Annotated in this window: 215 protein-coding genes, 1 tRNA gene and 1 pseudogene (2 of these 217 cut by a window edge); 141 read left to right on the top strand and 76 right to left on the bottom strand. The window is 63.5% G+C overall.

The annotated features are described in order from the left end of the window. Both BMX92_RS05965 and BMX92_RS05960 read left to right on the top strand, forming a co-directional pair. A protein-coding gene (locus BMX92_RS05965) for a TonB-dependent receptor (protein ID WP_093013383.1) crosses the window boundary here: on the top strand, positions 1-92 show its end. Its footprint begins 1,042 nt before the window's first position; only the last 92 of its 1,134 coding nucleotides appear in the window; its start codon lies beyond the left edge, outside the window; it ends in the stop codon at positions 90-92. A 66-nt stretch (positions 93-158) separates the two neighbouring features. Next, positions 159-974, top strand: a complete 816-nt coding sequence (locus BMX92_RS05960; protein WP_371262285.1) for a hypothetical protein — start codon at positions 159-161, stop codon at positions 972-974. Here the strand turns inward: BMX92_RS05960 and BMX92_RS05955 are convergent. Further along, entirely contained in the window at positions 971-1,567 is a 597-nt protein-coding gene (locus BMX92_RS05955; protein ID WP_093013380.1) for a TetR/AcrR family transcriptional regulator, read from the bottom strand. The genes BMX92_RS05960 and BMX92_RS05955 overlap by 4 nt on opposite strands. Before the next feature lie 73 nt (positions 1,568-1,640). Between BMX92_RS05955 and bdcA the strand changes: the two genes are divergently transcribed. Both bdcA and BMX92_RS05945 read left to right on the top strand, forming a co-directional pair. Further along, a complete protein-coding gene (gene bdcA / locus BMX92_RS05950) occupies positions 1,641-2,354 on the top strand; it encodes an SDR family oxidoreductase (RefSeq protein ID WP_093013964.1) in 714 nt (237 codons plus the stop codon). A gap of 342 nt (positions 2,355-2,696) precedes the next feature. Next, entirely contained in the window at positions 2,697-3,695 is a 999-nt protein-coding gene (locus BMX92_RS05945; RefSeq protein WP_093013377.1) for a phosphatase PAP2 family protein, read from the top strand. Between the two features lie 40 nt (positions 3,696-3,735). Here the strand turns inward: BMX92_RS05945 and BMX92_RS05940 are convergent, their stop codons facing one another. From BMX92_RS05940 to BMX92_RS05905, 8 genes are all read right to left on the bottom strand, one after another. Then, positions 3,736-5,100: an amidohydrolase gene (locus BMX92_RS05940; RefSeq protein WP_093013961.1), complete on the bottom strand. Its 1,365-nt coding sequence runs from the start codon at positions 5,098-5,100 to the stop codon at positions 3,736-3,738. 82 nt (positions 5,101-5,182) lie between these two features. Then, entirely contained in the window at positions 5,183-5,479 is a 297-nt protein-coding gene (locus BMX92_RS05935; RefSeq protein ID WP_093013374.1) for a type II toxin-antitoxin system RelE/ParE family toxin, read from the bottom strand. Next, a complete protein-coding gene (locus BMX92_RS05930; protein WP_093013372.1) occupies positions 5,476-5,733 on the bottom strand; it encodes a type II toxin-antitoxin system ParD family antitoxin in 258 nt (85 codons plus the stop codon). Before BMX92_RS05930 ends, BMX92_RS05935 begins: the two co-directional genes overlap by 4 nt. A 45-nt stretch (positions 5,734-5,778) precedes the next feature. After that, entirely contained in the window at positions 5,779-7,287 is a 1,509-nt protein-coding gene (locus tag BMX92_RS05925) for a S10 family peptidase (RefSeq protein WP_093013369.1), read from the bottom strand. A gap of 97 nt (positions 7,288-7,384) precedes the next feature. Beyond that, on the bottom strand, positions 7,385-7,699 hold the full coding sequence (locus BMX92_RS05920) for a type II toxin-antitoxin system RelE/ParE family toxin (RefSeq protein ID WP_093013366.1): 315 nt from the start codon (positions 7,697-7,699) through the stop codon (positions 7,385-7,387). Positions 7,700-7,703: 4 nt separating this feature from the next. Further along, positions 7,704-7,961 (bottom strand): ribbon-helix-helix domain-containing protein, encoded by a 258-nt coding sequence (locus BMX92_RS05915; RefSeq protein WP_093013363.1) that lies wholly within the window; start codon positions 7,959-7,961, stop codon positions 7,704-7,706. 117 nt (positions 7,962-8,078) lie between these two features. Next, a complete protein-coding gene (locus BMX92_RS05910; RefSeq protein WP_093013359.1) occupies positions 8,079-8,870 on the bottom strand; it encodes a 3-hydroxybutyrate dehydrogenase in 792 nt (263 codons plus the stop codon). Next, positions 8,867-10,060, bottom strand: coding sequence for a DUF3734 domain-containing protein (locus tag BMX92_RS05905; protein WP_093013356.1), 1,194 nt, complete (start codon positions 10,058-10,060; stop codon positions 8,867-8,869). The genes BMX92_RS05910 and BMX92_RS05905 overlap by 4 nt, the downstream gene beginning before the upstream one ends. 146 nt (positions 10,061-10,206) lie before the next feature. Between BMX92_RS05905 and BMX92_RS05900 the strand changes: the two genes are divergently transcribed. After that, complete coding sequence (locus BMX92_RS05900; RefSeq protein WP_093013353.1) at positions 10,207-11,085, top strand: KPN_02809 family neutral zinc metallopeptidase; 879 nt, start codon at positions 10,207-10,209, stop codon at positions 11,083-11,085. Positions 11,086-11,088: 3 nt separating this feature from the next. Here BMX92_RS05900 and BMX92_RS05895 read toward each other — a convergent pair whose 3' ends face one another. Both BMX92_RS05895 and BMX92_RS05890 read right to left on the bottom strand, forming a co-directional pair. Beyond that, positions 11,089-11,412 (bottom strand): hypothetical protein, encoded by a 324-nt coding sequence (locus BMX92_RS05895; RefSeq protein WP_093013349.1) that lies wholly within the window; start codon positions 11,410-11,412, stop codon positions 11,089-11,091. A gap of 73 nt (positions 11,413-11,485) precedes the next feature. Then, positions 11,486-11,677, bottom strand: a complete 192-nt coding sequence (locus BMX92_RS05890; RefSeq protein ID WP_093013346.1) for a hypothetical protein — start codon at positions 11,675-11,677, stop codon at positions 11,486-11,488. 97 nt (positions 11,678-11,774) lie between these two features. Here BMX92_RS05890 and BMX92_RS05885 point away from each other — a divergent pair, with 97 nt between their 5' ends. The 7 genes from BMX92_RS05885 to BMX92_RS05855 all read left to right on the top strand — a co-directional run bounded on the left by BMX92_RS05885 (position 11,775) and on the right by BMX92_RS05855 (position 18,585). After that, positions 11,775-14,459 carry a bifunctional [glutamine synthetase] adenylyltransferase/[glutamine synthetase]-adenylyl-L-tyrosine phosphorylase gene (locus BMX92_RS05885; RefSeq protein WP_093013343.1) on the top strand — a complete coding sequence of 895 codons (2,685 nt, stop codon included), beginning with the start codon at positions 11,775-11,777 and terminating at the stop codon, positions 14,457-14,459. A 2-nt stretch (positions 14,460-14,461) separates the two neighbouring features. Then, positions 14,462-14,923: a peroxiredoxin gene (locus tag BMX92_RS05880; protein ID WP_093013958.1), complete on the top strand. Its 462-nt coding sequence runs from the start codon at positions 14,462-14,464 to the stop codon at positions 14,921-14,923. Continuing rightward, entirely contained in the window at positions 14,920-15,729 is an 810-nt protein-coding gene (locus BMX92_RS05875; protein ID WP_093013340.1) for a ferritin-like domain-containing protein, read from the top strand. Before BMX92_RS05880 ends, BMX92_RS05875 begins: the two co-directional genes overlap by 4 nt. Positions 15,730-15,835: 106 nt before the next feature. Next, complete coding sequence (locus tag BMX92_RS05870) at positions 15,836-16,564, top strand: M23 family metallopeptidase (protein WP_177184944.1); 729 nt, start codon at positions 15,836-15,838, stop codon at positions 16,562-16,564. Positions 16,565-16,642: 78 nt separating this feature from the next. Next, entirely contained in the window at positions 16,643-16,969 is a 327-nt protein-coding gene (erpA, locus tag BMX92_RS05865) for an iron-sulfur cluster insertion protein ErpA (protein WP_093013334.1), read from the top strand. A 158-nt stretch (positions 16,970-17,127) separates the two neighbouring features. Further along, on the top strand, positions 17,128-17,904 hold the full coding sequence (xth, locus tag BMX92_RS05860; protein ID WP_093013330.1) for an exodeoxyribonuclease III: 777 nt from the start codon (positions 17,128-17,130) through the stop codon (positions 17,902-17,904). 159 nt (positions 17,905-18,063) lie between these two features. Next, positions 18,064-18,585, top strand: coding sequence for a DUF2239 family protein (locus tag BMX92_RS05855; RefSeq protein WP_093013326.1), 522 nt, complete (start codon positions 18,064-18,066; stop codon positions 18,583-18,585). Positions 18,586-19,405: 820 nt separating this feature from the next. Here the strand turns inward: BMX92_RS05855 and BMX92_RS05850 are convergent. After that, positions 19,406-20,374, bottom strand: coding sequence for a diacylglycerol/lipid kinase family protein (locus BMX92_RS05850; protein ID WP_093013322.1), 969 nt, complete (start codon positions 20,372-20,374; stop codon positions 19,406-19,408). A 9-nt stretch (positions 20,375-20,383) separates the two neighbouring features. Beyond that, entirely contained in the window at positions 20,384-20,878 is a 495-nt protein-coding gene (locus BMX92_RS05845) for a DUF2141 domain-containing protein (RefSeq protein WP_093013319.1), read from the bottom strand. A 126-nt stretch (positions 20,879-21,004) separates the two neighbouring features. Here BMX92_RS05845 and lptF point away from each other — a divergent pair, with 126 nt between their 5' ends. Then, positions 21,005-22,213 (top strand): LPS export ABC transporter permease LptF, encoded by a 1,209-nt coding sequence (gene lptF, locus BMX92_RS05840; protein ID WP_093013316.1) that lies wholly within the window; start codon positions 21,005-21,007, stop codon positions 22,211-22,213. Between the two features lie 4 nt (positions 22,214-22,217). Beyond that, entirely contained in the window at positions 22,218-23,318 is a 1,101-nt protein-coding gene (lptG, locus tag BMX92_RS05835) for an LPS export ABC transporter permease LptG (RefSeq protein WP_093013313.1), read from the top strand. A 423-nt stretch (positions 23,319-23,741) separates the two neighbouring features. Here the strand turns inward: lptG and BMX92_RS05830 are convergent, their stop codons facing one another. Beyond that, positions 23,742-24,809, bottom strand: coding sequence for a fatty acid desaturase family protein (locus BMX92_RS05830; protein ID WP_093013310.1), 1,068 nt, complete (start codon positions 24,807-24,809; stop codon positions 23,742-23,744). Positions 24,810-24,959: 150 nt separating this feature from the next. Here BMX92_RS05830 and BMX92_RS05825 point away from each other — a divergent pair, with 150 nt between their 5' ends. Beyond that, complete coding sequence (locus BMX92_RS05825; RefSeq protein WP_093013955.1) at positions 24,960-26,117, top strand: N-acetyltransferase; 1,158 nt, start codon at positions 24,960-24,962, stop codon at positions 26,115-26,117. Between the two features lie 84 nt (positions 26,118-26,201). Continuing rightward, entirely contained in the window at positions 26,202-26,384 is a 183-nt protein-coding gene (locus BMX92_RS05820; RefSeq protein ID WP_093013307.1) for a CsbD family protein, read from the top strand. 276 nt (positions 26,385-26,660) lie between these two features. On the opposite strand, the gene BMX92_RS05815 is transcribed toward BMX92_RS05820, so the two are convergent. Then, on the bottom strand, positions 26,661-28,031 hold the full coding sequence (locus tag BMX92_RS05815) for an alanine/glycine:cation symporter family protein (RefSeq protein WP_093013304.1): 1,371 nt from the start codon (positions 28,029-28,031) through the stop codon (positions 26,661-26,663). Between the two features lie 161 nt (positions 28,032-28,192). Here BMX92_RS05815 and glmM point away from each other — a divergent pair, with 161 nt between their 5' ends. The 4 genes from glmM (at position 28,193) to BMX92_RS05795 (ending at position 31,390) form a co-directional block, all read left to right on the top strand. Beyond that, entirely contained in the window at positions 28,193-29,533 is a 1,341-nt protein-coding gene (gene glmM / locus BMX92_RS05810) for a phosphoglucosamine mutase (RefSeq protein ID WP_093013952.1), read from the top strand. A 171-nt stretch (positions 29,534-29,704) separates the two neighbouring features. Then, positions 29,705-29,929, top strand: a complete 225-nt coding sequence (locus BMX92_RS05805; RefSeq protein ID WP_093013301.1) for a DUF1272 domain-containing protein — start codon at positions 29,705-29,707, stop codon at positions 29,927-29,929. After that, positions 29,926-30,798 (top strand): bifunctional hydroxymethylpyrimidine kinase/phosphomethylpyrimidine kinase, encoded by an 873-nt coding sequence (locus BMX92_RS05800; protein WP_093013298.1) that lies wholly within the window; start codon positions 29,926-29,928, stop codon positions 30,796-30,798. Before BMX92_RS05805 ends, BMX92_RS05800 begins: the two co-directional genes overlap by 4 nt. Continuing rightward, positions 30,791-31,390 (top strand): ribonuclease HII, encoded by a 600-nt coding sequence (locus BMX92_RS05795; RefSeq protein WP_093013295.1) that lies wholly within the window; start codon positions 30,791-30,793, stop codon positions 31,388-31,390. The genes BMX92_RS05800 and BMX92_RS05795 overlap by 8 nt, the downstream gene beginning before the upstream one ends. A gap of 36 nt (positions 31,391-31,426) precedes the next feature. On the opposite strand, the gene BMX92_RS05790 is transcribed toward BMX92_RS05795, so the two are convergent. Together BMX92_RS05790 and BMX92_RS05785 are read right to left on the bottom strand one after the other, a co-directional pair. Beyond that, a complete protein-coding gene (locus tag BMX92_RS05790; RefSeq protein ID WP_093013293.1) occupies positions 31,427-33,610 on the bottom strand; it encodes a xanthine dehydrogenase family protein molybdopterin-binding subunit in 2,184 nt (727 codons plus the stop codon). Then, positions 33,607-34,077, bottom strand: coding sequence for a (2Fe-2S)-binding protein (locus BMX92_RS05785; RefSeq protein WP_093013290.1), 471 nt, complete (start codon positions 34,075-34,077; stop codon positions 33,607-33,609). Before BMX92_RS05785 ends, BMX92_RS05790 begins: the two co-directional genes overlap by 4 nt. Positions 34,078-34,334: 257 nt before the next feature. Here BMX92_RS05785 and peaA point away from each other — a divergent pair, with 257 nt between their 5' ends. The 7 genes from peaA to BMX92_RS05750 all read left to right on the top strand — a co-directional run bounded on the left by peaA (position 34,335) and on the right by BMX92_RS05750 (position 42,551). Continuing rightward, positions 34,335-36,062 (top strand): quinohemoprotein amine dehydrogenase subunit alpha, encoded by a 1,728-nt coding sequence (peaA, locus tag BMX92_RS05780; RefSeq protein ID WP_093013949.1) that lies wholly within the window; start codon positions 34,335-34,337, stop codon positions 36,060-36,062. Beyond that, positions 36,059-37,507: a quinohemoprotein amine dehydrogenase maturation protein gene (gene peaB / locus BMX92_RS05775; protein ID WP_093013287.1), complete on the top strand. Its 1,449-nt coding sequence runs from the start codon at positions 36,059-36,061 to the stop codon at positions 37,505-37,507. Before peaA ends, peaB begins: the two co-directional genes overlap by 4 nt. Next, positions 37,504-37,866 carry a quinohemoprotein amine dehydrogenase subunit gamma gene (gene qhpC, locus BMX92_RS05770; RefSeq protein ID WP_093013284.1) on the top strand — a complete coding sequence of 121 codons (363 nt, stop codon included), beginning with the start codon at positions 37,504-37,506 and terminating at the stop codon, positions 37,864-37,866. Before peaB ends, qhpC begins: the two co-directional genes overlap by 4 nt. Positions 37,867-37,874: 8 nt before the next feature. After that, the gene (locus BMX92_RS05765) at positions 37,875-38,966 is read left to right on the top strand and encodes a YncE family protein (RefSeq protein WP_093013281.1); all 1,092 of its coding nucleotides are present in this window, start codon (positions 37,875-37,877) and stop codon (positions 38,964-38,966) included. A 100-nt stretch (positions 38,967-39,066) separates the two neighbouring features. Then, on the top strand, positions 39,067-40,056 hold the full coding sequence (locus tag BMX92_RS05760) for a hypothetical protein (protein ID WP_093013278.1): 990 nt from the start codon (positions 39,067-39,069) through the stop codon (positions 40,054-40,056). A gap of 118 nt (positions 40,057-40,174) precedes the next feature. After that, positions 40,175-41,878 carry an ABC transporter ATP-binding protein gene (locus BMX92_RS05755; protein WP_256213290.1) on the top strand — a complete coding sequence of 568 codons (1,704 nt, stop codon included), beginning with the start codon at positions 40,175-40,177 and terminating at the stop codon, positions 41,876-41,878. Beyond that, positions 41,871-42,551: a subtilisin-like serine protease QhpE gene (locus BMX92_RS05750; RefSeq protein WP_093013275.1), complete on the top strand. Its 681-nt coding sequence runs from the start codon at positions 41,871-41,873 to the stop codon at positions 42,549-42,551. Before BMX92_RS05755 ends, BMX92_RS05750 begins: the two co-directional genes overlap by 8 nt. A gap of 16 nt (positions 42,552-42,567) precedes the next feature. Here the strand turns inward: BMX92_RS05750 and BMX92_RS05745 are convergent, their stop codons facing one another. Genes BMX92_RS05745 through BMX92_RS05735 form a run of 3 tightly spaced genes read right to left on the bottom strand, consistent with a single transcriptional unit; the run spans position 42,568 to position 44,849 of the window. After that, positions 42,568-42,744, bottom strand: a complete 177-nt coding sequence (locus BMX92_RS05745; RefSeq protein ID WP_093013272.1) for a YegP family protein — start codon at positions 42,742-42,744, stop codon at positions 42,568-42,570. A 24-nt stretch (positions 42,745-42,768) separates the two neighbouring features. Further along, positions 42,769-43,872: an NAD(P)/FAD-dependent oxidoreductase gene (locus tag BMX92_RS05740; RefSeq protein WP_093013269.1), complete on the bottom strand. Its 1,104-nt coding sequence runs from the start codon at positions 43,870-43,872 to the stop codon at positions 42,769-42,771. Beyond that, positions 43,869-44,849: an alpha/beta fold hydrolase gene (locus tag BMX92_RS05735; protein ID WP_093013266.1), complete on the bottom strand. Its 981-nt coding sequence runs from the start codon at positions 44,847-44,849 to the stop codon at positions 43,869-43,871. The genes BMX92_RS05740 and BMX92_RS05735 overlap by 4 nt, the downstream gene beginning before the upstream one ends. 50 nt (positions 44,850-44,899) lie before the next feature. Here BMX92_RS05735 and BMX92_RS05730 point away from each other — a divergent pair, with 50 nt between their 5' ends. The 8 genes from BMX92_RS05730 (at position 44,900) to BMX92_RS05695 (ending at position 52,508) form a co-directional block, all read left to right on the top strand. Then, positions 44,900-45,373 (top strand): A24 family peptidase, encoded by a 474-nt coding sequence (locus tag BMX92_RS05730; RefSeq protein ID WP_093013263.1) that lies wholly within the window; start codon positions 44,900-44,902, stop codon positions 45,371-45,373. A 51-nt stretch (positions 45,374-45,424) separates the two neighbouring features. Next, entirely contained in the window at positions 45,425-46,438 is a 1,014-nt protein-coding gene (gene cpaB / locus BMX92_RS05725; protein ID WP_093013261.1) for a Flp pilus assembly protein CpaB, read from the top strand. Between the two features lies 1 nt (position 46,439). After that, positions 46,440-47,924 (top strand): type II and III secretion system protein family protein, encoded by a 1,485-nt coding sequence (locus BMX92_RS05720; protein WP_093013258.1) that lies wholly within the window; start codon positions 46,440-46,442, stop codon positions 47,922-47,924. A gap of 15 nt (positions 47,925-47,939) precedes the next feature. Then, positions 47,940-48,608, top strand: a complete 669-nt coding sequence (locus BMX92_RS05715; protein ID WP_093013254.1) for a CpaD family pilus assembly protein — start codon at positions 47,940-47,942, stop codon at positions 48,606-48,608. A gap of 1 nt (position 48,609) precedes the next feature. Then, positions 48,610-49,899 (top strand): pilus assembly protein CpaE, encoded by a 1,290-nt coding sequence (locus tag BMX92_RS05710; RefSeq protein ID WP_093013251.1) that lies wholly within the window; start codon positions 48,610-48,612, stop codon positions 49,897-49,899. A 53-nt stretch (positions 49,900-49,952) separates the two neighbouring features. Further along, positions 49,953-50,951, top strand: a complete 999-nt coding sequence (locus tag BMX92_RS05705) for a type II secretion system F family protein (RefSeq protein ID WP_093013248.1) — start codon at positions 49,953-49,955, stop codon at positions 50,949-50,951. 19 nt (positions 50,952-50,970) lie between these two features. After that, entirely contained in the window at positions 50,971-51,960 is a 990-nt protein-coding gene (locus tag BMX92_RS05700) for a type II secretion system F family protein (protein ID WP_093013246.1), read from the top strand. 128 nt (positions 51,961-52,088) lie between these two features. Then, on the top strand, positions 52,089-52,508 hold the full coding sequence (locus tag BMX92_RS05695) for a DUF2147 domain-containing protein (protein ID WP_093013243.1): 420 nt from the start codon (positions 52,089-52,091) through the stop codon (positions 52,506-52,508). A 188-nt stretch (positions 52,509-52,696) separates the two neighbouring features. Here the strand turns inward: BMX92_RS05695 and BMX92_RS05690 are convergent, their stop codons facing one another. Continuing rightward, positions 52,697-54,001: a lipopolysaccharide biosynthesis protein gene (locus BMX92_RS05690; RefSeq protein WP_093013240.1), complete on the bottom strand. Its 1,305-nt coding sequence runs from the start codon at positions 53,999-54,001 to the stop codon at positions 52,697-52,699. 111 nt (positions 54,002-54,112) lie between these two features. On the opposite strand from BMX92_RS05690, the gene BMX92_RS05685 reads away from it, so the two are divergent. Beyond that, complete coding sequence (locus tag BMX92_RS05685) at positions 54,113-54,883, top strand: phosphocholine cytidylyltransferase family protein (RefSeq protein WP_093013237.1); 771 nt, start codon at positions 54,113-54,115, stop codon at positions 54,881-54,883. Between the two features lie 229 nt (positions 54,884-55,112). Here BMX92_RS05685 and BMX92_RS05680 read toward each other — a convergent pair whose 3' ends face one another. The 3 genes from BMX92_RS05680 to BMX92_RS05670 are packed head-to-tail and all read right to left on the bottom strand — an operon-like array spanning position 55,113 to position 57,738. Next, positions 55,113-55,550: an HIT family protein gene (locus tag BMX92_RS05680; RefSeq protein WP_093013234.1), complete on the bottom strand. Its 438-nt coding sequence runs from the start codon at positions 55,548-55,550 to the stop codon at positions 55,113-55,115. Further along, the gene (locus tag BMX92_RS05675; protein WP_093013231.1) at positions 55,547-56,650 is read right to left on the bottom strand and encodes a CDP-alcohol phosphatidyltransferase family protein; all 1,104 of its coding nucleotides are present in this window, start codon (positions 56,648-56,650) and stop codon (positions 55,547-55,549) included. The genes BMX92_RS05680 and BMX92_RS05675 overlap by 4 nt, the downstream gene beginning before the upstream one ends. Continuing rightward, entirely contained in the window at positions 56,647-57,738 is a 1,092-nt protein-coding gene (locus tag BMX92_RS05670) for a glycosyl transferase (RefSeq protein ID WP_093013228.1), read from the bottom strand. The genes BMX92_RS05675 and BMX92_RS05670 overlap by 4 nt, the downstream gene beginning before the upstream one ends. Before the next feature lie 204 nt (positions 57,739-57,942). Between BMX92_RS05670 and BMX92_RS05665 the strand changes: the two genes are divergently transcribed. The 11 genes from BMX92_RS05665 to BMX92_RS05615 all read left to right on the top strand — a co-directional run bounded on the left by BMX92_RS05665 (position 57,943) and on the right by BMX92_RS05615 (position 69,589). Then, entirely contained in the window at positions 57,943-58,731 is a 789-nt protein-coding gene (locus BMX92_RS05665; RefSeq protein ID WP_093013225.1) for a succinate dehydrogenase iron-sulfur subunit, read from the top strand. A 1-nt stretch (position 58,732) separates the two neighbouring features. Next, positions 58,733-59,194 carry a PaaI family thioesterase gene (locus BMX92_RS05660; RefSeq protein ID WP_093013221.1) on the top strand — a complete coding sequence of 154 codons (462 nt, stop codon included), beginning with the start codon at positions 58,733-58,735 and terminating at the stop codon, positions 59,192-59,194. Continuing rightward, entirely contained in the window at positions 59,191-60,303 is a 1,113-nt protein-coding gene (gene zapE, locus BMX92_RS05655) for a cell division protein ZapE (RefSeq protein ID WP_093013218.1), read from the top strand. The genes BMX92_RS05660 and zapE overlap by 4 nt, the downstream gene beginning before the upstream one ends. 321 nt (positions 60,304-60,624) lie before the next feature. Beyond that, positions 60,625-61,587 carry a malate dehydrogenase gene (mdh, locus tag BMX92_RS05650; protein ID WP_093013215.1) on the top strand — a complete coding sequence of 321 codons (963 nt, stop codon included), beginning with the start codon at positions 60,625-60,627 and terminating at the stop codon, positions 61,585-61,587. A gap of 57 nt (positions 61,588-61,644) precedes the next feature. Beyond that, complete coding sequence (locus BMX92_RS05645) at positions 61,645-61,941, top strand: GIY-YIG nuclease family protein (RefSeq protein WP_093013943.1); 297 nt, start codon at positions 61,645-61,647, stop codon at positions 61,939-61,941. Positions 61,942-61,998: 57 nt separating this feature from the next. Further along, positions 61,999-62,883, top strand: coding sequence for a succinate--CoA ligase subunit alpha (gene sucD, locus BMX92_RS05640; RefSeq protein ID WP_093013212.1), 885 nt, complete (start codon positions 61,999-62,001; stop codon positions 62,881-62,883). Positions 62,884-62,970: 87 nt separating this feature from the next. Beyond that, positions 62,971-65,766 carry a 2-oxoglutarate dehydrogenase E1 component gene (locus BMX92_RS05635; protein ID WP_093013208.1) on the top strand — a complete coding sequence of 932 codons (2,796 nt, stop codon included), beginning with the start codon at positions 62,971-62,973 and terminating at the stop codon, positions 65,764-65,766. A gap of 8 nt (positions 65,767-65,774) precedes the next feature. After that, positions 65,775-67,037 carry a 2-oxoglutarate dehydrogenase complex dihydrolipoyllysine-residue succinyltransferase gene (gene odhB / locus BMX92_RS05630; RefSeq protein ID WP_093013205.1) on the top strand — a complete coding sequence of 421 codons (1,263 nt, stop codon included), beginning with the start codon at positions 65,775-65,777 and terminating at the stop codon, positions 67,035-67,037. 87 nt (positions 67,038-67,124) lie between these two features. Continuing rightward, positions 67,125-67,391, top strand: coding sequence for a GIY-YIG nuclease family protein (locus BMX92_RS05625; RefSeq protein WP_256213301.1), 267 nt, complete (start codon positions 67,125-67,127; stop codon positions 67,389-67,391). 49 nt (positions 67,392-67,440) lie between these two features. Then, the gene (gene lpdA, locus BMX92_RS05620; RefSeq protein ID WP_093013199.1) at positions 67,441-68,841 is read left to right on the top strand and encodes a dihydrolipoyl dehydrogenase; all 1,401 of its coding nucleotides are present in this window, start codon (positions 67,441-67,443) and stop codon (positions 68,839-68,841) included. 136 nt (positions 68,842-68,977) lie between these two features. Continuing rightward, positions 68,978-69,589 (top strand): SMI1/KNR4 family protein, encoded by a 612-nt coding sequence (locus BMX92_RS05615; RefSeq protein WP_093013196.1) that lies wholly within the window; start codon positions 68,978-68,980, stop codon positions 69,587-69,589. Positions 69,590-69,612: 23 nt separating this feature from the next. On the opposite strand, the gene BMX92_RS05610 is transcribed toward BMX92_RS05615, so the two are convergent. The 3 genes from BMX92_RS05610 to BMX92_RS05600 all read right to left on the bottom strand — a co-directional run bounded on the left by BMX92_RS05610 (position 69,613) and on the right by BMX92_RS05600 (position 72,530). Then, a complete protein-coding gene (locus BMX92_RS05610; protein ID WP_093013193.1) occupies positions 69,613-70,776 on the bottom strand; it encodes a GGDEF domain-containing protein in 1,164 nt (387 codons plus the stop codon). 292 nt (positions 70,777-71,068) lie between these two features. Then, positions 71,069-71,830: an enoyl-CoA hydratase/isomerase family protein gene (locus tag BMX92_RS05605; RefSeq protein WP_093013190.1), complete on the bottom strand. Its 762-nt coding sequence runs from the start codon at positions 71,828-71,830 to the stop codon at positions 71,069-71,071. Between the two features lies 1 nt (position 71,831). Continuing rightward, positions 71,832-72,530 carry an HAD-IA family hydrolase gene (locus BMX92_RS05600; protein ID WP_177184942.1) on the bottom strand — a complete coding sequence of 233 codons (699 nt, stop codon included), beginning with the start codon at positions 72,528-72,530 and terminating at the stop codon, positions 71,832-71,834. Positions 72,531-72,679: 149 nt separating this feature from the next. Between BMX92_RS05600 and glmU the strand changes: the two genes are divergently transcribed. The 3 genes from glmU to glmS all read left to right on the top strand — a co-directional run bounded on the left by glmU (position 72,680) and on the right by glmS (position 76,850). Beyond that, positions 72,680-73,972, top strand: a complete 1,293-nt coding sequence (glmU, locus tag BMX92_RS05595; protein WP_256213300.1) for a bifunctional UDP-N-acetylglucosamine diphosphorylase/glucosamine-1-phosphate N-acetyltransferase GlmU — start codon at positions 72,680-72,682, stop codon at positions 73,970-73,972. A gap of 91 nt (positions 73,973-74,063) precedes the next feature. After that, the gene (locus BMX92_RS05590) at positions 74,064-74,915 is read left to right on the top strand and encodes a metallophosphoesterase (RefSeq protein ID WP_371262289.1); all 852 of its coding nucleotides are present in this window, start codon (positions 74,064-74,066) and stop codon (positions 74,913-74,915) included. 111 nt (positions 74,916-75,026) lie between these two features. Continuing rightward, positions 75,027-76,850, top strand: a complete 1,824-nt coding sequence (gene glmS / locus BMX92_RS05585; protein ID WP_093013187.1) for a glutamine--fructose-6-phosphate transaminase (isomerizing) — start codon at positions 75,027-75,029, stop codon at positions 76,848-76,850. A 196-nt stretch (positions 76,851-77,046) separates the two neighbouring features. Here the strand turns inward: glmS and BMX92_RS05580 are convergent, their stop codons facing one another. The 4 genes from BMX92_RS05580 to BMX92_RS05565 all read right to left on the bottom strand — a co-directional run bounded on the left by BMX92_RS05580 (position 77,047) and on the right by BMX92_RS05565 (position 83,834). Next, positions 77,047-78,096, bottom strand: a complete 1,050-nt coding sequence (locus BMX92_RS05580) for a tyrosine-protein phosphatase (RefSeq protein WP_093013184.1) — start codon at positions 78,094-78,096, stop codon at positions 77,047-77,049. Positions 78,097-78,167: 71 nt separating this feature from the next. After that, a complete protein-coding gene (locus tag BMX92_RS05575; protein ID WP_093013181.1) occupies positions 78,168-80,570 on the bottom strand; it encodes a TonB-dependent receptor in 2,403 nt (800 codons plus the stop codon). Positions 80,571-80,791: 221 nt separating this feature from the next. Then, positions 80,792-82,405 carry a bifunctional GNAT family N-acetyltransferase/carbon-nitrogen hydrolase family protein gene (locus BMX92_RS05570; protein ID WP_093013178.1) on the bottom strand — a complete coding sequence of 538 codons (1,614 nt, stop codon included), beginning with the start codon at positions 82,403-82,405 and terminating at the stop codon, positions 80,792-80,794. A 208-nt stretch (positions 82,406-82,613) separates the two neighbouring features. Further along, a complete protein-coding gene (locus BMX92_RS05565) occupies positions 82,614-83,834 on the bottom strand; it encodes an NADP-dependent isocitrate dehydrogenase (protein ID WP_093013175.1) in 1,221 nt (406 codons plus the stop codon). Between the two features lie 160 nt (positions 83,835-83,994). Between BMX92_RS05565 and BMX92_RS05560 the strand changes: the two genes are divergently transcribed. Together BMX92_RS05560 and BMX92_RS05555 are read left to right on the top strand one after the other, a co-directional pair. Then, positions 83,995-84,729, top strand: coding sequence for a phosphatidylserine decarboxylase (locus BMX92_RS05560; RefSeq protein WP_093013172.1), 735 nt, complete (start codon positions 83,995-83,997; stop codon positions 84,727-84,729). Between the two features lie 187 nt (positions 84,730-84,916). Beyond that, complete coding sequence (locus BMX92_RS05555) at positions 84,917-85,648, top strand: CDP-alcohol phosphatidyltransferase family protein (protein WP_093013931.1); 732 nt, start codon at positions 84,917-84,919, stop codon at positions 85,646-85,648. Positions 85,649-85,650: 2 nt separating this feature from the next. Here BMX92_RS05555 and BMX92_RS05550 read toward each other — a convergent pair whose 3' ends face one another. Beyond that, positions 85,651-85,878, bottom strand: coding sequence for a hypothetical protein (locus tag BMX92_RS05550; RefSeq protein ID WP_093013934.1), 228 nt, complete (start codon positions 85,876-85,878; stop codon positions 85,651-85,653). 255 nt (positions 85,879-86,133) lie between these two features. Here BMX92_RS05550 and rpsB point away from each other — a divergent pair, with 255 nt between their 5' ends. From rpsB to BMX92_RS05535, 3 genes are all read left to right on the top strand, one after another. After that, positions 86,134-86,892, top strand: coding sequence for a 30S ribosomal protein S2 (gene rpsB / locus BMX92_RS05545; RefSeq protein ID WP_093013169.1), 759 nt, complete (start codon positions 86,134-86,136; stop codon positions 86,890-86,892). 100 nt (positions 86,893-86,992) lie between these two features. Further along, entirely contained in the window at positions 86,993-87,919 is a 927-nt protein-coding gene (gene tsf / locus BMX92_RS05540) for a translation elongation factor Ts (RefSeq protein ID WP_093013166.1), read from the top strand. 111 nt (positions 87,920-88,030) lie between these two features. After that, positions 88,031-88,261, top strand: coding sequence for a type II toxin-antitoxin system Phd/YefM family antitoxin (locus BMX92_RS05535; RefSeq protein ID WP_143066730.1), 231 nt, complete (start codon positions 88,031-88,033; stop codon positions 88,259-88,261). 141 nt (positions 88,262-88,402) lie between these two features. On the opposite strand, the gene BMX92_RS28360 is transcribed toward BMX92_RS05535, so the two are convergent. Then, a complete protein-coding gene (locus BMX92_RS28360) occupies positions 88,403-88,717 on the bottom strand; it encodes a lysozyme inhibitor LprI family protein (RefSeq protein WP_371262288.1) in 315 nt (104 codons plus the stop codon). Between the two features lie 165 nt (positions 88,718-88,882). On the opposite strand from BMX92_RS28360, the gene pyrH reads away from it, so the two are divergent. From pyrH to rpmE, 10 genes are all read left to right on the top strand, one after another. Next, positions 88,883-89,608: a UMP kinase gene (pyrH, locus tag BMX92_RS05525; RefSeq protein ID WP_093013157.1), complete on the top strand. Its 726-nt coding sequence runs from the start codon at positions 88,883-88,885 to the stop codon at positions 89,606-89,608. A gap of 7 nt (positions 89,609-89,615) precedes the next feature. Beyond that, the gene (gene frr, locus BMX92_RS05520) at positions 89,616-90,173 is read left to right on the top strand and encodes a ribosome recycling factor (RefSeq protein ID WP_093013154.1); all 558 of its coding nucleotides are present in this window, start codon (positions 89,616-89,618) and stop codon (positions 90,171-90,173) included. Between the two features lie 43 nt (positions 90,174-90,216). Continuing rightward, positions 90,217-90,957 carry an isoprenyl transferase gene (locus BMX92_RS05515; RefSeq protein ID WP_093013151.1) on the top strand — a complete coding sequence of 247 codons (741 nt, stop codon included), beginning with the start codon at positions 90,217-90,219 and terminating at the stop codon, positions 90,955-90,957. Positions 90,958-90,961: 4 nt separating this feature from the next. Next, entirely contained in the window at positions 90,962-91,741 is a 780-nt protein-coding gene (locus BMX92_RS05510; protein WP_093013148.1) for a phosphatidate cytidylyltransferase, read from the top strand. After that, the gene (locus tag BMX92_RS05505) at positions 91,738-92,895 is read left to right on the top strand and encodes a 1-deoxy-D-xylulose-5-phosphate reductoisomerase (protein WP_093013145.1); all 1,158 of its coding nucleotides are present in this window, start codon (positions 91,738-91,740) and stop codon (positions 92,893-92,895) included. The genes BMX92_RS05510 and BMX92_RS05505 overlap by 4 nt, the downstream gene beginning before the upstream one ends. Next, positions 92,892-94,025, top strand: a complete 1,134-nt coding sequence (gene rseP / locus BMX92_RS05500) for an RIP metalloprotease RseP (RefSeq protein WP_093013142.1) — start codon at positions 92,892-92,894, stop codon at positions 94,023-94,025. The genes BMX92_RS05505 and rseP overlap by 4 nt, the downstream gene beginning before the upstream one ends. A gap of 89 nt (positions 94,026-94,114) precedes the next feature. Beyond that, entirely contained in the window at positions 94,115-96,754 is a 2,640-nt protein-coding gene (gene bamA, locus BMX92_RS05495) for an outer membrane protein assembly factor BamA (protein ID WP_093013139.1), read from the top strand. Beyond that, on the top strand, positions 96,754-97,407 hold the full coding sequence (locus tag BMX92_RS05490; protein WP_093013136.1) for an OmpH family outer membrane protein: 654 nt from the start codon (positions 96,754-96,756) through the stop codon (positions 97,405-97,407). Before bamA ends, BMX92_RS05490 begins: the two co-directional genes overlap by 1 nt. A gap of 4 nt (positions 97,408-97,411) precedes the next feature. Then, positions 97,412-97,888 (top strand): 3-hydroxyacyl-ACP dehydratase FabZ, encoded by a 477-nt coding sequence (fabZ, locus tag BMX92_RS05485; RefSeq protein ID WP_093013133.1) that lies wholly within the window; start codon positions 97,412-97,414, stop codon positions 97,886-97,888. A gap of 113 nt (positions 97,889-98,001) precedes the next feature. Beyond that, positions 98,002-98,226 (top strand): 50S ribosomal protein L31, encoded by a 225-nt coding sequence (rpmE, locus tag BMX92_RS05480; RefSeq protein WP_066861944.1) that lies wholly within the window; start codon positions 98,002-98,004, stop codon positions 98,224-98,226. A gap of 240 nt (positions 98,227-98,466) precedes the next feature. On the opposite strand, the gene aroB is transcribed toward rpmE, so the two are convergent. Both aroB and BMX92_RS05470 read right to left on the bottom strand, forming a co-directional pair. Beyond that, complete coding sequence (aroB, locus tag BMX92_RS05475; protein ID WP_093013130.1) at positions 98,467-99,582, bottom strand: 3-dehydroquinate synthase; 1,116 nt, start codon at positions 99,580-99,582, stop codon at positions 98,467-98,469. Further along, positions 99,573-100,121, bottom strand: a complete 549-nt coding sequence (locus tag BMX92_RS05470; RefSeq protein WP_093013127.1) for a shikimate kinase — start codon at positions 100,119-100,121, stop codon at positions 99,573-99,575. Before BMX92_RS05470 ends, aroB begins: the two co-directional genes overlap by 10 nt. Positions 100,122-100,218: 97 nt before the next feature. Between BMX92_RS05470 and BMX92_RS05465 the strand changes: the two genes are divergently transcribed. The 5 genes from BMX92_RS05465 (at position 100,219) to BMX92_RS05445 (ending at position 105,732) form a co-directional block, all read left to right on the top strand. After that, a complete protein-coding gene (locus BMX92_RS05465; protein WP_093013124.1) occupies positions 100,219-100,407 on the top strand; it encodes a hypothetical protein in 189 nt (62 codons plus the stop codon). Positions 100,408-100,412: 5 nt separating this feature from the next. After that, a complete protein-coding gene (locus BMX92_RS05460) occupies positions 100,413-102,236 on the top strand; it encodes a hypothetical protein (RefSeq protein ID WP_093013121.1) in 1,824 nt (607 codons plus the stop codon). A 2-nt stretch (positions 102,237-102,238) separates the two neighbouring features. Beyond that, on the top strand, positions 102,239-103,171 hold the full coding sequence (locus BMX92_RS05455) for a tyrosine-type recombinase/integrase (RefSeq protein WP_093013118.1): 933 nt from the start codon (positions 102,239-102,241) through the stop codon (positions 103,169-103,171). An 11-nt stretch (positions 103,172-103,182) separates the two neighbouring features. Beyond that, entirely contained in the window at positions 103,183-104,127 is a 945-nt protein-coding gene (locus BMX92_RS05450; protein WP_093013115.1) for an acetyl-CoA carboxylase carboxyltransferase subunit alpha, read from the top strand. A gap of 129 nt (positions 104,128-104,256) precedes the next feature. Beyond that, positions 104,257-105,732, top strand: a complete 1,476-nt coding sequence (locus BMX92_RS05445; protein ID WP_093013112.1) for a M48 family metalloprotease — start codon at positions 104,257-104,259, stop codon at positions 105,730-105,732. A 68-nt stretch (positions 105,733-105,800) separates the two neighbouring features. Here the strand turns inward: BMX92_RS05445 and BMX92_RS05440 are convergent, their stop codons facing one another. Both BMX92_RS05440 and BMX92_RS05435 read right to left on the bottom strand, forming a co-directional pair. Next, positions 105,801-105,962: a Flp family type IVb pilin gene (locus BMX92_RS05440; RefSeq protein WP_093013110.1), complete on the bottom strand. Its 162-nt coding sequence runs from the start codon at positions 105,960-105,962 to the stop codon at positions 105,801-105,803. A gap of 139 nt (positions 105,963-106,101) precedes the next feature. Beyond that, the gene (locus BMX92_RS05435) at positions 106,102-106,287 is read right to left on the bottom strand and encodes a Flp family type IVb pilin (RefSeq protein WP_093013927.1); all 186 of its coding nucleotides are present in this window, start codon (positions 106,285-106,287) and stop codon (positions 106,102-106,104) included. Between the two features lie 83 nt (positions 106,288-106,370). On the opposite strand from BMX92_RS05435, the gene BMX92_RS05430 reads away from it, so the two are divergent. After that, on the top strand, positions 106,371-106,778 hold the full coding sequence (locus BMX92_RS05430) for a (deoxy)nucleoside triphosphate pyrophosphohydrolase (RefSeq protein WP_093013107.1): 408 nt from the start codon (positions 106,371-106,373) through the stop codon (positions 106,776-106,778). Positions 106,779-106,939: 161 nt separating this feature from the next. Here the strand turns inward: BMX92_RS05430 and bfr are convergent, their stop codons facing one another. From bfr to BMX92_RS05415, 3 genes are all read right to left on the bottom strand, one after another. Next, positions 106,940-107,419, bottom strand: a complete 480-nt coding sequence (bfr, locus tag BMX92_RS05425; protein ID WP_093013104.1) for a bacterioferritin — start codon at positions 107,417-107,419, stop codon at positions 106,940-106,942. A 164-nt stretch (positions 107,420-107,583) separates the two neighbouring features. Beyond that, a complete protein-coding gene (locus BMX92_RS05420; RefSeq protein ID WP_093013101.1) occupies positions 107,584-107,754 on the bottom strand; it encodes a (2Fe-2S)-binding protein in 171 nt (56 codons plus the stop codon). Positions 107,755-107,814: 60 nt separating this feature from the next. Then, positions 107,815-109,056, bottom strand: coding sequence for a DUF418 domain-containing protein (locus BMX92_RS05415; RefSeq protein WP_256213288.1), 1,242 nt, complete (start codon positions 109,054-109,056; stop codon positions 107,815-107,817). A 528-nt stretch (positions 109,057-109,584) separates the two neighbouring features. Here BMX92_RS05415 and BMX92_RS05410 point away from each other — a divergent pair. After that, complete coding sequence (locus tag BMX92_RS05410; protein WP_093013924.1) at positions 109,585-110,358, top strand: methyltransferase domain-containing protein; 774 nt, start codon at positions 109,585-109,587, stop codon at positions 110,356-110,358. Here the strand turns inward: BMX92_RS05410 and BMX92_RS05405 are convergent. Continuing rightward, positions 110,316-111,986: a glycoside hydrolase family 43 protein gene (locus BMX92_RS05405; protein WP_093013096.1), complete on the bottom strand. Its 1,671-nt coding sequence runs from the start codon at positions 111,984-111,986 to the stop codon at positions 110,316-110,318. The genes BMX92_RS05410 and BMX92_RS05405 overlap by 43 nt on opposite strands. 186 nt (positions 111,987-112,172) lie before the next feature. Between BMX92_RS05405 and BMX92_RS05400 the strand changes: the two genes are divergently transcribed. Beyond that, a complete protein-coding gene (locus BMX92_RS05400) occupies positions 112,173-113,585 on the top strand; it encodes a GGDEF domain-containing protein (protein ID WP_177184941.1) in 1,413 nt (470 codons plus the stop codon). Here the strand turns inward: BMX92_RS05400 and BMX92_RS05395 are convergent. The 3 genes from BMX92_RS05395 to purL all read right to left on the bottom strand — a co-directional run bounded on the left by BMX92_RS05395 (position 113,574) and on the right by purL (position 116,676). Next, the gene (locus BMX92_RS05395; RefSeq protein ID WP_093013090.1) at positions 113,574-113,990 is read right to left on the bottom strand and encodes a hypothetical protein; all 417 of its coding nucleotides are present in this window, start codon (positions 113,988-113,990) and stop codon (positions 113,574-113,576) included. The genes BMX92_RS05400 and BMX92_RS05395 overlap by 12 nt on opposite strands. Before the next feature lie 142 nt (positions 113,991-114,132). Further along, positions 114,133-114,444: a GIY-YIG nuclease family protein gene (locus tag BMX92_RS05390; RefSeq protein ID WP_093013087.1), complete on the bottom strand. Its 312-nt coding sequence runs from the start codon at positions 114,442-114,444 to the stop codon at positions 114,133-114,135. A 54-nt stretch (positions 114,445-114,498) separates the two neighbouring features. Beyond that, a complete protein-coding gene (gene purL / locus BMX92_RS05385) occupies positions 114,499-116,676 on the bottom strand; it encodes a phosphoribosylformylglycinamidine synthase subunit PurL (RefSeq protein WP_093013084.1) in 2,178 nt (725 codons plus the stop codon). A 378-nt stretch (positions 116,677-117,054) separates the two neighbouring features. On the opposite strand from purL, the gene BMX92_RS05380 reads away from it, so the two are divergent. Both BMX92_RS05380 and BMX92_RS05375 read left to right on the top strand, forming a co-directional pair. Beyond that, a complete protein-coding gene (locus BMX92_RS05380) occupies positions 117,055-118,035 on the top strand; it encodes a DUF535 family protein (protein WP_093013081.1) in 981 nt (326 codons plus the stop codon). A gap of 36 nt (positions 118,036-118,071) precedes the next feature. After that, entirely contained in the window at positions 118,072-118,728 is a 657-nt protein-coding gene (locus tag BMX92_RS05375; RefSeq protein ID WP_093013078.1) for a hypothetical protein, read from the top strand. A 336-nt stretch (positions 118,729-119,064) separates the two neighbouring features. Here the strand turns inward: BMX92_RS05375 and BMX92_RS05370 are convergent, their stop codons facing one another. Then, positions 119,065-119,448 (bottom strand): hypothetical protein, encoded by a 384-nt coding sequence (locus BMX92_RS05370; protein WP_093013076.1) that lies wholly within the window; start codon positions 119,446-119,448, stop codon positions 119,065-119,067. Between the two features lie 160 nt (positions 119,449-119,608). Between BMX92_RS05370 and BMX92_RS05365 the strand changes: the two genes are divergently transcribed. From BMX92_RS05365 to BMX92_RS05335, 7 genes are all read left to right on the top strand, one after another. After that, a complete protein-coding gene (locus BMX92_RS05365; RefSeq protein WP_093013073.1) occupies positions 119,609-119,863 on the top strand; it encodes an exodeoxyribonuclease VII small subunit in 255 nt (84 codons plus the stop codon). Positions 119,864-119,868: 5 nt separating this feature from the next. Beyond that, a complete protein-coding gene (locus BMX92_RS05360) occupies positions 119,869-120,783 on the top strand; it encodes a polyprenyl synthetase family protein (protein WP_093013069.1) in 915 nt (304 codons plus the stop codon). 4 nt (positions 120,784-120,787) lie between these two features. Then, positions 120,788-121,297: a pantetheine-phosphate adenylyltransferase gene (gene coaD / locus BMX92_RS05355; RefSeq protein WP_093013066.1), complete on the top strand. Its 510-nt coding sequence runs from the start codon at positions 120,788-120,790 to the stop codon at positions 121,295-121,297. 249 nt (positions 121,298-121,546) lie between these two features. After that, on the top strand, positions 121,547-122,320 hold the full coding sequence (locus BMX92_RS05350; RefSeq protein WP_093013064.1) for a peptidylprolyl isomerase: 774 nt from the start codon (positions 121,547-121,549) through the stop codon (positions 122,318-122,320). A 90-nt stretch (positions 122,321-122,410) separates the two neighbouring features. Continuing rightward, positions 122,411-123,445, top strand: coding sequence for a tRNA preQ1(34) S-adenosylmethionine ribosyltransferase-isomerase QueA (gene queA / locus BMX92_RS05345; RefSeq protein ID WP_093013061.1), 1,035 nt, complete (start codon positions 122,411-122,413; stop codon positions 123,443-123,445). 72 nt (positions 123,446-123,517) lie between these two features. After that, positions 123,518-124,606: a glycosyltransferase gene (locus BMX92_RS05340; RefSeq protein ID WP_093013058.1), complete on the top strand. Its 1,089-nt coding sequence runs from the start codon at positions 123,518-123,520 to the stop codon at positions 124,604-124,606. Further along, entirely contained in the window at positions 124,603-125,412 is an 810-nt protein-coding gene (locus tag BMX92_RS05335; RefSeq protein ID WP_093013055.1) for a polysaccharide pyruvyl transferase family protein, read from the top strand. Before BMX92_RS05340 ends, BMX92_RS05335 begins: the two co-directional genes overlap by 4 nt. On the opposite strand, the gene BMX92_RS05330 is transcribed toward BMX92_RS05335, so the two are convergent. Both BMX92_RS05330 and BMX92_RS05325 read right to left on the bottom strand, forming a co-directional pair. After that, a complete protein-coding gene (locus tag BMX92_RS05330) occupies positions 125,399-125,734 on the bottom strand; it encodes a DMT family protein (protein WP_093013052.1) in 336 nt (111 codons plus the stop codon). The two genes, BMX92_RS05335 and BMX92_RS05330, sit on opposite strands and share 14 nt — an antisense overlap. Before the next feature lie 116 nt (positions 125,735-125,850). Continuing rightward, positions 125,851-126,783: a DUF2171 domain-containing protein gene (locus tag BMX92_RS05325; RefSeq protein WP_093013049.1), complete on the bottom strand. Its 933-nt coding sequence runs from the start codon at positions 126,781-126,783 to the stop codon at positions 125,851-125,853. Positions 126,784-127,020: 237 nt separating this feature from the next. Between BMX92_RS05325 and BMX92_RS05320 the strand changes: the two genes are divergently transcribed. The 3 genes from BMX92_RS05320 (at position 127,021) to BMX92_RS05310 (ending at position 128,662) form a co-directional block, all read left to right on the top strand. Next, positions 127,021-127,096 (top strand) — tRNA-Ala (locus BMX92_RS05320). Positions 127,097-127,162: 66 nt separating this feature from the next. Then, positions 127,163-127,933 carry an NUDIX hydrolase gene (locus BMX92_RS05315; RefSeq protein WP_093013046.1) on the top strand — a complete coding sequence of 257 codons (771 nt, stop codon included), beginning with the start codon at positions 127,163-127,165 and terminating at the stop codon, positions 127,931-127,933. Between the two features lie 3 nt (positions 127,934-127,936). Then, positions 127,937-128,662: an extensin-like domain-containing protein gene (locus tag BMX92_RS05310; RefSeq protein ID WP_093013043.1), complete on the top strand. Its 726-nt coding sequence runs from the start codon at positions 127,937-127,939 to the stop codon at positions 128,660-128,662. A 16-nt stretch (positions 128,663-128,678) separates the two neighbouring features. Here BMX92_RS05310 and trpE read toward each other — a convergent pair whose 3' ends face one another. Both trpE and BMX92_RS05300 read right to left on the bottom strand, forming a co-directional pair. Next, on the bottom strand, positions 128,679-130,199 hold the full coding sequence (trpE, locus tag BMX92_RS05305) for an anthranilate synthase component I (protein ID WP_093013040.1): 1,521 nt from the start codon (positions 130,197-130,199) through the stop codon (positions 128,679-128,681). 1 nt (position 130,200) lies between these two features. Beyond that, positions 130,201-132,156, bottom strand: a complete 1,956-nt coding sequence (locus BMX92_RS05300) for a peptidylprolyl isomerase (protein ID WP_093013921.1) — start codon at positions 132,154-132,156, stop codon at positions 130,201-130,203. Between the two features lie 202 nt (positions 132,157-132,358). On the opposite strand from BMX92_RS05300, the gene tpiA reads away from it, so the two are divergent. Beyond that, entirely contained in the window at positions 132,359-133,120 is a 762-nt protein-coding gene (tpiA, locus tag BMX92_RS05295) for a triose-phosphate isomerase (RefSeq protein WP_093013037.1), read from the top strand. 49 nt (positions 133,121-133,169) lie between these two features. On the opposite strand, the gene ggt is transcribed toward tpiA, so the two are convergent. Then, on the bottom strand, positions 133,170-134,921 hold the full coding sequence (gene ggt, locus BMX92_RS05290; protein WP_256213287.1) for a gamma-glutamyltransferase: 1,752 nt from the start codon (positions 134,919-134,921) through the stop codon (positions 133,170-133,172). 218 nt (positions 134,922-135,139) lie between these two features. On the opposite strand from ggt, the gene secG reads away from it, so the two are divergent. Beyond that, positions 135,140-135,514: a preprotein translocase subunit SecG gene (secG, locus tag BMX92_RS05285; RefSeq protein WP_093013032.1), complete on the top strand. Its 375-nt coding sequence runs from the start codon at positions 135,140-135,142 to the stop codon at positions 135,512-135,514. A gap of 90 nt (positions 135,515-135,604) precedes the next feature. Further along, complete coding sequence (locus tag BMX92_RS05280; RefSeq protein ID WP_093013029.1) at positions 135,605-137,236, top strand: CTP synthase; 1,632 nt, start codon at positions 135,605-135,607, stop codon at positions 137,234-137,236. 167 nt (positions 137,237-137,403) lie between these two features. Here BMX92_RS05280 and BMX92_RS05275 read toward each other — a convergent pair whose 3' ends face one another. From BMX92_RS05275 to BMX92_RS05265, 3 genes are all read right to left on the bottom strand, one after another. Next, a complete protein-coding gene (locus tag BMX92_RS05275; protein ID WP_093013026.1) occupies positions 137,404-138,507 on the bottom strand; it encodes an NADH:flavin oxidoreductase/NADH oxidase in 1,104 nt (367 codons plus the stop codon). Between the two features lie 66 nt (positions 138,508-138,573). Further along, a complete protein-coding gene (locus BMX92_RS05270; protein WP_093013023.1) occupies positions 138,574-138,927 on the bottom strand; it encodes a diacylglycerol kinase in 354 nt (117 codons plus the stop codon). A 90-nt stretch (positions 138,928-139,017) separates the two neighbouring features. Then, positions 139,018-140,148, bottom strand: a complete 1,131-nt coding sequence (locus tag BMX92_RS05265; RefSeq protein WP_093013020.1) for a PQQ-dependent sugar dehydrogenase — start codon at positions 140,146-140,148, stop codon at positions 139,018-139,020. Positions 140,149-140,346: 198 nt separating this feature from the next. On the opposite strand from BMX92_RS05265, the gene rimP reads away from it, so the two are divergent. The 20 genes from rimP (at position 140,347) to BMX92_RS05165 (ending at position 165,097) form a co-directional block, all read left to right on the top strand. Next, a complete protein-coding gene (gene rimP / locus BMX92_RS05260; RefSeq protein WP_093013017.1) occupies positions 140,347-140,871 on the top strand; it encodes a ribosome maturation protein RimP in 525 nt (174 codons plus the stop codon). Between the two features lie 14 nt (positions 140,872-140,885). Next, positions 140,886-142,457 (top strand): transcription termination factor NusA, encoded by a 1,572-nt coding sequence (gene nusA / locus BMX92_RS05255; protein ID WP_093013014.1) that lies wholly within the window; start codon positions 140,886-140,888, stop codon positions 142,455-142,457. 195 nt (positions 142,458-142,652) lie between these two features. After that, positions 142,653-143,315 carry a DUF448 domain-containing protein gene (locus BMX92_RS05250; RefSeq protein WP_093013012.1) on the top strand — a complete coding sequence of 221 codons (663 nt, stop codon included), beginning with the start codon at positions 142,653-142,655 and terminating at the stop codon, positions 143,313-143,315. Between the two features lie 83 nt (positions 143,316-143,398). Further along, entirely contained in the window at positions 143,399-146,032 is a 2,634-nt protein-coding gene (gene infB, locus BMX92_RS05245; protein WP_093013009.1) for a translation initiation factor IF-2, read from the top strand. 122 nt (positions 146,033-146,154) lie between these two features. Next, positions 146,155-146,553, top strand: a complete 399-nt coding sequence (gene rbfA, locus BMX92_RS05240; RefSeq protein ID WP_093013006.1) for a 30S ribosome-binding factor RbfA — start codon at positions 146,155-146,157, stop codon at positions 146,551-146,553. Positions 146,554-146,584: 31 nt separating this feature from the next. Further along, positions 146,585-146,869, top strand: coding sequence for an AbrB/MazE/SpoVT family DNA-binding domain-containing protein (locus BMX92_RS05235; RefSeq protein ID WP_093013003.1), 285 nt, complete (start codon positions 146,585-146,587; stop codon positions 146,867-146,869). Further along, the gene (locus BMX92_RS05230; protein WP_093013000.1) at positions 146,853-147,242 is read left to right on the top strand and encodes a type II toxin-antitoxin system VapC family toxin; all 390 of its coding nucleotides are present in this window, start codon (positions 146,853-146,855) and stop codon (positions 147,240-147,242) included. The genes BMX92_RS05235 and BMX92_RS05230 overlap by 17 nt, the downstream gene beginning before the upstream one ends. A gap of 14 nt (positions 147,243-147,256) precedes the next feature. Further along, entirely contained in the window at positions 147,257-148,153 is an 897-nt protein-coding gene (locus tag BMX92_RS05225; RefSeq protein WP_093012997.1) for an alpha/beta hydrolase family protein, read from the top strand. A gap of 67 nt (positions 148,154-148,220) precedes the next feature. Beyond that, on the top strand, positions 148,221-148,799 hold the full coding sequence (locus BMX92_RS05220) for a thymidine kinase (protein ID WP_093012992.1): 579 nt from the start codon (positions 148,221-148,223) through the stop codon (positions 148,797-148,799). Beyond that, the gene (locus BMX92_RS05215) at positions 148,796-149,356 is read left to right on the top strand and encodes a GNAT family N-acetyltransferase (RefSeq protein ID WP_177184939.1); all 561 of its coding nucleotides are present in this window, start codon (positions 148,796-148,798) and stop codon (positions 149,354-149,356) included. Before BMX92_RS05220 ends, BMX92_RS05215 begins: the two co-directional genes overlap by 4 nt. A gap of 11 nt (positions 149,357-149,367) precedes the next feature. Further along, positions 149,368-150,393, top strand: coding sequence for a tRNA pseudouridine(55) synthase TruB (gene truB / locus BMX92_RS05210; RefSeq protein ID WP_093012989.1), 1,026 nt, complete (start codon positions 149,368-149,370; stop codon positions 150,391-150,393). Beyond that, complete coding sequence (rpsO, locus tag BMX92_RS05205) at positions 150,390-150,659, top strand: 30S ribosomal protein S15 (protein WP_093012986.1); 270 nt, start codon at positions 150,390-150,392, stop codon at positions 150,657-150,659. Before truB ends, rpsO begins: the two co-directional genes overlap by 4 nt. A gap of 296 nt (positions 150,660-150,955) precedes the next feature. Beyond that, a complete protein-coding gene (gene pnp, locus BMX92_RS05200; RefSeq protein ID WP_093012983.1) occupies positions 150,956-153,283 on the top strand; it encodes a polyribonucleotide nucleotidyltransferase in 2,328 nt (775 codons plus the stop codon). 159 nt (positions 153,284-153,442) lie between these two features. Beyond that, the gene (locus tag BMX92_RS05195) at positions 153,443-154,462 is read left to right on the top strand and encodes a sensor histidine kinase (protein WP_093012980.1); all 1,020 of its coding nucleotides are present in this window, start codon (positions 153,443-153,445) and stop codon (positions 154,460-154,462) included. Positions 154,463-154,517: 55 nt separating this feature from the next. After that, on the top strand, positions 154,518-155,303 hold the full coding sequence (locus BMX92_RS05190) for an outer membrane protein assembly factor BamD (RefSeq protein ID WP_093013915.1): 786 nt from the start codon (positions 154,518-154,520) through the stop codon (positions 155,301-155,303). Positions 155,304-155,353: 50 nt separating this feature from the next. Then, a complete protein-coding gene (gene recN / locus BMX92_RS05185; protein WP_093012977.1) occupies positions 155,354-157,018 on the top strand; it encodes a DNA repair protein RecN in 1,665 nt (554 codons plus the stop codon). 88 nt (positions 157,019-157,106) lie between these two features. Continuing rightward, positions 157,107-157,481 (top strand): putative quinol monooxygenase, encoded by a 375-nt coding sequence (locus BMX92_RS05180; protein WP_093012974.1) that lies wholly within the window; start codon positions 157,107-157,109, stop codon positions 157,479-157,481. Positions 157,482-157,683: 202 nt separating this feature from the next. Further along, entirely contained in the window at positions 157,684-159,744 is a 2,061-nt protein-coding gene (ligA, locus tag BMX92_RS05175) for an NAD-dependent DNA ligase LigA (protein WP_371262281.1), read from the top strand. Between the two features lie 277 nt (positions 159,745-160,021). Beyond that, on the top strand, positions 160,022-163,102 hold the full coding sequence (locus BMX92_RS05170) for a TonB-dependent receptor domain-containing protein (protein WP_371262280.1): 3,081 nt from the start codon (positions 160,022-160,024) through the stop codon (positions 163,100-163,102). 114 nt (positions 163,103-163,216) lie between these two features. Further along, the gene (locus BMX92_RS05165; protein ID WP_093012968.1) at positions 163,217-165,097 is read left to right on the top strand and encodes a gamma-glutamyltransferase family protein; all 1,881 of its coding nucleotides are present in this window, start codon (positions 163,217-163,219) and stop codon (positions 165,095-165,097) included. Positions 165,098-165,164: 67 nt separating this feature from the next. Here BMX92_RS05165 and BMX92_RS05160 read toward each other — a convergent pair whose 3' ends face one another. Further along, positions 165,165-166,583, bottom strand: coding sequence for a M20/M25/M40 family metallo-hydrolase (locus BMX92_RS05160; RefSeq protein WP_093012965.1), 1,419 nt, complete (start codon positions 166,581-166,583; stop codon positions 165,165-165,167). A gap of 187 nt (positions 166,584-166,770) precedes the next feature. Here BMX92_RS05160 and BMX92_RS05155 point away from each other — a divergent pair, with 187 nt between their 5' ends. Further along, entirely contained in the window at positions 166,771-168,558 is a 1,788-nt protein-coding gene (locus tag BMX92_RS05155; RefSeq protein WP_256213286.1) for a CIA30 family protein, read from the top strand. 59 nt (positions 168,559-168,617) lie between these two features. Further along, the gene (locus tag BMX92_RS05150; protein WP_093013906.1) at positions 168,618-171,371 is read left to right on the top strand and encodes a M14 family metallopeptidase; all 2,754 of its coding nucleotides are present in this window, start codon (positions 168,618-168,620) and stop codon (positions 171,369-171,371) included. A 12-nt stretch (positions 171,372-171,383) separates the two neighbouring features. On the opposite strand, the gene BMX92_RS05145 is transcribed toward BMX92_RS05150, so the two are convergent. The 3 genes from BMX92_RS05145 to BMX92_RS05135 all read right to left on the bottom strand — a co-directional run bounded on the left by BMX92_RS05145 (position 171,384) and on the right by BMX92_RS05135 (position 175,579). Beyond that, positions 171,384-172,430 (bottom strand): FecR family protein, encoded by a 1,047-nt coding sequence (locus tag BMX92_RS05145; protein WP_093012962.1) that lies wholly within the window; start codon positions 172,428-172,430, stop codon positions 171,384-171,386. 17 nt (positions 172,431-172,447) lie between these two features. Beyond that, positions 172,448-172,981 carry an RNA polymerase sigma factor gene (locus tag BMX92_RS05140; RefSeq protein ID WP_093012959.1) on the bottom strand — a complete coding sequence of 178 codons (534 nt, stop codon included), beginning with the start codon at positions 172,979-172,981 and terminating at the stop codon, positions 172,448-172,450. An 81-nt stretch (positions 172,982-173,062) separates the two neighbouring features. After that, positions 173,063-175,579 carry a TonB-dependent receptor domain-containing protein gene (locus BMX92_RS05135; RefSeq protein WP_256213284.1) on the bottom strand — a complete coding sequence of 839 codons (2,517 nt, stop codon included), beginning with the start codon at positions 175,577-175,579 and terminating at the stop codon, positions 173,063-173,065. A gap of 177 nt (positions 175,580-175,756) precedes the next feature. Between BMX92_RS05135 and BMX92_RS05130 the strand changes: the two genes are divergently transcribed. From BMX92_RS05130 to BMX92_RS05120, 3 genes are all read left to right on the top strand, one after another. Beyond that, positions 175,757-177,202 (top strand): amidohydrolase family protein, encoded by a 1,446-nt coding sequence (locus tag BMX92_RS05130; RefSeq protein ID WP_256213283.1) that lies wholly within the window; start codon positions 175,757-175,759, stop codon positions 177,200-177,202. A gap of 152 nt (positions 177,203-177,354) precedes the next feature. Beyond that, complete coding sequence (locus tag BMX92_RS05125; protein ID WP_093012956.1) at positions 177,355-178,755, top strand: M20/M25/M40 family metallo-hydrolase; 1,401 nt, start codon at positions 177,355-177,357, stop codon at positions 178,753-178,755. A gap of 604 nt (positions 178,756-179,359) precedes the next feature. Then, positions 179,360-182,125 carry a bifunctional aconitate hydratase 2/2-methylisocitrate dehydratase gene (locus BMX92_RS05120; RefSeq protein WP_093012952.1) on the top strand — a complete coding sequence of 922 codons (2,766 nt, stop codon included), beginning with the start codon at positions 179,360-179,362 and terminating at the stop codon, positions 182,123-182,125. A 79-nt stretch (positions 182,126-182,204) separates the two neighbouring features. Here BMX92_RS05120 and BMX92_RS26865 read toward each other — a convergent pair whose 3' ends face one another. Beyond that, positions 182,205-182,420 carry a hypothetical protein gene (locus tag BMX92_RS26865; RefSeq protein ID WP_143066728.1) on the bottom strand — a complete coding sequence of 72 codons (216 nt, stop codon included), beginning with the start codon at positions 182,418-182,420 and terminating at the stop codon, positions 182,205-182,207. On the opposite strand from BMX92_RS26865, the pseudogene BMX92_RS05115 reads away from it, so the two are divergent. The 4 genes and pseudogenes from BMX92_RS05115 to BMX92_RS05100 all read left to right on the top strand — a co-directional run bounded on the left by BMX92_RS05115 (position 182,410) and on the right by BMX92_RS05100 (position 187,593). Further along, a pseudogene (locus tag BMX92_RS05115) lies at positions 182,410-183,622 on the top strand (IS3 family transposase). The gene BMX92_RS26865 and the pseudogene BMX92_RS05115 sit on opposite strands and share 11 nt — an antisense overlap. Positions 183,623-183,652: 30 nt before the next feature. After that, positions 183,653-184,405: a 2-hydroxyacid dehydrogenase gene (locus tag BMX92_RS05110; protein WP_093012948.1), complete on the top strand. Its 753-nt coding sequence runs from the start codon at positions 183,653-183,655 to the stop codon at positions 184,403-184,405. Next, the gene (locus BMX92_RS05105) at positions 184,405-185,154 is read left to right on the top strand and encodes an SDR family oxidoreductase (protein ID WP_093012946.1); all 750 of its coding nucleotides are present in this window, start codon (positions 184,405-184,407) and stop codon (positions 185,152-185,154) included. The genes BMX92_RS05110 and BMX92_RS05105 overlap by 1 nt, the downstream gene beginning before the upstream one ends. 282 nt (positions 185,155-185,436) lie before the next feature. Next, the gene (locus BMX92_RS05100; RefSeq protein WP_093012943.1) at positions 185,437-187,593 is read left to right on the top strand and encodes a TonB-dependent receptor; all 2,157 of its coding nucleotides are present in this window, start codon (positions 185,437-185,439) and stop codon (positions 187,591-187,593) included. Between the two features lie 24 nt (positions 187,594-187,617). Here the strand turns inward: BMX92_RS05100 and BMX92_RS05095 are convergent, their stop codons facing one another. The 3 genes from BMX92_RS05095 to BMX92_RS05085 all read right to left on the bottom strand — a co-directional run bounded on the left by BMX92_RS05095 (position 187,618) and on the right by BMX92_RS05085 (position 190,069). After that, positions 187,618-188,754: an alpha-hydroxy acid oxidase gene (locus tag BMX92_RS05095; protein ID WP_093012940.1), complete on the bottom strand. Its 1,137-nt coding sequence runs from the start codon at positions 188,752-188,754 to the stop codon at positions 187,618-187,620. Between the two features lie 31 nt (positions 188,755-188,785). Further along, a complete protein-coding gene (locus tag BMX92_RS05090; protein WP_093012937.1) occupies positions 188,786-189,139 on the bottom strand; it encodes a YbaN family protein in 354 nt (117 codons plus the stop codon). A gap of 198 nt (positions 189,140-189,337) precedes the next feature. After that, the gene (locus tag BMX92_RS05085; protein ID WP_093012934.1) at positions 189,338-190,069 is read right to left on the bottom strand and encodes an SIMPL domain-containing protein; all 732 of its coding nucleotides are present in this window, start codon (positions 190,067-190,069) and stop codon (positions 189,338-189,340) included. Positions 190,070-190,209: 140 nt separating this feature from the next. On the opposite strand from BMX92_RS05085, the gene BMX92_RS05080 reads away from it, so the two are divergent. From BMX92_RS05080 to def, 8 genes are all read left to right on the top strand, one after another. Next, positions 190,210-192,003 (top strand): ABC-F family ATP-binding cassette domain-containing protein, encoded by a 1,794-nt coding sequence (locus BMX92_RS05080; protein WP_093012931.1) that lies wholly within the window; start codon positions 190,210-190,212, stop codon positions 192,001-192,003. 4 nt (positions 192,004-192,007) lie between these two features. Continuing rightward, positions 192,008-192,766 (top strand): class I SAM-dependent methyltransferase, encoded by a 759-nt coding sequence (locus BMX92_RS05075; RefSeq protein WP_177184938.1) that lies wholly within the window; start codon positions 192,008-192,010, stop codon positions 192,764-192,766. Then, the gene (locus tag BMX92_RS05070; protein ID WP_093012924.1) at positions 192,763-193,470 is read left to right on the top strand and encodes a VIT1/CCC1 transporter family protein; all 708 of its coding nucleotides are present in this window, start codon (positions 192,763-192,765) and stop codon (positions 193,468-193,470) included. Before BMX92_RS05075 ends, BMX92_RS05070 begins: the two co-directional genes overlap by 4 nt. 40 nt (positions 193,471-193,510) lie before the next feature. Beyond that, the gene (locus BMX92_RS05065; RefSeq protein WP_093012921.1) at positions 193,511-194,056 is read left to right on the top strand and encodes a glutathione peroxidase; all 546 of its coding nucleotides are present in this window, start codon (positions 193,511-193,513) and stop codon (positions 194,054-194,056) included. Further along, positions 194,056-195,363 (top strand): M20/M25/M40 family metallo-hydrolase, encoded by a 1,308-nt coding sequence (locus BMX92_RS05060; protein ID WP_093012918.1) that lies wholly within the window; start codon positions 194,056-194,058, stop codon positions 195,361-195,363. The genes BMX92_RS05065 and BMX92_RS05060 overlap by 1 nt, the downstream gene beginning before the upstream one ends. Before the next feature lie 215 nt (positions 195,364-195,578). Continuing rightward, on the top strand, positions 195,579-196,223 hold the full coding sequence (locus BMX92_RS05055; protein ID WP_093012915.1) for a trimeric intracellular cation channel family protein: 645 nt from the start codon (positions 195,579-195,581) through the stop codon (positions 196,221-196,223). 53 nt (positions 196,224-196,276) lie between these two features. Further along, positions 196,277-196,648 carry a hypothetical protein gene (locus BMX92_RS26860; RefSeq protein ID WP_143066727.1) on the top strand — a complete coding sequence of 124 codons (372 nt, stop codon included), beginning with the start codon at positions 196,277-196,279 and terminating at the stop codon, positions 196,646-196,648. A gap of 146 nt (positions 196,649-196,794) precedes the next feature. After that, entirely contained in the window at positions 196,795-197,325 is a 531-nt protein-coding gene (def, locus tag BMX92_RS05045) for a peptide deformylase (RefSeq protein ID WP_093012909.1), read from the top strand. Positions 197,326-197,574: 249 nt separating this feature from the next. Here def and BMX92_RS05040 read toward each other — a convergent pair whose 3' ends face one another. After that, the gene (locus tag BMX92_RS05040; RefSeq protein ID WP_093012906.1) at positions 197,575-198,369 is read right to left on the bottom strand and encodes a hypothetical protein; all 795 of its coding nucleotides are present in this window, start codon (positions 198,367-198,369) and stop codon (positions 197,575-197,577) included. 122 nt (positions 198,370-198,491) lie between these two features. Between BMX92_RS05040 and BMX92_RS05035 the strand changes: the two genes are divergently transcribed. From BMX92_RS05035 to BMX92_RS05010, 6 genes are read left to right on the top strand one after another with little or no spacing between them, the layout of a single operon-like run. After that, a complete protein-coding gene (locus BMX92_RS05035; RefSeq protein ID WP_177184937.1) occupies positions 198,492-199,187 on the top strand; it encodes a DUF4129 domain-containing protein in 696 nt (231 codons plus the stop codon). Continuing rightward, a complete protein-coding gene (locus tag BMX92_RS05030; RefSeq protein WP_093012900.1) occupies positions 199,184-200,425 on the top strand; it encodes a hypothetical protein in 1,242 nt (413 codons plus the stop codon). Before BMX92_RS05035 ends, BMX92_RS05030 begins: the two co-directional genes overlap by 4 nt. After that, complete coding sequence (locus tag BMX92_RS05025; RefSeq protein ID WP_093012897.1) at positions 200,422-201,378, top strand: AAA family ATPase; 957 nt, start codon at positions 200,422-200,424, stop codon at positions 201,376-201,378. Before BMX92_RS05030 ends, BMX92_RS05025 begins: the two co-directional genes overlap by 4 nt. A gap of 4 nt (positions 201,379-201,382) precedes the next feature. Continuing rightward, a complete protein-coding gene (locus BMX92_RS05020; RefSeq protein ID WP_093012894.1) occupies positions 201,383-202,693 on the top strand; it encodes a DUF58 domain-containing protein in 1,311 nt (436 codons plus the stop codon). Continuing rightward, positions 202,690-203,724, top strand: coding sequence for a stage II sporulation protein M (locus tag BMX92_RS05015; RefSeq protein WP_093012891.1), 1,035 nt, complete (start codon positions 202,690-202,692; stop codon positions 203,722-203,724). Before BMX92_RS05020 ends, BMX92_RS05015 begins: the two co-directional genes overlap by 4 nt. Continuing rightward, complete coding sequence (locus BMX92_RS05010; RefSeq protein WP_093012888.1) at positions 203,708-204,586, top strand: RDD family protein; 879 nt, start codon at positions 203,708-203,710, stop codon at positions 204,584-204,586. The genes BMX92_RS05015 and BMX92_RS05010 overlap by 17 nt, the downstream gene beginning before the upstream one ends. Positions 204,587-204,855: 269 nt before the next feature. On the opposite strand, the gene rplI is transcribed toward BMX92_RS05010, so the two are convergent. The 3 genes from rplI to rpsF are packed head-to-tail and all read right to left on the bottom strand — an operon-like array spanning position 204,856 to position 206,137. Further along, entirely contained in the window at positions 204,856-205,452 is a 597-nt protein-coding gene (gene rplI, locus BMX92_RS05005) for a 50S ribosomal protein L9 (protein WP_093012885.1), read from the bottom strand. A gap of 12 nt (positions 205,453-205,464) precedes the next feature. Then, positions 205,465-205,689, bottom strand: coding sequence for a 30S ribosomal protein S18 (rpsR, locus tag BMX92_RS05000; RefSeq protein WP_009821298.1), 225 nt, complete (start codon positions 205,687-205,689; stop codon positions 205,465-205,467). 13 nt (positions 205,690-205,702) lie between these two features. Continuing rightward, positions 205,703-206,137, bottom strand: coding sequence for a 30S ribosomal protein S6 (gene rpsF / locus BMX92_RS04995; protein ID WP_093012882.1), 435 nt, complete (start codon positions 206,135-206,137; stop codon positions 205,703-205,705). A 258-nt stretch (positions 206,138-206,395) separates the two neighbouring features. Between rpsF and BMX92_RS04990 the strand changes: the two genes are divergently transcribed. Then, complete coding sequence (locus tag BMX92_RS04990) at positions 206,396-207,796, top strand: GntP family permease (protein ID WP_093012879.1); 1,401 nt, start codon at positions 206,396-206,398, stop codon at positions 207,794-207,796. Here the strand turns inward: BMX92_RS04990 and BMX92_RS04985 are convergent. From BMX92_RS04985 to sppA, 5 genes are all read right to left on the bottom strand, one after another. Beyond that, on the bottom strand, positions 207,775-208,890 hold the full coding sequence (locus BMX92_RS04985; protein WP_093012876.1) for a ThuA domain-containing protein: 1,116 nt from the start codon (positions 208,888-208,890) through the stop codon (positions 207,775-207,777). The genes BMX92_RS04990 and BMX92_RS04985 overlap by 22 nt on opposite strands. Before the next feature lie 128 nt (positions 208,891-209,018). Continuing rightward, the gene (locus BMX92_RS04980) at positions 209,019-209,402 is read right to left on the bottom strand and encodes an RcnB family protein (protein ID WP_093012873.1); all 384 of its coding nucleotides are present in this window, start codon (positions 209,400-209,402) and stop codon (positions 209,019-209,021) included. A gap of 479 nt (positions 209,403-209,881) precedes the next feature. After that, the gene (locus BMX92_RS27275; RefSeq protein WP_177184936.1) at positions 209,882-210,049 is read right to left on the bottom strand and encodes a hypothetical protein; all 168 of its coding nucleotides are present in this window, start codon (positions 210,047-210,049) and stop codon (positions 209,882-209,884) included. A 142-nt stretch (positions 210,050-210,191) separates the two neighbouring features. Next, positions 210,192-210,695, bottom strand: a complete 504-nt coding sequence (locus tag BMX92_RS04975) for a hypothetical protein (protein ID WP_093012870.1) — start codon at positions 210,693-210,695, stop codon at positions 210,192-210,194. An 80-nt stretch (positions 210,696-210,775) separates the two neighbouring features. Then, on the bottom strand, positions 210,776-212,659 hold the full coding sequence (gene sppA, locus BMX92_RS04970; RefSeq protein WP_093013897.1) for a signal peptide peptidase SppA: 1,884 nt from the start codon (positions 212,657-212,659) through the stop codon (positions 210,776-210,778). 263 nt (positions 212,660-212,922) lie between these two features. Between sppA and gpmA the strand changes: the two genes are divergently transcribed. From gpmA to BMX92_RS04930, 8 genes are all read left to right on the top strand, one after another. After that, complete coding sequence (gene gpmA, locus BMX92_RS04965) at positions 212,923-213,609, top strand: 2,3-diphosphoglycerate-dependent phosphoglycerate mutase (protein ID WP_093012867.1); 687 nt, start codon at positions 212,923-212,925, stop codon at positions 213,607-213,609. Between the two features lie 225 nt (positions 213,610-213,834). Beyond that, positions 213,835-214,320, top strand: a complete 486-nt coding sequence (gene purE / locus BMX92_RS04960; protein ID WP_093012864.1) for a 5-(carboxyamino)imidazole ribonucleotide mutase — start codon at positions 213,835-213,837, stop codon at positions 214,318-214,320. 14 nt (positions 214,321-214,334) lie between these two features. Beyond that, positions 214,335-215,405: a 5-(carboxyamino)imidazole ribonucleotide synthase gene (locus tag BMX92_RS04955; protein ID WP_093012861.1), complete on the top strand. Its 1,071-nt coding sequence runs from the start codon at positions 214,335-214,337 to the stop codon at positions 215,403-215,405. Between the two features lie 92 nt (positions 215,406-215,497). Next, a complete protein-coding gene (locus BMX92_RS04950) occupies positions 215,498-215,986 on the top strand; it encodes a dihydrofolate reductase (protein ID WP_093012858.1) in 489 nt (162 codons plus the stop codon). Between the two features lie 128 nt (positions 215,987-216,114). Next, positions 216,115-217,041, top strand: a complete 927-nt coding sequence (gene ribF / locus BMX92_RS04945; protein WP_093012855.1) for a riboflavin biosynthesis protein RibF — start codon at positions 216,115-216,117, stop codon at positions 217,039-217,041. Between the two features lie 152 nt (positions 217,042-217,193). Continuing rightward, positions 217,194-220,049, top strand: coding sequence for an isoleucine--tRNA ligase (gene ileS / locus BMX92_RS04940; RefSeq protein ID WP_093012852.1), 2,856 nt, complete (start codon positions 217,194-217,196; stop codon positions 220,047-220,049). A gap of 244 nt (positions 220,050-220,293) precedes the next feature. Beyond that, a complete protein-coding gene (gene lspA / locus BMX92_RS04935) occupies positions 220,294-220,806 on the top strand; it encodes a signal peptidase II (protein ID WP_093012849.1) in 513 nt (170 codons plus the stop codon). Further along, positions 220,803-221,216, top strand: a complete 414-nt coding sequence (locus tag BMX92_RS04930; RefSeq protein WP_093012847.1) for a DUF3035 domain-containing protein — start codon at positions 220,803-220,805, stop codon at positions 221,214-221,216. The genes lspA and BMX92_RS04930 overlap by 4 nt, the downstream gene beginning before the upstream one ends. A 6-nt stretch (positions 221,217-221,222) precedes the next feature. On the opposite strand, the gene BMX92_RS04925 is transcribed toward BMX92_RS04930, so the two are convergent. Together BMX92_RS04925 and BMX92_RS04920 are read right to left on the bottom strand one after the other, a co-directional pair. Beyond that, entirely contained in the window at positions 221,223-221,564 is a 342-nt protein-coding gene (locus BMX92_RS04925) for an ArsR/SmtB family transcription factor (RefSeq protein ID WP_093012845.1), read from the bottom strand. Beyond that, on the bottom strand, positions 221,551-222,000 hold the full coding sequence (locus tag BMX92_RS04920) for an SRPBCC family protein (protein WP_093012843.1): 450 nt from the start codon (positions 221,998-222,000) through the stop codon (positions 221,551-221,553). The genes BMX92_RS04925 and BMX92_RS04920 overlap by 14 nt, the downstream gene beginning before the upstream one ends. A gap of 223 nt (positions 222,001-222,223) precedes the next feature. On the opposite strand from BMX92_RS04920, the gene BMX92_RS04915 reads away from it, so the two are divergent. Then, complete coding sequence (locus tag BMX92_RS04915; RefSeq protein ID WP_093012840.1) at positions 222,224-223,762, top strand: ShlB/FhaC/HecB family hemolysin secretion/activation protein; 1,539 nt, start codon at positions 222,224-222,226, stop codon at positions 223,760-223,762. Here BMX92_RS04915 and BMX92_RS26855 read toward each other — a convergent pair. The 4 genes from BMX92_RS26855 to pnuC form a co-directional block, all read right to left on the bottom strand. Next, the gene (locus BMX92_RS26855) at positions 223,743-224,054 is read right to left on the bottom strand and encodes a hypothetical protein (protein ID WP_143066725.1); all 312 of its coding nucleotides are present in this window, start codon (positions 224,052-224,054) and stop codon (positions 223,743-223,745) included. The two genes, BMX92_RS04915 and BMX92_RS26855, sit on opposite strands and share 20 nt — an antisense overlap. A 128-nt stretch (positions 224,055-224,182) precedes the next feature. Beyond that, positions 224,183-226,099 (bottom strand): 1-deoxy-D-xylulose-5-phosphate synthase, encoded by a 1,917-nt coding sequence (gene dxs, locus BMX92_RS04905; protein ID WP_093012834.1) that lies wholly within the window; start codon positions 226,097-226,099, stop codon positions 224,183-224,185. 10 nt (positions 226,100-226,109) lie between these two features. Continuing rightward, positions 226,110-226,664, bottom strand: coding sequence for an ATP-binding protein (locus tag BMX92_RS04900; RefSeq protein WP_256213282.1), 555 nt, complete (start codon positions 226,662-226,664; stop codon positions 226,110-226,112). Continuing rightward, on the bottom strand, positions 226,661-227,200 hold the 3' portion of the coding sequence (gene pnuC / locus BMX92_RS04895; protein WP_093012828.1) for a nicotinamide riboside transporter PnuC. 30 nt of this gene lie beyond the right edge of the window; 540 of the gene's 570 nt are visible here — the last part of the coding sequence; the start codon falls outside the window, past its right edge; its stop codon occupies positions 226,661-226,663. Before pnuC ends, BMX92_RS04900 begins: the two co-directional genes overlap by 4 nt.

Here is a 227,200-nt window from a genome sequence, read left to right as displayed (position 1 = left end):
GCGGCCGTCTGGCCGACCAGCCTCTCTCAGGCCCGATACGTGCTGCCGATCAGGCGCGCGCCCTGATGCTCAACGCTGCCTTGCGCTGGTAGGCGGACCGTCCTTTTTCTGTAGCAATCCCGCCCTACCGGCGGGATATGTCTGGACGGGAGCAAGTGATGCGGCGTGAAGCGATTGGCATGGCATTGTCGGCCCTCGCATGCGTCGGCATGGCGCAGGCGCAGGAAAATAACGCGCCCTCGCCATCGCCCGCACCGGTTGCGCTGCGCCTGCCGGCCCCCGAAGCGCGGCAGGGTGTCGCGTCCGACGGTATCCATGTCTATGCGATCGACAATGACCGGATCGGCAAATATGTCATCGCCACCGGCCAGCGTATCGCCCAGTGGCAGGGGGAACGCCGCCTGTTCCCGCATATGAACAGTTGCACCGTGGCGGGGCGCGAACTGGTCTGCGCCGCGTCCAACTATCCCGCCGTGCCGCAGACCAGCGCGATCGAGATTTTCGATACGAAGACGCTGCATCACCTGCGCACCGTCAGCCTGGGTTTTGGGCCCGGATCGCTGACCGTGCTGGATCGCCATGCCGGCAAATGGTGGGCGGTCTACGCCAATTATGCGGGCAAGGGCGGGGAGCCGAACAGGGACTATCGCTACACCTTGCTGGTGCGCATGGACGACGTCTTCCGGCAGGAGGCCGCCTGGACCTTCCCGCAACAGGTGCTGGCCCGGTTCGCACCGTTCAGTTGTTCAGGCGCAAGCTGGAGCGCGGACGGCCGCCTCTATGTCACGGGGCACGACCGGCCGGAAATGTACGAACTGGCCTTGCCGGAAGCGGGGTCGGTGCTGGAATGGAAACGGACGATCGGCATCGCCTCGCCTGGACAGGCGATCGACTGGGACCCCAAGGTCAGGAATCGGCTCTGGTCCGTCGACCGGAAGGAAACGACCCTGGTTGCCAGCGACATCGCCGATTAACCGGCCTTCGTCAGCATTTCCTGAAGCGCCAGCGCCGCCATATCGGCGACCGCAGTCAGCCGCGCGACATCATGGCCCGCCCGCGCATCGGCCGACAGGCCTGACATGATCGACACCATATAATCCGCCACGGTCGCGGCCTTGCCTGCATGGGTGTGGGCGACGAAGGCGGCGATGCGCGCCGCGCTGGCCTCTCGCCACACCCGCGCGCGCAGGGCGGCGTCCGGGTCGGCCCCGCGCGCACCCTCCAGCACCAGACAGCCGGGCGCCTGCGGATCGGCGGTGTAGATGGCGGCGGCTACCCGCAACAACGCCGTCAGCGCGGCAACCGGTTCCGCACCCTCCGCCAGCAGCGTGTCGACAGGCAGCGCGCTGCGGGCATAACGCTCCAGCACCTCCTCGAACAACTGCGCCTTGCTGCCGAAAGCGGCATAGAGGCTGGGCGGATTGACACCCATCGCCTGCGCCAGCGCGGCAACGCCGATGCCCTCATAGCCCTGCGCATGGAACAGCGCCTGCGCCTGATCCAGCGCCCTGTCCCGATCGAAAGCGCGGGGGCGACCACGGCCTTTGGATTTTTCTTTATCGACCACTACAAAAATACCTTGACCTGTTCGTTTGCTCATTTATATAGCGATCATTACAAATTTAGCAAGGATGCTTCCCATGACCGACTTCTCTGCCAAAAAGACCCTCATTCTCGGCGGCAGCCGTGGCATCGGCGCGGCGATCGTTCGCCGTTTCGCGAGCGATGGCGCTGACGTCACCTTCACCTATGCCGGATCGCATGACGCCGCGCAGGCGCTGGCGACCGACACGGGCGCAACGCCGGTCCAGTCCGACGCCGCCGATCGGCAGGCCGTGATTGACGTCGTCTCGGCGCAGGGGCCGCTCGACATATTGATCGTCAATGCCGGTGCGCTGGTATTGGGTGATCCGCTGGCGCTGGACGCCGATGCCGTCGACCGCATGATCGATATCAACGTCCGCGCGCCCTATCATGCCGCCGTGGAAGCCGCCCGCCAGATGCGCGACGGCGGCCGGATCATCGTCATCGGATCGGTCAATGGCGATCGGATGCCGTTCGAAGGCGGCGCGGCCTATGCGATGACCAAGTCGGCCCTGCAGGGCATGGCCCGTGGCCTCGCCCGCGATTTCGGGGCGCGCGGCATCACCGTCAACATCATCCAGCCCGGCCCGACCGACACCGACATGAACCCGTCCGATGGCCCGATGGCCAGCCTGATGCACGGTTTCATGGCGATCAAGCGTCACGCCACGGGGCAGGAAATTGCCGGCCTCGCCGCCTATCTCGCCGGGCCGGAAGCGGGCATCATCACCGGCGCGCTGCACACGATCGACGGCGGCTTCGGCGCCTGATCTTCGGTTGGCGCGATCGATTCGAACCATCGAATCGGTCGCGCCGGGATAGCATTCGACCTGCGTTCCACGTGATAGCCATGGTTGGGGGACGTGAATTCGCACTACCTCCGCTCGGTTCGAGCCTGTCGAGAACCTCACGCGCCGACTTTTCGGCAGGATCGAATGAGAGGCGCGACATTATCGCACAGGGTGTGTTTCCGGTTGCACGGACAGGATGACATCAGCAAAGGCGGGGGCGTTCATCCTGTCCGTCATTCGGTTCATCCCGTCTTAAGCGAGGATAGCCGATGGGCAGGTGTTTGCTTCCGCCTTTCCCATCCCACGCCCGGACATAATGCGATGCCTTCGATGCAGCATTCCTGGTCCATGCCCGATGCGGCAGGTCTGGCCACAGCAGCGGCGATGCCGATCGGCAGGCCGTCCGTGGGAAGCGCGCAGTCCACCATAGGGCGGCATTTCCTGATCGCGCTGGGCTTCAGCATGTTGCTGCTTGCGGCGCTGATGCATGCCGCGCAGTTGCGGATCGATCCGTTCCTGCCAAGCAACCGCCCCTTTTATGCGGTGTTCATGGCGGCGGCGGCGCTGCGTTTCGGATTGCCCCGCACGCGCTGGCGCCATGCGCTGCCCGTCGCGCATTTCAGCCTCTATGTCGGCTTGTTCATGCTCATCTCGCTGATGGGCGCGGCGGCCAGCTATCCGGTGGCGGCCCTGACCCATGGCTATGCCGACCCGCTACTGCAACGGATCGACGAGGCGCTGGGGTTCGACTGGCTGGCCTGGTATCGGTTGGCGGCGGATTCCCCCACGCTCCAGTTCGCCGGAACGGTCGCCTATCGGAGCATCTATGTCACGCCCGCACTGCTGCTCTGGAATTTCGCGCGCGCCGGCCATTATGACCGCGCCTGGCGCTTCATGGCCAGTTTCTGGCTGGCGGCGGTGATCACGCTGATCCTGTTCAGCCTGATGCCGGCGGTCGGCCCCTTTTCCTATCTGTGGCACGAACCGATCCGCTACATGCCCGAAAGCGAATTGTGGCAATCCGGCCTGATCCCGGCGCTGCGCGCGCATAGCGTTCATATCGTGGATCTGGGCCAGTTGCGCGGCATCGTGTCGGCGCCCAGCTTTCACACCGCCGCTGCTATGCTCTACATCGTCGCGGGCTGGCATATGGCGGCGCTGCGCTGGCCGATCGTCGCCCTGAACGCCGCGATGCTGCTGTCCACCCCGGTCGAGGGCACCCATTATCTGATCGACATGATCCTGGGCGTGGGCGTGGCGCTGACGGCGCTGGCGCTGATCCGCGCCTATGTCGCCATGCTGGACCGCCGAACCGCCTGAGCGAAAGCCGTGCGGCCCCCGCTCAGGCGCGTCGCGAACCTCAGTCCTTTTTCAATATGTCCAGCGCCAGCACGGTCATCGCCTCGCTGGCGGTGGCGATCACCTTATCGGCCTGCGGCGCCCAGAAGGGGCTGTGCAGCGATGGCAGCGTCACCTGACCGCTGGCCGATGCCGCCATCTTGTCCGCCGGCACGCCGCCCACCCAGAAGATGAAGCTCTTGATCGACTTGTCCGCGCGATAGAAGCGACCGAAATCCTCGCCGCCCATCACCGCCGGAGTCTTGATCACCCGACCGTCGGGGAAATGCCCCTTCAGCAATCCGGCCATCTGCTCGGCAAATTCGGGCGGGTTATAGGTGGAGGGGGTGAATTCATCCTGCACCGTCACTACCGGCATCTTGTCGTCCGGCACCCCGGCCGCGATCGCCTCGCCCCGCGACACGCGCTTGATCCCCTCGATCAGCTTGGCGCGCGTCTCGTCGGAATAGCTGCGCACCGTCAGCAACAGCTTCGCCTGATCGGGGATGATATTATGCTTGGCCCCGGCCTGGAAACTGCCGACCGTAACGACGGCGGGGTCCTGCGGTTCTTGTTCCCGGCTGATCAGCGTCTGTAGCGTGGTGACGATCCGGGCGCCCAGCACGATCGGGTCTTTGGTCGTCTGCGGATAGGCGCCATGGCCGCCCAGTCCCTTCACCAAAATATCGACGCTGTCGACGTTCGCCAGCGCATAGCCGGGCGTATAACCGACCACGCCCGCCTCCAGATTGGCGGCATCGTGGAAGGCGATGGCGTGGGTCGGCCGCGGGAAGCGGGTGTATAGCCCGTCCTCCAGCATGTTGCGGGCGCCCTTGCCCACTTCCTCGGCAGGCTGGAGGATCATCACCAGCGTTCCCTTCCAGTCCTTCTTGCGCGCTGCCATCAGCTTGGCCGTCTCGATGAAGGCGGTCATGTGCGTGTCATGGCCGCAGGCGTGCATTACGCCTGTCTCCACGCCCTCGGGCGTCTTGGTGCGGACCTTCGACGCGAAGTCGAGGCCGGTCTGCTCGACCACCGGCAACCCGTCCATATCCGCGCGGATCAGCAGCGTCGGACCGGACCCGTTGGTCATGACCGCGACGACGCCGGTGCCGCCGACCTTCTCGGTCACGTCGAACTTCAGCGCCTTCAGCCGCTTGGCGAGCTTCGCGGCAGTGTTCACTTCCTGCAACGACAGTTCGGGATTGGCGTGCAGATCGCGATAGAGCGTCATCAGCCCGTCCATATCCTTGGCCACCGCCGCCCCGATTTCGCTCTGCGCCGGGGCAGCGGGCGGAGTTGGAGCCGTGGTCTCAGGCGCAGTTTGGGCGCTGGCGATGGACGATAGGCTGACGGCGGCCAGAACGGCCGTGAGCGCGTGGCGCATATTCATGAATCTCCCTTGCTGATCCGAAGCATAAGGGGATTTTATGGCCGGGGAAGGGGGATTGTTACGCGATTGGCATTGCTCAATCGTGGTCGAGCCAGTCGAGATAATCGCTGGCCCCATGGAGGATATGCAGCACGACTACCCGTTGTGCTTCAACCCGGTAAAAGATCAGATATCGCCCATGTACCCGCCGCCGAATATCCAGATGGGCATAAAGATCGACGACCGGGAAGGCTCTGGGATAGTCGGCCAGGCCAAGGCATTTGTCCTTGAGTTCCAGAATGAATCCGATCGCGCGGGCCGGGTTGTCGACCGCGATATGGTCCGCAATCGCTTCCAGATCGCGCTCGGCTTCGGCGGTCAGTTCGACCTTCATTCCGCGCTGTCGGACAGGGCGCGATATTTGCTTTCCAGCCGGTCGAAGACAGAGGCGGCATCTTTGGTACGACCCGCATCGACATCGGCCATCCCGCGCATGATCGATGCGTCCAGCGCTGCCAGTCGCGTCTCTCGCTCCTGAATCAGGCGCACGCCTTCGCGCAGCACTTCGCTCTTGCTGTTATAGCGGCCGGTTTCCACCAACCCGGCCACAAAGGCTTCCAGTTGCTTGCCCAGATCGGCGCTGATCATATCTCTAATCTCCAGCGCCGACCCTAGGGCTTTTATCAACTATTATCAACGCGCCGAAATGAACGCCCGGATGTCCGCACTCAACTTGTGCAGATCGTCGGGGCGGACATACATCATGTGGCCGGCGTCATAATAATGATATTGGATACGCGACGCATCGAAGCCGGTGCGGCTCATCGCATATTCCGCGCCGAAGAAGGGCGTCGCGAAATCATACCAGCCCTGGCCGACAAAGACCTTGAGGCCGCTATTCTCGCGCAGCGCCTTGCCCAGATAGGGGGCCACGCTGCCATAGACTTCGCTCGCCCGGCCACTCTTGCCATCCAGCTTCCAGTCCCATCCGCTGACCCCGCCGATCGTCACATAGGAGCGGTCGGTCTTGTACTTGAGTTCATCGCGCACATAGCTGTTCATCGCGGCGGTATAGGCGCCGTCGATCGCGTAGAAGCTGGGATCATTGTCCGGCTCCTCGCCCGCGGCGTCATAATCCTTGCCGGTATAGCGCGTGTCGAGCCGGCCGATGCTCATGCCCTTGTCGCGCAGCAATTCCTTGTAGAAGCGGCCGGGCGAAATGCGCAGTTCGGCATGGTCGACAAACTGCTCCGATAGCCCCGTCAGACGGGCCAGTTCGGCGCGCACGCTCGCCCGTTCCTCGGCGGACAGGGCATTGCCCTTCAGCAGCGCGGCAGCATAGGGGCCGATGGCGAAGGCGCGGGCCTGCTGTGCGGCCTCCGCCACGGTCGCGGGCGGATTGCCCATCTTCCTATGATACCAGGCGGTCGTCGCCATCGACGGCAGGTTGATGATATAGGGCATTTCATTGCCCTGCACCTCGGCCGTGGCGCCGAAGTCGAGGATGGTCGAGATCAGGATGATCCCGTTGACCGCGACGTCGTTATAGGTGCCTTCCAGTTCGTTGATCAGCGCCACCGACCGGGTGGTGCCATAGCTTTCGCCGCCAATATATTTGGGCGAGGACCAGCGGCCATTCTCGTTCAGCCACAGGCGGATATAGTCCGATATCGATTTTGCGTCGGCGGATACGCCCCAATAATCCTTGGGGTCCTTTTTGCCGATGGCATGGGAAAAGCCGGTGCCGACCGGATCGATGAAGACCAGATCGGTAACGTCCAGCAGCGATTCCGCATTGTCCACGACCGGATAGGGCGGCGCGCCATCATCCTTCGCATCGGGCAGCACCACGCGCTTGGGGCCGAAGGCGCCCATATGCAGCCACAGCGATCCGGAACCGGGGCCGCCATTATAGAGGAAGGTGATCGGCCGCGTCTTGTCCCCGCCATCCTTGACGTAGGAAGTGGCGTATATGGCCGCGAGCGGCTTGCCATCCTTGTCCTTGAGGTAGGTTTCGCCGGTGGTCGCGGTATAGCTGATCGCCTTGCCGCCGAACACGCCCTTATGATGGGTGACCGAGACGTTGGGAGCGGCGACGGGGCTTTCCGCCCCATCGTCCTTCTTCTTGCCATCCTCCTGCGCCTGAACGGCGGTGGCGGACAGGGCCAGCGCCAGAGTGGCGAGGCTGGTGATCAAGCGCATGATATTCCCCTTATTTTACGATCGTCTGGCTAGCGGAGAGGCGCGCCGACGGGAAGGGGGATTACGCAGCGGGCCATGATCGAGTTTTCCGCATGGATCAGTTGGACGCATCCTGCCGGAAATGATCCATCTGATGCATCCGCTCATGCAGGATCGTCACGATGCCCACGGCGCCATCTGACAACAGCCGCCAGTAAATATAATGGCGCTGATAGCGACAATAGAAGCCCTGAACGTCGAGTTCCGCCGGCACGGCTCGCCAGGCGACACGTCGCGCGGCAATATCCTCAAATCGCTGAAAGAGGCCACGAATATAAAGTTCTGCCTGATCCTGACCCCATGTTTCGCGCGTATAGAGGTAGATGTCGTCGATCCGACGGCCAGCCATCTGCTGTACGCGATAGCTGGTCACAAGTTCAGGTTAGCGCGTTGCGGGCGATGACGGCGTCCGCATCCAGCGACTGATAATCGCTCTCGGGCGCTGCGAAGGCTACAGTCAGTTCCGCCTTGAGTCGCCCCAGATGCTCGCTTTCGACCCGTTCCTTGTCGCGCCGGATCAAATCCCGGACATATTCGCTGACATTTTCATAGCTGCCGGATTCTCCGACATTGGCGGCGACGAAGTCGCTGAGCGTTCCGCTGACGCGAACATTCAATGTCATCGATTTGGACATGGAGATACCTTCCTGTCCACAAGATATGGAATATTGAGGACAAGCTCAAGAGCTTGTCCTCTGCCCTTGGCCGAAGATCAGCGTCTCCGGCCCAGGCTGATAGAAGGAAACTGCGCTTTACTGCGCGGTCCAGCCCCCGTCGATGCTCAGATTCGCGCCCGTCACCTGCGCCGCTGCATCGCTGCACAGGTATAGCGCCGTCGCCGCCACCTGCTCCGCCGTCACGAACTGCTTGGTCGGCTGGCCGGCCAGCAGCACGTCGTTCATCACCTGCTCGCGGGTCAGGCCGCGCGCCTTCATCGTGTCGGGAATCTGGTTTTCGACCAGCGGGGTCCAGACATAGCCGGGCGAAATGCAGTTGGCGGTGATGCCAAAGGTCGCGACTTCCAGCGCCACCGTCTTGGTAAAGCCGTTAAGGCCATGCTTGGCCGTCACATAGGCGGCCTTGAAGGGGGAGGCGACCAGCGAGTGGGCCGATGCGGTCTGGATGATCCGCCCCCATTTCTTTTCCTTCATATAGGGGATGGCAAGGCGGGTGGTGTGGAAGGCCGCGTTCAGGTTCAGCGCGATGATCAGATCCCATTTGTCGAGCGGAAATTCCTCGACCGGGGCGACATGCTGCATGCCGGCATTGTTGATCAATATGTCGACGCCGCCAAATGTATCGGCCGCTTCCCTCATCATCGCCTCGATCTGGTCGACCTTGGTCAGATCATGGCCCGAATAGAGCGCCTTGGCGCCGCTCAGGGCCTCCAGACCCAGCCGCTCCTTTTCGATCGCATCCTTGTCGCCAAAGCCGTTGATCACGACATTGGCGCCTTCACCCGCCAGCGCCTTGGCATAGGCAAGCCCGATGCCCGATGTCGATCCGGTGATCAGGGCGGTCTTGCCTTGTAGCGACTTGCTCATGCCTTCTTCTCCTTGAGATGATCCGGTGCGTCGAGGTCGAAGGCCGCGCTCTTGCCGTCGAGGATGTTGCGGGCAATCAGGTCGCCCTTGTGCATCACTTCCTCCACCGCGTCGCGGCCCTGGCTCCAATGGTCGAGCATGGTCGACCGGGAGAATTCGAAATCCTTTGCGCCGCTTTCCCAGTTGCGCGAACGATAGATCAGGTGGACGATATTCACCGATCCGCCATCGAGCATCTCGCGCAGTTTCTGAGCCTCTGCGCTGTCCTGCAACTCGGGCGGCAGCTTGTCGAGCAGGCACTGGATCGCGCCATGTTCGCGGCGCAGGCGCAGATACTGGTCGGTCACCTGCCGGGTGCGGCTGCTATATTGAATGTCCTTCATCCGCGAATAGACGTCGGTCATCTGGCGCGGCATCGGCCCTTCGGCGGGGAACAGGTCGACCTGGAACACCAGCATATCCTCGGTCTGATGTTCCAGTACATGCGATAAGGGCGTGTTGGACACGATGCCGCCGTCCCAATACCAGCGGCCATCGATCTCGATCGGTGGCAGGCCGGGCGGCAGGGCGCCCGACGCCATGATATGGCGCGCGTCGATGCGGGTGTTGCCGCCGGGGCCGCGCGTGTCCCAATAGGCGAAATTGCCGGTTTCGACATCGACCGCACCCACCGACAGGCGGACCGGTCCGTCATTCAGCAAATCCCAATCGACACAGGCGTCCAGCGTATCCTTGAGCGGGGCGGTGTCGTAGAAGCTGATCGCCCCGGCGCTGCCTTCGGGCATCAGGGTCGCTGGCCACAGGCGCGGGCGGAACATGCCCGGCACGCCAAAGGCGGCCACGGTGGCGGCCGCACCCAGATGCGCGGCTTCGCGGATATGGTCGATTTCCGGCAGGATCATGTTGGGCATGCCGCCCGACAGCGTGTACCAGAATTTCTTCAGGCGGCTCAGGCGCCGATGGGGTGGATTGCCCGCGATGATCGCGGCATTGGCCGCGCCGATCGAAATGCCTGCGACCCAGGTGACGTCGACCCCCAGTTCGTCCAGCCGCTCGTAAACGCCGGACTGGAAGGAGCCGAGCGCACCGCCGCCCTGAAGCAGCAATGCGATTTCACGGGGAAGGGAGAGCGGCGTCCGCGCACGGCGCGGGCGGCGGGCCTCTGCTTGCTGGGGTTCGATATCTGCCATGTCGCAGTGCAATATAGGCATTGGCACCGGCATTCCAACTTAATGTCTCGTAACAAATCATCAATCCTGGGCAACTCGCCTGCGCGTGGGTGGTTTCCCGTGTCGCCGCAATGGCGTAGGCAAGGGGCAAGGAAAGGGAGGGCGCGATGCGGCTCGACGACGAACAGGAAAGCAGCCATTTCGAAGTGCAGGACGGCCGGGGTGGCGGCTTTGGCGGTGGCCTGGGCGGTGGCCTTGGCATGTTGCTGCCCCTGATCGGCAGCCGGTTCGGCTGCGGCGGCATCGCGGTGGTGCTGATCATCATGGTGGTGATGGGCATGAACCCGCTCAGCCTGATTGGCGGCGGCGGGCAGCCGTCGAGCGTGCGGACCGAGCGTCCCGCAACGAAGGAACTGACCGATGTACAGCGCACGTCGCTCAAGGTGCTGGGGTCGACCGAGCGGCGCTGGACCGACATCTTCAAGGCGGAAGGGCAGCAATATCCGCCGCCGACCCTCGTCTTCTACAGCCAGAATGGCCAGTCGGGCTGCGGCGCGGCGCAATCGGCGATGGGGCCTTTTTATTGCCCGGCCGACCAGCGCATCTATCTCGACACCGACTTTTTCAACGAGATGGAAACCCGTTTCAACGCACCCGGCGATTTCCCGATCGGCTATATCATCGCGCATGAGGTCGGCCACCATATCCAGACCATCACCGGCGAGGCGGACAAGATTCGCAAGGCGCAGCAGCGCGCGAGCGAAGCGGACGGCAATGCGCTTCAGGTGAAGATGGAGCTACAGGCCGATTGCTATGCCGGCGTCTGGGCGGCGCGCGACACCAATTTGATGGAAGAAGGCGATCTGGAAGAAGGCATGCGCGCAGCCGAAGCGATCGGTGACGATACGTTGCAGAAAGCCGCCGGACGTCGTCCTGTGCCGGAGAGCTTCACCCACGGCACCAGCGCGCAGCGGATGGAATGGCTGCGCAAGGGGCTGTCTACCGGCGATCCGGCGCAATGCGATACGTTCAAGGGGGCGATCTGACCCTTAGGGTTCCGCGTTCGGGGAGCCGGGCGGGGCCATGCCGGGCGAAGTCGGCGGGGTCGGATTGACAATGGGCGCGACGGACGTGTCAGGCAGTCCCGATCCTGGCGTCAGGCTGGGTTGTCCGGCGTCGCTCACGGGCGGGGCGAAGCTGGCGACAGGCTCGCTGGGCGGTGGCGCGACAACGACCGGAGGGGGCGGTGGCGGCGGCGGAACCGCGTTTGCTGCCTGTTCGTCATGATGCACTTTGGGCGTGAAGGATTGCACCCCCATTACGATGATCGGCGCGGCGAGCAATATGGCGATGGCAAAATTGCGGTACATCATGGCGGGCGACTGCTTTATCGTAATGGGATGGCGCAGCAGCCTATAGCCAAGGGGTAAAGAAAGCCCTTAACCCCTAGCGCCGGTCCAGTTTCGCCAGCAGGGCGGCCATATCGTCGGGCAGAGCATCCCGTCCCGGCGCATAGGTGGATCGCAGCGCATTGCCGACCCCTTCATAGGGCGTGGGCAGCGCGACGGTGACCATGCGACCTTTGCCGCCGTCCCCTCCGCTGGCCCCTTGGCCGAATATTTTGCGCTGCATTTCCATGACCCAAGAACGGTCGTCGACACGAAAAGTTTCTGGCATTCGTCGCAGCCGCGCGCGATATCGCCGCGGCGCCGGGACAGGGCCAAGGAGAGAAAATGTGACGGACTGGTCGGAAACCCAAGCGCGAATCCGGGCGCATTCGCCCTTTCTGGCGCGGGCGCTGGACCGTTTTCCGGCTGTGGCGGAACGGCTGGCCGCAGCCGATTTCGATGGCGCGCTGGCGTTGGCGCAGGCGGCTGGCACGCCGGAGGATGGTATTGCCCGCTCGCTGCGGCGTCGGCGCGGGGCGATCGCCCTTGCCGTCGCGGCCGCCGATCTGGCTGGGGCCTGGGATATGGACCGGGTGACGCGGACATTGTCCGACTTTGCCGATCAGGCGCTGGGGGAAGCGCTCGCCGCCGCGATGCAGGAGCGCTACCCCGATGCCGAGCATAAGGGCTTCGTCGTCCTCGCGCTGGGCAAGCATGGCAGTCGTGAACTGAACTATTCGTCCGATATCGACCCGATCCTGCTCTATGATCCCACGATCCTGCCGCATCATGAGCGGGAGGATGTGGCCGATGCCGCCGTCCGCATCGGCCGCCGCATGAGCGAACTGCTGACCCAGCGGGACGGCGACGGCTATGTCTTCCGCGTCGACCTGCGCCTGCGCCCGTCACCCGAAGCCACGCCGATCGCCCTGCCGGTGGAGGCGGCGATCGGCTATTATGAATCGACCGCCATGGGCTGGGAACAGGCGGCCTTCATCCGCGCTCGCCCGGCGGCGGGCGATATCGCGCTGGGCGACTATTTTATGCGCCAGATTCGCCCCTTCGTCTGGCGGCGGAGCCTCGATTTCGGCGCGATCGACGCGATCGTCGACATATCCCGCCGCATCCGCGACCATTATGCGCAGGGGCAGGCATTTGGGCCGGGCTATGACCTCAAGCGCGGGCGCGGCGGCATCCGCGAGGTCGAATTTTTCGCGCAGGTCCACCAACTCATCCATGGCGGCCGCGATCCCTCCCTGCGGTCGGGCAACACGCGCGAGGCGTTGCGGGCGCTGGCCGCGGCGAACGTCATCGAAGCGGACGTCGCTGCCCGGCTGGACACCGCCTATATCCTCTTCCGCACCATCGAGCATCGGCTCCAGATGGTCGAGGATCGCCAGACCCACGAACTGCCCAAATCGCCCGACAGTCTGGACAATGTCGCGCGCCTCCACGGCCTGCCCGACAGCGCGGCTTTGCTCGATCTGCTGCGGCCCCATGTCGACTGGGTCGGCCGCAATTATGACCGCCTCAGCCCGGAGAAGGCGGATGCCTCGCTCTCCCATGATGAGGATCGGCTGAAGCAGCAACTGGTCGACCTGGGCTTTGCCGATCCCGACACGCCGATCGCCCGCATCGCCCGCTGGCGCGGCGGAACGATCCGCGCGCTGCGCAGCGCGCCATCCCGCGAAGCGCTGGAGGCTTTGCTACCCGGCCTGATGCGCACGCTGGCCAGGGCGCCCGATCCCTCGCGCGCGCTCAATCGCCTCGACGACATGATCGGCCGCCTGCCCAGCGCGATCAACTTCTTCAAGCTGCTCGCTGCCCGCCCGGCGCTGGTCGAACTGCTCGCCGAACTGCTCAGCCATGCGCCCACGCTCGCCGATGCGCTCAGCCGCCGGGCGGAACTGATCGACGGGCTGATCGACGCCACCGCCTTCGATCCGCCGCCCTCGGTCGAGACACTGGCGAAGCAATTCGGCGCGCTGGAGCCGGGCGAGGATTATCAGACCCTGCTCGACCGGGTGCGCCAGCGCGTGGGCGACCGCCGTTTCGCGATCGGCGCGCAGATTATTCGCGGCGGCGATCCGCTGGAGGCGGGCAGGGGCTATGGCCGCGTCGCGCAGGCCGCGATCGAGGCGCTGGCCAGCGGCACCGTCGCCGAATTCGAAGCGGCCCATGGCAGGGTGCCCGGCGGCGAGATGATCATATTGGCGCTCGGCCGCATGGGTGGTGGCGTCCTGACCCACGCCTCCGACCTCGATCTCGTCTATCTCTTCACCGGCAGCTTCTCTACCGAATCCGACGGGGCGAAGCCGCTGGGCGCCACCCAATATTTCAACCGCCTTGGCCAGCGGATCACCAATGCCCTGTCGGTCCACACCGCATCCGGCCCGCTCTATGAAGTCGACACCCGCCTGCGTCCGTCCGGCGCGCAGGGGCTGCTGGCGGTCAGCCTCGACAGTTTCGCCAAATATCAGCGCGAGGAAGCCTGGACCTGGGAGCATCTGGCGCTCACCCGCGCCCGCCCGGTCTTCGGTTCGGCACAGGCGCGTGCGGCGATCGACGCCATCCTGACCGAAACGCTCCAGCGCCCCCGCGACTTCGATGCATTGGCGCGACAGGCGGTCAAGATGCGCGGCGACATCGCCAAACATAAGCCACCCGCCAGCGACCTCGACGTCAAGCTCGTGCCCGGCGGGCTCGTCGATCTGGAATTTCTGATCCACATCACCCAGTTTCGCCACGGCATGGCCTTCGACCCCGATCTGGGCAAGGCGCTATGTGAACTGGTCGCCGCCGGCCATTTGCCCGCCGACCTGATCGCCGCGCATGACCTCATCACCCGCTATCTCGTCGTCTCGCGTCTCGTCTCGCCCAAATCCACCGAGCCGCCCGAAGCCACGCGCCCGCTGGTAGCCCGCGCCTGCGGAGCCGAAGATTGGGACGGACTGCTTGCCAGCTATGCGCAGGCGCGGATATGCGTCGGCCAGGCCTGGGCCGCGCTCGCCGCACCCTATCAGGAGGAATGATGATGCTGGAACAAGGGGGCGTGCTGCCCGCCGTCACGCTCAAGGATGCCGATGGCGTCGACTTCACGCTCGAAAGCTATCGCGGCAAACCGCTGGTCGTCTATTTCTATCCCAAGGCGGATACGCCCGGCTGCACCAATGAAGCGAAGGATTTTACCGCGCTGGCCGACGAATATGCCGCCGCCGGGGCGCCGGTGATCGGCATTTCGAAGGACAAGCCGGCCAGGCTCAAGAAATTCGCCGAAAAATATGGCCTGACCGTCATCCTCGCGTCGGACGAGCCGGGCGATGCCTGCGAAGCCTTTGGCACCTGGGTCGAAAAGTCGCTCTATGGCCGCAAATATATGGGGATAGAGCGGGCGACCTTCCTGGCCGGCGCGGATGGCACGATCCTGCGCGTCTGGCCCAAGGTGAAGGTGAAGGGCCATGCCGCCGAAGTGCTGGAGGCGGTGCAGGCGCTTTGACCCTTCCGGTTTCGATCGACAGCGTGGGCGCGGCCTGCGCTTACGTGATGTTGACGCCCGATCCTTATGCCAAGCTGATGGCGGCGCGAGCCGTCGCGCGTGCCTGGCGTCTTGGGCGTCTCGCCCATCGGTTCGACACGGCCATGCCGGATCGGCCCGCACGCCCCGCCACGCCAAAACTGCTGCCGCCGGGCCAGATGCCCCGGCGCGGCAAGATCGGCTCCGAACGCGCGCGCATCGCCATGCTCCATGCGCTCGCCCATATCGAATTTGTCGCGATCGATCTGGCCTTCGATCTGATTGGCCGTTTCGGCGGCGAATTTCCGCGCGCCTTCACCGACCAGTGGATGCAGGTCGGCGCGGAAGAGGCGATGCATTTCGCCCTGCTCGACCGGCGGCTGCGGCAGATGGGCAGCCATTATGGCGCGCTGCCCGCGCATGACGGCCTGTGGCAGGCGGCGGAAGAAACGGCCGGTGATGCGCTCGCCCGCCTCGCCATCGTCCCAATGGTGCTGGAGGCGCGCGCGCTCGACATCACCCCCGCCACGGTCGAACGGTTCGAAAGCGTGGGCGACAGCACCACGGCTAAGATGTTGCAACGCATAATGCATGACGAGATTCGTCACGTGTCAGCGGGGACGACATGGTTTAGCTGGGCGACGAACCGACTGGGCGTCGAATCCGCTAACCACTATCAAATGCTGGTGAAACGCCATTTTCGCGGCAGCGTTAAGCCGCCGTTCAACGACTCAGCGCGTCGACAGGCCGGTTTGACGGAAGATTTCTACGCCGCGCTTGCAACATGACCGGCAATTTGCAGTCTGCACTCAGCGGGGGCGATCTAGGTCGCCATATACATAACACGGGAAGCACCGAGCGACATAAGTCTCCGGTGACATAGTCGGGGTCTGCATGTCGGTACTTCATACGGTTAATGCTCGTCGGTCGCATTTGTTCCAAACGGGCATCAAGGTTAAAATGGCGTTAGCCAGCATGGCCATGGTCGGCGCGCTCTGTGCAGCGGCACCCGCCAGCGCCACCGAAAGCGACGATCCCTATGGCGATGCGTCGGAAATCAACACCAGCCCGCTTGGCCCCTCCGACGTCGGCTTCTCCAATCTTTTCTCCAGCCTCCAGCGACTGGACGGCAATGCCAAGACCGCAGCCTATATCCCGTCGGGCCGCCCGGTCGAAAAGCTCTCGCTGACCTCGAACTTCGGCGTTCGGTCCGACCCGTTCAACCGCTCCGCCCGCATGCACAAGGGCATCGACATTCCCGGCCCGATCGGCACCCCGATCCACGCCACGGCAGACGGCATCATCAGCCGCGCCGGCTGGGCCAGCGGTTACGGCAATCTCGTCCAGATTTCGCATGGCAGCGGCATGGAAACGCGCTACGGCCATATGTCGAAGCTGCTGGTCGCCGAAAATTCCTATGTGAAGCGCGGCCAGATCATCGGCCTGATGGGTTCGACCGGCCGTTCCACCGGCAGCCACCTTCATTATGAAGTCCGCGTCGATGGCGCAGCCATCAACCCGCTGCCCTTCGTCGCCGGCCCCGATTATCTGGTCGCGATGAACGGCAAGCCGCCGCTCGCCATGGGCGGCCCGACCAAGGCGGAGGAAAAGGCGGTCGACTGATCGCTTTTTGACCGAATTTGCAAAAGGCCCGGCGCCCCATGGGTTGCCGGGCCTTTTGCTTGATCCTATCTAGGCATCATGTCCGACATCGACCTGACCCCCTCCGCAGCCGCTCGCGTGGCCGCCATCGCCGCCAAGCAGGGCAAGCCGGCGATTCTCCGCCTGTCGGTGGAGGGCGGCGGCTGTTCCGGCTTCCAGTACCGGTTCGGCCTGGCTGAAGCGATCGAGGCGGAAGACCTCACGGTCGAACGCGACGGCGTGACTCTGGTGGTGGATGATGTCAGCATCGACCTGGTCCGCGGCTCCGCCGTCGATTTCGTCTCTGACCTCGGTGGGCAGGCGTTCAAGGTCACGAACCCCAACGCCACCGCCGGCTGCGGTTGCGGCACCAGCTTCTCGGTGTAACGGAACGCCGTGCTCCTGCGAACGCAGGAGCCCAGAATGCGGGGCACATCGTTCGACTCTAGGCTCCTGCTTTCGCCGGAGCACGTTTCATATTATGCGGGCGATCCTATTGGGTGGATGGACAGCATCCACGAACGTAAAAGAGATTGGGCCGCCCCATGCGCATCGCCACCTTCAACATCAACGGCATCAAGGCGCGCCTGCCGCGCCTGCTGGAATGGCTGGATGAAACGCGCCCGGACATTGCCTGTCTTCAGGAAATCAAGACCAGCGACGAAACCTTCCCGGTCAAGGATATCGAGGCCGCCGGCTATGGCGTGATCTGGCACGGGCAAAAGGGGTTCAACGGCGTCGCCATCCTCGCGCGCGGCGAAACCCCGGTCGAAGTGCGCCGCGGTCTGGAAGGCGAACCGGAGGACGAGCATAGCCGCTATCTGGAAGCAGACGTAAAGGGCGTGCGCGTCGCCAGCATCTACCTGCCCAACGGCAATCCGCAGCCCGGCCCCAAATTCGATTATAAACTCCGCTGGATGAAGCGCCTTCGGACACGCGCCGCCGAAATCTGGGCGGAGGAAGTCCCCGCGATCCTGGCCGGCGACTATAATGTCATCCCGCGCGACGTGGACACTTTCTCGGTCAAGGCGATGCAGGACGATGCGCTAATGCAGCCCGAAAGCCGGGCCGCCTATCGCCGCCTGCTGGCCGACGGCTGGACCGACTCGATCCTCAGCCGCCATCCCAATGGCGGCGTCTGGACCTTCTGGGACTATCAGGCGAACAGCTGGCCGCGCGACGCGGGCTTCCGCATCGATCATCTCCTCCTCAGCCCCGCCGCCGCCGATCGCCTGATCGACGCCCAGGTCGATAAAGAATTTCGCGGCCGTGAAAAGGCCAGCGACCACGCCCCGACCTGGGTGGAATTGCGCGACCTCTGATCAAAGGCCAGTCCCCTAACGTCCGTTCGTGCTGAGCCTGTCGAAGCACACGCGCAACAGACGTATCACGAACGGCTATAGCCAGAAATCATTATTACCCGGATTATATTGACTCAATAAAATCCGGGTAATAATAACCCATGCCGAAGGAGACTCGGCATGGAACGAACATTTACGGCTTTCGCAGGTGAGCTGTGGATCGCCACGGGCGACGAAGGCGAAGTGCGCGAAGCCCTGCGCGCGATGGGGGACGAAGCCCAGAATATCCTGCTGTTCGACGATGCAACGGGCCGTCAGGTGGATATCGACCTGCGCGGTCCCGCCATCGAAGAAGCACGGGGCAGGGGCCGCCCCAAACTCGGCGTCCAGCCGCGTGAAGTGACGCTGCTACCGCGCCATTGGGACTGGCTCGCCACCCAGCCCGGCGGCGCATCGGCCACGCTCCGCCGCCTTGTCGAGGACGCCCGAAAGACCAGCGCCACCACGCCCAGCCCGCGCGCGGCGATGGATGCCGCCTATCATTTCCTGACCGCCATGGCCGGCGACCGCCCCAATTATGAAGCGGCGATCCGCGCCCTGTTCGCAAAGGACGAACAACTGTTCACATCCCTGTCACAGGACTGGCCCTCCGGCATCCGCGACCATGCCCGCGCACTGGCGGCACCGGCATTTGGAGGGTAGTCCCGCTAACGCCCGTCATGCACCGTCATCCCGGCCTTGAGCCGGGATCCCCCTTCCTTCCTGACGGCCCTCTGAGAGGCGGGATGCCGAATCAAGTCAGGCATGACGATGGAGGAATATAGGCTTAGAATCATTAGCGGCCCGCGTGCGCAGACCAAATCTTGTCCGAAAGCGGAAGTCCACTTAGCCTCATTCAACCGATTTATGGAAGGCAGGCTGTGATGCGGCGGTTTGGACCTACAGTAAAAAGCGTAGCGGCTTTCATAGCGGGCCTCGCTGTCGGATTGGGGATCGCGATTTGGTGGTCAACTGCGCCAGCATCTTCAAGCCTTACCGCTAAATTGCCATCAAATTGGCGGGCGGCTTCGACGATATTTGACACACGCCTCCGCGCCCGCTTTCCGATCGGCACGTCGTCATGGACTTTCATAAACGATCTTCGAAAGGAGGGTTTTGAGCCCACGTGGTTTGAAGCGGACGGACAATATGGGGCCAAGCGCCTCGAAAGCAGCTTTCCATGCAGGATTGTTGCGCGTGTATATTGGCGGGTCGGCAGAGATGGCGCTGTTACAGCAGTTCGTGGCCTGTATCGCGAAGAAGGCTGTCTCTGAGGTGAGCAGAGCTAGCGCATCGTGGGCAAAATCGGGATCACTTTTGTATCCGTTCGCCCTGAGCCTGTCGAAGGGCCATACTTCTTGAAGAAAACAACAGGGCTTCGACAGGCTCTTCTGAGCGAAGTCGAAGGGCCGAACGGGTCTTATTAAAGGCTCGATGCTCTAGCGTGAAAGTCGTCAGTCTAACTCAGCCGCCAAACCCAGCCCTAAGCCGCCAGCCTTAGAAACGGCACCGGCTCGGTCGATCGCAGCACGATCGGCTTGCCTTCCGACGCTTCGAACAATTCGCCGTCCAGGATCACGCTGCTGCGGTCGCCCTCGATGCGGATGACATCGCCCTGTTCCAGATGGATGCCCTGCATCTTGTGCTTGCCCACCCGCTTGAACAGGCTGGCCCAGATCAGGCGGAACAAGGCGGGCAGGCTCTGGTCCACCGCCATCAGCTTCATATTACCGCGCCGGCTGTCGCCGGGGTCCACGCCCAGCAGCAACCGTTCCAGCGTGGTCACGATCAGCACGGCAAAACGTCCCACCAACTGCCCCTCGCGGATCAGCGATATGCTGACCGGGCGGCTCGACGGTGGCAGGAATTTGGCGCGGATGCCGAACAGCAGCGAGACTATCACCGCGATCGCGGTGATCACATGGCTCAGCCCATTGGACAGGCCCAGCGGATAGATCTGGTTGCGGCAATAGAGCATGTAATCGGCCAGCCCCGCGCCGCCCAGAAACATGCCCAGCACCGGCCGGCTGCCGACCGCGCCGTCCGACAGGGCGATCAGTTCGCGCGCCACGACATGGTCGGCAACCCCGGCCTTGGCGATCTCGACAATCCGTTCCAGCGCCTTGATCGGGTCGCCATGAATGCCAAGGTCGAGGGCGATCAGGTTGGTCTTGCCATTGGGCAGCACCGCGATCGGCGGCACCCTGCCCTTGAAATGCTCGCCCTGATACAGCTCGGTCAGCGACGCCTGCACCGTGCCGTCACCGCCATTGATGACGATGACGGCCGGGTTGACGCGGGCGATGGTCTGGAATGCGCGGCCGATCTGGTCGACCTGCTCCACCTCATAGTGGAAGATGTCCGGATTGCTGGCGCAATAGCTGCGCACGCGCGGAAGGGTCTGCCGGTTGCCCGTGGACTTGGGGTTGGACAGGAGCGCGACGCAGACCATCTTTTCCGATCACATATATTTGAGGTTGATCGTGATTTTCGTCACGCCGGTGCCAGCATGGAACGCCGCCTTCTCCACGCCGGGCTTGCCCAGGTTGAAGATGCTGATCGACGGATTGTTGGAAAATCCGCCGCCGTCGCGGGAAATGTCGGTCTTGCCATTGCCGTCGCGATCATGCCGCACGGCGATGCCATATTCGCCGGCCTGCGGCACGGGCAGGCAAAAGCGCATCCCGCCATTGGCCGGACGGACCGTCGTTTCGATTCGATTGAGCCATTCGCCCTTGGTCAGCCAGGCGGATTTCGTGGCGGGATAGGACTGGATACGGACCTTGCCGGTCGCCGCCACGAAGCCGCGCACATCGACCAGCACCGCCGGTCCCCGTGCACTCGCGCCGCAGCGTTCGAGATCATTGGCAATTTCCTGCCCATGGGCCATCGCCGGGACAGAAGCGACCAGCGCTACTACCGACATCAGACCCAGTGCAACTTTCAACATGACCATCAGACTCCTGGAAGCTATAGCCACCGGCATGACCCGGTTGGCGAGCCCCTGTTCGCCCCGCTTACCTGACTCGCATATGGGATGGGTTTGCGGCCAAATCATGGTGATGGGACGACGACTTAGAGAATGCTGACCGCCACCGACCGTTATCTCGCCCGCCTGATCGCCGTGCCCATGATTGGTACGCTGGTGATCGCCGCGATGCTGTTCATGCTCGACAAGATGTTGAGCCTGTTCGATTTTGTCGCGGCACAGGGCGGCCCGGTCAGCGTGGTGTGGCGCATGCTCGCCAATATGCTGCCCGAATATATGTCACTGGCGATCCCGATCGGCCTGATGCTGGGCATCCTGCTTGCCTTCCGCAAGCTGGCGACGACGTCGGAACTGGACGTGATGCGCGCGGTGGGCCTGTCCTATGGCCGGTTGCTGCGCGTCCCCTATATGTATGCGATCGCGCTGGCGCTGATCAATTTCGGCATTGTCGGTTTCGTTCAGCCGCTGTCGCGCCATGCCTATGAGGCGCTGCGCTTCGAACTGCGCTCGGGCGCGCTGGGGGCATCGATCAAGGTCGGCGAGTTCACCACCATGGGCAAGCGCATGACCATGCGCATCGAACGCAGCCGGGATGAAGGCCGCAATCTTCAGGGCATTTTCGTCCGCGCCAACAGCAGCAACGGCCAGTCGGTCGCGGTGACGGCGGCGCAGGGCACTTTTCTGGCGACCGATGATCCCGACACCATCATCTTCCGCCTGCGTGACGGCGTGCTGGTGAATGATGGCCCCAAGTACAAGACGCCGCGCATCCTGTCCTTCTCCAGCCATGACCTGCCGATCGACCTGCCCCAGATCGAGAATTTCCGGGGGCGCGACGTCGACCGGGAAAAAACGATCCCCGAACTGGTGGTGATCGGCCGCAACGCCGAAACGCCACAGAAGCTGAAAGATGAAGTGCGCGCCAATTTCCATTATCGCATGGTGGAGGTCGTCTTCATGCTGCTGCTGCCGCTGGCGGCGCTGGCCTTCGCCATCCCGCCCAAGCGATCCACATCGGCGCTGGGCGTCTTCCTCTCGATCATCTTCATCGTGACCTATCACAAGATCAACCAATATGGCGAAAGCGTCGGCGCGCTGGGCAAGATCGATCCGATCTTCGCGCTATGGGGACCGTTCCTGGTCGCCTCCGCGCTGGTGCTGTGGATGTATCATGTGATCGCGCACCGGCCCGGCGGCCAGCCGATCGGCGCGCTGGAATATGCCTTTGGCAAGCTCGGCAAGCAGGTCGTCCGCCTGCTTAGCCTGCGCCGGCGACGCGCGCCCGCGGAAGGAGCGGCCTGACCCCATGAATCTCCACTTCTTCCCGTCGCGCCAGATCAGCTTCTACATGATGAAGCTGTTCTTCACCCGCACCTTCGCCGTGCTGGCGATGCTGGTGGCGATCCTGCTGACGCTCGACCTGCTGGGCGAATCGGGCGACATATTGGCCTATGCCGGCAATGGCGATGCGCAGCTCTGGCATTATGCCGGCCTGCGCGCGCCGCAGATTGCTGCCACATTCCTGCCATTCTCGGTCCTGCTCGGTACGCTGATCATGCTGGCGACGCTGAACCAGAACAGCGAAATCATCTCGATGAAGGCGGCGGGCCTGTCCGCGCACCAGATTCTGGCGCCGCTCGTCGTCGCCGCATTGGGCGTCTCCGCGCTCAGCTTCGTCTTCAGCGAACGGATCGTCGTGCGTTCTACGGCGGCGCTCAGCGCCTGGCAGGCGGTGGATTATGGCCCGGTCCCGGCCGAGAGCGGCGTGAAGGCCAATCCCTGGGTGCGGGACGGCAATAATCTGGTCAATGTCGCGATCGTCGCGGGGCGCGGAACCGCCGTGCAACTGCGCAAGGTCGAGATTTACAACCGCATCAACAACAGCCTGATCACCATCGTTCAGGCGCCCAAGGGCCATTATGATGCCGCGACAAAAAGCTGGTTGCTGGAAAATGCCCGCCAGTTCGACGTCGCACGCGGCACGATGCGCGATGTCGGCACGGTGCGCTTCGGCCGCGATATCCGCCCCGACCAGTTCACCCTGGCAAAGGTCGATGCCGACGCACTGACCTTCAGCGAATTGCAGTCCGCGATCAACGACCTGCGCGATGCCGGTCGCCCGACGGCGGAGTTGGAAGGCAGCTTGTGGCACAAGATTTCCGGGCCACTCTCCGCGCTGCTGATGCCGATTCTGGGATCGGTCGCCGCCTTCGGCCTGGCGCGTTCGGGCCAGCTTTTCATCCGCGCGGTGATGGGCATGGCGCTGGGCTTCGCCTATTTCGTCGCGGATAACTTCTCGCTGGCGATGGGCAGCCTCGGCGCCTATCCGCCGATCCTGGCTGCCTGGGCGCCCTTCTTCCTGTTCCTGCTGGTCGGGGAAACCGTGTTGTTCCGAACGGAGGAGTAGAGGCCAAATTAAAGGCCCCGGCGACCAAGGGACGTCGCGCGGGGCCTTCGTAGGGGCGTTCCGATCCTCGTCAGGGGGAGGGGAAAGGGACCGGAACAGCCACCATATGGGCGACCGAAATCCCGTTTCAACCCGCAACTGGAAAAATTATGCGATTGCGTGCAGTCGGCTGATTCAGTTCGCACTCGTGTTCCCCCTCCCGCAAGCGGGAGGGGTTGATGGGAGGCACGTGACTCCCATCAAGGGGTGGGCTGCGCGAGGTTGCATTGACCCACGCCGCTGCCATTAGACCATCGCGCCTTAAATAAGACCCGTTCGGCCCTTCGACTTCGCTCAGGAGAGCCTGTCGAAGCCCTGCTCTTTTCAAGAAGTACAGCCCTTCAACAGGTTCAGGGCGAACGAATAGATATTGCACGCGATGCTTTAACGTGCGCCCATCGTGCTCCGCGCGATCTTGCCGACCAGCGGCATCATCCCGCGATAATTGCCCTTATGATAGGGCGAGTCCGCCGTCAGCGTCGCCATCAGTCGCGCATGGGCCTTGCCCAGCGCATGATAGGGGACGCTGGGCAGCAGGTGGTGCAGCGCATGATAGCGCAGCCCCACCGGCGCCCACAAAGCAGGCAGATATCCCGGCGGCGGCACATTGACCGAGTCCAGATATTGCGCCGTCACGGTCATCGCATCGCCCTCATTCTCCCACAGATGCGCGACCAGCGTGCGCAACTGGTTGATGACGGTCATGGCCGAATGGATCGCCATATAGACGAGCAACGGCTTCCAGCCGAAGGCGAAGACGCTGCCCATCAGCGCCATAGCGAACAGGCATGAACCCGCTTCCTGCCAATGCCACATGCGCGCGAACTCGCCCTCGGGCGTGCGGCGGCGATAGGCGGGATTGATCGACAGCGCCGACAATTCCGCGACCACCTTGCGCCGCAGCGGCGGGATCAGCAGCGACAGCGGCGTCAGCACGCCAAAGCGCAGGATCAGCCCCACCGGCGCCAACGACGCGACGAGGATGAACAGCGGCAAAGACCAGGGCTTCATCAGCGCCAGCGGCAGATATTCCGGGTCTTCCGCCGTGCCATAACGGGTGCGGGCATGATGCTGGGTATGCACGCCTTCATAGAGGAAGGACGGGATCATCAGCGGAATGCCTACGATCAGGTTCCAGCCAAAGCGGAAGCCGGGCAGCGCGCCCTTGCGGATATGGGTCAGCTCATGGATGAAGCTCGCCGCGCGATACAGCGCCAGCATCGCGACAAAGGCGCAGGCGACCGCCACGGCCACATCGTTCACCAGCATCGCACCGGCCATCGCGCCCCAGCCGATCAGGGCGGATGCCAGCATGTCGGGCCAGTAGATGCGCGGATTGGCCACCGCATAGTCGCGCGACATTTCGGCCGCGGCACGCAGCATGGCGTTGTCGTCAGGGATCGCCGCCCGCGCCTTTTGCGCGGCGGCAATTATGGGATCATGCACTGTCATGCGGCCGGTTCTAGCTTCCAAATGCGCTGATATCATGGCAGCACCATGACATATTCACCATGTTACCCGCCTGTTTCCGCCGCGTGATTGACATTCCGCAAACAAGCGCCGAACTGCACCGCATTGTATTTTTCTTCGAAGGCGGCACCCGTGGCGCATAACGATCTGGTCATTACCCCCGTTTCCGGCAAGGCCGACCTCAAGGCTTTCATCGATCTGCCCTGGCGGCTTTACGCCAATGATCCCAACTGGGTGCCGCCGCTCAAGGCCGAGGTGAAGGAATTGCTGACGCCGGGGAAGAACCCCTTTTTCGGCCATGCTGAGGCGCAATATTTCCTCGCCCGGCGCGGTTCCACCGTGGTCGGCCGCATTTCCGCCCATATCGATCATCTGGCGCTGCAACAGCCGGTGGAACAGGGCATGGGGCCGGGCACCGGCAATTTCGGCCTGTTCGAGGCGGAGGATGCGGCGGTCGGCGCGGCGCTGATCGCGACGGCGGAAGACTGGCTGCGTGGCAAGGGCATGAGCCGTGTGCTGGGGCCGATCTCGCTCTCCATCTGGGAAGAGCCGGGCCTGCTGATCGCGGGCCATGATCATCCGCCCACGGTGATGATGGGCCATAACAGCCCCGCCTATCAGGCGATGATCGAAGGCGCCGGCTATGCCCCGGCCAAGCAGCTCAAAACCTATGAACTGGACATCACGAACAGCTTCCCGCCGCTGATCCAGCGCATCGTCCAGTCGGGCCATAAAAACGCGCGCATCACCATTCGCAAGGTCGACAAGTCGAAATTCGACAAGGAGGCAGCGATCATCCTGTCGATCCTGAACGACGCCTGGGGCAATAATTGGGGCTTCGTGCCGATCACGGACGAGGAAGTCGCCCATACCGGCAAGAAATTGAAGCCGATCGTGTTCGAGGATCTGATCATGATCGCCGAACTGGACGGCGAACCGGTCGCCTTCATGATGACGCTGCCCGACCTCAACGAAGCGACCAAGTCATTGAACGGCTCGCTCTTCCCCTTCGGCTTCATCAAGCTGCTGAAATGGCTGCGCAAGCCCAAGGCGCGGACGATGCGCGTGCCGCTGATGGGCGTGGTGCAGCGGCTGCAAAGCTCGCGCATGGCCAGCCAGCTTGCCTTCATGATGATCGAGACGATCCGTCTGGAAGCGGTCGCCCATTATGGCTCGACCCGTGGCGAGATCGGCTGGGTGCTGGACGACAATCAGGGCATGAACGCCATTGCCGACGCCATCAACAGCACGGTGAACAAGGTGTATCAGATTTACGAGAAGCCGCTCTGATATTTCGTTTCGCCTTCGTATCGGCGGAAACCCTTTCTGCCGACTATCGTTGATACTCCAACACCCTAGCCAAGGAGTATCGACATGGGCGAAGCAACCGACAAGCTGAAGGCCGCAGGCAACAAGGCCGCTGGCGCTATTAAGGAAGGCATCGGCAAGGCGACCGACAATGAACGTCTGGAAGCCGAAGGCAAGGCGCAGAAGGCCAAGGGTACGGCGCAGGATGTGGCCGGATCGGTCAAGGGCGCTTTGGGCGACAAGATCTGACGCTTAGCCGTCTGCACGAAAAAGGCCTCGCTCCCATGGAGCGGGGCCTTTTGCGTTTCTGTCCTATAGGACGGAAAATCGATATATAATGTTCCCCGGCGAAGGCCGGGGTCCAGTTCCACGCTCGCAACTGGACCCCGGCCTTCGCCGGGGAACGGCAGCCGATAGGGTCTTATTATCACGGCTCGTTATTACCTACTGGCGGCCTGTTGGAGACTTTCCGATAAGATCACTCCCGCGTAACATAATGTCGAAACTTACGGGAAATATGCGAAGTTAAGCCTCACCCTTGGCCAGATAGTTCCGCACGTCCCGCCGCAATTCCCCGGCGCACAGATACAGTGCGATGACATTGGGAATGGCCATCAGGAAGAAGCTGCTGTCGACGATCCCGACCACCCGGCCGAGGTCGATCGCGGCGGCCGGGGGCAAAGCGACGACATAGAGGATCTTGTAGACCCACTGCGCCTTGGGGCCATTGCCGAACAGATAACCCCAGGCCTGCAAGCCATAAAAGCCCCAGGCCACCAAAGTCGAATAGGCGAAGAGGAACACCACCACCGCCAGCAACCAGGGGAACCAGGGCGAAACCTTGGCAAAGGCGGCCGACGTGATCGCGATCCCCTCCAGCCCCGTATTCCATGTCCCCGCGACCACCAGTGCCAGTCCGCCCAGCGCACAGACGATCATCGTGCCCAGCAACGGCTCCAGCAACGCGACCAGCCCTTCCGACACCGGATGCTCCGCCCGCGCCAGACTATGCGCCATCACGGCAGACCCTACACCCGCCTCGCTGGCGAAGACCGCGCGCCGCATCCCCGCGACAAAGGCGCCGACCGCGCCGCCGGTCATCGCCCCGCCGCTCCACGCCCCGTTCCAGATCAGCGCCAGTGCGCTCGGAATTTCGGTGACATGCAGGATCAGGATCGCCGCCACGCCCGCCAGATAGACCGCGACCTTCAGCGGGGTCAGCCGCTTCGACACCTCGCCCAGCCAGGCCGCGCCGCCCAGCGTCACCAGCGCCACGGCGCCCGCCAGAAACACGCCATAGGCCCAGCCATTGGTGATGCCGGTCACGACCTTGACCTGCGCGAAACTCTGGTTGACCTGCACCATCGGGATCGCCCCGAACAAGGCGAAAAAGGCATAGGCTCCGCCCAGCACGATCCCCAGCTTCGGCCAGCCCCGCGCCGCGCCCACGGCCTTGAGCACATACATCGGCCCGCCATGCACATGACCCCGGCTGTCGAACACGCGATATTTCAGGCCCAGCGTCACCTCGGCCATCTTCACCGTCATGGCGAACCAGCCGATGATGAACATCCACAGGATCGCGCCCGGTCCGCCCATGGTCAGCGCCACCGCGACCCCGGCGATATTGCCCAGGCCGATCGTGCCGGAAAGCGCGGTGGAAAGCGCCGCCCATTGGCTGACATCGCCCTTCGCCTCGCCATGCTGCGGCTGGCTGCGCAGGATGCGGATCGCCCGCCCGACCTGCGTCACATTGGGGAAACCCAGCCACAGGGTGAAGAACAGCATCGGCAAAGCCAGATAGAGTACGATCAGTTCGATCTGCGCGCCAAACAGCGGCACCTTGAAAAAGACGGCGGCGGACAGGCCGTCAACAAAGGCATTGAAATTTTCCATGTCCGCCCGGATGCCTTCGAGCGCGTCGAAAGTCGATCGACAATTTCTAAACTCCGTTCGTCCTGAGCCTGTCGAAGGACGTTGCGCGCGTCCTTCGACAGGCTCAGGACGAACGGATAATGGGTTGCGGGTTCATGGCTGATCGGTGCATGGAGAAAGGCATGAGCAGGCGATATTTCGGCACAGACGGCATCCGTGGCCGCACCAACCAATGGCCCATGACCCCCGACCTGGCGATGAAGGTCGGCATGGCGGCCGGCACCCATTTCCTGCGCGGCAGCCACCGCCACCGCGTCGTCATCGGCAAGGATACCCGCCTGTCGGGCTATATGGTCGAAAATGCGCTGGTTGCCGGCTTCACCGCCGTCGGCATGGATGTGGTGCAGTTCGGCCCGATCCCGACGCCCGCCGTCGCGCTGCTCGCCCATTCGATGCGCGCTGATCTGGGCGTCATGATCTCCGCCAGCCACAATCCCTATTTCGACAATGGAATCAAATTGTTCGGCCCGGACGGTTACAAGCTGTCGGACGAGGATGAACTGAAGATCGAGGCGCTGCTGGATCAGGATATCCCGCTCGCCGCTTCCAAGGATATCGGTCGCGCCCGCCGGGTCGAGGATGCGCGCGGCCGCTATATCCATGCGGTCAAATCCAGCTTCCCGGCCGACCTGCGGCTCGACGGCCTCAAGATCGTGGTCGATTGCGCCAATGGGGCCGCCTATCAGGTCGCGCCCTCTGCGCTCTGGGAACTGGGCGCCACCGTCGTCGCGGTCGGGGTCACGCCCAACGGCACCAACATCAATGACGGCTGCGGCTCCACCGCGCCGCTGCTGTTGCAGGAAACCGTTGTCTCCTCCGGCGCGGACATCGGCGTCGCGCTGGATGGCGACGCCGACCGGCTGATCGTGGTGGACGAACAGGGCAAGATCGTCGACGGCGACCAGATCATGGCCCTGATCGCCGCCAATTTCGCGCGGGAAGGCACACTGCGCGGCGGCGGCCTCGTCGCGACGATCATGTCGAACCTCGGCCTTGAACGCTTCCTGACGGGGCAGGGCATCGCGCTGGAGCGGACCAAGGTCGGCGACCGCTATGTGCTGGAACGGATGCGCGAGGGCGGCTTCAACGTCGGCGGGGAACAGTCCGGCCACATGATCCTGTCCGACTACGCCACCACCGGCGACGGCACCGTCGCCGCGTTGCAGGTGCTGGCCGCGCTGGTCCGCGCCGGCAAGCCCGCCAGCGAAGTGTTGCACCAGTTCGACCCCGTGCCGCAACTGCTCAAAAATGTCCGTTTCTCGGGCGGCAAGCCACTGGAGCATGACGACGTAAAGCGCGTCATCGCGCAGGCCGAGGTCGAACTGAACGGCGCCGGCCGCCTCGTCATCCGTCCCTCCGGCACAGAACCCGTCATCCGCGTCATGGCGGAAGGCGACCGCGAGGATCAGGTGAAGGACGTTGTCGAACGCATCTGCGCCGCGGTGGAGAAGGCGGCGGCGTGACGCGAGAAAAACCTCCGTTCGTCCTGAGCGAAGTCGAAGGGCATCGCCGACCGCAGGGAGGTGTCTTCGCCTCCGCTCAGACACGGGCTTCGACTTGCCGCAGGCAAGTTCATCCTGAGCGCCTGCCTTGGCAGGCAGTCGAAGGGCTCAGCCCGAACGGATATATCTATCATGCTTGAAATGCGCCCCGATTGCGAACGCTGCGGCGTCGATCTCCCCGCCGACGAGCCCGGCGCGTTCATCTGCTCGTTCGAATGCACCTGGTGCGCGCCCTGTGCAGAAGCGCTGGACGATCGCTGCCCCAATTGCGGCGGCGAACTGATGGACCGCCCGACCCGTATGGGCAAGGCGTTGGCCAATAACCCGGCCTCGACGGAGCGGCATTTCAAGGGATGAAGCCTGCCCGCATCCTCATCATCGCCGGCTCCGACAGCGGAGGCGGCGCGGGCATTCAGGCGGACCTGAAGACCGTGACGCTGCTCGGCGGTTTCGGCATGACCGCCATCACCGCGATCACCGCCCAGAACACGCTGGGTGTGCAGGGCGTCCACCCGATCCCCACAGACATGGTGCTGGCCCAGATGGAAAGCTGCATCAGCGACATCGGCGTCGACGCGGTGAAGATCGGCATGATCGGCAGCGCGCAAACCGCCCATGCCGTGGCCGACTTCCTCTCTTCGTCATTCCCGCGAAGGCGGGAACCCATCTCCCAACCGGCCGCTGCAATGCAAGGTCGAGAGATGGACCCCCGCCTCGGCTTTCGTCGCCCTCCGGATCGTGAAAATGCAGGCGAAAAGGAAATACCGATCGTCTTCGATCCGGTCATGGTCGCGACCAGCGGTTCGCTGCTGGCCGATGACGCGACCATCGCGGCCTTTGAAAAGCTGATGGCCATCGCCACGCTCGTTACCCCCAATATCCCCGAACTGGAGGCGTTGGGCGGACAGGATATCGCCGTGCGCTTCGACACGCATGTTCTCGCCAAGGGCGGTCATGGCGAAGGCCCGATGCTGACAGACCGGCTGATCGCGCCGCGCGGCGTGCTCAAGGCATGGAGCAATGCCCGCATCGATACGCCGCACACCCACGGCACCGGCTGCACTTTGGCCAGCGCGATCGCGACGGGCCTTGGGCAGGGGCTGGACTTGGTGGAGGCGATCGAACGGGCACGCAAATATGTCCGTGAGGCGCTGACCCTTGCCCCCGGCCTTGGCGCCGGTCACGGCCCGATGGGCTCGCCTTTCGGCTTCCACGCCTATGCCTGATTTCGCGCACGAAGCGCTGCACCATCCCGGCCTCGTCGCCGGGGTGGACGAAGCGGGCAGGGGACCGCTGGCCGGCCCCGTGGTCGCCGCCGCTGTCATATTGCGTGCCGAAGATTGCCCCGATGGCCTCAACGATTCGAAGCAACTCAGCGCAAAGAAGCGCGCCATGCTGGAAGGCGAGATCAAGGCGCGGGCCCTCTGCTGGGGCATCGGCATCGCGAGTGTCGAAGAGATTGACGAGATCAATATCCTCTGGGCGACGATGCTGGCCATGACCCGCGCGGTCGAGGCGCTGAGCCATGACTGCGCGCATGTGCTGGTCGATGGCAATCGCTGCCCCCAATGGCGCTGGGCCTCCACCGCGATCGTGGAGGGCGACGCCAAATGCCTGTCAATCGCCGCCGCCTCCATCCTTGCTAAGGAAGAGCGCGACCGGATGATGATCGCGGCGGCGGCCGACTATCCCCATTATGGCTGGGAAACGAACAAGGGCTATGGCAGCGCCAAGCATATGGCGGCGTTGCGCACCCACGGCCCGACCCCGCTCCATCGCCGCAGCTTCGCCCCGGTGGCGCAACTGACCCTGCTTTGAAGCGACTATGACCGGACCGATACTGCCGTAGCAGAGTCAGGCCAGCATCTCCGCCGTCACCGGCAGGCTGCGAATGCGTTTCCCGGTCGCGGCGTGAATCGCGTTGACCAGCGCCGGGATGACCGGCGGGAGGGCCGGTTCGCCGAGGCCGGTGGGCGGATAATCCGTCTTCACGAACTCCACGATGATCTCCGGCGCATCGTTGATCCGCAGGAAGGGGTGGGTGTCATAATTGGCCTGTTCGACCGCGCCATCGACCTGGGTGATGATCTGCCCGGCCAGCGCCTGCCCCAGCCCCTCGATCACCGATCCCTGCGCCTGATGCAGGGCGTTGATCGGATTGATGATCTGGCTGCCGACATCGCCCGCGACCCATACGGTCTTCACCTTGGGCATGCCTTCGATGATCGCCACTTCCAGCACCTCGGCGAAATAGCCCATATGGCTGTAGTAGAAGGCGAAGCCCTTGCCGGTCCCCTTGGACAAAGTCTTGCGGTCTGCCCAGCCGCCCATGGCAACGGCCTTTTCGATCACGCCCCTCGCGCGGCTGGTGACGAAGGGCGGCGCGTTCGGGCCGCGCGGCAATTCGCGCGGTTCGCCCAATATCTCCAGCATCAGCGTCGGCAGATCCTTGCCCGCTGCATCCGCCACTTCATCCAAAAACGCCTGATAGACGAAGGCCAGCGCGTTGGAGCCGGGCGCGCGCAACCAGCCGGTCGGCATGTTGGTGGTCAGAAAACTCTGTTCCAGCAGCACATTGTCGATCAGCCCGGCAGGCAGTTCGCTGGCCGGCATTTCCGCTGATCGGACCGGCTTGCCATCCTTGCCGAAGGTCACGAAATGATCGTGGAAGCCGGTCAGAGCGCCATCCTTGTCCAGCGCCGCGCGGAAGCCGTGCCAGCCGGCCGGGCGGTAAAAGTCCCGCTGGATATCCTGCTGCCGGTTCCATAGCAGCTTGACCGGCGTGCCCGGCACCTGCGCCGCGATCGATGCCGCCTGCACCATATAATCGTTCATCAGCCGCCGACCGAATCCGCCGCCGATGCGGGTGAAGTTGATGCGAATCTTTTCGGGCGGCAGGTTCAGCGCCTTGGCCACCAGCGCGCGGCCGCTTTCCGGATTCTGCGTCGGCGCCCAGATTTCGACGGCGCCATCCTTGAACAGGGCGGTGCAGTTTTGCGGTTCCAGCGTGCCATGCGCCAGGAAGGGATAGCTGTAATCGGCGCTGACCGTCTTCGCTGCACCGGCAAAGGCGGCGTCCACATCGCCCGTGCGCACGATGTCGCCATCGGCCTTGCCCTTGCGCCGTTCGGCCGCCTGCGCGGCATAGGCTTCGGTCGAAAAGCCGCTGACGCTACTGACATCCCAGTCGACCTTCAGCGTCTCGCGCGCCTGATTGGCGGTCCACCAGCTTTTGGAGAGGATAGCGACGCCGTCGAACCCGGATTCGGGCGTGCCATCGCCCTTGATCGTCAGGACATGGGTGATGCCGGGCAGCGCCTTCACTTCATCCAGATTGGCCGATTTATAAATGCCGCCATGCGCCGGGCAGGTTTCCAGCACGGCATAGAGCATGTCCGGCAGCGTGAAATCGATCCCGAACAGCGGCTTGCCCGTAACGATGGCGGGCGTATCGACGCCGCCGATCGACTGGCCGATGATGCGGAAATCCGCCGGGTCTTTCAGTTTCAATGTTGCGGGATCGGGGGCAGGCAGTTTCGCCGCCGCCACCGCCAGCGACGCATAGGTCGCCGATTTCCCCGATTTCGGATCGGTCACGGTTCCGCCCGCGACCTTCAGCGTTTCGGGCGCCACGCCCCAGCCTTGCGCTGCCGCCGCGACCAGCATCGCGCGCGCCGCAGCACCCGCCTGCCGCGTGGGCAGCCATTCGCGCGGTGTGGTGCGGCTGCCGCCCGCGCTCTGCCCGCCGAAAATCTTGGCGTCGGCATGGGTCTGCTCGATCGTCACCTGCTTCCAGTCGACGTCCAGCTCCTCGGCGATCAGCATCGGCAGCATCGTCTTGGCGCCCTGGCCGATCTCCGCATTCTTCGCGCCGATGATGACGCGATTGTCGGGCAGGATGCGGATGAAGGCGGTCAGGATCACCGGTGTTCCGTCCGCCGCGCGGGCGACGGGCATGTTGAGATCGAACAGCAAGCCGCCGCCTGCCAGCAAGGAGGCGGAGATGAAGCCCCGGCGGGAAAGGGTGGCCGCGCTCATGCCTTGGCCTCCACGATGCCGGCCGCATCCTTGATCGCAGCGCGGATACGGACATAGGTGGAGCAGCGGCACAGATTGCCCATCATTGCCGCGTCAATCTCCTCGTCGCTGGGCTTGGGCGTGGTGGCGAGCAAGGCGGTCGCGCTCATGATTTGCCCGGCCTGGCAATAGCCGCATTGCGGCACGTCCAGCTTGATCCAGGCGGCAGCGATACGCTTGCCCGGATCGCTGGCCTGCACGCCTTCGATCGTGGTGATCGCCATGCCGTTCACATCGCCCAGCGGCGTCTGGCAGGATCGCACGGCATCGCCGCCCAGATGCACGGTGCAGGCCCCGCACAGACCGGCGCCGCACCCGAATTTGGTGCCGACCATGTCCAGGTCTTCCCGCAACACCCACAGCAGCGGCTTGGCCGGATCGCCATCGACCTGCCGTTTTTCGCCATTCACCGTAAAGCTGACCGCCATATGCCTACCCCATGTCTGTTCCCTGTCGCCATTCAACGCCGATCCGCCCCTCCTGTCCAGTCGGATCAGGGCAGCGGCATTCGGACATGGCCTGGACCAGCAGTGTAGCGGAATAAAAATCATGACAATCGTCAAATTTTCTATGGCGGATTATCATGAGGCTGTACGTTATCGAAAATGTGACGCCGCAAGAGCGTCTGCCGAGGCTTTCTATATGCACCCAAGGCAAAATGTCGGGTGCGAAGGGGGACATAAGGGTGAAGCGGCTTCCCGTCACGAAGTTGGGCCTGCTGACGCTGTTTTCTGCGTCGGTCGTATTCGCGCAGGGCGATAACGGCCCGGACAGCGCCACCATGAAAGAGACGGAAGCGGGCATCCCCGTTGCGGACCCGCTGGTGAAGGAAAAATGCGGCAGCTGTCACAGCGCCGATGACAAGGGCAACTTGTCCCGCATCAGTTGGGTCCGCACTACCCCGGAAGGCTGGGCGCAGGCGATCAAACGGATGGTGCGCCTCAATGGTCTGGACATCACGCCGGAGGAAAGCCGGTCGATCGTCAAGTCTCTGGCCTCGTCCCATGGCCTGGCGCCTGAAGAAGCCCGGCCGGTCATGTATCTGCCCGAAAAGCGGATCATCGACGAGGCCCTGCCCAATGAGACGATGCGCGGCGCCTGCGCCTCCTGCCATGCCTATGCGCAGCCGCTGTCCTGGCGGCGATCGAAGCTGGAATGGAAGACGTTGCAGGATCTGCACGTCGCCCTCTATTCGCAAGCCGATGCCCAATATCGTCGCCCGGCCGAAGATGCGGAACAGCCCGCCGGTCGCGACCCCAAGGACAAGCTGACGCGCGGAGACTATGCACTGACCTATCTGCCCAAGGTGGCGGGCCTCCACACCCCGGAATGGGCGGCATGGAGCGCACGTCAGCGCAATCCGCGCCTTGCCGGGGAATGGTTGGTGGTCGCGTCGGTGCCGGGCAAGGGCAAGTTCGTCGGCGAACTGAATGTCGCGCCCGGCAAGGCCGCCGATGAATTCACCACCAGCGCGACGCTGCGGTCGCTGGCTGACGGCGGTACGATCAACCGCACCGGTACCGGCATTCTCTATGCCGGCTATAGCTGGCGCGGATCGTCAAAGGGTGGGGCGGCCCCAGCAAAGCCCGACGATCTGGTCAGCGCAGCGCGCGAGACGATGTGGTTTGCGCCCGACCAGCAAAGTGCGCAGGGCCGCTGGTTCTGGGGCGAATATCAGGAATTCGGCTATGACGTGAAGCTGGTCCGCGCGACCGCCGCGCCCACGATCCTGGCGGTGACGCCGGGACCCGTGAAGGCCGGGACGAAGGGCGTGCAGCTTCGCATCCTCGGCAACAATCTGCCCGCCGCGCCGACCGCCGCCGATATCGATCTGGGCGCGGGCGTCACCGTGACGAAGATCGTCTCTGCCAGCCCGAAGGAACTGGTCGTGACTGCCGATATTGCGCCTGCCGCGCCATCGGGCCAGCGCGACGTCGCGCTGGCCGGCGCAGTGCTGGAACAGGCGTTCCCCGTCTACCGCAATATCGACTATATCAAGGCGACTCCGGAAACCGCGCTGGCTCGCTTGGGCGGCATCAAATTCGCCAAGGGCTATCAGCAGTTCGAGGCGATCGGCTATGACAATGGCCTCGATGGCAAGCCCAACACCGGGGACGATGTGGCGCTGGGGCCGATCGAGGCCGACTGGGCGATGCAGGAATTCATGACCGTCTCCTATGACGACGACATGAAATATGTGGGCGCACTCAGCCCCACCGCCTTCTTCACCCCCGGCGAGGAAGGGCCGAACCCGGCCCGCCGTTTCGCCCGCAACAATTATGGCGAGGTCTGGGCGGTCGCCACGGCGAAGAGCGCGAAGGACAAGTTCGGCAAGCCCTTGAGCGCCCGCGCCTATCTGGTCGTGACCGTCCCCATGTATCAGCGCTTCGATCAGCCGGAGGTATCGCGATGACGGTGATGCAGGCGCCCGCTTATTCGCGCGCGGAATATCATGGGTTCGACGCGGGCGGCAGCCAGTTCGTCTATCTGGTGAGTGCCGGCGCAATCTTCGAGATCGATGCGGATGTACAGGCAGTTCTCTCCCGGCTGGACGGGCAGGAACTGACGCATGCCGCTTTGATCCGCGAACTGGTGGCCGATGGGCGCGAATCCGCCGACGCCGAATCGCTGGTGCGCGAATTGCGCGCCGCGCGGCTTATCCAGTTGGGTGTGGCCGCCCCGGTCATGCCATCGGCCCCGCCCGCCGACTTTCCGCTTCAGGCTCTGGTGCTGAACGTCACCAACCAGTGCAATCTCGCCTGCACCTATTGCTATGAATTTGGCGCGGACAAGATCGCGACCCCGGCGGGCAAGCCCAAATATATGACGCTGGAGACGGCGAAGGCGTCGGTCGACCTGCTGATCGCCGAAGCGGTCGGGCGCAAGGCGGTGCATATCACCTTCTTCGGCGGCGAAACGCTGATGAATTTCAAGCTGCTGCGCGATGTGGTGGGCTATGCCAATGCAGCGACGGCGGCGGCAGGGAAGGGGATCACTTACAGCCTGACCACCAACGCCACGCTGCTGACGCCGGACATCGTCACTTTCCTGTCGGACAACCGGATCGGCGTCACCGTCTCGATGGACGGCCCGCCCGAGGTGCAGGACAAGCATCGCGTCTACAAGAATGGCAAGGGCAGCTATGCGGTGATCGAACCGCGCCTGCGCACGCTGATCGCGCATCACAAGACCCGCGCCATCACCGCCCGCGTGACGCTGACCGAAGGCGGCACGGACGTCGTGCGCATCTTCCGGCATCTCAAGGATGAACTGGGCTTCCACGAAGTCGGCTTCGCGCCGGTGACGACGGGCGAGGAACGCGCCTATTCGCTGGACGATAATGGCATGGACAGCGTGCTGGCGCAGTTCAGCCTGCTGGCGGAAGAATGGCTGGACTATGCGTTGCGCGGGGAATCCCACGGCTTCACCAATGTCAGCGAAACGATCAGCGAGCTGATATCGGGCGTCAACAAATCGCATCCCTGCGGGGCGGGCCTTGGCCTCATGGGCGTCAGCCCGTCAGGGGATTTGTCCCCCTGCCACCGCTTCACCGATGCGGACACGCACAGGATGGGCCATGTCTCCAGCGGCATCGACCGCGCCAAGCAGGGCGAGTTCCTCAAAAAGGGCCATGTCGAGGCGAAATATGACTGCCAAAGTTGCTGGGCGCGGCCGTTGTGCGCGGGCGGATGCCATCATGAAGCCTTCGTCCGCTATGGCGACACCGGCCACGCCAACCTCCATTATTGCGACTGGATACGGCAATGGACCGACACCTGCCTGCGCATCTACGGCGTGCTGGCGGTGAAAAATCCCGGCTTCCTTGAACGCTTCGCTGAACGAAAGGGCCTGTCATGAAGCATCTTCGCGCCATCAATAAAAAGGCGCAAGCGATTGGCGAAGCGGTGACGCAGATAGAGGCTGCGGCAGCCGCCACCCCCGCCGATATGGAGGAGGATGTCGTCGCCCTCCAGCAGCAACCGCGGCCGCATGTGCCGATGGGCTGTACCCTGTCCTTCTCGCCCGGCTGGGAAGTGGATGCGGGCGGCGGCACGGCGGGCCTGTGCCAGCCGGTGGAGCGCGACATTTATGACTGCTACGTCACCTGCTTCTGGCCCGTCCAGGTGCCCGACCATGTGAATTACTCGCCCGACTGGGCCAGCAACTGCGCCACGGCCACCAAGGACTGGCGCAACCTCGACCTCGTTTTTCCGTGAGGCGCGCCATGCAGACATATCGCACCCTGATCGCCGCCGGGCTTGCCGCGCTGGCTACGCTGCCGGCCTCCGCCGCCACCCTGTTCATGGGCAGCTATCCCGACCAGCTGCTGATCTTCGACGAAGGCAAGGCGGCGGTGACGGGCAAGCTGAAGCTGGACACCGGCCTGCCGACATCAATGGTCTTGTCGGACGATGGCAAGCGCATCTATGTGACCACCATCACCACCAGCGGGATCGAGGTGGTCGACACCGCGACCCGCAAGATCGTCACCAAGTTCAGCCTGAACGATGGCGCCACCCGCTATCGCTTCTGGGGCGGGGCGGCGGACCCGACCGGACGCTATTTCTACACGGTCATCACCCGCTTCGACAAGGAAGTGGACCGCTACAAGGTCAGCAAGCCGATGTATGCGGTGATCGACCTGAAGCTGCAAAAGGTCGTGCGCACGGCCGAACTGGACAAGGAGGATGAAAAGTCGGCGGGCGGCTATCGTTCTTCGCTCAAAGTGTCGCCCGATGGCAAATATCTCTATCTGTTCGGTGAGAAGATCCTGATCCTGAACCTGGCCGACCTGAAGGTGATCGACCGGATCGACCTGGCCAAGCCGGAAGGCACGGGTCTGGAGAATGTCGGTTTCGGCGGCGCGCTCGATACCATGCGTACCCCCGGCCAGTTCGTATCGCTGTTCAACGCGGCCGACCCCTATATCCATAACAAGATGTTCGGCGTCGCTCGCTTCGACCTTAACACCCGGCAATTCGCCTTCACGCCGATCGGACCCGCGCCGGCGGCGATGGCGGGGCTCGAACTGACGCCTGATGGCAAGCAGGCCTATACCGTCGTCACCAATGGCATGCTGGGCGCCAAGCGCTGCGAATTCTGGCATATGAACCTGACCAGCAACGAAGTGGTCGACAAGGCGGAATTCCCCTGCCGATCCCGCTTCCGCTTCGGCATGTCGATGGATGGCAAGAAGCTCTATATCTACGGCGCCAGCTACGACATCGAAGTCTATGACGCGAAGACCCTGAAGCTGGAAGGCAGCTGGGATTTGGGCAATGACACCACCGGCGCAGGCATGGTCGCGGTGGAATGATGGCCAACACAACCTCCGTTCGTTCCCAGCGTGTCGAGAAACGTGAAGCGCTGTCTTTGCCGCTTCTAGCCTGCGCTCGAAGCGAACGGAGGATGGCCCGATGAAGAGCATCGCCATCCGGGGCGGCGGCATCGCCGCTAAGGGATGCGCACATATACTGACAGGCGCGGGCCTTCGGGTCGCGATCGAGGATGTCCGCCGCCCGTCCGTGCCGACGATCATGCTGAGCGATCCGGCCTTGGGCATGATGCGCAGCGTGTTCGATCGGCCGGACTTGTTTGCCGACCGGCCGCGCGTGAAGCGTCGGCTGGTCGCCTGGGGCGGGCCGACGGTGATGATCCCGCACGGCGCGGCGTTGGCGTCGGAGGATCAGGTGCAGGCGGCCTTGCCTGACTGCAAGACCATCGACGCGATCGCCGATTTCACCATTCACGCGGCGCCACCGGTGCCGCTCGGCGAAATGCGCCTGTTCGGCGATCGCCATGCGGTCGCGGCCAAAGTGAAGCTGCGCGACCCCTCCTGTGCCCAGGAGGCGCGGATCGAAGCGGTCGCAAGCGGCTGGCTCTATCTGGTCCCGGCCGAAACGGGGGAGGGCTGGCTGCTGGGCGTCGGCGGTTCAGTCGACGCGTTGCTGGGCCAGAGCGCGCTGATTGCTCCCGTCGTAGACGCGATGGGCGCGACCTCTACGCCTTTCCTTGCCGCGCCGCGCCTGCATCTGCCGCTCCACGGCGCAGGCTGGCTGGCCTGTGGCGCGGCGGCGCTTGGCTTCGATCCGATTTGCGGCGATGGTACGGCGCAGTCGGTGCGGGAAGCGATATTGGCGGCGGCGGTCGTGACGGCGATCGCAGAGGGTGGCGATCGCGCCGTGTTGCTAAGCCATTATCAGTCGATGCTGATCGCCGCGATGCGGCGTCATCTGCTGCTCTGCGCGCAATTCTACGCCAATGGCGGGCAAGGTGACTGGTGGCGTGCCCAGCATGAGGCGCTGGTTGAGGGGCATCATTGGTGCACGGCGCTGCTCGCCAAAATGCCCGAACCGCGCTTCCTGCTCGACGGTTTTCGTCTGGTGCCAAGGCAGGTGGCGGCGTGAGGCATCCGCCCCTCACTCGTCATTCCCGCAAAAGCGGGAATCCATCTCTCACCTGGCAATTGCCCTGCAGGTGGCACGCTGGGTCCCCGCCTTCGCGGGGACGACGGAGGGATATTAGGTGATTCCGTCCCCTCCGCCCTCTGTCGCTGAGTGGCGCAGCTATCGCCGCCTGACGCCCTTCCTGAAACCCTATCGCGGCGCGCTGCTGCTCGTACTGGCGATCAGCCTCGTCTCGACCATGCTGGGACTGGCGCAACCCTATTTATCCAAGCTGATGATCGATCAGGCGTTGCTGAAGCGCGACATGGGTGCCTTGTTCGAAATTGCGGGCGTCATGATCGCCGTCACCATCGCGGGTTTCGCCGTCAATATCCTCGCCAGCTATCGCTATGTCGCGCTGTCGGCGGCGATGCTCTACGATATCCGCGCCGCCCTGCTGCGCCATCTCCAGACCTTGTCGCCGCGTTTCTATGGCAGCTTTCGCCTTGGCGACCTAGTTTCGCGCATGAACAGCGACGTCAGCGATGTGCAGCGCATCGCTTCCGACACGCTCCTTTCCGTGGTCAGCAACATGCTGTTCTTCGTCGGTTGCGTCGCGATGATGCTCTGGCTCGACTGGCGCTTGTTCCTCGTCAGCGTCATCCTCGTCCCCGCCAGTCTCGCTACCTTCTCTTATTATCAGCGCCGCCTGACCGCGCTGACCCGCGATATGCGGGAGCGGGGGGCGGATCTTGGCAGCCTGCTGGTCGACACGGTGATGGGCATGCGCGTCATCGCGTCGCTGCGGGCGGGCGAGCATGAAGTCGCGCGCTTCAAGACGAAGAATGACGCCTTCATCGGCGCGATGCTGAAAATGCAGGTCGCCTCCTTCATGACCGGCGCGCTGCCTGGCACGCTGATGACGGCGGCTACGTCGGCGGTGATCCTCTATGGCGGCTGGCGTATCATCGAAGGCGGTATGAGCATCGGCACGCTGGTTGCCTTCATGACCTATCATATGCGGCTGCTCTCGCCGATCCAGACGCTGATGGGGCTGACCTCCGGCCTCGCATCGGCGCGGGTGTCGCTGGGGCGCATCTTCGAACTGTTCGATACGCAGCCGGACGTGATCGAACGGCCGAATGCCGTGCCGTTGGAACGGGCGGGGGAATTGCGGTTCGACCGGGTGGCGATGCGCTATGATCGCGACGCGGTGTTGCGCGACATCGACCTGACGATCCCGGCGGGGAGCTTGTGCGCCATCCTTGGCCCCAGCGGCGCCGGCAAATCGACCATGGCCGACCTGATGGTCCGCTATCTCGATCCCGACAGCGGACGCATATCGGTCGACGGTCGCGACCTGCGCGACTGTGCGCTGGACGATCTGCGGCGGGAAATCATCCTGGTCGATCAGGCGCCCTATCTGTTCAACGACACGATCGCCGCCAATATCGGCTTCGCCCTGCCGGATGTGTCGCGCACAGCGATAGAGGCCGCCGCCCATGCCGCCGGGCTGGACGGTTTCATCGCCAGATTACCCGATGGCTATGAAACTCGCGCCGGTGAACGGGGGGCGGCGCTTTCCGCCGGGGAGCGGCAGAGGATCGTGCTGGCGCGGGCCCTGCTGCGCAAACCCGGCATCCTGATCCTGGACGAGCCGACCTCCGCGCTGGACGGCGACACCGAAGCGTTGATCGCCGGCCGCCTGCGCGGCGCGTTGCCCGACGCCACGATCATCGTCATCACCCACAAGCCCGCGCTGGCCGACATGGCCGATCATGTCATCCGGCTGGAGGACGGGCGGGCGGCTATGACCGCGCGTGTCGAGCCGGTTCATGCCTGATCTGGTCCGCATCGCCATCATCGACAGCGGCGTTCATCCCGATCATCCGCATATCGATGCGGGGCGATTGCTGCCGGGATTTTCGATCGCGAAGGATGGCGCGATCAGCGAGTTGGACAGTTTGGACGCGCTTGGTCATGGCACCGCCGTCACCGCCGCGATCCAGGATCAGGCGACCGATGCGCTGTGCCTGCCGATCCGGGTTTTTCACGACACGCTGCGCACGACGGCGCGGGCGCTGGTCACGGCGATCGACCGGGCGGTGGCGGCGCGGGTCGACCTGATCAACCTCAGCCTCGGCACGACCAATCCGGCACATCATAATCTGTTTGCCGCGGCGGCCGATCGCGCGCGGGAGGCTGGCATATTGATCGTCGCCGCGCGGGAGGCGGAGGGGACGCCCTGTTATCCGGGAAGCCTTAATCAGGTTCTGGGCGTCTCGCTCGACTGGGATTGTCCGCGCGATCAGTACAGGCTTCGTGACGGCGAAGTGGACGCCTCTGGACATCCCCGCCCGATCCCCGGCGTGGAGCAGCGGCGCAATCTTTATGGTGTCTCCTTCGCTGTCGCCAATATGAGCGGGATATTGGCGCGGGGCGGCGGGGAAGAAGTTGCGCATTTCCGCGATCGGGTGATGGCAAACGCCACCACTCGATCGATCCTTCAAAAATAGTATGGGATGGAAGCGACTATTCCGCCTCTTCCACCGGCGCGCCGGGGCCGTTTTTCAGCACCGACTCAATGGCGTTGCGGGCGCCTGCCTTGCTGGCATAGCCTTCGGTCCAGAAGATGACTTCGCTATTATATTTGAACTTGGCGACGAACTCGCCAGCCTTGTTCTTTTCGATCACGAATTTGTGCGCCATGGCTTTCTCTCCGGACTCGTTTCGTCAGCGAAACCGCGTCGGAGAATAAGCCTGCGAATCCAGACTGGCAACGGCGGGCGGCAAGGCCGTGCCGGTGATCAGCGCCGCCGCCAGAGCCGCCGCCGCAGGCGCGGTCTGGATGCCGAAACCGCCTTGCCCGGCGAACCAGAAAAAGCCCGGTGCCGAGGGATCGAAGCCATAGACCGGCGTCCGGTCCGGGGCGAAGCTGCGAAGCCCGGCCCATTTATGTTCGACCTTGCCGACCCGCCAGTCGACCGCTTCCTCGAACCGGGCGATCGCCTGCGCCACCGCCAATTCTTCAGGCGCGGCGTCGCAGGGCGGGGAGGGTTCCTCATCATGCGGGGTCAGCCAGATGCGGTCGCGGCCCTCTGGCTTGAAATAGAAGCGCGAAGCCAGATCCATGATCAGCGGCATATCGGGGGAGGGCAGGTCCGGCACGCTGATCTGCACCACTGTCCGTCGCAGTGGCGTGATCCCGATCGGCGCCACGCAACAGGCGATGGCGACATCATCGGCCCAGGCGCCGGCCGCATTGATCAGCAGGCCGCATTGGACAGACCCCTCGCGTGTTTCAATTAGCCATCCCGTCCCGTCGCTGCGCGCTGCCTCCAGCCGGGTCGCCAGCCGGATTTCGCCGCCGTGTCGCCGGAACTGGCGCAGATAGGCCTGATGGAGCGCGGCGACGTTGATGTCCTGGCAACTCGCCTCCATCACGCCCAGCGTCCAGCCGGGTCGCAAACCCGGCACAATGTCAGCCGGATCGACGGTCTGAAGCTCCACCCGCCCGGCAAAGCTGTTCAGCAGTGTGTCGCGCAGCGGTTCGTCGCCCGCCCGGCCGATATGTAGCGTGCCGCGTGGCGACAGGAAACTGCCGTCATGAAAATCCGGGTCCGGTGTGGCCAGCATCGGTCCCGACAGGGTGGTCAGCGGCTGGACGATCGGCCCGCCATAGCTTTCCTCCCAGAAGGCGACGGACCGGCCGGTCGCATGATAGCCGGCCCGATCCTCCATCTCCAGGATCATGACCTTCGCATGGGCGGCCAGTTTCGCGCCAAGGCTGGCGCCGGCCATGCCGCCGCCGATGATCACGATATCGGGATGGGTCAACGGCCGCTTTCGTCCAATGCAGTCTCGTCCAGAAAGGCATCGATCCGGGCTAGCGCATCGAGCCGGACCGGATCGAGTTCGCGCAGGATTTCATGCGCGGCTTCAGGCCCATAGACATGCAGGCGCGCCCCGGCAATGCGCGCCGCGACCTGCCGGATGACCGGCGTGGACACCAGTTGGTCGATCCGCGTCGCCAGAATCAGCAGCGGTGTGGCGATGCGGGCGACAGCATCGCCATGCGCCAGTCCCCCTGTCGATTCGAGCGCCTGTAATACCCAGTTCCAGCTTGGCGGACCCAGCGCGATCTCCCGGCTATGATCGCGCCACCAGATTTCGTCGGCATAACGATCCGGGTCGTGGGTCAGTCTTTTCTGTCGGATACGCCGCAACCGCTCCGAATTTTCCTTCTGCGTCCAGGCGCGCTTTTCGCCATGGCCCAGCGCGATCATGGCCCTGGCCATCGCGACTGCCAGCCAGCGCGGCATGGGCGCGGTATGCAGCCCTAGCATCGGCGCGACAGCCACGGCGGCGTCGGGCGGCATCATGCCTTCGGCCAGCGCGCGGACCAGCATATGGCCGCCCATGCTATGGCCTACGATAGCGGTTGGCCCATGGCCTTCCGCCCGCCAGTCGGCCGCCAGGCCATGGAGATCGGCGATATAATCGGCAAAATCCCCGATATGCCCGCACAGCGGATCGTCGGTCAGTCGCCCCGATCCGCCCTGTCCGCGCCAGTCGAAACTGGTCACGGCCCAGCCGCGCGTCGCCCAGTGATGGATGACCTCCAGATATTTCTCGATCATGTCGCCGCGACCGCCCAGCACCAGCATCCGGCCGCGCGTGCCGCTGCCCAGCCGATAGCGGCGGATCGCCCAGCCATCGGGCGCATGCCAATAGTCCAGCCGCCCGCCCATCGGCCAGGCGCGGCGGTCGATCGGGGGCAGGGGAAGGGCTGCGGGGAAGTCCGGCGAATCCATGGGTCCCATGGTTACGCTTTGGTAAGCCATATGGTCTAGGCACAAGCACCATGACGGGGGAATTTTTCAGGCTTGCGCTCATAGGCGTTCTGGGAGCGTTGTTGATCCTGGCAGCGATCACGGACCTGCGCGCCCGCATCATCTCCAACCGCCTGAATCTGGCCGTCGCCTTGCTGGCGCCGGTCTGGTGGATCGCCTGTGGTCTGTCTTTCTGGCCCGACATGGCGGTGCAGTTGCTGGTGGGCGTGATCGTCTTCGCGCTGTTCGCCGCGCTGTTCGCCGTCGGCATGATGGGCGGTGGCGACGTGAAGCTGCTGGGCGCGCTCGCCCTGTGGTTTCCGTGGCAGGCGACGATGACGCTGATCATGCTGATGGCGCTGCTGGGCGGCGTGGTGACGATCGCGACGGTCGTGCACCACAGGATGAAGAAAAAGCCGGGTCAGCCGGAAATTCCCTACGGCGTCGCCATCTCCATTGCCGCGCTGTGGATGCTTGGCGAACGATATCTTAACCAATTTGCGTGATGACTAGGGTGCTTGGGGCTGTGCACCCATTTAAGGGAGGCGAATTTCGTCATGGATGCTAAGAAGATCGTGCTGCTGGTGGGAGCGCTAATCATAGCGGTCACTACAGCCTTGCTTGCGCGCAGCATGTTAAGCTCATCCAGTGCGCCGCAGGTCAATGCCGCGAACATGCCGGTCGAAGCTGATCAGCCCCATGTGCTGGTCGCGACAAAGGCGCTGCCCGTGGGTACGATCCTGGACGCAGAGAGCTTCCGCTTCCAGCCCTGGCCCAAGGATCTGATCGAACAGGCCTATTATCTCAAGGGGCAGGCCGATCCGGTGAAACTGGCCGGCAGCGTCGTACGCACCGCCATCACCGCCGGTCAGCCGCTGACGCAGGGTGCGCTGGTGAAGCCGGGAGACCGTGGCTTCCTGGCGGCCGCTCTCGGGCCGGGCATGCGCGCCGTGACGGTGCCGGTATCGGCGCAAAGCTCGGTCGCGGGCTTCGTCTTTCCCGGTGATCGCATCGATCTGGTTCTGACGCAGAGCGTCAATGGCGGCGGCGACGGCGATCCGCTCAAGGTGTCCGAAACCATCCTGCGCAACCTGCGCGTGCTTGCCACCGACCAGCGCATGGATGCGATGGGCGCCGACGGCAAGCCGGAGGTCCGCACCTATTCCAACGTCACGATCGAAGTGACGCCCAAGATTGCCGAGAAGATTGCGGTGTCGCAGACCATCGGATCGCTGTCCATGTCGCTGCGGTCGATGGCGGACAATGTGTCGGATCTGGATGCGGCGATCGCCGGCACCGATGTCGACCTGCCCGGCAATGCCAATGCGAACGCCGAAAAGGCAATCATCGCCAAGCTGGCCGCTCGCCCGGTCGACCGTGGCTCCACCTATTCGACCGGCGCCGACGTGTCGCGTTACCAGCGCAGCTCCGTTCCGGCCAAGGCGGATGCGCCGATGCCGATGGCGGTGGCCGCCAATGGCGCACCGGTCGGCACGGTCGCCTTCAAGGGGCCTGTGATCCGCGTGGCGCGCGGCACCAATGTGACCGAAGTTCCGGTCGGGGGTAAGTGAGATGAAGAGCTTGCACTATCGCGCGCCGCGCTTCGCCGCTCCGGCGATCGCCCTGGGCCTGGCCGTCGTGGCAGCCGCTGCGCCCGTCGCCGCACTCAATGCCGCACCTTCCGCCATGCAGGACAATGCGATCCTGCTGTCGGTAGGTGGCAGCCGGGTGGTCAACCTGCCGGCCAAGATGTCGGACGTGGTGATCGCCGATCCCGACGTGGTCGACGTGCATGTCCGGTCGCAGAACCAGCTTTACCTGATCGCCAAGAAGCCCGGTGAAACCACCGTCTTCGCCACGGCGACCAATGGCAAGGTGCTGTTTTCCGGCACTGTCCGCGTCGGCAATAATCTGACCAGCATTGATGACATGCTGCGTCTGGCGATGCCCGGCGCCAGTATCGCGGTCAACAAGATGAATGGCATGGTGCTGCTGACCGGCACGATCCAGGCGCCCGAAGACGCGGCTGAGGCCGAACGCCTGACGCAGGCCTTCGTCGGCAAGGACGTGACCGTGGTCAGCCGCCTGCGCATGGCGACGCCGTTGCAGGTCATGTTGCAGGTCAAGATCGCCGAGGTCAGCAAGGATCTGGGCCATAAGATCGGCACCAATTTCTCCAGCGCCGATCGTGGCGGCGGCAAGATTGGCGGTTCGATCGGCGGCGGTAGTCGCGACTTTGTCACCTACGACAGCGATAATAATTCGTGGACTTTCAATAACCCGACTGATGGCTCCTACAGCCTTGGCGGCGTTGCCCGTCTGCTGGGCATGGACATTGCCGGTGCGCTGGACCTTGCGGAATCGAGCGGCCTGTCGACGACATTGGCGCAGCCCAATCTGACCGCGCTGTCGGGCGAAACCGCCAGCTTCCTGGCCGGTGGCGAATATCCCTATACGGTCAATAATGGTCCGTCGTCGGGCAACAGCATCCAGTTCAAGCAATATGGCGTCCAACTGGCCTTCACGCCGACGGTGCTGGCCGATGGCCGCATCTCGCTGCGTGTGCGGCCGACGGTGTCCAGCCTCGACTTCTCGGTCAATTCGGATGTGCCTGCGCTGAAGAGCCGCACCGCTGAAACGACGGTGGAACTGGGTTCGGGACAGGCCTTCATGATCGCGGGTCTGCTCAACAACGAAACCGGCAACACGATCAACAAGGTGCCGGGGCTGGGTGATATCCCGATCCTGGGCAGCCTGTTCAAGTCGCGCAGCTTCCAGCGCAACGAAACCGAACTGGTCATCGCCGTCACGCCTTATCTGGTGAAGCCGATGAATGCGTCCGACGTGCGGCTGCCGACCGACGGTTTCCGCAACGCGACCGAGCCACAGGGCCTGTTGTTGCAGCAGGAGACGGACGGCGTGAGCGGCGCGCGCAGCTATCAGCCGACCCGTGCGCCCGGCGCGCCGGTCCCGGTGCCCGGACCGCAGGCGGCGATTGCCCCCCGCAGCGACAAGCCGGCCAAGGCCGGTACGGTCGCCCCCGGCTTCAGCTTCTGACGGAAGGATCAAGACATGACCTCCCCCATCCGTAATCGTCGGTCCTTGCGGACCCTCACCGCGCTGGCCCTGATGGCCCTGCCGCTGGCAGGCTGCGTCACCGACTCCGCCAATCGCAGCGTGGAATCGGTGCATCAGCCGGTCGTCAACTATGCCGCCTACACGTTCGACGTGCAGACCGGATCGAATGGGGGCCTGTCGGCCCCGGAAGCCGGTCGGCTCAATGACTGGTTCGCGTCGATCGGTCTTGGCTATGGCGATCAGATCGCGATCGTGACCGCTGGCGGCTATTACAGCCCGGCTGTGCGCGAAGATGTCGCCAATCTGGTGGCCCGTCATGGGCTGTTGGTGGCGGAGGACGGCTCGGCCGCCGCCGGTGCCGCGCCGGCAGGCAGCGTCCGCCTGATCGTGCGGCGTGCGACGGCCAGCGTTCCGGGTTGCCCGGACTGGCACGCCACCCAGGAAACCAACATGAGCCTGGCGACGACATCCAATTTCGGCTGCGGCGTGAACAGCAACTGGGCGGCGATGGTCGCCAACCCCGAAGATCTGGTCCGTGGCCAGAGCACGGACAGCGACCTGCGCACCGCGACATCCAACCGCGCCATTTCGACCTATCGCGAAAAGGCGCCGTCGGGCGCCGGCGATCTCAAGCAACTCAGCGCAGGAGGCGGAGGCCAGTAATATGAACGCTCCATGGAAACCCGGTGGTCCGGGACCGCGCGATCCCTTCCATGCCTTCGTGTGCGACGACCATAGTTTCGACCTGCTGCGTGCGGTTGCGGCCGAACTGGGCTGGGCCCCGGAAAAGGTGAACAAGGGCGGCATGCGCAATGCCGTGCAGAGCCTGTCGATCACCGCGTCACCGCAAATCCTGTTCGTCGACATGTCCGAAAGCGGCGATCCGCTGAACGACATCAACTCGCTGGCCGAAGTATGCGAACCCGGTACGGTGGTGATCGCCGCCGGGCAGGTCAACGACGTGCGCCTCTATCGCGATCTCGTCGCCAGCGGCATTCAGGATTATCTGCTCAAGCCCTTCGGCGCGGATCAGCTGCGCGATGCACTGGCACAGGCGCAGGCCGTGTTCATGGCGCCGCGCGACACCGGCCCGGAACGCCCGCATTGCACCATGGCCGTCATCGGCACGCGCGGCGGCGTTGGCGCCTCCAGCATTGCGACTTCGCTTGCCTGGATGCTGTCGGAGAAGAAGAAGCGCCCTACCGCGCTGCTCGACCTTGACGTGCATTTCGGCACCAATGCGCTGGCGATGGATCTGGAGCCGGGCCGTGGCCTGACCGACGCGATCGAAAATCCCAGCCGCATCGACGGGCTGTTCATCGAACGTGCGATGGTGCGGGCCAGCGATACGCTGGCGATCCTGTCGGCCGAAGCGCCGATCAGCCAGCCGATGATGACCGATGGCGGGGCTTTCTACCAGTTGCTGGAGGAGTTCCGCGCCGCCTTCGAATGCAGCGTTATCGATCTGCCACGAGGCATGCTGATCCAGCATCCGCACCTGATGACCGACGTGAATGTCGCGCTGGTTGTGTCGGAACTGACGCTGGCGTCGGCGCGCGACACGATCCGCCTTCTTTCCTGGCTGAAGGGCAATGCGCCGCAGACCCGCATTCTGGTGGTCGCCAATCGCGTCCATCCCGGATCGCCGGAAATCAGCCGCAAGGATTTCGAACAGTCGATCGAGCGGAAGCTGGATGTCGTCGTGCCGTTCGACCTGCGCATCGCGTCGCAGGCCGCCAAATTGGGCAAGACTCTGGCCGAAACCGCCAAGGGCAGCAAGATCGGCGCGGCCTGCACCAGCCTGATGGAACTGGCGCTGGGCACCACCGCAGCGCCCGAGGGTGTCGATCTGGGCAAGGGGGCTGCGCGCAAGGGCGATTCCCTGCTCGGCAAAATCGACTTCAAGGCGATGTTGCCTACGCGCCGCAAGGACAAGGCTGCGCTGGAAGACTGATCATCGGCGCTGCCCGACGTGGCGGCGCCCCAGCATGACGAACGGGCGAGACGATGGACGGCAATTTCATCCTGATAATGGTGCTGGTGATGACCCTGATCGGGGTCGTCGCGGTTGCCTTTGCCGGTCCTTCGCCGGAGAAAGCGCGCAAGCGCCGTGTCGCGCTGATCCGTGGTCGGCATAGCGATTCCGCCGAGGCGCTGCTGGAAGCGCGGATGCGCAAGGCGATTTCCAACCGCATGCCCGGCAATGAAGCCAAGATGCTGGTGTCGCTGATTCCCAATCCGGAGAATCTGACCAAGCGGCTGCGCATGACCGGCAAGAAGTGGACGCTCAGCCAGTATATGACGGGCAGCGCCATCACCTTCCTGCTGATCACGATGTTCCTGATGTTGCGCGGCTTTCCCTTCCTGTTCGCCCTCATGGTCGGGCTGGCGGCGGGGCTGGGCCTGCCGCACTGGTGGGTCGGGCGTCTGATCAAGGGCCGTATCAACAAGTTCAACGCCAAATTTCCCGATGCGCTGGAACTGCTGACACGCGGTCTGCGCTCCGGCCTGCCGATCGCGGAAACGCTGGGCGTGGTGTCGAGCGAAATTCCGGGGCCGGTGGGCGAGGAATTCAAGCTGATCACAGAACGTATCAAGATCGGTCGGTCCATGGAGCAGGCGCTTCAGGAAACCGCCGATCGGCTGGGGACGCCCGAATTCCAGTTCTTCGTCATCACTTTGGCGATTCAGCGGGAAACGGGCGGCAATCTGGCGGAAACCCTGTCGAACCTGGCCACCGTGTTGCGCCAGCGTGCACAGATGAAGCTGAAGATCCGGGCGATGTCGTCGGAATCCAAGGCGTCCGCCTATATCATCGGCGTGCTGCCTTTCCTGGTGTTCGGCATGATCTGCTACATCAACTTCGACTATATGAGCCCCTTCTTCACCCCCGATCCGGCGGGCGTATTCGGGCTCAGCACGATGCAGGTGATCGGCATCGGCGGCATGTGCTGGATGGGCATCGGCGCCTTCATCATGGCCCAGATGGTCAATTTCGAAATCTGACGGGGAAGGACAAGAGATTATGGACGCCCCGACCCCCGCCGGTACCCTGTTCGGCCTGACGGCTACCGATTTCGGTACGTTGCTGGCCGCACTGGCGACGCTGGCCGTCTTGTTCGCGCTCTATGCGGTGATGACCGTGCGCGATCCGATGGCGAAGCGCGTGAAAGCGCTGAACGAGCGGCGCGAGCAGCTCAAGGCCGGCATCACGGCATCGACCGGCAAGCGCCGCGTCAGCCTGGTCAAGAAGAACCAGACGACCGATCATATGCGGTCCTTCCTGTCGAGCCTGAAGGTCTTGCAGGACGATCAGCTGAAGGATGCGCAGATCCGTCTGGCGCAGGCTGGTATCCGGTCGAAGGACTGGGCGGTCGCCGTGATCTTCGGCCGCATGATCCTGCCGATCGTTCTGGGCGGTCTGGCCGCGATCCTGCTCTATATCGTCGGCATCGAACCCGAATGGGGTCCGATGAAGCGCTTCTTCGCCTTCGCCGCGGTCCTGCTGCTGTCGTACAAGGCGCCGGACATCTATATCAATAACAAGGTGCAGAAGCGGTCGGCCGCGATCCGCAAGGGCTTGCCCGATGCGCTCGACCTGCTGGTGATCTGCGCCGAAGCGGGTCTGACCGTCGACGCCGCCTTCAGCCGCGTGGCGCGGGAACTGGGCAAGGCCTATCCCGAACTGGGCGACGAGTTTCAGCTCACCGCGATCGAACTCAGTTTCCTGACCGAACGTCGCATGGCGTTCGAGAATCTGGCGACCCGCGTGAAGCTGGATGCGGTCAAGGGCGTGGTCACGACCATGATCCAGACCGAGAAATATGGCACGCCGCTGGCTTCCGCGCTGCGTGTGCTGTCGGCCGAGTTCCGGCATGAACGCATGATGCGCGCCGAGGAAAAGGCCGCGCGTCTGCCCGCGATCATGACGGTGCCGCTGATTCTGTTCATCCTGCCGACCCTGTTCGTCGTCATTCTGGGCCCGGCCGCCTGCTCGATCAGCACCGCCTTCTGAAAATCCTACAGGAGAGGGACGCGATGCCGTAGCGTCGCCCCGAAACCCGCCCGTCACGCCCGTAAAAAGGCGGTGGCGGGCGGGCTTTTTCCTGCTTATCTCTGGTCCAAAGATATGGAGTGGATCGCATGAACAAAGCCGCAATCGCCTTTTTTGCCATGGGGGCCGCCATTGCCGCGACGCCGGCGCAGGCCGCCCAGCCCGTCACCGGCCGCTGGGCCACGGTGGAGGGCAAGGCCATCGTCCAGATCGCGCCGTGCGGCAGGGAAGTCTGTGGCCGTATCGAAAAGATCGTGAAGCCCACGCCCGGCCGCCCGCAGACCGACATCAAAAATCCCGATCCGGCGCTGCAATCCAAGCCGCTGGTGGGGCTGGCCCTGCTGACCGGGTTCAAGGAGGATGGCGCCATCTGGAAGGGGACGATCTATGACCCCGAAAGCGGGAAAAGCTATGCGTCCAAGCTCAGCCGCAACGCCAATGGCACGTTGAAGGTGCAGGGGTGCATCGCCTTCTTCTGCAAGACGCAGATATGGACGCCGGTGCGGTAAGACGTCCGTTCGGAATGCGCGTGAGATTATTTACTTCCGTTCGTCCTGAGTAGCCATTGAGCGAAGTCGAAATGGCGTATCGAAGGACTGGGCCTTGGTGCGGATGCTTCGATACGGGCCTTCGACAAGCTCAGTCCCTACTCAGCACGAACGGATTTATAACGTAATGCCATCCACAAACCCCGCGATCAGCCCCTTATCGCGCGGCGGCTGGCCAGGCCCATCAGGGTAAAGCTGGCCAGCGAGGACAGGATGTTCGCCATCGCCGCGCCCTTCGTGCCGTAGAGCGGCAGCAGCGCCGATTGCAGGCCCAGCAGCAGCAAAGTCGCGACGACCGAGATGCGCAGCGACAGGCCGGCCCGGTCTGTCGCCATCAGCAGCGGGCGATAGCTGACGCCGATCAGGTCGATACAGGCGGAGACGCCCAGCATCAGCAGCAGCGGATAGGCGGGCAGGAATTCCTTGCCCGCGATCAGGCCCAGCAGCGGGTGGCCGATCGTCACGATCAGGCCGATGATTACCGCGCCCGCCACCAGCGCCAGCTTGTTGGTGCGGCGGAACAGGGCGCCCAGCGCTTCCTTGCCATGGGTGCTGGTACGGGCCAGCTCCACGAAGATGCTGCGGGAGAGGAGGCTGGAAATCTTGGTCAGCGAATTGGCGAGCTGGTTGGCGAGGCGATAAAGGCCTGCGCCCGCCGGGCCGACAAAGGCGCCGACGATCAGCACCGCGACCTGCTGGCCGATGGAGGACAGGCTGGTTTGCAGGTTGGTCGCGGTCAGGAAACCGATGATGCCGGGATTTTCGCGCCGCGCATCCAGCGCGCGGCCCGCGCGCCAGTTGCCGATCCGGTCGCCACCCACCTTCATGGCCAGATACCAGTAGCTGATCGCGCAGAGCAGTTCGGCAAAGGCCCAGGAGATCAGGAAGCCGGTGATGCCGGGCATCAGGATCCAGGCGACGACCGCGCCGATCATCCGCCCGACCGGGATCATGGTTTCGGCGAAGGCGGCCGAATCGAACCGGTCGAACAGGCGCAGCACGCCGGTCGGGCTGGATCGGATGGTGATCATCATGACCATGGTGAACAGCCAGACCTGTACGCCCATGCCCGGTCCCAGTTCCAGCAGATTGCCGAAGAACAGGATGATGGCCGCCGCGATCAGTCCGCCCGCCACAGCCGATCCCAGATCGATCAGGATGCAGAAGCGCAGCACGCGGTTCAGCGCGTCGCCATTCCCTTCCGTCAGATGCGGCTGGCCATAGCGGACGACGATCTGCCAGCTGTCGAAACTGACCAGCGCCTTGACCACATTGGCGGCGCTCAGCACCAGCGCGAAGCGGCCGAAATCGGCAACGCCCAGCGTGCGGGTGACGATGGCGAGATAGGCGAGGCTGAGCACCGCGCCCACGCCCTTGCCGCCCAGCAGCCAGCCGGTATTGGCCAGGATGCGGGCGAAACCGTCGCCTGCCGCGCCCGATCCGCGCTTGAACATCACCCGAAAACTGGTCCTTCATAGGGGAAGCACGCCGCGCTTTAGGGCAGCGCGGGATGGAGTGCAAACGCCGCCTTTTTTTCGGCCCAATTGCGCACTAAAGCCCGGCACATGACGATCACCAAAGCCATCATCCTGTCCGCCGGACAGGGCTCGCGCCTCCTTCCGCTGACCCGCGACGTGCCCAAATGCATGATCGATTTCAACGGTCGCACCCTGATCAGCTGGCAGATCGCGGCGTTGGTGGCCAATGGCGTGACCGACATCGTCGTCGTCACCGGCTTCCGCACCGAGCGGGTCGAGGATCATGCGCTGCAACTCTATCGCGACACCGGCGCGCGCATCCGCACCGTCTTCAACCCCTTCTTTCAGGTCGCCGATAACCTTGGCACCTGCTGGATCGTGCGGGAGGAGATGGACCGGGACTTCATCATCCTGAACGGCGACACCATCATTTCCGACGAGATCGTCGCGAAACTGGTGAACGGCGCGCAGGACGCCATCACCGTGACCGTGGATATCAAGGCGGACGGCGAATATGATGATGACGACATGAAGGTGAACCGGGATGCGACCGGCCGCCTGCATCATATCGGCAAGCGGCTGCTGCCGCCCGACACCAATGCCGAATCGATCGGCATGCTGGCCTTCACCGGCGAAGGTCCGGCGATCTTCCGCAACCAGATCGAGCAGATGATGCGCACGCCCGAAGGCGTCGAGCGCTGGTATCTGCGCGCCATCGACATCATCGCCAAGGGCAATCGCGTCGGCACCGTCTCGATCGAGGGGCTGGAATGGCAGGAGGTCGATTTTCATCAGGATGTCGAGGCAGCCAAGGCCCTGACTGCGAAATGGACCGCCGAAGGGCGCTACGCGAAATAGGATTTCGCGGGCTTAACTTCGCATGTTTCCCGCAAGTTTCGACATATCATTTCCTATTGGGGAATGATTGTTGCGTCGTGGCTTGGCTCATCAAGGGCATGATAAGGAGAGGGGTGGCGGTAGGACAGGCGCCCCCATTCGTCATCCCAGCGAAGGCTGGGATCTCACTTCTTTTGATCATGCACCTGAAAGACAAGGGAGATGCCAGCTTTCGCTGGCATGACGGGAGTTAGACTACGACTTTGTCAAACCAGCCCTTCAGCCAGTCGCGCAAACTGTCCACTTTGCTGTCCAGTTTCACCGCCTGGCCCAGGTCAGGTTGCCCCGGCCAGCCGGCATCTGTCACGGTCACGCCTGCCGCGCTCCGTTCCCCCTCGTATCGGGGGATGACGTGGAAATGGACGTGGGGGTCGACCATCATCAGCATCAGATAGTTGATCTTGCTGTAGCTTACGGCGCCGGTCAGTGCAGCCTCGATCGTGGCGGTGACGGTCTTGAGTTCGGCATGGGCCTCTGCCGGCAGATCGCCGAAGGCCGTCGCGTCGCTCCTGGCCGCGAGCACCAGCGATCCCAAAGTCGGCTGGGCCGGGCGGAGCAGGACGACCCAGTGTTCGAACTCTGCGATCAGGGTCGCGGGATGGCCGAATTTCTCGATCGTCGCGTTCATAGTGCGGCTTCCGCTTCGTCCATCCAGCTGACGATGGGCTTGCCGGAGCGCTTTACCGCATAGGCCTGCGCCAGTCGCACGGCGTGGACGACCAGCGAAATGATGGTCCACCATGCCAGCGCGATCAGGCCGATGTCCGGGCGACCGGCCAGCAGCGCGACGAACAGGATGACCATGTTCGGGTTGCGGCGTGCGGTGATCAGGCGGAACTGGCTGTCAAAGGGGCGCCAGACATGGATGTCCATCTTGAAGTCCTTCAGGAACATCCCCTCGATCAGCCGTTGCAGCACATAGCCGGCGATCACCGCCGTCATGATGAAGGTGAAGGTCGTGCCCGACAGGCCCAGCCCCCAATAGACAAGGCCGGTGCCCCAGAAATACCACCAGAAGGGCGGGTGGACGAGGTCGACGCCATGGTCGATCACATTGCCCCATTTGGACGAGGTGATGGTGCAGCGGGCGAGTTTGCCGTCGACCGTGTCCAGCACCATGAAGATGAAGCCGGACAGGAAGCCGGTCCAGAACAGGCCCTTGGCGAACAGGTAAGTGGCGAGCAGGCAGAGAGTGACGCCGATCACCGACACCATATTGGGCGTCATCTTCAACTGCGCGGCGATGCGCGTCAGGATCAGCGCCAGTTCGGGCCACAGATATTTGGTCAGAATATCGGTCACGCCCTTATAGGCGCCGAAATAGCTGCGCCGCTCAATCTCCCGCCGGGACGATGGCTCCAGCACACGGACCATCGGCTGTTCCAGCTTGCGAAGCTGGCGGTTGTAGAGTTTGCGGCCGTCCGACAGGTCGATGACATGGGGCGCGGTCAGCGGATCGGCGCCCTGCGCGACCTGTCCCACGATCGGGGTGCCCGCCCAGACGAACAGGGTGCCCGGCGTTTCGAGCACGAGGCGCAGCAGCAGCGGATCGAAAGCATAAGTGAGGTTGAAGAGCAGTTCATGGCCCGGCGCCAGCGCGCTGCCATTTTTGGCCGCGCTTTCCGCCATCCGGCGATTGCGTTCGGCATTGGACATGCCCCAGATCGGCGTCGCATTTTCGCCCAAGAGGCGGACGGGGCCAAGGGTGGTGGTGATGGTCTGGCTCATGCGGCACTCTTAGGGGAATTTTGGGTAAGGGCGAAATTCTGGATCAGGTCGGCCTGCCGTACGGAGGCGGGGACCGGCGACAGATCGATCGACTGCTGCATCGCGGCTTCCTGAAGCGCGACGAAGCCGGGTTGCAGAATATTGGCCTGCGCCAGCGCGGCGGGCAGGGCGTCGGGGCTGTCGATCACCTGACCCAGACGCCAATGGGCGAAGGCATCCGTCGACCCGTCGCGATGGTCGAGATTGAGGAAGATGCAGGGGCGCGGGTGGAGCAGATATTCATACACCTGACTCGACACGTCGCCCAGATAGACGTCCGCGCTCATCGTATAGCTCATGTCGATCGAATGCCGGCTCCCCATGTCGATGCGGATATGCGGCGCGCTGCTGACGATCGGCGGCACTTTTCTGGCGAGTTTCGTATGCGGGGCGATGATGACGTTCCAGCCCTCCAGCGTCTCCAGCGCGGCCAGCATCGCCGGGCCATGGTTGACCCAGGAGGACAAAGCCGGATCGAAATGCGGATTGTAGAGCAGGACGGGATCGTCATTGTAGAAATAGCGCTGGCGCGGCGCCTTCAGCTCGAATTTGGGATAGCCGCCGACCGCGACATTCTCCGGTGCACACAGGCCGCGATCGATCATGCGGCGGCGATCCTTCTCGCCCGCGACCAAAGTGAGGTCGAAATCGGCATGGCGCTTCTTGTAGCCGCCCTCCCGGTCGCCCGCGCCATGCTTGATCAGGATCAGGCGCGAGCGAAAGCCGGGGACGCAGCGCAGCCAGGCACTGCTGATCTCCGTCGTCACCAGCGTCGGGAAGCGAGCGATGGTGCAATAGTTGAGCAGCAGGGTCGCGAGCCGTGAAGGCTGGCGGAAGAGCGAGTCGGGGCGGGAAGGGGGGCGGCGCAGCCGGACCCGCGCCAGATAGCCGGCCGGATCATAGCTGGCGACCAGATCGAGAATCTGGTCCGAAGGGGACAGGATGCTGACGCGCATGTCCGGGCGGCGCGCCAGTTCCAGCGCGGCCGGCAGCCAGTGATACAGCTGCTGCGCCTCGGCAATGGCGAGAAAGGCGATGTCGGTCGTCACGCTGAATATATTCCCTCGGATTTCGCTGCCGTAGCGTGGCTGGTGGAGGAAGCAAGCGGCGGGCGAAGGAAGGCCCGGGAATTGCAAGCGATTTGCAACAAGGGTTTAGCGGCAGATTCATGGTCCTCAGTGCTGGACCTTTGCGGAATTTTCGTTATGCGGACCCCCAACTGACAGACATCTTTCGAAGAGGCTCGACGAGCGATGGCCGAATTTGCGTTGCCCAAGAACAGCAAGATCAGCGGCAAGGGCGTGACCCATCCCGCGCCCGCCGGCGCGACCAATGTGCGCAGCTTCAAGGTCTATCGCTACGATCCCGACTCCGGTCAGAATCCGCGCTATGACACGTTCGAGATCGATCTGGATAATTGCGGCCCGATGGTTCTGGACGCGCTGCTGAAGATCAAGAATGAATATGATCCGTCGCTGACCTTCCGCCGGTCGTGCCGTGAAGGCATTTGCGGCAGCTGTTCGATGAACATGAACGGCCGCAACGGTCTGGCCTGCACCACTGCGATCGACGAATGCGCCGGCAAGGACGTGCGCATCACGCCGCTGCCGCACATGGACGTGATCAAGGATCTGGTGCCCGACTTCACCCATTTCTACGCCCAGTACAACAGCATCAAGCCCTGGCTGCAAACCGTCAGCCCGGCGCCGAGCGGCAAGGAGCGGCTCCAGTCGCCCGCCGATCGCGAGAAGCTGGACGGCCTCTATGAGTGCATCCTGTGCGCCTGCTGCTCGACGAGCTGCCCCAGCTATTGGTGGAACAGCGACAAGTTTCTTGGCCCGGCGATCCTGCTTCAGGCCTATCGCTGGCTGGCCGACAGCCGCGACGAATATACCGGCGAGCGTCTGGACGATCTGGAAGATCCCTTCCGCCTGTACCGCTGCCACACCATCATGAACTGCGCGAATGTCTGCCCCAAGGGCCTTTCGCCGGCGAAGGCGATTGCCGAAACCAAGAAGATGATGGTCGAACGGCAGCTGTAAGTTGACGAGCGACGGCGTTGCGGGCGGGAAGCCGCTGACCGACGGGAAATGGGCGGGCTGGGCCGCATGGTCCGACCCGCATCCCGATACCTTCCTGCAAGCCATCGGCCGCGGTTATATGCGCGCCGAAAGTGCGACGAAGGCGCTGGTGGGCCTCGAAACCCGCTCCAGCCATCGTAACCGACTCGATTCGCTGCATGGCGGCTTTCTGGCCGCCTTTGCCGACCATGCCTATTTTGGCGGTCTGTGGGCGCTGGGGCATGTCGAGCAGATCAATGGCGTGACCATCGACCTGTCCATGCAATATCTCGGCTCCGGCAAGGTCGGGCCGGACCTGTTCGCCGAAGTCGAATTGCTGCGGGAAACCGGGCGGCTGATGTTCCTTCGGATGCTGATCACGCAAGATGGTCAGCCGGTCGCGGCATCGACCGCCACCATACGCAAGGCGCCCACCCCGAAATGACCCATGTGATTGCCCGCTATGACGCGCTGGTAAAGGCTGGCGAATTGCGCGCCGATCCGGACCAGCGGGCGGCGGCCGAGCGACTCGACCGGTTGCAGCAGGAACTGGAAGCGGCGCCGGCGCGCGGATCGACGCTGTGGAAGCTGTTGCGCAAGGCGCCGGAGCCGCCGCGCGGCCTCTATATGTGGGGCGGGGTCGGGCGCGGCAAATCGATGCTGATGGATTTGTTCTTCGACACCGTGCATGTCCAGCGCAAGAAGCGCGCGCATTTCCATGAATTCATGCTCGACGTGCATGCGCGCCTCGCCGAGGCGCGCAAGTCCGAGACGGGCGATCCGATCCCGCCGGTGGTCGAGTCGCTGGCGGAGGAGGCGCGGCTGCTCTGCTTCGACGAGATGGTCGTCAACAATATGGCCGACGCGGCGATCATGTCGCGGCTGTTCACGGGTTTGCTGGAAAAGCGGGTGACGATCGTCACCACATCCAACCGTGAGCCGGACGAACTCTACAAAAATGGCCTCAACCGCCAGCTCTTCCTGCCCTTCATCGACCTCATAAAGGTGAAGCTGGACGTGATGACGCTGAACGGTCCGGTGGATTATCGGCGCGATCGTCTGGGCGACTCGAAATTATGGCATGTGCCCAATGGTCCGGAGGCGACTAGGTCGCTGTCCGAGGCGTTCTTCCGCCTGACCGACTTTTCGGTCGAGGATCGGGCCAAGGTGCCGTCGGAAGAGATTGTCGTGCAAGGCGGGCGCACCATGCATGTGCCCAAGAGCCTGAAGGGCGTCGCGGTCTTCTCCTTCAAGCGGCTGTGCGCGGAGGCGCGCGGCGCGCCGGACTATCTGGCGATCGCGCGCAAATATCATACGGTGATCATCGTCGGCATCCCCGTGCTGGGGCCGGAAAAGCGCAATGAGGCGGCGCGTTTCGTGACGCTGATCGACTCGCTGTACGAATATAAGGTCAAGCTGCTGGCCTCCGCCGATGCGGAGCCGATGCGCCTCTATCCTGAAGGCGACGGGGCGTTCGAGTTCGAACGCACGGTGTCGCGCCTGATGGAAATGCAGTCGGACGACTATCTGGCGCTGGGCCACGGCCCCAAATAAGCCCTTTATCGCAAACGATTCATCGCCGGGCGGAATCCGTCCGTCCGATGTTGCGCGCATCGTTCATCTGAACGCAATTTTCTTCGTGGAAACAGGCCGGGTGCTTTCGATCACGAAAGCACCCGACAGGATACCTCTGCAGGGAAGGCCACGAACCAGGGTAGGAGTTCGTAGCGACAGGGTGTGAATCGGCCTTAATGCAATTGCGAACGAATTGCAAAGATAATTTGCATATCAGGGATTTCGCCGTTGAAACCCCGGTCCGAAGGGCGTAGGCGGACCAGCAATTCCAGTAGTTCAAGACTTGGAGGATGATTGCATATGGCCCGTAACAAGATCGCGCTCATTGGCGCTGGCAATATTGGCGGCACTCTCGCGCATCTGGCGGCTCTCAAGGGCCTGGGTGATATCGTATTGTTCGACGTCGTCGAAGGCGTGCCGCAGGGCAAGGCGCTCGACCTGTCGCAGTGCGCTTCGGTCGAAGGCTTCGACGCGAAGATCACCGGTTCCAACGATTATGCCGACATTGCGGGCGCGGACGTGATCATCGTCACCGCCGGTGTCGCCCGCAAGCCGGGCATGAGCCGCGACGACCTGCTGGGCATCAACCTGAAGGTCATGAAGGCCGTGGGCGAGGGCATTGCCGCCAATGCACCCGACGCCTTCGTCATCTGCATCACCAACCCGCTCGACGCGATGGTGTGGGCGCTGCGCGAATTTTCGGGCCTGCCCGCGAACAAGGTCGTCGGCATGGCCGGCGTATTGGACAGTTCGCGCTTCAACCACTTCCTGGCTGAAGAATTCGACGTGTCGGCCAAGGACGTCACCAGCTTCGTTCTGGGCGGCCATGGCGACACGATGGTTCCGGTCATCGAATATTCGACCGTTGCCGGCATCCCCGTTCCCGACCTGATCAAGCAGGGTCGTTCGACGCAGGAGCGCATCGACGCCATCGTCAAGCGCACCCGTTCGGGCGGCGGCGAGATAGTCGCGCTGCTCAAGACCGGTTCGGCCTTCTACGCGCCCGCCACCAGCGCGATCGCCATGGCCGAAGCCTATCTGGGCGACAAGAAGCGCCTGCTGCCCTGCGCCGCGAACCTGACCGGCCAGTACGGCATCGACAATCTCTATGTCGGCGTGCCGGTCATCATCGGCAAGGATGGCGTCGAGCAGATCATCGAGATCGCGCTGGACGATGAAGCCAAGGCGAACCTTCAGGTGTCTGTCGACGCCGTCAAGGAATTGCTGGAAGCGTGCAAGGGCATCGATAGCTCGCTGGCGTAATCTAGGAATAGTGGACCACCCCGGCGCAGGCCGGGGTCCAGACGGGAAGCGCCCATGATGGAAAGCCAAGCTTTCGTTTACATCATGGCAAATCGACGGAACGGCACGATTTATATCGGCTCCACCGTCGATCTTCCCAGACGGGTCTGGGAACATCGCAACAGCGTGGTTCCAGGGTTCACCAGGAAATATGAATGTCATTTGCTCGTCTGGTACGAGGTCCATGACAACCGGGAAGCCGCAAGGCTTCGCGAGCGGCAGATGAAGGAATGGAAGCGGGCTTGGAAGTTGCGGGAGATTGAGGGGTTCAATCCGGAATGGGCTGACCTCTACGATCGCATCGCGCAGCCATGAACGTTCGGAAACTGGACCCCGGCCTTCGCCGGGGTGGATTGAAGGGTCAGACCGTCAATGAGCATTTTGATTAACAAGAATACCAAGGTCATCACGCAAGGGATGACCGGTGCCACCGGCACCTTCCACACCGAACAGGCGCTCGCCTATGGCAGCCAGATGGTCGGCGGCGTGACGCCGGGCAAGGGTGGCTCCAGCCATATCGGCCTGCCGATCTTCGACACCGTCGCCGAAGCCAAGAGCAAGACCGGGGCCGATGCTTCGGTCATCTACGTGCCGCCGCCATTCGCGGCCGATTCGATCCTGGAAGCGATCGACGCGGAAATCCCGCTGATCGTCGCGATCACCGAAGGCATCCCGGTTCTGGACATGGTTCGCGTGAAGCGCGCCCTGTCGGGCAGCAAGTCGCGCCTGATCGGGCCGAACTGCCCCGGCGTCCTGACGCCCGGCGAATGCAAGATCGGCATCATGCCCGGTTCGATCTTCTCCAAGGGTTCGGTCGGCGTCGTCTCGCGCTCCGGCACGCTGACCTATGAAGCCGTGTTCCAGACCACCAACGCCGGTCTGGGCCAGACCACGGCTGTCGGCATCGGCGGCGACCCGGTCAACGGCACCAACTTCATCGACGTGCTGGAGCTGTTCCTGGCCGACGACGCGACCGAATCGATCATCATGATCGGTGAAATTGGCGGCGACGCGGAAGAACAGGCTGCCCAGTTCCTGATCGACGAAGCCAAGCGTGGCCGCAAGAAGCCGATGGCCGGCTTCATTGCGGGCCGCACGGCGCCTCCGGGCCGTCGTATGGGCCATGCCGGCGCGATCGTGTCGGGCGGCAAGGGCGACGCGGAAAGCAAGATCGCGGCGATGGAAGCGGCCGGCATCAAGGTTGCCGCCAGCCCGTCCGAGCTGGGATCGACGCTGGTCGAAGTGCTGAAGGGCTAAACAGCCCCTATATAGAGCGGCCGGGCTGCACCCCGGCCGCTATTTTCCCGCTCCGCGACTGCACGCGGCTGGGATGGGACAAGGGTAATGGGTTACGAGAACCAAGATTTCGAGGTTGAACGCGGGCCGAGCTGGGCGCGTGACAACTGGCCGCTGAGCGACACCGACGATCTGACCGGGGCGATGGACCCCACCCAGATGCAGGTTGCCGTGAAGGCCGCCGCCAAGGCTGTTGGCAAGGCCGTGTCGGATGCCGACGCCGTCGCCGCAGCAGACGACGCCATCCGCGCACAGATGCTGATCCGCACCTATCGCGTGCGTGGCCATCTGGCTGCCAATCTCGATCCGCTTGGCCTGACCAAGCGTGACCTGCCGGCGGACCTTACCCCCGAATATCACGGCCTGACCGACCTTAACAAAAAGGTCTATCTGGGCGGTTCGCTCGGCGTGCAATATGCGACCGTGGCGGAAATCGTCGCGATCCTGCGCGCCAATTATTGCGGCAATGTCGGCCTTGAATATATGCACATCGCCGACGTGGAGGAGCGCCGCTTCCTTCAGGATCGTCTGGAAGGCAAGGACAAGGAAATCATCTTCACGCCCGAGGGCAAGAAGGCGATCCTGGCCAAGGTCATCCAGGGCGAGCAGTATGAAAAGTTCCTGGGCCGCAAATATGTCGGCACCAAGCGTTTCGGCCTGGACGGTGGCGAGTCCATGATCCCCGCGCTGGAAGCGGTCATCAAATATGGTGGCCAGTCCGGCGTGCGCGAGATCGTGTTCGGCATGGCCCATCGCGGCCGTCTGAACGTGCTCGCCAATGTGATGGCCAAGGGCTTCCGCGTCATTTTCCATGAATTTTCGGGCGGCACCGCCAACCCCGAAGACGTGGGTGGCTCGGGCGACGTGAAATATCATCTGGGTACGTCGACCGACCGTGAGTTCGACGGCATCAAGGTCCACATGTCGCTGGTGCCCAACCCGTCGCATCTGGAAACGGTCGATCCGGTCGTTCTGGGCAAGGTCCGCGCGCAGCAGACCTTCCGCGACGATCTGGGCAAGCATGACCAGGTTCTGCCGGTGCTGATCCACGGCGACGCCGCCTTTGCGGGTCAGGGCATCGTTTGGGAATGCCTCGGCTTCTCGGGCGTGCCCGGTTACAATACCGGCGGCTGCGTCCACTTCATCATCAACAACCAGATCGGCTTCACCACCAGCCCGCAATTCTCGCGCGGCTCGCCCTATCCGTCGGACGTGGCGAAGGGTGTTCAGGCGCCGATCCTGCACGTCAATGGCGATGATCCCGAAGCCGTGACCTTCGCGACGAAGCTGGCGATGGAATATCGTCAGACTTTCCATCGCGACGTCGTGGTCGACATGTGGTGCTATCGCCGCTTCGGCCATAATGAAGGCGATGAGCCGGGCTTCACCCAGCCGCTGATGTACAAGGAAATCCGCCAGCATCCGCCGGTCAGCGAAGTCTATGCTTCGCGCCTGAAGACGCAGGGTGTGGTGGACGATGCGTTTGTCGCTGGTGCGACCGACGAATTCGTCGCGCATCTGGAAGACGAGTTCGAAGCGTCCAAGAGCTATAAGTCGAACAAGGCGGACTGGTTCGCCGGTCGCTGGTCGGGCCTGCACAAGCCCGCCGACGCGGAAACCGCGCGTCAGAGCGTGGATTCGGCGATCAGCACCAAGCTGTTCGATGGTCTTGGCAAGACGCTGACCACCGTTCCCGAAGGGCTGAACGTTCACAAGACGCTGACGCGCGTGCTCGCCGCCAAGGCGGAAATGTTCAAGTCCGGCGAGAATTTCGACTGGGCGACCGGTGAGGCCCTGGCCTTCGGTTCGCTGTTGTCGGAAGGCTATGGCGTTCGCCTGTCGGGTCAGGATTCGGGTCGCGGCACCTTCAGCCAGCGTCACGCGGTCTGGACCGATCAGGACAGCGAGAATAAATATATCCCGCTGTCGACCGTGCCGCATGGCCGGTTCGAGGTGCTGGATAGCCCGCTGTCCGAATATGGCGTGCTTGGCTATGAATATGGCTATGCCTTGGCCGATCCGAAGAGCCTGGTGATCTGGGAAGCGCAGTTCGGCGATTTCGCCAACGGGGCGCAGATCATCTTCGACCAGTATATCGCGTCGTCGGAAACCAAGTGGCTGCGTTCCAACGGGCTCGTCTGCCTGTTGCCGCACGGCTATGAAGGGCAGGGTCCGGAACATAGCTCGGCCCGTCTGGAACGCTTCCTTCAGCTCTGCGCCGAAGGGAATATCCAGGTCGCGAACATCACGACCCCGGCCAATTACTTCCACGCGCTGCGTCGTCAGATGCTGCGTCCGTTCCGCAAGCCGCTGATCATCATGGCCCCCAAGTCGCTGCTGCGGCACAAGGGCGCGGTGAGCAAGGCCGAGGACTTCCAGGGCGAAACCCAGTTCAAGCGCATCCTGTCCGATCCCAACGGGTCGGCCGACAAGGATACCAGGCGTCTGGTCCTGTGTTCCGGCAAGGTCTTCTACGACCTGATGGATGCCCGTGATGCCGCCGGCGACAAGGACGTCCAGATCGTTCGTATCGAACAGATTTATCCGTTCGCGACCGACGCACTGGCCAAGCGCATCGAGCGCATGACCAATCTGGAAGAGATCGTCTGGTGTCAGGAAGAACCGCGCAACAACGGCGCATGGTTCTTCGTGGAACCCTATATCGAGGAAGCTCTGGCCAAGGCTGGCAAGGCGCCCAAGCGCGCCCGCTATGCCGGTCGCAAGGCGTCCGCCTCGCCCGCTACGGGTCTGGCGTCGCGCCATGTGTCCGAACAGGGCGCCCTCGTCGCCGATGCGCTGGGTCACAGCGTTCGTGAAGAAATCCGTCGCCAGAAGAAAGGCTGATCAAGCTCATGGCTACCGAAGTTAAAGTCCCGACTCTGGGCGAATCCGTTACCGAAGCAACCGTGGGCCAGTGGCTCAAGAAGCCCGGTGAAGCCGTCAAGGCCGACGAGCCCATCGTCAGCCTGGAAACCGACAAGGTCGCGGTCGACGTGCCCTCGCCGGTCGCCGGTGTGCTGGGCGACATCATTGCCAAGGAAGGCGACACGGTCGAAGTCGGCGCGCTGCTGGCTTATGTGAATGCGGGCGGCGCTGCCGCTGCACCGTCGGCCCCGGCCGCTGCCCCCGCCGCCAAGGCGGAAGCCGCTGCCCCGGCGCCGGCCGCATCGGCGCCGGCCGCATCGGCCCCGGCCGCTGCGGACGACGAAGATGGCGGCAACCTGACCCTGTCGCCGGCGGTTCGCCGTCTGGTGCTGGAACATGGTCTTGACCCGAGCAAGATCAAGGGCACCGGCAAGGACGGCCGCCTGACCAAGGACGACGTAACCGCCGCCGTCGCCGCTGGTACGGCCAAGGCCGCCGCTGGCGCGGTTGCCGCTGCGCCTGCCGCCGATGCCCCGGCTGCTGGTCCGAGCCGCAAGCAGGAACGGGTCAAGATGACCCGCCTGCGTCAGACCGTCGCCAAGCGTCTGAAGGAAGCACAGAACACCGCTGCGCTGCTGACGACCTATAACGACGTCGACATGACCAACATCATCGAGGCGCGCGCCAAATATAAGGACCTGTTCGAGAAGAAGCATGGCGTCCGTCTGGGCTTCATGGGCTTCTTTACGAAGGCCGTCTGCATGGCGCTTCGCGACATTCCGGGCGTGAACGCACAGATCGAAGGCGACGAGATCGTCTATAACGACTTCTGCGACATCTCGGTCGCCGTGTCGGCGCCCACCGGCCTCGTCGTTCCGGTCATCCGCAATGCCGAGGCGCTGAGCGTCGCCGACATCGAAAAGACCATCGGCGGCTTTGGCAAGAAGGCCAAGGAAGGCAAGCTGACGATGGAAGATATGAAGGGCGGCACCTTCACCATCTCCAACGGCGGCGTGTTCGGCTCGCTGCTGTCCAGCCCGATCATCAACCCGCCCCAGTCGGCGGTTCTGGGCCTGCACCGCATCGAGGAACGTCCGGTCGTCCGCAACGGTCAGATCGTGGCGCGTCCGATGATGTATCTTGCGCTCAGCTACGATCATCGCATGGTCGACGGTCGCGAAGCGGTGACCTTCCTCGTCGCGGTCAAGAACGCGATCGAAGATCCGACTCGCTTGCTGATCGACCTGTAAGCCAATCCTTTATAAGCCAATCCAACGTGCTCCTGCGAAAGCAGGAGCCTAGGATGGAGAAGTGCAACGAAAGCGGGATATGTCTATCTGATGGCCAGCAGGCGCAACGGCACCCCTTATCTGGGTGTCACCAGCGACCTGCCGGCCAGGACATATCAGCATCGCAATGCTCTGGTGGATGGCTTTACGAAGGAGCATGGCTGCACCATGTTGGTGTGGTTCGAAGCATATGATGATCTGCAAGAAGCGCGACGACGCGAATTGCAGATGAAGAAATGGAAACGCGCCTGGAAGATCGCGTTGATCGAACGGGAAAATCCGCAATGGCGGGATTTGTTCGAGACGCTGTTCTGACGACGCCCTGGGTTCCTGCTTTCGCAGGAACACGAGAATGAGGTGAGAGATGGCAGACTTCGATTATGATGTCCTGGTAATCGGCGCTGGCCCCGGTGGCTATGTCGCCGCGATTCGCGCTGCGCAACTGGGCCTCAAGACCGCTTGCGCCGAAAGCCGCGAAACGCTGGGCGGCACCTGCCTCAATGTGGGCTGCATCCCGTCCAAGGCGCTGCTGCATGCGTCGGAACTCTATGACGAAGCCGCCAATGGCGCGCTCGCCAAGCTGGGCGTCAAGATCGACAAGATGAGCCTGGACCTGCCCACCTTGCAGGGCCAGCGCGTCGACGCGGTCAAGGGCCTGACCGGCGGCGTCGAATTTCTGTTCAAGAAGAACAAGGTGACCTGGCTCAAGGGCCTCGCCAGCTTCACCGGCGCGAACACCGTCGAGGTGAATGGCGAAAAGGTGACGGCGAAGAATATCGTCATCGCCACCGGTTCGTCGGTTGCGCCGCTTCCGGGCGTGGCGGTCGATAATGCGGGCCGCAAGATCGTCGATTCGACCGGCGCGCTGGAACTGGACAAGGTTCCCGATCATCTGGTCGTCGTCGGTGGCGGCGTCATCGGTCTGGAACTGGGTTCGGTCTGGAAGCGTCTGGGCGCCAAGGTCACTGTGGTCGAATATCTCGACCAGATCCTGCCCGGTATGGACGGCGAAGTCCGCAAGGAAGCCAACAAGATCTTCAAGAAGCAGGGCTTCGAATATAAGCTCGGCACGAAGGTAACGGGCGCTGAAGTCGGCAAGAAGGGCGTGACCCTGACCGTCGAACCGGCCGCCGGTGGCGAAGCGGAGAAGATCGAGGCCGACGTCGTTCTGGTGTCGATCGGTCGCCGTCCCAACACCGAAGGTCTGGGCCTCGACAAGATCGGTCTGGAACTGAACGCCCGTGGTCAGATCGAAACCGATCATGATTTCGGTACGAAGGTTCCGGGCGTCTGGGCGATCGGCGACGTCATCCCCGGCCCGATGCTGGCGCACAAGGCCGAGGACGAAGGCATTGCCGTCGCGGAAAATATCGCGGGCCTGACCGGCATCGTGAACCATGACGTGATCCCCTCGGTCGTCTACACCAAGCCGGAAATCGCGGGCGTGGGCCTGACCGAGGAAGTCGCCAAAGAGCGCGGCGCGATCAAGGTCGGCAAGTTTCCGATGCTGGCCAACAGTCGCGCGAAGACCAATCATGAGCCGGACGGTTTCGTGAAGATCATCGCCGACGCCGAAACCGACAAGGTGCTGGGCGTGTGGATCATCGCCACCGTCGCCGGCACGATGATCGCACAGGCGGCGCAGGCCATGGAGTTCGGCGCGTCGAGCGAAGACATCGCCTATACCTGCCATGCGCATCCGACGCACAGCGAAGCGATCAAGGAAGCGGCCATGGCCGTGCGCGGCAAGCCGATCCATATGTGATCGGTTCGCGACTTGCGAAGCTAAGGAAGGGGCCTCCGCGTTGTGGGGGCCTTTTTCTTTTGGGGTGATGGGGTTTGCCGAACCGGATAAAGGCACGTCGATTGACTGATCCGCGAGGGATCGCCACCGTGAAGGCATGAACGAACCGACTTTTGCGCATCGACTGCTTCAATATGATGATGCGACGTCTCTGGTTCTGCCGACCGGGGCGCGGTTTATCCGAAAGCTCCCCGACGATCGCTCGCTTGGATATCTGCATAGACTTTTCCCGGCAGTCACGGATCGTCAGCTTGATGAACTTGAAGAGACGTTGGCCCGACCGCTCCCTGCGGCTTACCGAGAATTTCTGCGTTGGTCCGATGGTGCCTGCTTCTTCGACAACAGCATCTATCTATATGGTTTTGCGGAGAACCACGCGAGAAGCCTAGAGCCGGTGGATCAGACTGCGATTTCCATAAGGCAGGAAAACCAACTGTTTTCCGCGGCGGAGTCTGAGCGCTGGCTGGCAGGATGGATGAAGGTCGGCAGTGCAGTCGCATGGAGCAGCAAAGTTGATCTGTTGCTCCGTGCCGACGGTGCCTGCGCGATTACAGGCGCAGCAGGTTTCCATGTCGCAGGATCATTTGATGAAACCCTCTGCCTTTTGTTTGACCGGATAGGCCCGTGTTTTTCTGGTGATGGGCTGATCGACCGCGATTATGCCAGCTTGGAGGCCAGTCTGGCTAGCTTGGTGTGTCCAGCCAACTGATCGCGCTGTAAGCCAGTGTCCTCTCAAGCCCGTCGCAACTGCCCATCCGTCGCGGGCACCGCATCCGGCATCGCCAGTGCGCGGCGGACGCAGAGGCGGTTGCGGCCGGTTTCCTTCGCTTCGTAGAGGGCGCTGTCGGCGCGGGCGATGGCATCGTGGATGGACGGGTCGGCGCGGTGCAGGGTGGTGAGGCCGAAGCTGGCGGTGAGCGGGCGGGGGAGGCCGAGGCGGGCGGCGCCCTGTTCGGCGAAATGCAGGCGGACGGCATCGGCGATGGGGGCAGCGGTGGCGGCGTCGGTTGCGGGGAGGAAGAGGATGAACTCCTCTCCACCGAAACGGGCGATGATGCTGTTCGCCGGGGCCAATGTGCGCAGCATGTCGGCCAGCGTCACGATCACCCGGTCGCCCAGCGCATGGCCATGCGCGTCGTTGACCGACTTGAAATGATCGATGTCGCAGGCGATCAGGCTGCCGCCCTTGCGCCGTTGTCGCACGACCAACTCGTCGAAGCCGCGCCGGTTGAGCAGGCCCGACAGTGGATCGACATGGGCGTCGTGACGATAGCGGGCGAGCAGGTCCAGCACGCAGGCGGCGAGCGCGGAGAGTGCGAGAAACAGGCCGAACATGCAGGCCAGCGCCTGCATCAGGAAGGCATATTCGCTGTCGCGAAAGGGAACGCCGCCGGGCAGCGTCAGCGAGACGCTGCTGCCGCGCACCAGATTGTCGAGCGCGACGAGGACGGCGGCGGCATAGAGGGCGCGATCGGGCGCGCGGCGCAATTGCCCATGCGCGGCGACCAGCGGCAGGGAAATAAGCAGGAAGCAGCCGAAATCGGACGATACCAGTTCCAGCGGCAGATTGTCGGTCCACAAAGCGAGGCCGCAGAGCAGGATCGATCCGCCCCATATGGCGATGCGCAGTCGCAGCATCCAGTTACGGCGCCAGCGATCGAGCAGCGCCTGGCTGAACAGCAGGAAGCCGGTGGCGAAGAGCAGGTCGGCGACGATGCCCCATAAATGGGTCGGCAGCGCCTGAAAGGCGACGGGCACGGCAAAGCCGCCCGCCACGCAGAAGAAGGCGCCGCTCCACCAGCCTGCACCCCGCGCGCCCCATCCCCAAACGATGAGGAAGGCGATGCCGAAGCTGGCCATCATGATGGGCAGGAAGAAGGCGAAATTCTCACCCACCTGGGGGCTATATCCTTGGAAGAGGCGGTAAACCGCAATGTCGCGGGCAGGCTATAGCGGGATGCTTAACAAAAGGTTCTGATCGGGTGCGACGGGTTGGGGTTAGGCGTGAGGATTTTACTTTGATCCACGCCGTCATTGCGAGTGAAGCGAAGCAATCCATTGTGTATACAAGGAAAATCAGGATTATCTCTGTATCCGTTCGCCCTGAGCCTGTCGAAGGGCTGCACTTCTTGAAGAAAAGGGCTTCGACAGGCTCAGCCCGAACGGGTCTTTTTTGAGGCTCAGTGTTCTAAAAATCGGGGCGTCGTTTTTCCCGGAAGGCTGCGACCCCCTCTGCAAAGTCCGGAAGGGTGAAGGCGTCGCGGAACAGTGCCAGCGTGGCGGCATCGTCGTCCGCCTGCCCGTCCAGGATGCGGCGGATGATCGCCTTTGACGATCGCACGCTATGCTGGGCATTGGCGGCGATGGTGCGGGCAAGGCTGTCGGCCGCCGCCAACGGATCGGTCGCGATCTGGTCGATCAGGCCGATGGCCAGCGCATCGTCGGCATCATGCAGCGCGCCGGTGAAGAGGATGCGCTTTGCGCGGGCCGGGCCGACCAGATCGACCAGCAATTTGGTGTCGAACAGGGAATAGACGATGCCGAGTTTCGCCGGGGTGATGCCAAGGCGCGCGGTGGGCGAAGCGATGCGCAGGTCGCAGGCTATGGCCAGGCCGCATCCGCCGCCCACGCAATCGCCGTCGATCGTGGCGATCACCGGCTTTTGCGCATAAGCGAGCGCATACTGGCTGGAGCGGATCGCCGCCTGATTGGCGACGCGCCAGTCTGCATCGGCCGAGCAGGCGGCAAATTCGTTGATATCCGCGCCCGCGCAAAACAGGCCAGGCGTGGCGGAGGCGAGGATCAGGACGCGGATGGCGTCATCGGCCATGGCTTCGCCCACGAGGACAGGCAATTGCGTCCACATCGCTTGCGTCATGGCATTGCGCCGGTCAGGCCGGTCGACCAGCAGACGTGCGACCGGGCCGTCCTTTTCCAGCCGCAGATGCATATCAGGCGGGCCAGCCTTCCAGCAACGGCACCAGTTCGTCGAAATGATGGATCACGGCGTCGGCCGCCAGATTTTCCACCGGGCCGTCGAGGAAGCCGAAGCTGACCGCGACATTGGCGATGCCGGCATTTTTCGCGCCGGCAATGTCGTTGATCGTGTCGCCGATGAAGATGGTGCGGCCGCCGCCCGCGCGGGCGATCATCTCATGGATCGGGGCAGGGTCGGGCTTGGACACGCCCACCGTGTCGCCCGCGATGATGCTGGCGAAGCGTTCCGACAGCCCCAGTTGGTGCATCAGCGGGATGGTGAAGCGTTCCGCCTTGTTGGTGCAGATGGCGAGCTTCACGCCGTGCGCCGCCAGCGCATCCATCGCCGCCATCAGGCCGGGATAGGGCAGGGAGTGGAGAGCGAGATTCTGCTCATAATAGTCGAGCAGGATCGGCAGCAGCGCCGTCAGCGTCGCATCATCATAGCCGCCCGACGCATCGAGCGCGCGCTGGAGCATGATCTTCGCGCCCTTGCCGACGAAGGGATGGATCGCCGTGACCGGGAAGGGCGGGCGGCCGATCGTGCCGATCGCATAATTGACCGCCGCCGCCAGATCGCCGCTGGTGTCGATCAATGTCCCGTCCAGGTCGAACCCCACAATGTCGAAGGGAATCGAGGAGGACGGGATGCTGTTCGGATTTCGCGATGCCATGCTGCGCCATGCCGCGCCGATGGTGGCAATGGCAAGTCAAACATGGCAGAGGGCATGTCTGTTCACCGCTTCTTCGCAGGGATTTGCCGCAAGTGACCGCTAACCGTCCCCTCGCTGTCGTCATCCTTGCCGCCGGGCAGGGCACGCGCATGAAATCCGCGTTGCACAAGGTGCTGCACCCCATCGCCGGGCGGCCGATGCTGCTGCACCTGCTGGCGAGCGTGGCCGAACTGGCGCCCGAGCGGCAGGTGGTCGTAGTCGGCGCGGGGCGCGAGCAGGTGGAGAAGGCCGTGGCCGGCACCGGCGCGATCGTCGCGGTGCAGGCGCAGCAACTGGGCACCGGCCATGCGGTCGCGCAGGCGCATGACGCATTGGCGGGTTTCGCGGGCGATGTGCTGATCCTCTATGGCGATGTGCCGCTGGTGAGCGCGGGCACGATGCGGGCGATGCTGGACCGGCTGAGCCGGGGGGACGAGCCGCGCGCGGTGGTGCTGGGCTTCCGTCCCGATGACGCCGCTGCCTATGGTCGGATCATCGCCGACGGGCAGGGCATCATCGGGAAGATGGTGGAATATAAGGACGCCAGCGAGGATGAGCGCGCCGTCACCCTGTGTAATAGCGGGCTGATGGCGGTGCGGTCGACCGACCTGTTCGTGCTGCTGGACCAGATCGGCAACAATAATGCGGCGGGCGAATATTATCTGCCCGATATCGTCATGCTGCCCGGCGGCACGAGCGCCGTGATCGAGACGGAAGCCTGGGAAGTGGCGGGCGTGAACAGCCGGATCGAACTGGCGGGCGTGGAAGCCATGTGGCAGGCGCGCCGCCGGATCGAGGCGATGCGCGAGGGCGTGACTCTGGTGGCGCCGGAAACGGTGTTCTTCGCGCATGACACCGTGCTGGGCCGCGATGTGGTGGTGGAGCCGAATGTGGTCTTTGGCCCCGGCGTGACCGTGGCGGACGATGTGGTCATCCACGCTTTTTCCCATCTGGAGGGCGCGACCGTCGCCAGCGGCGCGGATATCGGCCCCTATGCGCGGCTGCGGCCGGGCGCGGATATCGGACCCAAGGCGAAAGTCGGCAATTTCGTCGAGATCAAGAAGGCGACTTTGGGCGAAGGCGCGAAGGTCAATCACCTGTCCTATATCGGGGACGCCAGCGTGGGGGCGGGGACCAATATCGGCGCGGGCACCATCACCTGCAATTATGACGGCTTCTTCAAGTACAAGACGGAGATCGGCGCGGGGGCGTTCATCGGATCGAACAGCGCTTTGGTGGCGCCTGCGACGATCGGCGATGGGGCGATCGTCGCGGCGGGCAGCGTGGTGACACGGCCGGTAGAGGCGGATTCGCTCTGTCTGGTACGGCCGGAGCAGGTCGGCAAGGTCGGTTGGGCAGCAGCGTTCCGCGCGCGGATGCAGGCGAAGAAGGCGGCGAAGTGAAGGTGCTCCTGCGCAGGCAGGAGCCCAGGATGCAGGGCACGTCGTTCGACCCTGGGCTCCTGCTTTCGCAGGAGCACGGCATCCGGTGAGCATAAGGCGGAAAGTCCTTTGGCTGCTGCTCGCGCTGATCCTGCTCAGCGCGGTTTTTGCGCTCTGGTTGCTCCACAATGCGCGGGCCATGCCGATCGTGCAGCGGGCGGAGATTGTGCTGCCTTTTCCCGCCGATGTGCCCGCAAGGCCGCTGACCGTCGCGCTGCTGACCGACACCCATTTGTCCGGGCCGGATAATAGCCCGGAGCGGATGGGCCGGATCGTGGCGCAGATCAACGGGCTGAAGCCCAACCTGATCCTGCTGGGCGGCGATTATATCGGCGATGACAAGGGCGGGGCGACCTATGATGCGCGGGCGAGCATCGCGCCCTTTGCCGGGCTGCGCGCGCCGATGGGCGTGGTCGCGGTGCTGGGCAATCATGACAGCCGCAGCAAGCTCAATCGACGGGCGCTGAACGGGCCGGACTGGCAGGCGGCCTTTGCGCGCATCGGTATCACTTTGTTGCAGGATGGCGCGGTGCGGCGCGGGCCGCTGGCGATCGGCGGGCTGAAGGATATCTATACGCGCAAGATCGACATGGCGGGCACGCTGACGGCGATGGCGCAGGTCGGCGGCGCGCCGGTCATCCTGTCGCATGGGCCGGACGTCTTCCCGCTGCTGCCGGACAAGGCTTCGCTGACGCTGGTCGGCCATACCCATTGCGGGCAGGTCGCCATGCCTTTCATCGGCGCCATCTATGTGCCGTCAAAATATGGCACCCGCTATGCCTGTGGCCTGTATCGCGATGGCGACAAGGCGATGATCGTCGCAGGCGGGGTGGGCACCAGCGGCTTGCCGTTCCGCATGCTCGCGCCGCCGACAATCTGGCTGATCACCATTCGACCCCGATGAATTTCTTTTCATCTTCGGGCCATGGCGCTGTTGCGGGACCGGCGTTAATGGCATGGCGATAAAGCGGCCCTATAGGGGCGCGATCTCATCTGTTCGACGGGGCTTTCCTTCATGTGCGGCATCATTGGTATCATCGGCAAGGACGAGGTTGCGGAGCGGCTGGTCGACGGGCTGAAGCGACTGGAATATCGCGGCTATGACAGTGCGGGCGTCGCCACCATCCATGATGGCGCGATCGAGCGGCGCCGGGCCGAGGGGAAGCTCAACAATCTGGTGAAGGAACTGGTCGCCGAACCGCTGCCCGGCACGACCGGCATCGCCCATACCCGCTGGGCCACCCATGGCGCGCCGACGACCAGCAACGCCCACCCCCATGCCACGGGCGAAGTGGCGCTGGTGCACAATGGCATTATCGAGAATTTCAAGGCGCTGCGCGAGGAACTGATCGGGCGCGGCCGGGTGTTCGACAGCCAGACTGACACCGAAGTCGTCGCCCATCTGGTGAGCGAACTGGTGGAGCAGGGCGCATCGCCCAAGGATGCAGTGGCGCAGGTCTTGCCGCGCCTGCATGGCGCCTTTGCGCTGGCGATCGCCTTCCGCAGCCATCCCGACATGCTGATCGGTGCGCGGCTGGGGTCGCCGCTGGTGGTGGGCTATGGCGATGGCGAAACCTATCTGGGGTCCGATGCCCTTGCGTTGGCGCCGCTGACGCAGCGCATCGCCTATCTGGACGAGGGCGACTGGGTCGTCATCACAGCCGATGGGGCGGAGATTTTCGACAAGGATAACAAGCCTGTCGAGCGGCCGGTGACGATCAGTGGCGTGTCCGGCGCGATGATCGACAAGGGCAATCACCGCCATTTCATGCAGAAGGAAATTTACGAGCAGCCGGTCGTCGTGGCCCAGACGCTGAAAGCCTATCTGCAACGGATGGATGACCGCGTGTCGCTGCCGATCCCCGATTTCGACCTGTCGGCCATCCGCCGCGTCACCATCGTCGCGTGCGGCACCAGCTTCTATGCCGGCATGGTTGCGCGCTACTGGTTCGAGCAATTTGCGCGCGTGCCGGTGGATTTGGATTTCGCCAGCGAGTTTCGCTATCGCGAGCCGGTGATGGAGGAGGGCGGTCTGGCCCTGTTCATCAGCCAGTCGGGCGAGACGGCCGATACGCTCGCCGCTCTACGCTACGCGCGCGCGCAGGGGCAGAAGATCGCCGTGGTGGTCAACGTGCCGACCAGTTCGATGGCGCGCGAAGCGGACCTGTTGCTGCCCACCCATGCCGGGCCGGAAATCGGCGTGGCGTCGACCAAGGCCTTTACCTGTCAGCTCGCGGTGCTGGCCGCCTTTGCCGCCAATCTGGCGCGGGCGAAGGGGCGGCTGACCCCGGCGGAGGAAAAGGAAATCGTCCGCCATCTGGCCGAAGCGCCCGCCGCGATCAACGGCGCGCTGGCCTATGACGAGGCGATCGAGGCGATGGCGCATCATATCGTGCCGGCGCGCGATGTGCTCTATCTGGGCCGCGGCACCGACTATCCGCTGGCGCTGGAAGGGGCGCTGAAGCTGAAGGAAATCAGCTATATCCATGCCGAGGGCTATGCCGCAGGCGAGATGAAGCATGGCCCCATCGCCCTGATCGACGAACTGGTGCCGGTGATCTGCATCGCGCCCAGCGGGCCGCTATTCGAAAAGACCGTCAGCAATATGCAGGAAGTGCAGGCGCGCGGCGGCAAGGTGGTGCTGATTTCCGACTATGACGGCGTGCAGGCGGCCGGCGAAGGCTGCCTTGCCACCATCACCATGCCCAAGGTCCATCCGCTGATTGCGCCGATGGTCTATGCCGTGCCGGTGCAGTTGCTGGCCTATCATGTCGCGGTGCTCAAGGGCACCGATGTCGATCAGCCGCGCAATCTGGCGAAGAGCGTTACGGTCGAGTGAGGATGAAGGTGGGAGGGGATGGCCCCTCCCGCCAAAGCATCACGCGCTAAATTTGGATTATCTTTCAACCCGTTCGCCCTGAGCGAAGTCGAAGGGCACGACTGAGCCGCAGGCGAAGTTCCTCGCTTCGCCCGGTTGAGGGCTTCGACTTCGCTCAGCCTGAACGGTGCAGATTAAAGCGCGATGCTCTACGGGATCATTCCGTATAATGGGCTCGTAGTGCGGCGAGGTCGACTTTCGATACGCCGGCTTCCTGCGCCAGATAGGCGTCGACCGATCCCCATTTCTTCTCGATTTCGTCGAAGGCGAAAGCGAGGAAGGCGGTGCCTTCCGCCGTCTTGAGAGGTTGCGGCTTCGCGGCGGCCGGGTTCTGCTGATAGCGGGCGAACATCTGCGCCACCGGATCGCCGGCATGGGCGGCCGGATCGATCTTCGGCATTTCCCATTCGGGGCGGCGATAGTCGGTGGAGAGGTGATAGTCGGTCAGGATGACATCGCGCGGGACGCCCAGCGCCGACAGGATCATCGCCGTGACGAAGCCGGTGCGGTCCTGCCCGGCTGAACAATTATAGGCGATGGCGCCATCCCGGTTCAGCAGGTCGGCGAATACCAGCTTCAGATGCGGCGCCAGCATGGTCGGCATGGTGCGATAGACGCCTTCGCCATTGCCGGGGTTGTTGCCCTTGAGCAGGCTGCTCATCGAATAGCCGATCGCCTGATAGGGCACGCCTTCGATCCGGCTGGGCGCCAGCACGCGTTCCTCGCTCGACCGCAGATCGACGAGATGGGCGAGGCGCAGGCCCTGAATCTGGGTCAGGTCGTTCGGGGTCAGCATCGGCTGGCCGCCAGACCGGTAGATCAGGCCCCAGCGGACATGCTTGCCACCCGCCGCCGGATAGCCGCCTATGTCGCGGAAATTCGATCCCTGCTCCAGCGGCAGCAACCGTTCGGCGACGCGAACCGTCTGGCCGGACTTGCTGTCTCGGATCAGGAAATAGGGCCGCTCGCCGGGATTGACGGCGACGCTGGCGCGGCCGTCGCGATTGGCCTTCGCCACCAGGGTCATGGCCTTCACCGGCGCATCCGCATCTTCGGAGCGGTAGATGTCGACCGGATCGGCATCGGTCCAGTTCAGCGTCGCTTCGCCCGGCGCCGTGCGGTTGACGGTCGGGGCTTCGATCGTGCCGGCCGAGGCGGCGGTCGCGGCGGCAAGCGAAAGGAGGGGGAGCAGGAACAGGCGTTTCATGACGATATAGTCCGATAGTAATATGGCGTATTAATGACGGGGGCCGATTTTATCGACCCCCGTCTGCTGCGTCAGAAGCGGATGTTCATTTCGCCGCCGAAGGTGCGCGGTTCGTTGAAGAAGCCGTTCATGCCCGAAGTGGGGCTGAGCGCCTTGTAGAACATATGCTGTTCGTTGAAGAGGTTGCGCGTCCAGAAGGCGAAGCTCAGCTTTGCATCGCCATAACCCAGGTCGATATCGCCCACGGAAATGCGGCTGTTGACGATGAACGACTTCTCGCCCTTGGGCTGATAGATGTTCCCGGTCGCGTCCGGCCCGGTATAGACCGGATCGTTATTGCTGGCATAGAAGCCGGAGTCATAATTCCCGTCGACATGGGCGCGCAGGGTCAGGCCGTTGAGCGGCAGTTCATAATCCACCGCGCCGCTGGCCGAATATTTCGGCGTATAGGTCTGATAGATCGGAACCGCGACCGTGCTGGTGACGCCTGCGGCGTTCGGATAGGGGTTCACCGTCGCCGGGATATGGACATATTGATAGGACCAGCTGCCGGTCAGCGTCAGGCCCGTCAGCGGATTGACCGTCAGTTCCGCTTCCACGCCATGCACGCCGCCGGTGCCGGGGGCATTGATGGTCGACGTGGTGGTCCGCGTCGTGCGGACGCCGCCCGTTTCGTAGGGACGGCTGAAGTCGACCTGAATGTCCTTATACTCGCCGGCATAGCCAGCGATATTGAACCGGGCATGATTGTCGAAAAACTCAGTCTTGGCGCCGATTTCGAAGATCGACACGGTTTCCGGGTTGAACGCATCATAATTTTGCGAGCGAGAGTTGGCGCCGCCCGACTTGTAGCCGGTGCTCCACTTGCCATAGACATGGACGTCCTTCGACAGGTCGACCGCCAGATTGACCATCGGGTCGACGCGCGACCAACTGGCGTCCAGGCCGATCGGGCCGGACACGCCATCGCGGTTCACCGGCAGGGCGTTGTTCACGATCGTCAGCGCGCCATGCTTGCTGTCCTTCGACCAGCGCAGGCCGCCGGTCAGGTGGATCGCATCATCGAGCAGATCGGGGGTCCAGGTCGCCTGACCGAACAGGCCATAGCTTTTGGTCTTCACATGGCTTTCGCGGTCGATCGCCTGCGCGCCATAGTCGATCTGGCGAATGACATAGGCGGAGCCGGCAGCATTGGTGAACTGGTTGGTGTAGAAGGCCTGCGCATTGTCATGCACCTTCTCCTGATAATAGAGCGCGCCGCCGACATATTTGACGCGGCCGATTTCGCCGATCGCCTGGAATTCCTGGCTCCATTGATCCTGGTCGAACATGGCCAGGCTGTAGCGGGCGAAGTTGACGCCGGTGAAGCCGCCCGACGCATTGGCGGCCAGCGTGGCGGCGGTGGCCGACATGGTGGTCGCGGCAGAGCCATTGTCCCACTGGCTCTGGCTGAGCTTGCGGTAGGAACTGATCGACTTGAAGGTCAGGTCATCGGCCGCTTCCCATTCCATGGTCAGGCGGTGGCCATGGACCTTGCCCACGCTGGGCTGCATCGGCACGCCGACATTGGCGGTGCCGATGCGGTTCGGCTGGACCGTGCCCAGCGCAGCCTGCGTATTGGTGCCCGCCGCCACCAGATTGAGGTAGAGCGAGGTCGATTCATCCTTCGAAATATCGAAGCTGTAATCGGCGCTGAAGGTGGAGGACGGGGTCCACAGCGCTTCGGCGTGGAAACCCTGCTTGTCATATTGGTTGAAGCCGGCGGCGCCGGACAGCGGGTTCTTCACCAGCGGATCGCGATGGGCGACGACGCCGTCGACCTTCACCGCGATATTGTTGAAGGCCGGAAGGTCGAGATGGACTTCGCCCTTATACTGGCCATAATTGCCCATGCCGCCGGTGGCGTTCATGTGGAACTCGCCGGTCGGCTTCTTGGTGGTGATGTTCACCGCGCCGCCTTCGGTATTGCGGCCGAACAGCGTGCCCTGCGGACCCTTGAGCACTTCGACATTCTCGATATCGAACAGGGCGGTGCCCAGACCCTGGGCGCGGCCCAGATAGACGCCGTCGACATAGACGCCGACGCCCTGATCGCGGGCGGGCTGGTTGCCGTCTGACAGGACGCCGATGCCGCGGATATTCACGATCAGCGCCGAGTTGCGCGAATAGAAGGGCGCGATCTTCAGCGAGGGGATGGCGCCGTCGCCCAGATCGACCAGCGAGGTCACATGGCGGTTGACCAGATCGTCACTGCGCATCACCGAAATGGAGATCGGCGTGACCTGAAGGTCTTCCTTCCGCTTCTGGGCGGTCACGACGATCTGGCCGAGGCCGTCACCGGCATCGCCTGCATCGGCGGCTTCACCCGCCACGGCGGCGGGGGCTTCCTGTGCCGCGACGGCGGCTGTCTGGCAGGACGCCAGAAGGATCAGAGTGTAAGCGGTCGTCGCCGCCCAGCGGTGCTGGCGCATCATGATAGGTCCCCGAATATGGATTGGTCCCGCTTCAGTGCGGGTTCGAGGGAGCGGCTAGGCGTCCAATATTTCGGCTTCGGGAATGTTTGATTTCTGATTTGTGAATTACATAAATGTAATGCTTCCAAATTGTTACAAGCAGCAATGCAGAATGGCACCGCCCGCGATGTCGCGGGGGCGTTTACGGGGGCAAGGATGTTTGGTGCGGGGAAGCGGTGTCGTCAGCCGCCGCCGGGCGAATTATGGCCACCGGCTGGCACAGGGCCGCCGCTGGGCGCATGGCCATGATCCGGATTGCTGTCCCATTCGATATGATAGAGGTCGAAGCGGCGATCGCGCAGGTTGCGGACGGTGCCTTCCGCCCGTGCCCAGCTCAGGTCGGCGAGGTTGACGTCCGCCATGGTCAGCGTTTCGACATTTTCGGTCGATTCCGCCGCAATGCCGTCCCGCGCGAAGGGGAGGTCGCAGGGGGTCAGGATCGCGCTCTGGGCATATTGAATGTCCATATTGTCGACATTGGGCAGATTGCCGACATTGCCGGACATCACGACATAGCATTGATTTTCGATCGCGCGGGCCTGCGCACAGTAACGCACGCGCAGATAGCCGAGGCGCGAGTCGGTGCAGAAGGGGACGAAGATGATGCGCGCGCCCTGATCGACCAGGCGGCGGGCCAGTTCGGGAAATTCGCTGTCATAGCAGATGAGCACGCCGATCGGGCCGCAGTCGGTCTGGATCACGTCGAGCGAGTCGCCGCCCTTGATGTTCCACCAGAAGGCTTCGTTGGGGGTCGGGTGAATCTTTTCCTGCGTATGGATGGAGCCGTCGCGCAGGGCGACATAGGCGATATTCTGGATATCGCCATCGTCGGCGCGGGTCGGGTGGGAGCCGCCGATGATGTTGATATTATATTCCAGCGCCATCCGCCCCAATTCCCTGGTCAGGCGCGGGGTGTAGCCGGTCAGCTTGTCGATCGCCTCGACCGGGGTCAGCTTCTTGGTTTCGAAGGAGAGCAGGGGCAGGGTGAAGAGTTCGGGGAAGATGATGAAGTCCGAGCGATAGTCCGCCGCGACATCGACGAAATATTCGAGATTGCGGATGAATTCGTCGAAATCCTGCACGGCGCGGGCCTGAAGCTGGCAGGTGGCGATGCGGACGCTTTCCACGCCGCGCGGCACGCGCATTTCGGGCGCTTCGTCGGGATCGACATAGGGATTGCGCCAGACCAGATGGGCGGCGTGGCCGTCCGACTGCTTGTCTTCGGGCAGGTAATTTTCGAGGACGCCGAGCGGTTCGAACTGGTTCTTGAGCTGGAAGCTGATCACCTGATCGCGCATCTTGCCGGTCACGACCTTGTCCAGATAGTCGGCCGGGCCATGGACGCGGCGCTTGGCGCGGGCATAGCCGGGCATGCGGCCGGCGATGACGATGCCGTGCAGGTCCAGTTCTTCCGCCAGTTCCTTGCGCTCGTCATAGAGGCGCTGGCCGATGCGCAGGCCGCGCAGCTTGGGATCGACCGCCATTTCATAGCCATAGAGCCATTCGCCCGCCGCGCTGTGGCGGGTGCCGAAGCCATTGGCGGTAATCTCGTCCCAGTCATGGACGGCGAAGGCCATCGTCTTGCTGACGCGCATGGTGGCGCAATAACCGACCACCTTGTCGTCATAGAGGGCGACGAAACAGCCATTGGGGAAATTGTTGATCTGACCCCGGATGGTGGCCAGCGAATAATTTGGCATGCCGGGATAGGCGCGGGCGATCAGCCGCTGAATGCCGCGCACGTCGGACGGGACCGCGGCGCGGACGTCCAGGCGTTTCTTGGTGGCGGTTGTCACTGCGCTATCTCCCTCGTCGCAATCTGTCGGCAGCCGTTCCCCGGCGAAGGCCGGGGGCCAGTCCTGCGGGCGGAACTGGACCCCGGCCTTCGCCGGGGAACGGCCATTTTGAGGCCGTATTAAAAAGGAAAAAGCGGCGCCGGGTATCCGGCGCCGCCTCATTCCGCTTCCGTACTGAACCGCGCAGGCGCAGATCAGTTCCCTACTTTCAGGCCCACTTGGCCATTTCGGTTTCCAGGTTGACGCGGATCGCTTCGAAGAACTGTTCCGTGGTCATCCACGCCTGTTCCGGACCTATCAGCAGCGCCAGATCCTTGGTCATCTTGCCGCTTTCGACGGTCTGGATGCAGACCTTTTCCAGCGTTTCGGCGAACTTCACGACGTCTGGCGTGCCGTCGAACTTGCCGCGGAAGGCCAGGCCCTGGGTCCAGGCGAAGATCGAGGCGATCGGGTTGGTCGAAGTCGCCTTGCCCTGCTGGTGCTGGCGATAGTGGCGGGTGACGGTGCCGTGGGCGGCTTCGGCTTCCACCGTCTTGCCGTCGGGCGACAGCAGGACCGAGGTCATCAGGCCGAGCGAGCCGAATCCCTGTGCGACAGTGTCCGACTGCACGTCGCCGTCATAATTCTTGCAAGCCCAGACGAACTTGCCGCTCCACTTGAGCGCCGAAGCGACCATGTCGTCGATCAGGCGGTGTTCGTAGATGATGTTCGCAGCCTTGAACTGGTCGGCGAATTCGCTGTCGAACACTTCCTGGAACAGATCCTTGAAGCGGCCGTCATAGGCCTTGAGGATGGTGTTCTTGGTCGACAGGTACAGCGGCCATTTGCGGTCGAGCGCATAGTTCATGCTGGCGCGGGCGAAATCGCGGATCGAATCGTCCAGATTGTACATGCCCATGGCGACACCGGCCGACGGGAAGTTGAACACTTCCTTTTCGATCTTCTCGCCATTTTCGCCATCCCACACCATGGTCAGCTTGCCGGCGCTGGGCACCACGAAGTCGGTCGCCTTATACTGGTCGCCGAAAGCATGGCGGCCGATGACGATCGGGTCGGTCCAGCCCGGAACCAGACGGGGGACGTTCTTGATGACGATCGGTTCGCGGAACACGACGCCGCCCAGAATGTTGCGGATCGTGCCGTTGGGCGAGCGCCACATCGACTTGAGGTTGAATTCCTCGACGCGGGCTTCGTCCGGCGTGATGGTGGCGCACTTCACGCCGACGCCATATTCCTTGATCGCGTTGGCGGAATCGATCGTGATCTGATCGTTCGTTTCGTCACGCTTTTCGACGCTGAGGTCGTAATATTTCAGATCGATGTCGAGATAGGGGAGGATCAGGCGCTCGCGGATCCATTCCCAGATGATCCGGGTCATTTCGTCGCCGTCGATTTCCACGACGGGGTTTTTCACCTTGATCTTCGCCATAGCGCCTATTCGCCTTCTTTCTCTTGGGTGGAATATGGGGACGCCCTAGGCAAAGCGGCGGCAATGTTCAACCATTCAGGGGCAGGAATCTGGCCTGTGGGGAGCCATGGACGGGATCGGTCGTTGTCAGGGGGCAGGTCTCTGCCTAAAGACGGTGCCCATGGACAATGACGAGATCACGATTGCTGCGGGCAGCAATGTAAAATGGCGCTTCCCTTCGGTGCATCCGGAGGGGATGAAATTCGGCCTGATCGCTGCGGCGATCACCGGTATCCTGTTCCTGCTGGGATGGGAGATTGTCGGCTGGCTGATGGTCATGGTGACGATCTGGGTCTTCGCCTTCTTCCGCGATCCGGTGCGCGCCGTGCCGCAGGATGATGGCGCGATCATCGCGCCGGCCGACGGTCTGGTGACGCTGATCCAGCGCGTGCCCCCGCCTCGCGAAATGGCGGGCGCCAACGGTCTGGGCGATCAGCCGCTGATCCGCGTGTCGATCTTCATGAGTGTGTTCGACGTTCATATCAACCGCACGCCGATCGGCGGGACGATCAAGCAGGTCGTCTATATTTCGGGCAAGTTCCTGAATGCGGACCTCGATAAGGCGAGCGAGGATAATGAGCGCCAGCATATCCTGGTCGAGCGGCATGACGGGCTGCGCGTCGGCTTTACCCAGATTGCGGGTCTGGTCGCGCGCCGGATCGTGCCTTTCGTCAAGCCCGGCGACATGGTCGCGGCGGGGCAGCGCATCGGCCTGATCCGTTTTGGCAGCCGGGTCGACGTCTATCTTCCGGCCGGGACCGCGCCGCGCGTGATCCTGGGTCAGCGCACCATTGCGGGCGAGACGATCCTGGGCCAGATCGGCGACCGTCGCGTGGTGGCGGGTATTCAGCAGTGACGATTATTCGGTTTTTCACCTCCGTTCGTGCCGTTCGAGCGAGCCACTTGTCTCGCTCGAATGTCGAAGGGCGCGCGCGCCCTTCGACAGGCTCAGGGCGAACGGCTGTTGTGAATGAAGGCCTTCCGGCATGAGCCGCCAGCGGCGCACCGTGCCGCGCGGACTGCGGCGGGGCATCACGTTGCGGATGCTGGCACCCAATGCGGTGACGGCGATGGCGCTGTGCTTCGGCCTGACCGGGGTGCGTTATGGCATTTCGGGGGACTGGGAGCGGGCGGTGCTGTCCATCCTGTTCGCCGGTGTGCTGGACGGACTGGATGGTCGCATCGCGCGGATGCTGCGGGGCGAGAGCCGTTTCGGTGCGGAACTGGATTCGCTGTCCGATTCGATTGCGTTCGGCGTGGCGCCGGCGTTGATCCTCTATCTCTGGTCGCTGCACGCCATGCCGAAATTCGGCTGGATCTTCGCGCTGACCCATGCGCTGTCCTGCGCCCTGCGGCTGGCGCGCTTCAACGCCAATATCGATGCCGGGGAACAGCCGCACAAGTCGGCCGGCTTTCTGACCGGCGTTCCCGCGCCGGCCGGGGCGGGGCTGGCTTTCGTGCCGCTCTATCTGTGGCTGGTGACGGGCGAGGAAATCTTCCGCGCCTGGTATGTCGTCGCGCCCTGGACCGCTTTCTGTGCGTTCCTGATGATTTCCAGCATCGCCACCTATAGCTGGACGGCCTTGCGCCTGCGCAAGCGCATCCGGCTGGAGGTGATCGCGGTGGCGGGGCTGATGGCGGCGCTGCTGGTGACGGACCCCTGGCTGACCCTGTTGATGATCTGCGCCGTCTATGTAGCGCTGATCCCGTTCGGTATCCTGTCCTACGCCAAGGTGAAGCGGCAGCGCGAAGCGGCGGCGACCGTTACGGAATAAGATCAGGCGGGAAGGGCGTGCCCCTGAGCGGGGGCGCCCGCCTTGCGCAGGCTGTGCGTCACGCGCGGGCGGCTGACGCGAATGTGATAGACTTGCGGCGTCTGCGGGATCGGTTCGAACAGCAAGGCGGCCACCATCTTGTCATGATAGGTGGCGAACATCCATGCGATGGTCGCGATCGCCAGCAGGAAGGCGCCGGAAAAGAGAGTCGCTGCAACAAGAGTGAACATGTCGACCACTTTCTGTCTTGCCATGGCAACGCCATGGCGCATTATGATGTAACCAACGGGCGTTAACCCTATTTGTTCCGCCTGTTCCCTTTATGTTCTCATTCGGGAACGACGTCAAGCCTTGCATTCGGATTTTTTCGCGTCTAATGGCGCGACCATTCCACATGGGAATCGACATATCCGGTGCCGTGCATCGCCTTTGAGGTGATCCCGCGGTTCCTGATTCCCAGAGGGCCAACCGGAAGGAGAACTATTATGGCGGCACCTGTCGTCACCATGCACCAATTGATCGAGGCTGGCGCCCATTTCGGCCACCAGACCCACCGTTGGAATCCGCGCATGAAGCCGTACATCTTCGGCGAGCGCAACGGCATCCACATCCTTGACCTGTCGCAGACCGTGCCGCTGTTCGGCCGCGCGCTGGACTTCGTGTCGGCGACTGTCGCCGCCGGTGGCAAGGTGCTGTTCGTCGGCACCAAGCGCCAGGCGCAGGACCCGATCGCGGAAGCCGCTCGCAAGTCGGGCCAGCACTTCGTCAACCATCGCTGGCTGGGCGGCATGCTCACCAACTGGAAGACCATTTCGGGTTCGATCAAGCGCCTGAAGACCCTCGAAGAGAAGCTGTCGGGCGATACCCACGGCTTCACCAAGAAGGAAGTCCTTCAGATGACCCGCGAGCGCGAGAAGCTGGAACTGTCGCTGGGCGGCATCCGCGACATGAACGGCATCCCTGACGTGATGTTCGTGATCGACGCCAACAAGGAAGAGCTGGCGATCAAGGAAGCTAACACCCTGGGTATCCCGGTTGTTGCCATTCTCGACTCGAACGTCTCGCCCGACGGCATCGCTTTCCCGGTTCCCGCGAACGATGACGCCAGCCGCGCCATCCGTCTCTACTGCGACGCGATCGCCGCCGCCGCCACCAAGGGCAACCGTGGTGCGCAGCAGGCTTCGGGCGTCGACCTGGGTGCGCTGGCCGAGCCGGAAGCCGAAGAGATCGCCGTTCAGGCCTGATCCGCGGTCTTCGAACTGCAAGAATGACAGGCTAGGGCGCGCTCTTCGGAGACGCGCCCTGCCGCATATTTAAACCCTCTCAGAATTTAGGAGCCTCAACATGGCCGAGATCACTGCTGCCGCCGTCAAGGAACTGCGCGACCGTTCGGGCGCGGGCATGATGGATTGCAAGAAGGCGCTCACCGAAGCCAATGGCGACATCGAAGCGGCAACCGACTGGCTGCGCGCCAAGGGTCTGGCCGCCGCGCAGAAGAAGTCGAGCCGCACCGCTGCTGAAGGTCTGGTCGGCGTTGCCGTTGCCGGCACCAAGGGCGTTGCCGTCGAAGTGAACAGCGAAACCGACTTCGTCGCCAAGAACGACCAGTTCCAGGACTTCGTTCGCACCGTTTCGGCCGTTGCGTTGGAATCGGGCGCTGCTGATGCAGAAGCCCTGTCGGCGCAGGCGCACCCGGCTGGCGGCACCGTCGGCGAAAAGCTGGTCGCCAACATCGCCACCATCGGCGAGAACCAGAATCTGCGCCGCGTCGCCCATGTCGAAGTGACCGAAGGCGTCGTCGTCCCCTATGTCCACAATGCCGCTGCGCCGGGTCTGGGCAAGATCGGCGTGCTGGTCGCGCTGGAAGGCAATGCGCCGGCCGACGTTCTGGAGCCGCTGGGCAAGCAACTGGCCATGCACATCGCCGCCGCTTTCCCGCTGGCGCTGTCGGCTGCCGACATCGATCCGGTCCTGCTGGAGCGTGAACGCGCCATCGCCGCCGAAAAGGCTGCCGAATCGGGCAAGCCCGCCGAAATCGTCGCCAAGATGGTCGACGGCGCGGTCGCCAAGTTCGCCAAGGAGCAGGCTCTGCTCTCGCAGCTGTTCGTGATGGACAACAAGACCCCGGTCGCCGACGTCGTCGCCAAGGCCGCCAAGGATGCCGGCGCGTCGATCACGCTGAAGTCCTATGTCCGCTTCCAGCTGGGCGAAGGCATCGAAAAGGAAGTCAGCGACTTCGCCGCCGAAGTGGCTGCCGCTGCCGGCGTCTGATCGCTAGTCTAGCGTTACGGAATAAGGGAAGGGGCGTCCTTAAGGGGCGCCCCTTTTTCGTTGGAGTTCGGGCATATTGAGCGATGGAGTGAAATCTCTTATTATATCGCCATGGATCGCCATATTTCCGCCAGTGACGCCGATCGGCATTTTTCGGATATGCTTCGGGAGGTGGTTGACGGTGAGAGCTTCACTATCACCTCCGAAGGGCGCGCGGTGGCGCGGGTGATGCCGGTTGATCCGCCGTCGCAGAAGGAGGCTGTGCGGAGGTTGCTGGCCTATGTATCGACTTTGCCTAGGCGCTATTCCGGCGACTGGAAGCGCGAAGATCTGTACGAGTAAGCAGCGTCGGGCTGCCAAAGAGCGGCGGATCTAATCCTAAACGCCGTTCGTCCTGAGCCTGTCGAAGGGCTGTTTTTCTTAGAGAAAAGGGCGGGGCTTCGACAGGCTCAGCCCGAACGGCCCTAAATTCGATCTGAGGTGTTACGGCTGGAAGCGTTGCTGCAATTGATCGACGCGCTGCTCGGTCATGTCCGCCAGACAGGTCAGTCGAACAAAATCCTCCAATCGGCCTCCAGCGGCGTAATTCTCTGCCCCGCATTCGGCATCCCTCCACGCCAGCCAAGCCCGTTGCGCCTTCACTTGCTGCGGGGAATGGGGAACGGACTTCCAATACCTGTTGTGCGTAGCGTCGGCCTTGTAGTAAGCGGTTTTGGCGCAGCCGAGTAAGTCGTCCGTCAGACCGGAATCACATCTGCTATCATGTGCGCCGGTTGCGGCAGCTAATATCAGTAGCATAAGGGGCATGGCTTACTCCGGCGATCTTCGTCGGATGCTAAGCGGTCGTTCCGATCTAGCCAATTCCTTTCCTTCATTCCGGCAACAATCGCCCTTCCCATCGCGCGCGCGCGCCTCTAATGTCCCGGCCGCTTTCCCTTTCCACTACAAGGATTCTTGCCCCGCATGACCCGGCCTGCCTACAAGCGCATCCTGTTGAAATTGTCCGGCGAAGTGCTGATGGGGCAGGGGCAGTTCGGCATCGAGCCGGAAACCGTCGCCCGTGTCGCAGGCGAGATTGCGGCCGCAAAGGACGCCGGTTTCGAACTGTGCATCGTCGTGGGCGGGGGCAATATTTTCCGTGGCCTCGCCGGTGCGGCCAAGGGCTTCGACCGGGCGAGCGCCGACTATATGGGCATGCTGGCGACCGTGATGAACGCGCTGGCGGTGCAGAATGCGCTGGAAAAGCTGGGCTATGATACCCGTGTCCAGTCGGCCATTCCGATGGCGTCGGTGTGCGAGCCCTATATCCGCCGCAAGGCCGAGCGCCATATGGAGAAGGGCCGGATCGTCATCTTCGCGGCGGGCACCGGCAGCCCCTTCTTCACCACGGACACCACCGCAGCGTTGCGCGCGGCCGAAATGAACTGCGACGCGCTGTTCAAGGGCACCAGTGTCGATGGCGTCTATAATGCCGATCCCAAGCAGGTGCCCGAAGCGGTCCGTTACGAAACGATCAGCTTCGATCAGGTGCTGAACGATAACCTCAAGGTCATGGACGCCAGCGCCATCGCCTTGTGCCGTGAGAATAATATTCCGATCGTCGTGTTCAATATCCGTGAAACCGGCAACCTTGCGACGGTTCTGGCCGGGCAGGGCGTGGCGACGATCGTGCAAAATCAGGAGCGTTGAGAAGACCATGCCGCAATATAACAAAGCCGACCTCGAACGCCGCATGGCCGGCGCACTCGAATCGCTGAAGGGCGACCTGTCCGGTCTGCGCACCGGCCGCGCCAATGTGATGCTGCTCGATCCGGTGACGGTGACGGTCTATGGCGCGTCGATGCCGCTCAACCAGGTGGCCACCGTGTCCGCACCCGAACCGCGCATGCTTTCGGTGCAGGTGTGGGACAAGACCAATGTCGGCCCCGTCGACAAGGCGATCCGGTCTGCGGGCCTGGGCCTGAACCCCATTGTCGACGGCCAGACGCTGCGCCTGCCGATCCCCGACCTGACGGAGGAACGCCGCAAGGAACTGGCCAAGCTGGCCAGCAAATATGCCGAAGGCGCGCGCATCGCAGTGCGCAACGTCCGCCGCGATGGCATGGACAGCCTGAAGACCGACGAGAAGAAGGGCGAAATCAGCGAGGATGATCGCAAGCGCCTGGAAACCGAAGTCCAGAAGCTGACCGACAGCGCGATCGCCGATCTCGATGCAGCGGCGACCGCGAAGGAAAAGGAAATCCTCGGCCAGTAAGCCGGGGCTTTCCTTTCGCGGCCAAGTCACGCATGTCCTACTGATGGCCAGTCAAGCCAAGCCAGACCTTACCGCCGCAGCTCCCGTCCATGGCGCGCGCCACGTCGCGATCATCATGGACGGCAATGGCCGCTGGGCGAAGAAGCGCCTGCTGCCCCGCGTCGCCGGCCATCGTGCCGGCGTGGAGGCGGTGCGCAAGGTCGCGCGCGCGGCGCAGGATCTGGGGCTGGAATGCCTGACGCTCTATGCCTTTTCCTCCGAAAACTGGAAGCGGCCGGCGAGCGAAGTGTCCGACCTGATGGGGCTGCTGCGCCATTTCATCCAGTCGGATATCGAGGAATTCCACGCCAATGGTGTGCGGTTGCGGATCATCGGCAATTATCGCGCGCTCGATCCATCGCTGGTCGAGCTGATCGACGGGGCGATGGCCCGGACCGCGGCCAATACGGGGCCGGTCATCGCGATCGCGCTCAATTATGGCGCGCAGGATGAGATGGTCCGCGCCGCGCAGCGCATTGCCGAGCGCGTGGCCAAGGGCGAACTGGCGACGCAGGATATCGGCATCGACGCGATCGATGCGGAGCTGGACACGGCCGACCTGCCGCCGCTCGATCTGCTGATCCGCACATCGGGCGAGCAGCGGCTGAGCAATTTCATGCTGTGGCAGGCCGCCTATGCCGAACTCTATTTTACCGACATGCTATGGCCCGATTTCGACGGTCGGGCACTGGCGGGGGCGCTCGACGCCTTTCGAATGAGGGACCGCCGGTTCGGCGGATTGTGATCCTATGACAAGCGAATTGCGCACCCGTACCGTTGTCGGCGTCGCGCTGATCGCGATGGCGCTGGGCGCCCTGCTGTCCGGTGGGCTGCTCTTCTGGATGCTGTTGGCGGTGGCGGGCGTGCTGATGCAGGGCGAATGGGGTGACCTGACTGGCGCAACGCCGGAACAGCGCAAGGCGGCGATGTTCGCAGTGTCGATCCCGCTGGCGCTGCTGTGCCCGCTGGCGGCCGGGGTGGACTGGGCGGTGCTGGCGGCGGGGGCTGCGGCCTTCTTCTTCGTGTCATTTACCAGCCGGAATGTGAAGCTGGCGCTGGGTATCCCCTATATCTGCATTCCGATCACTGCCTTGCAATTTCTGCGGGGCGAGCAGCCCTATGCCTATGGGCTGCTGCTGGCCTTCTGGGCGCTGGCGCTGGTCTGGGCGACGGACATCGGCGCCTATTTTGCCGGCCGATCGATCGGCGGGCCGAAGCTGGCGCCGCGCATCAGCCCGTCCAAGACCTGGTCGGGGCTGGCGGGCGGCGTGCTGGCCGCGCTGGTGCTGGGCGGGCTGCTGCATCGTTTCGCGCATCTGCCGATCCAGTTGGCGGCAGCGAGCGGCCTGCTGGCGGTGGCGGCGCAACTGGGCGATCTGCTGGAAAGTCATATGAAGCGCCGGGCAGGGGTGAAGGATAGCGGCACATTGCTGCCCGGTCATGGCGGGGTGATGGACCGGCTGGACGGTGTGGTCGCCGCTGCGCCGCTGGCGGCTCTGCTCTATCTGGTGCTGGTGCAGGGCGGATGAAGCGGGTTTCGATCTTTGGCGCGACCGGGTCGGTCGGGCTGTCGACGCTGGATCTGGTGCGGCGCGATCCCGATGCGTATCGCGTCGTCGCGTTGACCGCGAACAGCGATGTGGACAGTTTGGCGACGCAGGCGCGCGAGACGGGCGCGCAGGTCGCGGTGATCGCGCAGGCGCATCTGTATGGCGCGTTGAAGGACGCCTTGGCCGGATCGGGTATCGAGGCGATGGCGGGCGAGGCGTCGCTGGTCGAGGCGGCGTCGCTGGACGTCGACTGGACCATGGCGGCGATCGTGGGTTGCGCCGGGCTGCGGCCGACCATGGCGGCGCTGAAGACCGGGCGCACGGTGGCGCTGGCCAACAAGGAATCGCTGGTGTCTGCCGGCGGCCTGATGATGCAGGCGGCGCAGGCTTCGGGCGCGACCCTTTTGCCGGTCGATAGCGAGCATAATGCGATCTTCCAGTGTCTTGTCGGCAGTTCTTTGGACGATGTTGCAAGAATTACCCTGACCGCCAGTGGCGGGCCGTTCCGCACGCGCAGCCGGGCCGAGATGGCGGACATCACCCCGGCGCAGGCCGTGGCCCATCCCAACTGGTCGATGGGCGCGAAGATCAGCGTCGACAGCGCGACGATGATGAACAAGGGGCTGGAACTGATCGAGGCGGCGCATCTCTTCCCGGTCGGGCTCGACCGGATCGAGATATTGGTGCACCCGCAGTCGGTGATCCATTCGATGGTCGAATATCGCGACCGTTCGACGCTGGCACAGCTCGGTTCGCCCGATATGCGCATCCCCATCGCCCACGCTCTGGCCTGGCCGCAGCGGATCGCCACGCCATGCCAGCCTCTGGACCTGGCACGCATTGGCAGGCTTGACTTCGAAGCGCCTGATCCGGATCGTTTTCCCGCGCTGCGACTGGCACGCGCGGCGGCGGCGCAGGGCGGGGCGACACCGGCCATCCTGAATGCGGCCAATGAGGTTGCCGTCGCGGCATTTCTGGCCGGGCGCATCGGCTTCCTTGATATTGCCATGATTGTAGAGGATGTGTTGGAACGATATGGCGCTCCAACGCCCGGCGCGATCGATGATGTGCTGGCGGCGGACGCCGAGGCCCGTATTCGCGCGGGCCAAGTGATGGAAAGATTGACGGCTTGATCCACAATCCCGGTTTCCTGATGACCGTGCTGGCTTTCGTGGCGGTCATTGGACCGCTCGTGTTCGTGCATGAGCTGGGTCATTATCTGGTCGGCCGCTGGTGCGGGGTGAAGGCGGAGGCCTTTTCCATCGGCTTTGGTCCCGAAATCTTCGCCTGGGTCGACCGGCGTGGCACCCGCTGGCGCGTCGCGGCGCTGCCGCTGGGCGGCTATGTCCGCTTCAAGGGTGACATGAACGCGGCCAGCATGACCGATCCCGCCTGGCTGGAAATGTCCGCGAAGGACCGGGCGGAAAGCTTCCCCGCCAAGCCGCTGTGGCAGCGCGCGGCGATCGTGGCGGCTGGGCCGGCGATCAATTTCCTGTTCGCTATCCTGATTCTGGCGACCTTCGCCTTCGTCCATGGCGAAAGCCGGACGCCGGCGGTGGCGGGACTGGTGCAACCGGGCAGCGCGGCGGCGGCGGCTGGTATTCGTGCGGGCGACCGGATCGTGACGCTGGGCGGCCGGACGATGGAAACATTCGACGACATCCGCCTCTACGCGCAGATTCGCCCCGGCGAACCGGTGGAAATGGTGATCGAGCGCAAGGGCGCGCGGATCGTGAAGCAGGGCCGGATCGGCAGCGTCAGCGAAGATGACGGGCTGGGCAACAAGTTCAATGTCGGTCGGCTGGGTCTGGCGCCGGGCAAGCCGGTGGTCGAGCCGGTCAGCCTGCTACGCGCGCCGGTCGTGGCGGTGGAGCGGACCGGGCAGATCGTCCGCACCATGGTCGAGACGATGGGGCAGATTTTCAGCGGCGGACGATCGGTCAAGGAACTGGGCGGGCCGCTGAAGATCGCGCAAGTGTCCGGTCAGGCGGCGACGATAGGGCTGGAGAGCTTCATCATCTTCATCGCGCTCATCTCGATTAACTTGGGGTTCATCAACCTGTTGCCAATTCCCATGCTGGATGGCGGGCATCTGCTTTTTTACGGGATCGAGGCGGTGCAGCGGCGGCCGGTCAGTGCGCAGGCGCAGGAATGGGCCTATCGGTCCGGTCTGGCGGTGCTGATGGCGATGATGCTGCTGGTGACTTTCAACGATTTGTCGTCTTTCGGGCTATGGAAAAGCCTGTCCGGCTTGATCGGCTGACGCGCATCGGGCAGGGATGCGCCGTTCGGCGACGTCTGTTGCGGCAGTAACATTGAATTTGCATTTTTGAGGTGAAGCGGGTGACAGCGATGAACAGCAGCATGAGGCACCGGCCGGTCATGGTCGCCCTGTTGGCGACGACCATGATTGCAGGCGTGCCGATCGCCCCTGCGCTGGCGCAGGGAGCGCCCGCACAGTCCGCCCCGGTGGCCGCCGCCACGTCCTCGGTCGCGCCGCAGGGCACGATCCGCGCGATCACGGTGAACGGCACCCAGCGGCTGGAGCCGGACACGGTATTGTCCTACACCAAGCTGCGCGTCGGCCAGTCCTACAGCCAGGAGAGCCTGGACCAGGCGCTGCGCGACCTGTACGAAACCGAACTGTTCGCCGACGTCCAGATCCGCAATGACAATGGATCGCTGACGGTCGAGCTGAAGGAAAATCCGGTCATCAATCGTATCGTCCTTGAAGGTAATAAGCGCCTCAAGGAAGACAAGATTCGTCCTGAAATAAAACTGGCTCCGCGCCAGATTTATACCCGGTCGAAGGTGCGCGCGGACGTCGCCCGCATCGTCGAGCTTTATCGCCGTCAAGGCCGTTTTGCCGCGACGATCGAGCCGAAGATGGTCCAGCTGGACCAGAACCGCGTCGACATCGTGTTCGAAATCTCGGAAGGGCCCAAGTCCAAGGTCCGCCAGATCAACATCATCGGCAACGAGAAGTTCAAGGACGGCGAACTGCGCACCCAGATGGTGACGAAGCAGTCGCGCTGGTTCCGCGTCTTCTCGTCGGGCACCAGCTATGATCCCGATCGTCTGGCCTATGACCAGCAGAAGCTGCGCCAATTCTACCTGACCGAAGGCTATGCCGATTTCCGCGTGATTTCCGCCGTCGCGGAACTGACGCCGGACAAGCAGGACTTCATCATCACTTATGTCGTCGAAGAAGGCGATCGCTACAAATTCGGCGACGTGAAGGTCGAATCCGACATTCGCGACCTGTCCGGCGACGGCCTGACCAAGCGCCTGCCGATGAAGAAGGGCGACTGGTACAATGCCAAGCTGGTGGAAGACACGGTCGATACGCTGAGCGAGACGGCGGGCCTGTTCGGCTATGCCTTCGCGGACGTTTCGCCCGACTTCAATCGCGAGAAGGAAAGCCTGACGATGGGGATTAATTTCCGCATCGCCAACGCGCCGCGCGTCTATGTCGAACGGGTCGACATCAACGGCAACACGTTGACGCAGGACAAGGTCGTGCGCCGCGAATTCCGTCTGGCCGAAGGCGACGCCTTCAACAGCTTCCTCGTCAAGCGCTCGAAGGATCGCATCAACTCGCTCGGCTTCTTCCAGGAAAAGCTGGACGTCGAGCAGAAGCCCGGCTCCGCGCCCGATCGTATCGTGCTGGAAACCAATGTGCAGGAAAAGTCGACCGGCGAACTGTCGCTGTCGGCCGGTTATTCCTCGCTGGAACGCTTCATCGTGTCGGCGTCGATCACGCAACGCAACTTCCGCGGCAAGGGCCAGGAACTGCGCACCAGCGTCAGCTACTCCTATTATAGCAAGTCGGCGGAAATCGGGTTCACCGAACCCTATTTCATGGACAAGAGCATCGCGGTGGGCGGCGATATCTATCGCCGTGACCTCAACAGCTTCCGTTACCTGAATAACAATGATCGCCAGACCACCTATGGTCAGACCACGACCGGTTTCCAGCTCCGGGCGGGCGTGCCGATCACCGAATATATGTCGCTCGCGCTGCGCTACAGCCTGAATTATGACGATGTGACGCTGGACAAGAGCACCTATTACACCGATGGCGTTTGCGACCCGCTGCTGGCGGGCCGTTATCTGTGCGACGCGATCGGTAAGCGGTTGACGTCGTCGGTCGGCTACTCGCTGATCTATGACACGCGTGACAACCGCATCCGGGCGACCCGCGGCCAGAACATCACGCTGAGTCAGGATTTCGCGGGTCTGGGTGGCGATGTGAAATATGTTCGCACGCGCCTGTCGGCGTCCAAATTTGTACCGCTGGGTGCAGGCTTCATCTTCTCGCTGTCGGGTGAAGGTGGTTATATCCACAGCCTGGAAGGCGAACGGCGCGACTCGGCTGGTGATCTGGTGGATGCCGTCCGTCTGACCGACCGCTTCTTCCTTGGCAATCCGCAGATTCGTGGCTTCGACATTCGTGGTATCGGCCCGCGCGTTAAGCGCTATTATTTGCAGGCGCAGACGGATGACGACGGCAAAGTCACCTATGTCCGCAATGGCAGCAACAATAGCGTCTCCGACGATGCGCTGGGCGGCAAGATCTATTATCTCGCTCGCGCTGAAGTGGAAATTCCGCTGGGTTCGGGTGCGCGCGAAATGGGGCTGCGTCCTTCGATCTTCGCCGATGTCGGCGCCGTGGGCGGATTGAAGAATCCGGGCACCAACAATTTTGCTGGCTATTGCACCGTTACCACTGGCACAACGTCTACAACCGTCCGTGCGCCCTCGGTCGGTAATTGTGACACGCCGGCTGTCGGCTCGACCGCCACCTATGCCGGAGGCGCATTTGATGAAGTATATCTCGGCGACACGCTCAAGCCGCGTTTGTCGGTAGGCTTCGGCGTCAACTGGAACTCGCCCTTCGGCCCGTTCCGGATCGACGTCGCCAAGGCCCTGCTGAAGCAATCAGGGGACGACACCAAACTCATCAACTTCAATGTGGGGACTCAGTTCTAATGAAGACCTTGTTTAAAGCCGCGGCGCTCGTTCTGGCGCCCGCGACCGCCATCGCCCTGACTGCCGTCCCGGCCATTGCCCAGACCAAGTCGGGCATCGCTGTCGTCGACCTGGAAGAAGCCGTCGCCAAGAGCGCCGCCTTCACCACGGCGATGACCCAGATGCAGACCACCTACAAGCCGCAGCTGGACCAGATCAACACGCGTCGCACCGCGATCGAAACCGATCTCAAGGCCAAGAATGACGCCTTGCAGGCCGCCTACAAGGCCGCCGGCAACAAGCCGACCCCGGCGATCGAAACCCAGTATCAGCAGCTTCAGGCCGCGCAGCAGGGCGGTCAGGCCGAATTGCAGCGTCTGAGCCAGCCGGTCGCGCTGGCCCGCGCCTATGTGGAAGAGCAGGTCGTTTCCAAGCTGGACGACGCGCTCAAGGCCGCGACTGCCAAGACCAAGGCGGAAATCGTGCTGAAGCGTGCTGCGGCCGAGAGCTTTGCTGCTTCGGCTGACATCACGACTGCTGTCGTGACCGAACTGAACACGCTGATCCCGACCGCGTCGATCACGCCGCCGGCTGGCTGGCAGCCGGGTGGCCGTCAGGCCGCTGCTGCGGCGCCCGCCCCGGCGACCCCGGCGCAGGCGCCCAAGTCGCGCTGATAAGATGACCGGAGAGGTTGAAACGACCGCCCGTGGCCCGATGGATATCCGTCGGGTCATGGCATCCCTGCCGCATCGCTACCCGATGCTGCTGGTCGACCGCGTGGTGACGCTGGTGCCCAACCAGTCGATCCACGCGATCAAGGCGGTGTCGGTGAACGAGCCCTTTTTCCAGGGCCATTTCCCCACCCGGCCGATCATGCCCGGCGTGCTGATCGTGGAAGCGATGGCGCAGGCCGCTGGCGTGCTGGCGGTGGATTCGATGAATCTGGCCGATTCGGGCAAGCTGGTCTATTTCATGAGCATCGACGGGGCGAAGTTCCGGTCGCCGGTGGAGCCGGGCTGCCTGCTCGACCTGCATGTCGAAGTGACCCAGACTCGCGGATCGATCTGCAAGTTCAGCGGCAAGGCGATGATTGAGGGCAAGCTGGCGGCGGAAGCGAATTTCGTCGCCATGATCAGCGATCCGCCCAAGGATTAAGGCGTTCACGCATTACTGGACTTGCCTAGGCGCGCCGAAACAGCTAACGGCGCGCCTTCGCCATTTTCTGCATCCGGCCGGTCGGAAACCGGCCATTTAAGGAGCCATACGCCATGAAGGCCAATACGCACCCCGATTACCACCTCATCACCGTCCAGATGACCGACGGCACCACCTTCCAGACCCGCTCGACCTGGGGCAAGGAAGGCGACACGCTGGCGCTCGACATCGATCCCAAGTCGCACCCGGCCTGGACGGGCGGCAACCGTCAGCTGGACACTGGCGGCCAGGTGGCGCGCTTCAACAAGCGTTTCGGCGGTCTGACGCTGAAGAAGTAATCGGCCTTTTCAAGGTACGAATGGAAAGGGCGCCCGAGGGCGCCCTTTTTGTGTTTGTGAGCGGGGGGCTGATCATGCCCTCTCCCGCCGGGAGAGGGAGGGAGCCGCGCGAAGCGCGGCGGAAGGGTGAGGGGGAAAGGCTGGGTTATGCGTCGCCCTCACCTTCCCACTCGGCTGCGCCGAGCGGGCCCCTTCCTCTCCCGGTGGGAGAGGAAATTAGCGCATGTCCAACCGCAGCGCTTATGCGCCCGTCTGCGCCCGCTCTTCATCCAGAAACGCGGCCACATCGTCTAGCACCACATCCTTCGACAGGAAGGTCTGGCCGATGCCGCGCGCCAGCAGGAAGGGCAGGGTGCCGGCGGCCATCTTCTTGTCGTGCAGCATATGGCCGACCAGGGCGGGGCCGTCCGCCTTCACATGGGCAGTGGCGAGGTCGTGGGGCAGGCCCACGGCCTTGAGATGCGCGGTGACGCGGGCGGCGTCCTCCGCCGAGCAGAGGCCCAGCCGCGCGGAATAGCGGAAGGCCAGCGCCATGCCGGCCGCGACGCCTTCGCCATGCAGCAGCGTGTCGGAAAAGCCGGTGTCGGCCTCCAGCGCATGGCCGAAAGTGTGGCCGAGGTTGAGGAGGGCGCGGCGGCCCGAGGTTTCGCGCTCGTCATCGGCGACGATCGCGGCCTTGGCCTGTACGCTCTTTTCGATCGCTTTGGTGCGCGCGTCCGGATCGCCGGCGAGCAGTGCTCCGGCATTGGCTTCGCACCAGTCGAAGAAGGCGGGATCGTCGATCAGGCCATATTTGACGACTTCGGCATAGCCTGCGCGGGTTTCGCGCGGCGGCAGGCTGTCGAGCGTCGAGGGATCGATCAGGACGAGGGCGGGCTGATAGAAAGCCCCGATGAGATTCTTGCCGGCCTTCGCATTGATCGCGGTCTTGCCGCCGACGGACGAATCGACCTGCGCCAGCAGGGTGGTGGGCACCTGAATGAAGTGGCAGCCGCGCTTCAGGATCGAGGCGGCAAAACCCACCAGATCGCCGATCACGCCGCCGCCCAGCGCGATGATATGGTCGCCGCGCTCGATCTCCAGCGCCAGCAGCGCGTCTAGCAGTTCTTCCAGATGACGCCAGCTCTTGGTCTGTTCGCCCGGCGGCAGGATGATCGGCTCCACCGCGACATTGGCGGCGCGCAGGCTGGCTTCCAGGCGGGGCAGTTGCGCCCTGGCGACATGGGCGTCGGTCACGACCACCAAGCGTCCCTTGCGGGCATAGCCGCGCAATATCTCGCCGGCGCGGTCGAGTGCGCCCTGTTCGATCAGGATATCATAACTGCGCGCGTCCAGCGCGACCCGGACTAATGCCATGCCGTCAATTGCTCCATGATCCGCTCGACCGCGACTTCGTGCGGGGCGGCGATGCTCTTCACATGAATGGGGGCGAGCGCGTAGATCGGATTACGCACCGCGGCCAGTTCGGTCAGCACCACGCGCGGATCGCGATTCTTGAGCAGCGGCCGGCTTTCGCGGCGACCGACGCGGTCGATCAAAATCTCGATATCGGCGTCCAGCCAGACGGCGGTGGCGGCCTCCAATATCAGCCTGCGCGTTTCATCCTGCATGAAGGCGCCGCCGCCGGTGGCGATCACCTTGGGCACGCCGTCCATCAGCCGGGCGATCACGCGGCGTTCGCCGTCGCGGAAATAGGATTCGCCATAGCGTTCGAAAATCTCCGTCACGCTCATGCCGGCGGCCTTTTCGATCTCCTCATCGGCGTCGACGAAGCTGAGGCCGAGGCGCGCGGCAAGACGGCGGCCGACGGTCGATTTGCCTACGCCCATCATGCCCACCAACACGATGGGACCACGTCTGGTCTGGCTCTCCGGGATTTTGCTGTTTCGCTGCATGGCGAGGGGGGCTATACAGCCAGCCGTCGCAGAGGCAAATCGCATCTTTTCCCCCGACGTCCGGCCTTGCAGGCCGATCAGCTTAAGCCAAGGACCTATGAAGAATAATCGTAACTTCAGCAGTTTCGAAAGCAGTTCGCGCCGCCGTGGCAGCCGTCTGCCGATCCTTCCCATCGCTCTGGTCGTGCTGCTGGCGCTTCTGCTGGCCTTTTTCTGGTCGCGCGGTGGCGAAAAGCCGCAGCAGCGCGTCGAAAAGCCCATCCCCGCCGAGAAGCTGGGCCAGTAAGGCGGATGCGCTGGCCGCGGGGGAACGCCAAATGGGCGCTGGGCAGCTTTGCGCTCGCTCTGGCCTTGCCCGTGGTGGCGCAGCAGGCGCCCGAATCGCTGTTGCCGCCGGGCTTCGGCGATGCGCCGGAAGCGCCGCCCGCCGCGCAGCCATCGCGCCCCACGCAGGCAGCATCAACGGCGCCCGCGCCCGGATCGCCAAGCGCGCCGATGGTGCAGCCGCTCAATCCGGCCACGCCGCCTGACCTGTCGCTGATCGCCAATGCCGCCGAAGAGGAACTGACGCCTGAGGAAATCGCGGCGCAGAAGGCGAAATATGACCTGCCGGATACGGCGCGTCGTTCGCTCGACCGGATCGGTCCGCTGACGCCGCAGACGCGCGGGTTCGAACCCGATGCCTTTGGCGGCGAATCGGGCAAATATCTCGCCGCGCTGATGAAGGAGACGCATGCGCCGATCGTATCGCGCTGGGCCTCCATCCTGCTGCGCCGTGCGCTGCTGACCGCGAGCGACACGCCGCGCGATATCGATGGCGCGGACTGGGCGGCTGAACGCGCCTGGCTGCTGTTGCGCATGGGGGAGGCCGACAATGCCCGGTTGATGGTGCAGAGCGTCGATCCCGACCGCTATTCCGCGCGCCTCTATGCCGTGGCGATGCAGACCTATCTGGCGACCGCCGACCCGGCGGGCCTGTGTCCGCTATCGGCAGGCGCGCTGCGCTTCAGCAAGGAACCCGGCTGGGACATGACGCGCGCCATGTGTGCGGCGCTGTCCGGCGATCAGGGCACGGCCAGCGGCGCGCTCAATCAGGCGCAGCGCAAGGGCGTGGTGCGCGGCGTCGACTATCGGCTGGCGGAAAAGATCGTCGGCACCGGCTTCAACGCGCGCCGTTCGGTCAAGATCGAATGGGACGGCGTGGACCGCCTGACCGCCTGGCGCTTCGGTCTGGCGACGGCGCTGAATGTCGAGATACCGCAGGAACTTTATGGCACGGCGGGGCAGCATGTCCGCGCCTGGGAAGCGCGCGCGCCGGCGCTGACGGCGCTGCGGCGGCGACCGGGCGTCGATATCGCGGCGCGGCTGGGCGTATTGTCCAATGCGGCGCTGGTCGGCTTCTATGGTCAGGTCCGCACCGATGGCGATGTGCCGGGCGACTTGGCCGACAAGATCGACGCGCTGCGCACGGCCTATGCCGGTGCGACGGTGGGCGATCGGCTGGGCGGCATGCGCAACTGGTGGGGTGATGAAGCCAAGCCGGACTATGTCGGCCTGATCGCGACGGCGCGGGCGGCGGCCGCTCTGCCGGTGGCGCAGGCGGAAGCGCAGGATGCGGCCAATCTGGTCGCGGCCATGCTGACCGCCGGTTATGACCGCAATGCCGCGCGCTGGGCGCGGGCGATCGGCCAGCTGGACGGCGCGGGTGCGTCGCAATTCTGGGCCTTGCTGGCGGTGGGTGCGCCCAGCCCGGTGGCCGACATCAATAGCAGCCGGGTATCGGGCTATGTCAGCGATGCAGGGCCGGAAAAGGGCCGGATGCTGATTGCCGCGCTGGCCGGGCTGTCGCGCCTGTCCGGGCAGGATGCCGTGTCGCTGGCGCAGGATAACGGCGTGACGCTGGCGGCCAACAGCCGCTGGGCGCGCGCGATCGGCGCGGCGGCCGGGCGGGGTGAAAAGGCCACGGTGGCGCTGCTGGCGGCAGTGGGCATGCAGGGCAATGACTGGAGCCATTTGCCGGCGGGGCATCTCTATCATGTCGTGGCGGCGTTGCATCGCGTGGGGCTGGACCCCGAAGCGCGCATGATCGCGGCCGAGGCGATCAGCCGTAGCTGACCATGGGGCAGGATGACGCCGCCCTGATCGACCGCTTTCTGGAAATGATGGCGGCGGAACGCGGCGCGTCGCGCAATACCTTGCTGGCCTATCGCGCCGACCTGACCGGGGCGGGCGACTTGCTGGGGGGGCTGGGCGGCGCGAGCAAGGCTGCGATCGGGACGCTGGCGGAACAATGGGCGGCGCTGGCGGCCTCTTCCGTGGCGCGCAAGACGTCTGCGTTGCGGGCCTTCTACGCCTTTCTGGAGGAAGAGGGACTGCGCGCCGACAATCCTTCCGCCGCTTTGCCGCGCCCGGTGCGGGGACGATCTTTGCCCAAGATATTGTCGACGGGTGAAGTCGATCTGTTCTTTGGCTGGATCGCTGAACGACTGGCGGTGGAGCATCCCGTTCCCCTCGACCTGCGGCTCGCGGCGCTGATCGAATTGCTCTATGGATCGGGCCTGCGCGCGACCGAACTGGTGTCGCTGCCGCGCCGGGCCTTGGCGGTGGACCGGCCCTTCCTGATCCTGAAGGGGAAGGGCGCGCGGGAGCGGCTGGTGCCGATATCCGATCGGGCGCGCGCCGCCGTGGCCGCCTGGCTGCCCCATGTGCCGTCGGACAATATGTGGCTGTTTCCTTCAGGGAAGAGCCATTTGAGCCGCATCCGCCTGTATCAACTTGTGAAAAGCCTGGCCGCTGCGGTGGGCATCGCGCCCGAACGGGTCAGCCCACATGTGCTGCGCCATGCCTTTGCCACTCATTTGCTGGAGGGCGGGGCGGACCTGCGTGCGCTGCAGATGATGCTGGGCCATGCGGATATTGGCACGACGCAAATTTATACCCATGTGGACAGTCGACGGCTGGTCGAACTGGTCAATCAGCGCCATCCGCTGGCGGCAATGACAGGCCGGAACCCGCATCCGCGCGTTGACGGCGACGCGCCATCGCCCTAACGCCTTGCGCCATGGTAAGCTTTCTGGAATTTGAAAAGCCGATCGCGGAGCTGGAAGCGCGCATCGTCGAACTGCGCGCGACCGCCAGCGTGGGTGATATCAACATCGATGGCGAGATCGCGACGCTGGAGCAGCGCGCGGCCAAGCTGCTGGGCGACACCTATGCCAAGCTGACGCCCTGGCAGAAGACGCAGGTGGCCCGGCACCCCGACCGTCCGCATTTCAAGGACTATGTCGCGGGGATGTTCGACAATTTCATGCCGCTGGCGGGCGACCGCGCCTTTGCCGACGATCAGGCGATCATCGGCGGCTTCGCCACGCTGGGCGAGCGCAAGGTCATGGTGATCGGCCACGAAAAGGGCGACGATACCGCCAGCCGCGTGCGCCACAATTTCGGCATGGCCAAGCCCGAAGGCTATCGCAAGGCGATCCGCCTGATGGAACTGGCCGACCGATTCGGCCTTCCGGTAGTCAGCCTGGTCGACACGTCGGGCGCTTTTCCAGGCGTGCAGGCGGAAGAGCGTGGTCAGGCCGAAGCGATTGCTCGTTCGACCGAAGCCTGTCTGGCGCTGGGCGTGCCGATGGTGGCGGCCGTGGTAGGCGAAGGCGGATCGGGCGGCGCGATCGCGCTGGCGGCGGCGAATCGCGTGCTGATGTTCGAACATGCCATTTATTCGGTGATTTCGCCCGAAGGCTGCGCATCGATCCTGTGGCGTACCGCCGAAAAGGCGAGCGACGCGGCGACCGCGATGCAGGTGACGGCGCAGCATTTGAAGACGCTGGGCGTGATCGACCGGATCGTGGCCGAACCGGTGGGCGGCGCGCATCGTGATCCGGTGCTGGCCATCGCCAATCTGGGTTCGGCGATCGAGGCGGAACTGGATGCGCTCGATGGTCTGGGCGCGCAGGCGCTGCGCACTGACCGCGCCGACAAATTCCTCGCCATCGGCGTCTGAACCCTGCCCGGCCGGGCGCTATCGACCGGCCGGAAAACAGGATTGATTGCGCGCTCTTCGCTCGCTTTTCCGGGAACGGCCCGCCATGGTTGCTCGTTACGTAGGGGTAACGGCAGAGGGTGGAGAGTCATGAACTGGAAGATGTCGCTGGGCTGCACGGGTGCGGCGCTGGCGGTGGCGTTGAGTGCGCCGTCGGTGATCGGGCAGCAGCGGGCGATTCGCACCGTTTCCTCGATCAGCGCGCAGGAAAAGGCGAGCGGCGCCAAGCAGCATCCTGAATTGCTGAAGGAATTTGGCGGCGCTTATGTAGGCCCGCAGGCCAAATATGTGGAAGGGGTCGGGCGGCGGATCGCGGTCCAGTCCGGCCTGTCCAATGCGCAGGGGGATTTTACCGTCACCCTGCTCAACAGCCCGGTGAATAACGCTTTCGCTATCCCCGGCGGCTATGTCTATGTCACGCGGCAATTGATGGCGCTGATGAATGACGAGGCCGAACTGGCCGGCGTGCTGGGGCATGAGGTCGGCCATGTCGCCGCTCAGCATGGCCAGCGGCGGCAGAAGGCGGCGCAGCGCAATGCTATTGGCGGGGCGCTGCTGGGCGCGCTGGCGGGAGCGTTTCTGGGCGATTCGGGCCTGGCCGGACTGGTGCAGAAGGGGATCGGCACGGGTAGCCAGTTGCTGACGCTCAAATTCTCCCGCAGTCAGGAATATGAGGCGGACGATCTGGGCATCCGCTATCTGGCGTCGGGCGGCTATGATCCGCGCGCGCTGTCGGACATGCTGGCGTCACTGGCGGCGCAGAGCAATCTGGATGCGCAGGTTGCGGGTAATGCGCGATCGACTCCGGAATGGGCGAGCACCCATCCTGATCCCGCGTCCCGTGTGACGCGCGCCGCAGAGGTCGCATCCACGACCCGATCGACCAGCAAGGTGCGCAATCGGGACGCCTTCCTCAATGCGCTGGATGGCGTCCTCTATGGCGATGATCCCAAACAGGGCGTGATCGACGGCAATCGCTTCCGTCATCCCCACCTGCGCGTCGCCTTTGCGGCGCCCAGTGGCTTTGGCATGGAAAATGGGTCGGATGCGGTGTCGATCACCGGATCGGGCGGGCAGGCGCAGTTCAGCGCGGCGGCCTATACGGGCAATCTGGCGACCTATATCAACAGCGTGTTCGCCAAGCTGGGCGGCGGCGATGGCGTGCCGGAGGGAGAGGTGAGCCGCACCACCGTCAACGGTCTGCCGGCCGCCTGGCGCACGGTGCGCGCGAGCAGCCAGTCCAGTCAGGTCGACGCCACTGTCTTCGCTTATGAGTTTGGCGACGGCAAAGCCTATCATTTCCTGCTGCTGACGCCGGCGGGGAAGGGCATTGGTCCCTTCACTTCGATGGTGCAATCGGTGCAGCGCCTGTCGGCGCAGGAAGCGGCGGCGATCAAGCCGCGCCGCGTACAGGTGGTGACGGTCAAGGCCGGCGACACCGTCCAGTCGATGGCCAAGCGCATGGCCTATAGCGATTATCCGCTGGAACGCTTTTTGACGATCAATGCGCTGACATCCGGCGCCACGCTGCGGCCGGGGCAGCGGGTTAAGATCGTGAGCTGGTAAAGGGTGTAAACGAAAAGAGGCGGCGGACCCAAGGTCCGCCGCCTCCTGTCCCGACAATCGTCTCAGGCTTACTTCAGGTTGCCCGAAACATTGTTGAAGGTGCTGCCGAGCTTGCTGCCCAGGCTGGTCATCGCGCCGATGGCAGCGACGGCGATCAGAGCGGCGATCAGGCCGTATTCGATCGCGGTGGCACCCTTTTCATTCTTCAGCATCTTACGGACGAACTTCATCTGACGTCTCCTTGATTGAATTTCTACGTTAAACTACCCGGCCGCCCCGCTTGGATAATTGGTGGTCAGCAAGACTTGAATTAGAGCCGCTCTGTTGAAAAACCCTTAATGGGCATAAGCGGCTGTCAAATATTGATGGTTAATTGTTGGTTACTTCTGTCGCGACGTTGTTCCACATCTTGGTGGTCTTGTTCGCGACATTGGTGAGCGCGGCGATCATGGCCAGAACGACCATCGCCAGGATCAGCGCATATTCGATGGCGGTGGCGCCGCGTTGGCACCGCACCAGTCCCCATCGGGCAATGATCTCTAGAAGCCCGCGCATCATTATCCCCACTTGGCTACAGACAGTCCCCGCAAGACGTGTAAAGCAAGCACGGTTAACAAAGCCCTTTTGCCCGGAACCTTATGTCGTCTTTTTCTCCCCTGTTAGTTGTCGCCGTAGCGTTGGTGGATGCCGATGGCCGCGTGCTGTTGCAGCAGCGTCCGCCCGGCAAGGCGCTGGCGGGCCTGTGGGAATTTCCGGGTGGCAAGGTGGAGCCGGGCGAAACACCCGAAGCGGCGCTGGTGCGCGAGCTTGAAGAGGAATTGGGGATAGAGACGCATGCCAGTTGCCTGGCGCCCGCGACCTTCGCCAGCGAACCGCTGGGCGACCGGCATCTGCTGCTGCTGCTCTATGTCTGTCGCAAGTGGAAGGGCGTGCCCCAGATGCACGAAGCGACGGCGCTCAAATGGGTGCGTCCGGCCCAGATGTACGGGCTGGAGATGCCGCCGGCGGATTTGCCGCTGATCGGGCTGCTTGAAGCGTTGCTCTAAGAGTCTTTTTGGAAATACGCCTCTGGTGCGGGATCGAAAATGCGCTCTTCCGCGCATTTTCCAAAAGGGCTCTGACAGAAAAAGGGGCGCCCCAATGGGACGCCCCTTTTAAGATAATCGGCAAGCCGGGGAGGATCAGTCTTCCCCCGATCGCGGAGCGATCAGTCTTCCTTGGCCTTGCTCTGCAACTGGACATAATTCTGGATGCCCATGCGTTCGATCATTTCGAACTGGGTTTCCAGCGTGTCGACATGCTCTTCCTCGCTTTCGAGGATATATTGGAACAGGTCGCGGCTGACGAAATCCTTGATGGATTCGCAATAGGCGATCGCGTCGCGCAGCACGGGCAGCGCTTCATATTCCAGTTCGAGGTCGGCCTTGAGGATTTCCTCGACGGTTTCGCCGATCTTCAGGCGGCCGAGCAGCTGGAAATTGGGCAGGCCGTCCAGGAACAGGATGCGTTCCGCCACCTTGTCCGCATGCTTCATCTCATCAATGGATTCGGCATATTCGAACTTAGCCAGCTTCTCGATGCCCCAATGGTTGAGCACGCGATAGTGGAGGAAATATTGGTTGATCGCGGTCAGCTCATTCTTGAGCACCTCGTTCAGATAGTCGATGACCTTCGGGTCGCCCTTCATGGCGTTATACTCCGGCAGAATAGGGGGAACGCCGTCAGTATATCGTTTCGGCTACTGTCTGTTAAGCCAAAAACCCTTGATAATCGGGCATTTTCCACCATGCTATTGCGTGATGTTCTCGCCTTTCCCGTGCGGATGCTTCGCAATCCCGTCAGGCGAACCTGTCAGGCCGAAGCGCGCTCCGCGGCGATGATGGTGCGGGCGAAGGACACGCACTGGCCGCATTTAGGGCGGCGGCCAAATTGGGCGTAAGCGCTGCACGGCGTATCAGCGCCGTTACGTGCCGCTTCCCGCACGTCTTTTTCCCGAATAGCATTGCAAACGCACACGACCATCGAAGAGATTCTCCTGATGGCTGTGGAGATAGCGCGTCTGATAATGGGTCGCAATAGTATTCAGGTGATTTTGCGAATCTTTTGCGGCCGGCCGAGGCACAGGCTGCGCCAGACCCATTCGGCCGGTCCCATCGCGAATCGGGCTGCATAGGGTTTCGACCAGAGCAGCATCGCCGCCCAGCTCGCCAGAACGAACAGCGGGAGCAGGGCCGGGCGGACATGGGCGAACAGGCCAAGGCCCCAGCCATAGAAGAGCGCGGTCATGATCAGGCTGGCGCCCAGATAGTTGCTGAGCGTCATCCGGCCGGCGGCGGCGATGCGGCCGATCAGCGGGCTGGCGCGATGGCGGGCCATCAGCCAAAGGATCAGCGCGGCCCAGCCGACGGTGAGCGGGATGCGGAAGGGCAGCGACCAGGCAAGGGCGACGCCATAAGCGGGGAGCGGCGCGAAACCGCTCCACCACACCCACAAAGCGAGGCCCGCCATGGGCGGCAGACCGATGAGGAAGCAATGGCGCGCGGTGCGGCGATATTGCTCCGCGTCCCAGCCGCCGGTCAGGAAGCCGCCCTTCAACATTGCCATGCCGAGCAGCATGAAGCCCAGCGTCTCAAAGGCGGTGAACAGGAAGCCCCACACCCATTCGCCGGGAAATTCGGCCAGCTTCGCTTGCAGGATCGTGGCAAAGCCGCTGCGATAGGTGAGGATTTCGCCCTGCGTCGCGGTGTTGGCGGGATCGGCCAGCGCGCTCATGAAATCGGCAAAGCCGGTGCGCATGGCGATGCTGGCATCCGGTGCGGCGGTGCCGTTCCGCCAAAGATAGAGGCTGGCGATGAAGGCTGCGACCAGCAGGAATTGCAGCAGGAAGCAGAGGAAGGCGCGCTTGACCAGAGCGAGCGGCTCCTGCCCGACGAAGAGCATCGCGAACAGGCCGACCAGCGCATAGACGCGCAATATGTCCCCCCACCACAGCAGGAAGAAATGCGCGCAGCCCAGCACGAATAGCCAGCCGAGGCGAACCATCTGCGTGCGCCGCCCGTCGCGCCCGGCCATTTCCTCCCGATCGATCAGCAACAGCATCGATGCGCCGAACAGCAGGGCGAACAGGCCGCGCATCTTGCCGTCCACGAACAGCAGGCTCACCGCCCAGAAAACCACGTCCCCGGCCCCCGTCCAGCCCGATACCGCCGGATTGAAATAGGCATTTTGCGGCAGGGCGAAGGCGGTGATGTTCATCCACACTATGCCCATGACCGCGCAGCCACGCAGCACGTCCATGGCGGGAATGCGGGGGGAGGATGACATGGAGGCGGGTTCCTTTGGGGGGGGGGCGGTCGGCGCGGTAAGGCTTTGCCAATGCGCCTAGTGCCTTTGCATAGGTGGTGAAAAGGTTCTTGTTCCTTGCGGTTGTATTTTAGCGCGGCTGGGTGGCGTGCATATGTTCGGGATGGAGGGAAGTCGACCAGAAGTGGACCTTTCCATCATCGTCGCCCTGAACTTGTCTCAGGGTCCATTCCTCCTCTTGGTCAATGGACCCGGAGGCGGGATGGATGCTGAAACAAGTTCAGCACGACGGAATGGGGAAGCCGCCGTTACCGACCAGAAGTCGACATACACGGCGATGGTGTGCTCCTGCGAAAGCAGGAGCCTAGGGGCGCCCTGACGCTTCATTGCCCTGGGTTCCTGCCTTCGCAGGAACACGGTTGGGCTAGAACCGGAATGTCGTGTTTTCACCCAAACCCGCCCTCCAGCGGCACCTGAATTTACCCACGCCACCCAGCCTGCGTCGCCAAAACGTTGACCATGGCCCTGCAAATCGCCAATGCCTCACCCATGAATGACAGCCGCAAACAACGGATAAGCGACGCCTTCGGTGCGGCGGCGGGCCATTATGAGGCGCATGCCGGGCCGCAGCGGCTGGCGGCGGCGATGGTGGCGGATATTGCGCAGCGGCAGAGGGGGAAGGGCGTGGCGCGCATCCTGGAGGTGGGATGCGGCACCGGCCTGCTGACCCGCGACATCCAGTCCCGCTGGCCGGGCGCGGAACTGATCGCCACCGATATTTCGCCGGGCATGCTGGAGCAGGCGGCGTCGCATGGCCGGGTTGCGGGGCAGTTTCTGGCCATGGATGGCGAAGCGCCGCCGTTCGACGGGCCGTGGTTCGACCTGATCCTGTCCAGCCTGGCCTTTCAGTGGTTCGATGATCTGCCTGCGGCGATCGGACGGCTGGCCGGGCTGTTGCGGCCGGGGGGAAGCCTGATCTTCTCGACCATGGGGCAGGGCAGCTTTGCCGGTTGGCGTGCCGCCCATGCCGCCTGTGGGGAGGCGAGCGGGGTGCCGGACTATCCGTCGATCGAAGCCCTGCGCGCGATGCTGGCGGGGCAGGAGGATGCCTTCGCCTTTGAAGAGACGGTCCTGTTGGAGGCCCATGGCGCGCGGGCCTTGCTGGCGCATCTCAAGGGCATTGGCGCGGTCGTGCCGGATGCGGGGCGCAGGCCGCTCGGCCCGGCGGCGTTGCGCCGGGTCATGACGGCCTATGATGCGGCGGGTGGCCGCGACGTCTATCAGTTATTGATCGGCCGGGTGACGCGCGCCGCCCAGGCATAGGGGCCGATGATGGTGCCCACGAAGCCGCCGGCCTGCTTCGTGCTGAGGAAGCGGATATCGACATCGGCCGCTAATGTCCGGGCGCCATCGCCGCTGTCATAGCTGGCGCGCATCCGGCCGCCGTCCATGTGCAGCGTCAAGGTGACGGGCTTCGCGGTATCGATCGGGGCGGAGGCGATCAGGCGGTCGCTGTCCGTATCTTCGCGCGCCAGCAGGGCGATGTGCGGGGCGCCGTCGCGCTGGATGAGGCCGAAGAAGAGGAAGCTGCGGTCCGACTGGATCGCCACCAGCCCGGCCCGGTCGCCCTCCGCTTCGGGGCGATAGGTCAGCCGGGTCGAAATGGTGGCGACATGCTGCTGTTGCCGTCGCCCGATAAAGGCCGGGGCGCCGGACAGGTCGCCGATCGGCGTGGCGCCGTCCAGCATCAGGGCGCCACCTTCCAGCCGATAGACGGGCTGCTTTGGCGTGCGGATGCCGATCCATGCCGGGCTTAGCCGTGAACCGTTGAAATCATCATGATAAGAGAAATCGCCGCTGGTTGGTGGGACGTCGCTCGCTCCGCTAGGCAAAGCGGGGCGCGGCGCTGCATAGGGAATGGGCGCGCCGTCCGGCAGGATATGCGGCCAGCCATTCCGCCATATGACCGGCAGCAGGAAAGTTTCCCGCCCGATATTATAGAGGTCCGGGCCATAAGGCCGGGTGGCGAGGAAGGTCGCCCACCAGTCGCCCTTTTGCGTCTGGATCAGCTTGGCATGGCCGGCCGATGTCACCGGATTCGGGCGATCGGGGTTCAGGCTGCGCTGGCTGAGGATCGGATTATGCGCATAGGGGAGGAAAGGGCCGCGCAGGTCGCGTGACCGGAACACCACTTCGCTATGCTTGTCGCCGGTGCCGCCTTCGGCCGCGATCAGATAATAAAAACCTTCGCGCTTCAGCAGGTGAGGCCCTTCGATCCAGACGGGCTTGGCGGCGATGTCGACGCCGCCATTGACGATCTGGGTCGATGGGCCGGTCATCTTTAGCTGGCGCCAGTCAAATTCCTGCACCCAGATGGCGCGGTGCCCTTCATAGCGGGCAGGCTCGGCAGGCGCGCGGTTGTTGACGATGAAGGCGCGGTCGCCCTCCCAGTAGAGGGACGGGTCGATCCCTTCGAACGGCAGCCATGTCGGGTCGGACCATGGCCCGGCCGGATCGCGCGCGGTCATCACGAAATTGCCGCGACAATCGACGCAGGTGCCGACGATGTAGAACAGCCCGTCATGCCAGGAGATGTCGGGCGCGAACATGCCGCGTGAGGTGCGCAGGCCGGAAAAATCGAACTGGCCGGGCCGGTCGATCGCGTTGCCGATCTGCCGCCAGTGGACCATGTCGGTCGATTGGAAGACGGGCAGGCCCGGATAATGGGCGAAGGAGGAATTGACGAGATAATAGCTGTCGCCGACGCGGGTGATCGACGGATCGGGATAATAGCCCGACAGGACCGGATTGCGACAGTCTCCGGGCGCGGGTGTCACCTGTTCCTGCGTCCGGCCGTCATAGCGGAAATCCTCGAAGCGGGCGGGGCCTGCCAGGGCCGATGTGGTGAGGGTGGCGCAGAACAACAGGGCGGCGCGGACGGTCGGGTGCAAATATCCTCTCCTTCTTTTACACCGTCAGCATAATATCCGCGCATTGATAGCGCTATCATTATTAAGTCGTAGGGGCGGCAGCTAAAGATTAACTTCTTTCCCCCTATCCATGGCCTCATGGAGACAGCACGCGCCCCTGATCGCGCGGAGACGCAGGCACCGTCGCGGACGAGGGCCGCTGCGCTTGTGGCCGGTCCGGTCCTGCTGTTGCTGATCCACGCGGCGCTGCTGGCGACGATGGGGGATCAGTCTGCCCATGGCTCCTTCTTCTTCCTGATCGGCACGCCGTTGCTGGCAGCGGGCATCTGCCTGCATCGGGCGATGCGGGATGGCTGGGAAGGATGGATGTCGCTGGCGGTGGCCATGCTCTTCTGGGCGAGCGGCATGGCGGCGACAATGGTCAGCCTGCTGATGCAGGACGGGTCGGGCGTCGGCAACCTGAGCATGCTGCTCTATGTGCTCTATGGTGTGCCGCTGATCTTCGCTCTGGCCAGCCCGGTGGATGAGGCATGGCCGGTGCGGCTGGTCGATGCCGTGCTGGCGGGCGCGCTAGGCTATTTTTTCTTTCGCTATGTGTTTGCGATGGCGACGCCGGTCGGAACGGATGACAGCGGGGCGGCAGCGCTCCGGCTGCTGTTCGATATAGAGAATAGCTATATCCTGCTCTTCGCGATCGTCCGGCTGATGGCCTGTCAGGAGGAACGGCAGCGCGATTTCCTGCGCGTGCTGGCGGCCTATGCCGGCCTCTATCTGCTGGTTGCGGCCTATATCAATCATGTGGAGAGCGACAGCGATTATGGTCTGTGGCCGGATTTGCTGATCGACCTGCCTTTCCTGTTGCTGGCGGGGCTGGCGATGGCGTGGCGTGGTGGTGCGATGCCGGTCGCGTCGCGCCGCTTCGCCCGGCTGGTGCGGGCGGGCAGTCCGCTGATGCTGCCGGCGACGGTGCTGACGGTGTCGACGCTGCTGCTGTCGCATGATGCGCGGCTGGCGGTGGCGGGCTGTGTTGTCGCGACTTTGGGCTATGGGCTGCGCAGCGTGTTGGTGCAGTTGCGCAGCTATGACGAGCAGGATCGGCTGGCGGAGCTGTCGCATGTCGATGCGCTGACCGGGGTCGCCAATCGGCGTCTCTTCGACGAGGTGCTGCGTCGAGAAGCGGCGCGAGCGCGGCGGTATGGCGGGGCGCTGGCGCTGATGATGATCGACATCGACCATTTCAAGCGGCTCAACGACCAATATGGCCACCCGATCGGTGATGCGCGCTTGCGGGAGGTGGCAGCCGTGCTGGCTGCCCATGCCCGGCGCGGCACCGATCTGGTGGCGCGCTATGGCGGGGAGGAATTTGCCGTGATCATGCCCGGCCTCCATCCGCGCGAGGCCGCCGACATGGCCGAACAGATGCGCGCAGCGGTGGAGGGGCGGCGCCTGCCCGCGCCCGGCGGGGTGGTGACGGTCAGCATCGGGCTGGCGCATCTGCTGGCGCGGGATGCGGACCCGGCAGAACTGGTCGATAGCGCCGATCGCGCGCTGTATGACGCCAAGCGAGGCGGGCGCAACCGGGTTGGCGTGGAGCGGCTGGCGCTGGTGTCAGCGGGCTGACTTGCGGATCATCAGCTTGAGGCCTGACCAGATGGCATCGACGGCGCAGACCTTTACATCGACCAGATCGGTGGCGGGCAGGATGACGGCCCGGATCACGTCCTCCGTAATGTCGGTCGGGACTTTGGAGGCTTTTTTGGGCCAGCTGATCCACAGAAAGCCGGTAGGGGCGAGCAGCGGGCGCAGGGCGGCGATGCGAGCCGCCATCGTCGCGCGGTCGGTGACGAAGATATGGGCGGCATCAATCGGCGGTTGCGGCGCGGGCAGGGGGATGACGCCACTATCGCCAATTTCCGCCATGACAGTGACGGGCATATCCTCCCACCAGGCGCGCAGGCCGGGTTTGAGGCTGAGCTTCTTCGCCAGCGGGGTGCCGGAATAGCCGGCGGGATTGTTGGATGCCATGCATTGCCCTCGCCGTTGGGGTGGCGTGACGCAGCATCGTCAAACCCTGCTTCCTGCGCAAGGGGCCACCGCCATGCGCCAACGCGATTGGACTGCCGGAAGCGAGATGGGTTCCGGCCTGCGCGGGAACGACGAGTGGAGGTTAGTCAGGCAACCGCTCGAAACCCAGGCCGATTGCGAGGTTATCCGAATGCGGATTGCGCTCTTCGATCAATGTGATCTTCCACGCGCGGTTCCATTTTTTCAGACGTTTTTCGCGCAGAATGGCCTCTTCCATCGAGCCATGCTGCTCGAACCACATCAGGCGTTTCACCTGATAGTCATAGGTGAAGCCGGGAACGGTGCCGGTGCGATGCTGATGGAGGCGCTGGATCAGGTCGGACGTGACGCCAATATACAGCGTGCCGTTGCGCTTGCTTGCGAGGATATAGACGCAGGGCTGGCGATCGCGCATCGCCCTGGCATGGTCAAGCCGTCGTCCCCGCCTGCGCGGGGACGACGGCGGTGATCAGAGTTCGCTGTCCATGAGGGCAGGGAAGAAGCCTTCATGGGCGGTGCGCAGCGTGTCGAGGGCGACGCCTGCGACGCTGTCGCCGCCGACGGTGCCGATCTTCACCGCGCCGGGGACGTCCACGCCCGCTGCCGTGGTGACGACATAGCGGCCCTGATCTTCGCCAAAGGCCGATGCAGTGGTGAGCGTGACGTCCAGCGTTGCGCCGATCTTGCCGGCCAGCGCCATTTCCGCGATGGTGACGATCAGGCCGCCATCGGCGATGTCATGCACGGCGGTCGCCTTGCCATCAGCGATCAATGCGCGGACGATGTCGGCATTGGCGCGCTCTGCGGACAGGTCCACCTTGGGGGCCTCGCCGGCTTCACGGCCGGCGATTTCGCGCAGCCAGATGGTCTGGCCCAGATGCGTGCCTTCGCCGCCGATCAGCCAGATCGCGTCGCCTTCATTCTTGAACGCGACCGTCGCCATGACGTCCACGTCCTTGAGCAGGCCGATGCCGCCGATCGCCGGGGTCGGCAGGATCGCCGAGCCGCCACCGGTCGCCTTCGATTCATTGTAGAGCGAGACGTTGCCTGACACGATCGGGAAGTCCAGCGCGCGGCAGGCGTCGCCCATGCCCTCAAGGCAGCCGGTCAGCTGCGCCATGATTTCGGGGCGCTGCGGGTTGGCGAAGTTGAGGCAGTTGGTCACGGCGAGCGGGGTGGAGCCGACGGCGCTCAGGTTGCGATAGCATTCGGCGATCGCCTGCTTGCCGCCTTCATAGGGGTCGGCATAGCAATAGCGCGGGGTGCAGTCGGTGCTGATTGCGATGCCCTTCTGCGCGCCATGGACGCGCACGACTGCGGCGTCGCCACCGGGGCGCTGCACTGTGTCGGCGCCGACCATGTGATCATATTGTTCCCAGATCCAGCGGCGGCTGGCGATGTCGGGGCTGCCCATCAGCGTCAGCAGATCGGCACCGATGTCGGCGCTTTCCGTGATGTCGCCCAGCGGCTCCACCTTCGACCAGAGCTTATATTCGTCCTTTGGCATGGAAGGACGGTCATAGAGCGGCGCATCGTCGGCCAGCGGGGCGAGCGGGATGTCGCAGACGATCTCGCCCTTATGCTCCAGCACCATGCGGCCGGTGTCGGTGACGTGGCCGATGACGGCGAAGTCGAGTTCCCACTTTTTGAAGATGGCTTCGGCAAAGGCTTCGCGGCCGGGCTTGAGCACCATGAGCATGCGCTCCTGGCTTTCCGACAGCATCATTTCATAGGTGGTCATGCCGGTTTCGCGCTGCGGCACGTCGTCCATCTTGAGGTGGAGGCCCACGCCGCCCTTCGACGCCATTTCGACGCTGGAGGAGGTGAGGCCCGCCGCGCCCATATCCTGAATGGCGACGATCGCGTCGGACGCCATCAGTTCCAGGCAGGCTTCGATCAGCAGCTTTTCGGTGAAGGGGTCGCCGACCTGCACGGTGGGGCGCTTGGCGTCGGCGTCGTCGCCGAAGTCCGCGCTCGCCATGGTGGCGCCATGGATGCCGTCACGACCGGTCTTGGAGCCGACATAGACGATCGGGTTGCCGACGCCGCTGGCGGCCGAATAGAAGATCTTGTCGGTGTCCGCGACGCCCACGGTCATCGCATTGACCAGGATATTGCCGTCATAGGCCGGGTGGAAATTCACTTCGCCACCCACGGTCGGCACGCCCACGCAATTGCCGTAGCCGCCGATGCCATGCACCACGCCCGCGATCAGATGCTTCATCTTGGGGTGGTCGGGGCGGCCGAAGCGCAGCGCGTTCATGTTCGCCACCGGACGCGCGCCCATGGTGAAAACGTCGCGCAGGATGCCGCCGACGCCGGTCGCCGCGCCCTGATAGGGTTCGATGTAGGACGGGTGGTTGTGGCTTTCCATCTTGAAGATGGCGGCCTGCCCGTCGCCGATATCCACGACGCCCGCATTTTCGCCGGGGCCGCAAATGACCTGCGGACCCTTGGTCGGCAGCTTCATCAGGTGGATTTTGGACGATTTATAGGAGCAATGCTCCGACCACATGACCGAGAATATGCCCAGTTCGGTCAGGTTCGGCTCACGGCCGATGGCGTTCAGGACGCGGTCATATTCTTCCGGGCTGAGGCCATGTTCGGCGACGACTTCCGGGGTGATCTGGGGTGCGGTGCTGGACATGAGCGCGCCTTTAGCGAGGGCGTGGGCGAAGGGCAATGGTGGGCGTGCGGGCGCTGCACGGAATGCATGACTCGACCGGCTTTTCACCGACTTCGCCATCCGCAGTCATCTGTTCGGTGATCCGTCGATGCAATGCCTCATCCAGGGCGTATCGATGATTCCGTTTCGGTTGCGGATATAAAATAGACTAAGTTACCGCCTAAAAGACCGTGGTTACTTATACGCATATCGAAGTTTCATGTCATGTGCGACGATAAGATACGATAATATGGAATATATATGTCGATAGTATCATGATTTCTATTTTGATAGACGATTTTATTTCTAATCTATTTCTGTTGATGGGGTGATATGCAAATGGTTACGGAGGCGTAAGCGATGTCCATGTGGCTTGTTAAGGCCATGCATCAATTTGTCTTGCACCGAACGTCGATGGCGTCGGGCATATCGGCAATTCTACTCTATCTGTTATGGCTGATGCGGTCTTCCACGATCGTCGCCGAGGGGAGCTTATTGAACGCGTTTCGGCAGCGCGTGCAGTTCATATATGCCGGCTGGCGTCTCAAGGACATGTTGCGACCGACGGTCAGCGCTGACGAAACACCCTTTCATCGTCGTATGAAATCGCGGCCAAGCCTGTTGGGTGCGGTCATTCGCCCCTATCAATCGACCAATTGGGACAGCCGCACCCGGTTGAGCAAGCTGGGCGCCCATTATGACAGCATGGCCCGGCTTCGATGGCTGTTCGATCCCGAACATGATCCTGAAGTGACGCTGTGTGCGCTTTCTATGATCCATCCCGAATTACGGTTTGTCATGGATGAAGCCATCTGGTTCAAGAATGAAGGGCCGCTGGTCGTCAGTCTGTTCCTGAAAACCGACCGCATCTTTTCGATCGCCTTCGCCGTGCGGGAGGAGAATGGCGATCTGATCGCGCATGTGGGGGCCATACAGGGACGAAATCCAAAGGATATCCCCGATATTCTGGATGTCTATCGCGACCTGACCCGATCCGCGCATGGGCTTCGCACCCGTGATCTGCTGATCGAACTGTTCCGCATGTTCTGCGCGCATCTGGGCGTGGCCCGGATATTTCTGGTGTCCGACAGATATCAGCAGCATCGCGATCCCTATTTCGGCAGCAGTCGGGGCGAGGTGCTGGCCTGCTACAATGGTGTGTGGGAAGAGCGCGGCGCCGTGCGGATCGACGACACCATGTTCGAACTGCCATTGCAGGCGGTGTTGCGGGATACGGAACGAATTCCGCCGCGCAAGCGCGCACTGTATCGTCGGCGCTATGACATGTTGGCCGAGATATCCGGCATCATCGCCGCAAGGCTCGATCGTCAGGCATCCTGAACGGAATTTCTCATCAAGTCTTGAAGGAGGCGCGCCATGCTGTCGAAACTGCGGAACCGCAATCTGAGTGCGCGCCTGCTTCAGCCCGCGGACGAATTCTGGGATCAGCGGCTGGGGATCAGCACATTTGGCTATCATCCCGGCTCAGGCGATCCTGGCGACCGCGAATGGTATCTCCATTATATCCCATCGCCTTATCGGGATATTTTCGACGCATTGAAGTTGGCGGGGTTGCGGCAGGACGATGTCTTTACCGACCTGGGTTGCGGACTGGGCCGCGCCGTTTTTGCGGCCAGCCATATGGGAGTGAAGCGCGCGGAAGGCGTGGAACTGGTGCCGAAACTGGCACGGCAGGCGCAGGATAATGCGCGGACCAGTCGCCTGCGCGATCGTCATATCGTCTTTTTCGAACGGAACTGCCTGGAGCATGACCTGAGCGCCACGACGCTCGCCTATATTTTTCACAGTTTCGGTCATCAGATCATGGCGGAGGTGCTGGACAAGGCCAGGCATGATCGCCGCACGATCGATGCGCGCCGACCGTTACGCATCGCTTACGTCAATCCGGTATGCAATGATGTGCTGCGCGATTCCGGCTGGTTCCGTCGCGTGGCCGATGCACCCGAAAAACGGCAATGGCTCTCGACCGCTTTTCATTACCCTACCACGATTTGGGAATCGACGGACATTTAAGAGTCTGTTCTGAAATGCGCTCTTGGCGCATCCGTCCCGGTCCGCGCCCCCATGCGACCGCCCGGATATGGTCCCCAGCTGGGCGATTGGGCGGAGTGTGGGCCGCAACGCCGTGGTCCATTGACCATGGCCCTCATGTTCTCAGTCGTGGCCGCGAGTAGTGGCTGATGGTGTCAGCGTCTACATCGCAGCGCCGGAAGGCCGTGCATCGGCGCCGGCCCATTATCAGGTTAACTGTGCAGCGTTCGAGTCATCCAACAGCGAACGGCCGATCACGTTAAAATAAAAAGGCCGGACCCGAAGGCCCGGCCTGTTGGTGTCCCGATAGGCGTCGGATCAGACGTGGCAGGCCTGGCCGCTCTTGCCCGGCACGGTGATGGTCACGTCGTTGCCCGAACCCTTGACTTCGTAGCCGCCCTCGGCGGTGAAGGGCTGGCCGACTTCGGCGGCTTTCAGCGTCGTTGCGGTGCCGGTCTTTTCCGTGCGCAGCAGGGCGGTCTTGTCGTCGCTCATAAAGTCGACGAAGATCAGGCTGTTGTCCTTGCAGCGATACTGCTTGTTCGCCTTGACCGAAGGCGGCAGCTCGACCGGCGCGGCATTGGCCAGCTGGGCCGCCATCGGGTCGGCAGGGCCGCCCACGACTTCGGGTTCGTCATTCTTGTTGCAAGCCGACAGCAGGGCGACGCTCGCAACGGCGATCAGGGAGAGATATTGTTTCATGGTGATCCTTTTATGTGCATGTGCAACATGGTGCGTCAACGCAAAATGACGGCAGACCCGCTATCGCCCCTGATATGACGTCATGACGGTTCGATGACAGCAGGGCATAAATGGCGGGCACGGGCTTGACCGTGGGCGTGGCGGCGGCCAATGCAGGGACATGGCTGAGGAACCTTCGACCCCCGATCTTGCGACCCTCTCTTTCGAGGATGCGCTGCGCGCCCTGGAACAGATCGTCCGTCGTCTGGAAAGCGGCGACGTGCCGCTCGACGAGTCGATCTCGCTCTATGCGAAGGGCGAGGAACTGCGGAAGCGCTGTGCCGAGCGGTTGCAGGCGGCTGAAGCGCGGATCGCAAAGCTGACGGTGGACGCCAATGGCGCGGTCACCGGCACACAAGCATTCGGCGCGGATTGAGCATCATGGCCGGGGGAGGGAGCGCCTCCGCAGGCGATCTGGTCAAGGCTGGCGCGGCCGGCGTGGCAGCGGATATCGATGTCGCATTCGACCGGCTGCTGGCGGTGCCGGACGATGCCCGGGCGCGCCTCTATGAAGCGATGCGCCATGCTGCGATCGGCGGGGGCAAGCGGCTCCGCCCGTTGCTGGTCCGCGCGGCGAGCGACCTGTTCAATATCTCCCGCGACTCGGCCCTGCGTGTCGGCCTCGCGATCGAGTGCATCCATGTCTATTCGCTGATCCATGATGATCTGCCGGCGATGGACGATGATGATATGCGCCGGGGCAAGCCGACGGTGCACAAGGCCTTTGACGAGGCAACGGCGATTCTGGCTGGCGATTGTCTCCATGATCTGGCGTTCGAGATATTGGCGGACGAGGAAACCCATCCCGATCCGTTCGTGCGCGTGGAACTGGTGAAGGGGCTGGCAATCTCCAGCGGCCCGGCCGGCATGGCGGGCGGGCAGATGATGGATCTGGAAGCGGAAAAGGCCCGCTTCGACCTGGCTACCGTGACGCGCCTGCAAAATCTCAAGACCGGGGCGTTGATCGCCTTCTGTGTGGAGGCCGCCGCGATCATGGCGCGCCTGCCGCATGAGGCGCGCACGCGCCTGCACGGCTATGCTCGCGACATCGGCCTAGCCTTCCAGATTGCCGACGACCTGCTGGATGTCGAGGGCGATGCTGCGCTGGCCGGCAAGGCGCTGGGCAAGGATGCGGCGGCGGGCAAGGAGACTTTCGTCTCGCTGCTGGGCGTGGAGCCCGCGCGGGACCGGGCGCACATGCTGGTCGCACAGGCGAAGGCACATCTTCATGGCTATGGCGCGGAAGCGGATCTGTTGCGCGCCATAGCCGACTATATCGTGGAAAGGGATCGCTAAGCCCATGAGCAAGCAGCGTATCGGCGTCTATCCCGGCACGTTCGACCCCGTCACCCTGGGGCATATGGACATCATCCGGCGCGGCGCAAAGCTGGTCGACAAGCTGGTGATCGGCGTCACGACCAATATCAGCAAGTCGCCCATGTTCTCCGACGAAGAGCGGCTGGAGATGGTGCGGCGCGAGTGCGCGGGGATCGATACGGAGATCATCGTCACCGGCTTCAATTCGCTGCTGATGGACTTTGCCGAATCGCAGGGCGCCAGCGTGATCATCCGCGGGCTGCGCGCGGTCGCCGACTTCGAATATGAATATCAGATGGCGGGCATGAACCAGCAGATCAACGGTCGGGTCGAAACGGTCTTCCTGATGGCGGACGTGTCGCTTCAGCCGATCGCATCGCGTCTGGTCAAGGAAATCGCGCTTTATGGCGGTCCGATCCACAAGTTCGTTAGTCCCGCGGTGCGCGACGAAGTGGTGGCGCGGGTGGACGAGATTGGTCGCAAGGGCGGCTGAGTCTTTGTTGGAGAACCGCACCGGCCCCCACCCGACCGCCCAATCAGGATACACTGTGGGTGGCCGGGTGTGGGTTCCAACGAGGCACGTGACTCGTTGGAAGGCCGGTGCGGCATTCAAAATGCTCTCTTCCGCGCATTTTGCAGAGGATAGCCTCGTTTCAGCCTGCGTTCAGTTGCCAATCCCGATCAGCGCGCTATCAGGGCGGTGCGACCCACCGGGCAAATTTGTTTAAGGAAAGCGTTATTCATGCGTTTCACTAGCGCGCTCAAGACCGTGGCGATCGGCTTCGCCCTCACCGCGTCCGGTGTGGCTTTCGCCCAGGGCGGCGGTGGCGGCGGCAATGCCGAAGAGATGAAGAAGGCCGAAGCGGCCGTGCGCGCGCAGGACAATGCCAAGTCGCTGGGCACCGAAACCGTGGTCAAGCTGCCTCCCGCGACCGTGCCGGCCGATCCGCAGAATATCTGGGATCTGGACCTGTCGAGCGGCGGGCGCGTGCGCATCCAGTTGCGCCCCGACATCGCGCCGAACCATGTCGAGCGGATCAAGGAACTGACGCGGCAGGGCTTTTACAATGGCCTGAAATTCCACCGCGTCATTCCCGGCTTCATGGCGCAGGGCGGCGATCCCAAGGGCGACGGCACCGGCGGTTCGCAGCTGCCCGATCTGAAGGCCGAATTCAACGTGATGCCCCATCTGCGCGGCACCGTTTCGATGGCGCGCGCCCAGAGCGAGGACAGCGCCAACAGCCAGTTCTTCATCGTGCTGCTGCCGCGCATGCAGCTCGACAAGAAATATACCGTCTTCGGTCGCGTTATCGAAGGGATGCAATATGTCGACGCGATTCATCAGGGTGAGCCGCCGGCCGACCCGACCGTGATCTTGCAGGCGTCGATCGAGAGCGACGGCAAGCCGCCAGTCACGGCCGCGCCGCCGCCGCCGCCAGCACCGCCTGTGTCGATCATCGACACGGCCAAGCCCAAGGTCGGCGCGCCCAAGAAGGTTGCGCCGAAGAAGAAATAAGCCGGTTCGGCTTTTGCTGCACTTTCAAGGCCCCGGTCGCTTTTGCCGAAGCGGACGGGGCCAAACTATTTGGATGAAGCTTTCCCAGCCATGCGCGTAGACCTGTTCGATTTCGACCTGCCGCCGGAGAATATCGCATTGCGGCCCGCATCCCCGCGGGACAGCGCACGGATACTGCTGGTGCCGGGCGCGGATCCGATGCAGGATCGGATCGTCAGCGACCTGCCGTCGCTGCTGCGGGCGGGCGACGTGCTGGTCTTCAACGATACGAAGGTCATTCCGGCCCAGCTGGAAGGCATGCGGGGCGAAGCGCGGATCGGCGCGACGCTGCACAAGCGGCAGGGCCTGCGCCAGTGGCAGGCGTTCCTGCGCAATGCCAAGCGGGTGCGGGCGGGCGACCGAATCGATTTCGGCGCGGGCGTCACCGCCATTGCCGGGCCGCGCGACGAGGATGGCGGGGTGACGCTGGACTTCGAGGGCGATGAGCCGGTCGAAATCCTGCTGGAGCGGGCGGGGCGGATGCCGCTGCCGCCCTATATCGCCAGCAAGCGCCCGACCGACGAGCGCGACCGCAGCGATTATCAGACCATGTTCGCGCGGGAGGATGGCGCCGTCGCCGCGCCCACCGCCGCGCTGCATTTCACGCCCGATCTGATGGCGGCGATCGCGGCCGCCGGCGTGCAGACCGAGACGCTGACACTGCATGTCGGCGCGGGTACCTTCCTGCCGGTCAAGGCCGACGATACGGACGACCATCGCATGCATGCCGAATGGGGGCGGATCGATGCCGCGACCGCCGACCGGCTGAATGCGGTGCGGGCAGCGGGCGGTAGGCTGATCGCGGTGGGCACCACGTCACTGCGTCTGCTGGAAAGCGCGGCGGGGGAAGATGGCATGCTGCGTCCCTTTGCCGACGAAACCCGCATCTTCATCACGCCCGGCTATCGTTTCCGGGTGGTGGACGGGCTGATGACCAATTTCCATCTGCCCAAATCCACGCTGTTCATGCTGGTCAGTGCGTTGATGGGGACGGAAAAGATGCAGGCGGTCTATGGCCATGCGATCGAAACGGGCTATCGTTTCTACAGCTATGGGGATTCGAGCCTGCTGCTGCCGGACAGTTAGGCGGCCTGGAACATAATCGAAACTCGAGATTTTGCTTGCCCTATAAAAATAGCAAATGGGTGAGGAGGCAGGGTGAAGCTTTTTCTGTTTCCGGTGTCGCCGGCCAGCCTTTATAATCAGCTTCTGTTGCGCGATGTCCGCGCCGATTACGACAAAATCTATCAGGATCAGGCGAGCATTCGCGATGCGCTGGTTTGCGTGAAGCATGGCGAGCCGGCGATCATCCATTTCCATTGGGAAGAACATATGCTTCGCCGGACCGCATCGGCGGAGAAGAATGACCAGATTGCCGGCAATCTGGAGGAGAAGCTGCCGCTGATCGCGGCGCATGGCGGCAAGCTGGTCTGGACCGTGCATAATGAGAAACCGCATCGCAGCGCGCATATGGATGCCTATATGCGGGTGCGGCGCGCGCTGGCGGCCCATGCCCATCGCATATTGGTGCATAACCGGGTCGCGATCGACCTGCTGCGCGATCAGGTGGGGCTTTCCCCGGACGATCCTCGCATCGCCATGCTCCCGCATCCATCCTATGCCGGGCTGTATGAGCCGGAAGCGGTGGCGGAGGCGGCTGTCCATGGATGGGAAGCGCCCCGGACGCCCTATGTCCTCGGTTTCGGCGAATTGCGCGCGCAAAAGGGCTATGCCGGGATGATCGCGGCGCTCGATCCCGCCTTTACCAAGGCGCATGGCGCGCGGTTGCGCTTTGCCGGGCGGGGCGAGGAAGGGGAGGCGCTGCGCGATCGCTTCGCCGATCGTGCCGACATCGACTGGGATCTGGGCTTCGTGCCGACGGAGGAGGTGCCGGATATGGTGCGTGGCGCCGCCTGTGTCGTCCTGCCCTATGAGCGGGTGCTGACGTCCGGTGTGGCGATGCTGGTGCTGACACTGGGCGGCATCGTGGTGGCGCCGGCGGTGCCGACCTTCCTCCAGTTGCTGCCGCCATCGCTGCACCCCTTCCTCTATGTAAAGGGCGATGCGGCGGACATGCGGCGCGCGACCTCTGCGGCGCTGACATTGTCGACGCAGGAAAGCCGGACCGTGCGGCTGGAGGGGATTCGCCATGTTGCCGCGCTCCATCCGCGCCGGATCAGCCAGCGGCTGCGCGCCATTTATGATGAACTGGGCGGGCAGGGCCGGGCGGAGGCGGTGGTCGCGTGAGCGAGGATATCTTCTTCTGGCGACAGGACAAGGCGCTCGGCAATTTCGGCGATGCGCTGACCCTGTTGTTCCTCAAGCGGCTGTTCATCGGCGACCGCCTCTATCCCGGCCATGTCCAGCATCTGGTGGGCAGCGTCATCACCGTCAATCGGCTGGAGATCGTGCGGCGGGATGCACAGGCGGCGGGCTTGCCGGAAGGCCGCGCGCTGTTCTGGGGATGCGGCAAGAAGGATGGTGAGCGCCTGCCGCCGGACTTGCAGCGCCAATGCCGGTTTCTGGGGATACGCGGCACGCTGTCGCGCGATGCGCTGGGCCTGCCGCGGGACACGCCACTGGGGGACAGCGCGCTGCTGCTGCCGCGCGTCTATCAGCCGCGTCATAATGCGCAGGCATCGGGCAAGATATTATGGATACCCCATGTCCATCATGAGGATCCGGGCGAACAGGATCTGGACGGATGCCCGGACTATCTGGTGCGCCGCCCGTCCATCCCCAATAGCGCGGAAGCGTGCGAGGCGTTTATCGACGGGATCGCGTCGGCCCGTTTCGTGATGGCCAATGCGATGCATGCCGCCATTGTGGCGCTCGCCTATGGTACGCCCTTTGCCTTTTGGTCCGGCAGCGGGATCAATGTGCCGTTCAAATGGCAGGATTTTACCAGCGCCTTTGGCCTGACGCTGGATTTCCACCGGACCTATGGTGAAGCGGCAGCGGCCTATGACCGCACCCGGCCCGATCGTGCCTTTGCAAATCTTGATCTGGAGCCGCTACTGAAAGTCGCGCCTTACGGCATCAGCGGCCGATGAAAAGGAAACCTACGGCGCCAATGATGCAGGCGAAGGCGGCCAGATGGCGCCAGTGCAGCGGTTCGCCCAGCACCATGACCATGAAACCGCCGAAGATGATCAGCGCGATCGCTTCCTGCACGACCTTGAGTTGTCCCGCGCTCCAGCCATGCGCATAGCCGATGCGGTTGGCGGGGACGGCCAGACAATATTCGAAGAAGGCGATGCCCCAGCTGATCAGGATGACCAGCAATAGCGGTTTGGCCATGCCGCCCTTCAGATGCCAGTACCAGGCCACGGTCATGAACAGGTTGGACAGGACGAGCAGGGCTATGGTCGGCATGGCGGCCTCGGCAGGGAAGGATGCGCCGCTTTGGCATGAACGTGCGCGCCGACACAAGCCGGCATGAAAAAGGCCCGACATGGCAGCCGGGCCTTCTTCCTTTTCAGATCGCAGCCTTAACGATAGCGCTTGCTGCCATAGGCCGTGCTGGCGCTGCTGCTGGCATAGCTATCGCCGGTGCGACCGCTCGGGTTCTGGTCACGATCGCCGAACAGCGCATTCTGCTCCCGCTCGGTGCGCCAGGCGTCCTGCGCTTGGCTCGCGGTCTTTTCCAGCGTCACCTTCGTCGCGTCGACAGACTTGATCCAGCTCGACGGGATGGAATGATGGACGCCACCGGCATCCTGATCATTCTTGGTCAGGATAATGCGGTCGCCGCGCAGCTTGTCGACAGTGCCGACATGTTCGCCGTCGCTGCCGACGACTTCCTGATGTTCCTGCACTTGCTGGATGGCCTGACGCTGTTCGCTCCGGCGGTTGCGCCATGTGCCGAACTCACTGTTGAAGCGGTCGCGATTTTCGCGCTGATATTCGCCATAGTCGCGGTCCAGCTCGTCGATCCGCTGCTGGCGCCAGGCATGATAGTTGCTGTCATGGTGCGCCCCATAATCCTGCTGCGGGCCATAGCCCCGGACGCGATAGCCATGATCTTCATTGCCATAGCCGCTGCGTTCGCCGGTATAGGGGGTGTAGCCACGCCCCGGCAGATAATCCTTGCCCGATGCCGATGCATAGCCCAGCCGGCTCGACTGATCGCGGGGGTCGCCATAGGGGCGATTATAATATTCGTCATATTCCCGGCGGCGTTCGGCCTCTTCATCGCCGAACCAGCTGCGGATTTCATCGCCCGCGCGGTCGAAAAAGCCGCGATCGTCATAATCATAGTCGGCGGGGGGACGGCGATAGTCCGGCCCGCCAAACTGGCCGCGCGTGCCGTAGCGATAGCCGCGGTCGTCGCGCGCATCCCGCTGGCTGCGGAAACGATCGCCCCGGTCCCAGCCGGTAGAATAGCGATCCTCGCCATAGCGGCGATCACCTTGATATCCCATCGTCCTTCTCCTTCATTTTCAAGCGACGCGCTTGTCGGCGCCGATGGGGGATCAATGGTCGGGCAGGGGCATCGTTCCGGGCGTTACGCAGGGGTAATGTCCGGCCGAAACACCGGCCTGCCGCGCTGGAGTCGCGCGCTTTTCCGGACAGTTGATCGAGATCAGGATTGGCCGTGCTTTTTTACGCAAAAGACCGTTGCCAGCGGGGAATCGCTCGCCTATAGGCAGCCCACCTTTGGGGCCTTAGCTCAGCTGGGAGAGCGCGTCGTTCGCAATGACGAGGTCAGGGGTTCGATCCCCCTAGGCTCCACCAACCTCCTTCATGAGGTTGATCGGAAGGACTTTACCGCCAGCGCCCCAAGCGCCTAGAGCGGACTTCATGACAGAAAATGATGACATGGGCCGTCCCGCCGCGACGGTCGTTATCGTGCGCGATCGTGCAGGGGCGATGCCCGAATTGCTGATGATGGAGCGAGCGTCGACCATGGCCTTTGCCGCTGGCGCACTGGTCTTTCCCGGTGGCGCGGTGGACGAGGCGGATCATGATTTGGCGGCGCGGATCGGCCATAGGCTGGAGGCGGATGAAGCGGCGGCGCGCATTGCCGCGATCCGTGAGACGATCGAGGAAGCGGGATTGGGCATTGCCCTGTGCGGGGCGACCGATGCGGCGACGATATTGCGCTTGCGCGACGGACTATATGACGGGAAACCGTTGCGGGATCTGATCGATCGGCATGGGGTGCGACTCGATCTGGATGCGTTGACGCCCTTTGCGCGCTGGCATCCCGCGCCATTCGAACAGGCGCGCCGCATCTATGACACGCGCTTCTACATCGCCCGCGCGCCCGAGGGGCAGATGGCCAGTGTCGACAGTACGGAGAATGTCCGGCTCTTCTGGAGCAGCGCGGCCGACACGCTGGCCCGCTGTGCGGCGGGGGAGGGGCAGGTGATATTCCCGACCCGGCGCAATCTGGAGCGGCTGGCGCTTGGCGCGTCCCATGCCGATCTGATGGCGCAGGCCATGGCCTATCCGGTTGAAAAGGTCCGGCCCTGGAAGGAAGAGCGGGATGGGGAGATGCATTTGTGCATCCCCGATCATCTGGGATATCCGGTCACATCGGAACCATTGCGGCAGGTCCGGCGTGCTTAGGGGATGCGTGCATTCCATCTGACCCTGCGCCGCCTTTTGTGGCTGGGCGGCCTGCTGTTTCTATTGTTCCTGGGCTATGCCGTTTTGCGGCAGCGGCCGCAGGATCTGCCCTGGACCGATCTTGACCTTGCCCAGCCGGTCGGCCTGTTCACCGGGCGAAAGCTCGCCGCGCTGACCGGTGATGCGGCGGGCTGCAAGGCGCTGCTGGATCGCGCAGGGATCGCCTATACCGCGATGAAGCCCGGTGGGGCGGACCAATGCCATTATATCGATGCGGTGCGGCTGAAGCCCGATAGCGATGCCATTGCGCTGGCGCCCGCATCGGTCGCGCCCTCCTGTCCGGTGGTGGCCGCGCTCAAGCTGTGGGAATGGCAGGTGGTGCAGCCCGCCGCCCAGCGAATCTATGGCCAGCCCGTGCGCAGCATCCGCCATTTTGGCAGCTATAGCTGTCGTCGCATGTACGGCCGTAGCCAGGGCGATTTTAGCGAACATGCCACTGCCGATGCGATCGATGTGGCTGCCTTCGTGCTGAAAGACGGGCGGCAGGTGAGCGTGCTCAAGGACTGGAAGGGCGAGGGGAAGGATGCAGCCTTCCTGCGCGATGTGCGCGACGGTGCGTGCCGTCTTTTCTCGACCGTGCTTTCACCCGATTATAATGCAGCCCATCGCGACCATTTCCATCTGGATCAGGCGGAACGGGGCGCGACCGGCTGGCGTGCCTGCTGGTGAGGGGCGCGGGTCGGGCTTATTGCCCGAACCCGGCCTCCCGCGCGACGGTCACGGCTTCGCGGGCGGCCGCCAGCAGCGCGCCGCTCTTCGCTTCGGTTTCGCGCTGTTCATAGTCGGCGGTCGAATCCGCGACGATGCCCGCGCCCGCCTGCACATGCATCACGCCGTCCTTGAGGACCGCCGTGCGCAGCACGATGCAGCTGTCCATATTGCCGTCCGGCCCGAAATAACCGACCCCGCCGGCATAGGCGCCGCGCGTTTCCGGCTCCAGTTCGGCGATGATCTCGCAGGCGCGAACCTTGGGCGCGCCCGACACGGTGCCAGCCGGAAAGCCCGCGAACAGCGCGTCGATTGCATCCTTTTCGGGCGACAGGCAGCCGACGACATTGGACACGATGTGCATGACATGGCTGTAAAATTCGACGGTATAGCTCTCCGTCACCGTAACCGATCCGGCGCTGGCGACCCGGCCGACATCGTTGCGGCCCAGATCCAGCAACATCAGATGCTCGGCCCGCTCCTTGGGATCGGCGAGCAGGCTTTCGCGATTGGCGGCGTCTTCCATGGCATTCTGTCCACGCGGACGGGTGCCGGCGATCGGCCGGATCGTCACTTCGCCATTGCGGGCGCGGACCAATATCTCGGGGCTGGACCCGATCAGCGCAAAGCCGGGCAGGTCGAGATAATAGAGGAAAGGCGACGGATTGATCCGGCGCAGCGCGCGGTAGAGCGCGATCGGGGGCAGGGTGAAGGGGCTGGTGAAACGCTGGGCCAGCACGACCTGAAAAATATCGCCCGCGACGATATAATCCTTCGCCTTCTCCACCATCTGCGCATAGCGGCCTGGTTCCAGCACCGGCGTCACTTCGATATCGGCGATCTCGGCCGGGGCGGGGACGGCGGGCAGCGGCGCTGCAAGGCGGGCGGCCGTGGCATCGATCCGCTCCAGCGCTGCTTCGATCGCCTTGTCGGCGTCGGTGAAGCTGCCCTTCCACACGGGCGCGACGATATAGAGGGCGTCGGCCAGCCGGTCGAACACCAGAATGACGGTGGGGCGCACGAACAGCATGTCGGGCACGCCGATATCATTGGCGGCGGGGCGAGGCAGCTTTTCGACCAGCCCGACGGTTTCATAACCGAAATAGCCGACCAGACAGGCCAGCGCGGCCGGCAGGGCCGGGTCCATATCCGCCCGGCATTCGGCGACCAGTGCGCGCAGGGCATCGAGCGTACCGGCGCTGGTCGGCGCGAAGGCGTCCCGGTCGGTCGCCCATTGGCGATTAATTTCGGCCTGTTCGCCCTGCGCCCGGAAGACGAGGTCGGGGGCAAGGCCGATCAGGCTGTGTCGGCCGCGTACCGCGCCGCCCTCCACCGATTCGAGCAGATAATCGCCGCGATCGGGTTCGAACAGCTTGAGCGCGGCGGAAATCGGCGTGTCGGTGTCGGCAATCTGCCGCCGCCATACCAGCGCCGATTCGCCCCGCGCCAGAGCCGCGCGCGCGCTATCCACGCCGTCCTTGCTGCCCGATGCGACCATCTTATTGTTCGCCGGCGTTCGAGGTCGACAGCGCCTGACGGACCTGCGCCACGGCATTGGCGTTGCGCGTGACCTTCAGTTCCTTTTCGACCGCGCGTTCGAACTGCTGGCCATATTCCTGCCCGACCACGTCGGCGAGCTGGCTGCGGACCTGATTGAGCAGCTCCGGCTGACCCTTGGCATCGCCGCGTTCGATCTTGTTGAGCTGGACCACGAAATAGCCGCGCTCCTGGTCGATCGGCAGCGTCTTCACGCTGTTTTCGGCCATCTGGAACATGATGGCGACTTCGGCCGGCGGGCGCTGCTGCGCGCGCATGATGTCGGCGCGGCGGCCGCCCAGCATCTGCGGCGCGGGCAACTTGACCCCGGCCTGCGCGATCGCGTCGGCCAGCTTCATGCCCTTGGCAACCTTGGCCTGAATCTCGTCGGCCTTGGCCTTCGCCTTCTGGTTGGCGGCGTTCAGCTTATATTGCAACGAGACCAGCTGCTTCACTTCGGCCAGCGGCGGGGGAGCAGCGGCGACGATCTGGCCCGGCGCGGCGAGCGCATAGCGCTTGTCGGCAGTGATCGGGACCAGCTGTGCATCATCGTCGGCGCTCATCGCGAAGACGGGGGCGAGCAGCGGCTTGATATCGGCAGGGGCTTCATAGGCCTGATCCTTCACCTGCTTGCCGGTGGCGAGCAGGGCCGGGCTGGTTTCCAGCTTCAGGCCATTATCCTTCACCACTTCCTCAAAAGTGCCGCCATCGGCGATCGCATCCTCGATCTTGCCGGTGAAGTCGGTCAGCAGCTGCTTTTCCTTCTGTGCGCGCAGCGTGGTGACGATTTCGTCGCGTACGGCCGCCAGCGGACGGGCAGGCGTTTCCTTGATCGCGGTGACGCGCAGCAGCAGCCAGCCCAGCGATCCGCGCACCGGCCCGACCAGTTCGCCCTGCCTGGCGGCCCAGACGGCATCGGCCACGGTCTTGGTTGCCGAAGCGGTCAGCGCATCGCGGCTTTGGTCGGCCAGCGTGGACACGGCCAGACCCGCGCCCTTGGCGGCGTCGGCCAGGCTCTTGCCGGCCTTCACCTGATCGGCGATCGCCTTGGCCCCCGCCTGCGTCGGCAGCACCAGTTGTTCGATGCTGCGGCTTTCCTTGGCGGCATAGGCGGCCTTGCTCTGGTTATAATAAGCGCTGATTTCTGCGTCGGTCGGTTGCGCTGCCTGGGCGAAGCGATCCGCGTCGATCACGGCGTAACGAATGCGGCGCTGTTCCGGGATGGTGAAGCGGGCGCTGTTCTTCTTGTAATAATCGGTCAGTTGCGCGTCGGTCGGCGTCTTGTCATCCAGGAAGGAGACGGCCGGGATTGCGGCAACAGTGCCCTGACGGCCTTCCAGCAGCAGCGAGGCATAGGGCAGGATCTGGCTGTCGGTCAGCTTCACGCCCAGCGAAACCGGCGCCAGCAACTGGCGCTGGAGGATTTCGCGGCTCAGGTCATCGCGCAGCGCCTGTTCGGTAATCCGCTCGCGCAGCAGCAGTTGGCGGAAATTTTCCTGGCTGAAATTGCCTGCCGCATCTTGGAACGCAGGGATCTGCGCGATCTGCGCATCGACCAGCCGCTTGGAAATATGCACGCCCTGATCATCGGCAAAGGCACGCAGCGAGAGCGATGCGACCAGTTGGTCATAGACCTGCGTCGCGCCGCCCTGGGCCAGGAAATCGCTGATCTGGAGCGTCGGATTGGTGCGGCGCGCATTTTCGAACACGCGCTGGACCCGGTCCTGCAATTCACTCTGGCTGAGCGTATAGCCCTTCGCCTTGGCCGCGTTGCCCGCGCCGCCCCACATCGACCCGCTGCCAAATTTGCCGCTGGTGATGTCGCCCATGATGAAGGCGGAGGCGATGATCCCCAGGAACAGGATCGCGATCAGCGCGCCGAACTTGGAATGAATGATGCGGCGAAAGACAGAGAGCATGGAATTGTCCGAATTGCGGGCGTTATCGCGGCACGCTTTAAGCGCGGATGCGCGCGGCGGCAAGGCTTGCACTGGACAAATGCGTGAGCGCCGTTCATCGGCTTATGCAGCATCCGGTTCTTTCGGGGAGACGCCAGGGCAATCGTCCGGCGGCGAAGGGGCAGGGGGCGACGTGCAGCAATAATCATAAGGAAACAAATTGATGGGCAGGCGCAAGCTGGTTGTCGGCAATTGGAAGATGAACGGGATGCGCGCGCATCTCGACGAAGTGGAGGCGATCGGCCGCGTGGCGGCGGCGCATCCATCGGTGGAGGTGGGCCTGTGCCTGCCGGCCACGCTCATCATGGCGGGGTCCGAACGGCGCGGCGCGGCGTTCATTGGCGGACAGAACTGCCATATGGACATCAGCGGCGCCTATACCGGATCGCTGTCGGCGGAGATGCTGGCGGAAGCCGGCGCCACCTGGGTCATCACCGGCCATAGCGAACGGCGCGAGGCGCGCGGCGAAACCAATGCCGACATCGCCTCCAAGTCCGAAGCCGCGCATAAGGCGGGCATCAACGTGATCCTGTGCGTGGGCGAAACGCTGGCGGTGCGCGATGCGGGGAAGGCGGAACAGGTCGTGGCCGACCAGTTGTTGGCGTCCCTGCCGGACGATGCCGCTGCCGACTGGCTGGCGGTCGCCTATGAACCGATCTGGGCGATCGGCACGGGCCGCATCCCGACACTGGAAGCCGTGGCGACCATGCATGCCGCGCTGCGTGCGGCGCTGGCCAGCCGCATCGGCGCGGAGGCGGACAAGATGCGCATCCTCTATGGCGGATCGATGAATGGCGACAATGCGGCGGACCTGATGGCGATCGCTGACGTCGACGGCGGCCTTGTCGGCGGCGCCAGCCTGTCGGCCAAGAAATTCGCCCCGATCATCGAGGCGGCGGAACAGCGGATGGCGGCAGCCGCCTGACGCGACGATGGCCGCGCCGGTCATGACCGGCGCGGCCATCGTCGCCTTCTTAATTTACGCCCAGCGCCAGCGCATCGGGCCGCCGCGTGTCGGCCGCGCCCAGGAATTTCTCGCCTTCGACCATGATCGACTGGGTGCTGCCCATCGTGTCGGACAGGCGGGTCTTATGCCCCTTGGCCTGAAGCAGCAGCGCCATTTCGGGCGGGAAGCCTTCTTCCAGTTCCAGCGGACTGTCGGCATCCGACTGATGGATGCGGGGGCGTTCGGCCGCTTCGGCGATGTTGAGACCATGGTCGATCACGTTCACCAGAATCTGCGCCATGGCCGAGATGATGTATCCGCCGCCCGGCGATCCGGTCACCAGCCAGGGCTTGTCATTGCGGAACACGATCAGCGGGGTGATGGTGGAACCCAGGCGCTTGCCGGGTGACGGCCAGTTCGCTTCGCGCCCCGGCTCTCTGCCCCAGTTGAAATTGCCCATCGAATTGTTGAGCAGCACGCCGGTTCCCGGCGGCACGACATGCGCGCCATAGGATGCGGTCAGCGTATAGGTGTTGCTGACCGCATTGCCATATTTGTCGGCAACCGAATAATGGGTCGTGTCAATGCTTTCATGCGGATAGGGATTGCCATCGGGCAGCGTCTCGCCGGTCAGCGACTTGGCGGGGGAGATCAGCTTCACCCGTTCGGCGGCATAGGCCTTGCTCGCGATACCCTTTGCCGGTGTCTTCCAGTCGGGCAGTCCACCGATCAGGCGACGATCGGACCCGGACACTTTCATCGCTTCGGACAAGATATGCAGGCTGTTGCTGCTGCCCCAGCCATAATCCTTCATCGGGAAATATTCGACCAGATTGAGCAGTTCCGCCAGAGTCGCGCCCGACGCGGTCGGCGGCATGAAGGCGATCTTGTTGCCGCGATAGGTCGACCAGATGGGTTCCAGCACCTCCACCTTGAAATCGCGCAGATCCTGTTCGTCGACGATGCCGCCGCCCGCGCGGATGCCCTGCACCATCTTCTGGGCCAGCGGCCCGGTGTAGAAGCCATCGCGTCCGCGTGCTGCGACCTGCTTCAGGCTCCAGGCCAGATCGGGCTGTTTGAAGAGATCGCCCGGCTTATAGGCGGAACCGTCCGGCTTGAAGAAGGCTTTGGCCGCGCCGGGGTCCTTCATCATCACCTCCTTGCGGCCGGCGGTCGCTTCCGCTTCGCCGTCGCTCAGCCGATAGCCTTTCTCCGCCAGCCGGATCGCGGGTTCCAGCAGCTTTTTCCACGGCATGCTGCCGTGCAGGCGATGCGCCTCCCACATGCCCGCGACGGTGCCGGGGACCGATACGCTGAGGAAGGACATGGACTTGCTGCGATCATATTTCTTGTCCGGTCCCGTCAGCAGGGTCGGTGTGGTCGCGCGCGGGGCCGTGCCATAATAGTTGATGGTGATGGTCTTTGCGGGCTGACCGTCCTTCGCCGCCATATGGATGACCATATAGCCGCCGCCACCGATATTGCCGGCGCGGGGCAGGGTGACGGCTTCGGCAAAGGCCACGGCGACGGTCGCGTCCACGGCATTGCCGCCCTGCCGCAATATTTCGACACCCACCTGCGTCGCGGGCGCACTCTGACTGGCGACCATGCCGTCGCGACCGATGACGGGACCGTGAATCTGGCTGTAATTGACGATATCGCCGCCGCTGCCGCGTTCGGATTCGGTGGGAAGCTGGGCATGGACCATCGTCGTCGTGGCCAGCAGCATCAGCGCTATGGGATAGAAGCGGATCGGGTTATTGTTTCGGCGCATAGTCATTCCCTTCGTCCATGTAAGCAGCCGGAAGGGTGCTGATCGCATCCCCCTGCGTTCGTGGTTCCAAGACGCGGGCCGGGGCAAAGGCCTCCGCAAAAAGATGTCGGGAGCCGGATGGGAATGTCAGGATAGGCGCAGTGCGTTCCTCACAGGTTGCCCCGGCGCGCCTTCATCGCTATGTGCGCGCCAACGCACTCCTTCACCGGACAGATATAACCGCAATGTTCACCTTTCTCCTCGTCGTGCAGGCGATCATCGCCGCCCTGCTGGTCACCGTCATCCTGATGCAGAAGTCGGAAGGCGGCGGTCTGGGCGTGGGCGGCAGCCCGTCGGGCTTCATGTCGGCACGCGGCGCGGCGGATTTCCTGACCCGGTCGACCACGATCCTCGCCAGCATCTTCGTGCTGCTGTCGATCGTGATGGCGGTGATCGCATCGGTCCGGCACGCGCCCAGCGACATCGACACCTCGCTGGTGAAGCAGGCTCCGGCCACGCAGAGCGCTCCGGCGCCGGCCAATGCCGATCCGTTGGCGGGTGCGGCTGGCAATGCGGCGTCTGCTCCGGCAGCGAACGGCGCGGTTCCGCTCGCCAACTAAACCTTCCGTCGATCTTTCGATCTTTTTTCAAGCGCGCGTGGATTCGCGCGCTTGCCCTTTGTTGTTCCGAAAGGCTAAGCCTCTCTTCCCATGACGCGGTATATTTTCATCACCGGCGGCGTGGTCTCCTCGCTTGGCAAAGGCCTTATGGCCGCTTCGCTCGCAGCACTGCTGCAAGCGCGAGGTTTCCGTGTGCGAATCCGGAAATTCGACCCCTATCTCAACGTCGATCCTGGCACGATGTCGCCCTATCAGCATGGCGAAGTCTATGTGACCGACGACGGGGCGGAAACCGACCTCGACCTTGGTCATTATGAGCGGTTTACGGGCGTTTCGGCGCGCCAGTCGGACAATGTGACGCAGGGCCGCGTCTATCAGACGATCATCCAGCGCGAACGGCGCGGCGACTATCTGGGCGCGACGGTGCAGGTCATTCCGCACGTCACCGACGAGATCAAGGCGTTCGCCACCGCCGATACCGAAGACCTGGATTTCGTGCTGTGCGAAATCGGCGGCACGGTGGGCGACATCGAATCGCTACCCTTCATGGAGGCGATTCGCCAGCTGCATAATGATCTGGATCGCGGCCAGTCGATCTTCGTTCACGTCACGCTGGTGCCGTACATTGCGGCGGCGGGCGAACTGAAGACCAAGCCGACCCAGCGCAGCGTGCGCGACCTGACGTCGCTGGGCATCCAGCCCGATATCCTGCTGTGCCGCTGCGAGCATCCGCTGCCCGACAGTGAGCGCAAGAAGATCGCCCTGTTCTGCAACGTGCGCCCCGAAGCGGTCATTCCCGCGCTCGACGCCAGCAGCATCTATGCCGTGCCGCATCAATATCATGCCGAAGGGCTCGACGAGGAAGTGCTGCGCGCCTTCGGCATCAAGGACGCGCCCGCGCCCAAGATGGATCGCTGGGACGACATCATGGATCGTCGGCAGAATCCTGAAGGCGAAGTGACGATCGGCGTGGTCGGCAAATATGTCGGCCTGCTGGACGCCTACAAGTCGCTTTACGAAGCGCTGAACCATGGTGGCCTGGCCAACCGGGTGAAGGTCAACGTCAAGTGGATCGACGCGGAGCTGTTCGAGAAGGGTGACGATATCGTCGCCAGCCTTGAGCCGATGCACGGCATATTGGTCCCCGGCGGCTTTGGCGTGCGCGGGTCGGAAGGCAAGATCGAATCGGTCAAGTTTGCGCGCGAACGCAATGTGCCCTTCTTCGGCATCTGCCTTGGCATGCAGATGGCCTGCATCGAAGGCGCGCGGAACACGGCGGGCATTGCGCAAGCCTCCACCACGGAATTTGGCGAGACGTCCGAGCCGGTCGTGGGCCTCATCACCGAATGGATGGGCAAGGAAGGCCTTCAGAAGCGCACTGCCGACACCGATCTGGGCGGCACCATGCGTCTGGGCGCCTATCCGGCGAAGCTGACCGGCAACAGCGTCGTCGCGGGCATATACGGCACCAACGACATCAGCGAGCGGCATCGTCATCGCTATGAAGTCAATGCCGGCTATCGCGAGCCGCTGGAAAAGGGCGGCCTGATCTTCTCGGGCATGTCGCCGGATGGCACGCTGCCCGAAATCGTCGAGCGGCCGGACCATCCCTGGTTCGTGGGCGTGCAGTTCCACCCGGAACTGAAATCCAAGCCGTTCGATCCGCATCCGCTCTTCGCCAGCTTCATCGAAGCGGCGGTCAAGCAGAGCCGACTGGTATAAAAGGAAACGGGGCCTGCGAGGCCCCGTTTTTCATTTCAGGCAGTTCCCCGGCGCTGGAGTTATGGGCAGGATGTCGCAATTCTGTTCCCCGGCGCAGGCCGGTGTCCAGTTTGACGGTTGCTGCTGGCCCCCGGCCTTCGCCGGGGAACGGCATGGGCCGGGGCAGGTCAGGACTCGAACAGGTGCCGATACTGTCTGGGCTGGCAGCGCAGATATTGCGGTGCGGCCTTCACGCTCGCCCCCAGATGGGCGGCGGCATGCCATGGCCAGCGGGGATCGTAGAGGATGGTGCGCGCGATCGCGATCAGGTCCGCGTCGCCGGTGCCCACGATCGCTTCGGCCTGCTCATAATCGGTGATCAGGCCCACGGCGATCACCGGCATATTTACCGCCTGCTTCACCGCACGGGCCAGTGGCACCTGATAGCTGGGGCCGACCGGGATATCCTGACGCGGGTCCAGGCCGCCGCTCGACACATGGATCGCGCCGCATCCGCGCGCTTCCAGCGCTTGGGCGAAGGCGATCGTCTGTTCGATATCCCAGCCGCCCGCGACCCAGTCGGTGCCCGATACGCGCATCGTCACCGGCTTGTGGGCCGGGAAGGCTGCGCGCACCGCATCGAAAATCTCCAGCGGCAGGCGCATCCGGTTTTCCAGGGAACCGCCATAATCATCGTCGCGCTGGTTGGAGAGGGGCGAGAGGAACTGATGCAACAGATAGCCATGTGCGCCATGCAACTGGATTGCATCAATCCCCAGGTCGTCAGCCCGCTTCGCCGTCGCGACGAAGGCATCCCGCAGACGATCGATCCCGGCCTTGTCCAGCGCCATCGGCGCGTTGGTGCCCGGCGTGAAGGGCAGGGGGGAGGGCGCGACCGTCTGCCAGCCATGGGCGGCATCGGGCGCGATCTGCGCGCCGCCCTGCCACGGCACTAGGGTCGATGCCTTGCGCCCGGCATGGCCGAGCTGGATCGCGATCGGCATGTCACTATGGGCGCGGACGCCGTCCAGCACCCGCTTCATCGCCGCCTGCGTCCGGTCGTCCCACAGGCCGACATCGGCGTGGCTGATCCGTCCTTCCGGCAGCACGGCGGTCGCCTCGATCGTCAGCAGCGCAGCGCCGGATTGCGCCAACTGGCCCAGATGCATCAGATGCCAGTCCGTCATTTCGCCATCCACGGCCGAATATTGGCACATGGGCGCGATGACGATGCGATTGTCGAGTGTCAGGTCGCCGATCTGGAACGGCTGGAACAGCTTGGGCGCGCTCATACTATCTCCGGAGGAAAAGAAGCTGTCCGCTAGATAGGAGGCATGTTGCGGTGCGGTAGGGGCGCGTCATGGGAATTTTGAAACGACCATGCAGGCGGCCACTGCCAGTGCGCCTATGCTCGATAACAATACCGCGCCTGCCGCCATGTCCTTTGCGGCGCCGATGTTCGGATGAATGTCCGGATGGACATGATCGATCAACCGTTCCAGCGCCGCGTTCATGGCCTCCATCGCCATGACCAACACAATCGTCAGCGCGGTGGCGGCCCACCAGATGGGCGCTGGTCGAAGCAGGATCAGGGCAGTCAGCGCCATGATCGCCATGGCGCTCTGGGTTCGAAAACTCCGCTCTCCGCGCCAGCATATATGCAGCCCGGTTAGAGCGAATCGCAGTCTTTCCCTGAAAGGACGATTTTTCACGGCTGCTCCTACTGCATGCCGCCGGTCATGAACCGGCGGTATGCAGCGATGATGGAGCGGCCATGCAGATAGAGCGGAAAAATCCTCGGATCAGCCTGCTGGCGTCAGTTTCAGCATCCGGCCCTGCGACTTGCCGCCATCCTCCAGCAGCCAGATTGCGCCATCCGGCCCCTGTTCCACTTCGCGGATGCGGGCGCCCATGTCCCACTGGTCGGCCTTTTCCGCTTTGTCACCGTCCAGCTTCACACGGATCAGACTCTGGCTCGACAGGCCGCCGATGAGCAGCGATCCTTTCCACTGCGGGAACAGGTCGCCCGAATAATAGAGCAGGCCGCCCGGCGAGATGGAGGGATTCCACCAGACTTTCGGCGCTTCATAGCCATCGCCTGCCTTATGGTCGGGAATGTCGCGCCCGTCATAATGGCTGCCGTTCGATGCGTTGGGCCAGCCATAGTTGAGGCCGGGCTGGATCAGATTGACCTCGTCACCGCCCTTGGGCCCCATTTCCTGTTCCCACAGGCGCCCGTCCTTGTCGAAGGTGATGCCCAGCAGGTTGCGATGGCCGTAGGACCAGATGGCAGGGTTGAAGCCCTTCGCTGCCAGAGGATTGCCCGCCGCCGGTGTGCCGTCGAGGTTCAGGCGCAGCACCTTGCCCAGCGTCGACTTGGGGTCTTGCGCCGGGTCGTATTTCTGCCGCTCGCCATTGGTGAAGAACAGATATTTGCCGTCGGGCGAGAAGGCGATGCGGCCTGAATAATGGCCATTGCCATCGACATAGGGGGATGCGCGGAAGATGATCTGCACGCCGTCCAGCTTCGTCGTGCCGTCGCTCGCCTGATTGAAGGCGCCCTTGGCTAGTGCGACACCTTTCAGGCCGTCGCGTTCTTCGGAGAAGCTGAAATAGACCGCCTTGTCCTTCGCGAAGGTCGGCGAGAGGACGACGTCCATCAACGCGCCTTGCCCCTCGCTATCGGATTTCGGGATGCCCGCGATCGGAATCTTGGTGCCGTTCTTGGGATCGAACAGGATCATTTCGCCGGCCTTCTCCGTCACCAGCGCGCGACCGTCCGGCAGGAAGGTCATCGCCCAGGGCGAATCGAAATCGGCGATGACGGATGTCTTGAACGGCTTTTCGCCGGGAGGTGTGGTCTGGCTGCTGGCTCCGTCACCCGAACAGGCGATCAGAGCCAAGGGCAGGGCGGCGAGCGTCATATGGCGCATCTATATCTCCGTGGCTGGACTTTAAGAGAGGGCGTTTCGCGCGGAATGATGCGCTTCAAATGGTCAGAGACGAATAATGTTGCAGATTTCCCTCGCTCCGCCTATATCGGCATTGCTTCCTTACATCGTCAAAAATGTCAGGGTCGCGGGCAACAGCCTGCGGCGCGGGAAGACGCATATTTTGTTTCTGGAGACTGCATGGCGGACATCGCCGAATTGACCGCGCTGATCGAACCCGAAGTGAAGGCTTTGGGCTTTGACCTTGTGCGCATCAAGCTGTTCGGGTCGGGCGACGAATATACGCTCCAGATCATGGCCGAAAATCCGAAGACCAAACAACTCGTGATCGAAGATTGCGCCACCATCTCGCGCCGCATTTCGGATGTGATGGATGAGGTTGACCCGATCGAGGAAGCCTATCGTCTTGAAGTGAGTTCGCCCGGTATCGACCGGCCGCTGACCCGCCTGCACGATTTCCGCGAATGGGCCGGGCATGAGGCAAAGATCGCCGCGACCGAACTGGTCGAAGGGCGCAAGAGTTTTCGCGGCATCCTGAACGGCGTCGAGGGTGAGGATATTCTCTTCACTGATGTCAAGGCGGGTGACGTGTCCATTCCCTTCAGCCTTGTCGGCGAAGCCAAGCTGTTACTGACCGACCGACTGATTTCTGCTACCATGCCGCTCTCTTCCGATGGGGCGGATGAATTTGAAACCGAAGAATAAGGGTTCATAAAGTCATGGCCAACGCCATTTCCGCCAATCGGGCAGAACTGATCGCCATCGCCAATTCGGTGGCCAGCGAAAAGATGATCGACAAGGCCATCGTCATCGAGGCGATGGAAGACGCGATCCAGCGCGCCGCGCGCGCTCGCTACGGCGCTGAAAACGACATTCGTGCCAAGCTGGACCCGGACAGCGGCGACCTGCGCCTGTGGCGCGTCGTCGAAGTGGTCGACACGGTCGAGGATTATTTCAAGCAGGTGGACCTCAAGCAGGCCGCCAAGCTGAAGAAGGACGCGATCGTGGGCGACTTCATCGTCGATCCGCTGCCTGCCATCGACCTGGGCCGCATCGACGCCCAGTCGGCCAAGCAGGTGATCTTCCAGAAGGTCCGCGACGCCGAGCGCGAGCGCCAGCATGAAGAATATAAGGACCGCGTGGGTGAGATCATCACCGGCGTCGTCAAGTCGGTCGAATTCGGCCATGTGGTCGTCAATCTGGGCCGGGCCGAAGGCGTGATCCGCCGCGACCAGCAGATCCCACGCGAAGTCGTTCGCGTCGGCGATCGCATCCGGTCGGTCGTGCTGAACGTGCGCCGCGAAAATCGCGGTCCGCAGATTTTCCTCAGCCGCGCGCACCCCGAATTCATGAAGAAGCTGTTCGCGCAGGAAGTCCCCGAAATCTATGATGGCGTCATCACCATCATGGCCGCCGCCCGCGATCCGGGCAGCCGCGCCAAGATCGGCGTCATCAGCCGTGACAGCAGCATCGATCCGGTCGGCGCCTGCGTCGGCATGAAGGGCAGCCGCGTGCAGGCCGTCGTGCAGGAAATGCAGGGCGAGAAGATCGACATTATCCCTTGGTCGGAAGATACCGCGACCTTCGTCGTCAACGCGCTCCAGCCCGCTCAGGTCGCCCGCGTCGTCATCGATGAAGAAGAAGAGCGCATCGAAGTCGTCGTTCCCGACGATCAGCTGTCGCTCGCCATTGGCCGCCGCGGCCAGAATGTCCGTCTCGCCAGCCAGCTGACCGGCAAGGCGATCGACATCATGACCGAGGCCGACGCCAGCGAGAAGCGACAGAAGGAATTCGTGGCCCGCTCCGAAATGTTCCAGAACGAACTGGATGTGGACGAGACGCTGTCGCAGTTGCTGGTCGCCGAAGGTTTCGGCGAACTGGAAGAAGTCGCCTATGTCAGCATCGACGAACTGGCTTCGATCGAAGGGTTCGACGATGATCTGGCCGGCGAATTGCAGAACCGTGCGCAGGAAGCGCTGGAGCGTCGTGAAGCCGCTGCCCGCGAAGAGCGTCAGAATCTGGGCGTCGAGGACGCGCTGGCCGAAATCCCGCATCTGACCGAAGCGATGCTGGTCACGCTGGGTAAGGCGGGCGTCAAGACGCTGGACGATCTGGCTGATCTCGCCACCGACGAACTGGTGCAGAAGAAGCGCATCGACCAGCGCCGTCGCAAGTCGGACAACAACAGCGATGACAAGGGTGGCATCCTGGCTGCTTATGGTCTGAGCGACGAGCAGGGCAATGAGATCATCATGGCCGCTCGCGCCCACTGGTTTGAAGAGGAAGCGTAAGTCTCCATGACTTTTGTCGGCATCCTGTCAGCATATTGCACCCGGTCGCTCATGCAGCGGCCGGGACTGCTGCCGGCTGTCGCATTGCCTCTAACAAGGGAGGACGCCAATGTTGCGGACACTCCCCGATGAGAGAATAGCGCCTCTCGACAGCGTTGGTCTTGCCCTTTCATCCGTTTTGGCGGAGGGGCACGCATGACCGAACGCAAATGCATATTGAACGGCGACCGTGCCGATCCCGAAACGCTGGTCCGGCTGGCAATTGGCCCCGAAGGACAGGTGCTTCCTGACATCCGCGCCAAGGCGCCGGGGCGGGGCGCCTGGATCGGCGTGTCGCGCACCGAACTGGAAATCGCGCTCGCCAAGGGCAAGCTCAAGGGCGCACTGGCCCGCTCTTTCAAGGACGGTGCTCTCGATATTCCCGATACGCTGCCCGCCCTGATCGAGGACGGCCTGCGCAAGGCGCTGCTCGACCGGCTGGGGCTGGAGGCGCGTGCGTCCATGTTGCTGACGGGATCGGAAAAGATTGACGTCGCCTGCCGCAAGGGGCAGGTGCAATTGCTGCTCCATGCTGCCGATGCGGCGGCGGACGGCAACCGCAAGCTGGACCAGGCCTATCGGGTCGGACAGGAAGCGGAAGGTACGGATTTGGCAGGCATCACCTTGCCTGTGGACCGCGAGGCCCTATCTATGGCAATGGGGCGCGACAATGTCGTCCATATCGCGGTGACCGACTCGCGGGCTGCTTCGCGCCTGCGCGCGGCCATTGGCCGCTTGGAAAGCTATCTGGGTTGCGCTAACGGGGCGCCAGTGCAGGGGGAGACTGTCTCCGCTGATGCACCGGCCGTTCCCGATTAGGCGTTGCCGGACAGGCATCGAAATAGAAGGGCGTCGGCGGGCCTATCCGGCCGAAGCGGAAGTGAAGGGTTAAGTTCGATCGTATGAGTGACAGCAAGGAAGACAAGCCGGTTCTGGGTCGCAAGCCGCTGGGCATCAAGCGGACCGTTGAATCCGGCCAGGTGCAGCAGCAGTTCAGCCATGGCCGCAAGAATACGGTCGTGGTTGAGGTGAAGCGGCGCCGCGTCCTGGGCAAGCCGGGTGAGACGACCGGTGGCGCTCCTGCGGCTGCGCCCCAGGTGGAGCCGACTCCGGCGCCCGTCGCCCCGCGCCCCGCTACTCCCGCGCCTGCCCCGCAGCAGGTGCGCGCGCCGCAGCCTGCCGCTCCGGTTCGCCACACTCCGCCGCAGAGTCTGATGTCGCGTCAGGAATTGCAGGCCAAGTTGCTGCGCGAGGCGGAAGAAGCCCGCATGACCGCGCTGGAGGATGCCCGCCGTCGTGAAGACGCCGCGCGTCTTGCCGCCAGCGAGGAAGAAAAGCGTCGGGCGGAAGAGAATCGCCTGGCTGCGGAAGCCGCCCAAGCCAGGGCCGCCAATCCGGTCGAACCGGAGGTCAAGGCCGCGCCGGAACCCGAAGTTGCGCCTGCCGCTCCGGTCGAAACGTTGGCGCCCGTCGCCGCCGAACCGGCTGCTGCGCCTGCCGCTCAGCCGACTCCCGCCGCTGCCGAAGCGCGTCCCGCTACGGCCGCCACCATCCCGCCACCGCGTCGCTTCACGCCGGTTGCCCCGGTCAAGCGTCCCGAACCGGCCAAGCCGGAGCGCGCCAAGAAGGGCGAGGATAATCGTCGCCAGGCTGGCAAGCTGACCGTCACCAAGGCTCTGGCCGATGACGACAGCGCGCGTGCCCGCAGCCTCGCCGCGCTGAAGCGCGCGAGAGAGAAGGAACGTCGCGCCCATTATTCGGGCGGTTCCAAGGCGCGTGAGAAGCAGAGCCGCGATGTGATCGTGCCTGAAAGCATCACCGTGCAGGAACTGGCCAACCGTATGGCCGAAAAGGGCGCGGATCTGGTCAAGTCGCTGTTCAAGATGGGCACCGCCGTCACGCTGAACCAGCCCATCGATCAGGATACGGCGGAACTGCTGGTCGAAGAATTCGGCCATCGCATCCAGCGCGTGTCCGATGCCGACGTCGAAATCGGCATGGAAGGCGAGATCGACGCGTTCGAAACGCTCAAGCCCCGTGCGCCGGTCGTGACCATCATGGGCCATGTCGACCATGGCAAGACTTCGCTGCTCGACGCGCTGCGCGGGACCGATGTGGTCGCGGGTGAAAGCGGCGGCATCACCCAGCATATCGGCGCCTATCAGGTGACGACGAAGAAGGGTGATGTCATCACCTTCCTCGACACGCCGGGCCATGAAGCCTTCTCCGAAATGCGTGCCCGTGGCGCCAACGTCACCGACATCGTCATCCTGGTGGTGGCGGCGGACGACGGCCTGATGCCGCAGACCATCGAAGCCATCAACCACACCAAGGCCGCCGGCGTGCCGATGATCGTTGCGATCAACAAGTGCGACAAGCCCGACGCCAACCCGCAGAAGGTGCGTGAGCGCCTGCTGAGCGAGGAAATCGTGGTCGAGGATATGGGTGGCGACGTTCAGGACGTGGAAGTTTCGGCTCTCAAGAAGACCGGCCTTGACGAACTGATCGATAAGATCCTGCTTCAGGCCGAAGTCATGGAACTGACCGCCAACCCGGATCGCTCGGCCGAAGGCAATGTGATCGAGGCGCAACTCGACAAGGGCCGTGGCGCCGTCGCGACCGTGCTGGTGCGCAAGGGCACGCTCAAGATCGGCGACACGTTCGTCATCGGTTCGGAAAGCGGCAAGGTGCGTGCGCTCGTCAACGACAAGGGGCAGCAGGTGAAGTCCGCCGGTCCCTCGACCCCGGTCGAGGTGCTGGGCCTGACCGGCGTGCCCAAGGCGGGCGATCAGCTTACCGTCGTGGAAAATGAAGCCCGCGCCCGTGAAGTCGCTGCCTACCGTCAGGAACTGGCGACCCGCAAGCGCACCACCGCCGCGCCCACCAGCTTCGAACATATGTTCTCGGCGCTGAATACGACCGTCATCGAATATCCGGTGGTGGTGAAGGGCGACGTGCAGGGTTCTGTCGAAGCGATCGTATCGTCGCTGAACAAGATCTCGACCGACGAGATTAAGGTGCGCATCCTGCATTCGGGTGTCGGCGCGATCACCGAAAGCGACGTCACGCTGGCAGCCGCCAGCCGCGCGCCGCTGATCGGCTTCAACGTCCGTCCCAACGCCAAGGCGCGTCAGCTTGCCGAGCGTGAGAAGATCAGCCTGCGTTATTATGACGTGATCTACGACCTTCTTGAGGAAGTCCGTGGCGAAATGGCGGGTCAGTTGGCGCCCGAGCGCATCGAAACGATCGTTGGTCGGGCCGAAGTGCTTCAGGTGTTCCCGGCGGGCAAGAAGGACAAGGCGGCTGGTCTGCTCGTCCTCGACGGTATCATCCGCAAGGGGCTGTCGGCACGTCTTACCCGCGCCGATGTCATCGTATCGCGCACCAACATCGCCTCGCTGCGTCGCTTCAAGGACGATGTGTCCGAAGTGCGCGCCGGCATGGAATGCGGTGCGGTCCTTCAGGACACGAACGACATCAAGGCCGGCGATACGCTGGAACTGTTCGAAGTCGAAGAGCGCCAGCGCACGCTGTAAACCATATTCCCCCTCCCGCATGCGGGAGGGGGCTAGGGGGTGGGCTCGCCCTCTCCTATATTGTTATGGCCGGTGGGTAGAGCCCACCCCCGGCCCCTCCCGTAAACGGGAGGGGAGGATTTATGTCCAACCAACCCGAAGGCCCCTCCGTCCGTCTGCTGCGCGTGGGTGAGCAGGTGCGCCATGTCCTGTCCGACATTCTCCAGCGCGGCGACGTGCATGATGATGTGCTGGCAAAGCATGTCGTCAGCGTCACCGAAGTTCGCATGTCGCCGGACCTGCGCCACGCGACCGTATTCATCAAATCGCTGCTGGGACAGGATGAGGACGCGGTGCTGAAAGCCCTGCGCACCAACACCGCCTATCTTCAGCGCGAAGTCGCGCGTCGCATCGCGCTCAAATATGCGGCGAAGCTGAAATTCCTCGCCGACGAGAGCTTCGATGAAGGCAGCCATATCGACAAGCTGCTCCGCGATCCGAAGGTCGCCCGCGACCTGACGCAGGATGAGGGCGAAGATTGACTTTGTCTGCGGTAAGACGCATCTTACCGGTATGAACGCCAAGACCACCCTGTCGGCAAAAGGCCAGGTCGTGATCCCGAAGGATGTGCGCGACCAACTTGGGCTTGCGCCGGGGCAGGTGCTGGATGTGGTGCCCATGGGCGGTGGCGTGCTGCTCAGGCCCCAGCACAAGAAATCGGGCCGCAGCTTTGACGAGATCATGGCCGGTGTTCGGGCCCGTTATCAGCATCAAGGTCCACCGGTTTCCATAGAGGACATGGATGGGCGATCGCGCAGATGTTCCGTGACCGGAAGGACTGATGGCCGCAGCCATTGATACCAACGTGCTGGTCCGGTTCCTTACGGGTGACGACCCGAAGCAGACGATGGTGGCAGTCGCGCATATCAGTCAGGGTTTCGTCCTTTTGCCAACCGTGGCGGTGGAAGCTGAAAGGGTGTTGCGTGCCAGCTATGGTTGGCCCCGTGAACGGATCGAAGCGGCCCTTCGGGATGTCATTGATTTGCCGGAAGCGATTGGATTTCCGAGCGCTATGCATTGGGTGCTGGATCGCTTCGCTGCCGGCGCCGATTTTGCTGACATGATGCATTTGTCTCTGGCTGGCGAAACTGACGCTTTTCTGACATTCGACCGGCGGATCGAAAAGCTGGTAGGGGATTCCCCGCCCGTTGCCGTCATCACCTTGGTATAGAACGGGGAATAATCATGCGGGCTTTCTGGTTGTCTTGTGCGCTTCTGTCTTGCGCGGCCACGCCCGCCCTCGCCAGAGACCCCGCCACCCATCCCGCCGTCATCGCCGATCCCAAGCCTGACGCCGCCTATCCTGCCGGCATGAGCGCTTTCGTCATCCCGGTCGAGGATGGGGCGATGAATGCGGTCATGTATACCGCCGCCGGGTTCGGCACCCATCCCACCTTGTTGTTGCTCCATGGATTTCCGGGCAATGAGCAAAATCTGGACCTTGCGCAGGCGGCACGGCGGGCCGGATGGAATGTTCTGACGCTCCATTATCGCGGGAGTTGGGGCAGTCCCGGCACCTTCTCCTTCGGCCATGCGTCGGAGGACGCCTTTGCCGCGCTGCAATTCCTCCAGCAGCCATCGGCCATCGCCAAATATCGTATAGATACCAGCGCGATCGTCGTGGCCGGGCATAGTATGGGCGGCTTTATGGCGGCCGATGTCGCCGCCGCCGAACCGCGTGTCGCCGGATTGTTCCTGATCGATCCGTGGGACCCGGCGCAGACGGTGGCGGCGCTCGCCACGCCGGCAGGGGAAGCAGGCTGGAAGGCCGAAGTGGCTGGCGACTTGCCGCCGCTCCAGGGTGCCACCTATGAAAGCCTGACCGGGGAGATCAAGGCGGATGGCGCGAAGTTCGACCTTGGCCGACGCCTTGCCGGCTATGGCCGCCGTCCGCTCACCATGATCGGCGCGGAGCGGGGCATCGGCGCCATGGCGCGCAAGGCTGCGGCGGATGCGCAGGGCGCCAATCCGGATTCGCGGCTGATGGTCTGGCCGACCGATCACAGCTTCTCCGACAAGCGTATCGCGCTGGCCGACGCGCTGGTCCGCTTCCTGGCTGGCGTTGCACCGACAATCCGATAGTTTTTGATTGTCGCGATTTCGAGGCGGATGTTCCATCCGCCTCGAAATCGCTTTAGACCGCCCCGATATGGCGAAACTCTATTTCTACTATAGCTCGATGAATGCAGGGAAATCGACGACCCTGCTGCAATCGGACTTCAACTATCGTGAACGCGGCATGGAAACGATGCTGTGGACCGCTGCGCTCGATGATCGTTATGGTCAGGGGCGCATCGTGTCCCGCATCGGGCTGGAGGCGCAGGCGCATCTGTTCGACGGGGCGACGGACATGTTCGCCGCCATCGCTGCCCAGCACGACGCGACCCCGCTCTCCTGCGTATTGGTGGACGAGGCGCAGTTCCTGACCGAAGCGCAGGTGTGGCAACTCGGCGGGGTGGCCGACCGGCTGGGCATCCCCATCCTCTGCTATGGCATCCGCACCGATTTTCAGGGCCAGCTTTTCCCCGGCAGCGCCGCGCTGCTGGGGCTTGCCGACACGCTGAGCGAGATCAAGACGATCTGCGAATGCGGGCGCAAGGCTACGATGAACTTGCGCGTCGATGGGCAGGGCAGGGCGATCCGGCAGGGCGACCAGACCGAGATTGGCGGCAATGACCGTTATGTGGCGCTGTGCCGCCGCCACTTCGTGGAGCAGATGCAGCGATGAACCGGATGCACCAGTTGCTGGCATCGATCGACGCGCCCGGCCTGCATCTGGAGCAAATGCACGAAGCGCATCGCGAAGTGCTGCGCGCCATTTGTCCGCTGAACGACGCGGTATGGGATATCTATCCCGTTCGTTTCGCCGGACCGGATTTCGATGCCGCATTTGACGGCACCATCGCCAATCCCGATCGCTGCCCTTTCATGATTTTTGCGGAGGGGCAGGCGGTCGGCATGTCCGGATATCTCAACCTGTCTCCGGCAGATAATGCGCTGGAAATCGGCCTGACCTATATGGCGCCATCGGCGCGCGGCACAGGCCTGAATGACCGGATCAAGCCCTTGCTGATCGGCCGGGCGATCGACTGCGGTTTTACCCGCATCGAATTTCGCGTCGACGCCCGCAATGTCCGGTCGCAAAAGGCGGTGGAGAAGCTGGGCGCCGTGCGTGAAGGGATGTTGCGCAAGCAGCGCATCACCTGGACCGGCCATGTCCGCGACACGATCATCTATTCGATCCTCGCCGACGAATGGCGTGACAGGCAGGCTGCGCGGGGATAAGGCCCGCCGCCATGCACGGCTGGATCATCCTCGACAAACCCCATGGCCTTGGCTCGACACAGGCGGTCAGCGCTGTGAAGCGCGCGCTGCGCACGCAGCGGGAACTGCTGGGCGGAACGGAAAAGTGGAAGGTCGGCCATGGCGGCACGCTCGATCCGCTGGCGACCGGCGTGCTGCCGATCGCCATCGGGGAGGCGACCAAGCTGGCGGGCCGGATGCTCGACAGCGACAAGATTTACGATTTTACGATTAAGTTCGGCGAGCAGACCGATACGCTGGATCTGGAGGGGAAGGTGATTGCGCAGAACGATCATTGCCCAACGCTGGCGAACGTGCAGGCTGTTCTGCCACGCTTTACCGGTCCCATTGATCAGGCTCCGCCCGCCTACAGCGCCATCCTGATCGACGGCCAGCGCGCCTATGACCTTGCCCGAAAGGGCGAGGCGGTGGAGATGAAGCTGCGGTCGGTGAACATCATCGATCTTGCCATGCTGAAAGCCAAGGCCTTGCGTCATCAGGATAGCTCGGCTCAGCTTGGCGACTCCGGCTTCGATGCCGCACTGCAATCCCTGATCGAGCATCGATATGCGCAGCCGGGTAAGCATGAGCGGGTTTGTGAGGTGACTCTGCGCGCGCATGTCTCCAAGGGCACCTATATCCGCTCCCTTGCCCGCGACATCGCGCTGGCGCTTGGCACGGTTGGCCATGTCACCATGTTGCGGCGGATCAAGGCCGGGCGGTTCACCCTGGAAACCGCGATTTCACTGGACAAATTGGACGAAGCTGCTATGGGCGGCACCATCGGTGGGCTTATGCTGCCGTTGACGGCGGGGCTGGACGACATCCCGGCTCTCGCAGTCTCTCCCGATGAAGCACTGGCTCTCCGACAGGGGAAGGTGCTGTCGGGGTCCGACATTGCCACCGGCCTTCATCTGGCGTTCGACGGGGTCATTCCCGTGGCGCTGGTCGAAGCGCAGGACGGAGACATCCGGGTCGTGCGCGGATTTAACCTGATGCCGAAGGAAGAAGACAGATGACGATCACTGCCGAGCGCAAAGAAGCGCTTATCAAGGAATATGCCCGCGTTGAGGGTGACACCGGTTCGCCGGAAGTCCAGGTTGCGATCCTGACGGAACGCATCACCAACCTGACCGAGCATTTCAAGGGTCACCACAAGGACAATCATAGCCGCCGTGGTCTCCTGATGATGGTCAACAAGCGCCGTTCGCTGCTGGACTATCTCAAGAAGAAAGATCAGGCTCGCTATGTCGACCTGATCGGTAAGCTGGGCCTGCGTAAGTAAGTCCGCTATAAAGGGACGGCCCCATTCGGGGCCGTTTCCGATTCTGACAACATGGCTCCGGGCAATCCGGCACGGCGTCATGATCCGGGGAATGTCCCCACCACCGTTCGGGCTGAGCGAAGTCGAAGCCTACGGCCGATCGAAGAGAGGCTAGAGAGCCTTCGCTTCGCTCAGGCGCGCCCTTCGACAGGCTCAGGGCGAACGGACGGAGAGATAAGGCTCTCCACCCATGGACCTTACCCGGTCCAACAAAGGCCCCGCCCGGCAATAGGGCCAGGTGGGCGAAGGAAAACTCTATGTTCGATGTAAAGAAAGTTTCGATTGAGCTGGCCGGCAAGACGCTGACCCTCGAAACCGGCCGTATCGCGCGTCAGGCTGACGCTGCCGTGCTGGCCACCTATGGCGAAACCGTGGTGCTGTGCGCCGTGACCGCCGCCAAGAGCGTGAAGGAAGGCCAGGACTTCTTCCCGCTGACCGTCCATTATCAGGAAAAATATTCGGCTGCCGGTCGTATCCCCGGTGGCTTCTTCAAGCGTGAACGTGGCGCGACGGAAAAGGAAACGCTGGTTTCCCGCCTGATCGACCGCCCGATCCGCCCGCTGTTCCCCGAAGGTTTCTATAACGAAATCAACGTGATCGCGCAGGTTCTGTCGTTCGACGGTGAAAGCGAACCCGATATCGTGGCGATGATCGCCGCATCGGCTGCGCTGACCTTGTCGGGCGTGCCCTTCATGGGCCCGATCGGCGCCGCGCGCGTCGGTTACAAGGATGGCGAATATCAACTGAACCCGTCGCTGGACGAAGTGAAGACCGGCGACCTCGACCTGGTCGTCGCCGCCACCGGCAACGCGGTGATGATGGTCGAATCCGAAGCCAAGGAACTGTCGGAAGACGTCATGCTCGGCGCCGTCCTGTTCGCCCATGAAGCCAGCAAGAAGATCGTCAACGCGATCATCGACCTGGCCGAGAAGGCCGCGAAGGACCCGTGGGAAATCGCCAAGGGCGATGACACGGAAGAGCTGAAGAAGAAGCTGAAGAAGCTGATCGGCAAGGACATCACGGCCGCCTACAAGCTGACCGACAAGTCGGCCCGCTCGAACGCGCTGAACGAAGCCCGCGCCAAGGCTAAGGCATCCTTCGCAGCCGACGGCCTGGACGCCCAGACCGTGATGGCCGGCATCAAGCTGACCAAGAAGCTGGAAGCGGAAATCGTGCGCGGCGCCATCCTGAAGGACGGCAAGCGCATCGACGGCCGCACCACCACGCAGATCCGTCCGATCGAAGCGATGGTCGGCTTCCTGCCCCGCACCCATGGTTCGGCCCTGTTTACGCGCGGTGAGACGCAGTCGATCTGCACCACCACACTGGGCACCAAGGACGCCGAGCAGATGATCGACGGCCTGACCGGCCTGCATTATGAAAACTTCATGCTGCACTATAACTTCCCGCCCTATTCGGTCGGTGAAGTGGGCCGCTTCGGTGCGCCGGGTCGTCGTGAAGTGGGCCATGGCAAGCTGGCATGGCGTGCGCTGCACCCCGTTCTGCCCAGCAAGGACGAATTCCCCTACACCATCCGCGTTCTCTCGGACATTACCGAGTCGAACGGTTCCTCCTCGATGGCCACCGTCTGCGGCGGTTCGCTCTCGATGATGGACGCCGGTGTGCCCCTGAAGCGCCCCGTGTCGGGCATCGCCATGGGCCTGATCCTGGAAGGCAAGAATTTCGCTGTCCTCAGCGACATCCTTGGCGATGAAGATCACCTGGGCGACATGGACTTCAAGGTGGCCGGTACGGAAGCTGGCATCACCACCATGCAGATGGACATCAAGGTTGCCGGCATCACGCAGGAAATCTTCGAAGTCGCGCTGCGTCAGGCCAAGGAAGGCCGTGCGCACATTCTGGGTGAGATGAGCAAGGCTCTGTCGTCGACCCGCACCGAGCTGTCGGCGCATGCCCCGCGCATCGAGACGATCCAGATCGACAAGTCGAAGATCCGTGACGTCATCGGTACCGGTGGCAAGGTCATTCGTGAAATCGTCGCAGAAACCGGCGCGAAGGTCGATATCGACGACGAAGGTATTATCAAGATTTCCTCGTCCGACACCGCCCAGATCGAAGCCGCCAAGGCGTGGATCCTCGGCATTGTCGAGGAAGCGGAAGTCGGCAAGGTCTACAACGGCAAGGTCGTCAACATTGTCGACTTCGGTGCGTTCGTGAACTTCATGGGTGGCAAGGACGGTCTCGTCCACGTCAGCGAAATGAAGAATGAGCGCGTCGAAAAGCCGACCGACGTCGTGTCGGAAGGCCAGGAAGTGAAGGTCAAGGTTCTCGAAATCGATCCGCGCGGCAAGGTTCGCCTGTCTATGCGCGTCGTCGATCAGGAAACCGGTGAGGAACTGGAAGACACCCGCCCGGCCCGCGAGCCGCGTGAACCCCGTGGTGATCGCGGCGACCGCGGTGATCGTGGTCGCGGCCCGCGCCGTGACGGCGGCGACCGTGGCGGTCGCGGTGGCGACCGTGGTGGTGATCGCGGCCCGCGTCGCGACCGTGGCCCGCGCAGCGAAGGCGGCGATCGTAATGATGGCCCCAGCGGTGGTCTGCCCGACTTCCTGACCCAGGACTGATTTTCGTACCGGACAGCAATGCCGGTGCAGAAACTATTGAAAACGGGGCGTCCGAATATCGGGCGTCCCGTTTTTATTTTATTCCGCTCGCAGACTGATTTCGATCAAGGCGACCCGGAATAGTTCTGCTAGGGTAACGACGAACTGTCGGGGATTATCATGCAGCGGAGTAATGCGCGCTTTGTCGAACGCCTTCCGCTCGTCCTGAAACGGCCGATCTATGCCTATGCGCTGACCCTGATTTTCTGCGTGGCAGCGTTGCTGCTGCGCTTTGCGGCCGAACCGCTGCTGCCTACCGGCTATCCCTTCGTCACTTTCTTTCCGGCGGTCATCCTGTCCTCCTTCCTGTTCGGGATAAGGCCGGGGATATTCGCAGCTGTCCTGTGCGGCTTTGCGTCCTGGTATGTCTTCATCCCGCCGATGTTCGGTTTCGCGCTCAACCCGGCCGTGGCGGTGGCGATGCTGTTCTACACCGGCGTCGTCGTGATCGACATCCTGCTGATCCACTTCATGCAGCGCGCCAATTTCAACCTGGCGGTGGAGCGCGAGCGCAGCCGCATGCTGGCCGACAATCGCGAACTGCTGTTCCGCGAATTGCAGCATCGCGTATCGAACAATCTCCAGGTCGTGGCCGCCATGCTGTCGCTCCAGCGGCGGCAGATCGACAATGATGTGGCGCGTCGCGCGCTCGACGATGCGTCGGCCCGGCTGGCGCTGGTCGGCCGGATCAGCCGGGCCCTCTATGACCCGTTGGGCAATGGGCAGGATATCGGCGCTTTCCTGACCGCGCTGTCGGCCGATATCGTGGATGCCAGCGGTCGTCAGGATCTGATCATCAGCGTTGCCGCGCCCGATGCGATGCGTCTCGATTCCGACATGGCGGTGTCGTTCGCGCTGATCGTCGCGGAAGCGGTCAGCAATGCGATCGAACATGGCCTCCCCGACCGCGCGGGCTGCATCCAGGTGACGGTGTCGGCGGCGCAGGGTGCCCTGATCCTGGAGGTCGCCGATGACGGAAAGGGTGTCCCGTCCGACTTCGACAGCACCAACGGCCAGTCGCTGGGCCTGCGCATCGTGAACGCGCTCGCCAGCCAGCTTGGCGGGCGTTTCGCCCTGTTCCCGGGGCAGGCGGGCGGGACGGTCGCCAGGCTCGATCTGCCCGCTGCGGTGGCTTGTTGAACACACCGCATTCTGGCGCTTGGCGGCGGCCATCGGCTAAGCTATGACCCGGCACATGCTGATGAAAAACATGTCGCGCGTCGGCGCGGTCGCCGCTCCCGCTTTGCTCGCTATCCTGCTTTCGGGTTGCTCGACCTCGAAGAACAAGGCGGATACGCTCTATGTCGCCCGCGACGTGTCGACCCTGTATAATAGTGGCAAGGCCCGGCTCGACCGGGGCCAGTATAAGCTCGCCGCCGCGCTGTTCGATGAAGTCGAACGCCAGCATCCCTATTCGCCCTGGGCGCGCCGGGCACAGCTCATGTCGTCGTTCAGCTATTATCTGAACCAGGATTATGCCGAATCCATCTCGGCGGCGCAGCGCTTCCTGTCGATCCACACCGGCAACAAGGATGCGCCCTACGCTTATTATCTGATCGCGCTCTGCTATTATGAACAGATTGCCGACGTGACCCGCGACCAAAAGATCACCCAGCAGGCGTTGGATGCGCTGGGTGAACTGATCCGTCGTTATCCCGACACCCGCTATGCCGCCGATGCGCGTCTGAAGGTCGACCTGGTCAACGATCACCTTGCCGGCAAGGAAATGGAAGTCGGCCGATTCTACCAGCGCCGTGGCCAGTGGCTGGCCGCCACGCTGCGTTTCCGGTCGGTGGTCGACAAATATCAGACCACGACCCACACGCCCGAAGCGCTGGAGCGGCTGGTCGAATCCTATCTGTCGCTGGGCATCCCCGCCGAAGCGCAGAAGGCGGCCGCCGTGCTGGGCCGCAACTATCCCGGCACCAAATGGTATGAGCGGTCCTACAAGCTGATGCAGGAACATCCGCCCACAGCGTGATCATCGCTTTGCCTGTTCCCCTTTTGTGCGTTGACAGGTAGAAGCGCGTCATGTTGACCTCGCTGGCCATCCGCAATGTCGTGCTGATCGAGGCGCTGGACCTGGAGTTCGGCGCCGGTCTTTCCGTGCTGACCGGCGAAACCGGGGCGGGCAAATCGATCCTGCTCGATTCGCTGGGGCTGGCGCTGGGCGCGCGCGCCGACAGCGGACTGGTGCGTAACGGGGAGGCGCAGGCCAGCGTCGTCGCGACCTTCGAGCCGCCCGCCGCCGACCATCGTGTCAGCGCGTTGCTGGCCGACAATGGCATCGATATGGAGCCGGGCGAACCGCTGCTGATCCGCCGTCTGGTGAAGGCCGATGGCGGCAGCCGCGCCTTTGTGAATGATCAGCCCTGTTCCGCTGCGCTGCTGCGTGACCTTGGCGGGTCGCTGGTCGAGATTCATGGCCAGCATGACGATCGCGGCCTGCTCAATCCGCGGGGGCACCGCGCGCTGCTTGATAGCTATGGGCGCTGCGATGCGGGTTCGGTAGCCTCGGCCCATGCGGACTGGCGCACGGCGGCCAGCGCCCTGTCTCAGGCGCGCGAGACGGTCGAGACTGCGGCGCGCGATCGCGACTATCTGACCCATGCGGTGGAGGAATTGCGCAAATTCGCGCCCGAAGCCGGGGAAGAAGCGACGCTGGCCGAAGAACGCGCGACCATGCAGAAGGGCGCGCGGCTGACCGATGATCTGTCTGCCATCAGCGATTGCCTGACCGGATCGGACGGCGGCTTGGCCCAGTTGCGGCAGGCGGCAAGGCGGCTTGATCGGATCGCTGGGGAAGAACCGTTGCTGACCGCCGTGCTGGAAGCGCTCGACCGCGCCGTGGTGGAAGCGGGGGAGGCGGAGGATCGCCTGGCCGAAGCGGCCGAGGCGCTGAGCTTCGACCCCGCCCGGCTCGACGCCATTGAAACCCGCCTGTTCGACCTGCGCGGTCTGGCCCGCAAGCATCAGGTGCAGCCCGACGATCTTGCCGCCCTGTGCGAGGATATGGCGGCGAAGCTGGCCGCGATCGAGGGCGGGGAAGAGCATATCGCGGCGCTGGAAAAGACGGTCGCGCAAAAGGCCGCTGCCTATCGCACGGCGGCGCAGGCGCTGTCGGGCGAGCGGCAACTGGCTGCTGGCCGCCTTGATGCGGCGGTGGCGGGCGAACTGGCGCCGCTGAAACTGGATGCCGCGCGTTTCCGCACCGTGGTCGCACCGCTGGATGAAGGCCAGTGGAGCGCGCAGGGCCTGGATCGGGTCGAGTTCGAGATTTCGACCAACCCCGGCGCGCCCTTCGCACCGCTAGCGAAGATCGCGAGCGGCGGCGAATTGTCGCGCTTCATCCTGGCGCTTAAGGTGGCGCTGGCCGAACGGGGCGGGGCGGACACGCTGATCTTTGACGAGATCGACCGGGGCGTGGGCGGCGCGGTGGCCGATGCGATTGGTGAGCGTCTGTCGCGACTGGCGCAGAGCAACCAGATCTTGGTCGTCACCCACAGCCCGCAGGTCGCGGCGCGGGGCGCGGGCCATATGCTGATCGCCAAATCTTCGGACGGCACGGTGACGCGCACCGGCGTCCATGCGCTGGACGATGGCGAACGGCGCGAGGAAATTGCGCGGATGCTGTCGGGCGCGGAAATCACGGCGGAAGCGCGGGCGCAGGCGGAGCGGTTGCTGGAGAGGGTATAGCTGTTCCCCGGCGAAGGCCGGGGTCCAGTGCCAACCTGTCAACTCGACCCCGGCCTTCGCCGGGGAAAGGGAAAAGAAGGAAGGGTATATGACCCATAATCGCAGAGACATGCTCGGACTCACTGCCGCCGCGGTTGCCGCTACCGCCATTCCCGCCGCCGCGCAGGAGGCAAAGCCGCTTTACGGCCTGATCGGGCAGATGCTCGCCAGCCCCGGCAAGCGCGACGAACTGGTCGGCTATCTGAAGGAAGCCACCGGGGCGATGCCCGGCTGCCTTTCCTATGTCGTGGCGCTCGACACCGCCAATCCCGACGCGATCTGGATCACCGAAGTCTGGGACAGCCACGAAAGCCATGCCGCCTCGCTGAAACTGCCCGCCGTCCGCGCCGCCATCGGCAAGGCACGGCCGATCATCGCGGGCTTCCCGCAGCATTTCGAAACGGTGCCGGTGGCGGGGGTCTAGAAATGATGTGCTCCTGCGGAGGCAGGAGCCCAGGGTCGAACGAAGTGCCTCGCATCCTAGGCTCCTGCTTTCGCAGGAGCACGACTGAGGCTAAGGCGTGATTATGACAGACGCAAATCGCTCCAAAAAAAAGCTCAGCAGACAAGAAGTAGCGAAACTTCCGGGCGTTCCGTCGGAGGCGCAGGCAGAGCATTCTCGTATCATGCAAACGATCCAATATCATGACGATCGTTACTATGTGCATGATGATCCCACGATCAGCGACGGGGATTACGACGATTTAAAGAAGCAACTGAGAGATCTCGAAAGGGATTTTCCCGATCTCGTCGATCTTTTTGATCCTACGCAAGCGGTCGCTGGTTCTCCAGCCGCAGGTATGAAGAAAGTGCCGCACGCCGTCCGCATGATGAGCCTCGACAACGGGTTTTCGGACGAGGATATCGCCGAATTCGTGGCTCGCATCCGCCGTTTCCTCGCGCTGACAGAGGATGCGTCCGTCGCGCTGACCGCCGAGCCGAAGATTGACGGCCTGTCCTGTTCGCTGCGCTATGAGCAGGGGGAACTGGTGCTGGCGGCGACTCGCGGCGACGGCACGACCGGCGAGGATGTGACCGCCAATGTCCGCACAATCGCCGATATTCCGCAGCGCCTGACCGGCCCGAACATCCCCGACCTGTTCGAGGTGCGCGGCGAAGTCTATATGGCCAAGGGGGATTTCGTGGCGCTCAACCAGCGACTGCTGGACGAAGCCGACGACCCGGAAAAGGCGCGCCAGTTCGCCAATCCGCGCAACGCCGCCGCCGGATCGCTGCGCCAGAAGGATGCCAGCGTCACCGCCAGCCGGCCGCTGCGCTTCCTGGCCCATGGCTGGGGCGCGTATAGTGCGCTGCCCGCCGACACCCAGTTGGGCGTGATGCAGGCGATTGCGGGCTGGGGCCTGCCGGTGTCGGACCTGCTGGCCTGCGTCGACACGCTCGAAGCGCTGATCGGCCATTATCGGGAGATTGAGCGGCGTCGCGCCGACCTGCCCTTCGATATCGACGGCGTGGTCTACAAGGTCGACCGGCTGGACTGGCAGCAGCGTCTGGGCTTCGTGGCAAAGGCGCCGCGCTGGGCGATCGCGCATAAATTCCCGGCCGAACGGGCGCAGACGACTCTTGAAGCCATCGACATTCAGGTCGGTCGCACCGGCAAGCTGACGCCGGTCGGTCGACTGACCCCCGTCACCGTCGGTGGCGTGGTCGTCTCCAATGTCACGCTGCATAATGCGGACGAGATCGAGCGGCTGGGCGTCCGCCCCGGCGACCGCATCGTCGTTCAGCGCGCGGGCGACGTCATCCCGCAGGTGGTGGACAATCTGACCCGCGAGGAGGTGCGCGATCCTTTCCATTTCCCGACCCATTGCCCGGTCTGCCAGTCCGAAGCGGTGCGCGAGGAGGAAGAGGTCGATTTTCGCTGCACCGGCGGGTTGATCTGCCCGGCGCAGCGGTTCGAGCGGCTCCGCCATTTCGTCAGCCGTGCGGCGCTGGATATTGAGGGGCTGGGCGAAAAGACGATTCAGGAATTTCTCGACCTCGGCTGGATTGCCGAGCCGGCCGACATCTTCCGGTTGAAGAAGCATCGTTCGGACCTGCTGGGCCGGGAGGGCTGGAAGGAAAAGTCGGTCGACAATCTGTTCGCCGCGATCGAGGCCAAGCGCCAGCCTGACGCCGCGAAGCTGCTCTTTGGGCTTGGCATCCGCCATGTTGGCGCGGTGACGGCGCGCGACTTGCTGAAGCGCTACACCACGTTGCCGGTGATCCGTACGCTGGCGCAGGAAATCATCGCCCTGCGCGATGCTGCACCGGCGGAGGAAACGCAGGCGAAGAAGGACAAGGCGATCGCCGAACATATCGGCGTGGAAAATGTCGGTGCGGCGGTCGGCCATGCGCTGGCGGACTTCTTCCACGAACCGCATAATGTGGAGGCGTGGGATGACCTGCTGAGCGAAGTGTCGCCGCCGGACTATGTCGTGGAAACCACCGCCAGCGCCGTCACCGGCAAGATCGTCGTCTTCACCGGCAAGCTGGAAACGATGAGCCGTGACGAGGCCAAGGCGCAGGCCGAACGGCTGGGCGCCAAGGCGGCGGGATCGGTCAGTGCGAAGACCGATCTTGTGGTCGCCGGGCCGGGCGCGGGATCGAAGCTGAAACAGGCGACGGCGTTGGGGATCGAGGTCATCAGCGAGGAAGCCTGGGCAGATATCGTCAGGGCGGCCGGGTAACGGACCTGTCTCCCGGCGCATCGTCGGGGGCATCACCATGATCCGCAAAGGGCGGCCATGTCTCACAGGGACATGGCCGCCCTTTTTTGCGTTCGGCCTCGTTCGGCGGGGCAACGTAGCCTGCTGCAACAGTTTGCCACAGGGCTGTCATTTTTTTCGGAGGCAATCCGAAAAGCCTGCGTCAAGGGTGATGAAGAGTCCGAAAACGACCTTTGGGAGAGGAGGGACGCGGCACATGCCCGAGGCGATCGTCCGGGCAATGGGACAGGGGGAATTTATGAAACGAGACGCAATCGGGACGCGCGCAACCACCAGCAGCCTGGCCATCTGCCTTGCGATGATGGCGGGCATGTCCGCCGCGCAGGCGCAGGATGCGGCGCCGGCCGAAGAACCCAATGGCGGCGCGGAAATCGTCGTTATCGGCACCCAGATCAAGGGGTTGAAGGCCAGCGGCGCCATCCCCGTGACCAGCGTGGGCGAAGAGCAGATCAAGGGCGTTGCGGCGGTGTCGGGCGCAGACCTGTTCCGCTCCATCCCGCAGCTTGGCGGTTCCGCCTTTAACGAGCAGGCGATCGGCGGCAGCAGCCCCAACGCCGCGCGCGGCGACGTATCGTCCATCAGCCTTCGCGGCATGGGGCAGGGCAATACGCTGCTGCTGATCAACGGCCGCCGTACGGTGCTGCACTCGACGTCCCAGTCGATCAGCGGCGCGATCGATTCCGGCGTGCCGGTCTTCAGCTATAATGCCAACGCCATTCCCGTCGGCGCGATCGAGCGTGTCGAAGTGCTGCGCGATGGCGCGGCGGCGCTCTATGGGTCTGACGCGGTGGCAGGCGTCATCAACAATGTGCTGGATTCCGACTTCAAGGGCGCGAAGTTCGACATGCAATATGGTGGTGCGGAAGGCACCAACTTGCGCGAATTTTCGATCAACGGACTGGTCGGCAAGGATTTTGCCGAAGGACGCGGCAATATTTCGCTCTTCGCCGGCTATGCCCGCAAGACCAAGCTATATCTTAGCGATCAGGATTATACCGCTGACTCGGACCGTCGCGGCTATGTCGCCGGCACCTCCTTCGCCAATGTGGCCGCCTTCAACGGCACCAGCACGACCACGCCCTGGGGCACGTTCCGCGCATCGGGCAGCGGCGTCATCACCAGCAACGGCACGGCGATCACCAACTCCTCGCGCCAGTTCCACGTCCAGCCCGGCACCAATGCGGGTTGCGCCGTTGCCAGCAGCACGCCGGGCGTCTGTATCGACGATGGCAGTGGCACCACGGCCATGGCGTCGACCGATTCCAACCTGCGTTTCAATCCCACCCTGTCGGATGAGACGCTGACCGCTACGCCGTCGATCAACCGCATCAACATCTTCAGCACGGCGCATTTCGACATCACCGATACGATGACCATCTATGGGGAGGCCGGCTTCTATCGCGGCGAAACCCATCAGGTCACGCCGTCGGGTTCTTCGCTCAGCACCACACCGATCACGGTGGCGGCTAATGCCTATTGGAACCCGCTGGGTGCAGCCGGATCGCCCAACCGACTGCCGGGTCTGAATATCTCCGATGAAGGCGTGCCGGTCACGATCAGTTCGCTCAACTATTTCGACGTCGGTCCGCGTCCGGTGGATGTCGTCAACTATCAGTATCGCTTCCTGGCCGGCCTGAAGGGGGAAATCGGCAAGTGGAATTACGACACCGCCGCCCTCTATAACTGGGCGACCGTGCGCGACAGCATGCAGAGCATTTCCAGCACATTGTTGCAGGCTGCGATCAACAAGACCACGTCCGACGCCTATAATCCGTTCAACGGCGGTTGCGTCGATACGCCGTCGATCGGCGATTGCACGATCAACAATCAGGCGACGATGGACAGCGTGATGATCACCAGCGTCCGCAAGAACAAGACGACGCTGGCATTGTGGGACTTCAAACTGTCGAACCCCGAACTGCTGGGTCTGTGGGGCGGTGGCAATGTCGGTGTCGCGGCCGGTGTCGAAATACGCCGCGAAACCTATCATGACGATCGCGATTCCCATCAGGACGGCACGGTCAAATATACCGACAGCGTCACCGGTATCGTCTATGACAGCGATCTGATCGGCGCCAGCTACAGCCCGGACGTGAGGGGCAAGCGCACCGTCTATTCGGCCTATGCGGAACTTGCCATTCCGTTGTTCACGCCGGAAATGGAAGTGCCGATGTTTCGGTCCTTCGACGTGCAGATCGCCGGTCGTTATGAAAAATATAGCGACGTCGGCAGCGTCGCGAAGCCCAAGATCGCGGCGGCATGGGACTTGCTGGAAGGCATTCGTCTGCGCGGTTCCTGGTCGCAGGGCTTCCGTGCGCCGAACCTGGAGGTCGTGAACACCGACACGCTGGTTCGTGTCGGCACCGGCACCGACTATGTATTGTGCGAAGCGGATCTGCGCGCCGGTCGCATCAGCAGCTTCTCTGCCTGTAACCAGAGCCTTCAGGTGCAGCGCCAGAGCGGCGGCAACCCCAATCTGAAGCCGGAAACATCGACCAGCTGGAACTTCGGCGCCGTCTTCTCGCCGCCGCTGCCCGATGGCTTTGGTAATGTGACGCTGACGGTCGACCGCTGGCGGATCAAGCAGAAGAATGTCATCGGCCTGCTCGACTTTCAGAACTCGCTGACGCTCGACTATCTGCTCCGCACGCAGGGCAGCAGCAACCCGAACGTCGTGCGCGCTGCGCCCACGGCTGCGGATGAAGCACTGGTCGCCGGCACGGGCCTCGCGCCGGTGGGCGAACTGCTCTATGTCGTGGCGCCGTTCGAAAATCTGCTGCCGGTTCAGGTCGATGGTATCGACTTCAACATGGAATATCGGGTGAAGACCGGTATCGGCAACTTCGCGCTGAACGTGAACGCGGCCCGTCTGATCAAATATGACGTGCTGGCGGCTTCGAGCACACAGGCTATTCTGGACGGCATTTCGTCGGGTCAGATCAGTTCGCTGTTGGCCGTCGCAGGCGGTGGCAGCGTGCTCAAGCGGGACGGCCAGCCGCGCTGGCGTCTGTCGGGCAGCCTGAACTATTCCTACGGACCGGTGGAAATCGGCGCCTTCACCCAGTTCATCAGCGACACCTATCAGAGCAGCGTGATCAATTCCGCAGGCGATAATTTCGTCGTCAAGGGTCAGACCACGATCAACCTCTACGGCACCTACAAGTTCGAGAATGAAGGCATGCTGAAGGGCAGCAGCTTCACGCTGGGCGTGCGCAACCTGTTCGACAAGCAGCCGCCGCTGTCGTCCAACGGCTATCAATCGAGCCTGTACGCGCCGCAGGCCCGCTACTGGTATGTCGGGGCGAAGAAGTCTTTCTGATCCCCTGATGTGAAAGGAGATGGCCTGGTCCTGCGGAGGAGAGATATCCTTTGCGGGGCCGGGCATTCCTGTTTTTCGCACGCCCAAGTCCTTACATGAAAAAATGAGAATGGCATGAGCAGCACTCCTCCCGAAACATCGCCTGCCCGGATGGACCGGCGCGCCATGATCAGCGCCAGCCTGGCCGGGGTGGCGATGTCCGCCCTGCCGCTGAGGGCGCTGGCCCAGTCCGGCGCGCGGGCGCCCGACGCGCCGCGATCGGGCGAGGCGAGCGTCGCCGCCCACCGGATCGAGGTGCCGATGCCGCATGGCGGTGTCGCGGCTGGCCATCCGCTGGCGTCGATGGCCGGGGTCCGCATGCTGATGCAGGGCGGATCGGCAGCCGATGCGGCGGTGGCCGCGATGGCGGTGATGAACGTGGTCGAACCCTGGGCATCGAGCGCGGCGGGCAATGGCTTTGCCACCTGTTTCGACCGTAAGAGCGGGGAGGTTTCCTCGCTGGCGTTCACCGGCGGCGCGCCCCGTCTGCTCGATCCCGATGGCGATCCCAAGGAACTGGACCATGGGCCAAAGGCGGTGGCGGTGCCCGGCGCGTTCGGCGGCTGGATCGAATTGGCGCGCCGCTTCGGCAAGCTGCCGCTGGCGACGCTGCTGGAACCGGCGATCGGCTATGCGCGGGACGGCCATCCGCTCGACCCGTCAATCGCGATGTTCATTCGCCGGGCGCAGGCGACGCTGAAACTCTATCCGACCAGTGCGGCGATCTTCCTGCCCGACGGGCAACCACCGGCGCCGCGCGCGACCTTCCGCAACGAACCGCTGGCGCGCACGCTTCAGGCACTGGCCGACGCCGATACAAAGGCGCGCAAGGGCGGGGCCGATCATGGCAAGGCGTTGCAGGCCGCTTATGACTATTTCTATTCCGGGCCGATCGCACAGGAATTTGCACGCTTTTCGCAGCAGACCGGCGGCTGGCTGCGGCTGGACGATATGGCGGCCTATCGTCCGCAATGGGACAAGCCGGTCAGCACCAATTATCGCGGGCTGGACGTCTATTCCAGTCCGCTGACGTCGCGCACCGGTCTGGAATTGTGCGAGCAGCTCAATCTGCTGGAGGGGTGGGATATTTCCGCACTGCCCGCAGACGGGCCGGAACTGACCCACCTGCTGATCGAAACGATCAAGGTCGCCAAGGCGGACGTCTATAAATATGCGGCCGACCCGAAATTTAGCGAGACGCCGGTCCATGGCCTGCTGTCCAAGCAATTTGCCGCCGAGCGCCGCCGTCTGATCGATATCAAGCGGGCGATCGCCTATCCCGAAGGGGGAGACGCGATCCGCTATAATGGCCGCACCTCGTTGGCGCAGCCGCCACAGATTTTCGCGGCGAACGGCGACGATCATACGCGCGGTGGCGATACGACCAGCCTGTCGATCGTCGATCAGGACGGCAATGCCATCGCCGTGACGACGACCGTCGGCGGCGGTTTCGGCACCTTCATGGTGATGGGGGACACCGGGCTGCTGTGTAATAACGGGCTGCGGCTGGGATCGTCCGCGCCCTATGCGGGGCATCCGAACAAGATCGCGCCGGGCAAGCGCGCGCTGCTGGGCAATGGCCCGACGATCGTGCTGGACAAGGGGCGGTTCAAGATGGTGTTCGGATCGCCGGGCGGCGAAACCATCGGCCAGACGCAATATCAGTTTCTGGTCAATGTGGTCGACCGGGGCATGCCCATTCAGGCGGCGATCGAAGCGCCGCGCTTCGCGCTGGACCCCGATCCCAATTTCTACAAGCCCGGCGCGGCGATGAGCGTGCAGATGGAAGGGCGCTATTCCGAGAATATCGTCGCATCGCTGGGCGCGATGGGGCATCGGATCGAGAAGGTCGGTCCCTACGCCATCGGCAGCATTCAGGGGATATTGGCCGATCCGTCGGGCGCTCGCATGGGCGGATCGGACCCGCGCCGCATGGGCTATGGCGTGGGCTATTAAGGCTTGGCGAGGTCAGGGAGGGCGAGGAAGGGCCGGTCATCCGCTGGGATGACCGGCCCCTTTTTCATCAATTCTTCTGGTCGGCGTAGGCCTTCACCAGTTGATAGAGGAACACCCGTCCGTCCATCACCGATTTGACCCGGATGCGTTCGTTCAGGCCATGAACGCCATTGCCGTCGGTGTCGCGGAACAGGCCGGAAATGCCATAGGTCGGAATGCCCGCCGCATTCAGCGAAACCGCGTCGGTCGCGCCGGTCGCCATGTGCGGCACGACCGGAACGCCCGGCCAGATCGATGCCGACACCTCCTCGGCAGTACCCAAAATCTTCGGCGTGACGGGGGCCGGATTGGACGGGCGATAGGCGCGCTGCGATGTGACCTTGACTTCGGGATCGTTGACCACCTTGGTCAGCGTCGCCAACACTTCGTCCGTCGATACACCGGGCATCACGCGGCAATTGACCGTGGCGGTGGCGCGCTGCGGCAGGGCGTTGGCGGCGTGACCGGCCGACAGCATCGTTGCGACACAGGTGGTGCGCAGCATCGAATGATACATGGGCGACTTGTTCAGGATCGCATTGGCGGCCGCGTCATTGGGATTGGCGACGATGGCGGTCATCGCGGCGCCGGTTTCGCCGCCCACCACCTTGGCCATGCGGGTGAAATAGCCCTTGTTGGCGTCGATGAACTGGACCGGGAAATCAAATTGACCCAACCGATCGAGCGCGCGGGCCAGGCTGTAGATCGCATTGTCGGGGCGCGGGACGGACGAGTGACCACCGGGGTTGGTTGCCTCCACCGCGAAGTTCATCACCACCTTCTGCGCGGCCTGAAGGGTCTGCGCCACCGGCTTGCCGCTGGCGTCCAGTTCGCCTGCGCCGCCTTCATTCAGAGCGAATTCGGCGTCGATCAGGTCTCGCTGATTGTCCGTCAGCCATTTGGCGCCGTTCAGATACAGGCCTTCCTCGCCGCAGGTCAGCGCCATCTTGATGGTGCGCAGCGGCTTGTACTTCTCCTGGTTGAAACGGATCATATTATCCGCCCAGATCGCGCTTTGCGCCTTCATGTCGGAGGTGCCGCGACCGTAGAAATAGCCGTCTTCCTCGATCATGGTGAAGGGATCGCGGGTCCAGTCGGCGCGGCGGGCGTTCACCACGTCGATATGGCCCAGCATCAGGATCGCCTTGGCCTTGGGATCGCGGCCCGGATAGACGGCGACCAGCGCCCCCGCCTTGGGATGGCCTTCGGGCACGAAGAGGTGGAGATTTTCCGCCGGGAAGCCCGCCGCCTTCATCCGTTCCGCCACCTTGTTGGTCACGGCGGTACAGTCACCGGTGTCGAAGCTGCTGTCGGTTTCCACCATCTCCTTGTAGAGCGCGCGGAAGGCCGGTTCGCCATCGGCTGGCGCGGCATGGGCGATCGGTACCGCCATGCCGCCCATCGAAAGCGCCGTCGTCAGGGCGAGTGTCAGTGCTATTTTCCCCATGGATATATGTCCCCTCGTTACTGGTCCGAAATATAGACGCGGCCGGGCGACAAACCCCCACAGAATAAGCCGTCGCAATGTTTGGCGCTGATTTGGGAGGATAGGCGCGTGCGCTGCGTCTTAGGGGGCAGAGAGACTATTCGTCCGGGCCTTGGGCTGGCGGGCGGCAGGCAATAAGGGGCATATCTTGCGCACATATCTTCTGATGGCACCGGTGATTGCGGGTCTGGTTCTGACGGCGGCGTCCGTCCCGGCGCAAACCGGCAAGGGCGTCACCGCGATCGTCGGCGGCATGGTGTTCGACGGGACGGGCACGGCGGCAAAGCCCGCGACCGTGCTGATCGAAGGCGACCGGATCATTGCCGTGGGCAGCGACGTGACCGTGCCGCGCGGCGCGAAGATCATCGATGCGAAGGGGAAGGCGGTTCTGCCGGGCTTCATCGATGTGCATACGCACTGGACGCCGGGCGGATCGCCCGCCACCATCCCGCAGATCGCCACCGCCTATGTCCAGTCGGGCATCACCACGGTCACGGACTTTCATGAGCAGCCCGAATCCTACGCCCCACGCCGCGCCTGGCTGAAGACGCTGGCGACGCCACATGTCGCCTTCGCCGCGCGGGTCAGCACGCCGGGCGGCCATGGCGCGGACTGGGGCGATCGGAACACGACCATCCCCATCAACACGCCCGAAGGCGCGAAGGCGGCGATCAAGACGCTGGAAGCCTATCAGCCGGACCTGATCAAGGCCTTCACCGACGGCTGGCGCTATGGCAGTTCGCCCGACAATACCAGCATGGACGAATGGACGCTGCGGGCCTTGTCGCAGACGGCGCACAAGAATGGCTGGCCCGTCCTGACCCATACGGTCACGGTCGAGCGTGGTCTGGTCGCGGCGCGGGGCGAGGTGGATTCGCTGGCCCATGGTATGCAGGATCGCGCGATCACGGCGCAGGAAGTGGCCGCGATCAAGGCGACCGGCATGGCGATGGCGCCGACGCTGGCCGTCTATGATCCGGAAAAGCCCCGTCAGGGACCGGTGACGACCGACGATCCGCGCTACAAAAGATCGCTGATCAATTTCGGTTATGCTCTGGGCAATGTGAAAGCGCTGCATGATGCAGGTGTGATCATCGCGGTCGGCACCGATGCCGGGATGCCCGGCACGCCGCATGGCCGATCGACGCTGCGCGAGATGGAGTTGCTGGTGAAGGCCGGACTGACCCCGGCGCAGGCGCTGGAGTCCGGCACGAAGAACAGCGCGAAGGTGCTGCGTATTGATGCCGATCGCGGGACTATTGCCGTGGGCAAGCGGGCGGACATCGCGATCATCGACGGTGCGCCCTGGGCGAACATCATGGACGTCTACAAGATATCGCAGGTTATGATGGACGGCCGTCTGGTCAGCGGGGCCGGTGCGCCGCCGCTGCCCGCCGCCAATCAGGCGACCCGGCTGGCGTCCGTCACCGTGCCGGCGCTGCTGGATGATTTCGAACGGGCTGACCAGCGCTCCTCGCTCGATACGCTGCGGCTGGAATCGCCCGACGGCGGTCTCGACCGGACGGTGGAGATCACGCAGATCGTGCCGCGCGACGGCGGGGGCAAGGCGCTGGCGCTGTCGGCCCGCATGTCGACCAAGGATAATGCCTATGCCGGCTTCGTCGTGCCGCTGACGCGCGGGTCGGTCACGCCAGTCAGGCTGGACGGCTATCAGGGCGTGCGTTTTGAGGTGAAGGGCGATGGGGCCTATATCGTGCGGATCAACGGACTGAACGGAAGCTGGGAAACGACCGTGACCGGCACGCCCGCCTGGGGCAGCGTGGACCTGCCCTTCAGCCAGTTCACGCCAGTCGTCACGCGCGGACAGGCGGCGCCGGCGTTCAAGCCCGATGGCATCATCCAGGTGGAAATCGGCGGCAGCCGCCCGGCGGGCAAGCATCTGTGGATGCAGGTGGATAATATCCGCTTCTACTGACGGATTGCCCGGACCGGACTACACCCACCATCCTAAATATCTGATTCCATGGAGCCATGATGAAACCCCATTGGCTGTTGCTGACCGCCGGCATGCTGGCGCAATCCGTTTCCCTGACCGCGCAGACCGCGCCGGAGGCCTTTTTCAAGCAGAAGCCGGGCACGGATTATTATCTGGCCAATTATAGCGAATATGAAGCCTATCTGAAGAAGCTGGCCGGTGAGAGCGACCGGATGAAGCTGGTCGACATGGGCAAGACGGCAGAAGGGCGGACGCAATGGATGGCGATCGTCTCGTCCCCCGCCAATCTGGCGAAACTGGATCACTATCGCGACATTGCGCAGAAGCTGGCGCGCGCCAAGGGCGTGGACGAGAAGGAGGCGCAGCGCCTGTCGGCGCAGGGCAAGGCGATCGTCTGGATCGACGCGGGCATGCACGCGACCGAGACGGTGACCGCGCAGGGGCAGATTCAGGTGCTCCACCGGATGCTGACCCAGTCCGACCCGGAAACGATGCGGATGCTGGACGATTGCATCATCCTGTTCGCGCAGGATAATCCGGACGGGATGGAACTGGTCGCCAACTGGTACATGCGCCATGCCGATCCCAAGGCGCGGGAATTTGCGACGCTGCCGGTGCTGTACCAGAAATATATCGGCCATGATAATAACCGCGACAGCTATATGATGGCGATGCCGGAGACGGAAAATGTCAACCGGCAGTTGTTCCGCACATGGTATCCGCAGATCATCTACAACCAGCATCAGACCGGGCCGGAAGGCATGGTGGTGTTCGTCCCGCCCTTCCGCGATCCGTTCAACTTCAACTATGATCCGATCGTCATGTCGCAGCTCAACGAGGTGGGCTTTTCCATGCATTCCCGCCTGATTGCCGAGGGCAAGGCGGGATCGGGCACGCGCAGCGCGGCGCGCTATTCCACCTGGCATAATGGCATGGAACGGTCGGTCGCCTATTTCCACAACAGCATCGGCCTGCTGACCGAGATTATCGGCGGTCCCACGCCCGCGAAGATCCCGCTGGTGCCCGGCACGCAATTGCCGCGCGGGGACGAGATGATGCCGATCGCGCCGCGCGACTGGCATTTGCAGGATTCGCTCGATTATCAATGGACGCTCAATCGCGCCGTGATCGACTATGCCTCCCGCAATCGGGAGCGGTTGCTGTTCAACATCTGGCGGATGGGCATGAACAGCATAGAGAAGGGCAGCCGCGATAGCTGGACCGTGACGCCTGCCAAGGTCGACCGGCTGGTCAATGCCGCGCCGTTGAAGGTGGAGGGCAAGGACGAATATAATCGTCCCATGGCCAGCGGACCGAAGAAGATCGATCCCAAGCTGTATGGCACGCTGATGCAGCCGCCCGCGGAACGCGATCCGCGCGCCTATGTCATTCCTGCCGATCAGCCCGATCTGCCGACCGCCGTCACCTTCCTCAACGCGCTGATCAAGAATGGCGTCGATGTCGAGCGGGCCGACGCACCCTTCACGGCTGGGGGCAAAAGCTATGCCGCCGGTTCCTATATCGTGCGCACGGCGCAGGCCTATCGCCCGCATATATTGGATATGTTCGAGCCGCAGGATCATCCGCACGACACCGATTATCCCGGTGGTCCGCCCAAGGCGCCCTATGACATTACCGGCTATACGCTGGCCTATCAGATGGGGGTCGCGTTCGACCGCATCCTGGCCCCGATGCCCGAAGGCTTTGACATCCTGTCAGAGCCTTTGGCGCCGCCGCCCGGCCGGATCGAGGGGCAGGGCGATGCCGGCTGGATCGTCAGCCATGCCAGCAATAACGGCTTCATCCTGACCAATCGCCTGCTCAAGGCCGGTGTCCGTCCGGCCTGGGTCCGGCAGGCGACGAGCGTGAATGGCAAGGCGATGCAGCCCGGCGCGATCTGGATACCGGCGTCAGCGCAGGCGAAGAGCATCGTTGCGAAGGCAACGAGCGAACTGGGGATCGTCGCCCAGGCGGTGGCCGCAAAGCCGCAGGGCGAGATGATCGCGCTCAAACCCGTGCGGATCGGGCTGGTCGATCGCTATGGCGGGCTGATCACGGCGGGATGGACGCGCTGGCTGCTGGAACGGTTCGAATTCCCGTTCGAACAGGTTTTCCCGCAGCGGCTGGACGCGGGCAATCTGGAAAAGGATTATGATGTCCTGCTGTTCGCCGACGATGCGCTCCCGCCCGAGGGGGCATGGGGCTCCGACCGGCCGAGCCGCCAGCCGGACCTGAACGACACGCCCGCTCAATATCGCGCGATGCTGGGCAAGGTGACGGATGCCAAGACGGTGCCGGCCATCGCTGCCTTCGCCCGCAATGGCGGCAGCGTCGTCGCGATCGGCAGTTCCGCCCGTTTCGTCGACCTGTTTTCCACACCGCTCAAGCCCGCCCTGACGCGGGAAGTGGATGGCGCGGCCAAGGCGCTGGATATCAAGAATTTCTATATCCCCGGCGCGATTCTGCGCGCGCGCGTCGACAATCGTCAGCCGCTGGCCTTTGGCCTGCCCGATCAGGTCGATGTCTTCTTCAATCAGGCGCAGAGCTTCACCCCGGTTGCCGGTGGTGCGGGCTATAAGAGCATATCCTGGTTCGACGGGCGCGATCTGCTGCGCAGTGGCTGGGCCGTGGGGCAGGAGAAGCTGGCGGGGACGATCGCCGTTGCGGACATCGATGTCGGCAAGGGGAAGCTGTTCGTCATGGCGCCCGAAGTGGCGCACCGCGCGCAGGCCTATGGCACATTCAAATTCCTGTTCAACGCGCTGCTCTACGGGCCGTCGGCGAAACCCTGATAGGGTGCGACTTCAACTCATGCTCCGGCAGTCGGTTGAACCGGCTGCCGGAAGGCGGGAGATGATGATCTTGCCACTTTGATGGCGCACGGTTGCCAGCCCCTGTTGCTCCAGCGCATGGGCCAGCCCTTCCGCATTATTCAGGTCGAACACGCCGCTGATTGCGATGCGCGCGGCGTCCCTGTCGACCAGCAGGGCATCGCCGGCATAGGGGTTCATCTGACGCGCGACGTCGGTCAGGCAATGCGATGAAAAGATGATCTTGCCGTCGGTCCAGGCGGATTCCTGCATGATGTCGACCGGGATCAGTTCGACCGAACCGGCATATTGCACCAGCTTCATGCCCGCATTGAGCAGGGTCGTATGGCCGCCATGCTCTGCGGACAACTGGGTGACGACGCGGACGGTGCCTTCCGATATCATCACGCCTTCGCCCTTGGGCGAGAGGCTGACGTCGAAGGCGGTGCCGACGGCCGTGGCGGTCAGCCGGCCGGCCGAGACGATGAAGGGGCGGCTCGCATCCTTGTGCACTGCGAAATGGGCGCGGCCATTTCGCAGTGTGACGCCGCGCTGATTGTCGGAATAGGCCAACCTGATGCTGCTGTCGCGATCCAGCGTGATGCGCGATCCATCCGGCAGGCGGATGGTGCGTCGTTCCTTGCCGCTGGTCAGAATCTGGGGATCGTTCGCGGCGGCCGCGATCTGCGCCTGCTCACTGGCGCCGGGCGTCGAACCGCTCTTGCCGAACCAGACGATGGCAGAGGCGGACACCATGGCGACCAGCCCGGCGGCGATGGCCCATTTCCCGGTGCCGGAACGCAGCCAGCTTTCGCGCTTCGGCTGGGTGCGTTCACGCATGTCGGCCAGCATCTGCTGAATTTCGGGGCTGTCCTGGGTCGATCCGGCGACATCCCAGGCGGCGAACACATCTTCCATCGCTTTGCGATTTTCCGGCGCGGCCTCTTCCCATTTGTCCATTTCGGACTGCATGGCCGGAGAATCCCGACGCGAAAGCATGCGCGCCAGATATGCAGCGGCAACATCAAACCGATCAGCCATGGTTGCGCCTTAACCTTTCACTTCGACATTCGCCGGGCGAGATGCGCTACCGCTTTTGCGATCTGCTTTTCAATACCACTGACCGAAAGGCCGACCCTTGCCGCGATTTCCGCATGGGACAAACCTTCGAACCGCTTCATCAGGAATATGTCCCGTGTTCGTTCGGGCAGTTCCTGCAACGCCGCCGCGACCCGCAATATCTCTTCTCTTGCAACTATGACGCGGTCTGGCGAACATTCCTCAACAGGATGATCGCTTTCGGTCAGATTTTTTTGCATCTCGACCTTGCGAACGCTGTCGCGGCGGGCCTTGTCGCGCAGCACATTGGCGGCGGTGCGGAACAGATAGGCTTCGGGATTATCGATCTGGTCGGTCGATCGCCGCGCCAGGATGCGCAGCATCACGTCCTGCACCAGATCGTCCACGATGTTCAGATTGCCGGTTTTCCGGACGAAATAGCTGCGCAGGGCAGGGATGAACGGGATCAGGTCCCGCTGATGCAGCGGATGGGACGGAGCGAGACTTAATTGCGTACCGCGATACTGGTCCATCGGATGCCTATTCCCCTGTCAAATAGCTCCGTTCCTCTCCACGTCCCCCTATTGGCCTGTCGGTATCGCGATCCGGCGATGTTACCATCGTCTTGTCCAGACCAACGAAAATTCCCGTGGCCTGTAGCTGAACGTTTGACCCGCCCCGAATCCATTATTCAAAGCGCGTAAATCTGCACGAACATTGAAAAGATTTTTGACGGACACCGAAATGGACGCATTGCGCCAGTTATAGGCGGCGTCCGTATTAAGCAGCAGGAAGCCCTTCGTCGCCAGATAATCCGGGTCGTTCCGGCTGAAGGTGGAGTGGAATCCGGACTGATATTGCCAATGGGCTTTGGCGCTGATGGCCCGTCCGTCCTCCAGGGGCCAGCGCTGCATCAGGCTGAGGCTGGCGCGAAAGGTGGAGGCGAAGGGGATCGGATCGCCCTTCTCCACGACGCCCACGGCGGCGGCACCCGGCGCTATCCGTTCGATCTGGCTCAGGATGATGCTGCTCGACAGGCGGATGGTGGTGCGGTCGGACGGCGTGACCGTCATTTCCATTTCCGTGCCGGCGATCGCGGCATTGCCGACATTGACGATATAGGCGTGGGAGCGGTTTTCCGACAAGGCGCGATATTGCATATCCTGCCACAGGTTCAGATAGCCCATCAGCGTGAAGGACAGGGCCGGGTTCCATCGCGCCTTCAGGCCGAATTCCGCGCCCAGCAGGCTATCCGCTTCGAAGGTTCGCTGGTTGGGGACGAGGACCGAGGCCGTGTTCACCCCCGCCGGACGGAAGCTGCGGGTCGCCTGCCAGTGCAGCGTCACATGATCGTCGACCGGCAGGTCCAGATGCGCCCGCGCATAGAGGCCCTGCGATCGCTTGACCGTCAACGGCCAGGAATCGATCGACCCGCTGATGATGTTCGGGACGAGCACATCGTTGCGGGACGATACGCGATGCCAGTCATAACGCAGGCCGAGCGACGCCAGCCAGCCGCCTTCACCATGATAGGCGACGTCGCCGAAAATGGCGGCCTGTGTCCGGCTGATCGCCATCTCGCGCAGGCCGAAATAGTCGGTCGGCGCGTCATCATCAGTATAGACGGAGAGGCCGCTGCTGAAATGTTCCGACCGGTGGTCCAGCATCAGCCCTGCGGTCCAGTCGATCGGGGCGCCGGGACGGTTTTCCAGACGGACTTCCTGCGACATGCGGCGCAGGGTGATGGGAATGTGGAGCAGGGCGGGGGTCAGGCTCTCCACATGGTCGGTGAAGGCGTCGACCTGTTCCGTGTCGCACATGGCATTGGTGCCGAGGGCGAAATAGCGCTGGCAGGCGGCCGGGTCCGACGCCTGAAGCAAAGTGGGATTGGTGCGGTCGAATTTCCGGTCGAGCTTCCAGCGATAATAGGCCGAAATGCTGGTGAGGCGGATCGCGTCCATCTGGTACGCCGCCTTCAGCCGTCCCAGCAGAAAGTCATGGGTCGTCGGGGCCAGGAATTGCCGGTCCATATTATAGCGCCGCAGCGCGCGGCTCCAGGCGCCGCTGTCCGATATGCGCCGATGCTGCCATGTGAGCAGCGCCGATATGTCGAGATCGGCATGGGGGGCATAGCGGGTGATCAGGCGGACGCCCTGCATCGCATCGCCGTTCACATTATCGTCGCCGGTGCGGATATTGTCGACGAAGCCGCCCTGTCGGTTGGCATAGCCGGTCAGCCGGACAGCGGCATTTTCACCGACCGGCGCGTTGACCGTTCCCGCGACCTGATAGCCCGGATCGCCGCCCTCCAGCAGCGAAAAGCCGAGTGTCGACTTGCCTTCCCATTTGCCGAGTTTGGCGGGTTCCGGCTCCACCTCCACTTCGCCGGCCAGCGCGCCGACGCCATGTTCGGTGTTGCGCGCCGTGCGCACCGTGCTGACGCTGTAGATGTCGACCAGCGCCAGGTCCATGGTGGTGCGTGCGGCATCGCTCCCGGTGCCGGACGGGCCGGTGATGGCGACGTCACCGAAATAGACGGCGGTCGTGGCTTCCCCCGCCATTCCGATGCCGCGCACGACGATACCCTGCTGCCCCGAACTGCCCGGCTGGGCGTTGGGGCCGGCGCCATCATCCAGCAGGGCGTCGAGCGAAAAGCTGGCGGGGCGCAACTGGATGTCGCCGGCAAAGGTCACGGGTTCGAAGATATGCGTGCCGATGACGACCAGCGCCTGCGGATTGGGCGGCGCGGCGATCGGTTCGGCAGGCGTTGCGGGGGGAGGCGCTTCCTCTCGCTCCGGTTCGATCGAGATGACGCCGTTGACGCTTTGCCGGAATGTCAGACCTGTGCCCTTGAGCAGACGACGCAGCGCGTCTTCGAATGTCAGATAGCCGTTGATCGGCGCGGACAGTTTCCGGGTCAGGGGGGAGGGGGCGAAAATGACCTGCCGACGTGTCTGCACGGCCAGTTGCTGGATCGCCTTTTCCAGCCGCTGCTGCGGCACGGCAATGCTGGTCGGTCCAACCGAACCGGCCTTTGCCGGGCAGGATAAAGCGAGCAGGCCAAGCGATGCCGGGCCGATGATCCCGACATGCGCGAACGACTGTCTGAAAGTCCTTCCCCGCTCTGCCAAGATCGACCTGCCTCACCCCGCACGGTTCCTTTCCTCCACAACGGACGAAACCGACTTTTCCGGTATCCGCGCGATCGGCTTTTCGACGCAAATGCCGCCGGAGGCCTATTTTATCGGGAGGCTATCCATCCGGCCTGCGTCTTTAGGGGCAGACAGGTTCAGACCGGGGGGCGTCAGGTGAAGAGGGACAGCATTCAGGATTTCGCGCGGAATGAAGCGCGCCGCGCCTTGCAGGGGGCAAAGCGCATCCTGCCGCTGGCGCTGCTGCTGGGCGGCACCGCGCTGGCGCAGGATTTCAACGACCGGCGCAAGGTGCAATATCCCGATCAGGTGACGGCCGACAATCCGCAGCGCACCCCGGCCATTCCCCGCAAGCAGGGTTTCGACGGGACATTGGTGCTGACCGGCGGGCGCATCTTCGATTCCGTCAAGAGCGCGGCCTATCCCGGATCGGTCGTGATCCAGCAGAACAAGATCGTGGCGGTGCTGGCAGCCGGTTCGACCGCCTGGCCGGCCGATGCGAAGATCGTCGACGTCACCGGCAAGACGGTGATGCCCGGCCTGATCGACATGCATGTCCATTCGACCTATCCGACGCCTGAAACCCCGGCGGACATGACCGACAGTGAAGGCCATGCCACGCTGCGCGCGTTGCGCAGCCTGCAAATGCTGCTGGAAAATGGGATCACGTCGGTCCGTGACATGAGCGGGCCGCTGAACGCGCCCTATATCATTAGCGAATGGTTGGAAAAGGATATGGCGCCGGGGCCACGCGTCTTTGCCGCCGGGCATATCATCACCGGCACGGGCGGCCATGCCGCCGACCGGCCGCTGACCCCGATCCACAGCGCCGCCTATACGCGCGAAGCCAATGGTGCGGATGACTGGGTGAAGGCAGTACGCGAAACCTACAAGATGGGCGCCAGCCATATCAAGATTGCTAGCCATTTCGCCCCGGACGAGGTGAAGGCAGGCGTGGCGGAGGCGCATCGGCTGGGCCTGAAAGTCACCTGCGACTGCGAGACCATCTACACCCAGATGGCGGTCGATGCCGGGGTGGACTCCATCGAGCATCCGCTGCCGCGCACCGACGAGACGATCAAACTGATGGCGCAGAAGGGTACGGCCTCCATCCCCACCATGCAGGTCTATCAGGGGCTGTTCGATTCCCGTGGCGTCTATGCGGGCACGGCGTCGCGCCGTTTCTCCATGGCGGCGCAGGCCAATTATGATATCCTCAAGAAGATGATCGCCGCCGGGATCACCATTGGTGTCGGCACCGACAATATCGGCGGTTCCTTCTACAACACGCCCAACATCTACATCGCCGACCTCAAATTCCTCCAAAAGGCGGGCTATTCCCCGGCCAAGGCGCTGATGGCGGCAACCCGCGTCAATGCGCAGATCATGGATATGGGGGACAAGCTGGGCACGCTGGAGCCGGGCAAGCTGGCCGATGTCATCGTCGTGGCGGGCAATCCGGACCAGAATCTGGACGATCTGGCCAAGGTCGAGATGGTGGTGCGCAACGGCAATATCGTGATCAAGGACGGGCAGGTCTATATGCCCCGCCATGTCCCCGTACCGCTGGCCAAGCCGTCGCCGCCCGAAACGCTTAAATGAGCCGGGCGGGCAAGGAGCGATCCGGGCGTCTGGTCGTTGCTGCCGCGCTATCAGGACGGGGATATAAGGCCGCCGCGAGCTTCACCTGCGCGGCGCTATGATCCGGCAGTGAAGCATGTTGTTCCCATGATCCGCTCCGGGGAGAGCCGCTGATGCCTTATGCCAAGATCGCCTTCGCCCTTGCCCTGCTGACACCTGCTGGTGCCTTCGCCGCGACAGCCGATCCGGGCGAGGTGCAGTATCGCGCGATATTGAAGGAACTGGTCGAAACCGACAGCACCGGCGCGACCGGCAATTGCACGACCCTTGTCGAAAAGGTCGCGGCGCGGATGAAGGGAGCGGGTTTCCCGGCGGAGAATATCCAGTTGCTGGTGCCGCCCGATGACACCAAGGCGGGCAATCTGGTCGCGATCCTGCCAGGGCGCCAGCCCGATGCGCTGCTGTTGCTGGGCCATATCGATACGGTGAACGCCAAGCGGGCCGACTGGAAGCGCGACCCCTTCACCCTGATCGAGGAAAATGGCGTTCTGTACGGGCGCGGCGTCGCCGACATGAAGTCGCAGGCCGCGGCCTGGATCGACACGCTGCTGCGCTTCAACAAGGAAGGGCTGAAGCCCAAACATACGGTGAAGATGGCGCTGACCTGTGGCGAGGAAGGCGGCGGCCGGGTCAATGGCGCGAAATGGCTGGTCGACAATCATCGCGACCTGATAGACGCGAAGCTGGGCCTGAACGAAGGCGGCAATGGCGAGATGACGCAAGATGGCAAGCGGGTCGTCGTGTCGGTGCTGGTGGCGGAAAAGGGCGGCGGCAATTTCATACTGGAGGCGACCAATCCGGGCGGCCATTCCTCGCGCCCCCGGCCGGACAATGCGCTTTACAGCATGGGGCGGGCGATGGACCGGCTGAGCAAGCTGGAATTTCCGGTGACGTTCAACGAATCCAGCAAGGGCTTCTTCACCCGCATGGCGCCGATCGTCGGGGGCGAGACGGGCGCGGCGATGGCGCGGCTGGTCGCCAACCCCAAGGATGCGGATGCGGACCGGATCGTCAGCCAGTCGCCGCTATGGCACGGCATGCTGCGCACCACCTGTGTCCCCACGATGATCGAGGGCGGCCATGCCGCCAATGCCCTGCCGCAGAGCGTGCGGCTGACCATCAACTGCCGTTTGTTGCCGGGCGATACGATCGACAATGCCAACGCCATGCTGCTGAAGGCGATCGCCGATCCGGAACTGACGCTGATCAAGCCGGAGCAGGGGCCATCGCCGGTTTTCCCGAAGATCACGCCGCAGATCATGGGACCGATCGAGAAGGCGTCGAAGGATCAGTTGGGCGGAACGCCGGTCGTGCCGTTCATGACCACGGCCGGCACCGACGGGCGCACGTTGAACGCGGCCGGCATCCCTACCATCGGCGTGTCGGGCATGTTCCGCGAGCCGGACGGCAATGGCGTCCACGGGCTGAACGAACGCTATCGGGTGAGCGTGATCATGGATGGCCGCCGCTTCCTGTATCAACTGGTCAGGAGTTATGCGGAGGGCGATCTGTAAAGATGGACCTTCCATTTTGCAGTTGCGTCTACGTCTGACCGACATACAAATTTCTATGACTCCGAACGGGTGGGCATAAGGCTCTGGGTCGTTTGGAATGAGCGATGGACATCAAATCATAGGCGTTGAATGACGTGTCGGGGCCAAATCCCGATTTAACTCTGATGTCCCATTGGTGATGTGAGAAAATGTGCAGTTAGAGTTAGACGATCTGTGGATGGCCTGCACGCTACGCGATTCCGACTTTGGGGAACTGAAAATGGGCCGTTGTTCCTAGCTGGTGCGTGCCGGAGGGAGGGGCCAGATATCTGGCCGAGGCGCTGAGGCAGGCCGGAGGCTGGCGCGGACATTATCATGACCTGGCCGCGCGAATCGGAAGGAGCGACATTGTTCGGCTATGAAACGGGAGTGACGATGGACCATGATTATCTTGTCCCGGCACGGCGCGTGTTTGTCGGCAAAAGAAAGCCCGATCTGACCCAACTTGGTGCCTTGCGAGTCAGCTGTTGTTGGCGTACCGGGAGCCAGCAGACCGCGGTTCGGTCGTCATGCCGGCCGGTGGCGCTGCGTTCAGCTCCGTGCACTTCATGACGTTGGGATCAAGATGAGCGTTTACTCCGACTATTTGGCCGAAATCAAGAGCAGAGAAACGCAGGGGTTAGCGCCCAAGCCCATCGATGATGGCGCGCTCGTCAGTGAGATTATTGCGCTAATACAGGACGCAGGCAGCGAATATCGCGCCGACGCGCTGAAATTCTTCATCTATAATACGTTGCCCGGCACCACGAGTGCGGCGGGCGTGAAGGCTGACTTCCTGAAGCAGATCGTGCTGGGGAATGTGACCGTCGCGGAAATCACGCCGACTTTCGCGCTGGAACTGCTGTCGCACATGAAGGGTGGACCTTCAATCAAGGTGCTGCTCGACCTTGCACTGGGTGATGACGCCGCGATCGCCAAGCAGGCGGGCGACGTGCTCAAGACTCAGGTCTTCCTCTACGACGCCGACATGTTCCGCCTGCGCGATGCGTTCGCGGCGGGCAATGCGGTGGCGAAGGATGTGCTGGAAAGCTACGCTAAGGCGGAATTCTTCACCAAGCTCCCAGAGATCGAGGACGAGATCAAGGTCGTCACCTATATCGCTGGCGAAGGCGATATTTCGACCGATCTCCTGTCGCCGGGCAATCAGGCGCACTCGCGCTCTGACCGCGAACTGCACGGCCTGTGCATGATGACGCCGGAAGCGCAGCAGGAAATCGTCGCGCTGAAGGCGCAGCATCCCGACAAGCGGGTGATGCTGATCGCCGAAAAGGGCACGATGGGCGTCGGTTCGTCGCGCATGTCGGGCGTCAACAATGTGGCGCTGTGGACCGGCAAGCAGTCCAGCCCCTATGTTCCCTTCGTCAACTATGCGCCGGTCGTTGCGGGCACCAACGGCATTTCGCCGATCTTCGCGACCACCGTGGACGTGACCGGCGGTATCGGCATCAACCTGAAAAACTGGGCCAAGATGACCGGCCCGGATGGCAAGGCGATCCTCAACAATGACGGCAATCCGGTTCTGGAGGAGAAATTCTCTGTCGAAACCGGCACGGTCCTGAAGATCGACGTCAAGAATATGAAGCTGACCGATGAAGCCGGTAACGAACTGGTCGACGTCGCTTCTGCCTTCACGCCGCAGAAGATGGAATTCATGAAGGCGGGCAGCAGCTATGCCATCGTCTTTGGCAAGAAGCTTCAGACCTTTGCTGCCGAGACGCTGGGCATCGAAGCACCTATGGTGTTCGCGCCGAACAAGGAAATTACGGTAGAGGGTCAGGGCCTGACCGCCGTGGAGAAGATCTTCAACCGCAATGCTGTGGGCGTGACGCCGGGCAAGGTGCTGCATGCCGGTTCCGACGTGCGCGTGATCGTCAACATCGTCGGATCTCAGGACACGACCGGTCTGATGACCTCGCAGGAACTGGAAGCGATGGCCGCCACGGTCATTTCGCCGCTGGTCGACGGCGCCTATCAGTCGGGCTGCCACACGGCATCGGTGTGGGACAAGAAGGCCCAGGCCAACATCCCCAAGCTGATGTCCTTCATGAACAATTTCGGCCTGATCACCGCGCGCGACCCCAAGGGCGTCTATCATGCGATGACGGACGTGATCCACAAGGTGCTGAACGACATCACCGTGGACGATTGGGCAATCATCATCGGCGGCGACAGCCACACTCGCATGTCGAAGGGCGTTGCCTTCGGTGCGGACTCGGGCACCGTCGCGCTGGCGCTGGCCACCGGTGAAGCCACCATGCCGATCCCGCAGTCGGTCAAGGTCACCTTCAAGGGGCAGATGGCGCCCTATATGGACTTCCGCGACGTCGTCCACGCGACCCAGGCGCAGATGCTCCACCAGTTCGGTGGCGAGAATGTCTTCCAGGGCCGTATCATCGAAGTCCATATCGGCACGCTGCTGGCCGATCAGGCCTTTACCTTCACCGACTGGACCGCCGAGATGAAGGCGAAGGCGTCGATCTGCATTTCCGAAGACGAAACGCTGATCGAGTCGCTGGAAATCGCCAAGTCGCGCATCCAGATCATGATCGACAAGGGCATGGAAAATGCCGCCGGTACGCTGAAGGGCCTGATCGCCCTGGCCGACAAGCGCATCGCCGAGATCCGCTCGGGCGAGAAGCCCGCTTTGTCGCCCGACGCCAACGCCAAATATTATGCCGAAGTCGTCGTCGACCTCGACCAGATCGACGAACCGATGATCGCCGACCCGGACGTCAACAATGCCGACGTGTCGAAGCGCTACACTCACGACACCATCCGCCCGGTTTCCTACTATGGCGGCACCAAGAAGGTCGATCTGGGCTTCATCGGGTCGTGCATGGTTCACAAGGGCGACATGAAGATCCTGGCCCAGATGTTGAAGAATATCGAAGCCACCGAAGGCAAGGTCGAGTTCAAGGCGCCGCTGGTCGTCGCCCCGCCGACCTATAATATCGTCGACGAGTTGAAGGCCGAAGGCGACTGGGACGTGCTCAAGAAATATGCCGGCTTCGAATTCGACGACAGCCACCCCAAGAACACCGCCCGCACCGAATATGAGAACACCCTCTATCTGGAGCGTCCGGGCTGCAACCTGTGCATGGGCAATCAGGAAAAGGCCGCGAAGGGCGACACCGTCCTCGCCACCTCGACCCGCCTGTTCCAGGGACGCGTGGTGGAAGACACGGCTGAGAAGAAGGGGGAATCGCTCCTCGCCTCGACCCCACTCGTGGTGCTGTCGACCATTCTTGGCCGCACGCCGAATATGGACGAATATAAGAGCGCCGTGGCCGGTATCGACCTGACCAAGTTCGCGCCGCCCAAGGCGGCCTGATCTGGCTCTCTAGGCTGACGGGGTGATCTGCCCCACCTATTGATGCCCGGCGCTCTTTGAGCGCCGGGCATTTTGCTATTCAGAAGAGAAGGACCGGCTTGATCGCCGTCCCGTTTTCCGAATCCCGGAACGCATCGTTGATGGCGGCGAAGGGGTAGAAGCGGATCAGCTTGTCGAAGGGAAACTGACCCGCCTGGTAGTGCGAAACCAGTTGCGGAATGTGATCTGCCCCCCGCTGAGTGGCCCAGAGACTATGATAGTCTGGACCACGAAAGGGACGATGAATGCCGAGCAAGAAGCACAAGCCGGAAGAGATTATCGGCAAGCTGCGTGAAGTTGAGATTGTGCTGGCACAGGGAGCGAGCACGGCCGAAGCCTGCCGCCGGATCGCGGTCAGCGAGCAGACCTATTATCGCTGGCGGAAGGAATATGGCGGCCTGAAGACCGACCAAGCGCGGCGGATGAAGGATTTGGAGAAAGAGAACCAGCGTCTTCGCCGGGCGATCTCGGACCTGACGCTGGACAAGCTGATTCTGCAGGAGGCTGCCAAGGGAGCCGAAGGCCAGCGCAGCTAAAGTTCTGAGCCCTGCGCGGCGGCGGCGCTGTATCGATCATTTGCGACGAGAGCTTCCGGTGTCCGAGCGACGGATATGCCGGGTGCTGGGTCAGCATCGATCGACACAGCGCAAGGTGCCGCGCGGGGCGGATGACGAACAGGCACTGACAGAGGATATCATCGCTTTGGCGAAGCAATATGGTCGTTATGGCTATCGCCGGGTGACGGCATTGCTGTGCCATGCAGGATGGACGGTGAACCATAAACGGGTTGAGCGGATCTGGCGGCGTGAGGGGCTGAAGGTTCCGCTGCGCCAGCCAAAGCGGGGACGCCTGTGGCTCAATGACGGTTCATGCATCCGGCTACGACCCGAATATCCGGGACATGTCTGGGCCTACGATTTCGTCGAGGGGCGGACGCATGATGGCCGCAAGTTCCGCATCCTCACGATCATCGACGAGGCCAGCAGAGAATGCCTGGCGCTCATCGTTGCACGGCAACTCAAGCATGAGGATGTTCTGGCGGCCCTGGCCGACCTGTTCATCGCGCGCGGTCCGCCCGCACATATACGGTCTGATAATGGCAGCGAATTTATCGCGACCGCCGTCCAGCATTGGCTGGGGCAGATCGGCGTGAAGACGCTCTATATCACGCCGGGATCACCATGGGAGAATGGTTATAACGAAAGGTTGGGCTGCGCCCGCCTACGGCCCAACGGGTCGCTTCGCGACGAACTGCTCAACGGCGAGATCTTCTACAGCCTCGCAGAGGCTAAGGTGCTGATCGAAGCATGGCGGCGGTATTACAACACCGTTCGCCCTCACAGCAGCTTGGGCTACCGACCACCGGCGCCGGAAACGGCGACACCGCCATATCCGGCCTCCGGTTCCGCTTCGCTCCACCTCCGTCCGGATATGGCGGCGATGGGCTTAATCCACTAACAAACCAATCGGTCCACTCGATGGCGGCAAATCAGGGCGGCGCTGCCTGCGCTGGGTCTGATCGCCATCAATGGCGTGGGCTATGACAAGGTCGACATTCCCTTTGCGCGGGAACGGGGCGTAGCGGTCAGTACCACGCCGGGCGTCCTGACCGATGATGTCGCCGATCTGGCGATCGGTCTGACCATCGGCCTGTTGCGGGGGCTGCCTGCGGCGGATCGTTTCGTGCGGGACGGGCGCTGGCTGGAGGACGGGTTTCCGCTGAAGCGCAAAATGTCCGGGCGGCGTTTCGGCATCGTCGGGCTGGGGCATATCGGGCGCGCCATTGCCGACCGGCTGGCGCCCTTCGGTCCGGTCGCCTATCATGGCCGCATGGCCAAGGATGCGCCCTATCGGTTCGAGCCGGACTTGCTGGCGCTGGCGCGGGACAGCGATGTGCTGCTGCTGGCCTGCGCCGCGACGGAGGAGACGCGCAACCTGATCGACGGGGCCGTGCTGGATGCGCTGGGACGCGAAGGCTATCTGGTCAATGTCGCGCGCGGCAGCGTGGTGGATCAGGAGGCGCTGGTGCAGGCATTGGCGAGCGGAGCGATTGCCGGGGCGGCGCTCGACGTGTTCGTGGACGAACCTTCAGTGCCCGCCGGTCTGATCACCAGTGATCGCACCGTGCTGGCTCCGCATATCGCCAGCGCGACGGCGGAAACGCGCAAGGCGATGGCCGATCTGGTGCTGGCCAATGTGGATGCGCTGCTGGACGGGCAGCCCTTGCCGAGCGCGCTATAATGACGGGGCGGGTCGCGGTCATCACCGGCGCGGGTAGCGGGATCGGGCGCGCGGCGGCGATTGCGCTGGCGCAGCGCGGCTATCGTCTGGCGCTGGCCGGGCGGCGGATGGAGGCCCTGGAGGAAAGCAGGGCCTTGCTGGGCGCCGATGTCGAGGCGCTGCTGATCCCGACAGACGTGACCGATGCGGCCAGCGTGCGGGCGCTGTTCGACCAGAGTGTCGCGGCGTTCGGCCGGGTCGACCTGCTGTTCAACAATGCCGGGGTCAATGTGCCCGACGTGGCGATAGACGAGCTGGCGGAAGCGGACTGGCGCCATATCATCGACACCAATCTGACCGGCGCCTTCCTGTGCCTTCAGGCAGCGTTTCGCGTGATGAAGGCACAATCGCCGCAGGGTGGGCGGATCATCAACAATGGATCGATTTCCGCCCATAGCCCCCGGCCGGATTCGATCGCCTATACCGCCAGCAAACATGCGGTGACGGGCCTGACCAAGTCCACGGCGCTGGATGGCCGCCCCTATGGCATCGCCTGCTGCCAGATCGATATCGGCAATGCGAGCAGCGCGATGGGCGACCGGATGCAGCGCGGCGTGCGACAGGCGCATGGCGCGTTGATGGCGGAACCGGTCATGGACGTAGCGCAGGTGGGGGAAGCCATCGCCTATATGGACAGCCTGCCGCTGGGCGCGAATGTGCAGTTCATGACCCTGATGGCGACGAACATGCCGTTTATCGGCCGGGGGTAAGAGGGGTCCGTATTATTAGGCTTGTTGCGCTAAAATTGGGATCATCCGATCTCCGTTCGTCCTGAGCTTGTCGAAGGACGTTGCGCGCGTCCTTCGACAAGCTCAGGACGAACGGATCGTTTAAGGCGTGTTGCTCCAGAGCCTTGGTGCTTCCTTTTGCGTGTCCGCCCAGCCTTCAGCACTGCTCATCGATCGCGACGATAACTCGATTGCGGATATTATCTATAAAATTAGTAGACATTATCGAAAGCCGCGGGGGCGGCGCTTTTGAAGAAAAGATCGATGATAGTGTCTTATAAATTGCCGCTGCATGTTACCTCCTTCGCGCTGGCTCTGGTGCTTGTTCAGTCGGCGCAGGCGCAAACCACATCGCCGGATGATGCCGATGCTGGCGGGGGCGAGATCATCGTCACGGCGGAGCGCCGGGCGACCGATCTTCAGAAAACCGCGATCGCCATCTCCGCCTTCACGCCCGAATTGCTGGAACAGCGCAACATAACCAGCGTGCGCGATCTGGCCGGGCAGGTGCCCAATCTGTTCGTGGCGCGCACGTCGATCAGCCACACCACCCAGACCTTCTCGCTGCGCGGCGTAGGCGAAAGCGATCCGATCCAGGAGCCGGTGCTGGCCGTCTATGTCGATGACGTCTATGTGCCCCGCCAGATCGGATCGATGAGCGAATTTGTCGATCTGGAGCGGATGGAGTTGCTGCGCGGGCCGCAGGGGACGCTCTATGGCCGCAACAGCAGCGCGGGTGCGCTGCGCCTGATTACCCGCGATCCTGACGATACGACGCATGTCACCGCCGAGGCGGGCTATGGCAGCTATAATGATGTGCAGGTCCGCGCGCTGGTGAGTGGTCCGATCGTCAAGGATGTGCTGTCGGCCAGCGTCTCCTATATCCACCGGACGCGCGATGGCGTGACCTATAATCCGACGCTGGGCCATGATGTGAACCGCATCGATCTGGACGGATGGCGCGGCAAGCTGCGCTTTACCGGCATCGATGATCTGGATGCGCAACTGACGGTCAATGTGATCCGCGATCGCAGCGACAGCCGTTCCTATATTCCGGTCAACCAGCCGGGCGGAACATTCAGCCGCCGCCGATCCTATTCGGAGGTCGAACCGCTCCAGCATCTCAATGCGCTGAACGGATCATTGCGCCTGATCTATACCCTGTCGCCGCAGCTTTCGATCAAGTCGATCACGGCGGCGGGCGGCTTCAACCTCAACCCCGTCTATTATGAGAATGACGGGGAAGCGGCGCTGATCCAGAAGAATCTGATCCATTATAATGACAAGTTCATCAGTCAGGAGGTGCAACTGAATGGCGATCTGGGCGATGTGAGTTTCACCAGTGGGCTATTCTATCTGCATGAACGCTTCTTCGTGGAGCGCGACGGGTTCAGCCGCACCGGCACCTCCGCCACGGCATCGGTCAACAAGCTGCGCGCGCATAATATCACCTATACCGATGCCTATGCCGTGTTCGGCGAGGGCACGTGGAAGGCGAATGATATCTTCAGCCTGACCGCCGGTATTCGCGGTACGATCGAGAAGAAGCGGTTCGTGTTCGATAACAAGGTGATCGACAATGACCGCAATGTCGTGTCGCAATCCATCGCCGGGGAAGCGGAAAAGACGTGGAAGGCGCTGACACCCAAAATCTCCGTACAGGCGCAATGGACGCCCAATCTGCTCAACTATCTGACCTGGTCGCGCGGCTTCAAATCCGGCGGGTTCGACAATCGCGCGACCCGGCTCGATCTGGCGACTTTGCCCTTCAATCCGGAGAAGGTAAGCACCTATGAAGGGGGCTTGAAGGCCACGCTGTTCGGCCGGGCGCTGCGCAGCAATCTGGCGGTCTTCTATAATGATTATAAGGATTTGCAGGTGTCCTTCTACGACCCGGCCTATGTCGGCAGCCGGCGCGGCAATGCGGGCAAGGCGCATAGCTGGGGTGTGGAACTGGAAAATGACCTGCGGCTGAGCGACAGGTTCAGCGTGCAGGCGTCGGGCGGCTATCTGAAGGCGGTCTATGACGATTATAAGGGCGCGGGCGGCAATGGCGTGGATGCCGATGGCAATCCGCTGACCAACGCGCCCAAATATTCGCTGTCGGGCGGCGCCACCTATGACCTGCCACTGGGCGCGAGCGGCAGCCATGTGCGGCTGTCGGCCAATGCCCAATATCAGAGCAGCTTCTATTCCAATGCGCTGGCCCGGCCGCAGGATCGGGTGCCCAGCCAGACCTTCGTCAACGGATCGGTCACATGGATATTGCCGGACGACCGGTTCCAACTGGCGTTGACCGGCAAGAATATCCTGGGCGCGAACAAGCCGGTGAGTTCGACCTATATTCCATCGACCGGGGTCTATTATAAAAATTATGCCGATCCGGCGACGGTGCTGATCAGCGTGCGCTTCGCTTATTGAGGCATATCAGGACGTGCGGCGCGTTTAATTGCGCCGCACGAGCAATGAGGCGTCGATATCGGCGATCGATGCTGCGCCGACCTGCGCCATGGCCAGTTCCAGCTCGGCGCGCAGCATATGGATCATATGGGCGACACCGGCCACCCCTGCCACGGCCAGCGCATGAAGTTGCGGGCGGCCGACCAGCACGGCACTGGCCCCCAGCGCGATGGCTTTGAGGACGTCGGTGCCGGTGCGAACGCCGCTGTCCAGCAGGATCGGGCATCGTCCGTCGACCCGCGCGGCGATGGCGGGCAGCGCCTCCATCGGAGGAAGCAGGCCATCCATCACCCGCCCGCCATGGTTGGAGACGATCAGGCCATCCGCGCCGTGATCGAGCGCCATGGCGGCGTCGTCCGGGGACAATAGCCCCTTGATGACGATCGGCAGGCTGGTCTGGCTGCGCAGCCAGTCGATATCAGCCCATGTCGGGGCTGCCTGCGCCAGCGGCGTGCCGAAGACGATATGACCGCCGGTCGCGCTGCTGGCATGGCGCATCTTCGGCATGGCGCGCAGATTGGCCGCGTCGACGCCATCGGGCAGGGTGAATTCCGATCGCTTGATCGCCGCGTCGACGGTGACGACGAGGATCTGATAGCCGGCCGCTTCGGCGCGCCTGACCAGTTCCAATGTATGGTCCCGGCTGGGCTGAAAATAGAGCTGGAACCAGAGTGGCGGCGTTTCGGCCCGCCCCAGCGCCTGCGTGGCGGCAAAGGCGGCCTCGGCAATCTGTTCCAGCGGCACGCTGGACAGGGTGCTGACGATCATGCTGCTATCGAGCGCCGTCGCCGCGCCCATGGTGGCCAGTTCGCCCTCCACATGCACCAGTCGGTGATAGGCGATCGGCGCCAGCAGGATCGGGGCGGCATGGGCATGGCCGAACAGGGGCGTGCGGGTGCTGGCTTCGGACAGGTCGCGCAGGGCGCGGGGCATCAGGAAGAAGCGATCAAATTGTGTTCGGTTGTCGGCCAGCGACTGTTCGGCGCCGGCGCCCGACTGGATATGCGCCCATGTCGCCGGGGCGATATGACCCCCGGCATGCCGCTCATAGTCCGCCAGGGTGTGGATATCGGCCGGGATGGCGGTCAGCGGTGGCAGGGGCGCGGAATCGGGATCGATCATGTCTGGATTATCGCCTGGGGCAGCATCGCCTTCAACCCTCCGGCCGGGTCCAGATCCAGCTTCCGCCGATCGCCGCCGCGGCGAAGGGGACGAGGAACCAGGGCCAGGGGGAAAAGAGCAGGGCCAGTATCGCGCTGAACGCGAAGGCGGCCAGCGCCGCCTTCTTGCCCTTGCGACTGATCGCGCCGCGCTCCCGCCAGTTGCGGATATGCGGGCCGAAATGCTTATGATCCAGCAGTTTGGCTTCAAGCCGGGGGCTGGACCGGGCGAAGCAGAAGGCGGCCAGGATCATGAACGGCACGGTCGGCAACAGCGGCAGGAAGGCGCCGATCGTCCCCAGCGCGATCGAAGCGAAACCCGCGATAAGATAAAGATGCCGCCGCATGCTGCTCCTGTTCGGGCAGGGCATGATGCGACCGCCTATGCTATTGCTTCGCAGCTGCGGAGGGGGATGGCAAGGTGGTTATGGCGGCGGTGTATGATGATGGGCCATCCCCCAACGGCACATTCGTCCGCTGGGGAATGATCCCCGCTTTTAGCCTGCGTTTCCCCTCGCGTTGCAGGAGCGACGCAGTGAAAGCGCTTACTTCTCCAGCGCGTATTGCACCGTCAGCGTGACCGATGCGCTGACCTGACCGGGTTCGACCGGGGTGACGGGGGCGGCATCCGCCTTGAAGCGGGCGGTCATCGCCATCGGCATGGGCGGCTGGCCACCGCTGTTGCTTTCGCTGATCGCCACCAGTCGAGCCGAGCGATAGCCCGCCGCCTGCGCATAGAAATCGGCCTGCGCCTTGGCGCTCTTGATCGCGGTGCCACGCGCCTGCACGATCAGGGGCGATGGGTCGTCGATCGAGAAGGTCGGCCCGTTGATGTTGGTCGCCCCAGCCGCGACGAAGGCGTCGAGCGAAGCGCCGACCTTCTTGATGTCGCGCAGCTTCACCGTCAGTTGGTTCGACGCTTCATAGCCGATGAAACGCGGTCCTTCTGGTTGGCCGTTCTGATTGCTGTAATCATATTGGGCGGACAGGTTGATGCCGCTGGTCTGGATGTCCTTCTTGGCGATCCCGGCCTTGGCGAGGGCGGCGATCAGCTTTTCGGTCTTGGCGGCATTATCCTGCATGGCGGCCTGCGCGGTCATGGCGCGGGTCTGGACGCCAGTGCCGACGGTGGCGATATCGGGCGCGGCTTCGACGCTTTCCGTGACGTTCAATGTCACGATCGGCGCCGTCTCTGCGATGGTGACGCTGGTCTGCGCGATAGCGGCCACGGGAAGCGTGGCGGCGCCGAGCGCCATCAGGGCGAGAGCGGATTTCATGGACGTTTCTCCTCTATATGTCCTTGCACCCATATTTGGCCCGGGTGCGATGAACGGACGCTGTGCAGCGTTGAAAGCCGTCTGAAAGCTTTCCGGTTCCGGTCTTGCCCTGAAGAGTGACAGCGCTTAGCTGCACCTTCATGGCAGCTCCTATTCTCTCGTTCGAAAATCTTGGCCTCTCACAGGGTTCGCACTGGCTTTTCCGTGGCCTTAACATCGCCGTCGGGGCGCGGGATCGGCTGGCGCTGATCGGTCGCAACGGCGTGGGCAAGACGACCTTGCTCAAATTGCTGGGCGGACAGATTGAGGCGGACGAGGGCGTGCGGTCGGTGCAGCCGGGCGCGCGGGTCATTACGCTGGAGCAGGACCCGGACGTCACGCCTTTCAAAACGCTGCATGATTTTGCGCTGGCGGGTGAGTTTGCGCCGCCCGCGCATGAGGTGGAGGCGATCGCCGATCAACTGGGCATTGACCTGAGCCGCGAAGCGAAGACCGCAAGTGGGGGCGAGCGCCGTCGTGCCGCCATCGCCCGTGCGCTGGCGAGCGAGCCGGACTTGCTGCTGCTGGACGAGCCGACCAACCATCTGGATATCGCCGCGATCGACTGGATCGAAAACTGGATGGCGCGCTACAATGGCGCCTTCATCGTTATCAGCCATGACCGCGCCTTCCTGACGCGGCTGACGCGACAGACCCTGTGGCTGGACCGGGGGCAGATGCGGCGGAACGAGATCGGCTTCGGCGGCTTCGAACAGTGGATGGAAGCGGTCTATGCCGAAGAGGCGCGGGCGGCGGAGAAGTTGGACGCAAAGCTGAAGATCGAGGCGCACTGGCTGGAGCGTGGCGTCACCGCGCGGCGCAAGCGCAATCAGGGCCGCCTGTCGAAGCTGTGGGAAATGCGCGAACAGCGCGCCGCGATGCAGGGGCCGCAGGGCACCGCCAAGATCGCGGTGGCGAGCGACGACAGCAAGACCAAGAGCGTCATCAAGGCGGAACATGTCACGAAGAAATTCGGGGCCGGAGAGAATCAGCGCACGATCATCGACAACCTGTCGTTGCGCGTACAGCGTGGCGATCGGATCGGTATCGTCGGTGGCAATGGCGCGGGCAAATCGACGCTGCTCAAGCTGCTGACCGGCGCGCTGGAACCGGACATGGGCAGCGTGACGCTGGCCAAGACGCTGGACATGATCTTCATCGACCAGCAGCGCAGCCTGATGCAGGGCGACAAGAGCGTGCGCGATGTGCTGGCTGAAGGCGGCGACTGGATCGACGTGCGCGGTGTGCGCAAGCATATCCATGGCTATCTGAAGGACTTTCTGTTCGATCCTTCGCTGGCCGAGGCGAAGGTTGGCACGCTGTCGGGTGGCGAACGGTCGCGTTTGCTGTTCGCGCGCGAATTTGCGCGGGAATCCAACCTGCTGGTGCTGGACGAACCGACCAACGATCTCGACCTCGAAACGCTCGACCTGTTGCAGGAAGTGATCGCCGATTATGACGGCACGGTGCTGATCGTCAGCCATGACCGTGACTTTCTGGATCGCACGGTCACGGTGACCTTGGGGCTGGATGGCACCGGGGTCGTGGATGTGATCGTCGGCGGCTATGCCGACTGGATCGCCAAGCGCGATCCACGCAAGGCCGCGAAGATCGAGAAGAAGGAGGCCGCGCCGCCCCCGCCGCCCAAGCCGGTTTCCGCCAAGCTGACATACAAGGATCAGCGCGATCTGGACCTGCTGCCCAAGCGGATCGAGGAACTGGAAACGGCGATCGCGCGGGATGAAGAGACCTTGGCCGATCCGGCGCTCTATACCAAGGATCCCAAGAAGTTCGCCGCCCTGACCGGCGCAATCGAAAAAGCGCGGGCGGAGAAGGATGCGGCCGAGGAACGCTGGCTGGAACTGGCGGAGAAGGCGGAAGGGCTGGCCGGGTAAAATCATGGCGGACACCGATCGCGACTGGCGCAAATGGGCGGAAACCGACCCCTATTATAGCGTGGCCGCCGCGCCGGAATTCCGCCGCGATCGGGTCGATATCGACGCCTTTCTCTACACGGGCGAGGCCTATATCGTGCAGCGTCTGGCGATGCTGGAACAGCAACTGGGTGTGATTGCCCGGCGGCGCGCGCTCGATTTCGGATGCGGGGTGGGTCGGATCGCCCTGCCGATGGCGATGCTGTTCGGTGAGGTGGTCGGGCTGGACGTCGCGCCAGCGATGCTGGCGGAGGCGGAGCGGCTGAAGCAGCGGCAGGATGCAGGCAATGCGCGCTTTGCCCTGTCCGACGATGCGCTGAGCGCGGCGGATGGCCATTATGATTTCGTGCATAGCTATATCGTGTTCCAGCATGTTCCGGTCGCCCGTGGCCTGCCGCTGATCGGGCTGCTGCTGGACCGGGTGGCGGTCGGCGGCATTGCCAGCATCCATGTCGCGCTGCGCCGGGGGGATACGCCCTGGCGCGCGGCTTTCTACAAGGCGCGGACCCGCATTCCCGGTTTCCAGAAGCTGGTCCACTGGCTGCGCGGCAAGCCTTCGGACGAACCGATGATGCAGATGAACGAATATCCGGTGTCCGCGATCTTCGCGATGATGCAGCAACGCGGTTTCGGGCAGGCGATAGTGGATATGGAGCGGCATGGACGTTTCCTGACCATGCATATTGCCGCTCGTCGGAACGGAATGCAGGAACAGGACGGATGACCGACAGCGCGCAAATTCCTCATCATGCCGTCCATTATGTCAACCGGGTCGGCTGGCTGCGCGCGGCGGTGCTGGGGGCCAATGACGGGATCGTGTCGACCGCCAGCCTGATGACCGGCATCGCCGCATCGGGCGCTTCGGCGCAGTCGATCCTGTTGTCCGGCGTGGCCGCTCTGGTGGCGGGCGCCATGTCGATGGCGGCGGGGGAATATGTCTCCGTCAGTGCGCAGTCCGACACTGAGCGCGCGGACCTCGCCAAGGAAGCGAAGGCGCTGCGCAACCAGCCCCATGCCGAATGGGTGGAGTTGCGCGACATCTATGTCGAACGCGGCCTGGCACCCGATCTGGCGGGGCAAGTGGCGGAACAGTTGATGGCGGCCGATGCGCTGGGCGCGCATGCGCGCGATGAACTGGGTATTTCCGATCTGGCAACGGCGCGCCCGGTGCAGGCGGCGATGGCATCGGCGGCCAGCTTCGCCGTGGGCGCGGCGCCGCCGGTGCTGGCCGCCGCCCTCGCGCCGGCTGGCCATGCCATAGTCGCGATCGTGGGCGCCTGCCTCCTTTGCCTGGCGTTGCTCGGCCATGTCGGAGCCAGACTGGGCGGGGCAAAGCCATCGCGATCGATCGTCCGCACCCTGTTCTGGGGCGTGCTGGCGATGACTGTGACGGCGGGGGCAGGGCATCTTTTCGGCGCGGTGATATGATGCAAAGGTCCGCGCGCAAGGCTTTCAAGGGAGACGACAAATGACCGATATCCAGCAGATTCCGCTCAAGACCATCAAGGGCGCCGATGCCAGCCTGGGCGATTATGCGGGCAAGGTGGTACTGGCGGTCAATGTCGCCTCCAAATGCGGGCTGACGCCGCAATATGAAGGGCTGGAAAAGCTCTATGCCGATTACAAGGACAAGGGGCTGGTCGTCGCCGGCTTCCCCGCCAATGATTTCGCGGGTCAGGAGCCGGGCGACAATGCGGAGATCGCGACTTTCTGCACCACCAATTTCGGCGTCGACTTCCCGATGTTCGAAAAGATCGTCGTCACCGGACCGGACAAGCACCCGCTCTATGCCGCGCTGACCACCGCCCTGCCCGAAGCGCAGGGAGAGGGCGATGCCTTTCGCGAAAAGCTGAAAGGCTTTGGCATGACGCCGAATCCGGTGCCCGAAGTCCTGTGGAATTTCGAAAAGTTCGTCATTGCAAAGGATGGCAGCGTCGCCGCGCGCTTTGCGCCGACCACCGCGCCCGATGACGCCGCGCTGGTCGCCGCGATCGAAGCGGAACTGGCCAAGTGATGCGGTCGATCATCGCGACCGCGCTGCTGCTGGGTGGCGCACCCATGGCCCATGCTGCGCTCAGCCCGGCGGAACAGAAGATCAGCAGCACGGTCGAGGCGGGCTATGAACCCGCCGTCGCGCTGCTGGAAAAGATCGTCAACCAGAATAGCGGATCGATGAATCTGGCGGGGGTGAAGGCGGTCGCCGACATGCTGCGCCCGGAATATGAGGCTCTGGGCTTCACAGTAAGCTGGGTGCCGATGGACGCCGCCAAGCGCGCGGGTCATCTGGTCGCGGTGCACAAGGGCAAGGCTGGCAGCACGAAGATGCTGCTGATCGGCCATCTGGACACGGTGTTCGAACCGGATTCTCCGTTCCAGACGTTCAAGCGGGATGGCGATTTCGCTTCCGGCCCCGGCGTGTCGGATGACAAGGGCGGCGTGGCGACGATGATCCTGGCGCTCAAGGCCATGCAGGCGGCCGGCACGCTGAAGAACGCCAATATCGAAGTCGTGCTGACCGGGGACGAGGAGGATGCGGGCGATCCCGTTTCCATCTCGCGCGCCGATCTGGTCGCGGCTGGCAAGCGGGCCGATGTGGCGCTCGATTTCGAAGGGCTGAGCCAGGAAAATGGCAAGGATATGGGCTCGATCGCCCGCCGCTCCTCCAACAGCTGGACGCTGACGACCACGGGCAAGTCCGGCCATAGTTCGGGCATCTTCTCCGAAAAGGCGGGCGATGGCGCCATTTATGAACTGGCGCGGATCATCGTGGCGTTTCGCAAGGAATTGCCCGAACCCAATCTGACCTTCAATGTCGGCCTGATCGGCGGCGGCCAGAGCGCCGATGTCGACAAGGATGGCGTGCGCATCGCGGTGACGGGCAAGACCAACATCATCCCGCCGATCGCGGTGGCGAAGGGCGACTTCCGCACGTTGAGCGAAGAGCAGACGAAGCGGGTGCAGGCCAGGATGCAGGCGATCGTCGACAGCGGCCATCTGAATGGCACATCGGCCAGCATCGCCTTTGACCTTGGCTATCCGTCGATGGCGCCGACCGAGGGAAACAAGGCGCTGCTGGTGAAGCTGAACGGCATCAACCGCGACCTTGGCCTGCCCGAAATGCCCGCGCTCGATCCGCTGAAGCGTGGGGCGGGCGATATCGCCTTCGTCGCGGCGGATACGGACGGGTTGGTGGGCCTTGGCCTTGCCTCCAGCGGCGATCACAGCCCGGCGGAAAAGGCGGACCTGTCCACCATGAAGCGCCAGGCCAAGCGCGCCGCCCTGCTGATGACCCGGCTGTCGGCGGAAAAGGGGCGGAAGTAACGAAACCCCGGTGCTCCTGCGAAAGCAGGAACACCGGACGATTGGAACAGCGCGCTTTCAATATGATCCGTTCGTCCTGAGCTTGTCGAAGGACGCGCGCAACGTCCTTCGACAAGCTCAGGACGAACGGATTTGTTAGCGCGTAATGCTCTGGCACTGCACCGACGCCCTGGGCTCCTGCTTTCGCAGGAGCATGTTAGCGGTTAGACGAGGGCATGCTCCCACCCACCCCCTTGCTTGTCACCTCGATCGGTCCTGTGCTCGAAACATTGAGCATTGTCGGCACCTTCGTCTTCGCCGCGTCCGGGGCGCTGGCGGCGGCGCGGTTGCGGCAGACGCTCGTCACCTTCGCCTTCTTCGCGCTGGTGACGGGTGTGGGCGGCGGCACGGTGCGCGACCTGCTGATCGGCGCGCCGGTCTTCTGGGTCGTGGATGCGGTGCCGGCGATCGCCTGTATGCTCGCGGCGCTCGTCGTCTGGTTCAGTCCGCGCCGCTGGTGGAGCGATCGTGCGCTCGACTGGCTGGATGCGATCGGTCTGGCCGCCTTTGCCGTATTCGGCGCGGCCAAGGCGATGAGCTTCGGCGTGCCGCCCTTCGTCGCGGGGATGATGGGCGTGGTTACTGGCTGCGTCGGCGGCATCATGCGCGATCTGCTGGCGGGCGAGCCGTCGATCCTGCTGCGGCCGGAACTCTATGTGACGGCGGCGGCCTTTGCGTCAGGGCTGTTCGTGGCGTTGCGCTGGATCGGGCTGGACGTGCCGGTCGCCGGCGTGATCGCGGCGCTGCTGGGATTCGGACTGCGCGCGGTGGCGATCTGGCGCGGGCTGGGATTGCCGGGCTATCGGGATGAGCAGGGTTAGCGAGCGTCCAACGTATCGATCAGCACGACCAAAGGAGCCCGATGATGTCGTGTATGAGCGGCAAATCCATTGCCGGCGACGGCCACAGTCCGACCAACATATTTTTGCAGTCTGGCCATCATCAGTCTATCCCTTCCGGCAACATGGACATTCGTAAAATGCTGGCTGGCATCGGCAAAATCACCGCCATCATCGATGCAAATTGCCGAGGGAAGCTGGACGATGAACGCGTGCTCGGTCTTGCTATAATCGTCATCCCGAAAGGTTGCGCGGGTGAGCTTGCCCGTGATGGTCAGCTTTGCGTCAACGGTCGACACATCCATGCATGGAGCAGGGATTTTGAGGGCGGCCGGTTGCGAATGGACTGGGGCAGGCGCAACCAGAAGGAACATGGTCGCCAGAATTTGCTGTCGATGCATGTCTGATCTCATCATGCGAGAGAGATAGTCGCAAGTGCTGACGACATATTCCTGACCAGAAGGGAAAGGGATTGAGGTCGTCCACTCTTCTGCTCGCCTCCCGGACATCCCCTCGGCTTGATATTTCCCACCGTTCCGCCTATGTTCGGCCTATGGCAATCCGTCCCATTCTTGAAGCGCCCGATCCGCGCCTGCGCACCATCTCGACCCCTGTCGAGGCTATCGATGATGATCTGCAAACGCTGATCGATGATATGTTCGACACCATGTATGACGCGCCGGGCATCGGTCTGGCCGCGATCCAGGTGGGCGTGCCCAAGCGGGTGCTGGTGATCGACCTTCAGGAACCCGAATCGGATGCGGAGGATGCGCCTTCGGTCAAGAGGCCGATGGTGTTCATCAATCCGGAAATTCTCAAGGGATCGGAAGACCTGTCGGTCTATCAGGAAGGCTGCCTGTCCGTCCCCGATCAATATGCCGAGGTGGAGCGCCCGGCGGTGATCCGTGCAAGCTGGATGGACCGGGAAGGCCGCATCCATGAAGAGCAACTGGAAGGTCTGCTCGCCACCTGCCTGCAACATGAACTGGATCATCTGGAAGGCATTCTCTTCATCGACCATCTGTCGCGCCTGAAGCGGGACATGCTGATGAAGAAGCTGACCAAGGCCCGCCGCGCGGCCTGACCCTTTAGCTGACTGAACAGGAAAAGCGCTCCGGATGATGATCCGGGGCGCTTTTCTATTCAGCCAGCGCCGTGGGACGTTCGGCGGCGGTCCTGTCCGTCGTCGGCATCACCGATCCTAGAGCGTGAAAAGTTGACTTTGATCCGTTCGCTTCGAGCGAAGTCGAGAAGCGGATAGCGCAGCGCGAGTGTTTCTCGACTTCGCTCGAAACGAACGGCGATTGTTTGATCGACTCAATGTCATCTGATTCTAAGCAAAAATATCCGCAAGATCGCGCGACTGCGGGCCGTCCTTCCAGTTGTGCAGCGCCGTGTAGAGGCTGGCTTGCGCCGTGCTCCAGACGGCGATGATCAGCATATTGCTGACGGCCGAGATGGCCAGATAGACGGGGGAGAAGGCCAATGTGCCGCCATTCACCCGGGGCAACATTCCGCCAGCCACCATGATGACGCCCAAAAGCGAAGACAGCAGCAGCACGACCACCATCAGCAGCAGTTGCAGCCCGAAAATCTTCCACCGCACGCCCTTGGTCAGGAATCGGCTGCGCGAGAAAGCGTTGAAGATGCCGCTTTTCTCCGCAACCAGCGCGGGCACGGCGACCGACCACATCATGTAAAGGATGACGCCCGGTATCACCAGCAGCATGAAGCCGGCCATGATCCCCAGCATCAGCAGGATGGTCAGGCCGATCAGCGGCACCGCCATCGACAGACCGGTGCCGACGCATTCGCCGAAACTGGCGCGCTTTCCTTCGGCATGGGCCAGCGTGGCGCGCACCAGGGCGCCCTGCACCAGCATGGACAGCAGCATGTAGATGACGCCGGAAGCGATCGACACGGCGATCACCCCGAAAGTGCTCTGCCGGTCGGCCATGGTCAGCGTCGAGCCGATGAAATAGCTGTAGAGCGCCTGCGGCAGTGCGCCGAACAGAAAGGCGATGCCGAATGTGGCAATCGGATTGTTGCCCAGCGTGCCGAAGGTGCGGCTCAATACCGTGCCGATGGAAAAGGATCGCTCCTCGCCTGAAATCGCATGCGTCGCCATGCTGATACCCCCTATAATGAACCCGGCGACGATGCTGTCCCATCTTACGGACTTTGTCATCCTTTGAATAGCTTGCGCCATCGCCCCCAGTCGTTAGGATCATCCGCTACGGGGGTATGGGCATGGCCGGACCAGCAATGTCGGACGATCAACTGGCCGCTGCGCATCGTGCGTTGCGGGCGGGTGGCGACGTGCAGTTCGACATGGTCGCCGCGCCCGGCCGTCCGCCGCCGCCGGCCTGGCTCAAGGCATTGGGCGAATGGCTGGAGAAGGTGCTGGCGCCGGTTGGCCGGTTCCTGAACTGGATCGGCAGTTTCATGCCCGATGCGCCCTATGCCCGCATCTTCCTGTGGACGATGATCGGCGCGCTGGCGCTGCTGATCCTGTGGATCGTGGTGGACCGGGTGCGTCATGGCGTCTGGCGGCTTCCGCAATGGCGCCGTCGCCGTTCGGCGCAGGGCGTGGCCGCAACGGAAGAGGAGGACTGGACGCCCGCCGCCGCGCCGGCCCGTGCCTGGCTGGAGGAGGCGGACGCACTGGCGGCGAAGGGGCGCTATGGCGAGGCGGTGCATCACCTCCTGCTGCGCAGTGTCGAGGATCTGGCGCGTCGTCGGCCGCAGATCGTCCGCCCGGCGCTTACCAGCCGCGATCTGGCCGGGGCGCAGGGCATTCCGTCGGCGCCGCGCCGGCTCTTTTCCGAAATCGCCGCCGTGGTGGAGCGTAGCCTGTTCGGCGGTCGCTCGATCGATGCCGAAGAATGGGGGCGCTGCCGCCATGCCTATGCCGATTTCGCGCAAACGCGGAACTGGGCTGCGTGAGCGATATTGCGATCAGCCCGAAGGCGGCCGATGGCGCGCTGTTCCGGGGGCGGACGGTGGCGCTGATGCTGGCGATCGGCATTGCCGGTTTTGCTGGCATGCTGGTGCTGGGCGCCTATGCGCCGGATTTGCGGTCGGGCCGCAATGGCGGCGCGCATGCGCTGTCCAACGCCGTGACCGGCTATGCCGGGCTGGTGCAACTGGCGCAGGCAACCGGGCGCAATCCGCGCATCGTCCGCAGCACCCACGCCTTCGATACCGAAGACCTGCTGATCGTCACGCCGGAGGAAGGGCGGACGAATATCAGCGAGGCGCTGATCCAGCGCGCGACCCGGCCGACCCTGTTCGTCCTGCCCAAATGGCAGATGGCGGCGGATGCGGATCATCCCGGCTGGGCGCGCTATCAGGGGCTGATCGGGCTTTATGAGCCGATCGGCGTGCTGGCGCCGGGCGTGAATTTCACCATGCGCCAATATCGCAGCGGCGGCGGCGTGCTGGCGACGCATGGCGTGCCGGGGCGTTTCTGGGCGCCGCGCCCGATCCAGGTGATCACCGGCATCGATCAGAAAAACAAGCGGCAGCAGGATCGGTGGCGCAAGCTCACCCCGTTGATCGACGATGGCAAGGGCGGGATCGTGCTGGCGCAGATCGGCGATGGGCCGCTTTATGTGCTGGCCGATCCGGACCTGCTCAACAATCGCGGGATGAAGGAGCTGTCGCAGGCCCGGTCCGCGCTGGCGCTGCTCGACTGGATGAACAGCACCGATGCGGACGGCATTGCCTTCGACGTGTCGAGCAATGGCTTTGGTCATTCGCGCAGTCCGCTCAAATTGCTGTTCGAGCCGCCCTTTTTGGCGATGACGCTGGCGATCGTCGTCGCGCTGCTGCTGGCGGGCATCCATGCCTTTGGGCGTTTCGGCCCGCCGCGTGCGCGGGCACGGGCAGTGGCGTTCGGCAAGGCGGCGCTGGTCGATAATAGTGCTTTGCTGATCCGCAAGGCGGGGCGGGAAGCGCGGCTGGGCGGCCGCTATGCCGCGGCGATTCGCGAGCGGGCCGCCCGCTTCTTCGGCGCGCCCGCCCGGCTGCGGGACGGCGCGCTCGACCAGTATCTCGATAGTTTGAAGGGCAAGCAGCGTTTCACCGACCTGATGCAGGCGGCGGATGCGGCTTCGGACCGGCACAGCCTGCTCGATGCGGCGCAGGCGCTCCATGATTGGCAAGGGGACAAGAGCAGATGAATGTGGAAGCGGTTCAGGCCCTTGGCCAGGCCATCAAACAACAGGTGGCGCGCGCCGTCGTGGGGCAGGAGGGCACGGTCGACCTGATGCTCGTCGCGCTCTTTTCCGGCGGGCATATCCTGCTGGAAGGACCGCCGGGCACCGCCAAGACGCTGATCGCACATAGTTTCGCGCGGGCGCTGGGGCTGGATTTCGGTCGCATTCAGTTCACGCCGGACCTGATGCCCGGCGATATCATCGGCGCCAATCTGTTCAATTTCCAGACCAGCCAGTTCACCCTGACGCGCGGCCCGATCTTCACCGAAATGCTGCTGGCCGACGAAATCAACCGCACCCCGCCCAAGACGCAGGCGGCCCTGCTGGAGGCGATGCAGGAACGCACCGTCACCATCGATGGCGAAAGTCTGGCGCTGAGCGACCGGTTCATGGTCGTCGCGACGCAGAACCCGATCGAGCAGCAGGGCGTCTATCCCTTGCCCGAAGCGCAACTCGATCGCTTCCTCTTCAAGCAGAGCGTCGATTATCCGAGCGCGGCGGAAGAGCGCAAGATCGTCGCCACCCATGGCGCGCGCACCCATGCGATGACGCCGCAGGAGTGGGGCGTCACTCCGGTCGCCGACGCCGCCGCTATTGCCGATGCGATCGCGACGGTGAATGACGTGCGGCTGGTGGACGAGGTGGTCGACTATATTCTGGCCCTCATTCGCGGCACGCGCGACGTCGCCGATCTGGAAAGCGGCGCATCGCCCCGCGCCGGTGCTATGCTGGCGGGCGCGGCCCGCGCCCGCGCGGCGCTGGACGGTCGCGATTTCGTGATCCCCGACGATGTGAAGGCGCTGGCGCCGGCGCTGTTGCGGCATCGCCTGATCCTGTCCCCCGCCGCCGAAATCGATGGCCGCCGGATCGAGGATGTCGTCACCGGCATCATCGACACGATCGAGGCGCCGCGCTGAACCGATGATCTATCCCACCCGCACCGCGATCTGGACGGCGGCGGCCGGCGCACCGGCGACATTGATCGTCGCGCTGCTGCTGCCGGGCCGCTGGTATGCGGCGCTTGCCTGGCCGGTCGCCGTGCTGCTGGCCAGTCTGGCCGATGCGCTGCGGGGATCGGGGCCGTCGCAGGCGAGATTGTCGCTCGACCTGCCGAAGACCGCCAGCGTCGGCGCGGAGGTGGAGGGCAGGGCGACCGTCACCCTGTCCGGCGCAGCGCCGTCTCGTGTCGAGATCATGCTGGAGGCCGGACCGCTGCTGGAGCAGGCGGACGAGGGGCTGTGGATCGATCTGGTCAACGGCAAGGGCGCAGGCATCGTGCCGCTGCGCGCCGCCCGGCGCGGGACGGCGCGTGTGCCACGCGTCTGGCTGCGGTGGAAGGGGTCGTTGGGGCTGGTGTGGAAACAGCGGATCGTGCCGCTGGACGTCAGCATGGCGATCCTGCCGGATATCCGCCCGGTCCATGAACGCGGCGCGCAGATTTTCCAGCGCCACGCGCTTCAGGGCCTGATGGCGCAGGCCGATCGCGGTGACGGCGCCGATTTCGATGCGCTGGTCGAGTTCCGATCCGGCATGGACCGGCGGGCGATCGACTGGAAGCAGTCGGCCCGCCACAGCAAGCTGCACGCCAAGGAATTTCGCACCGAACGCAACAACCAGATCGTCTTCGCGATCGATGCCGGCCGCCAGATGAGCGAACCGGTGGCGGGGCTGAGCCGGCTCGATCGGGTCGTGTCGGCGATGCTGCTGACCGCCTGGGTCGCGCTGAAGCTGGGCGATCGGGTCGCGCTCCACGCCTTCGATTCCCGCCCGCGCATCGCCGGTGGTCTGGTGTCGGGCGCCGCGGCCTTTGGCGAATTGCAGCGGCTCGCGGCACAGATCGACTATAGCGGCGAGGAAACCAACTATACCCACGCCCTGACCACGCTCGCCACGCGGCTGACGCGGCGGTCGATGATCGTCCTCTTCACCGAATTTACCGATCTCACGTCCGCCGAGTTTCTGGTGCGCGCCGCCGCCCGGATGGTGGAGACGCATTTGCTGATGGTCGTGGTGCTGCACGACGAGGAACTGGAAGCGATCCTCGATCGCCGCCCGGAAAGCGCGGACGACGTGACCCGTGCGGTGACGGCCGCCGCCCTGCTGCGCGACCGGATGATGGCGCTGACCCGCCTGCGCCATCTGGGCGCGCATGTGATCGAGGCGGAGCATGATCGCGTCGCCGACCGGCTGGTGCAGGGCTATGTCGACCTCAAGCGGAGGAACCTGTTGTGAGCGCCTTCGTCGACACCGTCGCCGCGCCGCTGGTCAACGCCAGCCGCTTTCGCGCCGCCCATGAAGCCGAATGGGAAAGGCTGGACCAACTCGTCACCCGAATGGAAAAGCGGTCGGTGCGCGCTCTGCCCGATGACGATATCCTTGCCTTGCCGCTGCTCTATCGATCGGCGCTGTCGTCTTTGTCGGTGGCGCGCGAAACCTCGCTCGACCGATCGCTCGTCATCTATCTGGAACAGCTTTGCACCCGCGCCTATTTCCAGCTTTACGGCGTGCCCGATACGGCGCTGCGCCAGTTCGGGCGCTTTCTGGCGCGGGACTGGCCGATGGCGGTTCAGGCGCTGTGGCGCGAAACGCTGGTGTCGTTCCTGCTGACGCTGGCGGGCGTGCTCGCGGGCTGGTGGCTCGTGTCCACTGATCCAAGCTGGTATTACAGCATCATTCCCGATGCGATGGCGGGCGGCCGCGATCCGGCGGCCAGCGCCGAAACGCTGCGCGCCACCATCTATGGCGCGGAGAATGGCGATGGCGGCCTTGCGACCTTCGCCGCCTATCTCTTCACCCATAACAGCCAGGTCGCGATCTTTGCCTTTGCACTGGGCTTCGCCTTCACCGTGCCGACCGTGCTGCTGCTGGTCTATAATGGTCTGTCTCTGGGCGCGATGCTGTGCCTGTTCGCGAAAAAGGGGCTGGGCCTCAATTTCCTCGGCTGGCTGACCATCCATGGGTCGACCGAGATGTTCGCCATCATCCTGGCGGGCGCGGCTGGCATGAAGATCGGCACCGCCGTCGCCTTTCCCGGCCGCGACGAACGCACCGAAGCGGCCGTGCGCGCCGGGCGGAGCGCGTCGGTCGCGATGGTCGGTGTGGTGCTGATGCTGATGGTCGCCGGCCTGCTGGAAGGGATCGGGCGGCAGACGGTACAGGCGGATGCGATGCGGTACGGCATTGGCCTGGCCGCGCTGGCCGGCTGGCTGGCCTATTATTATCTGCCCCGGCGGCGGGAGGGCGATCATGCGCTGGCGGCGTAATCGCGGGCCAAGATCGGTCGCGTCGCTGCGCCGCACCTTCGTCACGCCCGAAGGCGTGGATCTGCGGCTGGAACTGGGCAGCGCGGGCACGCGCGCTTCGGCCTATATTCTCGACATGGTCATCCTGTTGATCAGCATGATCCTGGCGACCACGGCGATCGGCCTGCTGGGCGTGGCCGGGGCGGGCGGCGAGGCCTTCATGATCCTCTGGCTGATCGGCGCCTTCGTGCTGCGCAACGGCTGGTTCATCCTGTTCGAAATGGGCGGACGAGGGGCTACGCCGGGCAAGCGGCTGCTGGGCCTGCGCGTGGTCGCGCGCGATGGCGGACGGCTGACCGGCGGCGCGGTGATCGCCCGCAACGCGATGCGCGAGATCGAGATTTTCCTGCCGCTTTCCTTTCTGGGGGTGCAGGCTGCGGAAGGCGCGGCCGACGGCTTCCTGACCATCTTCGCGCTGCTGTGGACCGGCATTTTCCTCTTCTTCCCGCTCTTCAACCGCGATCGGTTACGGGTCGGGGATTTGCTGGCGGGCACATGGGTCGTGAACACGATCCGCGCCAAGCTGGGCACCGATCTGGTAGCCGCCCGAGCCGAGCAGCCACGCCGTGTCTTCAGCGACGCCGCGCTCGATCTTTACGGCATCTATGAATTGCAGACGCTGGAAAATGTCCTGCGCAATGGACAGGAGGAGGCGATCGTCACCGTCGCCGCGACGATCCGGCGCAAGGCGGGCCTGCCCGACGATGGCGACGATTACGCCTTCCTTTCGGATTATTATGCCGCTTTGTGCGCCCGGCTGGAACGCGGCATGATGGTGGGCCGCCGTCGCGAGGACAAGCATGTGGTCATGGGGCGCCGCTGAAGGGGGCGGGGCGCCTTGATGGAGTGCTTCAGATTGACATGGAGTGTCGGAATGGCCTCTCAATCCGTTCGCCCTGAGCCTGTCGAAGGGCCGCACTGCATTGAATTGTCTCAAGAAAAGAGCAGGGCTTCGACAGGCTCAGCCTGAACGGATTATATTTAAAGCGCGTTGCTCGACATCCGGTAGGGCAGGCCTGCCTCGCTTTTCTCCAGCCAACAAAAAAGCCGCCCCTTGCAGGGCGGCTTCTTCATTTGATCCTGTCGGAAGGCTCAGGCTTCTTCGGCCGGGGCTTCGTCGGCATCCACGGCGATTTCGCCGGGTTCCGCGTTGGGATCATAATCTTCGGTGAAGCCAGCCTCGTCCTTTTCGAACAGGTCGGCCATCACGTCGACGCCCTGCGACTGAAGCTCGGCTTCTTCCGGCGAACGGGCGACGTTGACGGTGATCGTCACGGCGACTTCGGGGTGCAGAGCAACCTTGACGTCGAACACGCCCAGGGTCTTGATCGGGCGTTCCAGCACGACCATCGCCTTGGAAACGATGGTCACGCCATCGGCGTGCAGCGCTTCGACGACGTCACGAACGGCAACCGAGCCGTACAGGTGACCAGCGTTCGACGACTGGCGGATCAGGACGATCTGCTTGCCGTTGACGCCTTCGGCAGCCGCCTGAGCGTCCGTACGACGGGCCGCGTTGTCGGCTTCGATCTTCGCACGGTTGGCTTCGAAAACGCGCTTGTTGGCGTTGTTGGAGCGCAGCGCCTTCTTGTTGGGCAGCAGGAAGTTACGGGCATAGCCGTCCTTCACGGTGACGATGTCGCCGATTGCGCCCAGCTTCTCGATGCGTTCGAGGAGAATGATTTCCATGGGTCTTTCCCCTTACTTCACGATGTAGGGCAGCAGGCCCAGGTGACGGGCGCGCTTGATGGCCGAAGCCAGTTCACGCTGCTTCTTGGCCGAAACGGCCGTGATGCGGCTCGGGACGATCTTGCCGCGTTCGGACACGAAGCCCTGAAGCAGACGAACGTCCTTATAATCGATCTTCGGCGCATCCTTGGCGGCGAAGGGGCAGCTCTTGCGGCGGCGGAAAAACGGGCGTGCCATTTGTCAGATCTCCTTATTCAGCAGCCGGGGCGGCTTCTTCGCGGTCGCGGCGCGGGCCACGATCTTCGCGATCACCACGGGGGCCACGATCGCCGCGGGGACCACGGTCACCACGCTCGGAGCGTTCCTGCTTGCGCATCATCACCGACGGGCCGGCTTCCAGCTCATCGACCTTGACGGTCATGTAGCGGATGATGTCTTCGTTGATCTGCGTCTGGCGCTCCAGTTCCGCAACGACGCCGGCGGGGGCATCGATGTTCAGCATCACATAGTGCGCCTTGCGGTTCTTGGCGATCTTGTACGCGAGCGAACGCAGGCCCCAGGTCTCAACCTTGGTCACCTTGCCTTCATTTTCCTCGACGATCTTGGTGGCGGTTTCCGCCAGAGCGTCCACCTGCGCCTGTGCCAGATCCTGGCGCGCAAGGAACACATGCTCGTAAAGAGCCATGGGTAAGCCTCATCATGTTGGCCGATCGCTGACGCCCACCCCATGTGGAACGCCCCTCCGGCTGTCGTCTCAAGCATTCGAAATCGTCCGACGTCCGAATCTGGGGCCGAGCGAAGGCGCGCCTATGACGGAAAAGTGCAGGAAAGGCAAGGCCGCATTGACGCATGGCACTGCCGCAAAGCTGCCGACCCGCATATGCTTGTAGCAGGCCTGTTTTTCCTTTTAAATCCATCGGCAGAAAAGAGATCAGGAGAGTTTATGGCCGTCGCGATCGCCGCGCTGTCGCTGATATTGCTGATGATCGCGGCCTATCGCGGGATGAGCGTCATCCTGATGGCGCCTTTGCTCGCGATGCTGGCCGTGTTCCTGACTGATCCTGCCGCCGTGCCCGCCGCCTTTTCGGGCCTGTTCATGGAGAAGGTGGCAAGTTTCCTGAAGCTCTATTTCCCGGTGTTCCTGCTGGGCGCGCTGTTCGGCAAGCTGGTGGAGATATCCGGCTTTTCCCGCGCGATCGTGACGGCGGTGATCGGTCTGGTCGGCGCGGGGCGGGCTATCCCCGCGATCATGATCGTCACGGCCCTGCTTACCTATGGCGGGGTATCGGTGTTCGTCGCGGTGTTCGCCGTCTATCCCTTTGCGGCGGAGATGTTTCGCCGCGCCGACATTCCCAAGCGACTGGTGCCCGCCACCATAGGGCTAGGGGCCATCACCTTCACCATGGATGCGCTGCCGGGCACGCCGCAGATTCAGAATATCATTCCGACCAGTTTTTTTGGCACCACCACCTGGGCCGCGCCCGTGCTGGGGACGATCGGGTCGGCCTGCATCGCCGCCATGGGGCTGACCTATCTGGCCTGGCGGCGGCGACGCCTGATGGCGGCGGGCGAAGGCTATGGCGCGCCCGAAACGCTGGTGAACGAACCGGAGCAGCATGGGGAGGAGGCACGCATCCACCCGCTGATCGCGCTGCTACCCTTGCTGGTGGTGGGCGTGGGCAATCTGTTGCTGACGCTGGCGATCCCGTACTGGGTGCAGGCAGAAGCGGTCACTTTGTCGCTGCCGGGGATGGCCGAACCGGTCAGCGTGAAGGTGGCGCAAATGTCCGCGCTCTGGGCGGTGGAGGGCGCGCTGCTGCTGGGGATCGGCACGATCCTGCTCTTCGCCTTTCGCACCGTGGCGCGGCGTTTTGCCGAAGGATCGAAGGCGGCGGTCGGCGGCGCGCTGCTGGCGGGGATGAACACGGCGGTCGAATATGGGTTCGGCGCGGTCATCGCTGCGCTGCCTGGCTTCCTGATCGTCAAGGAGGCGCTGCGCGCCATTCCCAACCCGCTGGTCAATGAAGCGATCACCGTCACCTCGCTCGCCGGCATCACCGGTTCGGCATCGGGCGGGCTGTCGATCGCGCTGGCGGCGATGGCGGAACAGTTCATGGCGGCGGGCGATGCGGCCGGCATCCCGCGCGAAGTGCTGCACCGGGTCGCCTCCATGGCTTCGGGCGGCATGGACAGCCTGCCGCATAATGGCGCGGTCATCACCCTGCTGGCGGTGACGGGCCTGACCCATCGGCAGGCCTATAAGGATATCTTCGCGCTGACCCTGATCAAGACGCTGACCGTCTTCGTGGTGATCGCGCTCTATTATCTGACGGGTCTGGTCTGACAGGCGGACTTGGTTCCGGTCCAGCGGATCGCATTTTCCAGCATCCGCACATAGGGGGCCGCGCCATAGGTTTCGGGCCTGTGGCCGATCGCCGAATAGAACATCCGCCCCTTCCCGACGCAGCGGGACCAAGCGATCGGATGATCGCCCATCCGCAATTGCATGCCGTCCATACCGACCGGCGAGTAGGTCGATTCATCCAAGGTCGCGATGATGTCGGCGCCGGTAGCCCGCGGATTGGCCGTGAAGGAATACCATTCGTCGTTCATCACCCATTCGCTGGGCAGACCGCTGGCCAGCGGCGATTTTGCGTCGCTCAGCGCGATGCGGGCATCCTGAAATTGCGGGTTCATCGGATGACCGGCAAAGCGGGCGCCGATCAGGTTATCGACATACCAGTTCCAGAAGGTTGCCGGGTCGCCAGCCGATCCATGCACGCCAATGAAACCGCCACCGCTCTCCAGATAGGCGCGGAACGCCTTGCGTTGGGACAATGTCAGCACATCGCCGCTGACATTGTTCCAGATGACGGCATCGAACCGGCGCAGGACGGACGGGCGCATCGCGCCGCCCTTGTCCGTGACGACCAGCGCCCAGCCATTGCGCTTGGCCATCGCCTGAAAAGCTGCCCGTGCGGCATCGACCGATGGACCGTCGCGAAATCCGGTCATCTTTTCGAACAGCAACAGGCGCGGCCTGCCGGCAGGCAAAGTCAATGCGGGGCGATCATTGTCATACCGCGCGCAGCGCGCGATTCTGTCGCCTGGCGTTACCGGTATTTTGCGCAACGCGGCGTCCAGCGCCGACAGATCGGTTGCACCGGTGCCCTTCATCGCCGCCAGTTTTTCCATCGTCAGGATCGCGGCGAAGGTCGGCGCCGTGGTCGAAAAGAAGCGCGGCGGGAGCGTTTTGAGCAGGTCGCCCGCCTGCGTCTCGACCAACGCCTTCGCATCGGTATTCAGCAGGATATCGACGATGGGCGACTGGATGGAAAAGGGAGCGTCCCGCATGGGACAATCGATCACCGGCGCGGCCCATGCCGCAGGCGCACCGACCAGCAGCGCAATGGCGATCAACGCCCGAATTCCCCGCATCACCCACTCCCATTTTCTCGTCTTTCCGGCAGTCTTAACGCAACGCGAAGGGATGGAGAAGAGATGAACGCAAAGGCGCCCCGGAGGGAGAGAACTCCGGGGCGCCTTATCGGTATGGCGGGTGGCTTTTAGCGGATCGCGCTGCCGACGACCGCGCCGATGATGCCGCTGGTGATCGCGATCAGCACCGCGTCATTGCCCGAGCGGACCCACTGGTAGCCGCGCGGCGGAGCGGACAGGCGATAATCGCGATAATTGTTCACCACGCGATAATTGCTGGCCCGGCTGCGGTCGAAACGCTGACCCTTGGCCCAGCGCGGGTTGGTGTTCTTGCGCACGACGGTCTGCTTCTTGACGACGGTCCGGCCATTCGCCTTGTGGTGGACGGTGGTGCGGCTGACTTCCTGACGCTGCTGCCCGCCATGATAGGGCGCGGCCTGCGCCTGTGCGGTGACGATGGGGCTGGCGACCAGGGTGGTGGTGGCCAGGGCCATGATGATCTTCTTGAACATGTCTTGCTCCTTACCTTGTTTCCGGGCGCCATTCCGTGGCGTCGAAGACAGAGATAGGCGGCACTTGTCGCAAGGCTGTGCCGGGAAGCGGGCCAGTTTGTCGGGAATTGTATCAAGTGGCGATTTAACCTGAACGGGTGTTCAGAAATGGTCGAATAACAGGCGCTTATGGCTCACCCGGAGGCGCGGAGGATTTTTGCAGCGGGATGATTTCATCTTGAATCGTCATTGCGAGCGGAGCGGGCCGAAGGCGGGCGAAGCCCAACCAACCCATGAGTGCACAGGTGGATTGGTTGGGTGTTGCCCGCCTCCGACATGCTCCGCTTGCAATGACGCGGCGGATCAAGCCGACTTCATTTCAATCCAAGCCATGGAATGAGATTGGGTGCGCTGCCTTGCGGCATATCCCTGCGCCTCCGCGCGAACAAAAAAGCCCCGCAGCGGACTGCGAGGCTTTTGGGATGACAGGGTTGGGCTGATCAGTTGGGCAGCGGCGTCGCCGTCACCACCATGCGCTGGAGCAGGATCGGCTTACCCTTGCCCTCCACGATCGGCGCCTGCTGCGCGAGCGGCGCCGCCGCCAGTGCGGTCAGGCCAAGGCTGAGGACCAGCGCGCTGCTGGCTATGCTGAGGGCGATGGTCTTCATGGAACTTGCTCCTTCCACGCGCCGAGGTGGCGGTATGAAAAGGCATTAGGAGAGCGATGTCGCAGGATTGTGCCGGGCTAAGGCCGCAATTGTCGGAAAATGTATCAATGGATCGACTGAGATAGCGGCGTCGGGTGGAATTTCAGTCTGCCCGCTCTCGCTTGTGAGAGTCTGTTTGGGAATGCGCCTTTGGCGCATCCGCACCGGCCCTCACCCCCACCCGACCGCCCACATATGGTACCCTGTTGGGCGGCCGGGTGGGGGTGAGGGCCGGTGCGGCTACAAAAATGCGCTCTTTCGCGCATTTTTCAAACGGTCTCTGAACATATTTTAGCAGGAACCATATGGCTACGCTTATGACGCCGAGAACAAGCAGAAAGGCGGAGGCAAGCGCGGGAATGAAGGGGCCAGTGTGGACGTTAGTCCAATTGGGCAGGGCGGTTATTGCCTTCCAAAGCCCAAGAAGCCCACTGTCAAAGGCTGTCATTGCTGCCCAAAGCAACATGGGGCTGAAAGCGATCAGAAGTAACAAGCGGATTCTGAATGCTCGCATGTTCCGATTATCGGTGATCATGCCAATGTCTGCAATCGGGATCGCATAAATCTGGATAATGCGGTCATAATGGTCGTCCGTGCCTTCGGTCATCCCATTGCGGCTGACCCGCTGCGCGCATAAGTCCCGTTCTCCTCCCGGTTACGGGGAGGGGAGCGACGCAGCCGGTCAGATCACCGCCACAATCCAGCCAGCATAGCCATCACCCCGCGTCCATCCGCAGCGCTTTGCTGCTTGGGCGCGCCATAGCCGCGGCATTCGAGGCAGTCGGCCCGGATGCCGGCGCCCGTGACCAGCGCTTTCACATCCGACACCGCCTGCATCGCCCAGCCGCGCTGCGCCGCTGCCTGCATCGCCAGCATGTCGCGGGGCGCGGTGGCATCTTCCTGTTCGCGCTGCGCGATCGACTGGACGAATTCGGTGAAGGGATCGGGCTTCTTCTCGATCGCATAGGCGCGCGCCTTGGCGGGATCGAGTTTGGCGCGGCGGGCGGCTTCGGCGATCGCGTCTTCCAGGCCGCCGAACCGGTCGACCAGCCCGATCTGGCGCGCGGTGCCGCCGTCCCAGACGCGACCCTGCGCGATGGCGTCGATCTGCTGCGGTGTCTTGTGGCGCGAGCGGGCGACCAGCCCCACGAAGCGGCGATAAATATCCTCGACGCCCAGTTGCATGATCTGGTCGAATTCCGGGGTGGTGCCGCCCACGACATCGGGCTGGCCCGACAGCGGCGTGGTGCGCACGCCGTCCGTGGTGATGCCCATCTTGGCCAGCGTGCCCTCAAAGCTGGGGATGATGCCGAACACGCCGATCGACCCGGTGATGGTGTCCGGTTCGGCAAAGATCACGTCGCCCGGCGTCGACACCCAATAGCCGCCGCTGGCCGCGACATTGGCCATGGAGACGACCACCGGCAGCCCGGCCGCCTTGGCTTGCAGGATCGCGCCGCGAATCTTTTCCGACGCCATCACCGATCCGCCCGGCGAATCGACGCGGACGACGAGGGCCTTGAGATCCTTTTCATCGAGCGCGGTCAGCAACAGGTCGGAAATCGTGTCGCCCGCCGCCGTGCCGGGGCCGCCTTCGCCGTCCACGATATCGCCCGCGACCGTCAGCACGCCGATCTGGCCATCGCCGGAGGGCTTGTGCGCCTTCACATAGGCGGCCAGGTCGATGCTAGCGAAACTGCCCGCCTTGTCGCTGCTGGAGTCGCCCGCGACCTGCGCCACGCGCGCGCCAAAGGCGGCTTCGTCGCCCAGCTTGTCGACCAGCCCCGCCGCCAGCGCGGCCTTGGCAATGTCGCCGCCGGTGGCGCGTGCGGCGCTCAGCGGATCGGCGGCATAGGCGGCGATCTTCGCCTTGGGTCGCGCTTTGGCGACATCATCCTGCCAGTTCTGCCACAGGGCGCCGGCCAGCGCCTGATTGGCCTGCTTGGCTTCGGGCGACTGTTCGGACCGGATATAGGGTTCGACGAAGCTCTTATAGGTGCCGACCCGATAGACATGGGTGTTCACGCCCAGCTTGTCGATCAGCCCCTTATAATAGAGGTTGGAGCCGCCCCGTCCCAGAATCGCAACGCCGCCCAGCGGATCGCTCCACACTTCGCTGGCATGGGCGGCCAGTTGATAGCTGTCGTCGCTGTAGAGCGTGGCATAGGCCAGCACCGGCTTCTTGGCGGCGCGTACGCCGTCCAGCGCCTTGCCCACGCGGGCCATCGCCACCTGACCGCCGCCGGCAAAGCCGTCGAGGTTCAGGACCACGGCCTTTACCTTGGCGTCATCCTTCGCGGCGTTGAGCGCGGCGACGATGTCGGACAGGCGATATTCCTTGGTTTCCGGGCCGGAGCCGCTGAGCAGGGCCATGGCGCTGACCTCTGCGGGTTGCTCGACGATGCTGCCGTCCAGATCCAGCAGCAGCGCGCCGCTGCCGACCTTTTGCGCGGGCTTGGGGGAGAAGGAGAGGGCGGCGTAGAGCGCACCGAAGAAGAGCAGCAGGAGCAGCAGGGCCAGCCCGTCCTTGATCGCGACCAATATGCGCCATGCGCCCTTCACAAATGCCAAGTTGCTGCTTCCTTTTCCTTCGTCTGCCAACGGCTATCGTATCGACGGATCGACTGCAATGTGGGCGTCGCGCGACCGCTCGCAAGGCTTGCGCGCAGGATTTTGCCCGTTATGGGAAGCCATGCATGGCGAAGCCGTCCTGGCTCCGTTCGCCCTGAGCCTGTCGAAGGGCGCGCGCAACGCCCTTCGACAGGCTCAGGGCGAACGGATAGGGAGGAGTGGTCGTGCACCCATTGTCCGCACTTGTGCAGGAGACGCGCCCTATGCCCACTCTCGTCCTTATCCGTCACGGCCAGTCGGCCTGGAATCTGGAAAACCGCTTCACCGGCTGGTGGGACGTCGATGTGACCGAAAAGGGTGTGGAAGAGGCGCGCGCCGCCGGCCGCCTGCTGAAGGAAAAGGGGCTGGATTTCGACCAATGCTATACCTCGGTTCAGAGCCGAGCGATCAAGACGCTCAATCTGGTGCTGGAGGAAATGGGGCGGCTGTGGCTGCCGGTCGAAAAGGACTGGCGCCTGAATGAACGCCATTATGGCGGCCTCACGGGCCTGAACAAGGCGGAGACGGCGGCCAAGCATGGCGACGCGCAGGTGAAGATCTGGCGCCGCAGCTTCGACATTCCGCCGCCGGTGCTGGAAGCGGGCAGCGAATTCGATCTGGCGGCCGACCGCCGCTATGCCGGCATCCCGATCCCGTCGACCGAAAGCCTGAAGGACACGATCGCCCGCGTGTTGCCCTATTGGGAATCGGTCATCGCGCCCGACCTGAAGGCCGGCAAGCGCGTCGTCATTTCCGCCCATGGCAATTCGCTGCGCGCGCTGGTGAAGCATCTGTCGAACATTCCCGACGATGAAATCACCGAACTGGAAATCCCGACCGGTCAGCCGATCGTCTATGACCTGGCCGACGATCTGACCGCCATCGACCGCTATTATCTGTCGGAACGGTAAATCCTCCCCGGAACGGGGAGGGGGACCATTTGCATCGCAAATGGTGGAGGGGGCGAGCGGCAAACGCTATCTCGCGTCCGGCCGCCTACCCCCTCCGTCGCGCTTCGCGCGCCACCTCCCCTGAAAGGGGAGGATTAACATTGCCCCTTGGCGACCCGCTCGCTAAGGGGCCTGTTCTTCGGGATATTAGGGCTTTCCGGGCCATCAGGGGAAAGTATCAAGGCCATGAGCGCAATCGACGTCGGCATCATCATGGGTTCGCGGTCCGACTGGGAAACCATGCGCCACGCCGCCGAAACGCTGGACGCGCTGGGCGTCGCGCATGAATGCAAGGTGGTGTCCGCCCACCGCACCCCGCAGCGCCTTTATGATTATGCCAGCGGCGCGGTCTCGCGCGGCCTGAAGGTGATCATCGCCGGCGCTGGCGGGGCGGCGCATCTGCCCGGCATGACCGCATCGATGACCCGCCTGCCGGTGCTGGGCGTGCCGGTCGAATCCAAAGCGTTGAAGGGCATGGATTCGCTGCTCTCCATCGTCCAGATGCCCGGCGGCATCCCGGTCGCCACGCTGGCCATCGGCAAGCCCGGCGCGATCAATGCGGGGCTGCTGGCCGCCGCCATCCTTGCCACCAATGACGCGGCTCTGGCCGATCGGCTCGACGCCTGGCGCGCCCGCCAGACCGACGCCGTCGCCGAAACCGTCGAAGACTGATAGATAGAAGGCCCATGACGACCATCGCGCCCGGCTCCACCATCGGCATCCTTGGCGGCGGCCAGCTCGGCCGGATGATCGCCATGGCGGCGGCCCAGCTGGGCTATCGCACCAGCATCTATGCGCCGGAGGAAAGCGGCCCGGCCGCCGACGTTTCGCCGCTCTGGACGCGCGGCGCCTATGAGGATGCGCAGGCGCTCGCCGCCTTTGCCGATGGTGTCGACGTCGTCACCTATGAGTTCGAGAATATCGATCCGGCCGCGGTCGAGGTGCTGTCTACCCACGGCCTCGTCCGCCCCGGTGCGCAGGCGCTGCGCGTGGCGCAGGACCGGCTCGCCGAAAAGCGCTTCGTCTGCGATCTGGGCGGGCTGACCGCGCCCTTCGCCCCGGTCGAAAGCCTCGACGATCTGGAAGAGGCGATCGAGCAGGTCGGCAGCCGCGCCATCCTGAAGACCAACCGCATGGGCTATGATGGCAAGGGGCAGGCGCGCCTGTCCGATCCGGGCGATGCGGTCGGCGCCTGGAACGCCATCGGCCGCCAGAGCGCGATCCTGGAAGGGTTCGTCACCTTTGCCGAGGAATTTTCGGTCATATTGGTGCGCGGCGCCGATGGCGAAGTGCGCTTCTGGGATTCGGCGGCGAATGTGCATGTGAAAGGCATATTGGCCACATCGACCGTGCCCGCCGGGCCGCTGATCGAGGGGCAGATGGCGCAGGCCCGCGCGATGGCAAAGCAGATCGCTGACGCACTCGATTATGTCGGCGTCCTGACCTGCGAATTTTTCGCCAGCGCCGATGGCCCGGTGTTCAACGAAATGGCGCCGCGCGTCCATAATAGCGGCCACTGGACGATCGAGGGCGCGGTGACGAGCCAGTTCGAAAACCATGTCCGCGCCATTTGCGGCCTGCCGCTGGGCGACACCGGCCTGGCCGCGTCGCGCGTGGAGATGCGCAACCTGATCGGTGATGAGGGGCATGAATGGCTGGAGATATTGGGCGATCCGGCCAATCATCTGCACCTTTATGGCAAGCATGAAGCGCGTCCCGGCCGCAAGATGGGGCATGTGACGCGGTTGGTGCTGTAAGGTTCGTGCTCCTGCGGAAGCAGGAGCCCAGTTCCAACGTTTCAACTGGGCTCCTGCTTCCGCAGGAGCACGCTGCGCTTGAAAGGCAGGGCATGAACCGCACGCAAATCACCCTGGTCCTCGCCCGCGCCGACAATGGCGTAATCGGCAAGGATGGCGACCTGCCCTGGCAGTTGCCGGCGGACCTGAAACATTTCAAGGCGATCACCGCCGGACACCCCATGATCATGGGGCGCAAGACGTTCGACAGTCTGCCCGGCCTGTTGCCCGGCCGTCGCCATATCGTGCTGACCCGCGATGCCGCATGGGCGAGCGAGGGGGCGGAGGCCGCGCAGGATATCGCCGGGGCGATCGCACTGGCCGACGCGCCGGTCGCGATGGTGATCGGCGGGGCGGAAATCTATCGCCTGTTCCTGCCGCTGGCCGACCGGATCGAACTGACCGAAGTGCATGTCGATGCGGAGGGGGATGCGGCGATCGCCTATCCCGATCCGGCGGACTGGCGGGAAAGCGCGCGGGACGATCATCCGGCGGTGGATGGGCGACCGGCCTATAGCTTCGTGACGTTCGAGCGGAAGTAGCAATCCCGTGCTACTGCGCAAGCAGGAGCCTAGGGCGGCAAGCGCTGCGTCCGGAAGCCTGGGCTCCTGCTTTCGCAGGAGCACGGTGGTCCATTGCCACGCCCGGCCCACCCCCCTATAGGCGCGCCATGGAGCGGCTTTCTAGCGGCGCCCCGATCCCCGCTCCTCTGCGCGGGAGCGTCATGGCGCTGGGCAATTTCGACGGATTTCATGCGGGCCATCAGGCGGTGGTCGGTCGTGCGATCGATCGCGCCCGGGCCGAAGGGCGCCCGGCCATCGTCGCCACCTTCGATCCGCATCCGATGCGCCTGTTCCGGCCCGATACGCCCAGCTTTCGCCTGACCACGCTGGACCAGCGCGCCGCGCTGTTCGCCCGCGCCGGGGCGGACGCCATGCTGGTGTTCGACTTCACGCCGGAGCTGGCCGCGCTGGATGCCGCCGCCTATGTCCGGCTGCTCACAGATCAGATGGGCGTCGCTGCCGTCGTCACCGGGCAGGACTTCACCTTTGGCAAGGGGCGCAGCGGCACGATCGACAGCTTCGGCCAGTTCGGCCTGTCGGCAGAGGCGATCGCCCCGGTCATGGACGGGGAGGGGGTGATTTCCTCCAGCCGCATCCGCGCCGCGCTACAGGCGGGCGATTGCGACACGGCCACGCGCCTGCTGACCCGCCCCTTCGCGATCGAGGGGATGGTGCAGCATGGCGACAAGCTGGGCCGCACCATCGGTTTCCCGACCGCCAATATCGATATGGGGCCATATCTGCGTCCGGCCTATGGCATTTATGTCGTGCGCGGGTTGCTGCCGAACGGGCGGGTGCTGGATGGGGCCGCGAACCTGGGCATCCGCCCCAGCTTCGATCCGCCCAAGGAATTGCTGGAGCCGCATTTCTTCGATTTCGCCGAAAGCCTTTATGATCAGGCGATCGAAGTGCAGCTGATCCGCTATCTGCATGGCGAGGTGAAATATGACGGGCTCGACGCGCTGATGGCCGGCATCGCCCGCGATTGCGAGGATGCGCGGCAAATCCTTGCGGGAACGCCCCGGCTCGCGTAGGGCGACGCTTCCACATTTCCCGTTCGTGTCGAGCGAAGTCGAGACACAGGGCCGAGCGAAGTCGAGGCCTTTGCGCAAGCCCTCGTTCCACTCGGGCCGGCCCTTCGACTTCGCTCAGGGCGAACGGATCATAGAGACTTGCACGGACACCCATGACCGACGCACCTGACTATAAATCCACCGTCTTCCTGCCCGTCACCGACTTCCCGATGAAGGCGGGCCTTGCGCAGAAGGAACCGGCCATTGCGGCGAAGTGGGAGGCGATGGACCTCTATGGCAAGCTGCGCGAGAAGCGTGCCGGCCGCGAACGCTTTATCCTGCATGATGGCCCGCCCTACGCCAATGGCGACATCCACATGGGCCATGCGATGAACAAGGTGTTGAAGGACATCATCGTCCGCAGCCAGTCGCTGCTGGGCAAGGATGCGCCTTACGTGCCCGGCTGGGATTGCCACGGCCTGCCGATCGAATGGAAGATCGAGGAGGAATATCGCAAGAAGAAGCTGAACAAGGATGAGGTGCCCGCCGCCGAATTCCGCGCCCAGTGCCGCGCCTATGCCGACAAATGGGTGGGCGTGCAGAAGGATCAGTTCAAGCGTCTGGGCGTGATGGGTGATTGGGCCGATCCCTATCTGACCATGAAATTCGATGCCGAAGCGACGATCGTGGGCGAATTGCTGAAGTTCGCGGAAAGCGGCCAGCTCTATCGCGGCGCCAAGCCCGTCATGTGGTCCCCGGTCGAAAAGACCGCGCTGGCCGAGGCGGAAGTGGAATATGAGGACGTCACCTCGACCCAGATCGACGTGGCGTTCGAGATTGTCGAAGCGCCGAACGCGCCGGAACTGGTCGGCGCTTATGCGGTGATCTGGACGACGACCCCGTGGACGATCCCTGTCAATCAGGCGATCGCTTATGGGGAAGAGATTGATTACGTCCTCTTCGACGTTCCCGAACTCGGTAAGTCGATCCTCGTTGCGAGCGAACTTTCGTTGAACGATGCCGTATTCACGCGGCTTCTTGGTCAGCGGTTGGAAACGCCTGTGGTTAAATGGCGCGGCAAAGGCACCGACCTCGCCGGCGCGATCGCCCGTCACCCGATGCACGCGCTGGGCGGCTTCTTCGCCAGGCCGCGTCCGCTGCTGCCGGCCGATCATGTCACGACCGATGCGGGCACCGGCCTCGTCCATATGGCGCCCGACCATGGTGAGGAGGATTTCCTCGCCTGCAAGAAGCTGGGCATCGATCCGGTCTTCGCGGTCAATGATGCGGGCTTCTATCGCGACGACTGGGACTGGCTGGCCGGGCAGGGCAGCGTCATCAACACCAAGTTCAACGGTCCCGAAGGCCCGATCTGCACCGATCTGCGCGCGGCCGGCGCATTGCTGAGCGCCAGCGACTTCCGCCATAGCTATCCGCATAGCTGGCGGTCGAAGGCGCGCATCATCTATCGCTGCACCCCGCAATGGTTCATCCCGATGGATAAACCACAGGAAGCCGTGCTGGCCGATGTGGATGGCGGCGTGATGCCGACCCCGATCGTCACGGGCAACGGCCCGACGCTGCGCGAAATCGCGCTCGACGCGATCGAGCAGACCCGCTGGGTGCCGGAGCGGTCGACCAACCGCATCCGTTCGATGGTGGAAGGCCGCCCCGACTGGGTGATCAGCCGCCAGCGCGCCTGGGGCGTACCGATCGCCCTCTATGTCCATCGCAAGAGTGGGCAATATCTGGTTGATCCGGCAGTCAATGCCCGCATCATCGAAGCGTTCAGGGGCGCGGGTGCGGACGCATGGTTCGGCGCGGATCATCAGGCGCTGCTCGGTCCCGATTATGACCTCAACGACTATGAGGTCGTGAACGACATTCTCGACGTCTGGTTCGATTCAGGTTCGACCCACAGCTTCGTGGTCGAGGGCCGCTATGGCGAAGGGACGCGCGCCGACCTCTATATCGAGGGGTCGGACCAGCATCGCGGCTGGTTCCAGTCCTCGCTGCTGGAAAGCTGCGGCACGCGCGGCCGTGCGCCCTATGGCGCGGTGCTGACCCATGGCTTCGCGCTGGACGGCACGGGCAAGAAAATGTCCAAGTCGCTGGGCAATGTCGTCGATCCGCTCAAGATCATGAGCGAGAGCGGCGCGGACATCCTGCGCGTCTGGGTCGCCAGCACCGACTATTTCGATGACGTGCGCATTGGCAAGGAAGTGCTCGCCGGATCGTCCGACGCCTATCGCAAATTGCGCAATACATTCCGCTACATGCTGGGCGCTCTTTCCGACTATGATGAAGAGACGGAAGCGGTGTCCTATGCCGACATGCCGGAGCTGGAGCGCTATATGCTCCACCGTCTGGCTCAGCTCGACGCGGAGCTGCGCGCCGTGGTGGACAAGGCGGCGAAGAGCGAGAACTGGCTGGAATTCAGCCGCTACACCCGCGCGATCTTCGACTTCGCGAACAGCGACCTCAGCGCCTTCTTCTTCGATATCCGCAAGGATTGCCTCTATTGCGATGCAAAGAGCGATCCCAAGCGTCGCGCCTATCGCACGTTGCTCGATACGCTGTTCCATGCGCTGGTCCGCTATGTCGCGCCGATCATCCCTTTCACCGCTGAGGAAGTCTGGCAAAGCCGCTTCCCAAATGACGAGGATAGCGTCCATTTCCTCGAATGGCCGGAAGTCGATCATCACTGGATCAACAGCCATCTGAACGACAAATGGGGCGAACTGCGCTACCAGCGCGAACAGGTGAACGAGGCGATCGAACCGTTCCGCCGTGAAAAGGTGATCCGCTCCAGTCTGGAAGCCGACGTCACCATGGGCGAAATGCTGCCCAGCGACGGTGTGAACTTCGCCGAAATCGCTATCGTCGCCCGGATCGAAATGGGCGTGGGCGACGGCATCATCGTCAAGCCCAGCGACTGGCACAAATGCGGCCGCTGCTGGCGCCTGTTGCCGGAGGTCGAGGAAGACGGCACGCTCTGCAACCGCTGCGACGATGTGCTGAAGGCGTAGCTGGATGTGACGTGCTCCTGCGAAGGCAGGAGCCCAGGATGCGTGGCATTTCGTTCGACCCTGGGCTCCTGCTGTCGCAGGAGCACGTAGCCGGCAAACTTCTCCCTGTCCTGCGCGCAGGCCCTTGGGTATAGCGCAGCAAAATGGTCGCACTTGAATGAACGGGATGACAATGACGGTTTCCGACGGGTTCTTGCTTTCCACGGCGTCATCCGCCTTTCCCCTGACTGCGGGCTGATCTTCCATGGCTGCCATCAATCATCGCCCGCTGGGGCTGACCGTCGCGATCGTGACGCTCGCGCTGGACCAGCTCGTCAAATATACCGTCACCTATCCGCTGGCGCTCAAGAGCCGGCTGGACGAGGGGATCGAGATATTGCCGATCTTCCGCCTGCGCTGGCTGGAAAATCGTGGTGTTTCCATGGGCTTCTTCCATGCCGATACCGATATGGCGCGCTGGGCGCTGGTCGGCATGACCTTTCTGATCGCCGCCTTTGTGGGCGTGTGGATGTGGCGGGAGCGCGCGCGGCAGGATGTCGCGGCGCTGGGCATGGTGCTGGGCGGGGCGATCGGCAATATCGTGGATCGCATCCGGCTGGGCTATGTCGTTGATTATGCGGATTTGCATTTCGGCGAATGGCGGCCTTTCCTGATTTTCAACCTGGCGGACGCCGCCATCACGATCGGCGTGTTGATCCTGCTTGCGCGGGCGCTGCTGCTGCGCGACAAGAGCGCAAAGACGGAGACTTTGAAGTGAAGCGTAACCTGATCCTCGCCGCTGGCCTTGTTGCATCCCTGTCCGCCTGTGGCGGCGGCGGTGGCCTGTTCAACCGCGCGCGCCCCGATGAATTCGCCGTCTCGCGTCAGGCACCGCTGGTCGTGCCGCCCGATTTCGCGCTCGTGCCGCCGGCGCCGGGCACCCCGGCCGCCGCTGCGGTCGATTCGCGCAGTGAAGCGATGCAGGCGATGTTCGGCGGCCCCGCCGCCCGCAGCGCGGGTGAAACCGCTGCGCTGACCGCCGCCGGGCGCGCCAATGCGGCTGCCGGCATCCGCTCCTCGGCCGGTGATCCGGCGACCGAAGTGGTCGACAAGGGCAGCACCACCCGCGACATCATCGCCGCGCCGGAAGGTGACGGGCAGGACGCACGCGCCGCCACGCCGAACTAATTAATATCAGGGTAGGGGGCCTTGCCGGTTCCCTTCCTCCACCATGGCCTTGAGCCGGGCGAGCGTGCCGTCCCACTGGGCGCTCACTTCGCCCAGCCAGTGGCGTGCCGCCTCGATCGCGTCGCGCCGCAGCGCATAATGCACCTCCCGCCCGCTGCGGCGGCGATGGACCAGCCCCGCGCCATGCAGCACGTCCAGATGCTTCGCAACCGCCTGCCTGCTCATCGGCAGTCCGTCGCCCAGTTGTACGATCGACCGTTCCCGGCCATCGGACAGGCGCCGGACCAGCCCCAGCCGGGTCGAATCACCCAATGCGGAAAAGAGCGAGGCCGGTTCAGCCGCTGACATAGCGCCGGATATTCTGGACCTGCTCCGCCCAGCCGCCTTCATTGGAGCGCAGGATATTCGACCGGCGCGGTTCCGGCACGGCATCGAAACCGCTTTCGACCACGGTCAGTCGCGTGCCCGCCGTGATCGGCTCCAGCAGGAATTCGACCAGCGTCCATTCCGGCACGCCATTGCGGATCGCCGCCTCATCCCCGCCGATCGCCGGCCATATGAAGGCGAAGCGGGTCATCGGCTCGATCGCGACCGTGCGCGATTCCCAGGGGAAATGCTCATAGCCCGGATAGGTCATGTGTCCGGTCGTGCTCTGGCCCACGATAAAGGGCTGGTCGAGCGCCACCAGAAACCAGGCGCCGAATTTTTCATGATCGGTGATGGCGTCCCAGACTTTCTCTACGGGCGCGGCGATTTCGATCGTCTTGATGATGCTGTCGGACATATAAGCAACCTCCTGGTTGCTTATATCGAGCGGGAGGCCTGTCGATGCAAGGGCAGCATGGCTAATGCTGAATTAACTCTATCTATTGGCCTCTCCGGAAACCGGCGACTGCCATGATGGCGGCAGGGGGGCATTTTATCGGTAGGATAGAATGCCCGATCATCGGATGCCATTGGCCCTGCCCCATCAGCGGACAGGCCGGAGAGGACAGAGCCCAAGGGCAATGACGCGCGCCTTTCGCGCCGTGTTGTTTGGCATGCTGCTTTTACTGTCCACTTCGCTGTTGCAATCGACCATCGCGATGGCCGAGGAAGCCGGCGGACTGGTGCCCAATCCAACCATCGGCCTGAAGGCGATGCGCGTGCGCGGATCGACCATCGCGCCGGATCTGACCGCCGCGTTGCAACCCCTGATCGGCCGTCCCTCCAGCGAATCGACCCTGCGACAGGCTGCCGCCGCGCTGGACCGGGCCTATGGCGCGAGCGATATCGCCATCTATACCATCACGCTCGACCGGCTGGCCGATGACGGCGTGCTGGAGGTCGGCGTGGTGGAAGGCCATGTCGAAGGGTTCCAGTTCGAAGGGAAAGCGCGGGCCGGTGCCGACCGCCGGGTCCGGCGGATCGCCGAAAAGCTGCGTGGGGAGGGCCCCTTGCACAAGGGAGAACTCCAGCGCGCCTTGCGCCTGATCGGCGACATATCCGGCGCTAAGGTTGAGGCGGACATGATTGCCGGGCGCCAGCCGGGCGGCCTGATCCTGCGTTTCCGCATCGATTCCGCGCCGCCACGCCTTTCCCTGTCCTTCGACAATAATGGCAATGGGACGCTGGGCAGGGCGCAGGCGACCGCATCGGCCAGCATGGGCAGCCTGCTGACCGGCGGCGATCGGGTGGACATGCTCTATACCCGATCAATCAGCGGGCGAGGCGAGGCGTGGGGCGCCACCTATGCCATGCCGATCGGCTTTGACGGACTGCAAGCCGGGCTGTCGGCGGTGCGCGGCAGCAGCGTGGAGCCGATCTTCGGCCTGCGCGGCCGTAGCCTGAATTTCTCGGCCAGCCTCAGCTATCCCCTGCATATCGGGCCGGCCACGCTGTTCAGTGCGACCGCTTCCTTCGATGCGCAGCAGAGCGATATCTATTATGGCGACCTGCAGCTGATTACCGAACGATCACGGGTGGCGCGGGCCACGGTGAACTGGACGCGATCCGGGCCGCGGTCCCGTGCGGCGGCCGCGCTCTCCATCGCGCGCACGCTCGATCTGCCCGGCGCGCAGGCGACGATATTGCTGACCGACAAGGATTTCACGAAATTGCGGTTGAGCGCCGCCTATCACCGCCTTTTGACGCAGAATCTGGTGCTGCGGCTGGGCATGACGGCGCAATATAGCGCCGATGCGTTGTCGAGCGTCGAGTCACTGGCGCTGGGGGGGACGGAATATGGTCGCGGTTTCGAACCGGCGGTGCTGACGGCAGACAAGGGCATCGCCGGCAGCGCCGAACTGGCCTGGTCGCCAACTGTGGGCAAGGCCGGGCGGCAGGTGGAACTCTACACTTATGTAGATGGCGCCCGTGCGACCTATAATGAACGGCTGATTTCCTACGCGACCAGCTTCAGCCTTGCCTCGTCTGGCGGGGGTATCCGTGTGAAGGATGGGCCGATGAACGTCGATCTGTCGGCCAACCGTGTCGTGCATGATCCCTATGCGGGCTTTGGTGATCGCTGGCGATTGACCATCGGCGTCACGCTAAACTGGCCCTGATCAGGGTTGAAGGGCGATGCGCCGTTCGTCCAGATAGCGCGCGAAGCCGGCGATGCTGAGGGACGAGGGAATGGTTTCCGGCGACTGGGCCGTCGGTTCCAGGCAGCGCAAACAGCCGGAAAAAATCGGCGACCATGTCTTCGATATCTTCCGAATCGATTCCGGCGTCTGTTGCCAGATCATCATCGGGGTGCGGCAATATATCGCCCTCGCCATAATAGGGGCTGATGGCGTCCCATAGGAATTCCGCCACAGGCTCCGCGATGCCGGATGCGACCAGTCCGTCGATCATCGCCCATGGCGCCATGCCATCCCGCTTCGCGGCCAGACGTCTGGTCTGACGTTTCGCGCGCAAATGACCGTACAGGACCAAGCCGCCCATGCCCAGCGCGGCGCCGAGCAGCAGCTTGGCGAAGACCGTCAGGCCCGCGCCTCCGCGCCCACGCTGTTGTGGCGCAGGGCGGTCAGCACTGTGTCGACGATCGCGTCGGCATCGAGGCGCGCGTCGGCATATTGTTTTTCTGGCTTGTCCTGATCCTGGAACAGGTCGGGCAGGCGCATGGTGCGCAGTTTCAGGCCATTGTCGATCAGCCCGGCGTCGCTGGCCAGCGTCAGCACATGGGCGCCAAGGCCGCCGATCGCGCCTTCCTCGATCGTCACGGCGACCTCATGGGTGGTCAGCAGCTTGCGGATCAGCGCTTCGTCCAGCGGCTTGGCGAAGCGCAGGTCGGCGACGGTGGTGGACAGGCCCTTGGCCTCCAGCGTTTCGGCGGCTTTCAGTGCTTCTTCGAGGCGGGTGCCCAGCGAGAGGATGGCGACCTGACGCCCTTCGCGCACGATCCGGCCCTTGCCGATTTCCAGCGCTTCGGGAACCGTTGGCATGTCGACGCCGGTGCCATTGCCGCGCGGGTAGCGCACGGCGATCGGCCCGCTGTCATGCACGGCGCAGGTGTGGACCATATGGACCAGTTCGGCCTCGTCCGCAGCCGCCATCACCACCATATTGGGCAGGGTGGCGAGATAGGTGACGTCGAAGCTGCCGGCATGGGTGGAGCCATCGGCACCGACCAGACCGGCGCGGTCGATGGCGAAGCGAACGGGGAGATTCTGGATCGCCACATCATGCACGACCTGATCATAGGCGCGTTGCAGGAAGGTGGAGTAGATGGCGCAGAAGGGGCGCATGCCTTCCGCCGCGAGGCCGGCCGCGAAGGTCACGGCATGCTGTTCGGCAATCCCCACGTCGAAGATGCGATCGGGGAAGGCCTGCTCGAACTTGTCGAGACCGGTGCCGGACGGCATGGCGGCCGTGATGGCACAGACTTTAGGATCGCGCTGCGCCTCGGCGATCAGGGCCTGGGCGAAGACATTGGTGTAGCTGGGCGGGCCGGGAGGCGCTTTGGCCTGCGCACCGGTGACGATGTCGAACTTCTGCACGCCATGATATTTGTCCGCCGCCGCTTCGGCCGGGCCATAGCCCTTGCCCTTTTGCGTCACGACATGCACCAGACAGGGGCCTTCGGCCGCATCGCGGACATTTTCCAGCACCGGGATCAGCTGGTCCAGATTATGGCCGTCGACCGGGCCGACATAATAGAAGCCCAGTTCCTCGAACAGGGTGCCGCCCATCGCCATGCCGCGCGCGAATTCATCGGTCTTGCGGGCCGCATTGTGGAGTGGTCGGGGCAGCTTGCGCACCAGCCGCTTGGCCAGGTCGCGCAGGCCCAGAAATTCGCGGCTGGACACCAGACGGGCGAGATAGGCGGAAAGGCCCCCGACCGGCGGCGCGATCGACATGTCATTGTCGTTCAGGATCACGACCAGCCGATTGCCCGCGTCGCAGGCATTGTTCATCGCCTCATAGGCCATGCCCGCCGACATCGCCCCGTCGCCAATCACGGCAATGCCCTTGCCCGGACGGTCCTGCATCTTGTTGGCGATGGCGAAACCCAGCGCCGCGCTGATCGAGGTGGAACTGTGCGCCGCGCCGAAGGGATCATATTCGGATTCGGCCCGCTTGGTGAAGCCGGACAGGCCACCACCCTGACGCAGGGTGCGGATACGATCGCGCCGCCCGGTCAAAATCTTGTGTGGATAGCATTGATGGCCGACGTCCCAGACCAGCCTGTCGTTGGGCGTATCGAACACATAATGGATGGCGGTGGTCAGTTCCACCACGCCAAGGCCCGACCCCAGATGGCCACCGGTCACGCCCACCGCCGCAATGGTTTCCGCGCGCAGTTCATCGGCCAGTTGACGCAATTGGTCGGGCTGGAGCTTGCGCAGGTCGTCGGGGGTGCGAACGGTATCGAGCAACGGGGTAGCAGGTTCGGACATGGGAAGGTGCCTACTCGTTTTCCTGCGCCAAGTCGAACCCTTGCGACGCTTTTGACGGCGCCAAAGCCTCGATCAGTGCCACGGCTTTGGCGAATCGCGCATCCCAGCCGCCATCGACCGATGCCCAGCGCACGCCGGTCGTCACCAGCATCGTCTGGCAGATCGCGGCGAAACGGGCGCGCACGCTATCTTCGCCATAGACGCGGACCTCGTCGGGCACCCAGGGGACATCGGCTTCCATCAGCAGATAAAGATCGGCCTTGGGGTGGGAGAGGAGTTCAGCCGGGACATAGCCGATCATCATCTCCGCCCAGGCGGCGGTCATCAGCGAATCGGTGTCGGAAAAGAGAAAGCGGTGGGCCTTTGGCCGCGCCTCTTCTATCATGGCCGTCTGTGTGCGGCCGATCAGCAGCAGGTCCGCCTCGTCCATTTCCACGCCATGCGTCTCGGCATGGGTGCGACCATATTCGGGCACCCAGATCGTGTTGAAATGGCGGGCCAGGCGATCCGCCAGCACCGACTTTCCGGTGCTTTCGACACCGTGCAGAACGATGGTGAAGCTCATGCCGGGGCGCGCTCCATCGTGCGGCGCCATGCCATCAGGCCCCAGAGCGCGATGACGAAGAAGAGGGCATAGAGGATCGACGTCGCGATCAGGCCCCGGCTCCAGAACAGGCCGGTCGCCAGTGCATCGACCACGACCCACAGAACCCAGCTTTCGACCTTCCGCTGCGACTGGAGGATTTGTGCGGCCACGCTCATGCCCGCGATGCTCGCATCGGCAAAGGGCGCGGCGGCATCGGTAAAGCGGGCCATCATGCTGCCCCATGCCACCGCCACGAGTGCCGTGCCGGCCAGCCAGAACAGGCGCCCCATGGTGCTCAGCCGCTCGACCGCAATGCCGCCATCGCCACTCTTGCGGCTATGCACCCAGTTCCACCAGCCATAGAGGTTGATGATGAGGAAGAAGATCTGAAGCAGCGCGTCGCTATAGAGTTTCGCGTCGAAGAAGACGAAGAAATAGAGCGTCACCATGGCGATGGCGAACGGGTAGTTCCACAGCGATCGGCGCGCGACGAGGATGATGTTGATCAGCCCCAG

Source organism: Sphingobium sp. YR768, assembly GCF_900111125.1.
Lineage (GTDB): Bacteria > Pseudomonadota > Alphaproteobacteria > Sphingomonadales > Sphingomonadaceae > Sphingobium.
This window is presented reverse-complemented; position numbering and strand designations above follow the sequence as displayed.

What these genes read in the sequence shown, in the direction of transcription:
- lpdA (WP_093013199.1), top strand. Translation starts at nt 67,441, where the DNA reads ATGGCAGACTTCGATTATGATGTCCTGGTAATCGGCGCTGGCCCCGGT.
- BMX92_RS05330 (WP_093013052.1), bottom strand. Translation starts at nt 125,734, where the DNA reads ATGCCGACCATAGCCCTGCTCGTCCTGTCCAACCTGTTCATGACCGTG.
- BMX92_RS05310 (WP_093013043.1), top strand. Translation starts at nt 127,937, where the DNA reads ATGCGTGCATTCCATCTGACCCTGCGCCGCCTTTTGTGGCTGGGCGGC.
- infB (WP_093013009.1), top strand. Translation starts at nt 143,399, where the DNA reads ATGAGTGACAGCAAGGAAGACAAGCCGGTTCTGGGTCGCAAGCCGCTG.
- BMX92_RS05140 (WP_093012959.1), bottom strand. Translation starts at nt 172,981, where the DNA reads ATGGACCAGTATCGCGGTACGCAATTAAGTCTCGCTCCGTCCCATCCG.
- BMX92_RS05830 (WP_093013310.1), bottom strand. Translation starts at nt 24,809, where the DNA reads ATGACAGTGCATGATCCCATAATTGCCGCCGCGCAAAAGGCGCGGGCG.
- BMX92_RS05750 (WP_093013275.1), top strand. Translation starts at nt 41,871, where the DNA reads ATGCCTGATCTGGTCCGCATCGCCATCATCGACAGCGGCGTTCATCCC.
- ribF (WP_093012855.1), top strand. Translation starts at nt 216,115, where the DNA reads ATGGAGCGGCTTTCTAGCGGCGCCCCGATCCCCGCTCCTCTGCGCGGG.
- BMX92_RS05510 (WP_093013148.1), top strand. Translation starts at nt 90,962, where the DNA reads ATGACAAGCGAATTGCGCACCCGTACCGTTGTCGGCGTCGCGCTGATC.
- truB (WP_093012989.1), top strand. Translation starts at nt 149,368, where the DNA reads ATGCACGGCTGGATCATCCTCGACAAACCCCATGGCCTTGGCTCGACA.
- BMX92_RS05710 (WP_093013251.1), top strand. Translation starts at nt 48,610, where the DNA reads ATGAACGCTCCATGGAAACCCGGTGGTCCGGGACCGCGCGATCCCTTC.
- ileS (WP_093012852.1), top strand. Translation starts at nt 217,194, where the DNA reads ATGACCGACGCACCTGACTATAAATCCACCGTCTTCCTGCCCGTCACC.
- BMX92_RS05880 (WP_093013958.1), top strand. Translation starts at nt 14,462, where the DNA reads ATGCTGGAACAAGGGGGCGTGCTGCCCGCCGTCACGCTCAAGGATGCC.
- BMX92_RS05565 (WP_093013175.1), bottom strand. Translation starts at nt 83,834, where the DNA reads ATGGCGAAGATCAAGGTGAAAAACCCCGTCGTGGAAATCGACGGCGAC.
- BMX92_RS04915 (WP_093012840.1), top strand. Translation starts at nt 222,224, where the DNA reads ATGACGCGCGCCTTTCGCGCCGTGTTGTTTGGCATGCTGCTTTTACTG.
- nusA (WP_093013014.1), top strand. Translation starts at nt 140,886, where the DNA reads ATGGCCAACGCCATTTCCGCCAATCGGGCAGAACTGATCGCCATCGCC.
- BMX92_RS05850 (WP_093013322.1), bottom strand. Translation starts at nt 20,374, where the DNA reads ATGGTCTGCGTCGCGCTCCTGTCCAACCCCAAGTCCACGGGCAACCGG.
- rplI (WP_093012885.1), bottom strand. Translation starts at nt 205,452, where the DNA reads ATGGAAATCATTCTCCTCGAACGCATCGAGAAGCTGGGCGCAATCGGC.
- BMX92_RS05420 (WP_093013101.1), bottom strand. Translation starts at nt 107,754, where the DNA reads ATGGTCGTGTGCGTTTGCAATGCTATTCGGGAAAAAGACGTGCGGGAA.
- BMX92_RS04950 (WP_093012858.1), top strand. Translation starts at nt 215,498, where the DNA reads ATGAACCGCACGCAAATCACCCTGGTCCTCGCCCGCGCCGACAATGGC.
- BMX92_RS05125 (WP_093012956.1), top strand. Translation starts at nt 177,355, where the DNA reads ATGCCTTATGCCAAGATCGCCTTCGCCCTTGCCCTGCTGACACCTGCT.
- BMX92_RS05325 (WP_093013049.1), bottom strand. Translation starts at nt 126,783, where the DNA reads ATGGGATATCAAGGTGATCGCCGCTATGGCGAGGATCGCTATTCTACC.
- BMX92_RS05065 (WP_093012921.1), top strand. Translation starts at nt 193,511, where the DNA reads ATGACCGATATCCAGCAGATTCCGCTCAAGACCATCAAGGGCGCCGAT.
- glmS (WP_093013187.1), top strand. Translation starts at nt 75,027, where the DNA reads ATGTGCGGCATCATTGGTATCATCGGCAAGGACGAGGTTGCGGAGCGG.
- BMX92_RS05085 (WP_093012934.1), bottom strand. Translation starts at nt 190,069, where the DNA reads ATGAAATCCGCTCTCGCCCTGATGGCGCTCGGCGCCGCCACGCTTCCC.
- BMX92_RS05225 (WP_093012997.1), top strand. Translation starts at nt 147,257, where the DNA reads ATGCGGGCTTTCTGGTTGTCTTGTGCGCTTCTGTCTTGCGCGGCCACG.
- BMX92_RS05410 (WP_093013924.1), top strand. Translation starts at nt 109,585, where the DNA reads ATGAATGACAGCCGCAAACAACGGATAAGCGACGCCTTCGGTGCGGCG.
- rpsO (WP_093012986.1), top strand. Translation starts at nt 150,390, where the DNA reads ATGACGATCACTGCCGAGCGCAAAGAAGCGCTTATCAAGGAATATGCC.
- BMX92_RS05195 (WP_093012980.1), top strand. Translation starts at nt 153,443, where the DNA reads ATGCAGCGGAGTAATGCGCGCTTTGTCGAACGCCTTCCGCTCGTCCTG.
- BMX92_RS05560 (WP_093013172.1), top strand. Translation starts at nt 83,995, where the DNA reads ATGGACAATGACGAGATCACGATTGCTGCGGGCAGCAATGTAAAATGG.
- fabZ (WP_093013133.1), top strand. Translation starts at nt 97,412, where the DNA reads ATGACCGGAGAGGTTGAAACGACCGCCCGTGGCCCGATGGATATCCGT.
- BMX92_RS05760 (WP_093013278.1), top strand. Translation starts at nt 39,067, where the DNA reads ATGAAGAGCATCGCCATCCGGGGCGGCGGCATCGCCGCTAAGGGATGC.
- BMX92_RS05230 (WP_093013000.1), top strand. Translation starts at nt 146,853, where the DNA reads ATGGCCGCAGCCATTGATACCAACGTGCTGGTCCGGTTCCTTACGGGT.
- bamA (WP_093013139.1), top strand. Translation starts at nt 94,115, where the DNA reads ATGAACAGCAGCATGAGGCACCGGCCGGTCATGGTCGCCCTGTTGGCG.
- BMX92_RS04990 (WP_093012879.1), top strand. Translation starts at nt 206,396, where the DNA reads ATGGCCGTCGCGATCGCCGCGCTGTCGCTGATATTGCTGATGATCGCG.
- rpsR (WP_009821298.1), bottom strand. Translation starts at nt 205,689, where the DNA reads ATGGCACGCCCGTTTTTCCGCCGCCGCAAGAGCTGCCCCTTCGCCGCC.
- ligA (WP_371262281.1), top strand. Translation starts at nt 157,684, where the DNA reads ATGCAAACGATCCAATATCATGACGATCGTTACTATGTGCATGATGAT.
- BMX92_RS27275 (WP_177184936.1), bottom strand. Translation starts at nt 210,049, where the DNA reads ATGAAGACCATCGCCCTCAGCATAGCCAGCAGCGCGCTGGTCCTCAGC.
- BMX92_RS05675 (WP_093013231.1), bottom strand. Translation starts at nt 56,650, where the DNA reads ATGAGCCAGACCATCACCACCACCCTTGGCCCCGTCCGCCTCTTGGGC.
- rpmE (WP_066861944.1), top strand. Translation starts at nt 98,002, where the DNA reads ATGAAGGCCAATACGCACCCCGATTACCACCTCATCACCGTCCAGATG.
- BMX92_RS05390 (WP_093013087.1), bottom strand. Translation starts at nt 114,444, where the DNA reads ATGCGCGATCGCCAGCCCTGCGTCTATATCCTCGCAAGCAAGCGCAAC.
- BMX92_RS05940 (WP_093013961.1), bottom strand. Translation starts at nt 5,100, where the DNA reads ATGCGCCACGCGCTCACGGCCGTTCTGGCCGCCGTCAGCCTATCGTCC.
- BMX92_RS05120 (WP_093012952.1), top strand. Translation starts at nt 179,360, where the DNA reads ATGAGCGTTTACTCCGACTATTTGGCCGAAATCAAGAGCAGAGAAACG.
- purL (WP_093013084.1), bottom strand. Translation starts at nt 116,676, where the DNA reads ATGTCCAGCACCGCACCCCAGATCACCCCGGAAGTCGTCGCCGAACAT.
- BMX92_RS04920 (WP_093012843.1), bottom strand. Translation starts at nt 222,000, where the DNA reads ATGTCCGACAGCATCATCAAGACGATCGAAATCGCCGCGCCCGTAGAG.
- BMX92_RS05265 (WP_093013020.1), bottom strand. Translation starts at nt 140,148, where the DNA reads ATGCGCCATATGACGCTCGCCGCCCTGCCCTTGGCTCTGATCGCCTGT.
- tsf (WP_093013166.1), top strand. Translation starts at nt 86,993, where the DNA reads ATGGCCGAGATCACTGCTGCCGCCGTCAAGGAACTGCGCGACCGTTCG.
- BMX92_RS05600 (WP_177184942.1), bottom strand. Translation starts at nt 72,530, where the DNA reads ATGGCATCGCGAAATCCGAACAGCATCCCGTCCTCCTCGATTCCCTTC.
- BMX92_RS05100 (WP_093012943.1), top strand. Translation starts at nt 185,437, where the DNA reads ATGATAGTGTCTTATAAATTGCCGCTGCATGTTACCTCCTTCGCGCTG.
- BMX92_RS05870 (WP_177184944.1), top strand. Translation starts at nt 15,836, where the DNA reads ATGTCGGTACTTCATACGGTTAATGCTCGTCGGTCGCATTTGTTCCAA.
- BMX92_RS05800 (WP_093013298.1), top strand. Translation starts at nt 29,926, where the DNA reads ATGAAGCCTGCCCGCATCCTCATCATCGCCGGCTCCGACAGCGGAGGC.
- BMX92_RS05930 (WP_093013372.1), bottom strand. Translation starts at nt 5,733, where the DNA reads ATGATCAGCGCCGATCTGGGCAAGCAACTGGAAGCCTTTGTGGCCGGG.
- BMX92_RS05550 (WP_093013934.1), bottom strand. Translation starts at nt 85,878, where the DNA reads ATGTTCACTCTTGTTGCAGCGACTCTCTTTTCCGGCGCCTTCCTGCTG.
- BMX92_RS05395 (WP_093013090.1), bottom strand. Translation starts at nt 113,990, where the DNA reads ATGGCATCCAACAATCCCGCCGGCTATTCCGGCACCCCGCTGGCGAAG.
- BMX92_RS05170 (WP_371262280.1), top strand. Translation starts at nt 160,022, where the DNA reads ATGAAACGAGACGCAATCGGGACGCGCGCAACCACCAGCAGCCTGGCC.
- BMX92_RS05060 (WP_093012918.1), top strand. Translation starts at nt 194,056, where the DNA reads ATGCGGTCGATCATCGCGACCGCGCTGCTGCTGGGTGGCGCACCCATG.
- ggt (WP_256213287.1), bottom strand. Translation starts at nt 134,921, where the DNA reads ATGACTATGCGCCGAAACAATAACCCGATCCGCTTCTATCCCATAGCG.
- BMX92_RS05430 (WP_093013107.1), top strand. Translation starts at nt 106,371, where the DNA reads ATGTCGTCTTTTTCTCCCCTGTTAGTTGTCGCCGTAGCGTTGGTGGAT.
- BMX92_RS05905 (WP_093013356.1), bottom strand. Translation starts at nt 10,060, where the DNA reads ATGGCAGATATCGAACCCCAGCAAGCAGAGGCCCGCCGCCCGCGCCGT.
- BMX92_RS05055 (WP_093012915.1), top strand. Translation starts at nt 195,579, where the DNA reads ATGCTCCCACCCACCCCCTTGCTTGTCACCTCGATCGGTCCTGTGCTC.
- BMX92_RS05845 (WP_093013319.1), bottom strand. Translation starts at nt 20,878, where the DNA reads ATGGTCATGTTGAAAGTTGCACTGGGTCTGATGTCGGTAGTAGCGCTG.
- erpA (WP_093013334.1), top strand. Translation starts at nt 16,643, where the DNA reads ATGTCCGACATCGACCTGACCCCCTCCGCAGCCGCTCGCGTGGCCGCC.
- coaD (WP_093013066.1), top strand. Translation starts at nt 120,788, where the DNA reads ATGAGCAAGCAGCGTATCGGCGTCTATCCCGGCACGTTCGACCCCGTC.
- BMX92_RS05080 (WP_093012931.1), top strand. Translation starts at nt 190,210, where the DNA reads ATGGCAGCTCCTATTCTCTCGTTCGAAAATCTTGGCCTCTCACAGGGT.
- BMX92_RS05795 (WP_093013295.1), top strand. Translation starts at nt 30,791, where the DNA reads ATGCCTGATTTCGCGCACGAAGCGCTGCACCATCCCGGCCTCGTCGCC.
- BMX92_RS05075 (WP_177184938.1), top strand. Translation starts at nt 192,008, where the DNA reads ATGGCGGACACCGATCGCGACTGGCGCAAATGGGCGGAAACCGACCCC.
- BMX92_RS05555 (WP_093013931.1), top strand. Translation starts at nt 84,917, where the DNA reads ATGCTGGCACCCAATGCGGTGACGGCGATGGCGCTGTGCTTCGGCCTG.
- rpsB (WP_093013169.1), top strand. Translation starts at nt 86,134, where the DNA reads ATGGCGGCACCTGTCGTCACCATGCACCAATTGATCGAGGCTGGCGCC.
- BMX92_RS05615 (WP_093013196.1), top strand. Translation starts at nt 68,978, where the DNA reads ATGAACGAACCGACTTTTGCGCATCGACTGCTTCAATATGATGATGCG.
- BMX92_RS05020 (WP_093012894.1), top strand. Translation starts at nt 201,383, where the DNA reads ATGATCTATCCCACCCGCACCGCGATCTGGACGGCGGCGGCCGGCGCA.
- BMX92_RS05145 (WP_093012962.1), bottom strand. Translation starts at nt 172,430, where the DNA reads ATGGCTGATCGGTTTGATGTTGCCGCTGCATATCTGGCGCGCATGCTT.
- glmM (WP_093013952.1), top strand. Translation starts at nt 28,193, where the DNA reads ATGAGCAGGCGATATTTCGGCACAGACGGCATCCGTGGCCGCACCAAC.
- BMX92_RS05315 (WP_093013046.1), top strand. Translation starts at nt 127,163, where the DNA reads ATGACAGAAAATGATGACATGGGCCGTCCCGCCGCGACGGTCGTTATC.
- BMX92_RS05450 (WP_093013115.1), top strand. Translation starts at nt 103,183, where the DNA reads ATGGTAAGCTTTCTGGAATTTGAAAAGCCGATCGCGGAGCTGGAAGCG.
- BMX92_RS05855 (WP_093013326.1), top strand. Translation starts at nt 18,064, where the DNA reads ATGGAACGAACATTTACGGCTTTCGCAGGTGAGCTGTGGATCGCCACG.
- BMX92_RS05090 (WP_093012937.1), bottom strand. Translation starts at nt 189,139, where the DNA reads ATGCGGCGGCATCTTTATCTTATCGCGGGTTTCGCTTCGATCGCGCTG.
- BMX92_RS05220 (WP_093012992.1), top strand. Translation starts at nt 148,221, where the DNA reads ATGGCGAAACTCTATTTCTACTATAGCTCGATGAATGCAGGGAAATCG.
- BMX92_RS05360 (WP_093013069.1), top strand. Translation starts at nt 119,869, where the DNA reads ATGGCCGGGGGAGGGAGCGCCTCCGCAGGCGATCTGGTCAAGGCTGGC.
- BMX92_RS05180 (WP_093012974.1), top strand. Translation starts at nt 157,107, where the DNA reads ATGACCCATAATCGCAGAGACATGCTCGGACTCACTGCCGCCGCGGTT.
- BMX92_RS05035 (WP_177184937.1), top strand. Translation starts at nt 198,492, where the DNA reads ATGGCCGGACCAGCAATGTCGGACGATCAACTGGCCGCTGCGCATCGT.
- BMX92_RS05010 (WP_093012888.1), top strand. Translation starts at nt 203,708, where the DNA reads ATGCGCTGGCGGCGTAATCGCGGGCCAAGATCGGTCGCGTCGCTGCGC.
- BMX92_RS05935 (WP_093013374.1), bottom strand. Translation starts at nt 5,479, where the DNA reads ATGAAGGTCGAACTGACCGCCGAAGCCGAGCGCGATCTGGAAGCGATT.
- frr (WP_093013154.1), top strand. Translation starts at nt 89,616, where the DNA reads ATGCCGCAATATAACAAAGCCGACCTCGAACGCCGCATGGCCGGCGCA.
- def (WP_093012909.1), top strand. Translation starts at nt 196,795, where the DNA reads ATGGCAATCCGTCCCATTCTTGAAGCGCCCGATCCGCGCCTGCGCACC.
- BMX92_RS05455 (WP_093013118.1), top strand. Translation starts at nt 102,239, where the DNA reads ATGGGGCAGGATGACGCCGCCCTGATCGACCGCTTTCTGGAAATGATG.
- dxs (WP_093012834.1), bottom strand. Translation starts at nt 226,099, where the DNA reads ATGTCCGAACCTGCTACCCCGTTGCTCGATACCGTTCGCACCCCCGAC.
- BMX92_RS05040 (WP_093012906.1), bottom strand. Translation starts at nt 198,369, where the DNA reads ATGGCGACGCATGCGATTTCAGGCGAGGAGCGATCCTTTTCCATCGGC.
- BMX92_RS05680 (WP_093013234.1), bottom strand. Translation starts at nt 55,550, where the DNA reads ATGAACGCGACGATCGAGAAATTCGGCCATCCCGCGACCCTGATCGCA.
- secG (WP_093013032.1), top strand. Translation starts at nt 135,140, where the DNA reads ATGTTCACCTTTCTCCTCGTCGTGCAGGCGATCATCGCCGCCCTGCTG.
- BMX92_RS05820 (WP_093013307.1), top strand. Translation starts at nt 26,202, where the DNA reads ATGGGCGAAGCAACCGACAAGCTGAAGGCCGCAGGCAACAAGGCCGCT.
- BMX92_RS05250 (WP_093013012.1), top strand. Translation starts at nt 142,653, where the DNA reads ATGACCGAACGCAAATGCATATTGAACGGCGACCGTGCCGATCCCGAA.
- BMX92_RS05070 (WP_093012924.1), top strand. Translation starts at nt 192,763, where the DNA reads ATGACCGACAGCGCGCAAATTCCTCATCATGCCGTCCATTATGTCAAC.
- gpmA (WP_093012867.1), top strand. Translation starts at nt 212,923, where the DNA reads ATGCCCACTCTCGTCCTTATCCGTCACGGCCAGTCGGCCTGGAATCTG.
- queA (WP_093013061.1), top strand. Translation starts at nt 122,411, where the DNA reads ATGCGCGTAGACCTGTTCGATTTCGACCTGCCGCCGGAGAATATCGCA.
- BMX92_RS26855 (WP_143066725.1), bottom strand. Translation starts at nt 224,054, where the DNA reads ATGATCGACGGACTGGTCGCATCCGGCATCGCGGAGCCTGTGGCGGAA.
- BMX92_RS05665 (WP_093013225.1), top strand. Translation starts at nt 57,943, where the DNA reads ATGGCCGAATTTGCGTTGCCCAAGAACAGCAAGATCAGCGGCAAGGGC.
- BMX92_RS05580 (WP_093013184.1), bottom strand. Translation starts at nt 78,096, where the DNA reads ATGAAACGCCTGTTCCTGCTCCCCCTCCTTTCGCTTGCCGCCGCGACC.
- BMX92_RS05465 (WP_093013124.1), top strand. Translation starts at nt 100,219, where the DNA reads ATGAAGAATAATCGTAACTTCAGCAGTTTCGAAAGCAGTTCGCGCCGC.
- recN (WP_093012977.1), top strand. Translation starts at nt 155,354, where the DNA reads ATGTTGACCTCGCTGGCCATCCGCAATGTCGTGCTGATCGAGGCGCTG.
- BMX92_RS05435 (WP_093013927.1), bottom strand. Translation starts at nt 106,287, where the DNA reads ATGCGCGGGCTTCTAGAGATCATTGCCCGATGGGGACTGGTGCGGTGC.
- zapE (WP_093013218.1), top strand. Translation starts at nt 59,191, where the DNA reads ATGACCCATGTGATTGCCCGCTATGACGCGCTGGTAAAGGCTGGCGAA.
- pyrH (WP_093013157.1), top strand. Translation starts at nt 88,883, where the DNA reads ATGACCCGGCCTGCCTACAAGCGCATCCTGTTGAAATTGTCCGGCGAA.
- BMX92_RS04985 (WP_093012876.1), bottom strand. Translation starts at nt 208,890, where the DNA reads ATGCGGGGAATTCGGGCGTTGATCGCCATTGCGCTGCTGGTCGGTGCG.
- BMX92_RS04980 (WP_093012873.1), bottom strand. Translation starts at nt 209,402, where the DNA reads ATGTTCAAGAAGATCATCATGGCCCTGGCCACCACCACCCTGGTCGCC.
- BMX92_RS05915 (WP_093013363.1), bottom strand. Translation starts at nt 7,961, where the DNA reads ATGTCCAAATCGATGACATTGAATGTTCGCGTCAGCGGAACGCTCAGC.
- BMX92_RS05515 (WP_093013151.1), top strand. Translation starts at nt 90,217, where the DNA reads ATGGCCAGTCAAGCCAAGCCAGACCTTACCGCCGCAGCTCCCGTCCAT.
- BMX92_RS05785 (WP_093013290.1), bottom strand. Translation starts at nt 34,077, where the DNA reads ATGGCGGTCAGCTTTACGGTGAATGGCGAAAAACGGCAGGTCGATGGC.
- BMX92_RS28360 (WP_371262288.1), bottom strand. Translation starts at nt 88,717, where the DNA reads ATGCTACTGATATTAGCTGCCGCAACCGGCGCACATGATAGCAGATGT.
- BMX92_RS05945 (WP_093013377.1), top strand. Translation starts at nt 2,697, where the DNA reads ATGCCTTCGATGCAGCATTCCTGGTCCATGCCCGATGCGGCAGGTCTG.
- tpiA (WP_093013037.1), top strand. Translation starts at nt 132,359, where the DNA reads ATGGGCAGGCGCAAGCTGGTTGTCGGCAATTGGAAGATGAACGGGATG.
- qhpC (WP_093013284.1), top strand. Translation starts at nt 37,504, where the DNA reads ATGAAGCATCTTCGCGCCATCAATAAAAAGGCGCAAGCGATTGGCGAA.
- BMX92_RS05235 (WP_093013003.1), top strand. Translation starts at nt 146,585, where the DNA reads ATGAACGCCAAGACCACCCTGTCGGCAAAAGGCCAGGTCGTGATCCCG.
- BMX92_RS05705 (WP_093013248.1), top strand. Translation starts at nt 49,953, where the DNA reads ATGGACGGCAATTTCATCCTGATAATGGTGCTGGTGATGACCCTGATC.
- BMX92_RS05160 (WP_093012965.1), bottom strand. Translation starts at nt 166,583, where the DNA reads ATGGGGAAAATAGCACTGACACTCGCCCTGACGACGGCGCTTTCGATG.
- BMX92_RS05605 (WP_093013190.1), bottom strand. Translation starts at nt 71,830, where the DNA reads ATGCATCTGCGGCTGGAAAAGGACGGCCCGGTCGCACGTCTGCTGGTC.
- BMX92_RS05685 (WP_093013237.1), top strand. Translation starts at nt 54,113, where the DNA reads ATGACGATCACCAAAGCCATCATCCTGTCCGCCGGACAGGGCTCGCGC.
- BMX92_RS05505 (WP_093013145.1), top strand. Translation starts at nt 91,738, where the DNA reads ATGAAGCGGGTTTCGATCTTTGGCGCGACCGGGTCGGTCGGGCTGTCG.
- BMX92_RS05765 (WP_093013281.1), top strand. Translation starts at nt 37,875, where the DNA reads ATGCAGACATATCGCACCCTGATCGCCGCCGGGCTTGCCGCGCTGGCT.
- xth (WP_093013330.1), top strand. Translation starts at nt 17,128, where the DNA reads ATGCGCATCGCCACCTTCAACATCAACGGCATCAAGGCGCGCCTGCCG.
- BMX92_RS04975 (WP_093012870.1), bottom strand. Translation starts at nt 210,695, where the DNA reads ATGACCGAAGGCACGGACGACCATTATGACCGCATTATCCAGATTTAT.
- BMX92_RS05730 (WP_093013263.1), top strand. Translation starts at nt 44,900, where the DNA reads ATGACGGGGGAATTTTTCAGGCTTGCGCTCATAGGCGTTCTGGGAGCG.
- BMX92_RS26860 (WP_143066727.1), top strand. Translation starts at nt 196,277, where the DNA reads ATGAGCGGCAAATCCATTGCCGGCGACGGCCACAGTCCGACCAACATA.
- BMX92_RS05900 (WP_093013353.1), top strand. Translation starts at nt 10,207, where the DNA reads ATGCGGCTCGACGACGAACAGGAAAGCAGCCATTTCGAAGTGCAGGAC.
- BMX92_RS05805 (WP_093013301.1), top strand. Translation starts at nt 29,705, where the DNA reads ATGCTTGAAATGCGCCCCGATTGCGAACGCTGCGGCGTCGATCTCCCC.
- BMX92_RS05190 (WP_093013915.1), top strand. Translation starts at nt 154,518, where the DNA reads ATGCTGATGAAAAACATGTCGCGCGTCGGCGCGGTCGCCGCTCCCGCT.
- lptF (WP_093013316.1), top strand. Translation starts at nt 21,005, where the DNA reads ATGCTGACCGCCACCGACCGTTATCTCGCCCGCCTGATCGCCGTGCCC.
- BMX92_RS05095 (WP_093012940.1), bottom strand. Translation starts at nt 188,754, where the DNA reads ATGATCGATCCCGATTCCGCGCCCCTGCCACCGCTGACCGCCATCCCG.
- BMX92_RS05025 (WP_093012897.1), top strand. Translation starts at nt 200,422, where the DNA reads ATGAATGTGGAAGCGGTTCAGGCCCTTGGCCAGGCCATCAAACAACAG.
- BMX92_RS04925 (WP_093012845.1), bottom strand. Translation starts at nt 221,564, where the DNA reads ATGTCAGCGGCTGAACCGGCCTCGCTCTTTTCCGCATTGGGTGATTCG.
- trpE (WP_093013040.1), bottom strand. Translation starts at nt 130,199, where the DNA reads ATGGTCGCATCGGGCAGCAAGGACGGCGTGGATAGCGCGCGCGCGGCT.
- sucD (WP_093013212.1), top strand. Translation starts at nt 61,999, where the DNA reads ATGAGCATTTTGATTAACAAGAATACCAAGGTCATCACGCAAGGGATG.
- BMX92_RS05690 (WP_093013240.1), bottom strand. Translation starts at nt 54,001, where the DNA reads ATGTTCAAGCGCGGATCGGGCGCGGCAGGCGACGGTTTCGCCCGCATC.
- BMX92_RS05380 (WP_093013081.1), top strand. Translation starts at nt 117,055, where the DNA reads ATGTCCATGTGGCTTGTTAAGGCCATGCATCAATTTGTCTTGCACCGA.
- BMX92_RS05910 (WP_093013359.1), bottom strand. Translation starts at nt 8,870, where the DNA reads ATGAGCAAGTCGCTACAAGGCAAGACCGCCCTGATCACCGGATCGACA.
- BMX92_RS05440 (WP_093013110.1), bottom strand. Translation starts at nt 105,962, where the DNA reads ATGAAGTTCGTCCGTAAGATGCTGAAGAATGAAAAGGGTGCCACCGCG.
- BMX92_RS05150 (WP_093013906.1), top strand. Translation starts at nt 168,618, where the DNA reads ATGAAACCCCATTGGCTGTTGCTGACCGCCGGCATGCTGGCGCAATCC.
- BMX92_RS05445 (WP_093013112.1), top strand. Translation starts at nt 104,257, where the DNA reads ATGAACTGGAAGATGTCGCTGGGCTGCACGGGTGCGGCGCTGGCGGTG.
- lspA (WP_093012849.1), top strand. Translation starts at nt 220,294, where the DNA reads ATGGCTGCCATCAATCATCGCCCGCTGGGGCTGACCGTCGCGATCGTG.
- BMX92_RS05105 (WP_093012946.1), top strand. Translation starts at nt 184,405, where the DNA reads ATGACGGGGCGGGTCGCGGTCATCACCGGCGCGGGTAGCGGGATCGGG.
- BMX92_RS05700 (WP_093013246.1), top strand. Translation starts at nt 50,971, where the DNA reads ATGGACGCCCCGACCCCCGCCGGTACCCTGTTCGGCCTGACGGCTACC.
- BMX92_RS05300 (WP_093013921.1), bottom strand. Translation starts at nt 132,156, where the DNA reads ATGCTCTCTGTCTTTCGCCGCATCATTCATTCCAAGTTCGGCGCGCTG.
- BMX92_RS05890 (WP_093013346.1), bottom strand. Translation starts at nt 11,677, where the DNA reads ATGGAAATGCAGCGCAAAATATTCGGCCAAGGGGCCAGCGGAGGGGAC.
- BMX92_RS05415 (WP_256213288.1), bottom strand. Translation starts at nt 109,056, where the DNA reads ATGTCATCCTCCCCCCGCATTCCCGCCATGGACGTGCTGCGTGGCTGC.
- lptG (WP_093013313.1), top strand. Translation starts at nt 22,218, where the DNA reads ATGAATCTCCACTTCTTCCCGTCGCGCCAGATCAGCTTCTACATGATG.
- purE (WP_093012864.1), top strand. Translation starts at nt 213,835, where the DNA reads ATGAGCGCAATCGACGTCGGCATCATCATGGGTTCGCGGTCCGACTGG.
- BMX92_RS05490 (WP_093013136.1), top strand. Translation starts at nt 96,754, where the DNA reads ATGAAGACCTTGTTTAAAGCCGCGGCGCTCGTTCTGGCGCCCGCGACC.
- rpsF (WP_093012882.1), bottom strand. Translation starts at nt 206,137, where the DNA reads ATGGCTCTTTACGAGCATGTGTTCCTTGCGCGCCAGGATCTGGCACAG.
- BMX92_RS05165 (WP_093012968.1), top strand. Translation starts at nt 163,217, where the DNA reads ATGAGCAGCACTCCTCCCGAAACATCGCCTGCCCGGATGGACCGGCGC.
- mdh (WP_093013215.1), top strand. Translation starts at nt 60,625, where the DNA reads ATGGCCCGTAACAAGATCGCGCTCATTGGCGCTGGCAATATTGGCGGC.
- BMX92_RS05790 (WP_093013293.1), bottom strand. Translation starts at nt 33,610, where the DNA reads ATGAGCGCGGCCACCCTTTCCCGCCGGGGCTTCATCTCCGCCTCCTTG.
- BMX92_RS05745 (WP_093013272.1), bottom strand. Translation starts at nt 42,744, where the DNA reads ATGGCGCACAAATTCGTGATCGAAAAGAACAAGGCTGGCGAGTTCGTC.
- BMX92_RS05960 (WP_371262285.1), top strand. Translation starts at nt 159, where the DNA reads ATGCGGCGTGAAGCGATTGGCATGGCATTGTCGGCCCTCGCATGCGTC.
- BMX92_RS05470 (WP_093013127.1), bottom strand. Translation starts at nt 100,121, where the DNA reads ATGCAGCGAAACAGCAAAATCCCGGAGAGCCAGACCAGACGTGGTCCC.
- BMX92_RS05735 (WP_093013266.1), bottom strand. Translation starts at nt 44,849, where the DNA reads ATGGATTCGCCGGACTTCCCCGCAGCCCTTCCCCTGCCCCCGATCGAC.
- BMX92_RS05815 (WP_093013304.1), bottom strand. Translation starts at nt 28,031, where the DNA reads ATGGAAAATTTCAATGCCTTTGTTGACGGCCTGTCCGCCGCCGTCTTT.
- BMX92_RS05925 (WP_093013369.1), bottom strand. Translation starts at nt 7,287, where the DNA reads ATGCGCTTGATCACCAGCCTCGCCACTCTGGCGCTGGCCCTGTCCGCC.
- BMX92_RS05460 (WP_093013121.1), top strand. Translation starts at nt 100,413, where the DNA reads ATGCGCTGGCCGCGGGGGAACGCCAAATGGGCGCTGGGCAGCTTTGCG.
- odhB (WP_093013205.1), top strand. Translation starts at nt 65,775, where the DNA reads ATGGCTACCGAAGTTAAAGTCCCGACTCTGGGCGAATCCGTTACCGAA.
- BMX92_RS05535 (WP_143066730.1), top strand. Translation starts at nt 88,031, where the DNA reads ATGGATCGCCATATTTCCGCCAGTGACGCCGATCGGCATTTTTCGGAT.
- BMX92_RS05720 (WP_093013258.1), top strand. Translation starts at nt 46,440, where the DNA reads ATGAAGAGCTTGCACTATCGCGCGCCGCGCTTCGCCGCTCCGGCGATC.
- rimP (WP_093013017.1), top strand. Translation starts at nt 140,347, where the DNA reads ATGGCGGACATCGCCGAATTGACCGCGCTGATCGAACCCGAAGTGAAG.
- BMX92_RS05275 (WP_093013026.1), bottom strand. Translation starts at nt 138,507, where the DNA reads ATGAGCGCGCCCAAGCTGTTCCAGCCGTTCCAGATCGGCGACCTGACA.
- bfr (WP_093013104.1), bottom strand. Translation starts at nt 107,419, where the DNA reads ATGAAGGGCGACCCGAAGGTCATCGACTATCTGAACGAGGTGCTCAAG.
- glmU (WP_256213300.1), top strand. Translation starts at nt 72,680, where the DNA reads ATGAAATCCGCGTTGCACAAGGTGCTGCACCCCATCGCCGGGCGGCCG.
- bdcA (WP_093013964.1), top strand. Translation starts at nt 1,641, where the DNA reads ATGACCGACTTCTCTGCCAAAAAGACCCTCATTCTCGGCGGCAGCCGT.
- BMX92_RS04900 (WP_256213282.1), bottom strand. Translation starts at nt 226,664, where the DNA reads ATGAGCTTCACCATCGTTCTGCACGGTGTCGAAAGCACCGGAAAGTCG.
- BMX92_RS05645 (WP_093013943.1), top strand. Translation starts at nt 61,645, where the DNA reads ATGGAAAGCCAAGCTTTCGTTTACATCATGGCAAATCGACGGAACGGC.
- BMX92_RS05280 (WP_093013029.1), top strand. Translation starts at nt 135,605, where the DNA reads ATGACGCGGTATATTTTCATCACCGGCGGCGTGGTCTCCTCGCTTGGC.
- BMX92_RS05715 (WP_093013254.1), top strand. Translation starts at nt 47,940, where the DNA reads ATGACCTCCCCCATCCGTAATCGTCGGTCCTTGCGGACCCTCACCGCG.
- rbfA (WP_093013006.1), top strand. Translation starts at nt 146,155, where the DNA reads ATGTCCAACCAACCCGAAGGCCCCTCCGTCCGTCTGCTGCGCGTGGGT.
- cpaB (WP_093013261.1), top strand. Translation starts at nt 45,425, where the DNA reads ATGGATGCTAAGAAGATCGTGCTGCTGGTGGGAGCGCTAATCATAGCG.
- BMX92_RS05695 (WP_093013243.1), top strand. Translation starts at nt 52,089, where the DNA reads ATGAACAAAGCCGCAATCGCCTTTTTTGCCATGGGGGCCGCCATTGCC.
- BMX92_RS05635 (WP_093013208.1), top strand. Translation starts at nt 62,971, where the DNA reads ATGGGTTACGAGAACCAAGATTTCGAGGTTGAACGCGGGCCGAGCTGG.
- pnp (WP_093012983.1), top strand. Translation starts at nt 150,956, where the DNA reads ATGTTCGATGTAAAGAAAGTTTCGATTGAGCTGGCCGGCAAGACGCTG.
- BMX92_RS04955 (WP_093012861.1), top strand. Translation starts at nt 214,335, where the DNA reads ATGACGACCATCGCGCCCGGCTCCACCATCGGCATCCTTGGCGGCGGC.
- BMX92_RS05575 (WP_093013181.1), bottom strand. Translation starts at nt 80,570, where the DNA reads ATGATGCGCCAGCACCGCTGGGCGGCGACGACCGCTTACACTCTGATC.
- BMX92_RS05375 (WP_093013078.1), top strand. Translation starts at nt 118,072, where the DNA reads ATGCTGTCGAAACTGCGGAACCGCAATCTGAGTGCGCGCCTGCTTCAG.
- BMX92_RS05350 (WP_093013064.1), top strand. Translation starts at nt 121,547, where the DNA reads ATGCGTTTCACTAGCGCGCTCAAGACCGTGGCGATCGGCTTCGCCCTC.
- BMX92_RS05215 (WP_177184939.1), top strand. Translation starts at nt 148,796, where the DNA reads ATGAACCGGATGCACCAGTTGCTGGCATCGATCGACGCGCCCGGCCTG.
- BMX92_RS05370 (WP_093013076.1), bottom strand. Translation starts at nt 119,448, where the DNA reads ATGAAACAATATCTCTCCCTGATCGCCGTTGCGAGCGTCGCCCTGCTG.
- BMX92_RS05895 (WP_093013349.1), bottom strand. Translation starts at nt 11,412, where the DNA reads ATGATGTACCGCAATTTTGCCATCGCCATATTGCTCGCCGCGCCGATC.
- peaB (WP_093013287.1), top strand. Translation starts at nt 36,059, where the DNA reads ATGACGGTGATGCAGGCGCCCGCTTATTCGCGCGCGGAATATCATGGG.
- BMX92_RS05365 (WP_093013073.1), top strand. Translation starts at nt 119,609, where the DNA reads ATGGCTGAGGAACCTTCGACCCCCGATCTTGCGACCCTCTCTTTCGAG.
- aroB (WP_093013130.1), bottom strand. Translation starts at nt 99,582, where the DNA reads ATGGCATTAGTCCGGGTCGCGCTGGACGCGCGCAGTTATGATATCCTG.